215 protein-coding genes, 1 tRNA gene, 1 pseudogene and 3 riboswitches are annotated in these 225,621 nt (G+C 67.0%); of the genes and pseudogenes, 106 read left to right on the plus strand and 111 right to left on the minus strand.

The genetic code is table 11. The features are described 5' to 3' along the window. Positions 1-253: 253 nt before the first annotated feature. The 9 genes from dnaA (at position 254) to METRZ18153_RS0100045 (ending at position 11,409) form a co-directional block, all read left to right on the plus strand. Positions 254-1,702: a chromosomal replication initiator protein DnaA gene (gene dnaA, locus METRZ18153_RS0100005; protein ID WP_232416098.1), complete on the plus strand. Its 1,449-nt coding sequence runs from the start codon at positions 254-256 to the stop codon at positions 1,700-1,702. A gap of 247 nt (positions 1,703-1,949) precedes the next feature. Continuing rightward, a complete protein-coding gene (gene dnaN / locus METRZ18153_RS0100010) occupies positions 1,950-3,050 on the plus strand; it encodes a DNA polymerase III subunit beta (RefSeq protein WP_020162794.1) in 1,101 nt (366 codons plus the stop codon). Between the two features lie 94 nt (positions 3,051-3,144). Further along, positions 3,145-5,625, plus strand: coding sequence for a DNA topoisomerase (ATP-hydrolyzing) subunit B (gyrB, locus tag METRZ18153_RS0100015; protein WP_020162795.1), 2,481 nt, complete (start codon positions 3,145-3,147; stop codon positions 5,623-5,625). A gap of 224 nt (positions 5,626-5,849) precedes the next feature. Then, entirely contained in the window at positions 5,850-7,535 is a 1,686-nt protein-coding gene (locus tag METRZ18153_RS19845) for an RNA-directed DNA polymerase (protein WP_232416099.1), read from the plus strand. Then, entirely contained in the window at positions 7,525-8,250 is a 726-nt protein-coding gene (locus METRZ18153_RS0100025) for a hypothetical protein (RefSeq protein WP_198291201.1), read from the plus strand. The genes METRZ18153_RS19845 and METRZ18153_RS0100025 overlap by 11 nt, the downstream gene beginning before the upstream one ends. 196 nt (positions 8,251-8,446) lie before the next feature. Next, positions 8,447-9,490: a helix-turn-helix domain-containing protein gene (locus tag METRZ18153_RS0100030; protein WP_020162798.1), complete on the plus strand. Its 1,044-nt coding sequence runs from the start codon at positions 8,447-8,449 to the stop codon at positions 9,488-9,490. Positions 9,491-9,501: 11 nt separating this feature from the next. Then, positions 9,502-9,990 (plus strand): PIN domain-containing protein, encoded by a 489-nt coding sequence (locus METRZ18153_RS0100035; protein WP_020162799.1) that lies wholly within the window; start codon positions 9,502-9,504, stop codon positions 9,988-9,990. Positions 9,991-10,136: 146 nt separating this feature from the next. After that, positions 10,137-11,147 (plus strand): virulence RhuM family protein, encoded by a 1,011-nt coding sequence (locus METRZ18153_RS0100040; RefSeq protein WP_020162800.1) that lies wholly within the window; start codon positions 10,137-10,139, stop codon positions 11,145-11,147. A 40-nt stretch (positions 11,148-11,187) separates the two neighbouring features. Then, positions 11,188-11,409: a hypothetical protein gene (locus tag METRZ18153_RS0100045; RefSeq protein WP_020162801.1), complete on the plus strand. Its 222-nt coding sequence runs from the start codon at positions 11,188-11,190 to the stop codon at positions 11,407-11,409. A 29-nt stretch (positions 11,410-11,438) separates the two neighbouring features. Here METRZ18153_RS0100045 and METRZ18153_RS0100050 read toward each other — a convergent pair whose 3' ends face one another. Next, positions 11,439-13,010: an inorganic phosphate transporter gene (locus METRZ18153_RS0100050; RefSeq protein WP_020162802.1), complete on the minus strand. Its 1,572-nt coding sequence runs from the start codon at positions 13,008-13,010 to the stop codon at positions 11,439-11,441. A gap of 278 nt (positions 13,011-13,288) precedes the next feature. Here METRZ18153_RS0100050 and METRZ18153_RS0100055 point away from each other — a divergent pair, with 278 nt between their 5' ends. Continuing rightward, on the plus strand, positions 13,289-14,773 hold the full coding sequence (locus tag METRZ18153_RS0100055) for an acetamidase/formamidase family protein (protein WP_020162803.1): 1,485 nt from the start codon (positions 13,289-13,291) through the stop codon (positions 14,771-14,773). A 508-nt stretch (positions 14,774-15,281) separates the two neighbouring features. After that, on the plus strand, positions 15,282-16,106 hold the full coding sequence (locus tag METRZ18153_RS0100060; protein WP_020162804.1) for an arylamine N-acetyltransferase family protein: 825 nt from the start codon (positions 15,282-15,284) through the stop codon (positions 16,104-16,106). Between the two features lie 16 nt (positions 16,107-16,122). Here METRZ18153_RS0100060 and METRZ18153_RS0100065 read toward each other — a convergent pair whose 3' ends face one another. Continuing rightward, positions 16,123-18,315, minus strand: coding sequence for a putative bifunctional diguanylate cyclase/phosphodiesterase (locus METRZ18153_RS0100065; RefSeq protein WP_020162805.1), 2,193 nt, complete (start codon positions 18,313-18,315; stop codon positions 16,123-16,125). Between the two features lie 323 nt (positions 18,316-18,638). Here METRZ18153_RS0100065 and METRZ18153_RS0100070 point away from each other — a divergent pair, with 323 nt between their 5' ends. From METRZ18153_RS0100070 to METRZ18153_RS0100080, 3 genes are read left to right on the plus strand one after another with little or no spacing between them, the layout of a single operon-like run. After that, on the plus strand, positions 18,639-19,499 hold the full coding sequence (locus tag METRZ18153_RS0100070; RefSeq protein WP_020162806.1) for a DMT family transporter: 861 nt from the start codon (positions 18,639-18,641) through the stop codon (positions 19,497-19,499). Between the two features lie 10 nt (positions 19,500-19,509). Further along, entirely contained in the window at positions 19,510-20,148 is a 639-nt protein-coding gene (locus METRZ18153_RS0100075; protein WP_020162807.1) for a helix-turn-helix domain-containing protein, read from the plus strand. Positions 20,149-20,169: 21 nt separating this feature from the next. Further along, positions 20,170-21,531: a sensor histidine kinase gene (locus METRZ18153_RS0100080; protein ID WP_020162808.1), complete on the plus strand. Its 1,362-nt coding sequence runs from the start codon at positions 20,170-20,172 to the stop codon at positions 21,529-21,531. A gap of 801 nt (positions 21,532-22,332) precedes the next feature. Here the strand turns inward: METRZ18153_RS0100080 and fba are convergent. From fba to METRZ18153_RS0100135, 11 genes are all read right to left on the minus strand, one after another. Then, the gene (fba, locus tag METRZ18153_RS0100085) at positions 22,333-23,349 is read right to left on the minus strand and encodes a class II fructose-bisphosphate aldolase (protein WP_020162809.1); all 1,017 of its coding nucleotides are present in this window, start codon (positions 23,347-23,349) and stop codon (positions 22,333-22,335) included. A 31-nt stretch (positions 23,350-23,380) separates the two neighbouring features. After that, positions 23,381-24,286 (minus strand): hypothetical protein, encoded by a 906-nt coding sequence (locus tag METRZ18153_RS0100090; protein ID WP_020162810.1) that lies wholly within the window; start codon positions 24,284-24,286, stop codon positions 23,381-23,383. Positions 24,287-24,288: 2 nt separating this feature from the next. Beyond that, entirely contained in the window at positions 24,289-26,361 is a 2,073-nt protein-coding gene (gene tkt, locus METRZ18153_RS0100095; RefSeq protein ID WP_020162811.1) for a transketolase, read from the minus strand. Positions 26,362-26,380: 19 nt separating this feature from the next. After that, positions 26,381-27,259 carry a phosphoribulokinase gene (locus tag METRZ18153_RS0100100; protein ID WP_020162812.1) on the minus strand — a complete coding sequence of 293 codons (879 nt, stop codon included), beginning with the start codon at positions 27,257-27,259 and terminating at the stop codon, positions 26,381-26,383. A 38-nt stretch (positions 27,260-27,297) separates the two neighbouring features. Next, positions 27,298-28,371 (minus strand): class 1 fructose-bisphosphatase, encoded by a 1,074-nt coding sequence (locus METRZ18153_RS0100105; RefSeq protein ID WP_020162813.1) that lies wholly within the window; start codon positions 28,369-28,371, stop codon positions 27,298-27,300. 77 nt (positions 28,372-28,448) lie between these two features. After that, positions 28,449-29,168: an HAD-IA family hydrolase gene (locus METRZ18153_RS0100110; RefSeq protein WP_020162814.1), complete on the minus strand. Its 720-nt coding sequence runs from the start codon at positions 29,166-29,168 to the stop codon at positions 28,449-28,451. Beyond that, complete coding sequence (gene rpe / locus METRZ18153_RS0100115) at positions 29,161-29,859, minus strand: ribulose-phosphate 3-epimerase (protein WP_020162815.1); 699 nt, start codon at positions 29,857-29,859, stop codon at positions 29,161-29,163. The genes METRZ18153_RS0100110 and rpe overlap by 8 nt, the downstream gene beginning before the upstream one ends. After that, complete coding sequence (locus METRZ18153_RS0100120) at positions 29,856-30,623, minus strand: HAD-IA family hydrolase (protein ID WP_020162816.1); 768 nt, start codon at positions 30,621-30,623, stop codon at positions 29,856-29,858. The genes rpe and METRZ18153_RS0100120 overlap by 4 nt, the downstream gene beginning before the upstream one ends. Beyond that, a complete protein-coding gene (gene cbbX, locus METRZ18153_RS0100125) occupies positions 30,613-31,542 on the minus strand; it encodes a CbbX protein (protein WP_020162817.1) in 930 nt (309 codons plus the stop codon). The genes METRZ18153_RS0100120 and cbbX overlap by 11 nt, the downstream gene beginning before the upstream one ends. 89 nt (positions 31,543-31,631) lie before the next feature. Then, positions 31,632-32,051 (minus strand): ribulose bisphosphate carboxylase small subunit, encoded by a 420-nt coding sequence (locus tag METRZ18153_RS0100130; RefSeq protein ID WP_020162818.1) that lies wholly within the window; start codon positions 32,049-32,051, stop codon positions 31,632-31,634. Positions 32,052-32,187: 136 nt separating this feature from the next. Continuing rightward, the gene (locus tag METRZ18153_RS0100135; protein WP_020162819.1) at positions 32,188-33,654 is read right to left on the minus strand and encodes a form I ribulose bisphosphate carboxylase large subunit; all 1,467 of its coding nucleotides are present in this window, start codon (positions 33,652-33,654) and stop codon (positions 32,188-32,190) included. A 376-nt stretch (positions 33,655-34,030) separates the two neighbouring features. Here METRZ18153_RS0100135 and METRZ18153_RS0100140 point away from each other — a divergent pair, with 376 nt between their 5' ends. Continuing rightward, positions 34,031-35,017 carry a LysR family transcriptional regulator gene (locus METRZ18153_RS0100140; RefSeq protein WP_020162820.1) on the plus strand — a complete coding sequence of 329 codons (987 nt, stop codon included), beginning with the start codon at positions 34,031-34,033 and terminating at the stop codon, positions 35,015-35,017. Between the two features lie 404 nt (positions 35,018-35,421). Here the strand turns inward: METRZ18153_RS0100140 and METRZ18153_RS0100145 are convergent, their stop codons facing one another. Then, complete coding sequence (locus METRZ18153_RS0100145; RefSeq protein WP_020162821.1) at positions 35,422-36,552, minus strand: aminotransferase class V-fold PLP-dependent enzyme; 1,131 nt, start codon at positions 36,550-36,552, stop codon at positions 35,422-35,424. A gap of 595 nt (positions 36,553-37,147) precedes the next feature. On the opposite strand from METRZ18153_RS0100145, the gene METRZ18153_RS0100150 reads away from it, so the two are divergent. The 32 genes from METRZ18153_RS0100150 (at position 37,148) to METRZ18153_RS0100305 (ending at position 67,092) form a co-directional block, all read left to right on the plus strand. Beyond that, positions 37,148-38,236: a hydrogenase small subunit gene (locus tag METRZ18153_RS0100150; protein WP_019916030.1), complete on the plus strand. Its 1,089-nt coding sequence runs from the start codon at positions 37,148-37,150 to the stop codon at positions 38,234-38,236. A 78-nt stretch (positions 38,237-38,314) separates the two neighbouring features. Beyond that, positions 38,315-40,171, plus strand: coding sequence for a nickel-dependent hydrogenase large subunit (locus METRZ18153_RS0100155; protein ID WP_020162822.1), 1,857 nt, complete (start codon positions 38,315-38,317; stop codon positions 40,169-40,171). Positions 40,172-40,206: 35 nt separating this feature from the next. Next, positions 40,207-40,797, plus strand: a complete 591-nt coding sequence (locus METRZ18153_RS0100160; protein WP_020162823.1) for a HupE/UreJ family protein — start codon at positions 40,207-40,209, stop codon at positions 40,795-40,797. Positions 40,798-40,822: 25 nt separating this feature from the next. Next, positions 40,823-41,551, plus strand: a complete 729-nt coding sequence (gene cybH, locus METRZ18153_RS0100165) for a Ni/Fe-hydrogenase, b-type cytochrome subunit (protein ID WP_020162824.1) — start codon at positions 40,823-40,825, stop codon at positions 41,549-41,551. 4 nt (positions 41,552-41,555) lie between these two features. Next, the gene (locus METRZ18153_RS0100170; RefSeq protein ID WP_157257167.1) at positions 41,556-41,981 is read left to right on the plus strand and encodes a HigA family addiction module antitoxin; all 426 of its coding nucleotides are present in this window, start codon (positions 41,556-41,558) and stop codon (positions 41,979-41,981) included. A gap of 24 nt (positions 41,982-42,005) precedes the next feature. Next, positions 42,006-42,680, plus strand: a complete 675-nt coding sequence (locus tag METRZ18153_RS0100175; protein WP_020162826.1) for a HyaD/HybD family hydrogenase maturation endopeptidase — start codon at positions 42,006-42,008, stop codon at positions 42,678-42,680. A 3-nt stretch (positions 42,681-42,683) separates the two neighbouring features. Then, complete coding sequence (locus METRZ18153_RS0100180) at positions 42,684-43,037, plus strand: HypC/HybG/HupF family hydrogenase formation chaperone (RefSeq protein ID WP_029143452.1); 354 nt, start codon at positions 42,684-42,686, stop codon at positions 43,035-43,037. Beyond that, complete coding sequence (locus METRZ18153_RS0100185) at positions 43,034-43,540, plus strand: thioredoxin domain-containing protein (protein ID WP_020162828.1); 507 nt, start codon at positions 43,034-43,036, stop codon at positions 43,538-43,540. The genes METRZ18153_RS0100180 and METRZ18153_RS0100185 overlap by 4 nt, the downstream gene beginning before the upstream one ends. Before the next feature lie 14 nt (positions 43,541-43,554). Then, positions 43,555-44,430, plus strand: a complete 876-nt coding sequence (locus METRZ18153_RS0100190; RefSeq protein WP_020162829.1) for a hydrogenase expression/formation protein — start codon at positions 43,555-43,557, stop codon at positions 44,428-44,430. Between the two features lie 2 nt (positions 44,431-44,432). Next, positions 44,433-44,654: a rubredoxin gene (locus METRZ18153_RS20945; RefSeq protein ID WP_020162830.1), complete on the plus strand. Its 222-nt coding sequence runs from the start codon at positions 44,433-44,435 to the stop codon at positions 44,652-44,654. Positions 44,655-44,682: 28 nt separating this feature from the next. Then, positions 44,683-45,198, plus strand: a complete 516-nt coding sequence (gene hybE / locus METRZ18153_RS0100200; RefSeq protein WP_020162831.1) for a [NiFe]-hydrogenase assembly chaperone HybE — start codon at positions 44,683-44,685, stop codon at positions 45,196-45,198. Continuing rightward, entirely contained in the window at positions 45,195-46,274 is a 1,080-nt protein-coding gene (locus METRZ18153_RS0100205; protein WP_020162832.1) for a hypothetical protein, read from the plus strand. The genes hybE and METRZ18153_RS0100205 overlap by 4 nt, the downstream gene beginning before the upstream one ends. Continuing rightward, positions 46,267-46,611: a hydrogenase maturation nickel metallochaperone HypA gene (gene hypA, locus METRZ18153_RS0100210; protein WP_020162833.1), complete on the plus strand. Its 345-nt coding sequence runs from the start codon at positions 46,267-46,269 to the stop codon at positions 46,609-46,611. Before METRZ18153_RS0100205 ends, hypA begins: the two co-directional genes overlap by 8 nt. A 149-nt stretch (positions 46,612-46,760) precedes the next feature. Next, positions 46,761-47,729 (plus strand): hydrogenase nickel incorporation protein HypB, encoded by a 969-nt coding sequence (gene hypB / locus METRZ18153_RS19850; RefSeq protein ID WP_081629045.1) that lies wholly within the window; start codon positions 46,761-46,763, stop codon positions 47,727-47,729. Next, positions 47,726-48,865, plus strand: a complete 1,140-nt coding sequence (locus tag METRZ18153_RS0100220; RefSeq protein ID WP_029143453.1) for a Kae1-like domain-containing protein — start codon at positions 47,726-47,728, stop codon at positions 48,863-48,865. Before hypB ends, METRZ18153_RS0100220 begins: the two co-directional genes overlap by 4 nt. Continuing rightward, positions 48,856-49,098 carry a HypC/HybG/HupF family hydrogenase formation chaperone gene (locus METRZ18153_RS0100225; RefSeq protein ID WP_020162836.1) on the plus strand — a complete coding sequence of 81 codons (243 nt, stop codon included), beginning with the start codon at positions 48,856-48,858 and terminating at the stop codon, positions 49,096-49,098. Before METRZ18153_RS0100220 ends, METRZ18153_RS0100225 begins: the two co-directional genes overlap by 10 nt. Beyond that, the gene (gene hypD / locus METRZ18153_RS0100230; protein ID WP_020162837.1) at positions 49,095-50,237 is read left to right on the plus strand and encodes a hydrogenase formation protein HypD; all 1,143 of its coding nucleotides are present in this window, start codon (positions 49,095-49,097) and stop codon (positions 50,235-50,237) included. The genes METRZ18153_RS0100225 and hypD overlap by 4 nt, the downstream gene beginning before the upstream one ends. Further along, entirely contained in the window at positions 50,234-51,310 is a 1,077-nt protein-coding gene (gene hypE / locus METRZ18153_RS0100235; RefSeq protein WP_020162838.1) for a hydrogenase expression/formation protein HypE, read from the plus strand. The genes hypD and hypE overlap by 4 nt, the downstream gene beginning before the upstream one ends. Before the next feature lie 6 nt (positions 51,311-51,316). Then, on the plus strand, positions 51,317-51,778 hold the full coding sequence (locus tag METRZ18153_RS0100240) for a hypothetical protein (RefSeq protein WP_020162839.1): 462 nt from the start codon (positions 51,317-51,319) through the stop codon (positions 51,776-51,778). Further along, the gene (locus tag METRZ18153_RS0100245; RefSeq protein ID WP_020162840.1) at positions 51,775-53,520 is read left to right on the plus strand and encodes a hydrogenase maturation protein; all 1,746 of its coding nucleotides are present in this window, start codon (positions 51,775-51,777) and stop codon (positions 53,518-53,520) included. Before METRZ18153_RS0100240 ends, METRZ18153_RS0100245 begins: the two co-directional genes overlap by 4 nt. Next, the gene (locus tag METRZ18153_RS0100250) at positions 53,517-54,965 is read left to right on the plus strand and encodes a sigma-54-dependent transcriptional regulator (RefSeq protein WP_020162841.1); all 1,449 of its coding nucleotides are present in this window, start codon (positions 53,517-53,519) and stop codon (positions 54,963-54,965) included. Before METRZ18153_RS0100245 ends, METRZ18153_RS0100250 begins: the two co-directional genes overlap by 4 nt. After that, the gene (locus METRZ18153_RS0100255) at positions 54,965-56,797 is read left to right on the plus strand and encodes an NAD(P)H-dependent oxidoreductase subunit E (protein ID WP_020162842.1); all 1,833 of its coding nucleotides are present in this window, start codon (positions 54,965-54,967) and stop codon (positions 56,795-56,797) included. Before METRZ18153_RS0100250 ends, METRZ18153_RS0100255 begins: the two co-directional genes overlap by 1 nt. Beyond that, complete coding sequence (locus METRZ18153_RS0100260) at positions 56,794-57,486, plus strand: 2Fe-2S iron-sulfur cluster-binding protein (protein WP_020162843.1); 693 nt, start codon at positions 56,794-56,796, stop codon at positions 57,484-57,486. Before METRZ18153_RS0100255 ends, METRZ18153_RS0100260 begins: the two co-directional genes overlap by 4 nt. Next, positions 57,483-58,025 carry an NADH-quinone oxidoreductase subunit B family protein gene (locus METRZ18153_RS0100265; protein ID WP_020162844.1) on the plus strand — a complete coding sequence of 181 codons (543 nt, stop codon included), beginning with the start codon at positions 57,483-57,485 and terminating at the stop codon, positions 58,023-58,025. The genes METRZ18153_RS0100260 and METRZ18153_RS0100265 overlap by 4 nt, the downstream gene beginning before the upstream one ends. Before the next feature lie 13 nt (positions 58,026-58,038). Continuing rightward, positions 58,039-59,559 carry a Ni/Fe hydrogenase subunit alpha gene (locus METRZ18153_RS0100270; RefSeq protein WP_020162845.1) on the plus strand — a complete coding sequence of 507 codons (1,521 nt, stop codon included), beginning with the start codon at positions 58,039-58,041 and terminating at the stop codon, positions 59,557-59,559. Further along, positions 59,556-60,050 (plus strand): hydrogenase maturation protease, encoded by a 495-nt coding sequence (locus METRZ18153_RS0100275; RefSeq protein ID WP_020162846.1) that lies wholly within the window; start codon positions 59,556-59,558, stop codon positions 60,048-60,050. The genes METRZ18153_RS0100270 and METRZ18153_RS0100275 overlap by 4 nt, the downstream gene beginning before the upstream one ends. Continuing rightward, positions 60,047-61,042 carry an NADH-quinone oxidoreductase subunit B family protein gene (locus METRZ18153_RS0100280; RefSeq protein WP_020162847.1) on the plus strand — a complete coding sequence of 332 codons (996 nt, stop codon included), beginning with the start codon at positions 60,047-60,049 and terminating at the stop codon, positions 61,040-61,042. The genes METRZ18153_RS0100275 and METRZ18153_RS0100280 overlap by 4 nt, the downstream gene beginning before the upstream one ends. Further along, entirely contained in the window at positions 61,039-61,302 is a 264-nt protein-coding gene (locus METRZ18153_RS0100285; RefSeq protein ID WP_020162848.1) for a hypothetical protein, read from the plus strand. The genes METRZ18153_RS0100280 and METRZ18153_RS0100285 overlap by 4 nt, the downstream gene beginning before the upstream one ends. Before the next feature lie 31 nt (positions 61,303-61,333). After that, a complete protein-coding gene (locus METRZ18153_RS0100290) occupies positions 61,334-62,797 on the plus strand; it encodes a nickel-dependent hydrogenase large subunit (RefSeq protein ID WP_020162849.1) in 1,464 nt (487 codons plus the stop codon). Between the two features lie 103 nt (positions 62,798-62,900). Next, positions 62,901-64,313 carry a Fic family protein gene (locus METRZ18153_RS0100295; RefSeq protein ID WP_020162850.1) on the plus strand — a complete coding sequence of 471 codons (1,413 nt, stop codon included), beginning with the start codon at positions 62,901-62,903 and terminating at the stop codon, positions 64,311-64,313. Position 64,314: 1 nt separating this feature from the next. Next, complete coding sequence (gene nikR / locus METRZ18153_RS0100300; RefSeq protein ID WP_020162851.1) at positions 64,315-64,815, plus strand: nickel-responsive transcriptional regulator NikR; 501 nt, start codon at positions 64,315-64,317, stop codon at positions 64,813-64,815. Positions 64,816-64,965: 150 nt separating this feature from the next. Further along, complete coding sequence (locus tag METRZ18153_RS0100305) at positions 64,966-67,092, plus strand: TonB-dependent receptor (protein WP_051091661.1); 2,127 nt, start codon at positions 64,966-64,968, stop codon at positions 67,090-67,092. A gap of 366 nt (positions 67,093-67,458) precedes the next feature. Here METRZ18153_RS0100305 and dbpA read toward each other — a convergent pair whose 3' ends face one another. From dbpA to gatC, 27 genes and pseudogenes are all read right to left on the minus strand, one after another. Continuing rightward, a complete protein-coding gene (gene dbpA, locus METRZ18153_RS0100310; RefSeq protein ID WP_020162853.1) occupies positions 67,459-68,865 on the minus strand; it encodes an ATP-dependent RNA helicase DbpA in 1,407 nt (468 codons plus the stop codon). Positions 68,866-68,963: 98 nt separating this feature from the next. Next, positions 68,964-69,476: a superoxide dismutase family protein gene (gene sodC, locus METRZ18153_RS0100315; RefSeq protein ID WP_020162854.1), complete on the minus strand. Its 513-nt coding sequence runs from the start codon at positions 69,474-69,476 to the stop codon at positions 68,964-68,966. Between the two features lie 103 nt (positions 69,477-69,579). Beyond that, positions 69,580-70,056: a HugZ family pyridoxamine 5'-phosphate oxidase gene (locus METRZ18153_RS0100320; protein WP_020162855.1), complete on the minus strand. Its 477-nt coding sequence runs from the start codon at positions 70,054-70,056 to the stop codon at positions 69,580-69,582. 5 nt (positions 70,057-70,061) lie between these two features. Beyond that, positions 70,062-70,430 (minus strand): cupin domain-containing protein, encoded by a 369-nt coding sequence (locus tag METRZ18153_RS0100325; RefSeq protein ID WP_020162856.1) that lies wholly within the window; start codon positions 70,428-70,430, stop codon positions 70,062-70,064. 85 nt (positions 70,431-70,515) lie between these two features. Beyond that, a complete protein-coding gene (locus METRZ18153_RS0100330; RefSeq protein ID WP_020162857.1) occupies positions 70,516-70,914 on the minus strand; it encodes a cupin domain-containing protein in 399 nt (132 codons plus the stop codon). Positions 70,915-71,050: 136 nt separating this feature from the next. Continuing rightward, the gene (locus METRZ18153_RS19855) at positions 71,051-71,464 is read right to left on the minus strand and encodes a DM13 domain-containing protein (RefSeq protein ID WP_020162858.1); all 414 of its coding nucleotides are present in this window, start codon (positions 71,462-71,464) and stop codon (positions 71,051-71,053) included. A 48-nt stretch (positions 71,465-71,512) separates the two neighbouring features. Beyond that, a complete protein-coding gene (locus METRZ18153_RS0100340; RefSeq protein ID WP_020162859.1) occupies positions 71,513-71,941 on the minus strand; it encodes a hypothetical protein in 429 nt (142 codons plus the stop codon). A 44-nt stretch (positions 71,942-71,985) separates the two neighbouring features. Further along, positions 71,986-72,264, minus strand: a complete 279-nt coding sequence (locus METRZ18153_RS0100345; RefSeq protein WP_020162860.1) for a hypothetical protein — start codon at positions 72,262-72,264, stop codon at positions 71,986-71,988. A 401-nt stretch (positions 72,265-72,665) separates the two neighbouring features. Then, entirely contained in the window at positions 72,666-73,364 is a 699-nt protein-coding gene (locus tag METRZ18153_RS0100350; RefSeq protein WP_020162861.1) for a class I SAM-dependent methyltransferase, read from the minus strand. 514 nt (positions 73,365-73,878) lie between these two features. Continuing rightward, positions 73,879-74,895, minus strand: coding sequence for an SDH family Clp fold serine proteinase (locus METRZ18153_RS0100355; protein WP_029143455.1), 1,017 nt, complete (start codon positions 74,893-74,895; stop codon positions 73,879-73,881). A gap of 1,322 nt (positions 74,896-76,217) precedes the next feature. Beyond that, positions 76,218-76,655, minus strand: a complete 438-nt coding sequence (gene arsN2, locus METRZ18153_RS20430) for an arsenic resistance N-acetyltransferase ArsN2 (RefSeq protein ID WP_081629046.1) — start codon at positions 76,653-76,655, stop codon at positions 76,218-76,220. 89 nt (positions 76,656-76,744) lie between these two features. Continuing rightward, the gene (locus METRZ18153_RS0100365; RefSeq protein ID WP_020162864.1) at positions 76,745-77,227 is read right to left on the minus strand and encodes a YcxB family protein; all 483 of its coding nucleotides are present in this window, start codon (positions 77,225-77,227) and stop codon (positions 76,745-76,747) included. Between the two features lie 610 nt (positions 77,228-77,837). Further along, entirely contained in the window at positions 77,838-79,376 is a 1,539-nt protein-coding gene (locus METRZ18153_RS0100370; protein WP_020162865.1) for a transposase, read from the minus strand. A 152-nt stretch (positions 79,377-79,528) separates the two neighbouring features. After that, positions 79,529-79,945: an acyl carrier protein gene (locus METRZ18153_RS0100375; protein ID WP_020162866.1), complete on the minus strand. Its 417-nt coding sequence runs from the start codon at positions 79,943-79,945 to the stop codon at positions 79,529-79,531. Between the two features lie 66 nt (positions 79,946-80,011). Further along, entirely contained in the window at positions 80,012-80,320 is a 309-nt protein-coding gene (locus METRZ18153_RS21260; protein WP_081629047.1) for a DUF6980 family protein, read from the minus strand. A gap of 147 nt (positions 80,321-80,467) precedes the next feature. After that, on the minus strand, positions 80,468-81,286 hold the full coding sequence (locus METRZ18153_RS20725; RefSeq protein ID WP_157257168.1) for a hypothetical protein: 819 nt from the start codon (positions 81,284-81,286) through the stop codon (positions 80,468-80,470). 26 nt (positions 81,287-81,312) lie between these two features. Next, entirely contained in the window at positions 81,313-81,795 is a 483-nt protein-coding gene (locus METRZ18153_RS20730; RefSeq protein WP_157257169.1) for a hypothetical protein, read from the minus strand. Positions 81,796-81,883: 88 nt separating this feature from the next. Beyond that, a complete protein-coding gene (locus METRZ18153_RS20735; RefSeq protein ID WP_157257170.1) occupies positions 81,884-82,126 on the minus strand; it encodes a DUF3658 domain-containing protein in 243 nt (80 codons plus the stop codon). Positions 82,127-82,314: 188 nt separating this feature from the next. Next, a pseudogene (locus tag METRZ18153_RS21315) lies at positions 82,315-83,820 on the minus strand (transposase). Between the two features lie 131 nt (positions 83,821-83,951). Continuing rightward, complete coding sequence (locus tag METRZ18153_RS19865; protein WP_043363698.1) at positions 83,952-84,692, minus strand: hypothetical protein; 741 nt, start codon at positions 84,690-84,692, stop codon at positions 83,952-83,954. Then, entirely contained in the window at positions 84,693-85,826 is a 1,134-nt protein-coding gene (locus METRZ18153_RS0100390; RefSeq protein WP_020162870.1) for a DNA cytosine methyltransferase, read from the minus strand. It abuts the gene before it with no gap. A 54-nt stretch (positions 85,827-85,880) separates the two neighbouring features. Continuing rightward, on the minus strand, positions 85,881-86,306 hold the full coding sequence (locus METRZ18153_RS0100395) for a very short patch repair endonuclease (RefSeq protein ID WP_020162871.1): 426 nt from the start codon (positions 86,304-86,306) through the stop codon (positions 85,881-85,883). Between the two features lie 221 nt (positions 86,307-86,527). Next, positions 86,528-87,997: an Asp-tRNA(Asn)/Glu-tRNA(Gln) amidotransferase subunit GatB gene (gatB, locus tag METRZ18153_RS0100400; RefSeq protein ID WP_020162872.1), complete on the minus strand. Its 1,470-nt coding sequence runs from the start codon at positions 87,995-87,997 to the stop codon at positions 86,528-86,530. A gap of 19 nt (positions 87,998-88,016) precedes the next feature. Continuing rightward, positions 88,017-88,523, minus strand: coding sequence for a hypothetical protein (locus tag METRZ18153_RS0100405; RefSeq protein WP_020162873.1), 507 nt, complete (start codon positions 88,521-88,523; stop codon positions 88,017-88,019). Next, positions 88,520-88,831 (minus strand): hypothetical protein, encoded by a 312-nt coding sequence (locus METRZ18153_RS0100410; protein ID WP_020162874.1) that lies wholly within the window; start codon positions 88,829-88,831, stop codon positions 88,520-88,522. The genes METRZ18153_RS0100405 and METRZ18153_RS0100410 overlap by 4 nt, the downstream gene beginning before the upstream one ends. Positions 88,832-88,980: 149 nt before the next feature. After that, positions 88,981-90,435 carry an Asp-tRNA(Asn)/Glu-tRNA(Gln) amidotransferase subunit GatA gene (gene gatA, locus METRZ18153_RS0100415; protein WP_020162875.1) on the minus strand — a complete coding sequence of 485 codons (1,455 nt, stop codon included), beginning with the start codon at positions 90,433-90,435 and terminating at the stop codon, positions 88,981-88,983. Between the two features lie 8 nt (positions 90,436-90,443). After that, complete coding sequence (gatC, locus tag METRZ18153_RS0100420; protein WP_020162876.1) at positions 90,444-90,731, minus strand: Asp-tRNA(Asn)/Glu-tRNA(Gln) amidotransferase subunit GatC; 288 nt, start codon at positions 90,729-90,731, stop codon at positions 90,444-90,446. 261 nt (positions 90,732-90,992) lie between these two features. On the opposite strand from gatC, the gene METRZ18153_RS0100425 reads away from it, so the two are divergent. The 6 genes from METRZ18153_RS0100425 (at position 90,993) to METRZ18153_RS0100450 (ending at position 97,768) form a co-directional block, all read left to right on the plus strand. After that, positions 90,993-92,036: a rod shape-determining protein gene (locus METRZ18153_RS0100425; RefSeq protein WP_019915967.1), complete on the plus strand. Its 1,044-nt coding sequence runs from the start codon at positions 90,993-90,995 to the stop codon at positions 92,034-92,036. 103 nt (positions 92,037-92,139) lie between these two features. Continuing rightward, positions 92,140-93,042 carry a rod shape-determining protein MreC gene (gene mreC / locus METRZ18153_RS0100430; protein WP_020162877.1) on the plus strand — a complete coding sequence of 301 codons (903 nt, stop codon included), beginning with the start codon at positions 92,140-92,142 and terminating at the stop codon, positions 93,040-93,042. Continuing rightward, on the plus strand, positions 93,039-93,563 hold the full coding sequence (gene mreD, locus METRZ18153_RS0100435; RefSeq protein ID WP_020162878.1) for a rod shape-determining protein MreD: 525 nt from the start codon (positions 93,039-93,041) through the stop codon (positions 93,561-93,563). The genes mreC and mreD overlap by 4 nt, the downstream gene beginning before the upstream one ends. A 182-nt stretch (positions 93,564-93,745) precedes the next feature. Further along, the gene (mrdA, locus tag METRZ18153_RS0100440; RefSeq protein ID WP_020162879.1) at positions 93,746-95,635 is read left to right on the plus strand and encodes a penicillin-binding protein 2; all 1,890 of its coding nucleotides are present in this window, start codon (positions 93,746-93,748) and stop codon (positions 95,633-95,635) included. Then, positions 95,616-96,779, plus strand: a complete 1,164-nt coding sequence (gene rodA, locus METRZ18153_RS0100445) for a rod shape-determining protein RodA (protein ID WP_029143896.1) — start codon at positions 95,616-95,618, stop codon at positions 96,777-96,779. The genes mrdA and rodA overlap by 20 nt, the downstream gene beginning before the upstream one ends. Positions 96,780-96,781: 2 nt before the next feature. Further along, complete coding sequence (locus METRZ18153_RS0100450) at positions 96,782-97,768, plus strand: septal ring lytic transglycosylase RlpA family protein (protein ID WP_020162881.1); 987 nt, start codon at positions 96,782-96,784, stop codon at positions 97,766-97,768. Here METRZ18153_RS0100450 and METRZ18153_RS0100455 read toward each other — a convergent pair. Continuing rightward, the gene (locus tag METRZ18153_RS0100455) at positions 97,755-99,755 is read right to left on the minus strand and encodes a M1 family metallopeptidase (RefSeq protein ID WP_020162882.1); all 2,001 of its coding nucleotides are present in this window, start codon (positions 99,753-99,755) and stop codon (positions 97,755-97,757) included. The two genes, METRZ18153_RS0100450 and METRZ18153_RS0100455, sit on opposite strands and share 14 nt — an antisense overlap. Continuing rightward, positions 99,755-100,639 (minus strand): ChaN family lipoprotein, encoded by an 885-nt coding sequence (locus tag METRZ18153_RS0100460; RefSeq protein WP_020162883.1) that lies wholly within the window; start codon positions 100,637-100,639, stop codon positions 99,755-99,757. Before METRZ18153_RS0100460 ends, METRZ18153_RS0100455 begins: the two co-directional genes overlap by 1 nt. Before the next feature lie 126 nt (positions 100,640-100,765). On the opposite strand from METRZ18153_RS0100460, the gene METRZ18153_RS0100465 reads away from it, so the two are divergent. From METRZ18153_RS0100465 to METRZ18153_RS0100475, 3 genes are read left to right on the plus strand one after another with little or no spacing between them, the layout of a single operon-like run. Further along, complete coding sequence (locus METRZ18153_RS0100465; RefSeq protein WP_232415930.1) at positions 100,766-103,735, plus strand: ATP-binding protein; 2,970 nt, start codon at positions 100,766-100,768, stop codon at positions 103,733-103,735. Continuing rightward, positions 103,732-104,100, plus strand: a complete 369-nt coding sequence (locus tag METRZ18153_RS0100470; protein ID WP_020162885.1) for a response regulator — start codon at positions 103,732-103,734, stop codon at positions 104,098-104,100. Before METRZ18153_RS0100465 ends, METRZ18153_RS0100470 begins: the two co-directional genes overlap by 4 nt. After that, complete coding sequence (locus tag METRZ18153_RS0100475; RefSeq protein ID WP_020162886.1) at positions 104,100-105,683, plus strand: sensor histidine kinase; 1,584 nt, start codon at positions 104,100-104,102, stop codon at positions 105,681-105,683. The genes METRZ18153_RS0100470 and METRZ18153_RS0100475 overlap by 1 nt, the downstream gene beginning before the upstream one ends. A 13-nt stretch (positions 105,684-105,696) precedes the next feature. Here the strand turns inward: METRZ18153_RS0100475 and METRZ18153_RS0100480 are convergent, their stop codons facing one another. The 6 genes from METRZ18153_RS0100480 to METRZ18153_RS0100505 all read right to left on the minus strand — a co-directional run bounded on the left by METRZ18153_RS0100480 (position 105,697) and on the right by METRZ18153_RS0100505 (position 113,443). Then, entirely contained in the window at positions 105,697-107,598 is a 1,902-nt protein-coding gene (locus METRZ18153_RS0100480; protein ID WP_020162887.1) for a M48 family metallopeptidase, read from the minus strand. Positions 107,599-107,668: 70 nt separating this feature from the next. Further along, on the minus strand, positions 107,669-108,556 hold the full coding sequence (locus METRZ18153_RS0100485; protein ID WP_020162888.1) for a DMT family transporter: 888 nt from the start codon (positions 108,554-108,556) through the stop codon (positions 107,669-107,671). After that, on the minus strand, positions 108,556-110,085 hold the full coding sequence (locus METRZ18153_RS0100490; protein ID WP_020162889.1) for a helicase HerA-like C-terminal domain-containing protein: 1,530 nt from the start codon (positions 110,083-110,085) through the stop codon (positions 108,556-108,558). Before METRZ18153_RS0100490 ends, METRZ18153_RS0100485 begins: the two co-directional genes overlap by 1 nt. A 97-nt stretch (positions 110,086-110,182) precedes the next feature. Beyond that, on the minus strand, positions 110,183-111,802 hold the full coding sequence (locus METRZ18153_RS0100495) for a sensor domain-containing diguanylate cyclase (protein WP_232415931.1): 1,620 nt from the start codon (positions 111,800-111,802) through the stop codon (positions 110,183-110,185). Continuing rightward, the gene (locus METRZ18153_RS0100500; RefSeq protein WP_020162891.1) at positions 111,792-112,226 is read right to left on the minus strand and encodes a type 2 periplasmic-binding domain-containing protein; all 435 of its coding nucleotides are present in this window, start codon (positions 112,224-112,226) and stop codon (positions 111,792-111,794) included. Before METRZ18153_RS0100500 ends, METRZ18153_RS0100495 begins: the two co-directional genes overlap by 11 nt. Further along, positions 112,226-113,443, minus strand: a complete 1,218-nt coding sequence (locus METRZ18153_RS0100505; protein WP_232415932.1) for a signal protein — start codon at positions 113,441-113,443, stop codon at positions 112,226-112,228. Before METRZ18153_RS0100505 ends, METRZ18153_RS0100500 begins: the two co-directional genes overlap by 1 nt. A gap of 140 nt (positions 113,444-113,583) precedes the next feature. On the opposite strand from METRZ18153_RS0100505, the gene METRZ18153_RS0100510 reads away from it, so the two are divergent. The 4 genes from METRZ18153_RS0100510 to metW all read left to right on the plus strand — a co-directional run bounded on the left by METRZ18153_RS0100510 (position 113,584) and on the right by metW (position 116,645). After that, the gene (locus METRZ18153_RS0100510; protein ID WP_020162893.1) at positions 113,584-114,312 is read left to right on the plus strand and encodes a YebC/PmpR family DNA-binding transcriptional regulator; all 729 of its coding nucleotides are present in this window, start codon (positions 113,584-113,586) and stop codon (positions 114,310-114,312) included. A gap of 68 nt (positions 114,313-114,380) precedes the next feature. After that, the gene (locus METRZ18153_RS0100515; protein WP_019915948.1) at positions 114,381-114,698 is read left to right on the plus strand and encodes a heavy metal-binding domain-containing protein; all 318 of its coding nucleotides are present in this window, start codon (positions 114,381-114,383) and stop codon (positions 114,696-114,698) included. 188 nt (positions 114,699-114,886) lie between these two features. After that, complete coding sequence (gene metX, locus METRZ18153_RS0100520; protein ID WP_020162894.1) at positions 114,887-116,029, plus strand: homoserine O-succinyltransferase MetX; 1,143 nt, start codon at positions 114,887-114,889, stop codon at positions 116,027-116,029. Positions 116,030-116,042: 13 nt separating this feature from the next. Further along, on the plus strand, positions 116,043-116,645 hold the full coding sequence (metW, locus tag METRZ18153_RS0100525) for a methionine biosynthesis protein MetW (RefSeq protein ID WP_020162895.1): 603 nt from the start codon (positions 116,043-116,045) through the stop codon (positions 116,643-116,645). Between the two features lie 42 nt (positions 116,646-116,687). Here the strand turns inward: metW and METRZ18153_RS0100530 are convergent, their stop codons facing one another. The 7 genes from METRZ18153_RS0100530 to METRZ18153_RS0100560 all read right to left on the minus strand — a co-directional run bounded on the left by METRZ18153_RS0100530 (position 116,688) and on the right by METRZ18153_RS0100560 (position 122,016). Further along, complete coding sequence (locus tag METRZ18153_RS0100530; RefSeq protein ID WP_029143457.1) at positions 116,688-118,079, minus strand: AmpG family muropeptide MFS transporter; 1,392 nt, start codon at positions 118,077-118,079, stop codon at positions 116,688-116,690. A 93-nt stretch (positions 118,080-118,172) separates the two neighbouring features. After that, positions 118,173-119,030, minus strand: a complete 858-nt coding sequence (locus tag METRZ18153_RS0100535; RefSeq protein WP_020162897.1) for an HDOD domain-containing protein — start codon at positions 119,028-119,030, stop codon at positions 118,173-118,175. Between the two features lie 70 nt (positions 119,031-119,100). Then, complete coding sequence (locus METRZ18153_RS0100540) at positions 119,101-119,391, minus strand: YqjK family protein (protein WP_020162898.1); 291 nt, start codon at positions 119,389-119,391, stop codon at positions 119,101-119,103. Then, positions 119,388-119,768, minus strand: coding sequence for a phage holin family protein (locus METRZ18153_RS0100545; protein ID WP_020162899.1), 381 nt, complete (start codon positions 119,766-119,768; stop codon positions 119,388-119,390). Before METRZ18153_RS0100545 ends, METRZ18153_RS0100540 begins: the two co-directional genes overlap by 4 nt. A 7-nt stretch (positions 119,769-119,775) precedes the next feature. Then, entirely contained in the window at positions 119,776-120,096 is a 321-nt protein-coding gene (locus tag METRZ18153_RS0100550; RefSeq protein WP_019915939.1) for an ElaB/YgaM/YqjD family protein, read from the minus strand. Between the two features lie 55 nt (positions 120,097-120,151). Then, positions 120,152-121,183 carry an SGNH/GDSL hydrolase family protein gene (locus tag METRZ18153_RS0100555; protein ID WP_043363972.1) on the minus strand — a complete coding sequence of 344 codons (1,032 nt, stop codon included), beginning with the start codon at positions 121,181-121,183 and terminating at the stop codon, positions 120,152-120,154. A 38-nt stretch (positions 121,184-121,221) separates the two neighbouring features. Beyond that, positions 121,222-122,016 (minus strand): exodeoxyribonuclease III, encoded by a 795-nt coding sequence (locus METRZ18153_RS0100560; protein ID WP_020162901.1) that lies wholly within the window; start codon positions 122,014-122,016, stop codon positions 121,222-121,224. Positions 122,017-122,069: 53 nt separating this feature from the next. Here METRZ18153_RS0100560 and pyrE point away from each other — a divergent pair, with 53 nt between their 5' ends. Both pyrE and METRZ18153_RS0100570 read left to right on the plus strand, forming a co-directional pair. Then, positions 122,070-122,690 (plus strand): orotate phosphoribosyltransferase, encoded by a 621-nt coding sequence (gene pyrE / locus METRZ18153_RS0100565; RefSeq protein WP_020162902.1) that lies wholly within the window; start codon positions 122,070-122,072, stop codon positions 122,688-122,690. 2 nt (positions 122,691-122,692) lie between these two features. Next, positions 122,693-123,319: a hypothetical protein gene (locus METRZ18153_RS0100570; protein WP_020162903.1), complete on the plus strand. Its 627-nt coding sequence runs from the start codon at positions 122,693-122,695 to the stop codon at positions 123,317-123,319. Positions 123,320-123,329: 10 nt separating this feature from the next. Here METRZ18153_RS0100570 and METRZ18153_RS0100575 read toward each other — a convergent pair whose 3' ends face one another. From METRZ18153_RS0100575 to def, 9 genes are all read right to left on the minus strand, one after another. After that, positions 123,330-124,829: a YifB family Mg chelatase-like AAA ATPase gene (locus METRZ18153_RS0100575; protein ID WP_020162904.1), complete on the minus strand. Its 1,500-nt coding sequence runs from the start codon at positions 124,827-124,829 to the stop codon at positions 123,330-123,332. Positions 124,830-125,204: 375 nt separating this feature from the next. Next, positions 125,205-126,452 (minus strand): sigma-54-dependent transcriptional regulator, encoded by a 1,248-nt coding sequence (locus METRZ18153_RS21195; RefSeq protein ID WP_020162905.1) that lies wholly within the window; start codon positions 126,450-126,452, stop codon positions 125,205-125,207. A 15-nt stretch (positions 126,453-126,467) separates the two neighbouring features. Further along, positions 126,468-128,570: a sensor histidine kinase gene (locus METRZ18153_RS0100585; RefSeq protein ID WP_020162906.1), complete on the minus strand. Its 2,103-nt coding sequence runs from the start codon at positions 128,568-128,570 to the stop codon at positions 126,468-126,470. Then, positions 128,567-129,178, minus strand: coding sequence for a DUF4390 domain-containing protein (locus METRZ18153_RS0100590; protein WP_029143460.1), 612 nt, complete (start codon positions 129,176-129,178; stop codon positions 128,567-128,569). Before METRZ18153_RS0100590 ends, METRZ18153_RS0100585 begins: the two co-directional genes overlap by 4 nt. Continuing rightward, positions 129,129-130,349 carry a 16S rRNA (cytosine(967)-C(5))-methyltransferase RsmB gene (rsmB, locus tag METRZ18153_RS0100595; RefSeq protein WP_020162908.1) on the minus strand — a complete coding sequence of 407 codons (1,221 nt, stop codon included), beginning with the start codon at positions 130,347-130,349 and terminating at the stop codon, positions 129,129-129,131. The genes METRZ18153_RS0100590 and rsmB overlap by 50 nt, the downstream gene beginning before the upstream one ends. Positions 130,350-130,488: 139 nt before the next feature. Then, positions 130,489-130,878, minus strand: coding sequence for a DUF2237 family protein (locus METRZ18153_RS0100600; protein ID WP_020162909.1), 390 nt, complete (start codon positions 130,876-130,878; stop codon positions 130,489-130,491). A gap of 102 nt (positions 130,879-130,980) precedes the next feature. Next, the gene (gene htpX / locus METRZ18153_RS0100605) at positions 130,981-131,835 is read right to left on the minus strand and encodes a zinc metalloprotease HtpX (RefSeq protein ID WP_019915927.1); all 855 of its coding nucleotides are present in this window, start codon (positions 131,833-131,835) and stop codon (positions 130,981-130,983) included. Positions 131,836-131,963: 128 nt separating this feature from the next. Beyond that, a complete protein-coding gene (gene fmt / locus METRZ18153_RS0100610) occupies positions 131,964-132,896 on the minus strand; it encodes a methionyl-tRNA formyltransferase (protein WP_020162910.1) in 933 nt (310 codons plus the stop codon). Further along, positions 132,896-133,399, minus strand: coding sequence for a peptide deformylase (def, locus tag METRZ18153_RS0100615; protein ID WP_020162911.1), 504 nt, complete (start codon positions 133,397-133,399; stop codon positions 132,896-132,898). The genes fmt and def overlap by 1 nt, the downstream gene beginning before the upstream one ends. A 222-nt stretch (positions 133,400-133,621) precedes the next feature. On the opposite strand from def, the gene METRZ18153_RS0100620 reads away from it, so the two are divergent. The 4 genes from METRZ18153_RS0100620 (at position 133,622) to METRZ18153_RS0100635 (ending at position 139,084) form a co-directional block, all read left to right on the plus strand. After that, positions 133,622-134,638: a LysM peptidoglycan-binding domain-containing protein gene (locus METRZ18153_RS0100620; protein ID WP_020162912.1), complete on the plus strand. Its 1,017-nt coding sequence runs from the start codon at positions 133,622-133,624 to the stop codon at positions 134,636-134,638. A gap of 3 nt (positions 134,639-134,641) precedes the next feature. Continuing rightward, complete coding sequence (dprA, locus tag METRZ18153_RS0100625) at positions 134,642-135,724, plus strand: DNA-processing protein DprA (protein WP_020162913.1); 1,083 nt, start codon at positions 134,642-134,644, stop codon at positions 135,722-135,724. 82 nt (positions 135,725-135,806) lie between these two features. Continuing rightward, on the plus strand, positions 135,807-136,268 hold the full coding sequence (locus METRZ18153_RS0100630; RefSeq protein ID WP_020162914.1) for a Smg family protein: 462 nt from the start codon (positions 135,807-135,809) through the stop codon (positions 136,266-136,268). Between the two features lie 185 nt (positions 136,269-136,453). Further along, positions 136,454-139,084 (plus strand): DNA topoisomerase III, encoded by a 2,631-nt coding sequence (locus METRZ18153_RS0100635; RefSeq protein ID WP_020162915.1) that lies wholly within the window; start codon positions 136,454-136,456, stop codon positions 139,082-139,084. Between the two features lie 57 nt (positions 139,085-139,141). Here the strand turns inward: METRZ18153_RS0100635 and METRZ18153_RS0100640 are convergent, their stop codons facing one another. The 3 genes from METRZ18153_RS0100640 to METRZ18153_RS0100650 form a co-directional block, all read right to left on the minus strand. Further along, positions 139,142-140,080, minus strand: a complete 939-nt coding sequence (locus METRZ18153_RS0100640) for an MBL fold metallo-hydrolase (RefSeq protein WP_020162916.1) — start codon at positions 140,078-140,080, stop codon at positions 139,142-139,144. A gap of 71 nt (positions 140,081-140,151) precedes the next feature. After that, positions 140,152-140,661, minus strand: a complete 510-nt coding sequence (locus tag METRZ18153_RS0100645) for an acyl-CoA thioesterase (protein ID WP_020162917.1) — start codon at positions 140,659-140,661, stop codon at positions 140,152-140,154. 70 nt (positions 140,662-140,731) lie between these two features. Next, entirely contained in the window at positions 140,732-141,088 is a 357-nt protein-coding gene (locus tag METRZ18153_RS0100650) for a hypothetical protein (protein ID WP_029143462.1), read from the minus strand. A gap of 171 nt (positions 141,089-141,259) precedes the next feature. On the opposite strand from METRZ18153_RS0100650, the gene METRZ18153_RS0100655 reads away from it, so the two are divergent. After that, positions 141,260-142,039, plus strand: a complete 780-nt coding sequence (locus METRZ18153_RS0100655) for a BPSS1780 family membrane protein (RefSeq protein ID WP_020162919.1) — start codon at positions 141,260-141,262, stop codon at positions 142,037-142,039. Here METRZ18153_RS0100655 and METRZ18153_RS0100660 read toward each other — a convergent pair whose 3' ends face one another. Continuing rightward, positions 142,040-143,497 carry a cryptochrome/photolyase family protein gene (locus METRZ18153_RS0100660; RefSeq protein WP_020162920.1) on the minus strand — a complete coding sequence of 486 codons (1,458 nt, stop codon included), beginning with the start codon at positions 143,495-143,497 and terminating at the stop codon, positions 142,040-142,042. Positions 143,498-143,584: 87 nt separating this feature from the next. On the opposite strand from METRZ18153_RS0100660, the gene METRZ18153_RS0100665 reads away from it, so the two are divergent. Genes METRZ18153_RS0100665 through METRZ18153_RS0100685 form a run of 5 tightly spaced genes read left to right on the plus strand, consistent with a single transcriptional unit; the run spans position 143,585 to position 147,337 of the window. Then, a complete protein-coding gene (locus METRZ18153_RS0100665) occupies positions 143,585-144,163 on the plus strand; it encodes a YqgE/AlgH family protein (protein WP_020162921.1) in 579 nt (192 codons plus the stop codon). After that, a complete protein-coding gene (ruvX, locus tag METRZ18153_RS0100670) occupies positions 144,156-144,599 on the plus strand; it encodes a Holliday junction resolvase RuvX (RefSeq protein WP_020162922.1) in 444 nt (147 codons plus the stop codon). The genes METRZ18153_RS0100665 and ruvX overlap by 8 nt, the downstream gene beginning before the upstream one ends. Next, a complete protein-coding gene (pyrR, locus tag METRZ18153_RS0100675; RefSeq protein WP_020162923.1) occupies positions 144,586-145,083 on the plus strand; it encodes a bifunctional pyr operon transcriptional regulator/uracil phosphoribosyltransferase PyrR in 498 nt (165 codons plus the stop codon). The genes ruvX and pyrR overlap by 14 nt, the downstream gene beginning before the upstream one ends. A 2-nt stretch (positions 145,084-145,085) precedes the next feature. Next, entirely contained in the window at positions 145,086-146,054 is a 969-nt protein-coding gene (locus METRZ18153_RS0100680; protein WP_019915910.1) for an aspartate carbamoyltransferase catalytic subunit, read from the plus strand. After that, positions 146,051-147,337 (plus strand): dihydroorotase, encoded by a 1,287-nt coding sequence (locus METRZ18153_RS0100685; protein ID WP_020162924.1) that lies wholly within the window; start codon positions 146,051-146,053, stop codon positions 147,335-147,337. Before METRZ18153_RS0100680 ends, METRZ18153_RS0100685 begins: the two co-directional genes overlap by 4 nt. On the opposite strand, the gene METRZ18153_RS0100690 is transcribed toward METRZ18153_RS0100685, so the two are convergent. The 3 genes from METRZ18153_RS0100690 to queE form a co-directional block, all read right to left on the minus strand. Further along, the gene (locus tag METRZ18153_RS0100690) at positions 147,282-149,336 is read right to left on the minus strand and encodes a transglycosylase domain-containing protein (RefSeq protein WP_020162925.1); all 2,055 of its coding nucleotides are present in this window, start codon (positions 149,334-149,336) and stop codon (positions 147,282-147,284) included. The two genes, METRZ18153_RS0100685 and METRZ18153_RS0100690, sit on opposite strands and share 56 nt — an antisense overlap. 27 nt (positions 149,337-149,363) lie before the next feature. Further along, positions 149,364-149,729, minus strand: a complete 366-nt coding sequence (locus tag METRZ18153_RS0100695) for a 6-pyruvoyl trahydropterin synthase family protein (protein ID WP_020162926.1) — start codon at positions 149,727-149,729, stop codon at positions 149,364-149,366. Positions 149,730-149,804: 75 nt separating this feature from the next. After that, entirely contained in the window at positions 149,805-150,434 is a 630-nt protein-coding gene (gene queE, locus METRZ18153_RS0100700; protein WP_020162927.1) for a 7-carboxy-7-deazaguanine synthase, read from the minus strand. Between the two features lie 63 nt (positions 150,435-150,497). Here queE and METRZ18153_RS0100705 point away from each other — a divergent pair, with 63 nt between their 5' ends. Beyond that, on the plus strand, positions 150,498-151,508 hold the full coding sequence (locus METRZ18153_RS0100705; RefSeq protein WP_020162928.1) for a serine/threonine protein kinase: 1,011 nt from the start codon (positions 150,498-150,500) through the stop codon (positions 151,506-151,508). 7 nt (positions 151,509-151,515) lie between these two features. On the opposite strand, the gene mtgA is transcribed toward METRZ18153_RS0100705, so the two are convergent. The 3 genes from mtgA to METRZ18153_RS0100720 are packed head-to-tail and all read right to left on the minus strand — an operon-like array spanning position 151,516 to position 153,952. Continuing rightward, a complete protein-coding gene (gene mtgA, locus METRZ18153_RS0100710) occupies positions 151,516-152,208 on the minus strand; it encodes a monofunctional biosynthetic peptidoglycan transglycosylase (protein ID WP_020162929.1) in 693 nt (230 codons plus the stop codon). Between the two features lie 13 nt (positions 152,209-152,221). After that, on the minus strand, positions 152,222-153,070 hold the full coding sequence (gene aroE, locus METRZ18153_RS0100715) for a shikimate dehydrogenase (protein WP_020162930.1): 849 nt from the start codon (positions 153,068-153,070) through the stop codon (positions 152,222-152,224). 6 nt (positions 153,071-153,076) lie between these two features. Continuing rightward, on the minus strand, positions 153,077-153,952 hold the full coding sequence (locus METRZ18153_RS0100720; RefSeq protein WP_020162931.1) for an energy transducer TonB: 876 nt from the start codon (positions 153,950-153,952) through the stop codon (positions 153,077-153,079). A gap of 206 nt (positions 153,953-154,158) precedes the next feature. Here METRZ18153_RS0100720 and METRZ18153_RS0100725 point away from each other — a divergent pair, with 206 nt between their 5' ends. Further along, a complete protein-coding gene (locus tag METRZ18153_RS0100725; protein WP_020162932.1) occupies positions 154,159-154,980 on the plus strand; it encodes an undecaprenyl-diphosphate phosphatase in 822 nt (273 codons plus the stop codon). After that, the gene (locus tag METRZ18153_RS0100730) at positions 154,980-155,558 is read left to right on the plus strand and encodes a YqiA/YcfP family alpha/beta fold hydrolase (protein WP_020162933.1); all 579 of its coding nucleotides are present in this window, start codon (positions 154,980-154,982) and stop codon (positions 155,556-155,558) included. Before METRZ18153_RS0100725 ends, METRZ18153_RS0100730 begins: the two co-directional genes overlap by 1 nt. Before the next feature lie 17 nt (positions 155,559-155,575). Here the strand turns inward: METRZ18153_RS0100730 and METRZ18153_RS0100735 are convergent, their stop codons facing one another. Beyond that, a complete protein-coding gene (locus METRZ18153_RS0100735; RefSeq protein ID WP_020162934.1) occupies positions 155,576-157,045 on the minus strand; it encodes a hypothetical protein in 1,470 nt (489 codons plus the stop codon). Between the two features lie 156 nt (positions 157,046-157,201). Between METRZ18153_RS0100735 and METRZ18153_RS0100740 the strand changes: the two genes are divergently transcribed. Continuing rightward, the gene (locus METRZ18153_RS0100740) at positions 157,202-157,996 is read left to right on the plus strand and encodes a thymidylate synthase (RefSeq protein WP_020162935.1); all 795 of its coding nucleotides are present in this window, start codon (positions 157,202-157,204) and stop codon (positions 157,994-157,996) included. Then, the gene (locus METRZ18153_RS0100745; protein WP_020162936.1) at positions 157,993-158,496 is read left to right on the plus strand and encodes a dihydrofolate reductase; all 504 of its coding nucleotides are present in this window, start codon (positions 157,993-157,995) and stop codon (positions 158,494-158,496) included. The genes METRZ18153_RS0100740 and METRZ18153_RS0100745 overlap by 4 nt, the downstream gene beginning before the upstream one ends. A 41-nt stretch (positions 158,497-158,537) precedes the next feature. Here the strand turns inward: METRZ18153_RS0100745 and METRZ18153_RS0100750 are convergent, their stop codons facing one another. The 6 genes from METRZ18153_RS0100750 to mtoX all read right to left on the minus strand — a co-directional run bounded on the left by METRZ18153_RS0100750 (position 158,538) and on the right by mtoX (position 165,731). Further along, complete coding sequence (locus METRZ18153_RS0100750) at positions 158,538-160,790, minus strand: arginine/lysine/ornithine decarboxylase (RefSeq protein WP_020162937.1); 2,253 nt, start codon at positions 160,788-160,790, stop codon at positions 158,538-158,540. Positions 160,791-160,950: 160 nt separating this feature from the next. Continuing rightward, complete coding sequence (locus METRZ18153_RS0100755; protein WP_020162938.1) at positions 160,951-161,616, minus strand: PEP-CTERM sorting domain-containing protein; 666 nt, start codon at positions 161,614-161,616, stop codon at positions 160,951-160,953. Positions 161,617-161,810: 194 nt separating this feature from the next. Further along, complete coding sequence (gene dcd, locus METRZ18153_RS0100760; RefSeq protein WP_019915891.1) at positions 161,811-162,377, minus strand: dCTP deaminase; 567 nt, start codon at positions 162,375-162,377, stop codon at positions 161,811-161,813. Positions 162,378-162,500: 123 nt separating this feature from the next. Further along, positions 162,501-163,727 (minus strand): cytochrome-c peroxidase, encoded by a 1,227-nt coding sequence (locus METRZ18153_RS19870; protein WP_081629048.1) that lies wholly within the window; start codon positions 163,725-163,727, stop codon positions 162,501-162,503. After that, positions 163,684-164,385, minus strand: coding sequence for an SCO family protein (locus METRZ18153_RS0100770; protein ID WP_081629049.1), 702 nt, complete (start codon positions 164,383-164,385; stop codon positions 163,684-163,686). The genes METRZ18153_RS19870 and METRZ18153_RS0100770 overlap by 44 nt, the downstream gene beginning before the upstream one ends. A 14-nt stretch (positions 164,386-164,399) precedes the next feature. Beyond that, complete coding sequence (mtoX, locus tag METRZ18153_RS0100775; RefSeq protein WP_020162939.1) at positions 164,400-165,731, minus strand: methanethiol oxidase; 1,332 nt, start codon at positions 165,729-165,731, stop codon at positions 164,400-164,402. 355 nt (positions 165,732-166,086) lie between these two features. Between mtoX and METRZ18153_RS0100780 the strand changes: the two genes are divergently transcribed. From METRZ18153_RS0100780 to METRZ18153_RS0100790, 3 genes are all read left to right on the plus strand, one after another. Then, positions 166,087-167,394: a two-component system sensor histidine kinase NtrB gene (locus METRZ18153_RS0100780; protein ID WP_020162940.1), complete on the plus strand. Its 1,308-nt coding sequence runs from the start codon at positions 166,087-166,089 to the stop codon at positions 167,392-167,394. Further along, positions 167,360-168,082: a response regulator transcription factor gene (locus METRZ18153_RS0100785; protein ID WP_029143466.1), complete on the plus strand. Its 723-nt coding sequence runs from the start codon at positions 167,360-167,362 to the stop codon at positions 168,080-168,082. The genes METRZ18153_RS0100780 and METRZ18153_RS0100785 overlap by 35 nt, the downstream gene beginning before the upstream one ends. A gap of 301 nt (positions 168,083-168,383) precedes the next feature. After that, entirely contained in the window at positions 168,384-168,989 is a 606-nt protein-coding gene (locus METRZ18153_RS0100790) for a TetR/AcrR family transcriptional regulator (protein ID WP_020162942.1), read from the plus strand. Between the two features lie 2 nt (positions 168,990-168,991). Here METRZ18153_RS0100790 and METRZ18153_RS0100795 read toward each other — a convergent pair whose 3' ends face one another. From METRZ18153_RS0100795 to METRZ18153_RS0100820, 6 genes are all read right to left on the minus strand, one after another. Continuing rightward, the gene (locus METRZ18153_RS0100795; protein WP_020162943.1) at positions 168,992-169,534 is read right to left on the minus strand and encodes a hypothetical protein; all 543 of its coding nucleotides are present in this window, start codon (positions 169,532-169,534) and stop codon (positions 168,992-168,994) included. Continuing rightward, complete coding sequence (locus METRZ18153_RS0100800; RefSeq protein ID WP_020162944.1) at positions 169,531-170,664, minus strand: NAD(P)/FAD-dependent oxidoreductase; 1,134 nt, start codon at positions 170,662-170,664, stop codon at positions 169,531-169,533. The genes METRZ18153_RS0100795 and METRZ18153_RS0100800 overlap by 4 nt, the downstream gene beginning before the upstream one ends. Positions 170,665-170,688: 24 nt before the next feature. Continuing rightward, positions 170,689-170,946 carry a sulfurtransferase TusA family protein gene (locus tag METRZ18153_RS0100805; RefSeq protein WP_051091664.1) on the minus strand — a complete coding sequence of 86 codons (258 nt, stop codon included), beginning with the start codon at positions 170,944-170,946 and terminating at the stop codon, positions 170,689-170,691. A gap of 15 nt (positions 170,947-170,961) precedes the next feature. Then, entirely contained in the window at positions 170,962-171,558 is a 597-nt protein-coding gene (locus tag METRZ18153_RS0100810) for an OmpW/AlkL family protein (protein ID WP_020162946.1), read from the minus strand. A gap of 247 nt (positions 171,559-171,805) precedes the next feature. Then, positions 171,806-173,077 (minus strand): NAD(P)/FAD-dependent oxidoreductase, encoded by a 1,272-nt coding sequence (locus METRZ18153_RS0100815; RefSeq protein WP_020162947.1) that lies wholly within the window; start codon positions 173,075-173,077, stop codon positions 171,806-171,808. Beyond that, positions 173,074-173,394, minus strand: a complete 321-nt coding sequence (locus METRZ18153_RS0100820; RefSeq protein ID WP_020162948.1) for a c-type cytochrome — start codon at positions 173,392-173,394, stop codon at positions 173,074-173,076. Before METRZ18153_RS0100820 ends, METRZ18153_RS0100815 begins: the two co-directional genes overlap by 4 nt. Positions 173,395-173,581: 187 nt before the next feature. Here METRZ18153_RS0100820 and METRZ18153_RS0100825 point away from each other — a divergent pair, with 187 nt between their 5' ends. The 11 genes from METRZ18153_RS0100825 (at position 173,582) to METRZ18153_RS0100875 (ending at position 182,536) form a co-directional block, all read left to right on the plus strand. Beyond that, positions 173,582-173,959 (plus strand): ArsR/SmtB family transcription factor, encoded by a 378-nt coding sequence (locus tag METRZ18153_RS0100825; protein ID WP_019915880.1) that lies wholly within the window; start codon positions 173,582-173,584, stop codon positions 173,957-173,959. 13 nt (positions 173,960-173,972) lie between these two features. After that, a complete protein-coding gene (gene soxC, locus METRZ18153_RS0100830; RefSeq protein ID WP_020162949.1) occupies positions 173,973-175,304 on the plus strand; it encodes a sulfite dehydrogenase in 1,332 nt (443 codons plus the stop codon). Next, complete coding sequence (locus METRZ18153_RS0100835) at positions 175,288-176,307, plus strand: c-type cytochrome (protein ID WP_020162950.1); 1,020 nt, start codon at positions 175,288-175,290, stop codon at positions 176,305-176,307. Before soxC ends, METRZ18153_RS0100835 begins: the two co-directional genes overlap by 17 nt. Positions 176,308-176,318: 11 nt before the next feature. Then, entirely contained in the window at positions 176,319-176,786 is a 468-nt protein-coding gene (soxY, locus tag METRZ18153_RS0100840; protein ID WP_020162951.1) for a thiosulfate oxidation carrier protein SoxY, read from the plus strand. A gap of 43 nt (positions 176,787-176,829) precedes the next feature. Next, positions 176,830-177,144: a thiosulfate oxidation carrier complex protein SoxZ gene (soxZ, locus tag METRZ18153_RS0100845; RefSeq protein ID WP_020162952.1), complete on the plus strand. Its 315-nt coding sequence runs from the start codon at positions 176,830-176,832 to the stop codon at positions 177,142-177,144. Positions 177,145-177,256: 112 nt separating this feature from the next. After that, complete coding sequence (gene soxA / locus METRZ18153_RS0100850; protein ID WP_020162953.1) at positions 177,257-178,072, plus strand: sulfur oxidation c-type cytochrome SoxA; 816 nt, start codon at positions 177,257-177,259, stop codon at positions 178,070-178,072. An 11-nt stretch (positions 178,073-178,083) separates the two neighbouring features. Next, on the plus strand, positions 178,084-178,722 hold the full coding sequence (soxX, locus tag METRZ18153_RS0100855) for a sulfur oxidation c-type cytochrome SoxX (protein ID WP_020162954.1): 639 nt from the start codon (positions 178,084-178,086) through the stop codon (positions 178,720-178,722). 7 nt (positions 178,723-178,729) lie between these two features. Continuing rightward, entirely contained in the window at positions 178,730-180,454 is a 1,725-nt protein-coding gene (gene soxB / locus METRZ18153_RS0100860) for a thiosulfohydrolase SoxB (RefSeq protein ID WP_020162955.1), read from the plus strand. 2 nt (positions 180,455-180,456) lie between these two features. Continuing rightward, on the plus strand, positions 180,457-181,431 hold the full coding sequence (locus METRZ18153_RS0100865) for an MBL fold metallo-hydrolase (protein ID WP_051091665.1): 975 nt from the start codon (positions 180,457-180,459) through the stop codon (positions 181,429-181,431). Continuing rightward, positions 181,428-181,913: a thioredoxin fold domain-containing protein gene (locus METRZ18153_RS0100870; RefSeq protein ID WP_020162957.1), complete on the plus strand. Its 486-nt coding sequence runs from the start codon at positions 181,428-181,430 to the stop codon at positions 181,911-181,913. The genes METRZ18153_RS0100865 and METRZ18153_RS0100870 overlap by 4 nt, the downstream gene beginning before the upstream one ends. Beyond that, positions 181,910-182,536: a class I SAM-dependent methyltransferase gene (locus METRZ18153_RS0100875; protein ID WP_020162958.1), complete on the plus strand. Its 627-nt coding sequence runs from the start codon at positions 181,910-181,912 to the stop codon at positions 182,534-182,536. The genes METRZ18153_RS0100870 and METRZ18153_RS0100875 overlap by 4 nt, the downstream gene beginning before the upstream one ends. A gap of 8 nt (positions 182,537-182,544) precedes the next feature. Here the strand turns inward: METRZ18153_RS0100875 and METRZ18153_RS0100880 are convergent, their stop codons facing one another. Both METRZ18153_RS0100880 and apbC read right to left on the minus strand, forming a co-directional pair. Beyond that, on the minus strand, positions 182,545-182,850 hold the full coding sequence (locus tag METRZ18153_RS0100880; protein ID WP_019915869.1) for a hypothetical protein: 306 nt from the start codon (positions 182,848-182,850) through the stop codon (positions 182,545-182,547). 38 nt (positions 182,851-182,888) lie between these two features. Further along, a complete protein-coding gene (gene apbC, locus METRZ18153_RS0100885; protein WP_020162959.1) occupies positions 182,889-183,977 on the minus strand; it encodes an iron-sulfur cluster carrier protein ApbC in 1,089 nt (362 codons plus the stop codon). A gap of 170 nt (positions 183,978-184,147) precedes the next feature. On the opposite strand from apbC, the gene metG reads away from it, so the two are divergent. The 4 genes from metG (at position 184,148) to METRZ18153_RS0100905 (ending at position 188,570) form a co-directional block, all read left to right on the plus strand. Next, entirely contained in the window at positions 184,148-186,298 is a 2,151-nt protein-coding gene (gene metG, locus METRZ18153_RS0100890; protein ID WP_020162960.1) for a methionine--tRNA ligase, read from the plus strand. 13 nt (positions 186,299-186,311) lie between these two features. Beyond that, on the plus strand, positions 186,312-186,605 hold the full coding sequence (locus METRZ18153_RS0100895; protein ID WP_020162961.1) for an acylphosphatase: 294 nt from the start codon (positions 186,312-186,314) through the stop codon (positions 186,603-186,605). 146 nt (positions 186,606-186,751) lie between these two features. Then, complete coding sequence (locus METRZ18153_RS0100900) at positions 186,752-187,198, plus strand: hypothetical protein (protein ID WP_020162962.1); 447 nt, start codon at positions 186,752-186,754, stop codon at positions 187,196-187,198. A 325-nt stretch (positions 187,199-187,523) separates the two neighbouring features. Beyond that, entirely contained in the window at positions 187,524-188,570 is a 1,047-nt protein-coding gene (locus tag METRZ18153_RS0100905; RefSeq protein ID WP_020162963.1) for a hypothetical protein, read from the plus strand. 39 nt (positions 188,571-188,609) lie between these two features. Here the strand turns inward: METRZ18153_RS0100905 and METRZ18153_RS0100910 are convergent, their stop codons facing one another. The 3 genes from METRZ18153_RS0100910 to METRZ18153_RS0100920 form a co-directional block, all read right to left on the minus strand. Beyond that, positions 188,610-189,176, minus strand: a complete 567-nt coding sequence (locus METRZ18153_RS0100910; protein ID WP_020162964.1) for a YggT family protein — start codon at positions 189,174-189,176, stop codon at positions 188,610-188,612. A 52-nt stretch (positions 189,177-189,228) separates the two neighbouring features. Then, complete coding sequence (gene proC / locus METRZ18153_RS0100915; protein WP_029143468.1) at positions 189,229-190,041, minus strand: pyrroline-5-carboxylate reductase; 813 nt, start codon at positions 190,039-190,041, stop codon at positions 189,229-189,231. Positions 190,042-190,124: 83 nt separating this feature from the next. Further along, positions 190,125-192,128 carry a reprolysin-like metallopeptidase gene (locus METRZ18153_RS0100920; protein ID WP_029143469.1) on the minus strand — a complete coding sequence of 668 codons (2,004 nt, stop codon included), beginning with the start codon at positions 192,126-192,128 and terminating at the stop codon, positions 190,125-190,127. 75 nt (positions 192,129-192,203) lie between these two features. After that, a riboswitch (cyclic di-GMP riboswitch) is annotated at positions 192,204-192,293 on the minus strand. Between the two features lie 133 nt (positions 192,294-192,426). Here METRZ18153_RS0100920 and METRZ18153_RS0100925 point away from each other — a divergent pair. Then, positions 192,427-193,218, plus strand: a complete 792-nt coding sequence (locus tag METRZ18153_RS0100925; protein WP_232415934.1) for a hypothetical protein — start codon at positions 192,427-192,429, stop codon at positions 193,216-193,218. Positions 193,219-193,615: 397 nt separating this feature from the next. Here METRZ18153_RS0100925 and thiC read toward each other — a convergent pair whose 3' ends face one another. Beyond that, complete coding sequence (thiC, locus tag METRZ18153_RS0100930; RefSeq protein WP_020162968.1) at positions 193,616-195,544, minus strand: phosphomethylpyrimidine synthase ThiC; 1,929 nt, start codon at positions 195,542-195,544, stop codon at positions 193,616-193,618. A 49-nt stretch (positions 195,545-195,593) separates the two neighbouring features. Next, a riboswitch (TPP riboswitch) is annotated at positions 195,594-195,700 on the minus strand. Positions 195,701-195,816: 116 nt separating this feature from the next. Between thiC and METRZ18153_RS0100935 the strand changes: the two genes are divergently transcribed. Further along, positions 195,817-197,319: a carbonic anhydrase gene (locus tag METRZ18153_RS0100935; protein WP_020162969.1), complete on the plus strand. Its 1,503-nt coding sequence runs from the start codon at positions 195,817-195,819 to the stop codon at positions 197,317-197,319. An 87-nt stretch (positions 197,320-197,406) separates the two neighbouring features. Here METRZ18153_RS0100935 and ahcY read toward each other — a convergent pair whose 3' ends face one another. After that, on the minus strand, positions 197,407-198,816 hold the full coding sequence (gene ahcY / locus METRZ18153_RS0100940; protein ID WP_020162970.1) for an adenosylhomocysteinase: 1,410 nt from the start codon (positions 198,814-198,816) through the stop codon (positions 197,407-197,409). A gap of 73 nt (positions 198,817-198,889) precedes the next feature. Continuing rightward, positions 198,890-198,987, minus strand: a riboswitch (S-adenosyl-L-homocysteine riboswitch). A gap of 126 nt (positions 198,988-199,113) precedes the next feature. Here ahcY and METRZ18153_RS0100945 point away from each other — a divergent pair. Next, complete coding sequence (locus METRZ18153_RS0100945; protein ID WP_020162971.1) at positions 199,114-200,577, plus strand: C13 family peptidase; 1,464 nt, start codon at positions 199,114-199,116, stop codon at positions 200,575-200,577. 20 nt (positions 200,578-200,597) lie between these two features. On the opposite strand, the gene METRZ18153_RS0100950 is transcribed toward METRZ18153_RS0100945, so the two are convergent. From METRZ18153_RS0100950 to METRZ18153_RS0101010, 13 genes are all read right to left on the minus strand, one after another. Continuing rightward, positions 200,598-200,978, minus strand: a complete 381-nt coding sequence (locus METRZ18153_RS0100950; RefSeq protein WP_020162972.1) for a hypothetical protein — start codon at positions 200,976-200,978, stop codon at positions 200,598-200,600. A 1-nt stretch (position 200,979) separates the two neighbouring features. Continuing rightward, on the minus strand, positions 200,980-203,064 hold the full coding sequence (locus tag METRZ18153_RS20335) for a protein kinase domain-containing protein (RefSeq protein ID WP_051091666.1): 2,085 nt from the start codon (positions 203,062-203,064) through the stop codon (positions 200,980-200,982). 92 nt (positions 203,065-203,156) lie between these two features. After that, the gene (locus tag METRZ18153_RS0100960; RefSeq protein ID WP_020162973.1) at positions 203,157-204,029 is read right to left on the minus strand and encodes a Tll0287-like domain-containing protein; all 873 of its coding nucleotides are present in this window, start codon (positions 204,027-204,029) and stop codon (positions 203,157-203,159) included. A 118-nt stretch (positions 204,030-204,147) separates the two neighbouring features. Further along, positions 204,148-204,531: a YkvA family protein gene (locus METRZ18153_RS0100965; protein WP_232415935.1), complete on the minus strand. Its 384-nt coding sequence runs from the start codon at positions 204,529-204,531 to the stop codon at positions 204,148-204,150. A gap of 102 nt (positions 204,532-204,633) precedes the next feature. After that, positions 204,634-206,088 (minus strand): ribonuclease G, encoded by a 1,455-nt coding sequence (rng, locus tag METRZ18153_RS0100970; RefSeq protein ID WP_019915852.1) that lies wholly within the window; start codon positions 206,086-206,088, stop codon positions 204,634-204,636. Between the two features lie 28 nt (positions 206,089-206,116). Then, positions 206,117-206,743, minus strand: a complete 627-nt coding sequence (locus METRZ18153_RS0100975) for a Maf family protein (protein ID WP_020162974.1) — start codon at positions 206,741-206,743, stop codon at positions 206,117-206,119. Then, entirely contained in the window at positions 206,740-207,210 is a 471-nt protein-coding gene (rlmH, locus tag METRZ18153_RS0100980; protein WP_020162975.1) for a 23S rRNA (pseudouridine(1915)-N(3))-methyltransferase RlmH, read from the minus strand. Before rlmH ends, METRZ18153_RS0100975 begins: the two co-directional genes overlap by 4 nt. Next, entirely contained in the window at positions 207,207-207,587 is a 381-nt protein-coding gene (gene rsfS, locus METRZ18153_RS0100985) for a ribosome silencing factor (protein ID WP_019915848.1), read from the minus strand. The genes rlmH and rsfS overlap by 4 nt, the downstream gene beginning before the upstream one ends. A 9-nt stretch (positions 207,588-207,596) precedes the next feature. After that, positions 207,597-208,247, minus strand: a complete 651-nt coding sequence (gene nadD / locus METRZ18153_RS0100990; RefSeq protein WP_020162976.1) for a nicotinate-nucleotide adenylyltransferase — start codon at positions 208,245-208,247, stop codon at positions 207,597-207,599. Continuing rightward, complete coding sequence (locus METRZ18153_RS0100995) at positions 208,240-209,016, minus strand: BPSS1780 family membrane protein (protein WP_020162977.1); 777 nt, start codon at positions 209,014-209,016, stop codon at positions 208,240-208,242. The genes nadD and METRZ18153_RS0100995 overlap by 8 nt, the downstream gene beginning before the upstream one ends. Next, positions 209,007-209,963, minus strand: coding sequence for a homoserine kinase (locus METRZ18153_RS0101000; RefSeq protein WP_020162978.1), 957 nt, complete (start codon positions 209,961-209,963; stop codon positions 209,007-209,009). The genes METRZ18153_RS0100995 and METRZ18153_RS0101000 overlap by 10 nt, the downstream gene beginning before the upstream one ends. Before the next feature lie 44 nt (positions 209,964-210,007). Next, the gene (locus METRZ18153_RS0101005; RefSeq protein WP_020162979.1) at positions 210,008-210,364 is read right to left on the minus strand and encodes a DUF2782 domain-containing protein; all 357 of its coding nucleotides are present in this window, start codon (positions 210,362-210,364) and stop codon (positions 210,008-210,010) included. 156 nt (positions 210,365-210,520) lie between these two features. Next, positions 210,521-211,249: an LOG family protein gene (locus tag METRZ18153_RS0101010; protein WP_020162980.1), complete on the minus strand. Its 729-nt coding sequence runs from the start codon at positions 211,247-211,249 to the stop codon at positions 210,521-210,523. An 86-nt stretch (positions 211,250-211,335) separates the two neighbouring features. Between METRZ18153_RS0101010 and polA the strand changes: the two genes are divergently transcribed. The 8 genes from polA (at position 211,336) to METRZ18153_RS0101055 (ending at position 222,543) form a co-directional block, all read left to right on the plus strand. Beyond that, positions 211,336-214,068: a DNA polymerase I gene (gene polA, locus METRZ18153_RS19880; RefSeq protein WP_020162981.1), complete on the plus strand. Its 2,733-nt coding sequence runs from the start codon at positions 211,336-211,338 to the stop codon at positions 214,066-214,068. Between the two features lie 123 nt (positions 214,069-214,191). Continuing rightward, positions 214,192-214,845 carry a pyridoxamine 5'-phosphate oxidase family protein gene (locus tag METRZ18153_RS0101025; protein WP_020162982.1) on the plus strand — a complete coding sequence of 218 codons (654 nt, stop codon included), beginning with the start codon at positions 214,192-214,194 and terminating at the stop codon, positions 214,843-214,845. A 67-nt stretch (positions 214,846-214,912) separates the two neighbouring features. Next, on the plus strand, positions 214,913-215,989 hold the full coding sequence (locus METRZ18153_RS0101030) for an acyltransferase family protein (RefSeq protein ID WP_020162983.1): 1,077 nt from the start codon (positions 214,913-214,915) through the stop codon (positions 215,987-215,989). A 128-nt stretch (positions 215,990-216,117) separates the two neighbouring features. After that, positions 216,118-217,680 carry an HAL/PAL/TAL family ammonia-lyase gene (locus tag METRZ18153_RS19885; protein WP_020162984.1) on the plus strand — a complete coding sequence of 521 codons (1,563 nt, stop codon included), beginning with the start codon at positions 216,118-216,120 and terminating at the stop codon, positions 217,678-217,680. After that, complete coding sequence (locus tag METRZ18153_RS0101040) at positions 217,677-218,930, plus strand: AMP-binding protein (protein ID WP_020162985.1); 1,254 nt, start codon at positions 217,677-217,679, stop codon at positions 218,928-218,930. Before METRZ18153_RS19885 ends, METRZ18153_RS0101040 begins: the two co-directional genes overlap by 4 nt. A gap of 83 nt (positions 218,931-219,013) precedes the next feature. Then, the gene (locus METRZ18153_RS0101045) at positions 219,014-219,406 is read left to right on the plus strand and encodes a phosphonate transporter (RefSeq protein ID WP_020162986.1); all 393 of its coding nucleotides are present in this window, start codon (positions 219,014-219,016) and stop codon (positions 219,404-219,406) included. Positions 219,407-219,418: 12 nt separating this feature from the next. After that, complete coding sequence (locus METRZ18153_RS0101050) at positions 219,419-220,729, plus strand: sensor domain-containing diguanylate cyclase (RefSeq protein WP_020162987.1); 1,311 nt, start codon at positions 219,419-219,421, stop codon at positions 220,727-220,729. Then, positions 220,726-222,543 (plus strand): putative bifunctional diguanylate cyclase/phosphodiesterase, encoded by a 1,818-nt coding sequence (locus METRZ18153_RS0101055; RefSeq protein WP_020162988.1) that lies wholly within the window; start codon positions 220,726-220,728, stop codon positions 222,541-222,543. The genes METRZ18153_RS0101050 and METRZ18153_RS0101055 overlap by 4 nt, the downstream gene beginning before the upstream one ends. A 56-nt stretch (positions 222,544-222,599) precedes the next feature. On the opposite strand, the gene METRZ18153_RS0101060 is transcribed toward METRZ18153_RS0101055, so the two are convergent. From METRZ18153_RS0101060 to METRZ18153_RS0101070, 3 genes are all read right to left on the minus strand, one after another. Beyond that, positions 222,600-224,489, minus strand: coding sequence for a diguanylate cyclase (locus METRZ18153_RS0101060; protein ID WP_232415936.1), 1,890 nt, complete (start codon positions 224,487-224,489; stop codon positions 222,600-222,602). Positions 224,490-224,799: 310 nt separating this feature from the next. Beyond that, positions 224,800-225,210, minus strand: coding sequence for a hypothetical protein (locus METRZ18153_RS0101065; protein WP_020162990.1), 411 nt, complete (start codon positions 225,208-225,210; stop codon positions 224,800-224,802). 182 nt (positions 225,211-225,392) lie between these two features. Beyond that, positions 225,393-225,469, minus strand: a tRNA-Arg gene (locus tag METRZ18153_RS0101070). Positions 225,470-225,621: the final 152 nt, after the last annotated feature.

The raw sequence follows: 225,621 nt of genomic DNA on the forward strand, positions 1-225,621 counted from the left end.
CGTGAATACGTGATCACAGCGCGAAACGAGCGCCAAGCCAGCCTGCCTTGCGGGTATGCGTCACCGCCTCGGCGGTGGATAAGAGGGCCTGAAGTCGCTAGAATCGATCCCCTAAAAACAGCACATAAAGCTGCTCCGACCCGGCGCCCCCGATCACGCATCGGTCCACGCGCATCAAATCCTGGGTCAGGACGCATCCCGCTACGCTGTCCCGCAACCTCACGACATCGACCCGGCGACCACGCAGACCATGATGCAACAGTTTTGGGAAGTCTGCCTCAGCCGCTTCGAACAGGAACTCCCCGCACAGCAGTATCAGACCTGGATCAAGGGTCTGCGCATCGGTCAGAGCGACGACGATTCGCTGGCGCTGGTCGCGCCGAACCGGTTCGTTCTGCAGTGGGTCCGCGAGCGCTATCTGGCGCGTATCGAAGCACTGGGGCTGGAGTATTTCTCCCAGCCGCTGTCGGTCAGGCTCAGCCTGCCCGACCCGGCAACGAAGGCCGCAGCCGCCGACGACACCCCGATGGTCGCCGTCCGCAACGGCACGCCGGCCGACAACGACGGCGAACGTCCGGCGCGTGCAGCACTGCGCGCCGCGGGCGAGCCCGACAGCACGCGCGTCGCCGCGCCGGCGCTCATCGTCCGTCCGTCTGCCGGCAACAACGGCAGCGAACGCGACCGTTCACGTCTCAATCCCGGCTTCACCTTCGACAATCTGGTCACCGGCCGCGCCAACGAACTGGCCCGCGCCGCCGCGATACAGGTCGCCCAGAACCCGGGCATGTCCTACAACCCCATCTTCATCTATGGCGGTGTGGGCCTGGGCAAGACCCACCTCGTGCACGCGCTCGGCAACGAGGTGATGAAGCACAATCCGGACGCGGTCATCCGTTACGTGCACGCCGACGACTACTACGCCGACGTGGTGCGCGCCTACCAGCAGAAGAGCTTCGACGCCTTCAAGCGCTACTACCGCTCGCTCGACGTGCTGCTGATCGACGACATCCAGTTCTTCAACAACAAGACGCGCACGCAGGAGGAGTTCTTCTACGCCTTCAATGCGCTGACCGATGCGAAGAAGCAGATCGTCATCACCTGTGACACCTATCCGAAGAACATCCAGGGCGTCGAGGAACGCCTGACGACGCGCTTCGGCTGGGGCCTGACGGTGCAGATCGAGCCGCCCGAGCTGGAAATGCGGGTGGCCATCCTGAAGAAGAAGGCTGAGATGGAACGGGTGAAGGTGGGCGAGGACGTCGCCTTCCTGATCGCCAAGAACATCCGCAGCAATGTGCGCGAGCTCGAAGGGGCGCTGAAGAAGGTGATCGCCTTCGCCCACTTCCACACGCTGCCGATCTCGCTCGAAGTGGCGCGTGAGGCGCTGAAGGACCTGCTCGGTGCGCACAACCGGCAGATCACGCTGGAGTTCATCCAGAAGACCGTATCCGACTACTACAAGATCAAGGTGTCGGAGATGTATTCGAAGAAGCGGACGCGCGCGATCGCGCGGCCGCGGCAGGTGGCGATGTGGCTGGCCAAGGAACTGACGCCGGAGAGCTATCCGGCCATCGGCGAATCTTTCGGCGGCCGCGACCATACGACCGTGCTGCACGCATGCCGCACGATCGCTGACCTGCGCCTGAAGGACGAAGTGCTGAACCATGACCTGCACGTACTGACGCAGACGCTGCGCAAGTAAAAAGGGGTCGGTGCAGAAGCTGTTGAAGCTGTATGGATAAACAGGCCGGCAAATCTGTATGAACGCTGTGGATAACCAGGGCTTTTTCCACCTGGTCGACTTTCACCCACATTTGTTCATGCGTTGACCGGGCCCTTATACAGACAACGATACATACTGCAGGTCATTGAAGTTCATTGTTTTTTTGATGTTCTCCACAGAAATCGGTCGACGTTAACGGTTTACAGAGGTTTATAAAATGCTCTTAATGAAGATAGAACGCGAACAGCTGCTGCGACCGCTGCAGTCGGTCAGCGGCATCGTCGAGAAGCGTCACACCCTGCCCATCCTGTCCAACGTCCTGATCGAAACCGAGGGCGATGCGCTCACCCTGCTCGCCACCGACATCGAGATCCAGATCCGCACCCGCTCGACCGGCAGCATCAGCGGCGCCCAGCCGGCGGCCCTGACCGTCGCCGCCCGCAAGCTGCAGGACATCCTGCGTGCGCTGCCCGAAGGCCAGGAAGTCAGCCTCGACGCCGACGACCGCAAGCTCACCGTGCGTGCCGGCAAGAGCCGCTTCACGCTGCAGACCCTGCCGGCGCAGGACTACCCGCGCATGCAGCTGGCCGACGGCGAAACCGTCAAGCTCAGCCTGTCGCAGAAAAAGCTGAAGCGCCTGCTGTCGCTGGTGCAGTATTCGATGGCCCAGCAGGACATCCGCTACTACCTGAACGGCCTGCTGCTGTCGGTCGGCAACGAGGAACTGCGTCTGGTCGCGACCGACGGTCACCGTCTGGCCTACGTGTCGGAAGCGATGCCCGGCGTGACCGACAAGCTCGACGTCATCCTGCCGCGCAAGACCGTGCTCGAACTGGCCCGTCAGCTGGCCGACATCGACGACCCGGTCGATATCGAACTGGGTTCCAACCAGGCCCGTCTGCGCTTCGGCGCGGTCGAGCTGATCACCAAGCTGATCGACGGCAAGTTCCCCGACTACGAGCGCGTCATCCCGAAGGACCATCCGAAGGAACTGATGCTGCAGCGCTCGACCTTCCTGCCCGCACTGCAGCGCGCCGCCATCCTGACCAACGAGAAGTTCAAGGGTGTGCGCGTCGTGCTGTCGGCCGGCACGCTGAAGCTCATCTCCAGCAACGCCGAGCAGGAAGAGGCGGTGGAAGAGCTCGAAGTCGAGTACGACGGCGACGGCCTCGACATCGGTTTCAACGTGAGCTACCTGCTCGACGTACTGAACAACGTCGGCGGCGACACGCTGAGCCTCAAGCTCAACGACGGCAACAGCAGCGCGCTGATCACGCTGCCCGGCACCGACGCCTTCAAGTACGTCGTGATGCCGATGCGCGTGTAAGCCGCCCTGCCCGCACGATCGCCCGGCCTGCGCGCCGGGCTTTATGCTTTTTTGATGGACCCCGCGCACAGCGTGCGCAGCACCGGAATACGCCATGTCTGACGAAGCACAGAGCCCGAATACACCCAACCCTGACGCTTACGGCGAAGGCAGCATCCAGATCCTCGAAGGTCTGGAAGCCGTCCGCAAGCGGCCGGGCATGTACATCGGCGACACCTCGGACGGCACCGGTCTGCACCACCTGGTGTTCGAAGTGGTCGACAACTCGATCGACGAGGCGCTGGCTGGCCACTGCGACGACATCGTCATCACCATCCACACCGACAACTCGATTTCGGTCACCGACAACGGTCGCGGCATCCCGACCGGCATCAAGTTCGACGACAAGCACGAGCCCAAGCGTTCGGCCGCCGAAATCGCGCTGACCGAGCTGCACGCCGGCGGCAAGTTCAACCAGAACTCGTACAAGGTGTCCGGCGGTCTGCACGGCGTCGGCGTGAGCTGCGTGAACGCGCTGTCGAAGTGGTTGCGCCTCACCGTGCGCCGCGACGGTCAGAAGCACTTCATCGAATTCGAACGCGGCGTGCCGCTCGATCGCCAGATCGAAGTGCAGAACGGCGTCGAAGTGTCGCCGCTGAAAGTAATCGGCCCGACCGAGAAGCGCGGCACCGAAGTGCACTTCCTCGCCGACGAAACGATTTTCGAGAATATCGAATTCCACTACGACATCCTGGCCAAGCGCCTGCGCGAGCTGTCCTTTCTGAACAACGGCGTCAAGATCAAGCTGATCGACCAGCGCAACGCCAAGGAAGAGGACTTCGCCTTCGCCGGCGGCGTGAAGGGCTTCGTCGATTACATCAACCGCAACAAGACGGTGCTGCACCCCAACGTGTTCTACAGCGCAGGTTCGTCGGTGCTGAACGGCGTGCAGATCGACGTCGAAGTGGCGATGCAGTGGAACGACAGCTATGCCGAACAGGTGCTGTGCTTCACCAACAACATTCCGCAGTCCGACGGTGGCACCCACCTGACCGGCCTGCGTGCGGCGATGACCCGCATCATCAACAAGTACATCGAAGAAAACGAGATCGCGAAGAAGGCCAAGGTGGACATCACCGGCGACGACATGCGCGAAGGCCTGGCCTGCGTGCTGTCGGTGAAGATGCCGGATCCGAAGTTCGCGTCGCAGACCAAGATGAAGCTGGTGTCGTCCGAAGCGCGCCCGGCGGTGGAAGAAGTGGTGGCGCAGAAGCTCGCCGACTTCCTGCTCGAGCGCCCGAACGACGCCAAGACGATCTGCGGCAAGATCGTCGAAGCCGCGCGTGCGCGCGACGCCGCCCGCAAGGCGCGCGACATGACCCGGCGCAAGGGTGTGCTCGATTCCTTCGGCCTGTCGGGCAAGCTCGCCGACTGCCAAGAGAAGGACCCGGCCAAGGCCGAGCTCTACCTGGTCGAGGGTGACTCCGCAGGCGGCTCCGCCAAGCAGGGCCGCGACCGGAAGTTCCAGGCCATCCTGCCGCTCAAGGGCAAGATCCTGAACGTCGAGAAGGCGCGCTTCGACAAGCTCATTTCCAGCCAGGAAATCGTCACGCTGATCCAGACCCTGGGCACCGGCATCGGCAAGGACGAGTACAAGCCGGAAAAGCTGCGCTACCACCGCATCATCATCATGACCGACGCCGACGTCGACGGCGCCCACATCCGCACCCTGCTGCTCACCTTCTTCTACCGCCAGATGCCCGAGCTGGTCGAAGGCGGCCACATCTATATCGCCCAGCCGCCGCTGTACAAGATCAAGCACGGCCGCACCGAGCTGTACGTGAAGGACGACCACGAGCTGAACCAGTACCTGCTCAAGCTCGCCTTCGACGACGCCAGCCTGCTGCCGCGCGCCGGCGCCGAACCGCTGTCCGGCAGCGCCTTCGAAGAGATGGCGCGCGAATACCTCACCGCCGAAGCCATCGTCGAACGCTTGGCCGAATACGCCGACGGCGAACTGCTGCGCACCCTGCTCGAACACAACATCGCGCTCGACCTGGCCGACGAAGCCGCCGCCCGCGCCAGCGCCGCCCGCCTCACGCAGTCGCTGCCGGCCAACGTCACGCTGGCGGCCGAGTACAACGACAAGACCGAAAGCTGGCAGCTGCGCGTCGAGCGCATGCACCACGGCAACCGCAAGGTCGGCCACGTCGACGTCGAATTCCTGCTGTCCGGTGACTACCAGCGCATCCGCCACGCCGCCGAACTGGTGGCCGGCCTGATCGGCGAAGGCGCCACCGTCAAGCGCAGCGAGAAGTCACAGGAAGTGAAAACCTTCTCCGAAGCCGCCCGCTGGCTGCTGAACGAAGTTGAACGCAACCTCGGCAAGCAGCGCTACAAAGGCCTGGGCGAAATGAACCCGGAACAGCTGTGGGAAACCACGATGGACCCCACCGTGCGCCGCCTGCTGAAGGTACAGATCGACGACGCCATCGCCGCCGACGAAATCTTCACCACGCTGATGGGCGACAACGTCGAACCGCGCAGGGCGTTCATCGAAAGCAATGCGCTGAATGCGCGGAATATTGATGTTTGAGTTTCTGTAGGATCCCACCATTTTCTATATGTCATTGGACTTCGATCTACCAAGAAAGCCACGAAAGGTGGCTTTCTTCATTTTGTTAGTCCGTTAGTCGGCCGAAGCGGACGATGAGGCTGCATCTCACCGGTGATTGCAGAGCATGCGAAAGCTGACGTCGATACGGTCCTAGCCATCAATTGCTGCAGACGTCGCATCTGGAGGGGACTCCTTTGCTGAAAGTGGAACTGCGTCACTTCGAACGCGCCGCTCGCGAGATTGCAGAGCATGGCGATAACGATACGCTCCCGTTCGATGTCGATATCCGATTCTGTAGGGACCAGGCTCAGGCTCTCGCGTCGATCGCGTATGGCTTCTATTCCAAACTCCGTGACACCGAGGCGAAAAAGGACAACCACGAGCGAATCGCGGAGTTGCACGTCTACAGTGAGCGCCTCCTTGCTCCGTCTGGCCCAACCGGGTTTCGAGTCATCACCAAGATCCACCTGTTCTGGAACATCTACCTCAACGGTCTTGCAATAGCAATCGCAGAGGAACTCGAGCCGCATCGCTCTAAAGGCGCACACTCTTACAGATTTCTAGCCGCGGGTGACACGGACCTGTTCGATAGCAAGCGCTCTTGGCGTGCATTTAAAGAAGAGACCGTACAACAAGCATCAATGGCCTCGGAACATGCCGTCATTGTGCAGACCGATATCTCGAGCTTCTATGAACACGTGTCGCATCATTACGTCGAGAATCTTATCAACCGCCTCGGCGGCGATGGTTCGGCTGTTTCCAAGCAGGTCAATGCGCTGCTTAGCAAGCTCTTTGCCGGGCGTTCATTTGGCCTTCCAGTCGGGGGACAAGGCGCTCGCATTCTTGCGGAGCTTGTTCTCAACGAGGTGGATACCGCCATGGCGGCTAAAGGTATCTGGGGTAACCGCTATGTCGACGACTATGTCCTAGTTGCAGACAATACCGCCGAAGCGTATCGAGCCTTGGGCATCTTGGCGCAGTGCCTGATGGACTACGGCCTCAGCTTAAACAAGTCAAAGACAGTGTTGCTCTCCGCCAAGCACTATCGTGACTATGTTGCTTCGCAACTGGGAGGGGATGACGCTGAAGCAGCCAAACTAAGAAAAATTGATCTCAAGTTCGACCCATACTCGGACAATCCCGAAGCAGACTATGAGTCGCTAGTCGAGACAGTCGAAACACTCGAGATTCGAAAACTCCTCAACCGGGAGCTCGAGAAGGCGCTTCCCGATACGTTTCTGGTTACGCAGATTGGTAGGACGATTCGTCTTCATGAACCTGCCGTAGCTCTTGAGATCGCGGCAACGCTGCTGAAGCAGCAGAACCTGCACGCATTTCGCTCCTCCTTTTCAACAATCATGCGGGGAATTGCCAATCTGCGAGGCGATGGAAGGTTCGATGCTATCCACGGGGCTTTGGACCAGTTGCTCGACCAGGTTCCACTTCACTCTGCGCATCTATTGAAGGCCGATACCAGCCTCCTCCACTACCTACGATGCTTGCGATTCCATAAAACGCCCACGCGCGCGAACTTCGTGAGCGAGCTCTTCGACAAGACACAGCTTGATGTCACTCGGCGCGCCTGTATCGACTGCTGGCGGAATTGGAAGGATGCGGTCGCATTCAACCATCTACGAAACCGATGGCAGCAGCTAAGCCCTGAATGCCAGCGTCTTTATTGGCTGTCCTCTTTCTGCTTCGGTGATGAGGGGAATAAGGCGCGCCAGCAAGCCAAACGCGCTGTAGCACAATACTGGTCACTTGGTGTGGAGCTTCCTTTCGAAGAACAACGGGACAACGCAAAGCTCGCAACGCTTCCCCGTGACACTGAGCCCCGGTTCGCCGCGGTGTTCACGCGCTGGGCGGAGGATGCTGGCGATGCAGTTTGACCCGCGGACCGTCGCACGGGAAATTCCAGGCATCTTCGACGAGGTATTCCCTCAACTGACGCCGGGCATAGTTGCATACCTTAATGCGGAATCGAAAGTAATCCCTGTTCAGCCTCTTCGGCAGGAGACGTTGCTGCAGTCGGCCTTGCAGCGAGCGATGCTCTTCGAGTTGGGATACACCGTCGGAGAACGGCTGCTTAAAGATGCAGCTGAAATTGACTGGCCGGCCTGCTTTGGAGACACCGTCCGGCGACAACGCGCGTACTTCGATGCCAAGTTGCCCGAACAACTAGAGCCCGTAGACCAACTTTTAGCCGAGACGGTCGGACGGAACCTCGCAGCGAGCATGACATCACTGAGCGAGTTGGCGGGACATCCCGTCGTCTTTCGTCCGCATATCCCAGGCTTGGAGTGGATTTCCAGTGGAAATGGAGATTTCGCCCTTGGTACGACATTGGTGGAGGTGAAGTGCACGGCCAAGCGATTTTCGTCGGCGGATTACCGCCAGGTTGCCATCTACTGGCTGCTCAGCTTTGCTGCGGCTGTCGAAGGTCACGGGGAGGAGTGGCGAAACTTCATTCTGCTCAATCCGCGAAGCGGGGAGATTGTCAAAATGTCCTTCGATACATTCCTGTCGATCATCAGCAGCGGACGTACGAAAGTGGACATCCTGCAGCTTTTCCTGTCTTTGGTCGGCTCACGATTGACCAGATAGCGATTAGAGAAGCGTGTCGATTTTCGTAGATCTTTTAAACACGAATTTCGCATGTGTCGATTTGCGCGACAGGTTTCAGTGACTAGCGAACCTTGAGCACCGCATATCGCAAGACCGTTCACTGTGCATTCCGCGCCGAAGCAATCAGGTTGACGATTTATATATTTTCTATAGATTGTCAACTTGGGAGGCCGCAATGATTCATGACCGCATCCGCCGTGCCCGCGTGCTCCGGGGTTTGAGCCTCGAAGATCTGGCGCAGAGGCTGGGCGATATCAGCAAGCAGGCAGTGAGCAAGTTCGAGAAGGGCGCCGCGGTGCCGAATTCGGCGCGCCTGCTGCAACTGGCACAGGCGCTGGACGTGAAGCCCGAGTACTTCTTTCGCCCGGATGCCGTGACGCTGGCGCCGCTGGAATTCCGCAAGCTCGCGAAAATGCCGAAGTATCGACAGCAACAGGTCGAGGAGCAGATGCGCGAGCATCTGGAGCGTTACATCGCGCTGGAGCGATGCTTCGACGCGGCGGATATCGCGTTGGGCGCAGTTCCTGCCGGCTCCATAGCCGTCGCGTCCGTTGAAGCCGCCGAGGATGCGGCCAGGAAGCTCAGGGGAGACTGGGCCATCGGTAGCGATGAGATAGCCAATCTGACCGAACTGCTCGAAGACCATGGAATCAAGGTCGCGCTGCTCGACGGGCCGGACGATTTCGACGGCGCGTGCGCCGCTACCCACGACGAGCAGCACGTGCTGATCGCCCTGAACCGCACCCGCCCCGGCGAGCGCATGCGTTTCACCGCGGCACATGAGCTCGGACACTGGGTCATGGCACTGCCGGACTCGATGCCGGAGAAGGACAAGGAGGCCTGCTGTCATCGCTTCGCCGGTGCCTTCCTGTACACCCGGGATCAGGTCGTCCTGGATTTCGGCAGCCACCGGCGCTCCAAGGTTCACATGATGGAGCTGCTCAACGCAAAGCGGCGTTACGGCGTGTCGATGCAGATGGCTCTGCGTCGGCTGAAGGATCTGGAACTGCTGAGCGATGCCGGCTATCGGTCGGCGTCGATCGAGTTCAGCGTGAATGGCTGGCGGTCGTCCGAGCCGGAACCTCTGCTCGCAGAGCAGCCACGCCGCTTCGAATCTCTGGTCTTCTGGGGTTTGGCCGAGGGGCTATTCACCCCGTCCCGCGCATCCGAATTCCTGCAGCGGCCGATCGATCAGCTTGAGCCCACGATGGCGATGTAGGCCGTTTCCGCATGAGCCGGATCTACATCAGCGACACCAATATCTGGATTGATTTCAGAAACGCTGGCCTGCTCGACGAGTTGTTCCAGCTGCCGTTTGCGCTCTGCTGTACCGATTTCGTACTGGAAGAGCTGAAGGACTTCGACCACGCTGCGCTGCTTGCGCGAGGCCTGATCGTCGAGGGGATGGACGGAACGGCAATCGTCGAATTGCACGGCATGATGATCGAGCACAACAACAGTTCCCTGCCCGATGTCTCCTGCTACTTTCTGGCTCGGCAGACCGCGCGACCGCTGCTCACTGGTGATGGCCGGCTGAGAAAGCAGGCAGAGAGGGACGGCCTGGAAGTGCATGGCGCGCTATGGCTTCTGGATCGTCTGGTCGAGCATGCGGTGGTCCCGCCGGCCCGCGCAGCCGACGGGCTCGAACACATGTTGCGGAGGAACGCGCGTTTGCCCCATGTCGAATGCCAGACTCGACTGAAGCAGTGGCGCCGGTAGATTGAAAGCCGGTTTTCTATACACGTCACAGGAACATGTGTATAGAAAACGGCGATTTTCTATACATGTCGCGCATTGAGCTGGCGTAGTGAGCGCCGCTGAAGCGGCACGGTGAGTGCAGCAGAACGTATACCGCAAAAAACATCATGAGCGAACTGATTCTCTACACCACCGAAGACGGACGCAGCCAGATCAAGCTGCGAGCCGAACAGCAGACGGTCTGGCTCACGCAACTGGAAATGGCCGAGCTGTTCGACGCCACGAAGCAGAACATATCGCTGCACCTGAAGAACCTGTTCCAGGACGGAGAGTTGGACCCCGCAGCAACTGTCAAGGAATCCTTGACAGTTCAAACCGAGGGCGCCCGCCAGGTGGAGCGCAAGATCACGCTTTACAACCTCGACGCCATCCTCGCCGTCGGCTATCGGGTGCGCTCACCGCGCGGCGTGCAGTTCCGCCGCTGGGCGTCCACGGTGCTCAAGGAATATCTGCTCAAGGGCTTCGTGCTGGATGACGAGCGTCTGAAGAATCCGGATGGCCGGCCGGACCACTTCGATGAAATGCTGGCGCGCATCCGGGACATCCGTGCCTCGGAGAAGCGTTTCTACCAGAAGGTGCGCGACCTGTTTGCCCTGAGCAGCGACTACGACAAGACGGACCAGGCGACGCAGACCTTCTTCGCTACTGTGCAGAACCTGTTGCTGTATGCCGTCACGCAACAGACCGCAGCCGAGCTGATCACGGCGCGCGCCAACCCGGACGACCCGCACTTCGGCCTGCTGAACTGGCAGGGCGCCCGGGTGCGCAAGCAGGACATCCTGGTCGCCAAGAACTACCTGACCGAAGACGAGATCGACACCCTGAACCGCCTGGTGGTGATCTTTCTGGAAACGGCCGAACTGCGCACCAAGCGCCGCGAGGAAATCCGCATGAGCTTCTGGCGGCAGAACGTGGATCAGATCATCGCGAGCAACGGCTTTCCGGTGCTCACACATGCGGGCAAGGTGAGCCACGCACAGATGGAGCGCAGCACGAGCGCGCTGTACGACGACTACGACCAGCGCCGCAGACAGGAGGAGGCACGTCAGGCCGACGAGCAGGACGACGCCGAGTTGAAGGCGCTGGAAAACGCCCTGAAGAAACGCGCAAAGCCATAACTGACAACAGGCGACCGGCCGCCTACGGATCCAGCGGGCGATGTATTCCTGCGAAGCGGCCGACTGCGTGGTTTCCGATCAATCTCCTGGCATCACGAAATTGATCGGGCTTGGCACGGTGCATGTGCTGAGCGGAAAGGAACTGCGCTCACATCTGCTGGCGATTCGCCGCGCGCAACCCGTGGGCGAGCAGCATCAGGCGCAGATCGCCTACCAGCTCGAACAGCGCTGTCGGAACATCGTGCCGATGTACGCGCAGTAAGCGCGGTTCAGGGGACCGCGTGCCCACCCTCACGCATGCACGATCCCGAAGATCATGTAGTAGATCATCGCCGCCATCAGTGCCGACGCCGGCACGGTGACGATCCAGGCGGCGGCGATCTTGAACAGGGCTGAGCGTTTCACCAGTTCGTGCCGGTGCGTGCGCTTGATCGCCTTGCGTTCCTGCTTCGACAGATGCGCCTGCGCCGTATGCGCCTTCAGCGCGTCGAGCATCGCGCGCTTGCCCTTCTTGTCGGCCTTGTCGAAATCGTTCAGGAAGGCTTCGACGACTTCCTTGTCGGCGCCCTGGTGGTGGCTCTTGATCTCGGCAAGGGTCTGCGCGTAGCTGGTCTTAATGTACTCGCGCAGGAAGCCGACGCCGAACACGCCGCCCAGCGCGATGTGGGTCGAGCTGACCGGCAGGCCCAGTTGCGAGGCGATGATGACGGTCAGCGCGGCCGCCATCGCGATGCTGAACGCGCGCATCGGGTCGAGCTCGGTGATTTCGTGGCCGACGGTGCGGATCAGCTTGGGGCCGTACAGCGCCAGACCGATGGCGATGCCGATGGCGCCGATCATCATCACCCACAGCGGTACGTCGGCCTTGGCGGACACGGCGCCATGGAGCACGGTGTCGGTGATCGCGGCGAGCGGGCCGATCGCGTTCGCGACGTCATTGGCGCCATGGGCGAAGCTCAGCAGCGCGGCGGCGAATACCAGCGGGAGGCCGAACAGCGAATTGATGCTGGCCTTGCTGTTGTTCAGCCGGAAGGCGTTGCGCCGCAGATGGGCGCGCACCAGCAGCCAGGTCAGAACACCAAGGCCGGCGCCAATCGCACAGGCGGTGCCGAAGTCGACGTTCCACACCTTGTTCAGTCCCTTAAGGATGAGATAGGTGGCGAACGACGCGGCCATGATGCCCATCAGCACCGGCACCGTGCGCTGCGCGGCGGCGACCATGTCGCTGCGGTAGGTGATGGCGCGCTTGATCCAGTACAGGAAGCCGGCCGCCACCAGACCGCCCAGCACCGGCGAGACGATCCAGCTGGCGACGATGCCGCCCACCATGTCCCACTTGCCGGCGGCCATGCCGCCAGCGGCGACGCCGGCGCCGAGCACCGCGCCGACGATGGAGTGCGTGGTCGACACCGGCGCACCGACCGCGGTGGCGATGTTGAGCCACAACGCGCCAGCCAGCAGCGCCGCCGTCATCACCCAGACGAAGCGGTTGCTGTCGGCGATCGCGGACGGGTCGATGATGCCGCCGCGTATGGTCGAGGTGACGTCGCCGCCGGCGATCAGTGCACCGGCCACTTCGAAGATGGCGGCAATGACGATGGCGCCGGTCATGCTCAGTGCGCGCGAACCGACCGCCGGGCCGACGTTGTTGGCCACGTCGTTGGCGCCGATGTTCATCGCCATGTAGCCGCCTATCATGGCCGCCACCACCAGCATGATGCCGCCGGGGCCCTGCAGGCCCACGCCGAGGGCGGCGTAGATCATGGTCCCGACGACGAACAGCAGGCCGATGCCCAAACGAAGGATTTCACGGCGGCCGCGCAGCGCAGCCTTTTCAATATCGGAATAGTTTTCGAGTTCCATGCGCTTTCGGGGGCGGTCTGACCGTCTGATCCGGAGGCGCTCGCGGCGGTTGCCGGCGAGGGCGGATTCCGGGGAGCGCGAAGTTTATTACACGTCACAATCGCGCCCTCACCCGATTACGCCAACTTCGGGCAGCCCTGTTGCAGTGCGCAACGCACCCCTTCCGTGCGCTTCCGCGTCGGATCCTCATTGATTTTCAAGGCTTTTCCATCCGGCACGATTGATGCACCGCCGCACGCGGTGTTTCACATCCCCACTGACCAGAAGGAGAACGCCCCATGTCTGCCTGCACCCATCCCGCGCACCAGCACTGCAGCTTCTGCGATCCGAACGGCCGCCTGACGGTGAAGGTGGACGGCAACGGCGAGCCCGAACTGCGCACGCCAGCGCCACCCGATCCGGCGCGGCGCGGTCTGCTCAAGGGTTCGCTGGCGGCGGGGTTCGGCACGCTGAGCGCCGGCTGGGTCGGCCAGTCGATGGCGCGCGAGGCCGATGGCACGATGAAGACGCGCAACCACTATTACATCGCCGCCAGCGCCGACACCGTGCACTGGGGCTATTTCTCGAAATCGCTGAAGCCGCAGGTCGAAATCAACCCGGGTGACTTCGTCACCATCGAAACGCTGACCCACCACGCCGGCGACGACTACGAGCGCATGATCAAGGGCGACCCCGGCGCTGAAAGCGTCTTCTACTGGGACAAGAAGAAGAAGGGCGTCATCCGCCGCGGTGCCGGCCCGATGGACGCCAGCCTGTTCGGGCGCGGCGCCGGCGAAGGCCTCGGTGTACACATATGCACTGGCCCGGTGTACGTGAAGGGCGCCGAAGAGGGCGACGTGCTCGAAGTGCGCATCGTCGACGTCGCGCCGCGGCCGAGCGCCAACCCGAACTACAAGGGCAAGAGCTTCGGCGTCAATGCGGCCGCCTGGTGGGGCTTCCACTACAAGGACCTGATCACCGAGCCGAAGAACCGCGAAGTGATCACCATCTACGAAATCGACGCCGGGCTGGACCGCAACTGGGCGCAAGCGGTGTACAACTTCCAGTGGACGCCGCAGACCGACCCCTTCGGCGTCGTGCACAAGACCATAGACTACCCGGGCGTCATCGTCGACCACTCGACGGTGAAGGAAAACCACGGCGTGCTGAAGAACATCCGCGTGCCGGTGCGGCCGCACTTCGGCGTCGCCGGCGTCGCGCCGAAGGAAGCGGACATGGTCGATTCCATTCCGCCCAGCTATACCGGCGGCAATATCGACAACTGGCGCATCGGCAAGGGCGCGACGATGTACTACCCGGTCGCGGTCAAGGGTGCGCTGTTCTCGGTCGGCGACCCGCACGCCGGCCAGGGCGATTCCGAACTGTGCGGCACCGCGATCGAATGTTCGCTGACCGGCACCTTCCAGTTCATCCTGCACAAGAAAGCCGACCTCGCCGGCACTTCGCTGGCGAAGCTCGAATACCCGCTGCTCGAAACGCAGGACGAGTGGGTGATCCATGGCTTCAGCTTCGCGAACTACCTGGCCGAACTGGGCGACAAGGCGCAGAGCGACATCTACGCCAAGTCCTCGGTCGACCTTGCGCTGCGCGACGCCTTCCGCAAGAGCCGTGCCTTCCTGATGGACACCCAGGGCCTGACCGAGGACGAAGCGATATCGCTGCTGTCGGTCGGCGTCGACTTCGCCGTCACCCAGGTGGTCGACGGCAACTGGGGTGTGCATGCGGTGATCAGGAAGGCGCTGTTCTCCGGCGGCAGCCTGTAGCGGCTTCGGCAGTCAGGTCTGTTGTGGGAGGCAGCGTGAGCTGCCGACAGGGCTTGGGCCGGGCACGATCCCTGTGGGAGCAGCCTTGGCCGCGACAGGGCCGCCGCACTCTTCAGGCTTCGATGCAGGCTGCCGTCGGGGTCAGAAGACCCCTCCCACAAAACCCCGGCTCCGACCACGGATCGAGCACGATCCCCATGGGTGCGGCCTTGGCCGCGACAGGGCCGCCGCACTCGTCAGGCTTCGATGCAGGCTGCTGTCGGGGTCAAGACTCCTCCCACAGAACCCCGGCTCCGGCCACGGATCGAGCACGATCCCGGTGGGAGCGGCCTTGGCCGCGACGCGACCGATGCAGGCCGCCGGCTCCGCTATGAGCAGCAACCGCGAGCAAGCGCGCGCCCACAAAGCCCCAAGTCACCCGGCACGGTCGGCCACTCGTGACGCGCTGCGCAGGCCTTCGTGCCCCGCCCGCTCCATCATGCGCGGCTGTCGACTATCGCCCTGCTCCATGTCCACCCAATTCCCTCTCGATGCCTACCTCGCTCGCCTGGACTGGACTTCTGCCGCCCGTCCGGTCGCCGATGCACCGACGCTCGATGCGCTGGTGCTTGCGCACACCATGGCCATCCCCTTCGAGAACCTCGACCCGCTGCGGCGCAAGCCGGTCGCCGTGGACTCGGAAACGGTCGCTGCCAAGCTGATCGATGCCCGCCGCGGCGGCTTCTGTTTCGAGCACGGCCGACTGTTCGCCGATGCGCTGCGCGCGCTCGGCTACCCGGTGCGCGAACTGGCGGCACGCGTCATGTGGATGCAGCCCGACGACGCGCTGACGCCGCAATCGCACATGCTGCTCGATGTCGACACGCCGGATGGCGAGCGCCTCGTCGACGTTGGCTTCGGCGGCCTCACGGTCACCGCCGGCCTGCGCTGGGAAGACGGGCTGGAGCAGCGCACGCCGCATGGCGCCTACCGCCTGCTGCGGCGCGACGACTACTGGTGGCTGCAGTCGCAGATCGCAGGCGAATGGAAGAATCTGTACCGCGTGCGCCGCATCGACATGCACGGCTGCGACTACGAGGCGTCGAGCTACTTCCTGTCCACCCACCCGCAGTCCATCTTCACCGGCAATCTGATGCTGGCGCGGGCCGGGGTCGATCGCCGGTGGACGCTGTTCAACCGCGACCTGTCCGAATACCGCGCCGACGGCAGCGTTGCGCGCCGCACGCTGGCAGACGGCGACGCGCTGATCGCCACGGTGCAGGACCTGTTCGGCCTGCCCGTCGCGGATCAGCCTGACCTGCTCACCCCGCTGCGGGCGCTGGCCGCGGACTGAGCCAGCCGGCCTGCGCTCAGCCGTTCGACTTCCGGCTGCCGCCGGCCAGTCCGAATGCGCGCGAAAACTGTTCCGCCGACAGTGCCTGCCCGAACAGATAGCCTTGCCCGTGCACGCAGCCCTCGCGGAACAGGCGTATGCGCTGCACGTCGCGCTCTATGCCTTCGGCGATGCTGTCCAGCTCGAAGCTGCGCGTGATGTCGAGTATGGCGCGCACGACCGAGGCGTCGCGCTCCGATTCCAGCATGCCCTCGACGAAGGAACGGTCGATCTTGATCCGCGTCAGCGGGTAGCGCTTGAGCAGGCTCAGCGACGCGTAACCGGTGCCGAAGTCGTCGAAGGACACGCCGACGCCGAGTGCCCGCACGCGCTGCAGCGTGTCCAGCACCAGGTCGTCGTGATCGAGCACGATGTTCTCGGTCACTTCCAGTTCGAGTGCTTCCGGCGGCAAGCCGTGCTTGTCGAGCGCTGCCTGCACCTGCGCTGCCAGATCGCCGACGCGGAACTGGGCGCCGAACAGGTTCACGCCCATGCGGAAATCCGGCGCGCCGTTGCGGCGCCAGTACGCAGCCTGCGAGCAGGCCTCCTCCAGCACCCAGGCGCCGACTGTCGCGGCGAGCGGCCCACCTTCGAGCGCCGGCAGGAAAGCGGCCGGCGACAGCAGGCCGCGTTCCGGGTGCAGCCAGCGTATCAGCGCCTCGGCGCCGGTCAGCGCACCGTCGTACAGCCTCACCTGCGGCTGGTAGAACAGCAGGAACTCGCCGGCGTGCGCAGCACGGTGCAGTTCCATGCTGTACAGCCGGCGTGCCATCGCTTCCATGCGCAGTGCCGGCTGGTAGGTGAAGCACTGCGCGCGGCCTATGCTCTTCGCCTTGAACAGCGCGAGGTCGGCATTGCCTATCAGTTCCAGCGCCTCGTCGGCCTGCTGTGGCGCCACCGAAATGCCGCAGCTGGCGGCGACGCGCACCTCGTGGCCGTCGGCGACGATGGGCATCTCAATCGCCCGCAGCACGATGTGGGCCACCATCGCGGCGCTTTCCGGGTCGTCGGTGCCGACCAGCAGCAGCGCGAATTCGTCGCCGCCGATGCGTGCCGCGAAACCCTGCATGCCGGCCACTGCCTCCAGGCGGCGACCGACCTCCTGCAGGATGTTGTCGCCGATTGCGTGGCCCAGCGTGTCATTCACGTCCTTGAAGCCGTCGAGGTCGATCATGACGACGGCAGCCGGCAGAGGTCGCGTCAGCGCGTCCTCGACGCGGCGGAAGAAGCCGGCGCGGTTGGCCAGGCCGGTCAGGCCGTCGGTATTGGCCATGCGGCGCAGCGCGTTTTCCCGCTCGCGCCGTTCGGTGCAGTCCTGCAGGTGGGCGCTGAAGGTGACGCCCGTCGCCTCGCGGTGCATGAACAGCGTCAGCCCGAGCAGCAGTTCGACGCCGTCGCTGCGCAGTCCGATGATGTCCTTCGGCACGTCCAGCCCTTCGAGCGAGCCCTGTGCAACGGCACGGGCGAGCAGGTCGCGGAAGGCGGCCCGGTCGCGTTCGGGCAGCAGCGCATCGACCGGCTCGCCCAGGCCTTGCGTCGGCGAGCGACCGAGCAGCGCGGCGGCTGCGCTGTTGCAGCCGATCAGCCTCGCCGCTGCGTCGAAGGCGATCAGCGGGTTCGGTGCGTTCTTCGCGAAGTCGTCGAACGCCGGGCGGCCGTGTTCGGGCGACACCTCGATGCGGCGCAGTTCCATGCGGTCGGCGGCCATCTTCGCCAGTTCGCGCAGCCGCTCGCAGTCCTCTTCGGTGAAGTCGTCGTGCGGCCGGTTGTCGATCACGCACAGCGCGCCCAGCGCATGCCCGTCCGGCGCCAGCAAGGGCGCGCCGGCGTAGAAGCGCAGATTGGCGCTGCCGGTGACCAGCGGATTGTCGTGGAAGCGTTCGTCGAGGCGTGCGTCCGGCACCACCATCACGTCGTGCTGGTTGATCGCGTGCGCGCAGAAGGACACGTCGCGCCGCATGTCGACCGCTTCGTCGATACCGGTGCTGGCGGCGAAGAACACGTGATCGCTGCCGATCAGGTTCACCGCGGCGACCGGCATGCCGAACATGCGGGCGGCGATGCGCACCACCGGGTCGAGGCTGGGTAGCTGGTGGTCGCTGTCCAGGCCGTAGGCAGCGAGCGCTTCGAGCCGCTCAGGCTCGGTCGGAAAGATCGAGGGGCATTTCATCGGGACCTCCTGCAAGGTGCCGGGAGCGCCGTGCATTGGCGATACGAGCCCGGCATGGACGGCCCGTCGAGGACGCCCTGCTTGATGCGATCACAGTGAATGGAAATTGTTTCATCGAATGCACGGACCTTGCCGTGCTGAAATTGCCGATTACATATATGCAAAGCGATAGCGGGAAATCATCACAGCCCGCCGGCGCGCGCATCTGTACCGCACAATCTGTACGTGCTGTGCCGGTCCCCGGCTCAGGTCGCTGCAGTTTTCGACAAGACAGGCCGGCCCCGGCGGCGGCAGACTGCGGTCTTTGCCTCGCCCGTACGCCCGTGTCAGCGCTGTTCGCCCCTGCCCTCTTCGTCCTCGTCTGGTCCACCGGTTTCATCGTCGCGCGGGCCATAGACGGCGTGGCCGACCCGGCTCTCTTCCTGCTTGCCCGCTTCACGCTGACCACGCTGCTGTACAGCGCCATCGCGCTCGCGCTGCGTGCCGCCTGGCCGGCGCGCGCGCAGTGGCCCAAACACCTGCTCGCAGGTGCGCTGCTGCAGGGCGTGTACATGGGCGGTGGCTACTGGGCGGTGGCGCACGGGCTGTCGCCGGCGGTGATGGCGCTGCTCGCCACGCTGCAGCCGATGTTCACGGCGCTGATCGCGCAGCGCCTGTTCGACGAACCGCTGGGCCGCCATTTCTGGGGCGGTTTGCTGGCCGGTGCGCTGGGGGTCGTACTGGTGCTGGCGCCGCGGCTGGCCAGCGTCGGCCCGGAGGCGCTGTCGCCGCTGGTTGTCGGCGTGGCGCTGGTGGCGGTGGCCGGCATCACCGCCGGCACGCTGGTGCAGAAGAGCTCCATAGCCGACGCCGACCTGTTCAGTTCGAGCGCCATCCAGAACGCCGGCGGTGCGCTGGTCTGCCTGGTGATCGCGCTGGCGCTCGGCGAGTCGCTGTGGGTGCCGGGCCTCGCGCTGTGGGCGGCGCTCGCCTGGGCGGTGCTCGGCCTGTCGGCCATCGGCAGCACGCTGCTGGTATGGATGGTGCGCCGCGGCTCGGCGGCGAAGGTGAGCGTGCTGGTGCTGCTGGCGCCGCCGCTGGCCGCGGCGCAGGCGGCGCTGCTGTTCGGCGAGCGGCTGGCGCCGCTGCAGATGGCGGGCTTCGCGCTGGCGCTGGGCGGCGTGCTACTGTGCCGGCGTCGCTGAAAGTCATGTCATGCACGCTGCCGATCCCAACGTCGATACCCGCTGCTACGGGGCTGAACCGGCCGGGCACGCGCACGACTTTCACCAGGTCGTGTTGGGTGGCGATGGCGGTACCGAACTGGAGGTGGACGGCCACCTGCATCGCGTCGATGCCGGCGCCGGGTTGGTGATTCCGGCCGGCACCCGGCGCGTGCAACCGCTGCTCGGGCTGGCCGGAGAGCGTGTGTCGCGGCCGCGTCACTGGCTGCTCGCCACCCGTTTTGCTGACGACCTGGCGCAGCGACTGCATGCCGCATCCGCCGCCGACGACGCGCGCCGCTTTCCGGTCGACCGCATCGACGCCTGGCTGCGCCGCCACGCCGGCGAGGCGCCGTCGCTGCAGTTAATGGCGGCCCGCTTCGGCTACGGTCCGCGCCGCTTCCACGACCTCTTCGTCGACGCCTTCGGCGAACCGCCGCACCGTTACCTGGTCCGCCTGCGCCTGGACGCTGCGCTCGCACTGCTCGACGACAGCACGCGCTCGCTCGGCGACATCGCGCTCGACACCGGTTTCGCGGACCAGAGCGCCTTCACCCGCCGTTTCACGCAACGTTTCGGCCTGCCGCCCGGACACTGGCGGCGCGCTGCCGGCGCTACGATGCGCCGTTGACGACACCTGCCCGCTGCCGCGATGACCGATCTGCCGAAATCCGCCGACACCGACGCCCTGATCGCGCGTGCTCACATCGAGGGCGTTGACGAATCGACCTGGCTGGACGTGATCCAGCGCATGGACGAGGTGTATTCGCAGCTGGTCAGCGACGAAATCGCGCTGGAGCAGAAGAACGTCGAGCTCGAACAGTCGCAGCAGTTCATCTTCAGCGTCATGTCGGCGATGTCGGACGTGCTGCTGGTATGCAACGAACGCGGCGAGATCGAGGAAACCAACGCCGCACTGTGCGAACTGGTCGGCCGCAGCGACGACGAGCTGCGCGGCACGCTGGTGTTCGCGCTGCTGGCTGACGACGCCAGCCGCGCCCGCATGCGCGGCGTGCTCGACGACGCCAACCCGTCGCGCCGCGGCCAGGCGGTCGAACTGAACCTGCGCGACGCCGAGGGCCGCCCGGTTCCGGTCGACACCAATCTGACACCGCGTTTCGCACGCAACGGCAAGCGCGCCGGCACCGTGTTCGTCGGCCGGCCGACGGCCGAGCTGAAACGCGCCTACCACGAGCTGCGCGAAGCGCACGAGGCCTTGAAACTGGCGCAGCAGCAGCTGCTGCATTCGGAAAAGATGGCCTCGCTCGGCCGCCTGGTCGCCGGCGTTGCGCACGAACTGAACAATCCGATCAGCTTCGTGCTTGGCAATGTGCACGCACTGAAGAAGTACAGCGAACGCATGGGCCGCTACATCGACGCCGTGCACGCCGGCGCTTCCGACGAGGAACTGGGCGAACTGCGCACCAGGCTGCGCATCGAGCATCTGCTGAAGGACCTGCCCTCGCTGATCGAAGGCACGATGGAAGGCGCGCAACGCACGGCCGACATCGTGAACGGCCTGAAGCGCTTCTCGGCGGTGGACCCGGAAGGTCGCACCGCGGTTGACCTGAATACCGTGATCGAGCGCGCCATTCACTGGATACGCAAGGGCACCACAGCGGCGGTCGACATGCACTGGGAAGCCGGCGCGCCCTGCGTCGTCATGGGCAGCGCCGGCCAGCTGCAGCAGGTGGTGATGAACCTGCTGCAGAACGCCTGCGACGCCGCCGGTGCCGACGGCCGCACCGCCGAACTGACCATCGCCTGCACGGCCACCGGTGAGCGCGTGCGCATGACCCTGCGCGACAACGGCCCCGGCATTCCCGACGAATACCTGTCGCGCATCTTCGAACCCTTCTTCACCACCAAGCCGGTCGGCAAGGGCACCGGCCTCGGCCTGTCCATCAGCTACGGCATCGTCGAACAGCACGGCGGAACGCTGGTCGCCCGCAATCACCCGGACGGCGGTGCCGAATTCGTGCTCGAACTGCCGGCGGCTGCCTCGCTGACCTGATCGCGCTTGCGTCGTTGTCGGAGGGTCTCCCGACCTCGACTGCACCCCGGATCGAAGCCGGCGGACTGCGAAGAGCCGTCGCGGCCAAGGCCGCTCCCACAGGAACTGCGCCGGATCCGCGGCCGGAGCCCGCGCCGGGGTTCTGTGGGAGGGGTCTTCTGACCCCGACGGGGCCTGCGATCAAGCGCCGTCTGCCGCTCAGGCGCCGCGGTCGCGGTCAGAGGACCGCTCCTACAGGGGGCGTGCTCTCGACCCGCGGCCCGAGCTTGGATTGGGTTCTGTGGGAGGGGTCTTCTGACCCCGACGCGGCCTGTGATCAAGCACCGCCTGCCGCTCAGGCGCCGCGGTCGCGGTCAGAGGACCGCTCCTACGGGGATGTGCTCTTGGCCCGCAGCCCGAGTCTGGATTGGGGTGCTGTAGGAGGGGTCTTCTGACCCCGACGGGGCTTTTGATCAAGCACCGCCTCCCGCTCAGGCGCCGCGGTCGCGGTCAGAAGACCGCTCCTACAGGGGGCGTGCTCTCGACCCGCGGCCCGAGCCTGGACCGGGGTTCTGTGGGAGGGGTCTTCCGACCCCGACGCGGCCTGTGATCAAGCACCGTCTGCCGCTCAGGCGCCGCGGTCGCGGTCAGAGGACCGCTCCTACGGGGATGTGCTCTTGGCCCGCAGCCCGAGCCTGGATTGGGGTTCTGTGGGAGGGGTCTTCTGACCCCGACGCGGCCTGTGATCAAGCGCTGTCTGCCGCTCAGGCGCCGCGGTCGCGGTCAGAAGACCGCTCCTACGAGGGTGTGTTTTCGCGCTGCTCAGGCCGCCTTGCGCAGCACGATGCGGCCGGCCATGCCGGCGCAGCCGAAGGCTTCGAAACGCTCGATGCAGAGGTCGCGGGCGGCGGTCATGGCGTCCTTCATGAACTTGCGCGGGTCGAACTCGGACGGGTTCTTCGCCATCGCGCGGCGCATGGCACCGGTCATCGCCAGCCGGATGTCGGTGTCGATATTCACCTTGCGCACGCCGTGGCGGATGCCTTCCTGGATTTCCTCGACCGGCACGCCATAGGTTTCGCGGATGTCGCCGCCGTGCTCGCGGATGATGCCCAGCCAGTCCTGCGGCACGCTGCTCGAGCCGTGCATGACCAGGTGGGTGTTCGGGATGCGCGCGTGGATGGCCTTGATGCGGTCGATCGCGAGGATGTCGCCGGTCGGCTTGCGCGAGAACTTGTACGCGCCGTGGCTGGTGCCGATGGCGATGGCCAGCGCGTCGACGCCGGTGGCGGCGACGAAGTCGGCCGCCTGTTCCGGGTCGGTCAGCATCTGTTCGTGCGTCAGCACGCCGGCGGCGCCAACACCGTCCTCCTCGCCGGCGGTGCCGGATTCGAGCGAGCCGAGGCAGCCCAGTTCGCCTTCGACCGACACACCGACCGCGTGCGCGATGTCGACCACGCGGCGGGTCACGTCGACGTTGTACTCGTAGCTGGCCGGCGTCTTCGCGTCTTCCATCAGCGAGCCGTCCATCATGACGCTGGTGAAGCCGGAGCGGATGGCCTGCACGCACACCGCGGCGCTGGCGCCGTGGTCCTGGTGCATGACGACCGGGATATCCGGATACATTTCGGCCGCCGCTTCGACCATCTTGCGCAGGAAGGGCTCGCCGGCGTACTTCCGGGCGCCGGCCGAGGCCTGCAGGATGACGGGCGCATTGACTTTCTGCGCCGCCTGCATGATGGCCTGGATCTGTTCCAGGTTGTTGATGTTGAAGGCGGGAACGCCGTAGCCGTGTTCGGCGGCGTGGTCGAGCAGCTGGCGCAGGGAAATCATGGGCATGGTTTTTCCTTCAGGGGCTAGGGGCTGGGGATCAGGGGCTGGGGGGGCGGTGCATGGCACGGGCGGTGTCGACCACGCGGTGGGCGTAGCCGAGGTCGCCGCGGTAGCCGGCGCACACCTTGACGACGCGGCCGGACACCTGGGTCCAGCCGGATTCGAAGATGCAGGAGCGGGTGTCGCGGTCGGACAGTGCGGTGGTAAAGGGCGTGTCGCCGTAGCGCACGATGTCGGCCCAGTCGCCGAAGGCGGCGGCCTGCATCAGGCTGTTCACTTCCTCGACCGAGCTGGCGCGTTCGGCGACGAACACCATGCCGACCAGCGACGCATGAACGCCGGGGATGCGCATCGGTTCGGTTTCGTCGAAGCAGTGGTCCAGTTCCGGCAGCACGCGGTGCAGGTGTTCGGCCGCGCCGGTGCGTTGTGGCAGAGCACCCTCACCCGGATCGGCGTCGTGCGGCCGGCTGTGCACGGCGGTCAGCATCGCGTTCGAAATGCCGAGCGCGTCGTGCAGCACGCGCGCCACCGGCGCGATGCCGTGCGTCGCGCGGCAGGCGCTGTGCACGCGCAGATGGCTGTCGCGCAGCGCGCCATGGTTGATGCCATAGACGACCGTCGCATCGACCGCGGCCCCGGCCGGCGCGCAGCTCAGCACCTTGCGCGCGCCGGCCTGCAGGTGCGCCCGTGCGTCGCCGCCGGTGCAGTCGAGCACGATGTCTACCGCGTGCCGCTTCCACGGCAGACGGCGGGTGTCGCGTTCGCGCAATCGCACGAAGTCGGCACACCCCGCGTCGGCACCCCCGACGTGGGCATCGGCGTCGCTGCTGCCGGGTGGCGCGTTCAGCGCGACCAGTTCGAAATCGTCGCGGCCGGCCAGTGCGCGCAGCACGCTGGCGGCGAGCAGGCCGCCGCCGTCGATGGCGATGCGGGTCGGCGTCATGATCAGCCGGCCGTCAGTGCTTCGCGCTCGGCATGCGCCGCACCGTGCGCCGCCACCAGCGCGCGTGCGCGTGCGGCCACCGCTTCCGGCGTGATGCCGAAGTGCTTGAACAGCAGGCCGGCCGGCGCCGATTCGCCGAAGCGGTCGAGGCCGACGACGTCGCCGCTGACGCCGGCTTCGCCGACGTATTTCCACCAGTGCGCGGTGCAGCCCGCTTCGATGGCCAGTCGCGGCAGCCGGCGCGGAATCACCTCCTCACGCCAGCGCGCGTCCTGCCGCTCGAACGCTTCGACGCAGGGCATGGACACCACGCGCGCGGCGATGCCGTCGGCCGCCAGCAGCTCGGCCGCGAGCAGCGCGATGCCCACTTCGGAGCCGGTGGCGATCAGGCATACCTGTTCGTCGCGCGGATGGCGCAGCACATAGCCGCCGCGCGCGATGTCGTCGATGCGCACACTGCCGTCACCGGCATGTGGCAGCGCCTGGCGCGACAGCAGCAGGCAGGCCGGGCCTGGCTGCGTGCTGGCACCACGGCGCAGCGCCTCACGCCAGGCGACCGCGGTTTCGGTGGCGTCGCACGGACGCCAGACGTCGACGTTCGGAATCAGCCGCAGGCTGGCGGCGTGCTCGACCGGCTGATGTGTCGGGCCGTCCTCGCCGAGGCCGATCGAATCGTGCGTGAACACATAGGTTACCGGCAGATGCATCAGCGCCGACATGCGGATGGCGTTGCGCGCGTAGTCGGAGAAGGTGAGGAAGGTGCCGCCGTAGGGCCGGTAGCCACCGTGCAGCGCCACGCCATTCATCACCGCCGCCATGCCGAATTCGCGCACGCCGTAATGCACGTGGTTGCCGGTGCCGTCGCCCTTGAGTGGGCGGTTGCCCTTCCAGTCGGTCAGGTTGGAGCCGGTCAGGTCGGCCGAGCCGCCGAGCAGTTCCGGCATCGCCGGCGCGATGATGTGCAGCGTGTCCTGCGAGGCCTTGCGCGTGGCAACCGATGCGGCGCGCACTTCGGCCGCGTCGCAGGCGGCTTCGAGCGCGCGCAGCGCGTCGGACGACAGCGTGGCGTCGCTTTTCAGACGGCGGCGCAGTTCAGCCGCCAGTTCGGGGAAAGCCTTGGCGTAGTTGTCGACGCGCTGCTGCCAGCTGCGGTGCGCCGCGGCGCCGCGTTCGCGCGCCGACCAGGCGGACTGCAGCGCGGCCGGAATCTCGAATGGCGCCGCGGTCCAGCCCATCGCTTCGCGGGTGAGCGCAATCTCGGCCTCGCCCAGCGCCTCGCCGTGCGCCTTCGCCGTGCCGGCGCGGTTGGGCGAGCCCTGGCCGATGCGCGTTTCGCAGCAGATCAGCACCGGTCTGTCGCTGCCGAGCGCGCTTTCAATCGCCGCGTCCAGCGCGACCGGGCTGTGACCGTCGACGTTGCGGATGACCGTCCAGCCGTAGGATTCGAAGCGCGCCGGCGTGTCGTCGGTGAACCAGCCGCTCACGTCGCCGTCGATCGAAATGCCATTGTCGTCGTAGAACACGACCAGCTTGTTCAGCTTCCAGGTACCGGCCAGCGAGCACACTTCGTGGCTGATGCCTTCCATCAGGCAGCCGTCGCCGACGAAGGCCCAGGTGCGGTGATCGATCACCGCGTGGCCCGGCCGGTTGAACTCGGCCGCCAGCAGCTTCTCGGCGAGCGCCATGCCGACCGCGTTGGCGATGCCCTGGCCGAGCGGGCCGGTGGTGGTTTCGACACCCGGCGTGATGTCGACCTCCGGGTGGCCCGGCGTGCGCGAATGCAGCTGGCGGAAGCGGCGCAGTTCGTCCATCGGCAGGTCATAGCCGGTGAGGTGCAGCAGCGCGTACAGCAGCATCGAGCCGTGGCCGTTGGACAGCACGAAACGGTCGCGGTCCGGCCACTGCGGATCGGCCGGGTCGTGCTTCAGGTGGTGGCGCCACAGCGCCTCGGCGATGTCGGCCATGCCCATCGGCATGCCCGGGTGGCCGGAGTTGGCGGCCTGCACGGCGTCCATCGCCAGCGCGCGGATCGCGTTGGCGCATTGCGTGCGGAGGAAGAGGTTCGCGTCGTTCATGTGAGGTCCTCGGAATCTGTCAGGCGGCGCGCAGCTGACGGCGGCGTTCGATCAGGCGCAGGATCATCGGCGTGAAAATGAGCTGCATCGCCAGTTCCATCTTTCCGCCCGGCACCACCAGCGTGTTGGCGCGCGACATGAAGGAGTCGTGCAGCATGCTGAGCAGGTAGGGGAAGTCGAAGCCGCGCGGATTGGCGAAGCGGATCACCACCAGGCTTTCGTCGGCGGTCGGAATCGTCCGCGCGATGAAGGGGTCGCTGGTATCCACCACCGGCACGCGCTGGAAGTTGATGTGGGTGCGCGTGAACTGCGGACAGATGTAATGCACGTAGTCGTGCATGCGGCGCAGGATGACGTCGGTCACGGCTTCGGTGGAATAGCCGCGGGTGCTGCGGTCCCGGTGGATCTTCTGGATCCACTCGAGGTTGATGACAGGCACCACGCCGATCAGCAGGTCGGCGTACCGGGATACATCAACATGTTCTGTCTTCACGCCGCCGTGCAGGCCCTCGTAGAACAGCAGTTCGCTGTCCGGCAGCGGCTCCCACGGCGTGAAGGTGCCGGCCGGCTGCTGGTAGGGCGCGGCTTCCTCGTCGTTGTGCAGGTATTTGCGGCTGCGGCCGCTGCCGCTCTCCGAGTAGTCGCGGAACAGCTGTTCGAGCTCGGCGAACAGGTTGGCGTCCTCGCCGAAGTGGCTGAAGTGCGGACGGCCGCCGGCCTCTGCTTCGGCCATGGCCTTCTTCATTTCGGCGCGATCGTAGCGGTGGTAGCTGTCGCCCTCGATGATGGCGGCCGACACGTTCTCGCGGCGGAAGATGTTCTCGAAGGTGCGGGTGACCGACGAGGTGCCGGCACCGGACGAACCGGTGATGGCGACGATGGGGTGTTTCGCGGACATGGAAGACCTCGCGGAAGGATGCGGAATCGGGTGTGCGTTCAGACGATGTCGGCGAACAGGCCGCGCTTGCCGAACAGCGGCGACTGGAAGGTGTCGGCAGGCGGTTCGCGGTGGTAAGCCTCGATGCGCTCGACCTCGTCGGCCGAGCCGAACACGAAGCCGATGCGTTGGTGCAGCGCGTCCGGCTGCACGTCCATCAGACGGCTGCGGCCGGTGCTGGCCATGCCGCCGGCCTGTTCGATCAGGAAGGAGATCGGGCTGGCTTCGTACAGCAGGCGCAGGCGGCCGGGCTTGGCCGGATCCTTGTTGTCTTTCGGGTACAGGAAGACGCCGCCGCGCATCAGGATGCGGTGGGTTTCCGCCACCAGCGAGGCGATCCAGCGCATGTTGAAATCGGCCTCGCGCGGGCCGGTGCGGCCGGCCAGGCATTCGTCGACGTAACGGCGCACCGCCGGCTCCCAGAAGCGGCTGTTCGACGCGTTGATCGCGAACTCGCGCGTGCTGCGCGGCACCGACAGGTTCGGGTGGCTGAGCACCCATTCGCCGAGCACCGGGTCCAGCGTGAATGCGTGCGTGCCGCTGCCCAGCGTGATCACCAGCATGGTGGACGGGCCGTAGATCGCGTAGCCGGCGCACACCTGTTCGCGGCCCGGCTGCAGGAAGTCGGCAGCGGTCGCCTCGCGCGCCGGGTCGGGCGCGCGGGTGATCGAGAAGATGCTGCCGACCGACACGTTCACGTCGATGTTGGACGAACCGTCCAGCGGGTCGAAGGCGAGCAGGTATTTGCCGCGCGGGTACTGGCCCGGCGGCAGCGATATGTCGTCCAGCTCTTCCGACGCCATCGCGGCGACGTGGCCGCCCCACTCGTTGGCGCGCAGGAAGATCTGGTTGCTGAGCACGTCCAGCGTCTTCTGTTCCTCGCCCTGCACGTTGCCGCTGCCGGCCGAACCGAGGACACCGGCCAGGCCGCCGAAGGCCACCTTGCGCGAAATCGCCTTGCAGGCGAGCGCGACGTCGGTGATCAGCGCGTTGAGGTCGCCGGTCGCCTCCGGGTGACGGCGGCGTTCTTCGATCAGGTACTGGACCAGCGTGGTGCGTCCGCCTGTGGGCATGAGACTCTCCTCCCTTGATGTGAATGCGTGGATGCGCGCGCCGTCTGTGCGGTGCTGCGCCGGTATGCGTGTGCTGCCTACTCGGTCTCTTCCTCGAAGCGCGCGCTCATCTGCGCGAGCAGCTGCGACGGCGCGCTGACCGGCCAGGGCGTGACGCCGGGTGCGCTGGCGTGGTGACCGCCCGCGGTGCCGTAGCCCCAGCCCACCAGCGCGACCGGGCAACCGGCGGCCTGCGCCGCCAGCAGGTCGGCCGAGCTGTCGCCGACCATCAGCAGTTGCGCCGGCTTCACCGCGAGGCGTGCGGCGGCGGCGTCGAGCATGGCCGGCGAGGGCTTGAGCAGTTCGCTGCGGTCGCCGCCGTAGACCGCGGACATGAAGGGCAGCAGGCCGGCGGCGGCGAGCACCGCGCGGGCGAGTGGCGTCGGCTTGTTGGTCACCACCACCAGCGGGCAGATGGCGTACAGGCCTTCGACCATTTCCTCGATGCCGTCATAGACCGTGCCGTGATCGAGCGGCGCCTCCAGCGTGGCGCGGTCGAAGTCGGCGCGCAGGCGGGCGTGCAGCGTGCCGTCGCTGTGTGCGAGGCCGAGGTGGTCGATTGCGCGCGAGATCAGCTTGTCCGGTCCGCCGCCTATCCAGCCACGCACGGTGACGAGGTCGACATTGGGCAGGCCGGCCTGCGACAGGCCGAAGTTCAGCGCGTGCCAGATGTCGGCGGCACTGTCGACCAGCGTGCCGTCGAGGTCGAAGGCGATGGCGTGGATGCGGCTCAGGTCGGGGATGTTCTTGTCAGGCATGGGAGGACTCGTGTGCAAAGGTCCGCGCGCGGCCGGCGAGGGCGCGTTCGCGCAGCGTGCGGATGGAATCGGCGTAGCGGCCGCCGGTGAATACGGCGGAGCCGGCGACCAGCGTGTCAGCGCCGGCCGCGGCTACGCGGGCGGCGTTGTCGGCATTGACGCCGCCATCGACCTCGAGCCAGATGTCGCGGCCGCAGTCGTCGATGCGGCGGCGCACCGCCTCGATCTTGGGCAATGCGGACTCGATGAAGCGCTGGCCGCCGAAACCGGGGTTCACCGACATCAGCAGCACGAGGTCCAGCTGTTCCAGCACGTGGTCGAGCACGTTGAGCGGCGTCGCCGGATTCAGCACCAGCCCGGCCTTCACGCCGTGGCTGCGGATGAGCTGCAGCGTGCGGTCGATGTGCTCGCTCGCCTCCGGGTGGAAGGAAATGATGGAAGCGCCGGCCTCGGCGAACATCGGGATCAGCGCATCGACCGGCTTCACCATCAGGTGCACGTCGATCGGCACCGTGGCGTAGGGTCGGATCGCCTGACAGACCAGCGGCCCGACCGTCAGATTGGGCACGTAGTGGTTGTCCATCACGTCGAAATGGATGAGGTCGGCGCCGGCTTCGATCACGGCCGTGACCTCTTCGCCCAGCCGTGCAAAGTCGGCCGACAGCAGGCTGGGGGCGATGCGCACGCTCATGACAGCGCCTCTTCGCGCAGGCTGCTCAGTTCGGCGAAGGACAGCCAGGCGCACTCGCGCAGGCGGCCGCCCGGTTCGCCGGCCAGGGGCGTCTGCGGGTCGCCCAGCTGCGGCAGCACCAGTCCGGCGTCGTCGAAGTTGTGGTCCTCGGTCCAGAAGGTGGGCGTGACCACGGTCCACAGACCGGCCGCCGTCGCGGCGCGCAGGCCGTTGGCGGAGTCCTCGAAGGCGATGGCGTGGTCGGCGCGCACGCCGAGGTGCTGCAGCGCCAGCAGGTAGATGTCGGGCGCCGGTTTCTTCGCGGCCACCTGGTCGCCGCAGGCGATGACGCCGAACAGGTCGAGCGCGCGCGTGCCCAGCGTGGCGTGCAGCAGCGCGTCGATATTCACCGCGGTGGTGGTGCTGGCGATGGCCAGCCGGCAGCCGGTCGTGGCAGCTTCGTCGAGCAGCCGCACGATGCCCGGCCGCAGCGGCACCGCGCCGTCGCGCACCACCGCGCTGTAGAAGCGGGTCTTGGCCGCGTGCATGTGCGGAATGCGCGCGACGAGCTCGGCACGCTCGCCGTCGGTCAGGTCGAGCGAGGCGATGTGGCGCGCGATGCGTTCCTTGCCGCCGGTGGTCGACAGCAGGCGGCGGTAATCGGTGCGCGACCACTTCCAGCCGGTGCCGAGCTGTTCGAAGGCGAGGTTGAAGGCGGTGCGGTGGGCTTCTTCGGTGTCGGCCAGCGTGCCGTCGACGTCGAAGATGAGGGCATCAAGACGCATGGAAATCGTCCTTTCCGTTGGCGGCGAACACGCGGCTGGCCAGCACGTCGCCGGCTTCCAGCGTGCACAGCGCGTCGCGCGTCGGCGCCGCATCGAGGTCGAACAGCCGGGTGGCGTGGCGCAGGCGGATGCGGTCGAGCGCGTTGCGCACCGAACGCGCATTCGCGAAGTGCGGCTGCTGGCGGCGCAGCCGCACGTAGCGCGCGAAGGCCTCGTGCGCGTCGCCGTCGAAGCGGTAGTTCAGGCCGGACAGCATCAGCTCGGCGATGCGCATCAGCTCGTCCTCGCTGTAGTCCGGGAAGTCGATGTGGTGTGCGATGCGGGAGGCCATGCCGGGGTTGCTGGAGAAGAAGGTGTCCATGCGGTCGCGGTAACCGGCGAGGATCACCACCAGGTCGTCGCGGTGGTTCTCCATCACCTGCAGCAGGATTTCGATCGCCTCCTGGCCGTAGTCGCGCTCGTTCTCCGGCCGGTACAGGTAGTAGGCCTCGTCGATGAACAGCACGCCGCCCATCGCCTTCTTGATCACTTCCTTGGTCTTGGGCGCGGTGTGGCCGATGAACTGGCCGACCAGGTCGTCGCGCGTCACCGCCACCAGGTGGCCCTTGCGCACGTAGCCGAGCTGGCGCAGCACCTCGGCCATGCGCAGCGCGACCGTGGTCTTGCCGGTGCCCGGGTTGCCGGTGAAGCACATGTGCAGCGACGGCGGCTGCGACTGCAGGCCCTGCTGCGCGCGCAGCCGGTCTATCAGCAGCAGCGCCGCGATGTCGCGGATGCGGCCCTTGACCGGCGCCAGCCCGACCAGCTCGGCGTCGAGCTGTTCGAGCAGCGCCTGTACGCCGGACGAGGCGAACATCGAACGCGGCGAGCTGGCCGTTTCGAGGTGGTCGCCGGCGGGGGCGAGGGTGGCGGTGTCCATGGTGTCTGCCTCTCAACTCAAGAAGTGCGGGTCCGCGAGAGCCGGAAGGCAGCGGTCCTCCGTGGCTCTGCGGATGCGTGCAGCGGCGCTCAGTAGCGCGCGCCTTCCGGGTGTGCCTGCACGGCGTAGCTCTCGATCGAGTAGCGCAGCGTGCGGCCCGGCTCTTCGGTGCGGACGAGGCGGAAGCCCGGCTCGGCGTCCGGACGATTGACGATGAAGGACAGCACGACCGACTCGGTGCCGTGCGTCGAGTCGAAGGCCGTGACGCGGATGTAGCGCTGCGGGAAGGTGTCGCGGCAGGCCTTCACTTCCATCATGATCGCCGCCGCGTCATGCACGTCGAACATGGGATTGCCGAACATGTCCCAGAAGGTGTTGCGCGGATGCGGATCGTCGGTGTATTCGATGCCGATCGCCCAGCCATTGGCCAGGCAGTACTCGACCTGGGCGCGGATCTGCGCGTCGGTCAGGTCGGGCAGGAAGGAAAAGGTGCCTTGGGTGATGCGCATGGTATTTCTCCTGAATTCGATGACGTAGCGGTTCTGTGGGAGCGCGCTCTGCTCTCTATGCCTTCGGCATCAATCTTCCGGCGGCGATTCGAGGCCGGAATCGCGAGCAAGCTCGCTCCCACAGGAGTGAAGCGGGTCAGACGACGGACGGTGTCGGCACGAAGTCCGAGGTGTCGGTCGAGGTGTAGTTGAAGGTGATGTCGCCCCAGGTATCGAGGGCGGCCGCGAGCGGCGTGCACCACTTGGCGGCGTCGCGCAGGATCTGCGGGCCTTCGGCCTTGATGTCGCGGCCCTCGTTGCGCGCCAGCACCATCGCTTCCAGCGCCACGCGGTTGGCGGTGGCGCCGGCCTGGATGCCCTGCGGATGGCCGATCGTGCCGCCGCCGAATTGCAGCACGACGTCATCGCCGAACAGGTCCAGCAGCTGGTGCATCTGGCCGGCGTGGATGCCGCCGGACGCCACCGGCATCACCTTGCGCAGCGCGCCCCAGTCCTGGTCGAAGAAGATGCCGCGCGGCAGGTCGACCTTGGTGTGGGTGTCGCGGCACACGTTGTAGTAGCCCTGCACGGTGAGCGGGTCGCCTTCGAGCTTGCCGACGGCGGTGCCGGTGTGCAGATGGTCGACGCCGGCCAGGCGCAGCCACTTGGCGATCACGCGGAAGCTCACGCCGTGGTTCTTCTGCCGCGTATAGGTGCCGTGACCGGCGCGGTGCATGTGCAGCACCATGTCGTTCTGGCGGCACCAGTTCGACATCGACTGGATGGCGGTCCAGCCCACCACGAGGTCGATCATGATGATGACCGAGCCCAGTTCTTTGGCGAATTCGGCGCGGCGGTACATTTCTTCCATCGTGCCGGCGGTGACGTTGAGGTAACTGCCCTTCACCTCGCCGGTGGCGGCGGAGGCCTTGTTCACCGCGTCCATCACGAACAGGAAGCGGTCGCGCCAGTGCATGAAGGGCTGCGAGTTGATGTTCTCGTCGTCCTTCATGAAATCGAGGCCGCCCTTCAGGCCCTCGTAGACCACGCGACCGTAGTTGCGGCCACTGAGGCCCAGCTTGGGCTTGGTGGTGGCGCCCAGCAGCGGGCGGCCGAACTTGTCCAGGCGCTCGCGCTCGACCACGATGCCGGTCGGCGGGCCGGCGAAGGTTTTCACGTAGGACACCGGGAATTTCATGTCCTCGAGGCGGGCCGCCTTCAGCGGCTTGAACGAGAACACGTTGCCGATGATCGACGCGGTCACGTTGGCGATCGACCCTTCCTCGAACAGCGACAGGTCGTAGGCGACGTAACAGAAGTACTGGCCCGGCGTGTTGGGCACCGGATCGACGCGGTAGGCCTTGGCGCGATACATGTCGCAGGCGGTCAGGCGGTCGGTCCACACCACGGTCCAGGTCGCGGTGCTCGATTCGCCGGCCACTGCCGCGGCCGCTTCGATCGGGTCCACGCCGTCCTGCGGCGTGATGCGGAACAGCGCCAGGATGTCCGTGTCCTTCGGCACATAGTCGCCGTCCCAGTAACCCATCTGCGCGTATTTCAGGACGCCGGCCGAGTAGCGCTTCTTGGCGTCGGTGATCTGCTGCGGCGTGTTCATGTCGCCCATGTCTTCCTCCTGTTGGATGCGGTGTTGGCCGGTGGGAGCCCGGCTTTGAATCCAGTCTGGGGAAGGGTGATGGATAAGAAAAGTTTGTTTTTTTCCTTGTTCGATTAAGTTAGGCTTATGTTCAGCGGAGGCCGGGAAGTGGATGCTGCGTTGCCGCATCGGTCGCGCACGCTGCAAGCGCCGCTTGCGGTGCGGCGCTCCGGCTGCAATGCGCGCTGCCGGAAGGGGGCGCTGCGGCGGCGCGTCACTGCATACATCAGTTTTTGTTTATCAATGACTTGGCAATCATGAGGCCGGTTCCTGCGGCCTCGTGACCAGGCTGGCGCGCAACTTGTAATGGTCCGGATGTCCCTTTCCGGCCCGCAGGAGATTGCCCATGCTCAAGAACGCCACGCTACGCCAGCTCTCAGCGCTGCACGCGGTCGCCCGTCTGGGCAGCGTGTCGCGCGCGGCCAGCGAAATCCACCTGACCCAGCCGGCGGTGTCGATACAGCTCAAGCTGCTCGAAGAGTCGGCCGGCACGCCGCTGCTGGAACGCGAGGGCCGCGGCATCCGGCTGACCGGCGCCGGCGAGCTGATGGCCGATTACGCGGCGCGCATTCTCGACCTGTGGCGCGAGGTGGGCGACGAGATGGCCGCCTATCGCGGCGTCGTGTCGCGCCGGCTGCGCATCGGCGTGGTCACCACCGCCGAGTATCTGGTTCCGCGCATGCTGGTGGTGTTCGCACGCGAACAGCCGAATGTCGAGGTGAAGCTCAAGGTTGGCAACCGCGACGAGATCGTGCGCCTGCTGACCACGCAGGAGGTCGATCTGGTCATCATGGGCCGGCCGCCGAAAGACCTGAAAACGGTGGCGACGCCCTTTGCCCGTCACACCATGGCCTTCGTCGCCGCGCCGACGCACCCGCTGATGGCGCGCAAGCGGCTGACGCTGCGTGACCTGGCGAAGGAAGACCTGCTGGTGCGCGAACGCGGCTCCGGCACCCGCACCACGCTGGAACAGCTGTTCCGCGAGGCGGATCTGTCACTGCGCATCGGTTCCGAGCTGTCGAGCAACGAGGCGATCAAGCAGATGTGCGCCGCCGGCTTCGGCCTCGCCTTCATGTCGCAGCACATCTGCCGGCACGAGCTCGAGTCCGGCGAACTGGCGCTGCTGCCGGTGGCCGGCAACCCGATCGAGCGCGAGTGGTACGTGATCCGGCTGGCGTCGCGCCAGCTCACCCGCATCGGCGAGGAGTTCGAGCGTTTCCTGATCGACCACGGCCAGCAGCACGTGCAGGATCAGCTTTCCCGCGCGCCGGGGCTGGCGATGCAGGTGTGTGCGGCCGGCACCGGGGCCGATCTTCCGCCGCTGTCCGGCTAAGGCCCGTCCGTCGCCGCAACCCGGAAGTGCTTGTGTGGGAGCGAGCTTGCTCGCGATGCGGCTTTGGCTCGCCGCAGACTTCGTTTCAGGCCGTAATCGCGAGCAAGCTCGCTCCCACGAATCCCGGCTCCCGCCGCCGATTGTGCGCGATCCCTGTGGGAGCGGCCTTGGCCGCGACGCAGCCACTGCAGTCCGCAGGCTTCGATACAGGCCGCAGTCGGGGTCAGAAGACCCCTCCCACAGAAAAACCCGGCTCCGGCCACCGACCGCGAGTCTGGCGCCCGCCTCTGTGGGAGCGGCCTTGGCCGCGACAGGGCCTTTGCCGTCCGCAGGCTTAGATGCAGGCTGCTGTCGGGGTCAGAAGACCCCGCCCGCATAACCCGACCTCGCCTGCGGCCGGATTCTCAGCCGGCGACCTTGTCCAGCGCCGTCTTGAAGTTCTGCACGGTGCGCTCGACGTTCTGCAGCTTGTCGAGGCCGAACAGGCCGACGCGGAAGGTGCGGAAGTCGGCCGGTTCGTCCACCTGCAGCGGTACGCCGGCGGCGATCTGCAGGCCCTGGGCGGTGAACTTCTTGCCCGACTGGATATCCGGATCGCTGGTGTAGCTCACCACCACGCAGGGGGCCTTGAAGCCTTCGGCGGCGACGCTGTCGAAGCCCTTGGCTTCCAGCAGCGCGCGGATCTGGCGGCCCAGTTCGATCTGGTTGGCCTTCACCTTGTCGAAGCCGTAGCGCTCGGTTTCCAGCATCACGTCGCGCAGCTTGGTCAGCGCGTCGGTCGGCAGCGTCGCGTGATAGGCGTGGCCGCCGTTCTCGTAGGCTTCCATGATCTGCAGCCACTTCTTCAGGTCGGCGGCGTAGCTGGTGCTGGTGGTGCTGTCGATGCGCGCACGGGCGCGTTCGCCCAGCATGACCAGACCGGCGCAGGGCGAACCGCTCCAGCCTTTCTGCGGGGCCGACACGACGATGTCGATGCCGAGCGCACCCATGTCCACCCACAGCGTGCCGGCGGCGATGGCATCGACCACGAACAGGCCGTCGACCTCGCGCACCGCGGCGGCGACCTCACGCAGGTAGTCGTCCGGCAGCAGCATGCCGGCCGAGGTTTCGACCTGCGGCGCGAACACCACGGCGGGCTTCTGTTCGAGGATGGCGGCGACCACTTCCTTGACCGGCGCCGGCGCGAACGCCTTCTGCGAACCCGGCTCCGGCTGACGCGCCTTCAGCACGATCTGTTCAGACGGGATGCGGCCCATGTCGAAGATCTGCGTCCAGCGGAAGCTGAACCAGCCGTTGCGGATCACCATCACCTTCTGGTCGGTGGCGAACTGGCGCGCCACGGCTTCCATGCCGAAGGTGCCGCTACCCGGCACGACGACGGCCGACTTGGCGTTGTAGACCTGCTTCAGAACGCGCGAAATGTCTTTCATGACGCCCTGGAAGGCGACAGACATGTGGTTCAGCGCACGGTCGGTGTAGACGACCGAATATTCGAGCAGTCCCTCGGGATCGACATTGGGCAGAAGGCCGGACACGGTGATCTCTCCGTTTCAGTGGGGTAGACGACAGATTTGCACCCCCGCTTGTGGCGGCGGCTGGACAGAACCTGCGGGTGTTCCGGGCGGACGGGTCCGTTCGGAGGGTCGGGATTCTAATCCACTGAGGCAGCTTGCCGGTATGTCGGGTTTCCGCTGTGAGGCCCCGGCACGGATTCTGTGGGAGGGGTCTTCTGACCCCGACGGCGGCCTGAAGCGAAGCCGGCGGACGGCAATGGCCCTGTCGCGGCCAAGGCCGCTCCCACGGTGGAGCGCCCGGTGGAAGCGCGCTTGCCGGATACAGGCGGAAACCGGCAGATGTGCTTGCACCACCGTCCGTCGACGCCCCTCCGCCTCAACTTCACTGCGCATATCTTTTCCGATGCAGATCAATGCCTTGATCTGCATCAATATTTTTGCTGCGGCGCAGAAAAGTCGACTGGCCCGCAACTTGTTAGTAGCCACCACCCACCCGTGCGAATCGACGGTTCGTCCGAGGTGTTTCGAGGTCCGTGAGCACACGGCTCGCCGGAAACATGGCGTGCGGCGCAGGCGAGGGGCCCCAGACAACAAGAAGCACAGGAGAGAGACCAGGATGGAAACCTTCTATGAGGTGATGCGCCGGCAGGGCATCTCGCGCCGCAGTTTCCTTAAGTACTGTTCGTTGACCGCCACCTCGCTCGGCCTCGGCCCGGCCTTCGTGCCGCAGATCGCCCACGCGATGGAAACCAAGCCGCGCACCCCGGTGCTGTGGCTGCACGGTCTGGAATGCACCTGCTGTTCCGAATCCTTCATCCGCTCGGCCCACCCGCTGGCGAAGGACGTGGTGCTGTCGATGATCTCGCTCGACTACGACGACACGCTGATGGCCGCCGCAGGGCACCAGGCCGAAGCGATCCTCGAAGAGATCATGACCAAGTACAAGGGCAACTACATCCTGGCGGTCGAGGGCAACCCGCCGCTGAACCAGGATGGCATGAGCTGCATCATCGGCGGCAAGCCCTTCATCGACCAGCTCAAGCACGTGGCCAAGGACGCCAAGGCCATCATTTCCTGGGGTTCCTGTGCCAGCTGGGGTTGCGTGCAGGCGGCCAAGCCGAATCCGACGCAGGCCACCCCGGTGCACAAGGTCATCTTCGACAAGCCCATCATCAAGGTGCCGGGCTGTCCGCCGATCGCCGAGGTGATGACCGGCGTCATCACCTACATGCTCACCTTCGACCGCATCCCCGAGCTGGACCGCCAGGGCCGGCCGAAGATGTTCTACAGCCAGCGCATCCACGACAAGTGCTACCGCCGTCCGCACTTCGACGCCGGCCAGTTCGTCGAGGCCTGGGACGATGAGTCCGCGCGCAAGGGCTACTGCCTCTACAAGGTCGGCTGCAAGGGCCCGACCACCTACAACGCCTGCTCCACCGTGCGCTGGAACGAAGGCACGAGCTTCCCGATCCAGGCCGGCCACGGCTGTATCGGCTGCTCGGAAGACGGCTTCTGGGACAAGGGTTCGTTCTACGACCGCCTGACCGACATCCACCAGTTCGGCATCGAAGCCAACGCCGACCAGGTCGGCGCGACGGCTGCCGGCGTGGTCGGTGCGGCCGCCGTGGCGCACGCCGCGGTGTCGGCGATCAAGCGCGCCTCGCACAAGCACGACAACGGCTCGACGACGACGGTCGATCACTGATCGCGAACCCTGCCCCCGCGCCAGCGCTGAGGGCTGGCGTCGATGAGGGCAGTCCCTGCTCCAGCAAAGGATACGAAGATGGGTGCTTACGAAACACAGGGTTTCAACATGGACAACTCGGGCCGGCGCATCGTCGTCGACCCGGTCACCCGCATCGAAGGTCACATGCGATGCGAGGTGAATGTCGACAGCAACAACGTCATCCGCAACGCAGTGTCGACCGGCACCATGTGGCGCGGCCTCGAAGTCATCCTGAAGGGTCGCGACCCGCGCGACGCCTGGGCCTTCGTCGAGCGCATCTGCGGCGTCTGTACCGGCTGTCACGCGCTGACCTCGGTGCGCGCGGTGGAAGACGCGCTCGGCATCAAGATTCCGCTGAACGCGCACCTGATCCGCGAAATGATGGCGAAGACGCTACAGGTGCATGACCACGCGGTGCACTTCTACCACCTGCACGCGCTCGACTGGGTGGACGTCGTGTCGGCGCTGAAGGCCGATCCGAAGAAGACCAGCGAACTGCAGCAGCTGGTGTCGCCGTCTCACCCGCTGTCCTCGCCCGGCTATTTCCGTGACATCCAGAACCGGCTGAAGAAGTTCGTCGAGAGCGGCCAGCTTGGCCCCTTCATGAACGGCTACTGGGGCAGCAAGGCCTATGTGCTGCCGCCGGAAGCCAACCTGATGGCGGTCACCCACTACCTCGAAGCGCTCGACCTGCAGAAGGAATGGGTCAAGGTACACACCATCTTCGGCGGCAAGAACCCGCACCCGAACTACCTGGTCGGTGGCGTGCCGTGCGCCATCAACATCGACGGCGACGGCGCCGTCGGTGCGCCGATCACGATGGAGCGCCTGAACTTCGTCGAGGCGCGCATCAAGGAAATGATCGATTTCAACAACAACGTCTACATCCCGGACGTACTCGCCATCGGCACGATCTACAAGCAGGCCGGCTGGCTGTATGGCGGCGGTCTGGCTGCGACCAACGTGGCCGACTACGGCACCTACGAGAAGGTGCCCTACGACCACAGCACGCATCAGCTGCCGGGCGGCGTCATCCTCAATGGCAACTGGGACGAGATCCACGAAATCGACCCGCGCGACCCGGAGCAGGTGCAGGAGTTCGTCAACCACAGCTGGTACAAGTACGCCGACGAATCCAAGGGTCTGCACCCGTGGGACGGCGTGACCGAACCGAACTACGTGCTCGGCGACAAGACCAAGGGCAGCCGCACCAATATCGAGGAAATCGACGAGAGCGCCAAGTACTCGTGGATCAAGTCGCCGCGCTGGCGCGGCCACGCGGTCGAGGTCGGTCCGCTGTCGCGCTACATCCTCGGCTACGCGCACGCCGTCAAGGGCAACAAGTGGTGCCAGCGCGTGAAGCAGCAGATCGACGAGTCGGCGGTGGCGATCAACAGCGCGATACCGAAGGCGCTCGGCCTGCCGGAGACGAGCTTCAGCGCCAAGCAGCTGCTGCCCACCACCATCGGCCGCACGCTGGCGCGCGCACTGGAAAGCCAGTACGCCGCCGAAATGATGATGGACGACTACAAGCAGCTGATCGGCAACATCAAGGCCGGCGACACCAGCACCGCCAACGTCGAGAAGTGGGACCCGAAGACCTGGCCGAAGGAAGCCAAGGGCGTCGGCACCGTCGCCGCGCCGCGCGGCATGCTGGGCCACTGGATCCGCATCAAGGACGGCCGCATCGAGAACTACCAGTGCGTCGTGCCGACCACCTGGAACGGCAGCCCGCGTGACACCAAGGGCCAGATCGGCGCCTTCGAGGCCAGCCTGATGAATACGCCGATGGTGAATCCGGAACAGCCGGTCGAAATCCTGCGCACGCTGCATTCGTTCGACCCCTGCCTCGCCTGCTCGACGCATGTGATGAGCGAGGACGGCCAGGAACTGACCACGGTGAAGGTGCGCTGAAGCGCGCCCACGACATAACGAAATCAGGAGGAAACATGAATACGTCCCTCGTTCGCCGCGCCTCCGTCGCGGCCGCCCTGGCGCTGGCAGCCGGTGTCGCACAGGCGCATGAAGGCCACGGCGCACACGGGCTTGCGGCCGGTCTGGCGCATCCCTTCGCCGGTGCCGATCACCTGCTGGCGATGATCGCCGTCGGCCTCTGGTCGGCCGCCGTGCTGCCCGCCGCACAACGCCTGGCCGGCCCGGCCTTCTTCCTGCTCGCGCTGCTGGCCGGTGCCTTCATCGGCGTGCAGACGGGCGCCGGCGCATACATCGAAGCCGGTGTCGCGCTCAGCGTCGCACTGTTCGGCGTGCTGCTGCTGGCGCGCCGCCAGCTGCCGGCAGTCGCCGGCTTCGCACTGGTCGCTGCCGCCGGTGCGCTGCATGGGGTGGCGCACGGCGCCGAATGGGCGGCGGGTTCATCCTTCGCCGCCTACGCCACCGGCTTCGTGCTCGGCTCGGCGCTGCTGCACGCCGCCGGTCTGGTCGCCGGCAGCTGGCTGGCCCGCGTGCCGGGCTGGGTCTGGCGCGTGCAGGCGGCAGGTGTCGGTGCCGCCGGCCTGTTCATGTTCGCGTCGCGCATCTGAAGCACCCAACCGCGGGAGACGACAGATGTCCGCAACTACTGAAAAGCTGTCCCACGCCACCGGCATCGACGAGGGGGCGGTTGCCCACGGCCGCTCGATCAAGTCGGTCTATGTGTATGAGGCGCCGGTGCGCGTGTGGCACTGGATCAACGCGCTGGCGATCACGGTGCTCGCGCTGACCGGCTACTTCATCGGCTCGCCGCTGCCGACGCAGCCGGGCGAAGCCAGCGCCAACTTCCTGATGGGCTACATCCGCTTCGCCCACTTCGCTGCCGGCTACGTGCTGGCGGTCGGTCTGCTCGGCCGCACCTACTGGGCCATCGTCGGCAATCACCATGCACGCGAACTGTACTGGGTGCCGCTGCTGACCAAGGCCTACTGGGTCGAGGTGCTCGGCATGCTGAAGTGGTACGCCTTCGTCAGCCCGCGGCCAGGCCGCTACGTCGGCCACAACCCGCTGGCGCGTTTCGCGATGTTCTTCGGCTACCTGGTGCTCACCGTGTTCATGATCCTGACCGGCTTCGCGCTGTACGGCGAAGGCGCGCAGATGGGATCGTGGCAGGAGCGGCTGTTCGGCTGGGTCATCCCGCTGATGGGCCAGTCGCAGGACGTGCATACCTGGCACCACCTCGGCATGTGGGCGCTCGTCGTGTTCATCATCCTGCACGTCTATGCGGCCATCCGCGAGGACATCATGGGTCGCTCCAGCGTCGTGAGCACGATGATTTCCGGCCACCGCACCTTCAAGGACTGACGCGATGTCCGCCGCCACCTCGCTTGCAGGCAGCACGGCAGCGGCGGACACGCCCACCGCCTCCTCGCGCGAAAGAAGGCTCGTTGTGCACCCCTTGCGTCCCGGACTGTCACCCCTGCACCGCGTACCCGCCGGCATTCCGGTGCGTACGCCGTGGCATCCGGGACGATTTCTTTCGCGCAATTTCCTCGAACCGCTCGGCATGTCGCAGAGCGAAGCCGCCCGCGCGCTCGGCATGTCGCGCCGCCGTCTGCACGAGATCGTGCATGGCCAGCGCGCGATGACGCCCGACACCGCCATCCGCTGCGCCCTGCTGTTCGGCACGGACGCCGCCTTCTGGCTGGCGCTGCAGTCCGCCTGGGACAGCTTCCACGCCTGGAAGGCGCTGCGCGCCACGCCTCACGCCACGCTCCCGCGCGGCGCTCACTGATTTTTTCCGAAGGAAGGTCCGACCATGAACCCGAATCCGTCCGGATGCAGCTGTCACCCACCCCGTGACAGCATCGTCGTGCTCGGCATCGGCAATGTGCTGTGGGCCGACGAAGGTTTCGGCGTGCGCTGCGTCGAAGCGCTGCAGCAGCGCGTCGAGTTCGACGGCGGCGCAGACGACGCCCCGGAGGTGCAGCTGATCGACGGCGGCACCCAGGGTCTCTATCTCGTGCAGCACGTGCAGGCGGCCGACTGCCTGCTCATCTTCGACGCCATCGACTACGGCCTCGAGCCTGGCACGCTCAAGTGCATCGCCAACGACGACGTGCCGCGCTTCATGGGCGCGAAGAAGATGAGCCTGCACCAGACCGGCTTCCAGGAGGTGCTGATGCTGGCCCAGCTGACCGGCCAGTACCCGCGCGAAGTGCTGCTGATCGGCTGCCAGCCGGAAGAGCTGGAGGACTACGGCGGCAGCCTGCGGCCGTCGGTGCGCCGGGCGATGGACGATGCGCTGGCGCTCGGCCTGGACACGCTGCGCCGCTGGGGCGCGCGGCCGGTGCCGCGCACCACGCCGCTGACCGAGCGCGAATGCATCACCTTCGCCGAGCTCGAACTGACGCGCTACGAAGGCGAGCGTCCGCCGGAAGAGCTCGCCTGCCGCAGCGGCGACGCGCGCTTCTTTCCTTCGCTGGAGGGCTGAGCCGTGTGTCTGGGCATACCGATGCAGGTGATGGCTGTCGAACCGGGCCACGCGCGCTGCGTGGGCCGGCTCGGCCTGCGCCGCGTGCGCACTGCGCTGGTCGGCGACGTCGCGGTCGGTGACTGGCTGCTGGTCTTCCTCGACAGCGCGCAGGAACGCATTGCGGTCGAGCGGGCGCAGGAGATCGACGCCACGCTGGACCTGATCGAATCCGTCATGCAGGGCGAGGCCGGTGACGGCGCTGCCGCCTTCGCACTGCCGTCGGCAATGAGCAGCGAACAACTGCGGGCGCTGTCCGGCGCCCGCGCGGAAGCGAACGACACGACGCAGGACAACACGCAGGGAGAAATCGCATGAGCATCGAAATTGCATCAACGGAGGCGCTGGTCACGCTGCCGGTCGCCGCGCCGGCCACTCAGTCGACCACTTCCTCGCCGCTGATCGACCGGCTGGTCAGTGCGCACGGCGCGACCTGGCTCACCGCCGACAATGTCGCCGACTGGGCGGCCGCCGGCGGCGACCGCGTCATCCTGCTCGCCGGCGACCCGGTGCGCTTCCCCGAAGCGCTCGACGTCGCGGTCGTGCTGCCCGAACTGCGCCAGCATTTCGCGCAGCGCTTCGCCGTCGGCGTCGCCACCCGCGAACACGAGGACGCCATCGCCAAGCGCTACGGCTCGATCCGCTGGCCGGCGCTGGTGTTCGTGCGCGACGGCCAGTACGTCACCGTGCTGTCCGGCATGCTCGACTGGGATGTCTATGTCGAGCGCGTCGCCGAAGCGCTGGCGATGCCCGCGTCGCGCGCACCCACCATAGGCATCCCGGTGCGCAATGGCAGCGCATCCGATTCTTCCTGTCACTGAGCGGAGTACGGCACGTGAAAGAGTTTCCCGCATTTCCCATTCCGGTTGCGGTCATCGGCCCCGGCACCCAGGTCGAGGACGAAACGCTGCAGTACATCAACATGCCGCAGGGCATGGAAACCTTCCGTCCGCCCATCCTGCCCGAGCCGGAAGAGCTGGTCGGCCACGAGCAGGCGCATCTGGCGCTGCGCGACGTGCTGGCCTGCCTCGGCGCCACCCGCAACGACGGCCGCAACCGCAGCATCGACCTGACCCGGCTGCCGGCCGAGGACCTGAAGCTTATCAATCAGGTCATGGGCGAGGGCGAGGTGAGTGCGCAGGTGCGCACCGAAGGCGACGCCGCGCACCACGTGGCGGTGCAGGAGTCGGTGTTCGCCGGCGTCTGGCGCGTCATCGTCAGCGACGACGGCCGGGTCGTGTCCGACACGATAGAGGTCGGCGCCATACCGCAGGTGCTGCGCACCTCGGCTGCCGACGATCTGTGGTTCACCGTACCGCGCTGGCAGGGTGCGCTGCCGCCCAATGTGCAGAACGCGCCGGCGCTGCTGGCCGAGATCGAGGACCAGTGGCGCGGCTGGAAGCCGGGCAAGCCGGCGCACGTCGTGAATCTGACGCTGCTGCCGATGTCGAACGAGGACATCGGCTTCATGGACCACCACCTCGGCACCGGCCGCGTGCTCATCCTGTCGCGCGGCTACGGCAACTGCCGCATCACCAACACGCGTGTGCCCAATACCTGGCGCGTCGTCTATTACAACTCGCAGGACGTGGTCATCCTGAACACGGTGGAAGTGACCGCGCTGCCGGAAGTCGCGATGGCGGCGAAGGAGGATCTCGAGGATTCATTCGAGCGTCTGACCGAGGTGCTGGCCTGGGTGGAAGGCGACTGATCATGTCGGCGAACGTGCGCTTCGAAGGCAGCTATCTCGGCGACGCCGGCAAGTTGCCGGACAATGCGAAGCTCGAATGCAAGATCTGCTGGTGGGTGTACGACCCGCAGCAGGGCGACCCGGTGTGGCAGATTGCGCCGGGCACCGCATTCACCGACCTGCCGCCGCACTGGCGCTGCCCGCAGTGCGACGGCGATGCCGACCAGTTCATGGTGATCGACTGAGCTTGATCGCCGCACGAGACCCGCAGACATGACCGACCCGATGCTCGCCTACCGCCTCAGCGCCCTCGAAGCGCTGTTCCGTCAGATCGCAGACACCCGCATGGCCGGGCTGCCGATCATGAACGAGGCGTTGCGCGTCGAGCTGGTCGGTTTCGAGCTGTGTGCGTCGGAGCCCGACCTGCCGGCGGCGGCGAGCGGGGTACTGGTGACGCCGTGGTTCATGAACCTGCTGCGCCTGCCGCTGGCACGCGAGGACGAGCTCGGCCGTGTCGGTGTCACGCGCCGGCTGGCGCTCGGGCGCGAGCGCTTCGACTTCATCGGCGCGCACGAGGCCGCCATCGGCACCTTCGACGCCTGTTCGCTGTTCTCGCCGATGTTCGATTTCGCGTCGCAGGACACCGCCGTCGCCACCGCGCAGGCGGTGCTCGCGCGGCTGCGCGAACCGCTGCCCGAGGTGGCGACGGGTGCGGCGAAGGACGCGGCGGAACAGCCGGAACGACCGGCCCGCCGCGGCTTCCTGTTCGGGCGGAGCCGCACGCCATGATGTCGCTGGACGCCCTGGCCGGCATGTTGCGCGTGCAACCGGGCGCCCCGCGCCCGGCCGCGCTGAGCGGCCAGCGTCCGGACTGGGCGGCACGGCTGGCTGTCGGTCGCCCGGCGCAGTCGCTGCCCGACCTGCTCGGTGCCGTTTTCAGCCTGTGCAGTCACGCGCACCGGCTGTGCGCCCGCGCCGCGGTCGATGCCGCGCAGGGCCGCGATGCGCCGCTGCCGGACACCTTGCGCGCCGAAACGCTGCGCGAGCACCTGCGCCGCATCCTGCTCGACTGGCCGGCGCTGCTGCCCGCCGGGCCGTCGGCTGAGGCGCCGCGCGCGCTGGCCGCCTGTCCGGCGCTGCGCGACGGCGCGTGCACCGACAACATCGCGGACTGGATGCAGCACCATCTGCTCGGCGTCGCACCGACGCAGTGGCTGGCGGCGTTCGAGCGGGCACCGCAACAGGCCTTTGCCGACTGGCGCGACGCAGGTCAGACCTGGCTCGCCAGCGGGCTGCGCGACAGCGCCGCGCTGGCCGACGCCCCGCTCGCCGCGGCGCCGCCGCTGCATGTGCACGCCAGTGACACCGGCCTGCGCTCGCTGGCCGCAGCAATGAAGCAGGACCCCGCTTTCACCCGTCGCCCGCGCATCGACGGGGCCTGTGCCGAAACCGGCTGCTGGACGCGGCTGGCCGATTCCGCGCTGGCGCGTTCGGCGTCCGATCGCTTCGCCGCGCGGCTGGCCGAGCTGGTGCGTCTCGCGCTGCCCCGCGGCGAAGGCCGGCTGCGCAACGGCCGCATCGCGCTGGCGCCGGGCGAGGGGCTGGCCTGGGCGGAAATGGCGCGCGGTCTGCTCGTGCATCACGTGCTGCTGGACGGTCACGGCGACGACGCGCGCATTGCCGCCTGCCACGTGCTGGCGCCGACTGAATGGAATTTCGATGCCGACGGCGCGGTGGCCGCCGCGCTCGAAAAGCTGGACCCGGCGGCACCCGACTGTGCGCGTCGCGTCGCGCTGCTGATGGCCGCCTACGACCCCTGTGTGCGCTACGAGGTGGCGGGTGTGCGGGAGGCGGCCCATGCATGAAGCCAGCCTGGCCGGCGGCATCCTGCAGCTGGTCGAACGCACCGCCGAACGCGAGCGTTTCGCCCGCGTCACGCATCTGCGGCTGGAGGCGGGCCAGCTGGCCGGCGTCGAGTCGCGCGCGCTGCGCTTCGCGCTCGAAGCCATCGCCCCGGGCACGCTGCTCGACGGCGCGCGCATCGACATCGACGAACCGCCGGGCGAAGCCTGGTGCATGGACTGCAGCCTCACCGTGCAGATCGCGCAGCGCGGCGACCCGTGTGCGCACTGCGGCGGCTACCGGCTGCAGCCGACCGGCGGCACCGAACTGAAGGTGATCGACATGCAGGTAGAGGACTGAGAGCTGGTCTGGATTCTGTAGGAGCGAGCTTGCTCGCGATAGGGCGGCTGCACGGCACCGCGGGTTTTCTCGCATCGCATCGCGAGCAAGCTCGCTCCCACAGGAAATTGAGACCCGGCGTGGACCGGGCAAGGACGGAGGAGATCGATATGTGCGTAGTGTGCGGATGTGCCGGAGACGGCAGCCAGGTGACGATGGAGGGGCACGGGCACGCCCATCCGCCCAGTCCCTATTCACCCGCCGCGCGGCGGGTGAAGTCCGGTGCGCCGGCGATCCGCCGGGCGGAAGTGGCGCAGGCGGAGGCCTCGCACGTCGCGGTCGACCCGGCCAGCGGCGACCTGCATTTCGGCGCCGGTGCGGCCAAGGTGTCGGTGCCCGGCATGAGCCAGGCGCGCGCGATCCGGCTCGAAACCGACATCCTCGGCGAGAACGACCGCGTCGCCGCGCAGAACCGCGCGCAGTTCGCGGCGCACGGCGTGACCGCACTGAATTTCGTGTCCAGCCCCGGCTCCGGCAAGACCACGCTGCTGTGCGCGACCATCGAAGCGCTGAAGACGCGTGCGCCCGGACTGCCGGTGGCGGTGATCGAGGGTGACCAGCAGACCTCTTTCGACGCCGACCGCATCCGCGCCACCGGCGCGCCGGCGCTGCAGGTGAATACCGGCAAGGGCTGTCACCTCGACGCACCGATGGTGGCCGAAGCCTTCGCCCGCCTGCATCGGCACGATCACGGTGAGGAGCGCAGCCTGCTGTTCATCGAGAACGTCGGCAACCTCGTCTGCCCGGCCATGTGGGATCTGGGCGAGGCGGCCAAGGTGGCTATCCTGTCGGTCACCGAGGGTGAGGACAAGCCGCTGAAGTACCCGGACATGTTCGCCGCCAGTGCGCTGATGCTGGTGAACAAGATCGACCTGCTGCCCTACCTGAACTTCGACGTCGAGCGCTGCATCGCCTTCGCGCGCCGCGTCAATCCGGCCATCGAGGTGATCCGGGTGTCGGCCACCACCGGCGAAGGCATGGCCGACTGGCTGAGCTGGATCGAATCGCGACTGAAGGCCGACGCCGTGGCCGGCCTGCGGGCTGGCATCGACGACATCGTGCGGAGCATCGCGTCATGAGCCCCCGGCTCCCTACCGTGCTGGCGGCCGGCGCCTGGCTGAAGAACGCCGCCTGCCTGTTCGAGGATGGCCGCGCAGTCTGGTCGCCGATGCACGGCGATCTCGGCGACCCGGCCGCCTGCGTCGCGCTCGAACAGTCGCTCGACCATCTGCGCGCGCAGTCCTGTACGCCGATCGAGGCGATCGCGCATGACCTGCACCCGGACTTCTACAGCACGCATCTGGCCGTTGCGCTGGCCGACCGGCTCGGCGTGCCGGCCGTCGGCGTACAGCATCACCACGCGCACATCGCCGCCGTGATGGCCGAGCACGGCCTGACCGAACCGGTGGTCGGGCTGGCGCTGGACGGCGTCGGCCTCGGCACCGACGGCGTGGCCTGGGGCGGCGAACTGCTGTGGGTGGCGCCCGGCGACTGGCGCCGCCTCGGCCACCTGTGGCCGCTGCGCCTGGCCGGCGGCGACGTCGCCGCGCGCGAGCCCTGGCGCATGGCCGCGGCGGCAATGCAGACCCTGGGCCGCGGCGCCGACATCGAGGCGCGCTACACCGCCGCGGTCGGCGCGCAGGCCGCGCGCACCGTCGCCCGCATGCTGGACAGCGGCCTGAACAGCCCGCCCACCACCAGCACCGGCCGCTGGTTCGACGCCGCCGCCGGCGCGCTCGGTTTCAGCGTGCGCCAGTCGCACGAGGCCGAAGCCGCCATCGCACTCGAATCGGCAGCGAAGCGCTGGTTTGCCGCGCACGGCGAACCGACGCTGGACAGCGCCGTCGAGGTCGCCGGCGACAGCATGCTCGACCTGCGTCCGCTGCTCGCCCGCCTGCTTGACTGGCCGGACGGCAGTGCCGATGAAGCCGCTGCCTGGTTCCACCTGGCGCTGGCCGACGGCCTTGCGCAGTGGGCGATCAACGCCGCGCAGGCCACCCAGGTCGATACCGTCTGTCTCGGCGGCGGCTGTTTCATGAATGCGCTGCTGACGCGCCGCGTCACGCTGCGGCTGCAGAGCCGCGGCCTGCGCGTGCTGCGGCCGCAGGCCACCTCCTGTGGCGACGCCGGTCTGGCGCTCGGCCAGGCGTGGGCGGTCGCGCAGCAGATCCATCTCGCACCCGGCGTGCTCACGGAGTCCCTGTCATGTGTCTAGCCATTCCCGCCAAACTGGTCGAGCTGCGCGAGGACGAACGCGCGGTGGTGAACCTCGGTGGCATCCGTAAGGAAGTGTCGATCGAACTGGTGCCCGAGGCGCAGGTCGGCGACTACGTCATCGTCCACGTCGGTCACGCCATCGGCATGATCGACCCGGACGAGGCCGAGCGCACGCTGGCGCTGTTCGGCGAAATGTCGGCGGCGATGGCCGCGACGGAGTCCGCCGCATGAAATACATCGACGAGTTCAGGGATGGTGATGTCGCCCGCAAGATCGCCGACCGCCTGGCCATTGAAGCGCGCGGTGAGCGCCAGTACAGCTTCATGGAGTTCTGCGGCGGCCACACGCACGCCATCTCGCGCTACGGCGTGAGCGAACTGCTGCCGGCCAATGTGCGGATGATTCACGGCCCCGGCTGTCCGGTCTGCGTGCTGCCGATCGGCCGCGTCGACATGGCGATCAAGCTGGCACTCGAACACGACGTCATTGTCTGCACCTACGGCGACACGATGCGCGTGCCGGCCTCCGACAGCCTGTCGCTGACCAAGGCGAAGGCGCGCGGCGGCGACATCCGCATGGTGTACTCGGCGGCCGACGCGCTCACCGTCGCGCGCGACAACCCGACGCGTCAGGTGGTGTTCTTCGCCATCGGCTTCGAAACGACGACGCCGCCGACTGCGCTGGCCATCCTGCGCGCGCAGCGCGAGGGGCTCAAGAATTTCAGCGTGCTGTGCTGCCACGTGCTGACGCCGTCCGCCATCACCCACATCCTGGAGTCACCGGAGGTGCGCCAGTACGGCACGGTGCCGATCGACGGTTTCATCGGCCCGGCGCACGTGAGCATCGTGATCGGCGCCGCACCCTACGAGCACTTCGCCGAGGAATACCGCAAGCCGGTGGTGATCGCCGGCTTCGAGCCGCTGGACGTGATGCAGGCCATCCTGATGCTGGTGCGTCAGGTGAACGAGGGCCGCGCTCACGTCGAGAACGAATTCACCCGTGCGGTCGACCGCGACGGCAATCTCGCCGCGCAGCAGAAGGTGTCGGAGGTGTTCGAACTGCGGCCCAGCTTCGAATGGCGCGGTCTGGGCGAAGTGCCTTACAGCGCGCTGAAGATCCGCCCGGCCTTCGCCGAATTCGACGCCGAGCGCCGTTTCGACGTCGGCTACCGGCCGGTGGCCGACAACAAGGCCTGCGAATGCGGCGCCATCCTGCGCGGCGTCAAGAAGCCGACCGACTGCAAGATCTTCGGCACCGTGTGCACGCCGGAGAACCCGGTCGGCTCTTGCATGGTGTCGAGCGAGGGGGCGTGCGCGGCGCATTACGCGTACGGCCGGTTCAAGGACATTCCTGTCAAGGTGAGCGCATGAACGCACGCGACAATTCGACCGGCGGCACCGTGCGTGCCGGCTACGTCCGGCCGCTGGACATCCGCAACGGCCGCATCGACATGGGCCACGGCGCTGGCGGCCGTGCCGCGGCGCAACTGATCGACGAAATCTTCCTCGCCGCCTTCGACAACCCCTTCCTGCGCCAGGGCAACGACGGCGCGTCGCTGGCCATCCCGCAGGGTAGCCGCCTGGTGATGGCGACCGACGCGCACGTCATTTCGCCGCTGTTCTTCCCCGGCGGCGACATCGGCGCGCTCAGCGTGCACGGCACGGTGAACGACGTGGCGATGATGGGCGCGACGCCGCTCTATCTGTCGGCCAGCTTCATCCTCGAAGAGGGCTTTCCGCTGGCTGATCTGAAGCGCATCGTGCAGTCGATGGCGGCAGCGGCGCGCGAAGCCGGCGTCGCGGTGGTCACCGGCGACACCAAGGTGGTGGAGCAGGGCAAGGGCGACGGTGTGTTCATCAGCACCACCGGCGTCGGCGTGGTGCCGCACGGCATCGACGTGTCGGGCGCGAATGCGCAGCCGGGCGACGTCATCCTGCTGTCGGGCACGGTGGGCGATCACGGCGTGGCGGTGCTGTCGCAGCGCGAATCGCTGGAGTTCGAAACGACCATCGTGTCGGACACCGCGGCGCTGAACGGGCTGGTCGCCGACATGCTGTCGGTCTGTCCGGCGATCCGCACGCTGCGCGATCCGACCCGCGGCGGTGTCGCCACCACGCTGAACGAGATCGCCCGCCAGTCCGGCATCGGCATGCTGCTCGACGAAGCGGCGATACCGGTGAAGCCGGAGGTCGACGCCGCCTGCGAGCTGCTGGGGCTGGACCCGCTTTACGTCGCCAACGAAGGCAAGCTGCTGGCCATCGTGCCGGCCGAGCACGCCGACGCGGTGCTGGCGGCGATGCGCGCGCATCCGCGCGGTGCGGACGCAGCACGCATCGGTGTCGTGATGGAGGACGCGCACCACTTCGTGCAAATGAACACCCGCTTCGGCGGCCGGCGCGTGGTCGACTGGCTGAGCGGAGAGCAGCTGCCGCGCATCTGCTGAACCGCGATGAGCGCCGACCGCGTCTATGCCAAGACCGACAAGGGCCGCGCTGAACTGCTGTCGCGCACCGGCACGCTGCGCGGACGGCTGCGCGCGGCGCTCATCGTCGTCAATGGTCAGGCACCGCTGTCGGCGCTGCAGGAGGTGATCGGCGACGGCGCGGCCGATCTGCTCGAAGAACTGCGCACGCTCGGCCATGTCGAGGCGGTTGAACCGGCAGCGCTGCCGGCCGCCAACGACAGCACGGCGCCGGCCAACGCGCTGCTCGAGATGCGGCGCGCCGATGCGATGCACCGGCTGGCGCCCCACTTCGGGCCCGACGTGGCACTGGTCGCGCGCCCGCTGCTGGCTGCCGAAGACGCAGCCACCTTCAACTGCGCGCTCGACGCGATCGAAAGCAAGCTCGCGCTCTACATGGGCCGCCGCGACGCCGCGCGCACGCTGGACGGACTGAGGCTGCAGAAATGACGGTGCCGCTGCGCATCCTGCTGCTGTGCCACAGCTTCAACAGCCTGAGCCAGCGCCTGTACGCCGAACTGACGGCGCTCGGCCACACCTTGTCGGTCGAACTGGACATCGCCGACGCGGTGACCGAAGAGGCGGTCGCGCTGTTCCAGCCGGACCTCGTGCTGGCCCCTTTCCTGAAGCGGCGCATCCCGGCGTCGGTGTGGCGCGCCCTGCCCTGTTTCGTCGTGCACCCCGGGCCGCCGGGCGACCGCGGTCCGGCCGCGCTCGACTGGGCCATCGTCGAAGGGCAGCGCGAGTGGGGCGTCACCGTGCTGCAGGCGGACGGTGATTTCGACGCCGGCCCGGTGTGGGGGGCCGCGACCTTCCCGCTGCGTGCGGCGTCCAAGGGCGCGATCTACCGGCGCGAGGTGACCGAAGCGGCGCTCGCGGCGACCTTGCAGGCGCTCGCCCGCTTCACTGCCGGTGACGCGCCGCAGAACAGTCTGCCCGCCGCCGACGGCTGGCGCGGGGTGCTGCCGCAGTCGCGCCGCGCGATCGACTGGTCGCACGACGACAGCGCCACCGTGCTGGCGAAAGTACACGCGTCCGACGGCCAGCCGGGCGTGGTCGACGCGCTGTTCAGCCAGCCCTGCCGGCTGTTCGACGCGCACCCGGCGACGCAGCAAGCGCTGGCCGGTCTTGGCGGTGCGCCGGGCGACGTGCTGGCGCAGCGTGACGGCGCGCTGCTGCGCCGGACCGTCGATGGCGGTGTCTGGATAGGCCGCGTGTCGGTCGCGCTCGGCGACGCTGCGTCGCCGATCAAGCTGCCGGCGACGCAGGCCCTTGCGGCGGAGACGGCGGCGCTGCCCGAACGCGCAGTACCGCTCATGCGGGCAGCCGATGAATGGGCCGAATTGCGCTACACCGAGCACGGCGAGCGCGGCTCCCGCGTCGGCGTGCTCAGCTTCGATTTCTGCAACGGCGCGATGTCCACCGCACAGTGTCAGCGCCTGCGCGACGCGCTGGTCGAGGTGAAGCGGCGCGACACGCAGGTCCTGCTGATCGCTGGCGGCGACGGTTTCTTCAGCAACGGCATCGACCTGAACTGCATCGAGGCGGCGGCGCACCGCGACGGCGACAGTGCGGCCGACGAGTCGTGGCGCAACATCAACGCGATGAACGACGTCGCGCTGGAAATCATCACCTGTACCGACCGCCTCACGGTGTCGCTGCTGCGCGGCAACGCCGGTGCCGGCGGCGCCTTTCTCGCGCTGGCGGCGGACGAGGTATGGGCGCAGCGCGGCGTCATGCTGAACCCGCACTACAAGAACATGGGCAATCTGTACGGCTCGGAGTACTGGACCTACCTCGCGCCGCGCCGGCTCGGTGCAGATGGCGCGCGCGCACTGATGCAGAGCCGGCTGCCGCTGTCGGCGCCGGAAGCGCTGCGCATCGGCTTCGTCGACCGCTGCCTCGACGTGCCCGCCGGCGACGCGCTCGATGCGGCGGTGCAGGAAGCCCGGCTGCTGGCCGCGTCGTACAATCTGCGCGATCGCGTCATGCGCAAGCAGACCGAGCGCGCGGCCCACGAAGCCGAACGTCCGCTCGCCGATTACCGCAAGGAAGAACTGTCCCGCATGCACCGCAATTTCTACGGCTTCGACCCCAGCTACCACGTCGCGCGCCACCACTTCGTGCACAAGCTGCCGCATGCGTGGACGCCGCGCCACCTGGCCGTGCACCGCGAGGTCGCCGCGCGATGAACGCCAGCCTGCGCGTACCCACCGTGCTGGTGGTCGATGACGAAGTGCGCTCGCAGGACGCGATGCGCCGCACGCTGGAAGAGGACTTCACCGTGCTCACCGCCAGCGGCGCCGACGACGCGCGCCAGCAGCTGGAGCGGCACGAGGTGAACGTCATCCTGTGCGACCAGCGCATGCCGGGCCTGACCGGCGTGCTGTTCCTGAAGGAGGTGCGCGAACGCTGGCCCGACGTCGTGCGCATCGTCATTTCCGGCTACACCGATTCTGAAGACATCATTGCCGGCATCAACGACGCCGGCATCTACCAGTACATCCTGAAACCGTGGGTGCCCGACCACCTGCTGGCCACCGTGCGCAACGCCGCCGAGGCGCAGACGCTGCAGCAGGAAACCGCCCGCCTCGACCTCGAACTGCGCACCGCCACGCCGGTGCTGCGCCAGCGTGCCGCGCACAAGCTGGAGCGCGCGCGCCGCACTTTCGGCTTCGACCGCATCGAACGTTCGGCCGGCAGCCCGCTCGACTCGGTGTGTGAAATGGCCGCACGTGTCGCCCGCTACGACCTGTCGGTGCTGGTGCTCGGCGAATCCGGCACCGGCAAGGAGCTGCTGGCACGCGCCATCCATTACGCCAGTCCGCGCGCCAATGGCGCCTTCGTCGTCGAGAACTGCGCGGCGATACCGGAAACCCTGCTCGAATCCGAACTGTTTGGCCACAAGCGCGGTGCCTTCACCGGCGCCTACGAAGACCACATCGGCCTCTTCCAGCGCGCCGACGGCGGCACCGTGTTCCTCGACGAGATCGGCGAAACCTCGCCCGCGTTCCAGGTGCGCCTGCTGCGCGTGCTGCAGGAAGGCGAGGTGCGGCCGGTCGGCGGCACGCGCGCGGTGCCGGTGGACGTGCGCGTCATCGCCGCCACCCACCGCGACCTCGAACAGCGAGTGCGCGAAGGGCTGTTCCGCGAGGATCTGTACTACCGCATCGCGGGCGCCACCTTCACCGTGCCGCCACTGCGCGAACGCGTCGGCGACATCGAGCCGATCGCCCGCCGCGTGGTCGACGAAGTGGGCATCGAACTGGGCCGCCCGGGCGCCTCGCTGACCGACGAGGCGATGGCCTGTCTGATGGGCTATCCGTGGCCCGGCAACATCCGCGAACTGCGCAACGAACTGGCGCGCGCGCTGGCGCTGAGCGACAGCGAACGCATCGAGGCGCAGTCGCTGTCGCTGCGCGTGCTGCACGGCCAGGCCGGCCTGACCGCCACCGCCAGCGCGACGCCCTTGCCGGCCAGCGGTACGCTGGCCGAGCGGCTGGACGCGATCGAGGCCATGGTGCTGCGCGAAACCCTGCTCCGCCACCGCTGGAACAAGACGCGCGCCGCCAAGGAACTGGGCCTGTCCCGGGTCGGTCTGCGTGGAAAGATGGTGCGCTTCGGGCTGGAGGGCTGATGGTCGACGCTGCGGGCATCGTGAGCGGGCAGATGCGGGCGGCCGCCGACGTGGTGCTCGACCGCTGGCAGCGTGATCCGCACGCGCTGGTGCAGGTGCTGCGTGAAACGCAGGCGGTCACGCACTGGCTGCCGCGCCCGCTGCTCGCCCACATCTCTGCCGCACTCGGTCTGACGCTCGCGCAGGTCGAAGGCGTGGCCGGCTTCTACCGCTTCTTCCACACCCGCCCGGTCGGCCGCACGCGGCTGCTGTTCTCCGACAACATCACCGACCGCATGCTGGGCAGCGAAGCGCTGCTGGCGCAGCTGTGCGCCCGCCTCGGCGTGGCGCCGGGCGAGGTCGATGCGCACGGCCGTTTCAGCGTCGACCGCTGTTCCTGTACCGGGCTGTGCGACCAGGGGCCGGCGCTGCTGGTGAATCACCATCAGGTCCTTACGCGGCTGGACGCGGCGCGCGTCGATGCGCTGGCCGATCTGCTGCTCGCCGGCGCGCCGGTCGAGCGGTGGCCGGCCGAGTGGTTCGACGTGATCGACGGCGTGCAGCGGGCCGACGTGCTGCTCAGCGGTCTGGCCGCCGACGCACCGACGCTGCCGGCGGTGCTCGCGCAGTCGCCGCAGGCACTGCTCGACGAAGTGGCGCAGTCCGGCCTGCGCGGACGCGGCGGCGCCGGCTTCCCGACCGCGCGCAAATGGCAGGCCTGCCGCGACGCCGCCGGCGACCTGCGCGTCGTCGTCTGCAACGCCGACGAGGGCGAGCCCGGCACCTTCAAGGACCGCGTGCTGCTGGCGAGTCACGCCGACGCCGTGTTCGACGGCATGACGGTGGCGGCGCGCGCGGTCGGCGCGCAGCAGGGCTTTCTATACCTGCGCGGCGAATACCGCTACCTGCTGCCGCAACTCGAAGAAGTGCTCGCGCGCCGCCGCGCGCAGGGCCTGCTTGGCCGTGACGCGTGCGGCGTCGTTGGTTTCGACTTCGATATCGCCATCCATCTGGGCGCTGGCGCCTACGTCTGCGGCGAAGAATCGGCGCTGATCGAATCGCTGGAGGGCAAGCGCGGCACGCCGCGCATCCGTCCGCCCTTCCCGGTGCAGGCCGGCTATCTCGGCCGGCCGACCGTCGTGAACAACGTCGAAACCTTCTGCGCGGTCGCCCACATCGCGCGCCGCGGCGGCGCCTGGTGGGCCGGCATCGGCACCGCGCAATCGACCGGCACCAAGATCCATTCGGTGTCCGGCGACTGCGCGCGGCCCGGTCTGTACGAATACCCACTGGGCACGCCCATCGCGCAGATACTGAAAGACTGTGGCGCGGGCGACGTGCAGGCGGTACAGGTCGGCGGGCCGTCCGGCGCCTGCGTGCCGGCGTCCGAATTCAACCGCGCCATCGCCTTCGAGGACGTGCCGAGCGCCGGTGCCTTCACGGTGTTCGACCGCTCGCGCGACCTGTTCGAGGTGGCGCGCCACTTTGCCCGCTTCTTCGCGCACGAGAGCTGTGGCCTGTGCACGCCCTGCCGCGTCGGCACCGAACTGGTGGTGCGGCGTCTGGACAAGCTGGCGCACGCGCGCGGCGCCGGCAGCGCGTCGGCCTTCGACATCGACCGCCTGCACGATCTGGACATCGCGCTGCACAGTGGCACCCACTGCGGTCTGGGCGCTTCGGCCTGCAACCCGCTGCGCGACACGATGCGTCATTTCGGCGACGCCTACGCGCAGCGTGCGACCGCGCCGCAGTTTCAGCCCGATCTCGACCTCGACGCCGAACTGTCGTCGGCGCGCCGCGCCACCGGCCGCAGCGACGCCGGCGCCCATCTGCACACGGACACGCCGGCATGAGCGCCGTCGATCCGACCTTCGATCTCGATGGCCAGCCGGTCGCGCTGCAGCCGGGCGACACGATACTGAGCGCCGCGGCGCGCGCCGGGCTCGACATCCCTCACCTGTGCTGGAGCGAAGAGGTGTCGGGCAGCGCGTCGTGCCGGCTGTGCACGGTGCTGGCCGACGGCCGCCCGGTGGCCGCCTGCGTGACGCCGGCGGTGGCCGGACAGAAGGTCGAATGCCGTACCGCCTCGCTGGCCACGCAGCGCCTGCGCCTGCTGCAGATGCTGTTCGTCGAGGGCAATCACTTCTGCCCCGGCTGCGAGAAGAGCGGCAACTGCGTGCTGCAGGTTCAGGCCGAACGCGCCGGCATGACCGAGCTGCATTTCGAGGTGCTGAACCCGGAGCGGCCGGTCGACGCGAGCCATCCCGACGTGCTGTTCGAACCGAACCGCTGCATCCTGTGCCAGCTCTGCGTGCGTGCCAGCGACGAACTCGACGGCAAGCGGGTGTTCGCCATCGGCGGCCACGGCATCGCCACCCGGCTGCTGATCGACAGCCCGAGCGGCCGGCTCGGGGACAGCGCGCTGTCGGTCGACGACCGCGCAGCCCACATCTGCCCGGTCGGCGCGCTGCTGCCCAAGCGCGTCGGCTTCGCGGTGCCGATAGGCCAGCGCCGCTTCGACACCGAGGACACGCGCGGATGAACGCGACCTCCCCATCACCGCGCAAGCTGCGCGTCGCCACCGTGTCGCTGGCCGGCTGCTTCGGCTGCCACATGTCGCTGCTCGACATCGACGAGCGGCTGTTCGATCTGGTCGAGCGGGTCGAATTCGACCGCTCGCCGCTGACCGACATCAAGACCGTCGGTGAGGTCGAGCCATGCGACATCGGCCTGGTCGAAGGCGGCCTGTGCAATGCCGAGAACGTCGAGGTGCTGCGCGCCTTCCGCGCCCGCTGCACCGTGCTGGTGGCGGTTGGTGCCTGCGCCATCACCGGCGGCCTGCCCGCGCTGCGCAATCACCTCGACGTCGGCGACGTCATGCAGTCGGTGTATGGTCGGGTGCCGGACGACCCGGAACTGCCGCTGCCGCTGAACCGCGTGCTGCCGATACACGAGGTGGTGCGCATCGACCACGCGCTGCCCGGCTGCCCGCCGCCGGCCGACGCTTTCTGGCAACTGCTGCAGGACCTGATCGCCGGACGCACGCCGGTGCCGGCGCCCGGCCTCATCCGCTACGACTGAAGCATTCAGGATCATGGATACGCGCCCGCTCGAAACCGCTGCCGACTCCAAAGGATTGCGCCGCATCGCGATCGATCCGCTGTCGCGCGTCGAAGGCCATGGCAAGGTGACGCTGCTACTCGACGACGACAACCGCGTGCGGCAGGCGCGGCTGCACATCGTCGAATTCCGCGGCTTCGAGAAATTCATCGAAGGCCGGCCCTACTGGGAAGTGCCGGTCATGGTGCAGCGGCTGTGCGGCATCTGCCCGGTGTCGCACCATCTGGCCGCATCTAAGGCCTTCGATCGCGTGGTCGGCGGCTGGCCGGTGCCGCCGGCGGCCGATCGCATCCGCCGCCTCATGCACTACGGCCAGATCGTGCAGAGCCACGCGCTGCACTTTTTCCACCTCGCCTCGCCCGACCTGCTGTTCGGTTTCGACGCCGAGGTCGATCGGCGCAACATCGTCGGCGTGGCCGCCGCCTTTCCGGACGCCGCGAGTCAGGGCGTCATGCTGCGCAAGTTCGGTCAGGAGGTGATCCGCATCACCTCGGGCAAGCGTATTCATGGCACCGGCGCCATACCCGGCGGCATGAACCGCGCGGTCGATCCGGCCGAGCGCGACGCGCTGCGCGCCGAACTGCCGCAGGTACTGGCCTGGGCGCAGGACGCGGTGTCGCTTGCCCGCCGGCTGCACGAAAGCCTGCCGGCGCGCTACGCCGACTTCGCCGACACGCCGGCGGCCATGATGTCGCTGGTCGGCCGCGACGGCGCGATGGAGCTGTACGACGGCGTGCTGCGGCTGCGCGAAGCCGACGGGCGCATTGCCATCGACGGCTTCGACGACCAGCGCTACCGCGAACTGATCGCTGAAGCGGTCAAGCCCTGGACCTATATGAAATTCCCCTACCGCCGCGACCTCGGTGTCGACGACGGCTGGTACCGCGTCGGACCGCTGGCGCGCGTGCAGAACTGCGACTTCATCCCGACGCCGCGCGCCGAAGAGGCGCGCCAGGCCTTCGTCGCCGCACACGCGGGGCGGCCGGTGCACGCGGTGCTGGCCACCCACTGGGCACGCATGATCGAACTGCTGCACGGCGTCGAAACGGTCGCCGCGCTGCTCGACGATGCGCTGATCACCGGCGGTCCGCTGCAGGCCGAGGGGCCGCGCCAGCGCTCGGGCATCGGCATCATCGAAGCGCCGCGCGGCACGCTGATCCACGAATACGAAGTCGGCGACGACGACCTGGTTACGCGCTGCAATCTGATCGTATCGACCACGCACAACAACCAGGCGATGAACGAGGCGGTGCGCGCTGTGGCGCTGCGCTATCTCGACGGCGAAACGATTACCGAAGGCCTGCTCAATCACATCGAGGTGGCCGTGCGCGCCTACGATCCCTGCCTGTCCTGCGCCACGCACGCGCTCGGTCAGATGCCGCTGGCGGTGAGCCTGCGCGCGGCCGACGGTCGCGTGCTCGACCACGTGCTGCGCAGCTCGACCGGCGAACTGCTGCGCGACGGCCCGGCGCACGACGCCGAGGCGGCGCAATGACGGCGCCGCTGCTGGTGCTGGGCTGGGGCAATCCGAGCCGCGGCGACGACGCGCTCGGCCCGATGCTGGTCGATGCGCTGGCGGCGTATGCCGGACGCGCGCTGCCCGCCGGCAGCGTGGAGTGCCTCAGCGACTACCAGCTGCAGATCGAGCACGCGCTCGATCTGGTCGGCCGCGAACGCGTGCTCTTCGTCGACGCCGCACGCGGGCTGGATGCCGCCTGTCAGATGCGCAGGGTCGAGCCGCAGCGCGAGCGCCAGATCACCAGCCACGCGCTGTCGCCGGAAGCGCTGCTGCAGGTATTCGTCGATCTGCAGCGCCGCGCACCGCCGGTGTGTGATGTACTGGCCATCCGCGGCCGCCGCTGGGAACTGGGCGAGGAGCCGGATGCGCAGGCCGAGGCCGATCTCGAACAGGCGCTCGCCCGGGCGCGCGGCTGGCTGCACGACGCCGTCGCCTGCGGCGCGCACACCGAAGGAGTGAATGCATGAACGTGCTCTGGTTGCAGTCCGGCGGCTGCGGCGGCTGCAGCATGTCGCTGCTGTGCGCCGACACCGACGATTTCCACGGCCAGCTGCGCGACGCCGACATCGATCTGCTGTGGCATCCGTCGCTGTCGCTGGACAGCGGCACTGAGGTGACCGCGCTGCTCGGCCGCATCCTCGACGGCGATCTGCCGCTGGACGCGCTGTGCGTCGAAGGCTCGCTGCTGCGCGGGCCGAATGGCACAGGGCGTTTCCACATCATGGCCGGCACCGGTCTGCCGATGATCGAATGGGTGCGCAAGCTCGCCGCTAAGGCGCGCCACGTGATCGCCATCGGCAGCTGCGCCGCCTGGGGCGGCGTCACTGCTGGCGGCGACAATCCGACCGACGCCTGCGGCCTGCAGTACGAGGACGACGTGCGCGGCGGCCTGCTGGGCAGCGACTTCCGCGCCGCGGGCGGCCTGCCGGTGATCAATATCGCCGGCTGTCCGACCCACCCGAGCTGGGTGCTCGACACGCTGATGGCGCTGGCCGCCGACGGCTTCACTGACGCCGATCTCGACACACTGGGCCGGCCGCGCTTCTACGCCGACCAGCTGGTGCACCACGGCTGCACGCGCAACGAGTACTACGAGTTCAAGGCCAGCGCCGAAAAGCCTTCGGACCTCGGCTGCATGATGGAACACATGGGCTGCAAGGGCACGCAGGCGCACGCCGACTGCAACACCCGGCCGTGGAACGGCGAAGGCTCCTGCACCCGCGGCGGCTACGCCTGCATCAGCTGCACCGAACCCGGCTTCCAGGAACCCGGCCACCCCTTCCACGCCACGCCCAAGCTCGCCGGCATCCCGATCGGCCTGCCGACCGACATGCCCAAGGCCTGGTTCGTCGCGCTGGCGTCACTGTCGAAGTCGGCGACGCCGAAGCGGGTCAAGGTGAACGCGGTGTCGGACCATGTCGTGGTGCCGCCTGTGGCGCGAAGGACAAGATTGAAGTGACAGTGTTTCTGACCGCCACCTCGCCGTTCCGGGCCAAGGCGGATCTCATCGGCGAGCCGGTGGGCCTTCTGTTCGAGTTCATTGCGCGTTTCCTGTTCAGGATCATGTCCACCCTTTTCGGCCCGGAGGGCCAGGACGGTTATGGCCTGTCTGACTGGATACTGTTGATTGCGTTGTTGACCGGGGTGGCGATCGGGATCGCGTGGGCGGCGATGACCTTGATCCGCGTAACGCACAAGAAGGGAAAGGAAAGACGTTGAGGGTTACTGATAGCAAGAGGGCACTCTCCGCATGACCCGTCTCCTCGTCGGTCCCTTCAACCGCGTCGAGGGCGATCTCGAAGTGACGCTGGACGTCGCCGACGGGCGTGTCGCGTCGGCGCACGTCAATGCGCCGATGTACCGCGGCTTCGAGCAGATACTGCGTGGGCGCGAGCCGCATGATGCGCTGGTGTATGTGCCGCGCATCTGCGGCATCTGTTCGGTGTCGCAGTCGGTGGCGGCGGCGCGCGCACTGGCTGCGCTGGGCGGCATCACGATGCCGGCCAACGGCCAGCACGTGACCAATGTGATCCTTGCCACCGAAAACCTGGCCGACCACCTGACTCACTTCTACCTGTTCTTCATGCCGGATTTCGTGCGCCCGGTGTATGCCAGCCGGCCCTGGCATGCCGAGGCGGTACGCCGGTTCACGCCGCAGACCGGCGAACAGGTGCGCGCCGCGATCGCCGCGCGCCAGCGTTGGTTCACGCTGCTCGGCACGCTGGCCGGCAAGTGGCCGCACACGCAGAGCATCGACCCCGGCGGCTCGACGCGCGCCATCGACGCTGCCGAGCGGGTGCGCCTGCTGGCCCGCGTGCGCGAATTCCGCCGCTTCCTCGAAACCCACACTTATGCCGCGCCGCTGGAACAGGTGGCCGCGCTCGATTCCGAAGCCGCGCTCGACGCCTGGCATCACTCGGCACCACTCGCCGACCCGCTGCACGGCGACCTGCGCTTCTTCCTGACCGTCGCGCGCGACGCGGCGCTGGCCACGCTCGGTGCCGGCCCCGGCCGCTTCCTCAGCTACGGCGCCTACCCGCAGCCGGAGGGCGGCACCGCGCTGGGCGCGGGTGTCTGGCACGCCGGCACGCTGTCGCCGCTCGACCCGGCCGCCATCCGCGAAGACGCCACGTACGCCTGGCTGAGCGACGCCGGCGGCCCGCAACATCCGCGCAGCGGCGTTACGCGGCCGGAGCCGGACAAGCCCGGCGCCTACACCTGGAACAAGGCGCCGCGGCTGGCCGGCGAGGTGGTCGAAACAGGCGCCATCGCGCGCCAGCTGGCGAGCGGCCATCCGCTCATCGTCGACCTGGTCGGCCGTTACGGCGGCACCGTCTACACCCGCGTCGTCGCCCGCCTGCTCGAACTGGCGCGCGTGGTGATCATGATGGAAGACTGGCTGCGCGCCGTGCGACCGGGCGAACCGTTCTGCACGCCCGGCCGGCTGCCGGACGAAGGCAGCGGCGCCGGCCTCGGCGAAGCGGCGCGCGGCAGCCTGGGCCACTGGATTTCGGTGCGCGACGGTCGCATCGCCAATTACCAGATCGTCGCGCCGACCACCTGGAACTTCTCGCCGCGCGACGCCGCCGGCCGCCCCGGCGCGCTGGAGTCGGCGCTCGAAGGCGCACCGGTGCGCGACGGCGAAACCACGCCGGTGGCGGTGCAGCACATCGTGCGGTCCTTCGATCCGTGCATGGTGTGCACCGTCCACTGAGCGGGAGCGGCATGCGGGACATCGAATTGCGCCATATCCCGGTTGGCGCGATTCCCTGTTTTGTGCCAATATTGTGGCGCGATAATAGAATTGCGCCACTTGAATGACCCGGCCTCGTTCGTCCATTGATCCGCATACGCTCGCCGCACTGATCGCCCGCCACGAAGACGGCGTCGGTGTGGACGGCCTGCTGCGCGTGCTCGGCGACGGCGTTGCACGCCGTACGCTGCAGCGCCGGCTGGCCGAGCTGGTCGCGCAGGGCCGCGTGCTGACGCGCGGCGAAGCGCGGGCGCTGAAGTATTTCGCGGCGCCGGCGGGTTCTGCAGTGACGGTGATGGAGCCTCTGCCGTCCGCTGCGCCGGCGCCCTATGTGACGCTGTCGACCGAGGGCGCCGAGCTGCGCGACCTGGTGCGCAGGCCGCTGCATCTGCGCCGCCCGGTCGGCTACGACATCGGCTTCGTCGAGCGCTATCGCGCTAACGACACCTTCTATCTGCCCGAGCCGCTGCGCGCGCAACTGCACGCGCTCGGCCGCTCACCGGTCGGCGAAGCGGCGGCGGGCACCTTCGCCGGCGACATCCTGAACCGGCTGCTGATCGACCTGTCCTGGGCCTCGTCGCGGCTGGAGGGCAATACCTATTCGCGGCTCGATACCGAACGTCTGATCGAACTGGGCGAGATCGCCGAGGGCAAGGACGCGCTCGAAACGCAGATGATCCTGAACCACAAGGCGGCCATCGAGTATCTGGTGCATGGCGCCGGCCGCATCGGCGTCGATCGCGAAACGCTGCTGTCGCTGCACGCGCTGCTGTCCGACGGCCTGCTGCACGATCCCCAGGCCGGCGGCCGGGTGCGCAGCCGCGCGGTCGAGATCAGCGGCTGCGTGTACCGGCCGCTGGCGCTGCCGCAGCAGCTCGACGAGCTGTTCGGCATCGTCACCGACATCGCTGCCGACATCGAAGACCCCTTCGAGCAGGCCTTTTTCCTGATGGTGCATTTGCCCTATCTGCAGCCCTTCGAGGACGTGAACAAGCGGGTGTCGCGGCTGGCCGCCAACATTCCGCTGATCCGCACCAATCTGTGCCCGCTGTCCTTCATCGACGTGCCGCAGCAGGCCTACGTCGATGCGATGATCGCGGTCTACGAGCTGAACCGCATCGAGCTGCTGCGCGACGTGTTCGTCCAGGCCTACGCGCGCTCCTGCCAGCAGTATGTCGCCGTCAAGCAGCAGCTGGTGCCGCCCGACACCTTCCGCCTGCGCCACCGCAAGGCGCTGACCGAAGCGGTGCGCGCCATCGTGCTGGGCAGGCGGCCGGCGAGTGCGGCGGCCGCGCGCGAGGCGACGCCGGCCACTGTGGCGGCGGACGACCGGGCGCGCTTCGTCGAACTGGTGCTGCAGGAGTTCCGCTCGCTGCACGAGGGCAATGCGGTCCGCTTCGGCCTGCGTCCGCTGGAATTTGCCGACTGGCTGGCCACGCACGGCGGGTCGATCAACACGAGCTCATCGGAGTCATGACATGCAGCGCTTCACCATTTCCCTCGACGACCAGCTGGCCGCGCAGTTCGACGACTGGATCGCGCAGCGTGGCTACGGCAATCGTTCGGAGGCGGTGCGCGACCTGTTCCGTGCCGAACTCGACCGCACGGCGCAGCAGACCGGCAGCGCGACGCACTGCGTGGCCTGCCTGTCCTACGTGTTCAATCACCACGAACGCGACCTGGCCGAGCGCATCATCAGCCTGCAGCACGCGCACCATGACCTCACGGTGTCGTCGATGCACGCCCACCTCGACCACGACTACTGCCTCGAAACCGTCATCCTGAAGGGCGAGATCGCCGCGGTGCGGCAGTTCGCCGACGCGGTGTGCGCCGAGCGCGGCGTGCACCACGGCAAGATCAACGTGATCAGCGTCGAGCTGGATGCAGGCCACCACCACGCGGGCCCGGGCGGACATCGCTACACGCGGCGACACGAGCGCGGCGGCCAAGGCCACGTGCACATCAAGCCCAGTACCTGACGCCAGCGCCGCTGCCGCAGCATCGACCGGAATGGCAGCGCGCTGACCACCGTGTGACCGGCTGTCGCGCCGGAACGCTTGCCCGGCGTGGTGCCATCGACTGGCACGCTTCTCGCGTATGAAGACTGTTCCAAATCTTCATACAAAAAGATGAACGCGAAAAAAGACTTTTCCGGGAAGGTGTTGCGGAGGCCTTCGGCGTCCGTGCAGGGAGTTCTGCCGCTGCTGTGCGTGCCCGTGATCGGGGCATGGGGCACCGCGCTGGCGCACGAAGCGGCGCCGTCGGCTCACCACCTCGACGCGGTGACCATCGAGGGCCACTACGACAACGCGGTCGGCACGTCCGATGCCGCCAGCCAGGGCCGGGTCACCGCGCGGCTGATCGAGAACCGGCCGACGCTGCGACCGGCCGAGGTGCTGGAATTCGTGCCGGGCGTCATCGTCACGCAGCACAGTGGCGGCGGCAAGGCGAACCAGTATTTCCTGCGTGGCTTCAACCTCGACCACGGCACCGACTTCGCCACCTATATAGATGGCATGCCGGCCAACATGCCGACGCACGCGCACGGTCACGGCTACACCGACCTGAACTGGCTGATACCCGAACTGGTCGGTCGCATCGACTACCGCAAGGGGCCTTACTACGCCGAAGAGGGTGATTTCGCGTCGGCCGGTTCGGCGCGGCTGCGGCTGGTCGACCGGCTCGATTACGGCACCGCCGAAGTGACCCTCGGTCAGGACGGCCACCGGCGCGGGCTGCTGATGAATTCGCACGCGCTCGGCGCCGGCACGCTGCTGTACGCGCTCGAAACCTCGCGCAGTGACGGCCCCTGGGACAACCCGGAAGACTTCCGGCGCATCAACGGCGTGCTGCGCTACACGCTGGGCGAGGGCGCCAACCGCACCGCACTTACCGCGATGGCCTACACCGCGCGCTGGGACTCGACCGATCAGATTCCGCTGCGCGCCGTGCAGTCCGGCCTGATCGGCCGCTATGGCACGGTGGACCCGACGGACGGCGGCAAGACGCAGCGCTACAGCCTGTCGGTCGACCACCAGCGCGCCTACGACGACGGTGCCTTCCGCTTCAACGCCTACGCCATCCAGTCGGAGCTGGACCTGTGGTCCAACTTCACCTACTTCCTCGAAAACCCGGCCGACGGCGACCAGTTCCGCCAGTCCGAACAGCGCACCGTGCTCGGCATGGCGATGAGCCGCAGCTGGGACGGCCAGTTCGCCGGCCGGCCGATGACCAACACGCTGGGCGTGCAGCTGCGACACGACCGCCTGAGCCCGGTCGGGCTGTATTCGACGGTCGCGCGCAGCACCACCGGCGCGATCCAGCAGAGCCGCGTGCGTCAGACCAGCGTCGGTCTGTTCGGCGAGAACAGCGTGCAATGGACGCCCTGGCTGCGCAGCCTCGCCGGCCTGCGCATCGACCGCTACGACTTCGACGTCGCCAGCTCGATCGCCGCCAACAGCGGCGACGCCTCCGACCACATCGCCTCGCCCAAGCTGTCCTTCGTGTTCGGGCCGTGGGCGCGCACCGAGTACTTCGTGAACTACGGCTACGGCTTCCACAGCAATGACGCCCGCGGCACCACGGCGCGCGTCACCGCCAAGGGCGGGCTGCCGGCGGACCCGGTCGACGCGCTGGTGCGCACCAAGGGTGGCGAAGTCGGCGTGCGCACCGAGTGGGTTCCCGGGCTGCAGAGCTCGCTTGCCGTGTGGACGCTGAAGCTGGATTCGGAACTGCTGTTCGTCGGCGACGCTGGCGAAACCGAGCCCAACCGCGCCAGCAAGCGCAGCGGCATCGAGTGGAACAACCGCTGGACGATGCGTCCCTGGCTGCTGCTGGACCTCGACATCGCCGCCTCGCGCGCCCGCTTCACCGAGGACGACCCGGCCGGTAACCACGTGCCGGGCGCCGTCGACCGCGTCGTCGCCGCCGGCCTCAGCCTGACCGAAGACAACCCGCTGGCCAACGGCTGGTTCGGCCATCTGCAGTTGAGGCATGTCGGCCCGCGTCCGCTGGTCGAGGACAACTCGGTGCGCTCCGACTCGACCACGCTGGCCTATCTGCGCATCGGCCACCGCCTCACCCGCGACCTGCGGCTGATGCTGGACGTGTTCAATCTGTTCGACAGCGGCGACAACGACATCGAGTACTTCTACACCTCGCGTCTGCGCGGCGAAGCGGCAGGCGGCGTCGATGACCGCCATTTCCATCCGGTCGAGCCACGCAGCGTACGGCTGACCCTGAATGCGCGGTTCTGAGTGCTTGAACCGTGCGGGCGGCCGGAGCTCGGGCGGTTTGGGAGAGGGTCTTGACCCCGACAGCGGCCGGTATCGGAGTCTGAGGCCTGTCGCCGCTGCGTCGCGGCCAAGGCCGCTCCCACGAGGATCGCTCCCTGTTCGCCGCCGGAGCGGGGTTTTGTGGGAGCGAGCTTGCTCGCGATTGCGGCTCGAATCGAAGCCGCCGGCCCGCCAGCGCCGCATCGCGACCAAAGGTCGCTCCCACAGGGGCTGAGCCCGATCCGCCGCCGAAGCCTGGGCGCGGGTTCTGTGGGAGGGGTCTTGACCCCGACAGCGGCCTGAATCTAAGCCTGCAGACAGCAGCGGCTGTGTCGCGACCGAGGCCGCTTATTCCTCCACCAGCTTCACCTTCACGTACCGCCCCTTCACCATGCCGCCATCCAGCCGCAGCACTGCCTCCTTCGCGATGCTGCGATCGACGGCGACGAAGGTAAGGTAGTCGGTCACGTCGATGCGGCCGATCTGTTCGCGGGTGAAGCCGGCGTAGGCGGTGAGCGCGCCGAGCACGTCGCCGGGACGCATCTTTTCCTTGCGGCCGCCCAGTATCTGCAGCGTGGCCATCGGCGGCACCAGCGGTGCGTCGCTGCTCGCTTCGAGTTCGGCCAGCGTGCCCCACTCCAGCGGCCGGCCCTGCGCTTCCTCGATGCGCTGCGCGCGCACCTTTTCGAACGGGGCGACCAGCGCCCAGGCCGCACCTTCGGCGTCGCCGCGGCCGGTGCGGCCGATGCGGTGCACGTGCACCTCGGGGTCGGGCGTCAGTTCGACGCTGATCACCGCGTCCAGCGCGTCGATGTCCAGCCCGCGCGCGGCGACGTCGGTAGCCACCAGCACCGACACGCTGCGCTGGGCGAAGCGCAGCAGCGCGCGGTCGCGATCGCGCTGTTCCAGGTCGCCCGACAGTTCGATCGCCTCGATGCCGGCTTCGCGCAGCGCTGCCACCACCTCGCGGCAGCGCCGCTTGGTGTTGCAGAAGGCGATGGTGCTGACCGGCCGGTAATGGCGCAGCAGGCGCAGCACCGCTTCCGGTCGCTGCGCCTCGTCGACCTCGAAGAAGCGCTGGCGGATCTTGTGTTCGGCGTGCTGCATCTCGACCGCGATGCGCTCAGGCGTGCGCAGGAACTGCGCCGCCAGCCGCTCGATGCCATCCGGAAAGGTGGCCGAGAACAGCAGCGTCTGCCGCTCGCGCGGGCACTGGCGCGCGACGTGCGTGATGTCGTCGACGAAGCCCATGTCGAGCATGCGGTCGGCCTCGTCGAGCACCAGCGTATTCACGCCGCGCAGGTCGAGCGTGGCGCGTTCCAGGTGGTCGATGATGCGGCCCGGCGTGCCGACGATGACGTGCGCGCCGTGCGACAGGCTGTCGACCTGCGGGCCGATCTTGCTGCCGCCGCACAGCGTGAGCACCTTGATGTTGTCGGTACCGCGCGCCAGGCGGCGGATTTCCTTCGCCACCTGGTCGGCCAGTTCGCGCGTCGGGCACAGCACCAGCGCCTGCGGCGAGAACCAGCGCGGGTTCAGCCGGGCCAGCAGCGGCAGCGCGAAGGCGGCGGTCTTGCCGCTGCCGGTCTTCGCCTGCGCGATCAGGTCGCGCCCGGCCAGCGCGACCGGCAGCGCGGCGGCCTGCACCGGCGTCATCGCGTCGAAACCGAGCGTGCGCAGGTTGGCGAGGGTGTCGGGCGACAGCGGCAGGCTGTCGAAGGCGGTGTCGGGGGAGGGGGAAGCAGCGGAGGTCATGCCGGATTATCCGCGATCCGGCGTCGCGGCGCCCCTGGTCAACTGTCGCAGCCCTGCCGCATGCAGCGGGGCTGCGACTTAGTAAGCGGCAATGCCGCTCAGCGGATCACGCCGCAGGCCACGCGGGCGCCGCCGCCACCGAGCGGGGCCGGGTGGTCGGCGTGGTTGTCGCCGCCGGCATGCACCATCAGCGAGCGGCCGGCCACGTCGGCCGCTTTGAGTCGCGGCGCGAGCACCGGGTTGGTCGCGTTGCCGGCCGCGTCGACGTAGAGCGGCGGCAGATCGCCGAGGTGGCCGTCGCCCCACGGCGTGCCGTGCTTGTTGCTGCCCGCCGGATCGTAGTGGCCGCCGGCTGCCAGCGCCGGCACCTTCTTGCCGTCCTTGTCCATCGGCTCGCAGCTCGGGTTCTGGTGCACATGGAAGCCGTGCAGTCCGGGCGGCAGGCCCTGCAGTGCCGGCGTGAACACCAGGCCGTAGCGCGTTTCGGAAATCGTCACGTTGCCGACCGGCGTGCCGACGCCCTGCTCGTCCACCACGCTGACCGGGACCACGACATCGGCGCTGGCCGCACCGCTGGTGGCCACCATCAACGCAAGAATCATCTTTTTCATCTGACATCCTCCTTGAGCTCGTCCTTCGGATGCGACGCCATCGAACTGTGCGCGTCGTGCGACAAGCATATCGTCATCACGCCGCCAGGCGGACGACAATCTTTCAGGCGCGACCGGCGACGATGTCGGCAAAGCCCACCGCAGTAAGCGAGCGCGCCTGCGCGAAGCCGCCGACGAAGCGCGCCGACAGCACTGAAATCGCGAACAGCGAGAAGTCGCCGAAGGAGAACAGCTCCGCGCTCTCCGGCAGCCGCGCCAGATAGGCGGCGCGCGCGTCGTCATAGCCGGGCGCGCCGGCTAGGCAGGGTTCGGCCCGCCCGCGCACGCTAAGCCGCGGCAGCGCCAGCGGCGACTCGCCGGCCGCCAGCGGCGCGGTGATCAGCAGCGCGACCTCGGGGTGGGCGCGCATATCGGCGGTGTGGCTCGCCAGCGCGCTGACGTGGATGACGAAGCAGCCATCGGCGCGCAGCGCCCACGGCACCATCGAAACGGCCGGCTCGCCGTCGTGCAGCGTCGCCAGCGCCGCCACCGGCTGGCTGGCGAGCAACTGGCGCAGTGCCTCGGCCTGTTCGGCGGTCATCGTGTTCAGGCGCGCCAGGGCAGGTTCATCACCGTGCCGTCGGGTAGCGCCACCGTGTCGCCCAGCGGCATCGCCGACACGAATTCGCTGTCGCTCTCCGCGAAGATCTGGTGCACCGCATGCGCCGGCAGGATGAGCGTGTCGCCAGCGGCGTAACGAAGCTCATGCCCGTCCACCGTCGCCCGCCCGCTGCCGCTGAGGATGAGCACCACCTCTTCGCCGCTGTGGCGGTGCGGCGGGGTCGCGGCGCCGGCTTCCATGCGACCGCGCCACATTTCGATCTGCCGCGCGCCATTGCCCGGCGTGGCGACGCCGGCGATGTGATTGCCCTGCATCGAGTGGGTCTGGTTGCGGGCGCGCGGGAAGAGGGTCATGACGGTTCTCCGTAAGGGGGCGGAAAGGCGGCGCCAGTGTGCCCCTCGCCCTCGTGCGCTGCCGTGAAGCCCGCCACGCCCCCGATCAGGCGGGCGGCCAGGGCTGGACCTTGTCCTGCTCCGCCGGGTCGTTGCGCGCCACCACCGCGCGCGCCGGCTGCGTCGCGCTCAGGTTCAACGCCTCGTGCGGCACACCCGGCGGCACGAACAGGAACTCGCCGGCCCGGCTGATCACCTCGTTCTCCAGCGATTCACCCCAGCGCGTGAGCACCTCGCCCTCCAGCACATAGATGCCGGTTTCGTAGCCGAGGTGCAGATGCGGCGCCGACCGCGCACCCGGCGGAATCACCACCAGATGCATCGACAGGCCGCGTGCGCCGACAGTCTGGCCGGAAATGCCGACGAAGTAGGGCAGGCGCTGCGCGGTGGAGACTTCCGTCGTCGGTGCGACGGCGTGTACGCGAAGGTTCTCGGCGGTGTGCATGGCATCCTTCCTCAGTGTTCCGCTTCCGGTGGGACACGGCGAATGGCGCCCAGTGGCACCGATTGTCGACGGCCCGTCCCTAGCGGTAGCGCGCGGCGGTGATGAACTGGTTAAAGGTTTCGCACCATACGATCACCTATGAATAGTCGGACGGGTTGACCGAGGCGGGCACTGGCACGACGAAGTTGCGGAAGGTGCGAACGTCGCCGACCCTCACCATGCGGGCCTTGAGCCGGAGGAAGTCGGCTTCGGTCTCGACGAATTCCGGCGACAGATAGAGCTTGTAATCCGGGCCGGGCGCCAGCTCGCCCTCGAACACGATGGCCTCCGCGCCGATCGACACCTTGCCCTCGCCCCAGTGCAGCGCATCGCTGTCTTTCAGATCGCGACGGAAGTGGCCTTCATGGCGCGCCGCTGTCCCCTGCGCGGCCACCTCTTTGGCCGATGGCGCAGGCGGCGCGATCAGGATCGGCAGCGCGTAGATGCCGAGCGCGAAGCCGATGGCGGCCGCCAGGGTATGCGTCAGCGCGAGGAGCAGCGATTTCTTCATGGCGTGTCCGGTCATCAGGGCGGCGGCATCACGGAGCCGCCATCGGCGTCAGCGCCCGCAGCCGCATGGCGTGCGGCCGCGGCCGTTACAGAAAGTGCAGGGCACGTACCGGCCGAGCACCAGGCCGGCGCTGCCCGGTCCCTCGCCCGAACCATGGCAGATGCCGCAGAGCACAGAGCCGCTGTTGCCGCAGCGCTTGCAGTCCGGGGTGCCCGCTGACACGCTGCGCCCGCGGCGGCCCGTCCGCGGGCGCTCGCCGATCCGCAGGCCGATCTTCTCGGCAATCAGGCCCGATACCGCCAGCAGTGCGACGGTGAGTACGCCCTTGAGCCAGACGGGCGGCATGTCGGCTGACCAGATCAGTCCCAGGCCACCAAAGACTGCACAGACGACCAGCAGCTCGAGCAGGGTGCGCCAGAACAGCAGGATCAGGCACGCGCCGGCAAGGGTGAGGGCGACGAGGGCTTCGGGCGTCATGATGACCTCCGTCAGGGAGCGGGTCGCGTGGCCGGCGCGCCGCGCTATTCGTCCTTCTTCGGCTCCAGCACGAACACCATGCCCAGCGCGCCGACCGAGACCGTGCGTTCATTTACCGTCGTGTAGGACGCGATGCCGAAGGGATGATACGTCGACGTGAAGGCCGTCAGTGCCCCGATGCCGAGCACGCCGGCCAGCGGGCTGCGTTCGGCGATGACCTCCTTGATCTTCGCGCGGTGCTGCTCGGGCGAAGGATTGAGCAGAAACGCGGCGGCGGTCACTGCCGTCGCGACCACTGCGGAAATGACGGCGGTCTTGGCCATGGCGTAATGAGCGGAAAGTGCCTGACGATTGAGGGGAGGGGCAAGGCAGTGCATCGACCGATAAGCGCGCGCAGGGTCAGAAACAGCGCGGAAGGCCCCAGCGAGCGCCCGTGCCCCCCTTGGGTGCCTGGGTCAGCGGCACTGCATGGCGGTGAACCTTACCGCGCAGTTGATCTGGTGTCTCCCCTGACACCGTTCGTCGATACGGACGGCTCGACGCGTGGCGCCCGCGTGGGCGCGGCGCTGCAATCGGACACTACCGCCGGAAAGAAAGCCGAAAAGCCGCTGGCGCCGTTACCCGCGCGCGATCTTCTTGGGACTCGACGCTACCGTTCACCCGCGGTCCGGTTGCCGCGAACTGGCGAGGGCAACCGGACTGGAAACGACCGTCGCACGGCATTTCACGTCGAGCGCCGTGCGCACCAGGCATGGACGAAACCTGCCTGGTAGAACTGGACAGGACGGCTGAAGCCACCGCGTCCGATAATGGCCTCGACCTCGCCCGGCGGAAGAATGGCCACATCCTTCGCCCATGCCGCGTGCGTTTTCTCGATTGCGTCAGCGGGCACCTTGGCCGCGTGGAGCATGCTGACCCAGGCTTTCAGCAAGGTGTCGTACTCGGGTGAGCCCACCGCCGACGACAGATCCGCGCTGGCCAGAATGCCCCCCGGGTGCAACCTCGCAGCGATGGAGCGGAAGAAGCGGGCGCGTTCGTCCTGATCAAGAAAGAACTGCGACACCATGAAGCACGTGGCTGCATCATGAGGCTCGATATCGGGCAAGGATTCCAGATAGCCTTCGTGAAACATGCAGCGCGAGGCGAACGACTCCTTCTCCGCTCTCTGGCGACAGACATCGAGCATCGCTCCGGACGGCTCCACGGCCGTGAAGCGCCAGTGCGGAAACTTCTTGGCCAGGTAGGAAAGCTCCGCACCTGCGCCCAATCCAACACACAGTATCCGGGCGCTGTCAGGCAGCCCGGAGAATATCCATTCAAGCTGAAAATGAAGGCCTTCGTGAACGGGCGCAAGTTTCTGCTGCTGCTGTTCATAGCCGGAAGCCTGCTGATCAAACACGGCTTTAAGTTCGTCCTGGTTCATGCGCGGAGAGCCCGATAAAGTCTGATGACGCTACAGAAAAGCCCCATCGCGGGGCAAGTGATTGCGTCCGGCCGTCGTCGGCAAGAGGTCGCTCACCGTCTTACAGGTGGGTTGGGCCGGGACAAGTTCATCGTCCAGGCGGTAGACGCTGGGTAACAGCACAATGCCGCGATCACCGAGCCAGCGAAGGCAGGTTGCGCGTGACGAAGCGTTTGCCCTACGGTTGATCTGAACTGAAGCAGGCCAGCGGCGCTTGCAACGGCCTACGCCCTCAATGCCTCAGAAAACTAGCACACGCGCATGACGCGAGAAGGGGCTGCCCGGCGCGTGAGCGGCGTGCGCAGCGACTGCTACCGCTGACCGCGGCAGTCGCCAACTTGGGCGCTGCGCGCGGACTCGGACCGCCCGCGAGAAAAACAAAGAACCGGTGACGTTCAACGTTCGAGTTCAGCCGCAGGCCGCGCCATGCCGTTGACCGTCGGCTGCAACGAGGGGTTAGGCATCGCTCGGTGCGCTACGCAATGTGCATGATGCTACGTCTAAGCTTGCCGCCAGCCTTCTCAATCTGGCGCCAGCTACTGTTGTCGTTCATGGTTATCCACCGTCGCTCTTCACTACGGTAGAACCAATCCTTGTCGTGTTGGTAGAAGACTTGGAGATTCTTCCCCTCAAGAATGTTCAGTATTTCATTGCCATGGGCGCGTATCTCGTCAAAGTCGGTTGTCGCCTTCTGTCCCATTTCACTGTATAGCCGATTCAGCTCGAGGAGCAGTGCATTGACTTCTAATGGCATGGGACCGGCCTTGAGCCCAATCTTTGCAGCTTCGTTGAGCAGGATCGGGTAGCTATGAGATGGGTACTTTGAATTGAGCGTAGCCGCAATCTTATGCGCCACCTCTTCGCTCTCAATGTGATACGCCAGCAGCTCCTGGCAAAGCATCATCGAAAGTGACTCGGCACGATCGATCGCCCCGATAACCAGTGGATGCACATACGCAAACAAGCTCTTGTAAGCGTTGTCGGCTTGATCAGGCTGTTCCGATCGCCAACGACCTATAACTCGATTCAGTTCGTCCAGGCTGACGCTGACTCGATCGTTGTCGCGATCAACCGGTGAGAGTGCGTGATTCAGCGATGTGTCTACGGCTGTCAGATACGCGGTAGGCCCCATCAGAATTTTGTTGGCCCCCAAGGTGATCATCGTGGCAGCGGACGCGCATTCAAGCGGGACCAACGCAACAAGATTCTTGCAGTGCTGCCGTAGGAGATTGACCATTCGAAGCGAAACCTGCCCGCTGCCGCCATCTGACTTGATGAACAAGTACAGCGTCTCATGATTCCCTAGGCGTTCAAGAACTGCACTGAGAGCGACGACATCACTTGAGCAAACAGAGCCTCTCGGATTGTTCCAGTACGTGATAAGGGGGCCGCCCAGCAAATTGCTAGCTCGTTCGATGACTGCTTGAGTCTTGGCGAAGAGTACGGGCGGCTGCTTGACTTTTGGCTTCTCGGGAGGATCAGATCTATTCATTCGGCGATGTGAAAGTGGGCTGCTTGCGATGTCCAACGTGAGGTGGCCGGCGCGCGAAGGGAGCGAGGTCAACCGCCATGTTATGGCGCTTCATAGAGGCCCAAGCCGCACTGTCTGCAGCGTCGCTCGGCGCCGAAGTTTGCTTCTTGATATGACAGCCACGCGCGACCACACCTCGGGCAAGGCCATCGGACGATACGAAAAGCAGACCGAGCCCAAAGTAGAGCCCATACGACCATGACGATTGGAAACGCAAACTGCGTTGTCTCTGGGCTCGACGGCTTGATCAGGATCGCTAGCGCGACCGTGCAGGGCATGCCTGCAACAAGGCCGAGCGTTGCGATGACATTGCGGCGGCGATATTGATGCCACGCTGCGGGAATTGCTCTACGCATTAGCGCCATAGCGTTCGACGTAAGGGGCTGGCCGCAGGCCAGTCCGGGTTAGGCCTGGTGCGCATGTAGCAGGAGCGGGACAAGGACGGCGAACACTATGCCAAAGAGCGCAAGCAGACCGAAGACGATAGAAGAGAGTATTGCGCCACCCTTGAATTGGAGCGGGCTGCCGATTGCTGATTTGGCCCTAGGACCCAAGTACCAGCCACCTACGGTGACGAGAAGCGCGAAGCTCAACAGAACTGCCAGTGAGATTGGCAGGGGGCTCCCAGCGGCGCGATGAAGAAGTGCACCCACAAAGCCGGCGAAGACGAGCAGAGCTCCAAAGATGAGCGAATGCAGCCAACTTATCTGGGCCCTGCCATAAAGGAAGGCCGAGGCCTTCGCGAAGAGAGCATAGAGGAAAGGCAGAAGAAGAAGCGGCAAGAACGCAATGGCAGTGGTCATTTGGACGATATGACGATGCGAATGACAGGCCTAACGCCGTAGTTGTGCGGTCGCCGGAGCGGCGGAGCCGCGCAGGGCACCCAAAGCGCAGCTTTGGGCATCCGTTCGAACGCAGTGTTGGACGGCGCCGAGGCCGTTAGCGCAGGCACGTTGTGCATGACGAAGCCGTTGCACCCCACAGTTGATCTGAACTGAACCAGGGCCAGCGGCGCCTGCGAAGGCCTACCGCGCCCAACGCCTTGAAACACTAGCACAAAGGCATGGCGCAACAAGGGGTGAACTCACTTGCACTCGGAGTGCTGCCGCCACCACTCTCGCTGACCGTTGCAGTCGCCAGCTCGGGCGCGTAACGCCGACTTGGACTGCCCGTCAGATATACGAAGAACCTGTAACGTTCAACGGTGAAAGTAACCGGACGCCGTGCGAGGCGGATGGAGGCAACCCAAAGGCGGGGGTTTGGCGGTCCGTTTGGCTGGAGTGTCAGGCCGCAGTGGCGACACGCTTGGCTAAGAATGCTGAAGAAGCGGGGCAGAGGCTTGTGAACTGCGATGTGGCCTGAATAGCCTTTGGTGCGGCAACGCGCGAGACAGGCAGATAGCCGAGCGCCAGAAAGAAGCGCTCAGCGGTGGTTGTGAGGAGGAATAGAGTCTCGACACCTTGGGATGCGGCAAATGACTCGACAAACCTGACCAGGGAGCGAGCGAAACCGCGACCACGGAAGGATGGCTCAACTGCAAGGGAGCGCAGCAAAGCAGCGGTTGGATAGAGTTCGACGCCAACTACAGCCGCCAGCGTGCCGGCAGAGCGGATGCCGAAGAACTGAACCGGGGAACCAGCGGCGATATCGGCCACCGGCAAGGCACACGCTTTCAAAAGCGAAATCACGTCTTGAGCAGCAGGTTCGGGCGCGATGTGCATTTATGTGGGCTAACGTGCTAGCTCAGGGCGACCGGAGGCCGGAGGGAACCGGGAAGCGCAGCTTGCGTGGCGTCCCCTGGAGCGGCGGGTTAGCCCTTGCGGAGAGCGGATAGGCATGATTTGAACGCCTCAAGGTCTTCGTGCTCAGCGAAACAATGCTTGGGAACCATGTTGAAAAGCGTATCGGAGTGATACAGCAAGAGCATCTTTCGGTTCTCCTTCACCTTCGTTAAGTCGGACCACCGGATCTTGCCCTCGCTGTCTTCCGACCGGAAGAAGACCATTTCTCTATCCCACCAGAACCTGTGCTTCAGATGAAGGTTCTTCTGTTGGCGGTATATACGCTTTGCGCGGTAGGGAATGATGATGAGAAATAAGATGGCCAGCCAACCGAACATTCCCGCTAAGGCGCCAATTGCCGCACCAGCCGGCAACCGGCCTTCCGCATAGGCTCCTACGACAACGATGACGGCGCCGGCTACGAGAAGGACGGAGAGTGAAGCGCTAGGCGTTGCATGCAGCCTTTGCGCGCAAACCACGTCCTCTTCGGTGACAGTGAGCGTGTGGGTCATAGGGCTAACGTGGAAGTGAGCGACCTGCGCGGCTTTTCGTGTAGGTCCGCTCGACTAAAGGGTTAGGCATCGGCAACAGCCCCTCCTCGCAAGCGCTCACGTACGTGTGCCTTGGGTGATACATGTTCAACGAGGCTACGGTGTGCGCCGAAACAGGCGACCAAATAAAGACATTAGCATACCCGACGTGAGAGCCGGCAGGCCGACAAAGACCATGCCGAGGATGCCCTTAGTTGGAACAAGATCAACGCCGAAAAGTACAGCCAGACCAAGAACTCCGGCAGATAGCGCGCCGAACCAAAGACACCAACGAGTAACCGTGCCGCGAATGGCCTCGCGACCCTTCCCGCTCAGGACCGCAAGAAGCAGCAAACCGAGTGGCAGGCCAGCTGCAAGCAAAGCAAAGTAGTCGGACGATCCCACGAGATGCCTAACGACGCTGTAGAAATACCCCATTCCGGGGCAAGCGGTTGTGACCGGCGCACGCCGGCTCAAAGTCGTTCATCATCGTTTCAGTCTCTCGATCTTCGCTTCATCGTCGTCCCCTGACGTCAGCGCCGGCCGCTGCCCGACGCGCTCGAAATGGCGTCGGTCTCTGCCGCCAGCTTACCTAATTCGCGTATCCATGGTGCCCGAGCTTTTCGATGTTGTGCACCAGGCAGTACAGCTTCCACTGCCCATCCACCTTCTCCCGCCCGCGCAGCGTGAAGCGACTGAGCCGTTTGTTGTGCCGCAGGTTGCCGAACACGGGCTCGACGGTGGCAAACCGCGCAGCGATCATCCGTTTGCCGTCCGTGGAATCGATGCGCCGCTTCATCCGCTCGGTGTGTGATTCGGTGGGGCCTCGCTTGCCGCGGAAGAAGGCGACCTGTCGCACTTTCGTTGTGCCCGGCGTGCGCAGGCAGCGGCTGCGCTGCTCGCACGGCACGCAGTCGCGCGCGGCGCCGGTGTATTTGGTGGCGGCGTAGCCGTTGATCGTGCATTCACCGCCGTTGCGATAGAGGCGCTTGCCCGCTGGGCACAGGCAGTGGCTGCGGTCCTCGGCTTCGGTGAAGTCGGTGTTGGCGTAGGGCTTGTTCTTGCCGGCGGTGCGCGCTGCCTTCGCCTTCTCGCTCTTGTCCCACAGCGTGTCGGGTTTCGCTTTGTGCTTGGCCTGATCGGCGTATCTGGGGTCACGCTGCCTGTAGCCGTTGTCGCACACCCACGCGGGAATGCCGCGCTTATCCAGTTCGGCGAGGTTCTTCTCGGAGTGATAGCCCGCGTCGGCGCAGATCGCGGTGTCCTGGCTGCGCTGAGCGGAAGAGGCGTCGATCACCGGCAGCAGCAGTTCCTGTTCCGATCCGGTGCCGTGCGCCTGCGCATTGACCACGATCTGGTGGGCGGCATCGACGGCGGCCACGCCGGTATAGCCCTGGAGCACGCCCTTGGCGGTGGCCATCTTGGCCGATTCGTTGTCGGTACGATTCGAGAGGCGAACCGCGCCCTTGGCGCCGCGTCGGTCGTCCGGGTGGCGCGCAAGCCAGTCTCGGATCTTTGCCGCTTCGCTTGAAAGTCTTTCGCGGGTGCGCTGCGCACGGGCTGCCTCGTCGTCGCAGCCGGCGGCATCGCGCGCCTTCTGCTCACAGATCATGCGCTGCACGGCCGCTTCCATCTTCGCCGCCTCGCGCTCGAAATCGGCACGGGTGCCGCTCTTCGCCTTGGATGCGTTCGACGGCAGCTTCACACCGTCGATGGCGAAGAGCTCGCGCCCGATCAGCCCTTCGCGGTCGCACACCAGCAGCACCTCGGTGAAGAGCGCTTGGGCCTCATTGCCGAGACTGCTGACGAAGTGCGCGACGGTTGTGAAGTGCGGCGCGCTATCGCCGGAGACGGCCATGAACAGCACGTTGGTGCGGCAGGCAGTGGCGATGGATCGGGAGCTGATCAGCCCGCGCGAGTAACCAAGCAGCACGATCTTGAGCAGCACGGCCGGATCGAAGGCCGGAGCGCCGCCTGCGTCGTTGGTGTAACGCTCGCGCAGGGCAGACAGATCGAGTTCGTTGTCGACCAGGTGGCAGAGTGCGAACTCGAAGGTGCCGGGCAGCACCTGCTGCGCGAAATCGACCGGGATCAACTTCAGGCCGTAGTCGGGTGTCTTGAATCGCGGCATCGCGGGGCTCCGTAGAGGCGATGCGGAATCATAACAACGGCATGTGAACGGGTGACGGTGGGGAGGGGTTTTTCTACAGCCTCAACGTTTGAGTTCAGCGGTCGGTGAAATGCGCAGCATTGTGCCGATCCGCTGGAATGATTAGTTCGGCGTCATGTGGACAGCGTCTTCCTGTGCACAAAAGTGATGACGTCGTGGACAGTTTTGGTGTCTTCCGCCTCCTTGTCCGAGATCACGATTCTGAAGCGCTTTTCAAGTGCTTCGACAAGGGTAACGTCGACCATAGAGTCGCTCTCCAAGAGGAACCGCAAGTTACGAGAGAAGTCATCACCGGGGATCATCCGGGACACATCAACTTGGAGTTCGTCTGCAAGGACTTGCCGAACTCCGGTTACTACCTCGCGAGATATGCCAGAGTCTTGATAGAACGCTGCATAGAAGTCGTCATCCGATAGCGACTCCCGACCACGAAACGTGTTTTCGAACTGCGTATCCACTCGTCGCTTCTCAAAGAAGAACCAGACCCCAACAGTGAGAGCGAGGACCGAAATTCCGAGCGCAGTATTCATGACGCCGAACGTTGAAGCTGAGCCGCGAGCGGCGGCCTGCCGACGCGAGTCGGCTCGAGAGACTGGTTAGGCCGCACGATACCAAGCACCCGTTCGGAACGCTTCCGGAATTTCCTGGGACCAGGGATCGTCGAAGCCAAGCGTGGAAAGCTCTTCAAACCAGCGATCCCGCAACGATTCCGGCAGCTTGGAGCCGCACCACGGGCAGAAGCGAATTGATATGGAGCTCGCGCCTCCATCATGGACGAGCAACCCGTACTCACGGAAGCGGTCGGAGTAGCCAACAAGAGCGTCTGGGCAGGACTCAGGTGTTGAATGAACTGCGCAGGAGAACTCTGCTTGGATATGCATCGCGTCGCAGCAATGTTTCTGCATTTGCGGCCTAACGCCCTAGTTAACCGGCGCCGGAGCACGAAGTGCGGAGGGTACCGCTACAGGCCATGAGAATGCCGAAGGCATGGCCTGTAGTGGCGTCCGCGTTGAACGACCTGTTAGGCTGAAGGGAGATGCGCGAACCTTCATTTACTGCTCCGCATTCTCAACTTGAGCGGGGAAGGATTGGCAAAAAGACAAAATACTCTCTTTGGGCCATTCTGCAATTTGCTCAATGTATTGTTGCCGCACCTTCGCCAGATTGGCTTCAACCTCTGCTTGCCCGCGTGCTGGGGCAGCCTCGTTGACAAAATAGGATCGATAGTCGACGTGAGAGTATGCCGAGTTCGCATAGGCTGCGTCGTTAGCGCTCTTCGACTCCGGTGATAGCTTGTCGCATGCGGCTTTTCCATCTGCCAGCTTGAATGCAAGGAACTCATTCCGGTTCAGTGCTTCAGCTGATTGAATTACCGCTAGCACCTCTGATAGCTTTTGACCCTCAGGATCTCGGCCAACTAACCTGAATCGAATGACGTAAGGTCCGTGTGCAGCGAACCCCAGCGCAATTTTTCCACCGTCTTTTTTGTGCGTCAGTACCACGTACTCAACAGAGGGTGAACCGACTTTCTGGATTTTTGGGGATTGCTCCACTGCGTCAGGCAGGTAGGCCCCCACGTTGTTCAGCAAATCTCTTCGGCGGTCTTCAATTGAGGTCCACAACTGACGAGCGGAGACTTCAATTTCACACTCCACTCCGATTTTGCGAGTGCAGAGAACTCTTGGGCCCACAGTGAAGTGCGGAACCCCAAACATAAAGTCATCTGCATTGGGGAGCGTCCACTTAATGTGCCCGACGTCGTGATAGAAGTGGACAGTGCTGTTGGGCGTTGATCCAGTAGCTACTTCTTGGCCTGCTGCCGCAGCAGAGCAAAGAAACCAAAGCAGGGTAAATGCAATAAATCGATGCATGGAACTTAAAGGCCTAACGTTTGCATTCACCGGCCTTGCGCGGCTTTATGCGCAAGGTCCTGTGGAATGATGGGTTGGGCATTAGATACCTCGCGAAGTGAGCGCCGCCACGGTAGAAAACTGAGAAGGTTGCTCCATGTGCCAACGGTCTTCCAGCCACTATCACTTGGGGCTTGAAGTTCTGCCCTCACGCAACGATCGCCGCGATAGTGCTCTAGAACACGATATTCGCCCGACAGAAAGCCAATGACCGCGGCAATATATTCGGCTACGCGCGATGGCTTTGTGCAAGGGAACCACTCGAGCCAAAAATGCCCGACAGAGAAATGCAGTTCATCATTGTTTTGAAGCGCAAGCCACACTTTGTGATTAAGCCCAGGCTGGACGGGCATAAGAATGCTTAGCTCGACGGGAGCCTCGGGTTCCTCAATCATTTGGAGAGAAGGAAAACGAGCAGAAATTTCGGCAATTGCCTGGCGTGCAACAGTTAACTCGGCGGTCGGTTTCATGATGCCCAACGTTTTAGGTAAGGGGCACGCGGCTTGCCGCGTGTCCCAGCGACCAAAGGGAGCGCCTTGACCGGAATGTTAGGTGCGGTCATTGAGCCCCCATTGATTTGCAGATTTCACTAGAGCGCCAATTTTTAAGATTGCCTTGTGCCAACAGGCGGCCCTCTCCAACTAAAAACTCAATGTGTTTTGCGACCACTTCAAAGTCGTCGTCTTCGTCGGCAAAGGAAATGCCACTTTCGTTTGCGACTTTCACAACAACTAAAGCGACCTTTTTCCATGTGGTGCTCACATTGGAAAGAATAGCCTCGTCAATTTCAGTGCGACGCATACAAGCACCTAACGACGCTGTAGAAATGCCCCATTCCGGGGCAAGCGGTTGTGACCGGCGCACACCGGCTCAAAGTCGTTCATCATCGTTTCAGTCTCGCGATCGTCGTTTCAGCGTTGTCCCCTGACGGCAGCGCCGGCCGCTGCCGGGCGTGCTCGAAATGGCGTCGGCCTCGCCCGTCAGCTTACCTAATTCGCGTATTCATGGTGCCCGAGCTTTTCGATGTTGTGCACCAGGCAATACAGCTTCCATTGCCCATCCACCTTCTCCCGCCCGCGCAGCGTGAAGCGGGTGAGCCGTTTGTTGTGCCGCAGGTTGCCGAACACGGGCTCTACGGTGGCAAACCGCGCGGCGATCATCCGTTTGCCTTCCATGGAATCGATGCGCCGCTTCATGCGCTCGGTGTGTGATTCGGTGTGGCCTGGCTTGCCGCGGAAGAAGGCGACCTGTCGCACCTTCGTCGTCTCCGGTGTGCGCAGGCAGCGGGTGCGTTGGTCGCACGGCACGCAGTCGCGCGCGGCGCCGGTGTATTTGGTGGCGGCGTAGCCGTTGATCGTGCATTCGCCGCCGTTGCGATATAGCCGCTTGCCCGCAGGGCAGAGGCAGTGGCCGCGGTCCGGCGCTTCGGTGAAGTCGGTGTTGGCGTAGGGCTGGGTCTTGCCGGCAGCGCGCGCCCGTTTCGCCTTCTCGCTCTTGTCCCACAGCGCGTCGGGCTTTGCCTTGTGCTTGGCCTGCTCAGCGTATCTCGGGTCGCGCTGCCGGTAGCCGTTGTCGCACACCCAGGCAGGAATGTTTCGCCGATCCAGTTCGGCGAGGTTCTTCTCGGAGTGGTAGCCCGCGTCGGCGCAGATCGCGGTGTGCTCTTTGCGCTGTACGCTGCTTGCGTCGATCACCGGCAGCAGCAGTTCCTGTTCCGACCCGGTGCCGTGCGCCTACGCATCGACCACGATCTGGTGGGCGGCATCGACCACCGCCACCCCTGTGTAGCCCTGGATCACGCCCTTGGCGGTGGCCATCTTGGCCGAGTCGTTGTCGGTGCGATTCGACAGGCGCAGCGCGCCCTTGGCGCCGCGTCGGTCGTCCGGAGTGCGCGCGAGCCAGTCGCGGATCTTTGCCGCTTCGTCGGCGAGCCGCTCGCGGGTGCGCGCCGCGCGCGCCCTCTGCTCACCGATCATGCGCTGCACGGCCGCTTCCATCTTCGCCGCCTCGCGTTCGAAATCGGCACGCGTGCCGCTCTTCGCCTTGGAGGCATTCGACGGCAGTTTCACGCCGTCGATGGCGAAGAACTCGCGCCCGATCAGCCCTTCGCGGTCGCACACCAGCAGCACCTCGGTGAAGAGCGCTTGGGCCTCAATGCCCAGACTGCTGATGAAGTGCGCGACGGTGGTGAAGTGCGGCGCACTGTCGCCGGAGACGGCCATGAACAGCACGTTGGTGCGGCAGGCGGTGGCGATGGATCGGGAGCTGATCAGTCCGCGCGAGTATCCGAGCAGCACGATCTTGAGCAGCACCGCAGGATCGAAGGCCGGGGCGCCGCCCGCGTCGTTGCCGTAGCGGGCACGCAAAGTCGAGAGATCAAGGTCGTTGTCGACCAGATGGAAGAGCGAGAACTCGAAACTACCGGGCAGCACCTGCTGTGCGAAATCGACCGGGATGAGCTTCAGGCCGTAGTCGGGCGTCTTGAATCGCGGCATCGCAGGGCTCCGGAGAGGCGATGCGGAATCATAACAACGGCATGTGAACGGGTGAGGGCGGGGAGGTGTCTCTCTCAGCCTGGTAGAGAGCACCGTACTGCCTCAACGATGCGGCCGCGCCAGAAACGCCGTTACCGCGGGACCTCAGTCAGCGCCGGGTGATCCGGATTTGCCAGTACGAACTCCCGTGCCAGTCGGCGAATTGCCTCAGCAGACGATCCTGGAGTGATGATCCGGTCTGTGCCCTTAAATCGATCCAGGTATGTCAGCGGGATGTGCGGGTTATTGAGGGTTGCTCCGCGTTCCGCGATGTAGGCCGAGCGCAAGCGGAGAATCTCCAGCATCCTCTGCTGCGAGATTCGAGGTTCGTCGCCCACCTTGGTGTCCGCTGCGTCCTTGTATTGCTGTGCCGTCCATTGCCGCTTGTGCAGCCTTTTGGCATCCTCAATCGAGTAGGTCGCTTGGTTTCCACAGATAGTGAACAGGTCTGCCAGGTCCAACTTTGCAGATGCTCTTTGTGCCAGCAGGTAGTCCGGCGCAATGTAGGATTCGATCCCGGCAATCCAGCCTTCCATATCAAGCGGAGTCAGGCAAATCGAATTTTGAAGGGCGAGTCGATGACCCCGCTTGTCGTAGGTGCCGATCACGAAGAACATGCGCCGCCAACGTTGAATATGGTCAAGTCCAACATCACGTGCCGTGGACACACCCTTGCGCGTTGTCGATTTAACCTCCACATCAAGGCGTAGGCATCGACCGCTCACTTCAATCTCTAGGGTGGCGTCGACTCCGGATCGCTGATGGTCCGGATCCCAGCGCAGATTGAATTCCCGAACAAGCTCCTGCTCTCGGGCGTCATCTTGGACCGGCACTTACGTGGCTCCGAGCGCGTGAGCGACCTGCTTGGCAACTGCATAAGCGACAGGCGGGCAGACGCTATTGCCAATTTGGCCAAGTGCTTGGTAGACCGCCCCGCGGATTCTCCAATCGGATGGAAACCCCTGAAGTAGAGCGCAGTCCTCTATAGACATCCGGTAATGCCCGTTTTCCGGCGGGTAGGCGTGAGCGGCCGCTGCCGTCGGCTGCACACCGTTCGGCCAGATCTCTAGCTGGTTCCAAGTCCGCAAAGATGCCTTACTGTTGAGCACGCCCGTCGTCTTCCGCGGACCTGTGAATCCGGAACGTAGTGTCGGAGCCACTGCATCGACCCCGGTGTCAGGTAGGCCGAGGCTTCGGCGAGCAGTGTTGAAGGGAAGCACCGGACCGAAAAGCGAGCCGGGCTCCCCATGCGTTGGTTCCGGCACGATCCAACGGGCTGCGTCGCGTGCTGCGCGGAACCCGACGAAGAACACGCGTCGTCGCGCCTGCGGAACGCCGAATTCATGCGCTGCCAGTTTGAACTTGAAGATGGTGTAGTCCTGCTCCAAGGGGGCAAGAATGTTCTGCCGCACGAAGCCTGCGAACTTGGCGTCGAGCATGCCCGGTACATTCTCCGCGATGAACGCACGCGGCCGGGCTTGCAGCACGCACCGCACGAAGTCCGGCCACATGTTGCGCGGATCAGTGGCTCCGCCTTGCTTGCCTGCGGTGGAGAATGGCTGACATGGTGGTCCGCCATGCACGATGTCCACTCCGCGGAAACGGGTGAACGCGGCCGCACGAACATCACCTTCGATCTCACCGGAGAGGACTCTCCATGCAGGCCGATTGGCGCGCAGCGTGTCCCCACAAATGTCCAAGATCTCCATCGAAGCCAGATGCGAGAAGCCTGCGCGCTCGAACCCTAGGTCCAGACCGCCGCCGCCCGAAAACAGGGACAGGCACGTTAACCCGTTGGGCTCGACGAGCGGCATGAGGTCATTGGGATCGAGTCGAGCCGCTTCGTCAAACGTAGCTTGAAATGGGCGCAGGTCGTGGTCGCGCAGGAAGGCCTGTTTCCGAAGCTGGGACCGCCTGGAGGTCTCGCGGTAGCGGTCGCGCTGTTCCTCGGTCAAGTCATAAGCCATCGGGAGTCCTGATTTTTTAACCAGTGCGGAGTCTAGCGGCTTGCTGGGCGTCCGTCACTCCCTGTGCGTGCCGCCTAGGTACCGTACGAGAAGCGCTGTCAGGCGAGTGATTTCAAGGTGCTTTAAGGTGCATTCGAACACCGTAAGGGACTCCCAGCCCAGCCGGCGGAGCTCGCGGCGTGCCTCGCGGTCGCGCTCTTGGTTGCGTTTGATCTTCGCGCGCCAGAACTCGGCGTTAGTTACCGGCTTGAACCCTCTGCCGCAGGTGTGACCATGCCAGAAGCATCCGTGCACGAATATGACTTTGCGCCTCGCAGGAAACACAAGGTCTGGCGTTCCAGGTAGCCGTTTGTCGTGAAGGACATAGCGGTAGCCCATCCGGTGAAGCAGTCGGCGGACGATCATCTCAGGCTTAGTGTCTTTCGAACGAATGCGCGACATGAGGGCGCTTCGTTGGGCAGGGGTGAGCTTATCTGGCATCGCCAGCGGGCCGCCTACGGGATCTGGGCACTCCGACGACGCAGTAAGAATACCTACTCCGGGATATGCCGTTGTGTCCAGCCCTCCTCGGCTCGAAGTTGTTCATCATCGTTCAGCCTCGCGAAACTCGCCTCTTCGTCATCCCGTGATGTGTGCCGTCGCTGATGCCGAGCGCTACCTTCACCCGCCAATGCGGGCGGGGACAAACGCTGGGCACCGCCTCAGCCTCCCAGCTTCTTCTTCAGCAGCTCATTGACCTGAGCCGGGCTGGCTTTGCCGCGGCTGGCTTTCATCACCTGGCCGACCAGGGCGTTGAAGGCCTTTTCCTTGCCGGCGCGGTATTCCTCGACCGATTTCGGGTTGGCGGCGAGCACTTCGTCGATGATGGGTTCGATGGCCGAGGCGTCGGTCACCTGCTTCAGGCCCTGCGCCTCGATGATGGCGTCGGCGTCCTTGCCTTCGCCGTTCCACATCGCGTCGAACACCTTCTTGGCAATGCTATTCGAGATCGTGTTGTCGGCGATGCGGGCGACCAGGCCGGCGAGCTGGGCCGGGCTGACCGGGCTTTGCGCGATGTCGCGCTCTTCGCGGTTCAGGCGCGCGGCCAGTTCGCCCATGACCCAGTTGGCGAGCGGTTTAGCCAACTGAGTGGCCTGGGCAACGCCGGCGATGGCGAGCGCGTCGGTGAAGTACTGGGCGGTTTCACGGCTGGCGGTGATGCCGGCGGCGTCGTAGGCGGACAGGCCGCAGTCCGATTGCAGCCGCGCGGCCAGCGCGGCCGGCAGTTCGGGCATCGCGCGGCGCACCTCGTCCACCCACTCGGCGGCGATCACCAGCGGCGGCAGGTCGGGGTCGGGGAAGTAGCGGTAGTCGTGCGCGTCTTCCTTGCTGCGCATCATGCGGGTTTCGCCGGTGTCGGGGTCGAACAGCACGGTGGCCTGCTGGATCTTGTGGCCGTCCTCGATCTGTTCGATCTGCCAGTTGATCTCGTAGTCGATGGCCTGCTGCAGGAAGCGGAAGCTGTTCAGGTTCTTGATTTCGCGGCGGGTGCCCAGCGGCTCGCCCGGGCGGCGCACGCTCACGTTGGCGTCGCAGCGGAAGCTGCCTTCCTGCATGTTGCCGTCGCAGATGTCTACCCAGCGCACCAGCGCATGCAGCGCGCGCGCATAGGCCACCGCCTCGGCGCTCGACGACATGTCGGGCTCGCTGACTATTTCCAGCAGCGGCGTGCCGGCGCGGTTCAGGTCTATGCCCGACATGCCATGGAAATCCTCGTGCAGGCTCTTGCCGGCGTCTTCTTCGAGGTGGGCGCGGGTGAGGCGCACCACTTTTTCGTAAGCCTTGTCACCCTCGCCGACACGTATCGTCAGCGTGCCGCCCTGCACCACCGGCAGTTCGTACTGGCTGATCTGATAGCCCTTCGGCAGGTCGGGGTAGAAGTAATTCTTGCGCGCGAACACCGAGCGCGGTGCGACGGTGGCGCCGATGGCGAGGCCGAAGCGGATGGCGCGCTCGACGGCGGCGCGGTTCATCACCGGCAGCACGCCGGGCAGCGCCAGGTCGACCGGGCTGGCCTGCGCGTTGGGCGCGGCGCCGAAGGCGGTCGAGCTGCCGGAGAAGATTTTCGAGGCCGTGTTCAGCTGGGTATGTGTTTCCAGACCGATCACGACTTCCCAGTTCGCTCTGCTCATGGTGCTTTCTCTCTGTGCTTTACCGGCAGTTGCCGGTCCTGCGGCTCACCAGCGTGGGCCACAGGTAATCGTGTGCGCCGGGCGTGCAGTACGCGGCGCAGTTGCGGTAGGACACGGTCACTTCGTCCTTCTGTTCCCACATGCTGATGGTGCAGGCACCGGCGACCAGCGTGGGCGTGTGATCGAAACTCGTCTGCCGGAAAGCCGACAGGTCGAAGCTGCAGCGACCCTTGCTGCCCATGTTCACGTCGGAGGCGAAACGTTCGACCTTCGAATTCTTCACTTCCAGCTGCAGCCGGCCTTCGGTGCCGACGTCGTCGCGGTAGCTGCAGTCGGCCTTCGCCTGCAGCGGCCGCGCGGGAATCGGCAGCGGCTTGGTGCTCTTGATCGGCGGCTTCGGACGCCCCGCTTCCGGCGTCTGTGCCGGCGGCAGCGGTCGCTGTTGCGCCGGCGGCTGCTGCAGAGGGGCGCAAGCGGCAAGCAGCGCCAGCGCCGCGATCAGCGGCAGCGCGAAACGAAAGGTCAAAGCAGTTCGTCCCGCTTCTTGCGCAGACCGTCGGGCATCTTCAGCGAGGTCTTGTCCCAGCCCTCGATGTCGAGCACGCGGTCGAGCGCCTCTTCGAGCAGCGCGTGCGCGCGGAAAACGGCGTCGGCGATGGTGCGATGGCTGTCGGCCATGTCAGGCATTTCGCTCATGCAGTTCATCTGGTACTGGTGCAGCGTGCGCAGCTCCATCATCTGCGCCGCCAGCTGGGCCGGACATGCGCACATGTAGATGCCGGCCTGGTCGAGTATCAGTTGCAGCTGCGTGCTGCTGTAGCGGAATGTCTGCATCGTGTCAGTTCCGCACGGCCGTTCCGAAGGAACTGAGCTTCACCACAGCCAATGAAACGAGCGTCGCGCCGCCCGCAGGGCCGCCCCAAGGGCGAGCGCAGCCCCCTCGGGGGGCAGCGAGCGCAGTGAGCGTGGGGGCTTTTTTCATGTCAGTTCTCCGGTGTGCGCAGGTGCCAGTCGGTCGCCTGCTGGAACTGGTGGGCGGCGCCCAGCATGCGCGCCTCGTCGAACCAGCGGCCGACGATCTGCAAGCCGACCGGCAGGCCGTCGGCGCCGAAGCCGGCGGGAATGCTCATGCCCGGCAGGCCGGCCAGATTGATCGACGTGGTGTAGATGTCGCCGAGGTACATCGCCAGCGGGTCTTCGTCGTTCTGGCCGATGCGGTAGGCGGTGTTCGGCGTGGTCGGCCCCATGATGAGGTCGCACTGCGCGAAGGCCGCTTCGTAATCTTCGGCGATCAGCCGGCGCACCTTCTGCGCCTGCAGGTAGTAGGCGTCGTAGTAGCCGTGCGACAGCACATAGGTGCCGATCAGGATGCGCCGCTTCACCTCGGCGCCGAAACCCTGAGCGCGCGTCTTTGCGTACATGTCGTCGAGGTTGCCGTACTCGGGGGCGCGGTAACCGTAGCGCACGCCGTCGAAGCGGCTGAGGTTGGAGCTGGCTTCCGCCGGCGCGATGACGTAGTAGGCCGGCACCGCCATGCCCGAGCGCGGCAGACTCACCTCGACGGTGACCGCGCCCAGCGTGCGGAAGGTGGCGAGCGCGGCCTCGACCGCGGCGCGCACGTCGGCCGACATGCCGTCGCCGAAGAATTCCTTCGGTACGCCGATGCGCAGGCCGGCCAGCGGCTGCGCCAGCGCGCGGGTGTAGTCCTCGGCCGGTCGCTGCAGGCTGGTCGAGTCGCGTTCGTCGAAGCCGGCGAAGGCGTTCAGCAGCAGCGCGCAGTCTTCGGCGGTGCGCGCCATCGGACCGCCCTGGTCGAGGCTGGAGGCGTAGGCGATCATGCCCCAGCGCGACACGATGCCGTAGGTCGGCTTGATGCCGCTGATGCCGCAGAAGGCAGCCGGCTGGCGGATCGAACCGCCGGTGTCGGTGCCGCTGGCGGCCGGCGCCAGGCCGGCGGCGATGGCCGCGGCCGATCCGCCGCTCGATCCGCCCGGCACGTGATCCGTGTTCCACGGGTTGCGCACCGCGCCGTAGTAGCTCGATTCGTTGGTCGAGCCCATCGCGAACTCGTCCATATTCGTGCGGCCCAGCGTGACCAGGCCGGCGGCGCGCGAGCGCTCGATCAGGCCGGCGTCGTAGGGCGCGGCGAAGCTTTCCAGCATCTTCGAGCCGCAGCGGGCGTGCCAGCCGGTCTGGCAGAAGATGTCCTTGTGCGCGATCGGCACGCCGGTCAGCAGGCCGGCCCGACCTTCGGCGCGCAGCGCGTCGGCGGCGCGGGCTTCGGTCAGGGTCTGTTCGTCGTTCAGTTCGACATAGGCGTTCAGCGCGGCGTTGGCGGCGCGGATGCGCGCCAGGTAGTCCTGCGCCAGCTCGACGGCCGACGCTTCGCCTGCCGCCAGCTTCGCGGCCAGCGACTTCACGGTTTCGGGGCTGCTCATACGATCGCTCATTCGATGACTTTGGGCACGAGATACAGGCCGTCCTCGACCGCCGGGGCCACCGCCTGGTAGGCGGCACGGCGGTCGCTTTCGGTCACGCGGTCCTCGCGCAGGCGCAGCACCAGTTCGGTGGCGTGCGCCATCGGCTCGACGCCGGTGGTGTCGATGGCCTGCAGCTGCTCGATCAGGCCAAGCATGGAATTGAGGTGGCTGCGCGTGCGTTCGAGTTCTGCGTCGGGCAGTTCGATGCGCGCCAGCTTCGCAATGTGGCGGACTTCTTGGTCGGTCAGGGACATGGAATGCAGATCCGGGGTGTCAGGTGCCGGGGCACCCGCAGGCAAAGATGTTTCGGTTCAAGGAGCTTATGCACTGTTGGGTTATCATTATGAACCATTCAGGCTGCCCGCCCGGCAGCTGGCCCGAACGTCCGGCCGCCACTCGCGGCCCGGGTCCGACGAAAGCTGCCGCCGGGTCGCCCGCCGCAACACCGCTGCTGACCACACCCGACCCGATTCCTGTTCCGGCCGCTGAGCGGCCGCTTTCATATAAGACCATCCATGTTCGGTTTCCTGCGTTCCTATTTTTCCAATGATCTGGCCATCGACCTCGGCACCGCCAACACGCTGATCTACGTGCGTGGCCAGGGCATCGTGCTGGACGAACCTTCGGTTGTCGCCATCCGCACCGAAGGCGGCCCCAACGCCAAGAAAACCATCCAGGCCGTGGGTCTGCAGGCCAAGCTGATGCTCGGCAAGACGCCGGGCAACATTACTGCCATCCGGCCGATGAAGGACGGCGTGATCGCCGACTTCACGGTGACCGAGCAGATGCTCAAGCAGTTCATCAAGAAGGTGCACGACTCGCGGCTGTTCTCGCCGTCGCCGCGGATAATCATCTGCGTGCCCTGCGGCTCCACCCAGGTCGAACGCCGTGCCATCCGTGAATCGGCGCTCGGTGCCGGCGCCAGCCAGGTGTACCTGATCGAGGAACCGATGGCGGCCGCGATCGGCGCCGGTCTGCCGGTGTCGGAAGCGACCGGCTCGATGGTGGTCGATATCGGCGGCGGCACCACCGAAGTCGGCGTGATCTCGCTCGGCGGCATGGTGTACGCCGGCAGCGTGCGCGTCGGCGGCGACAAGTTCGACGAAGCCATCATCAATTACATCCGCCGCAACTACGGCATGCTGATCGGCGAAACCACCGCCGAGGCGATCAAGAAGGAAATCGGCTCCGCCTTCCCCGGCTCCGAGGTGAAGGAGATGGAAGTGAAGGGCCGCAACTTGGCCGAAGGCATCCCGCGCAGCTTCACCATTTCGTCGAACGAAATTCTCGAGGCGCTGACCGAGCCGCTGAACCAGATCGTGTCGGCGGTGAAGAGCGCACTCGAACAGACCCCGCCGGAACTGGGCGCCGACATCGCCGAGCGCGGCATGGTGCTGACCGGCGGCGGCGCGCTGCTGCGCGACCTCTACCGTCTGCTGATGGAAGAGACCGGCCTGCCGGTGGTGGTGGCCGACGACCCGCTCACCTGCGTGGTGCGCGGCTCCGGCACCGCGCTGGAGAAGATGGACCAGCTCGGCAGCATCTTCGCCAACGAGTGATCCAGCCCGTGACGTCCCGCCTGCTCACGCCCGCCTCGCCGCTGGCGCGGCGGGACGCCCGCCGCGCGGTGTGCGCGGCACCTTCGTGACGGTTTCCTGATTCATGGCTTCACCGGTCGCCGGACATTCCCCACCGCCGTTCTTCCGGCGCGGCCCGGCGCCGCTCGTGCGCCTCGTGTTGCTGGCCAGCGCTTCGCTTACGCTTATCGTGGTCGACTACCGGCTGCATTACCTCGAACTGGTGCGCCAGGCGCTGTCGGTGGTGACCACGCCGCTGCAGGTCGCCGCCGGCATGCCGGTGGCCGGCGTCCGTTCGGCCGGAGAATATTTCGCCGACCTCGCCCGGCTGCAGGCGGAAAACGCGCAGCTCAGGCGCGAACACACCGAACTGGCGACGATACGGCTGCGCCAGGAACAGCTGGACCAGGAGAACACCCGGCTGCGCGCGCTGCTCGACATGCGCGAGCGGGTGAAGGTCGATGCGCGCGTCGCCGAGGTGATCTACGCGGTGCGCGACCCGTTCTCGCGTCGCGTCGTCGTAGACAAGGGCCTCACCCACGGCATCGAGCCGGGCAGTCCGGTGGTGGACGACGTCGGCGTGATCGGCCAGGTCACCCGCGTCTATCCGCTCAACGCCGAAGTCACCCTCATTTCCGACAAGGACCAGGCGCTGCCGGTGCAGGTCGCCCGCACCGGCGTGCGCGCGGTCATGTTCGGCGCCGGCAGCGGCACGCTGGAACTGCGCTACCTGGCAGCCGACGTCGATCTGCGCGAGGGCGACCGCATCGTCACCTCCGGCCTCGACGGGGTGTTCGTGCCCGGTCTGCCGGTGGCGCGCGTGAAGTCGGTCGACCGCGACGGCGAAGGCGGCTTCGTGCGCATCCTCTGCGTGCCGATCGCCGGCGTCGAGGCGCATTCGGCCGTGCTCATCATGGCGCCCGGCAAGCCGGTGCAGCCGGACAGCGTGCTGCCGGCCGCCGCCGCGCCGCAGGAGGCGAAGAAATGAACCAGCCCTCCTTCAGTTCGCGCCGCATCCTGCGCCCGGTCCGTCCGTGGTTCGTCTGGCTGTCGTTGCTGGTCGCCCTGCTGCTGAACCTGATGCCGCTCGGCCGCGCCTTCTGGCTGCCCGACTGGGTGGCGCTGGTGCTGTGCTTCTGGTGCGTGCGCGAGCCGCTGCGCGTCGGCATGGGCAGCGCCTTCGTGATGGGTGTCGTGATGGACGTCGGCTACGGCAGCCTGATGGGTCAGCACGCGCTCGCCTACGTGCTGCTCGCCTACGCGGCGACCACCTTCTCCCGCCGCATCCTGTGGTTCGGCCCGCTGCGCCAGTCGCTGCACGTGCTGCCTATGCTGGTCGGCGCGCAGTGCGTGATGCTGCTGGTGCGGCTGGCCGGCGACGCCGAGTTTCCGGGCCTCGAATACTTCGCCGGCGCGCTGATCGCGACGCTGCTGTGGCATCCGATCAGCTTCGTGCTGCTGCTGCCGCAGTACCGGCCGGAGAACAAGGACGAGAACCGGCCCATATGAGAGCCCCCACGCTCACTTCGTTCGCTGCCCCCCAAGGGGGCTGCGCTCGCCCTCGGGGCGGCCCTTCGGACGGCGCTTCGGCCTCTACGCTCACTCCGTTTCGTTCGCTCAGGAGTGCCGGCTTTGCACAGCCGGCCCGTTCGTCCGGCACGACGCGTGACTGACAAGGGTTCTTCCTGCGCATGACCGACCTGAACAGCCCGGAACTGCAGCTCGTCCGCTTCCGCCGCCGCGTGTACTTCGCCGGCGCGCTGGTGCTGGTGTGTTTCGCGCTGCTGTTCTCGCGCTTCTTCTGGCTGCAGGTGGTCCGGCACGACTATTACGCCACCCGCGCCGAGGACAACCGCATCGCGCTGTTGCCGGTCACGCCGAATCGCGGCCTCATCATCGACCGCAAGGGCGAGGTGCTGGCGCGCAACTACTCGGCCTACACGCTGGAAATACAGCCCTCGCGCGTGGCCGATCTCGAAACGACGATAGACGAGCTGGCGCAGCTGGTGAATATCGAGGCGCGCGACCGCAAGCGTTTCCGCAAGCTGATGGACGAGTCGCGCAACTTCGATTCGCTGCCGATACGCACCCGGCTGACCGACGAGGAAGTGGCGCGCTTCATCGCCCAGCGCTATCGCTTCCCCGGCGTCGAGGTGAGGGCGCGGCTGTTCCGCCAGTACCCGAACACCGAACTGGCCTCGCACGTGCTGGGCTACATGGGCCGCATCAACCGGCGCGACGCCGAGCGCATAGAAGAGGCGGGCGTGGCCGACAACTACCGCGGCACCGACCACATCGGCAAGAGCGGGCTGGAACTGTCGTACGAGAACGATCTGCACGGCGTCACCGGCTTCGAACAGGTCGAGGTGACCGCCGCCGGTCGCGCGGTGCGCGTGCTGTCGCGCACCCCGCCGCAGAACGGCAACAACCTGCGGCTGACGCTGGACGCCGGCCTGCAGCGCGTGGTCGAACAGGCCTTCGGCGAGCGGCGCGGTGCGCTGGTGGCGATCGAACCGTCGTCCGGCGGCGTGCTGGCGCTGGTGAGCAAGCCCACCTTCGATCCCAATCTGTTCGTCGATGGCATCGACAGCGCCAACTGGGAGGCGCTGAACACCTCGGCCGACCACCCGCTGCTGAACCGCGCCATCTATTCGGCCTACCCGCCCGGCTCGACCTTCAAGCCCTTCATGGCGCTCGGCGCGCTGACCGCCGGCAAGCGCACGCCGCAGTTCGCCATCGCCGACCCCGGCCACTTCGACTTCGGTGGCCACCGCTTCCGCGACGACAAGGTGGGCGGTCACGGCTCGGTGGACATGCACAAGTCCATCGTCGTGTCCTGCAACACCTATTACTACCGGTTGGCGGCGGACTGGGGCATAGACGGCATCGCCGGCTTCATGGCGCAGATGGGCCTGGGCAGCCGCACCGGCATCGACATCGAGGGCGAGGCGACCGGCGTGCTGCCGTCGCCGGAATGGAAGAAGAAGCGCTTCAAGAAGCCGGAACAGCAGAAGTGGTACGCCGGCGAAACGATTTCGGTCGGCATCGGTCAGGGCTACAACGCCTATACGATGCTGCAGCTGGCGCACGCGGTGTCGATACTGGCGGCCGACGGCGTCGTCTACAAGCCGCATCTGGTGAAGCAGGTCGAGAACGTGCGCACCGGCGCAGTACGCGAGATCGAGCCGCAGCCGACGCGGCGGGTGAACCTGAAGCCGGAGCACATCGCGGTGATCAAGCAGGCGATGGAAGACGTGAACAAGGCCGGCACCGGTGCCCGTGCCTTCGCCGGCGCGCCCTATGTTGCCGCCGGCAAGACCGGCACCGCGCAGGCCTTCTCGCTGCGGGGTGCGCAGTATCGCGGCGGCAAGCTGGCGGAAAAGCTGCGCGACCACGCGCTGTTCATCGCCTATGCGCCGGCCGACGACCCGAAGATCGCGCTCGCGGTCATCGTCGAGAACGCCGGCTTCGGCGCTCAGTCGGCGGCGCCGATCGCGCGCCAGGTGTTCGATTACTACCTGCTGGGCAATACGCCGGCAGGCCCTGCACCGGAGGATGCCGATGCAACTGACAGCGAGTAGATGGTCGGCGCTGCGCGAGCGCATCTTCGGCCTGCTGTCGGCGCTCGATCCGCCGCTGCTGGCGATCACCTTCGTGCTGCTGTCGCTGGCGACGCTGGTGATGGCCAGCGCCACCGCCGACTTCTCCTTCCGCTTCGACGCCCATCTGGTCAATCTCGCGGTCGCCCTCGGCGTCATGCTGGTGGTGGCGCAGATTCCGCCGCTGCGCCTGATGCAGCTGGCGCTGCCCTTCTACGTCGTCGGCGTCGTGCTGCTGATCGGCGTCGAACTGTTCGGCGAAACGTCGAAGGGCGCGCAACGCTGGCTCAACATCGGCTTCACCCGGATACAGCCGTCGGAAATGCTGAAGATTTCGGTGCCGCTGATGCTGGCCTGGTACTTCCACCGGCACGAGGCGCAGTTGCGGCTGCGCGACTTCCTGGTGGCGCTGGTCATCCTGCTGATACCGGTCGGCCTCATCTTCCACCAGCCGGATCTGGGCACCGCCATCCTGGTACTGGCGGCCGGCGTATTCGTCATTTTCTTCGCCGGCCTGTCGTGGAAGCTCATCATCCCGGTGCTCGCCATCGGCGTGGTCGGCATCGCGACGCTGGCGGTCGAGGGCGACGCGATGTGCGCCGAAGGCGTCGAGTGGCCGGGCTTCAAGGCCTACCAGCGGCAGCGCGTGTGCACGCTGCTCGATCCGACCTCCGACCCGCGCGGCAGCGGCTTCCACATCATCCAGTCCAGCATCGCCATCGGTTCCGGCGGCGTGTTCGGCAAGGGCTGGAAGGAAGGCACGCAGACCCATCTCGAATTCGTGCCCGAGCGCCACACCGACTTCATCTTCGCCGTGATGGCCGAGGAGTTCGGCCTGCTGGGTGCGGTGGTGCTGCTGCTTATCTATATGGCGATGATAGGGCGCGGCCTGATGATCGCCGCCCGCTCGCCGCTGCTGTTCGGTCGCCTGCTGGCCGGCGCGATTTCGCTGTCCTGCTTCACCTATGCCTTCGTGAACATGGGCATGGTGACCGGCGTGCTGCCGGTGGTCGGCGTGCCCTTGCCCTTCGTGAGTTACGGTGGCACCGCGCTGGTGACGCTGTGCATCGGCCTCGGGCTGCTGATGTCGATCGAGGCGCACCGGCGCCGGCGGCGGGAGCGCTGATCGTGCACATCCGTGGCCTGCTCGCGCTGCTGTCGGCGGCCGCCGTGCTCGCCGGCTGTGCCGGTGCGCCGCCGGTGACCGAGGTCGAGCCGGACCCGGCGCCTGTCGTGCGCGCTCCGCCGGGCGAGCCGGCGAAACCAGCTCCGCCGGTGACGAAGCGTGGTGGCGGCTACTACCTGGACGACGGCCCGGGCGACAACGCGCCGGACGCCGCCGCGCTGGCCGCCATCCCCGACGCCGTGCCGCGCGACGAACCCTTGCACCGCTTCGCCAACCGGCCCTATTCAGCGCTGGGTATGCAGTTCGTGCCGATGACCGAGGCGAAACCTTTCCGCCAGCGCGGCCGCGGTTCCTGGTACGGCCGCAAGTTCCACGGCCAGAAAACCTCCAGCGGCGAGGTGTACGACATGTACGCGATGACCGCCGCGCACGCGACACTGCCCATCCCGAGCTACGCCCGCGTCACTCACCTGGCCAGTGGCCGCTCGGTCGTCGTGCGGGTGAATGACCGCGGCCCGTTCAAGCCGGGCCGGGTGATCGACCTGTCGTGGACCGCCGCCGCCAAGCTCGGCTATGTGAACGACGGCAGCGCCGAGGTCGAGGTCGAGGCCGTGTTCGCCGAAGGCAGCCCGGGCGATCTGCTGGCGCGTCGCGCCGCCGGACGGCCGGAAGTGCAGCGCACGCCGCCGGTCGAGCGTGCCGCCGAAGCTGACGTGATTGCCGCGCTGTCGACCGAACCCGCGCCAGCGGCGGCCGACACCGGTCACTGGCTGCAGCTGGGCGCCTTTGCCGGCCTCGACAACGCGCAGGCCTTGAGCCGGCGTGTCGTCGACGGTCTGGTTGAACTGGCCGATCGGGTGCGGGTGAACAGCGACGGCAGCCGCCACCGCGTGCAGGCCGGGCCCTTTGCCAGCCGCGAAGCGGCCGAATCGGCCGCCCGCCTGCTGCGCGACCGGCTCGGGCTGGACGCGCTGCTCATCGCGCGCTGAGTGCGCACACCCGGGTCCATTGCGTCTGCGCCGGCCACTGGCCGCGCGCGCTGGCGCGTCCGCCGTCGATGACTACCCAGCCCTGCTGACCGTAGTGCGGCAACGCTCGCCGGGCGCCGGTCAGCGCGTCGGCGTCGCGTGCGGCGACCAATGCCAGCGTACCGCCAGCCGCGCTGCGCACGGCCCAGGCCACGACATCGCCGTCGCGCGGGCGGGCCGGCAGGCCGTGCCGCGCCAGCCAGCGGTCGAGGTCGGCGCTGCGGCCGATCACCATGCGGGCAGTGCGCCCGGGTGCGACGTCGGCGGCGAGCCGCGGCGGCGGCGTGTCCAGCCAGTCGCCAACCAGTGCGTCGGCCGCTGCACTGACGCGCGCGTCGCCGCCGTCGAGCACGGTCAGCGCCAGCGTGCCGTCCAGCGTCGCTTCGCGCAGGATGGGCGGCGCCTCGCCCGGACGCAGCCGGCGCGCGGTGCGGAAGTCGGGATCGACCGCCAGTTCGGCGCAGCCCCTCAGCGGCAGCGTGAAGGACTGCTGTGGCCGGTCGACCGTCAGGGTTTCGATGCGCAGCGCGCCGCTGTCCGGGTCGCGCAGATGCAGCGGCAGGCCAGGCAGATGGGGCGGCGCCGGCTGCGCCAGTGTCAGCGTCACGCTGTCGGCGCCCGGTCTGACTGCGTCCAGCCGCGGTTCGGCCAGGCCACGGCCCTCCACCCATTCGGCGAAGAAGCGGCGCAGGTCGCGGCCCGACGCCTGCTCGAAAGCGAGGCGCAGATCGTCCCAGCCGGCGCGGCGGTGACGGTGGGAGGACCAGAAGGTGCGCAGCGCGCGGTCGAAGGTGGCGCTGCCCAGCGTGTCGCGCAGCATCAGGAACACCAGCGCCGCCTTGTGATAGCCGATGGCCTGCGATGCGTCATGCGTGCGGCCGCCGAAGTCGGCCAGGCTGTCGTGCGCCGCCGGCGCCAGCGCCGACAGGCCGCGCAGCCAGTCCAGGCGCAGCGTGCGCGCCGCATCGTCGCCCTGCGCTTCGCGCTGTGCGTAGTCGGCGACGAAAGTGGTCAGGCCTTCCGACCAGTTGCCGCTGTCCGGCGCCAGATGCACGCCGTTGCCCCACCAGTTGTGCGCGATTTCGTGCGGCAGCGACGTGTGGCGGATGAAGGGCAGGCGCAGCACGTCGATGCCGAGGTAGGTCAGGCCGGCCATGCCGAAGCCGGTCGGCGTCGGCGATGAGGCGATGCTGAAGCGGCTGTACGGGTAGTCGCCGAAGCGCGTCTCGAACTGCGTCAGTGCCTGCGCCGCAGCGTCGAGATAGCCCTCGGCTTCAGCCGCCAGCTCGGGGTGGAACAGCGTGACCAGCGTCAGTGTGCGGCCGTCGCGGGCGCGCAGTGCGCGCGTCGTCTGCTGCCACGGGCCGGCCATCAGGTCGGCGCCCTCGCCGTCCTGGCGCGCTTCGAAGCGCTGGCTGCGGCGGCCGTCGCGCACCGTGTCCTGCGTCAGGTCGCCCGGTGCCAGCGCGCGTTGCGTGGCGGGCAGGTCGACGGTGAGCGCGTAGCGATGCAGCAGCGGGCCGGCGCTGTCATGCGGCAGCGGATACCAGGCGCCGCCGGCCGGCAGGAAGCTGCCTGCCTCGCCGATCTGTGGCGCGAAGGCAGTCAGCGTGTCGCGATGGCGGGCGGCGCTGTCCGGCGCCTGGGCGCGGATCTGCCAGCGCAGTTCGAGCTGGCGGTCGCGCGTGGCGGCGGCCAGCTCGATGCGCCACTGCCCGCCGTCGCGCGCGGCGCTCAGCGGGCGGCCGTCGAGTTGCATCGACTCGATGCGATGGGCGCCGTCCATGCGCAGCGCCACCGTTTCGCCGGCCGGCAGCACGATGCGGGCGGCGGCGTCCAGCGTGCTGCTGGCCGGCGCCAGCCGGGCGGTGATCGTGTAATGCGGTGCGGCCAGCGCGCTGCCGCAGCACAGTGTGCAGGCGACGGCCAGCCGGTGCAGTGCGCGCATCAGCGCAGTCTGTCCTGCACCGCCGGCACGATGCCGAACACGGCGTCGGCGACGCCGGCGACCAGATCGCCGCAGTCGGCGTCGCTGTCCCACGGCAGCAGGCTGCCGACGTCGGCCACGCCGAGTGCGCGCAGCTGGTGTTCGACGCCGTGACCGTGGATGACGTGGCCGCTGCCCATCAGGCCGACCACCAGCGCCTGCGGGTACTCGCGCGCTGCCGTCACCAGCGCCTCGGCCATCGCGCGGTCCCACAGCAGCTGGCCCTGCATGAAGCGCACGAAGGCCTCGTTCGACGTCGCCTGCGCCTGCGGCATGTGATCGCTCCAGATCTGCTTGAGCCAGTTGCGGTAGTTGTCGGGGGCGTCGGCCGGATCGCCAACGCCTTCGCGCCGCGCCGGCGGTACGCCGGCCAGCCCGAGCTTCGACACTTCGCGCACCACCTGGCGCTCGATGTTCAGCGCGCGCATCGGCAGCCGGTGCTCGCGCGCGAAGCGGAAGATGCCCGCGTACAGCGACGGCGGCACGCCCCAGGTGCGCGTCCAGCCGGTGCGCTCGAACAGCGCCGTCTCGTCGATGTCGCCATGCACCCAGGCGTCGAGCACCGGCTGTGCGTTGCGCGGCAGCATTTCCAGGCCGATCACCATCTGCGGGCGCCGCGCGTGCAGCGCGCGCAGCGTGTCGAGCTGCCAGTCATGGTGAGCGGCGACGTCGTGCGTCTCGCCGAGCAGCAGCACGCTCTGCGCGCTGGCGCGGGCGAGCACGCTGCCGGCGTCGAGTTCGCCCTTGCCCGGGGCGATCCAGCGGCCGGGCGGTACGCACTGCGCGGCAAGCGCGGGCTGCAGCAGGGCGGCGAGGATGAGGCCGAGGCGTATCAGGCGTGTCATCGTGGTTGACGAGGGTTGAAGAGCTGGGCGGTGGACGCCGCGCCGCGTCCATCGTTCCTTGTGCCGATAGGTCGCGGCGCCGGAAGGACGCTAAGATGCGCCGACCATTCACTGCCGCAGCATATCGTGTCTGCATCTCCGCGCGCCTCGTTGCACCCGCTCCGCTACGTCGCCAGCGCGGCCGCCTGTGCACTGGCGACCCAGGTCGATCCGCTGCTCGGCCTCTCCGACGGCCAGCCGCCGGTCCTGCAGATCGGCCTCGGCATCGCCTTCGCCGTGGTGCTGCTGTTCGGCCTCGCGCACGCGGTGCCGGTCATGCTGGTGACGCTGGTGCAGGGTGTGCTGGCCGGGCAGACGCCGCTGGCCGCGACGCTGAATGCAGCACTGACCGGCGTCCTGGTCTGCGTCGGCACGCAGGTGCTGCGCACCTTCCCGCTGCAGCCCTACCCGCGCATGCGCGCCGACCATTACGCGTGGTTCATCGGCGTTGCGCTGCTGCTGGCCATCGCCCGTGGCGCCAGCGACGCCTGGTCGGCCGGCGCCCCCTTCTATCTGTCGGACTGGACGCTGCACGCGGCCGCCCACTTCGCCGGCACGCTGCTGGTGGTGCAGCTGGTCGCCGGCTGGATCGGTCGCCTGCAGCTGCAGAGGCTGATGGCCGACCTGCGGACCGTGCTGCCCTGGCTGCTGCTGACGCTGGGCGTGACGGCTGCGCTCTTCCTGCGCGTGCTCGATGGTCCCGAGCCCTACATGCTGGTGCTGCCGGCGGTGCTGGTGTGGTCGGCGATCCGCCTCAAGGTGCGCTGGATGAGCCTGCTGCTGGTGCTGATGAACGGCGTCGCGCTGTACGGCACGCAGACCGGGCTGGGCCCCTTCGGCAGCGAGACGCCGCTGCGTGCGCTGCTGTTGCTGCAGGCCTTCGTCATCACGATGTCGATCGCGCCCTATTCGCTGTCGATCACGCTGAACGAGCGCGCCGCCGCGTCGCGTCGCGCGCGTACCCGCGAAGCGCAGCTGCTCGACCTGTTCGACGGCTCGATCCAGGGCATCCTGATTCACCGCCAGTTCCAGCCGCTGTACGCCAACCGGCGCGCGGCCGAACTGCTCGGCTTCCAGTCGGTGGCTGACCTGATGGGACAGCACTCGCTGGCCGACATGGTGGTGGCGGACGACCTGCCGGTCATTTCCAGCGACAGCAACCGCCGCCTGCTGGCGTCCGGCCGCGTGCTGCCGATGCAGCTCGACGTGGTGCGCACGGACGGCCAGCGGCGCACGCTGGATTCGGTCATCCGCCAGGTCAGCTGGGACGGCGCCCAGGCCATCCAGGCCACCTTCATCGACGTGACCGACGACCTGCGCGCGCGGCGCGAGCAGCGCGGCCGGCTCGAACGGCAGGACGGCCAGCTCGCGGCCATCATGCGTCTCAGCGTGGACCATGCACTGTCGACCGGCGACGATGCCGCGCTCGCCACGCTGACCGAAGTGGTGGCCGACGCACTGTCGGTGAGCCGCGCCGGCGTGTGGCGGCTGGACGTCGACAGCGGCCGGCTGCGCTGCCTGGACCTGTACGACCGGCGCCGGATCGACGTCGATCGCGGTCATGTCTCCGGCGCCGTGCTGGCGGCGTCCGCCTTCCCCGACTATTTCGCCGCGCTGCGCAGCGGCCGCACCATCGCTGCCGCCGATGCGCGCCGCGATCCGCAGGTGCACGAATTCACCGGCGGTTACCTCGACGCCGAGGGTGTCAGCGCCATGCTGGACGCGCCGGTCTTTCTCGACGGCCGGCTGGCCGGCGTCGTCTGTCTCGAACATACCGGCGAGATGCGCGAGTGGGCGCATGACGAGCAGCGCTTCGCTGGCGAGGTGGCGACGCTGCTCGGCCGTTTCCTGGTCGCGCGCGAGCGGCACCGGGTGCAGGCGGAGCAGGTCAGGCTGTCGGCCATCCTCGACGCGACGCCGGACTACGTGTCCACGGTGGACACCGATCTGCGCATCACCTACCTGAACCTGTCCGCGCGGCGCACCGTCGGCCTGACCGGCAGCGAGCTGCCCGACAACCTGCTGGTCGGCGACCTCTACCCGCCGGATGCCTACCGCCACTACCTCACGGTCGAACTGCCGGCGGTGATGAAGGACGGCATCTGGGTCGGCGAGACGCGGTTGCGAAAACACGGTGGCGGCAGCGTGCCGATGTCGGCGGTACGGGTCGCGCACCGCGGCGCCGACGGCGAGGTGCAGTTCATTTCCAGCGTGCTGCGCGACATCAGCGACATCAAGCGCACCGAACAGGCGCTGCGCGTGGCCAATGAAACGCTGGAACAGAGAGTGACCGAACGCACCGCGGAACTTGCGCAGGCGAACGAGCGACTGAAGGATCTCGACCGGCTGAAATCGATGTTCATCGCTTCGATGTCACACGAACTGCGCACTCCGCTCAATTCCATCATCGGCTTCACCGGTGTCGTGCTGGCCGGCATGGCGGGCGAGCTGAACACGCGCCAGCACGATCAGCTCAGCCGGGTCTATGGCTCGGCCAAGCACCTGCTGGCGCTGATCACCGACGTGATCGACATATCGAAGATCGAAGCCGGCTTCATCGACGTGTTCGAGGAGCGCTTCGAGGTCGAGGCGGTGATCGACGAGGCGGTGCAGTCGGTGACGCCGGCCGCGCGCGAGAAGAAGCTGGACATCGAGGTGCGCGTGCCGCCGGGCATCCTGGTCCAGGCGGACCGCCGCCGGCTGCTCCAATGCATACTGAATTTCGTGAGCAACGCGGTAAAGTACACCGTCGAAGGAACCATCACTGTGGAGGCGAGCGTGCGTGGCAGCTGGCTCGACATCAGCGTCGAGGATACGGGCATCGGCATGGACGATACCGGGCTGGCCCGTCTTTTCCAGCCCTTCGAACGCATCGATTCCCACCTGCGCGTGAAGACGCCCGGTACCGGGCTCGGTCTCTACCTGACGCGCAAGATCGCCACCGAACTGCTGTCCGGCAGCGTCGACGTGCAGAGCACGCCGGGCGTGGGCAGCCGCTTCACGCTGCACCTGCCGCGCGAGGGCTCGGGCCGTGCGACGGAGGGCAGCCGCCCGTGAAGACCGCGCTGGTGATCGAGGACAACGAGAACAACCTCGAACTGATCACATTCATCCTGCACGCCGGAGGTTACGGTACGCGCTGCGCGATGACCGGGCTGGAAGGGGTTGCCGAGGCGCTGCGCGAGCGCCCCGACTTCATCCTGCTCGACATCCAGCTGCCGGACATCGACGGCATCGAGGTCGCCCGCCGCATCCGCGCGGCCGAGGGTTGGCCGCCGATTCCGATGATCGCGATCACCTCGTTCGCGATGGCCGGTGACCGCGAGCGCGTGCTGGCCGCCGGCTGCAACGGCTATATCGAAAAGCCCATCGACCCGCTGCGGGTGATGAAACAGATCGAAGACGTACTGGCCCGAGCCTGATGGACATCCTGATCGCCGAAGACGACGAGAACTCTCGCCTGATGCTCAGCGCCGCGCTGGAATCGCGTGGCCACGCCGTGCGCACCGCAGCCGACGGGCGCGCCGCGCTCGAACTGGCCAAGGCGCAGCCGCCCGACCTCATCGTGTCCGACATCCTGATGCCGGAACTCGATGGCTATGGCCTGTGCCGCGCGGTGCGTGCCCACCCGCAGCTGGCTGCCATCCCGTTCGCCTTCTACACCGCCACCTTCACCGACCGCCGCGACGAGGAACTGGCCTACCGGCTGGGTGCCGACCGCTTCCTGGTCAAGCCCTGCGAGATCGGCGCGCTGGTCGCCGAGCTGGAGGCGCTGGGCAGCCGAGGCCCGCAGCGGCCGGTGGTCGGCGACGCCGACGCGCTGTACGCCGAGCGGCTGCGCGACAAGCTGGACAAGAAAATCAGCGAACTCGAAGCCGAGCGCACGCGGCTGCGCGATTTCGCCGAGGCGGCGGCCGACTGGTTCTGGGAAACCGATGCCGAGCGCACCATTGTGTACACGTCGGACGGCGCCTGGCCGCTGCGCGGCCTGTCGCTGAACGCGCTGTTCGCGATGCGCCGCCCCGGCCCGCAGCGGCACGACGACATCGCGCTGCTGACGCAGGAATTCCGTCCCTTCCGCGACATCGTGATCGACTGGCGACAGCAGGACGGCGGCGTGCGCATCATGGCGCTGTCCGGCCGCCCGTGGCGCGATGCCTCCGGCCAGATCGCCGGCTACCGCGGCAGTGCGCGCGACGTCAGTCGCCAGGTCAAGGCGGAAGAGGATCTGCGCGCACTCAATCACGAACTGGACGAGCGCGTGCGCAGCCGCACCTCCAGCCTGCGGGCCGCATTCGAGGAACTGGAAAGCTTCAGCTACTCGGTGTCGCACGACCTGCGCGGCCCGCTGCGCGCCATTCACGGCTTCGCCAGCGTGCTCGAATCGGAAATGACACGGCCCGACGTGAGCGGCCTCGGCAAGGCGAGTTTCGATGCGCTGTCGCGCATCCTGCGCGCCGCGCTGCGCATGGAGCATCTGGTCGACGACCTGCTCGAACTGTCGCGCGTGACGCGGATGCCGCTGCAGCGCCAGCCGGTCGACCTCAGCGCGCTGGCGCAGGAGATCGCCGACATGCTGCGCGCCAGCGATCCGCGCCGCGACTGCACCTTCGTCATCCAGCCCGGCATGCTGGTGGCCGGTGACGTCGGCCTGCTGCGCATTGCGCTCGACAACCTGCTGCGCAACGCGTGGAAGTTCTCGTCGCCGGTGCCGCACGGCAGCATCGAAGTCGGCGCCGAAGGCCGTGGTCAGCAGGCGGTGATCTACATACGCGACAACGGCGTGGGCTTCGACATGGCGCACGCCGACAAGCTGTTCAATCCCTTCATCCGGCTGCATCGCGAAGGTGAGTTCGAAGGCACCGGCATCGGCCTGGCGCTGGTCCAGCGCATCATCCGTCGCCACAACGGCCGCGTCTGGGCGCGCGCCGAGCCGGGCAAGGGCGCCACCTTCTGTTTCACGCTGGGCGAGAGCGACGCCGAACTGCCGCCGATCGCCGCCTGAGGCCGCCTGAGGTTCAGCTTTCGCCGCCCAGCGGCAGCGCGTCGACGCCCAGCGCGCGGATGCGCTTGCGCCAGCCGCGGAAGGCTTTCGCGCCCAGCGGCACCACGTGCAGTGACACCGGATAGTCCGCTGCCGCCAGCGTCCGCGCCAGCTTGCCGAGCGCCTCTTCACTGCGCAGCCAGCGCCGCGTCATGTCGAAAGCCAGCACGTAGGCACGCGCCCGCGGGTCGGCGCCGATCGGCCGCCGCAGCAGGAAGACGCGGGCGAGGCGATCGACGTGCGGCAGCACGGCGCGCACGATGTCCGCTTCGACCTCGGGCGACAGGTCGTGCCGACCGAGTTCGCACTTCGGGTCCAGCGTGTCCATTTCGTGCTGCACGCCGGCGAGATGTGCCTGCCGTCTTTCCCAGCGTTCGCGGTACAGGTCGGCGCGCACCGGGTCGCGCGTGCGCAGCCAGCGCCAGATCGTTTCGCAGCCGGCGAGTATCGCGTCCGCGTCGGCCTGCATCACCGCCTCGATGTCGTCGATGCCGCCGGCGTCATCGGCGTCCAGCTTCAGGTCGCCGAGCGCGAAGCGTGCCGCAAGGTGGTCCGGCGCCCGCGCGAGCAGCGCCTCGATGGCCGGTCGCCGGTCGACATCCGGCTCCAGTTCGGCGGTCAGCAGCAGCAGCGTCCATTCATTCTCGACGCTGCGCTCCCCGTTCTCGCGCAGCGCCTGCAACTGCTGCAGACGTTCGGCCAGATAGCTGTTGCGCTCCTGCCAGCGCGTGCGTACGTCGTCGCGCCAGCGGGCATCGAGTACGCCGGCCAGTCGCGGCAGTGCGTCGCCCAGCCAGCGCTCGGCCGCGGTCGTGCCGATCGCCGGCAGGACGGGCGACGGCGCTTCGCCCAATGCGCGCAGACGGTCGTTCAGGCAGGGGTGGGTGTCGCCGTAGCCGGTGCTTTCCTGCAGCACCTCGTCGCGGTAACTGCAGGCGCGCGCTTCGTCGAGCGACGACAGCGCGCGTCGCCATTCGCCGCTCAGTGCGGAAGGCGGCTCCGCCTGCAGGCGGGCCAGACGGTCTATGCCGGGCCAGAAATCCTGCGCCTCGAAGCGCGCGGCGACGCCCACCCGCTGCAGTGCGCGGGCGGCCGCGGCGGCACCGACCAGTTCGGCCGACGAGCGGTCGGCCTGGTATTCGTTGGCGCGCGCCATCACGAACGAGTAGGCGTTGAACCAGGGCGCGTACCAGCCGAACAGCCGGGCGACGAGGCGGCTGCCCCAGTCGTCCCAGGTCTGCGCCATCGCCTGCATCTGGCCCCAGGCGCCGCGCAGCCGGTAGATGAAGGCGCCGAAGCGGCCGTGGTCGCCGGCCAGGTGACCGTATTCGTGGGCGACCACCGCCAGCGCCTCGTCCTCGTCCAGCGTCTGCAGCAGCGGCAGGCCCAGTATCAGGTAGTGCCGGTTCCAGCCGAACAGGCCGAGCCGCGGGTGCTGCACGACGGCGGCATTGAGCTGGTCGACCAGCAGCACGTGATGGAAGGCGGGCCCGTTCATCCGTCGCTGCATGTCGTCGAGGCGCTCGAACAGCCGCGGAGCGTCGGCGCGCGTGATCTCCAGGCCCTCCGGGGCCGGAAAGCGCGCCAGCAGCATGCGGAAGGAGGTCTTCAGCAGCAGCCACAGCGGCAACGCGAGCAGGATGAGGGCCTTGCCCAGCTTCAGCGCGATCAGCGCGACCGCGCCACCGCCCTTGAACAGCATCAGCACGACGCCGGCCAGCGCGCCGACCATCAGCAGGGCCATGCCGAGCACGACGGCCAGGATGACGAAGCCGAGCAGCGCCACCGCCGCCACGCGCGCGCGATAGCCCGACGGGTTGCGCGCAGCCACCGCTTCGAGGCGGTGGATCAGCTGTTCGAAACGCGATACGTCCATGCATCCATCCCTGTCCCCGGAAAGGACGATGAAAGTAGCATGACCGTATTCCGCTGCCGTGACGCTTTGCTCAGCGCCGGCCCACCCACAGCACGCCGGCGATCACCAGCACGGTGCCGGCGATCTGCAGTGCCGACACCGGTTCGGCCAGCATCCACCAGGCGAGGAAGACGGTGATGACAGGGCCGGTGCTGCCGACCAGCGCCGCGGTCTGCGCACCCATGCGGCGGATCGCCGCCGACTGCAGGAACACCGGCAGCACGGTCGAGAACAGTGCCATCGCCACTGCCAGCCACAGCACCGGCGCCGGCTGTGCCAGCGCGTCGAGCGGGCGCACGGCGACGAAGTGCAGGCTGACCGCCACCGTCGACACCAGCGTCGCGAGCGCCGAAAAGCGCGTCGCGCCGAGCTTGCGTATCGGCGCCGCGGCACCGGTCAGGTAGATGGCGAAGCTGAGCGAGGAGCCGAACACCAGCGCGCAGCCCAGCGCGATGGTCGCTGCCTCGCCGCTCACTTCGATGTCGTGCACCACGGCCAGCGCGATGCCGCCGTAGCAGAGCAGGCTGGCGACGATTTCGCGCCGCGTGATGCGGCGGCCGTGCGCCATCCAGCCAATCAGCAGCGTCAGCGTCGGGTAGGTGAACAGCACCAGCCGTTCCAGACCGGCGGAAATGTAGAGCAGGCCATAGAAATCCAGCATGCTGGCACCGTAGTAGCCGAACAGGCCGAGCACCGTGACGGTCGCCCAGTCGCGGGCGCTGAGCGGCGCGCCGCGCCGCGCTTCGCGCCAAGCCACGACGACGAAGACGGGGGCGGCCAGCAGCATGCGCAGCGCCACCAGCGTCACCGGATCGACGCCGTGTGGATAGGCGAGCTTGGCCAGGATGGCCTTCAGCGAAAAGCCGGCCGATGCGATGACGGCGAGCCAGATGCCGAGGCGCGCGTCGGCGCTGCTCACTATTTTCGTCGTCCGCCGAGGATGGAACCGAGCACGCCGCGCACGATTTCGCGGCCGATCGAGCTGGCGACGGTGCGCGCCACCGTCTTGGCGGCGGTCTGGGCCAGACCGTCACGCTGGCCGCCGCGCGGGCCGGTCGAGCCGAACACCAGATCCTGCAGCCCGCCGAGCAGGCCGCCGTCACCGGCTGGCGCGTTGGTCGCACCGGGTTGTGCGCCCGGCACAGGCTTGCCGGTGGCGACCGGATTCGCGTTCACTGCAGCGGCCAGCATCTCGTAGGCGGACTCGCGGTCCAGCGTCTGTTCGTAGCGGCCGCGCATCGGTGAGTGCTGGATCATCGCGCTGCGCTCGTCCGCGGTCAGCGGGCCGAGGCGGGATGCCGGCGGCAGCACGAAGGCGCGCTCGACCATAGACGGCCGGCCCTTCTCGTCGAGGAAGGACACCAGCGCTTCGCCGGTGCCCAGTTCGAGGATGGCCTGTTCGGCGTCGAATTTGGGGTTCTGCCGCATGGTCTGGGCAGCGGTCTTGACCGCTTTCTGGTCGCGCGGCGTGAACGCGCGCAGCGCGTGCTGCACCCGGTTGCCGAGCTGGGCGAGCACCGAATCGGGCACGTCCAGCGGGTTCTGCGTCACGAAATAGACGCCGACGCCCTTTGAGCGGATCAGCCGCACCACCTGTTCGATCTTTTCCAGCAGCGCCGGCGGCGCCTCGTTGAACAGCAGGTGGGCTTCGTCGAAGAAGAACACCAGCTTGGGCTTGTCCATGTCGCCCACTTCCGGCAGCTGTTCGAACAGTTCGGCCAGCAGCCACAGCAGGAAGGTGGAGTAGAGCTTGGGCGAGTTGTACAGGCGGTCAGCGGCCAGGATGTTGATGGTGCCGCGGCCGTGCTCGTCGAAGGTCATCAGGTCGGCGATGTCCAGCATCGGTTCGCCGAAGAAGCGGTCGGCGCCCTGCTCCTCGAGCTGCAGCAGGCCGCGCTGGATGGCGCCGATCGACGCGGTCGAGATGTTGCCGTACTGGGTCTTGAACTGCGCCGCGTTGTCGCCGACGTGCTGTACCAGCGCGCGCAGGTCCTTCATGTCGAGCAGCAGCAGGCCGTGGTCGTCGGCCACCTTGAACACGATGGTGAGCACGCCCGCCTGCGTTTCGTTCAGACCGAGCAGACGGGCCAGCAGCAGCGGGCCCATGTCGCTGACGGTGGCGCGGATCGGGTGGCCGGATTCGCCGAACACGTCCCAGAAGCAGACCGGGCTCGGGTAGGGCACGAAATCGGTGATGCCCAGCATGTCGAGGCGCTGCTGCAGCTTCGGGCTGACGGTGCCGGCCGCAGCCATGCCCGAGAGGTCGCCCTTCACGTCGGCCATGAACACCGGAGTACCTATATAGGAGAAGCGTTCGGCCAGCGACTGCAGCGTGACGGTCTTGCCGGTGCCGGTGGCGCCGGTGATGAGCCCGTGGCGGTTGGCCATATTCGGCAGCAGGGCGAGCGAGAGGTCGCCGGCGCGGGCGATGTGGAGCGGTTCGGCCATGGCTTCTTCCTCGGAGGGGATGGCGCGATGCTACCAGCGCAGCGTCCGGCGGACAGTGCGGAAAACCGACGGTGAGCGCCCTTCGCGATGCAATGGCCTAGGATGCGAAGCGGTACTGCGACTTGCCGGCGCGCTTGGCTTCGTACATCGCCTCGTCGGCACGGCGCATCAATGCTTCCGGTGCGTCTGCCCGGGAGTCGGTGTAGGCGATGCCGACACTGGCGCCGATCTGCACCGGCTGGTTGCCGCCGGCGTCTATCGGCCGTGCCAGTGCGCTGACGATCTTGGCGGCGATGAAGCGCGCGGTGTCCGGGCTTTCCAGCGCGCACAGCACGACGACGAACTCGTCGCCGCCCAGCCGCGCGACCAGATCGGTGCGCCGCACGACGGCTTCGAGCTGTCGGGCGACCCAGCTGAGCACGCGGTCGCCGGCTTCGTGGCCCTGCGTGTCATTCACCTGCTTGAAGCCGTCGAGATCGACCAGCATCAGCGCCAGACCGCTGCCGTGCAGGCTTTCCAGCGCGCTGCTGAGCCGGTGCTCGATGCCGCGCCGGTTCAGCAGACCGGTCAGCGGGTCGCGCTCGGCCATCGCCAGCGCGCTCGCCTCGGCGCGCTTGCGTTCGGTCACGTCGTTGGCGATGCCCTGCAGCAGGCCGTCGGGCAGAGGGTTGAGCACGACGTGCAGCCAGAGCACGCCCGATTCGCCGTACTGCACGCCGAAATCGGCCGAGGTCGGACGCTGGTCGCTCAGTGCGCGCACCATCAGCGTGTCGAGCCGTGACGAAGCGTCGCCGAGCAGGGTGCCCAGCGCATAGCTGCGATCGCTGCCTTCGCGCGCCGGCAGTCGCAGCTTGGCCGCCAGCCAGGGGTTCCAGTCGTGCAGGCGACCGGCATTGTCGACGGTGAAGATGCCCGTTTCCGCGCTCTCGAAGATGAGCCTGAACTTGCGCTCGGATGCCTCGAGCTGTGCCCGCGTATCGCGCTCGGCGGCGAGCAGGTCGTCCATCCGCGTGATCAGCGCATTGACGTCGCCGGCCAGCCGGCCGATCTCGTCGCCGGCGTGTCCGGTCGGTACCGAAACATGCTTGCCGACACCGATTTCGAGGTGATGCAGGTCGTCCGACAGCTTCTTCACCGGGCGCGTGAATACGTTCAGCACCACCCAGGCAACCGACAGCACGACGAACACCAGCTCGATCAGCAGGATGATGGCGATGAAACGCGAATAGGAACCCGCAGCCTGTGCGATCTTCGAACTGGCCGGCCACAACCTCAGCTCGCCGACCTGCTGGTCGGGCGAGAACGGCGAGGTCAGCGGGCGGACCAGCACCGGCAGCCGCAGCACGCCTGCCTCGGTGTCGGCCTCGCCCACCGACGCCAGCACGTGGTCGGCTTCGGTGATGACGACGCGGGCGACCGCATCGTTGAGCAGCAGGCCCTGGGCCACCTCGTTCGCCAGTTGTTCGTCGCGCGCGAAGGCAGCGACGCTGGCGGTGCGTTCGACGGTGGCCATCAGCTCGGCCAGCTGCCGCTGCATCCGCTCCCGTTCTTCCCGGCCGACCATGACGGTACTGGCCAGCGCGACCAGAACGCCGACCAGACCGCCGAAGAACAGCATCAGCAGCATGGTCCGCCAGACCACGCTGGTCTGCAGCCGGCGCGGCGAGTGCGCTGCGTCGGGCGTGTCGGGCGGGCGGGAAGCCGGTTCAGTACTCAAGGAGCAGCACCACCCGGACGCGCTTGTCCACCCGCGCGGCGTCGATGTAGCCGATCGCGCCGCGCTCGGCCGCGACGCGTCTCAGCACCGACTCGGCGTCGTCGATCTGCTCCGGCGGCTGGGTCCGTCCGGAGAATTTCAGGCGCGCCCAATAGGCGCTGATCTCGTTCATTTCACGATTGACCAGTGCGCGGTAGAAGTCCGCGCGCAACGATTTCGTATCCAGCACGACGGCGGGTGTGCCGGACGGCAGGTGCTTGATGCGACCGAGGAACAGATGGCTCACTTCCTCCCGGCTCAGGCTGTCCACCCCGCTTGAGGGGTGCACGATGACCGCCAGCGTTTCCGCACGCGCCCATCCGCTCACGAACGCAAGTACGAGCGTGAGCAGGGTTCGTCGGGTGAACAAATGCATCAGCGGCATCAGAAGACGAAATCCAGCACGACGGTGAACAGCGTCAGACTGGCATCGCGGACCGGCAGGCCGCTGGGGGTGATCAGTATCGACGACGATGAGGCATTGATCTTTTCGATTTGTACCTTCAAGGCGTAATCGGTGGCGAAGTCATAACGCACACCGGCGCCGAAAGTGCGCTGATTCATCGTCAGCCGGTCGACGACGCGGTCGTAGACGACCTGCAGCGCAGCCGCCGGAGCCGGCAGCGTCAGCGCACTGTCGTCCGGTTCGAAGGAGATGCGTCCCCAGGTCAGATAGGGCTTCCACGCGCCGATGCGATAGCCGGCGACCACGCTCGAACCCCAGCCGGAGTAGCGCGGAAACTGCGAGAAGGTCTCGCGCGCGAGTATGCCCTGCAGCGACCACGGGCCGTTCTCGTAGCGCGCGCTGAGACCGGCGAAGGTGATGTGGTGAGAAGTCTGTATCTGCGATGCCCGCAACTGCGCCTGCGCCAGCGGTACCGACGCCAGCGCATCGCGCAGTTCCACCAGCGAACGGTCGCCGCGCGCATGAATGTCTGCCCAGGCCGCCTTCAGCGTCAGCGTGTCGCTCGCCCATTCGATCGTCGCGCCCACGGTGGTCGCGTCGTCCTGCGTCACCCGCTGGCCGTACAGGTAGAAGTCGCCGCGCGACTGCCCGCCATACACCTTGACGCTGCCCAGACCGTCGCCGATCGGCGTGCGCAGCGTGAGGTCGGCGCCGTCGAAGCGGTCCTGCGTCACCACGCCGTACACTTCGGTCGGCGGCCGCGCCGCGGTGTAGGCATAGCCGACGTGGCGCGAATCGCCTTCGAGGTAGATGTCGGCGCCGAGCCGTCCGGCACGCAGTTCCAGCCAGTCGGTCGGGGCGTAGCGCACGAAGCCCCAGCTCAGCATGGGTGCCCAGTTGCCTTCACTGTTCAGGCGACTGACCGCCTGTATCGTCGTCGACCAGCGCGGATTGAAGGTGGCGCTCGCCTGCAGGCCGATGCGGGTGTCCAGACGGAAGCCGAGCTTGTCACCCTCGATGCCGCCGGCCTGTTCGAGATCGCGCCGATAGACGACGTCCTCCTGGCTGTGATAGCCGGCGCCCAGCGTGCCGAAGCCGCCGAAATGCCACAACGGTTCGCTGGCCGGGTCGTCCGCCAGCGCGCCGCTGCTGGCACTGATGGCCAGCAGAGCGATCAGAAGTCTTGTAGTTGTCACGATTGCATTCACCCGCCGGCCACGGGAGCCGGAAAATTCCCATTCGGAATTAACGGAGTCCCGCGCAACGCTCTTGAGCCCGTCATCGGCGCTCTCGATTAAAATCGCCGCTTGCACATTTCCAACGGACGTCTTCTTTCATGGCCGGTCATTCCAAGTGGGCCAACATCCAGCATCGCAAGGGTCGTCAGGACGCCAAGCGGGGCAAGGTGTTCACCAAGCTGATCAAGGAAATCACCGTGGCAGCCCGCATGGGCGGCAGTGATCCCAATTTCAATCCGCGCCTGCGCATGGCTGTGGACAAGGCGAAGGGCGAAAACATGCCCGGCGACAACATCGATCGCGCCATCAAGCGCGGTACCGGTGAGCTCGACGGGGCAAGCTACGAGGAAATCCGCTACGAAGGGTACGGCATCGGGGGTGCTGCTGTCATGGTCGACTGCCTGACCGACAATCGCACCCGCACCGTCGCCGACGTACGCCATGCCTTCTCCAAGTATGGCGGCAACCTCGGCACCGACGGCTCGGTGGCTTTCATGTTCAAGCACTGCGGCCAGTTCATCTTCGCTCCGGGCACCTCCGAGGACGCGCTGATGGAAGCGGCGCTGGAAGCCGGCGCCGAGGACGTGCTCACCAATGACGACGGCTCGATCGAGGTGCTCAGTCCGCCAGCCGACTTCGTTGCGGTCAAGGACGCGCTGGAAAAGGCCGGCTTCAAGGCCGAATTCGCCGAAGTGACGATGAAGCCGCTGAACGAAAGCCCGCTGGCCGGCGACGACGCAGTGAAGATGCAGAAACTGCTGGACGTGCTGGACAGCCTGGACGACGTGCAGGAGGTCTACACCACCGCGGTGATGGACGAAGAGTAAAGTCGTCAGGGGTAAGGTCGCCAGGGGCTTTCGCCCAGGATGTTTCGCATAGTCACCGGAGAACGCCGATGCTGCTCACCACCACGCCCACGCTCGAAGGCCGGCCCATCCGCCAGTACCACGGCGTGGTCACCGGCGAAGCCATCATCGGCGCCAACATCTTCAAGGACCTGTTCGCCAGCATCCGCAATGTGGTCGGCGGCCGCGCCGGCGCCTACGAAAGCACGCTGGCCGACGCGCGCGACGCGGCGATGCAGGAAATGAGCGAGGCGGCGGCGAAGCTGGGCGCCAACGCGGTGGTCGGCATCGACATCGACTACGAAGTGCTGGGCGCCGACAACGGCATGCTGATGGTGTGCGTGAGCGGTACCGCGGTCAGTACGTGACGCGCCGCACGATTGACAAACCTGCCTGATTCGCCAGAATGCAGGCAGTTTCCCCTGTTTCATGGCGCCGATTTGTCTCAGCTTGCGGGCGCCCGGGTTCCTCCGGCGGTGTGCTGCCGGGCCTCCCTTACAAATTCGGCTAAAGCGAGGGCGAACCCGGTCCTGGCTTTGGTCAACCGGGTTTTTTCATGGCCAACGAAATATCCATCCCTGAAGACAGCGTCGGCATCGTCAGCCCGCTGTGCGCGCGTTTCGACACGCCGCTGACGCTGAAGAGCGGCGCCGTACTGCCGGGTTTCGAGCTGATGTACGAAACCTATGGCGAACTGAACGCCGCCCGCTCGAACGCCGTGCTGGTCTGTCCGGCACTGTCCGGTCACCATCACGCGGCCGGCATCCACGCTGACGCGCCGAAGAACACCGGCTGGTGGGACAACCTGATCGGCCCGGGCAAGCCGCTCGATACGCGCAAGTTCTTCGTCATCAGCGTCAACAATCTCGGCGGCTGCCACGGCTCGACCGGCCCGATGAGCACCAATCCGGAAACCGGCAAGCCCTGGGGGGCGGATTTCCCGGTGGTGACGGTGGAGGACTGGGTGGCGGCGCAGTCATTGCTGGCCGACCGCCTCGGCATCGACTGCTGGGCGGCCATCATCGGCGGCAGCCTGGGCGGCATGCAGGCGATGGCGTGGTCCATCCATCTGCCGGCGCGCGTGCGCCATGCGCTGGTGATCGCGTCGGCACCCAAGCTGACGGCGCAGAACATCGCGTTCAACGAGGTGGCGCGCCAGGCCATCATCACCGACCCGGATTTCCACGGCGGCCACTTCTACGAGCACAACACGCTGCCGCGTCGCGGTCTGCGGCTGGCGCGCATGCTGGGTCACATCACCTACCAGTCGGACGACCTGATGGCCGAGAAATTCGGACGCCGGCTGCGCGAGGGCGGACGCAAGTTCAGTTTCGAGGTCGAGTTCGAGGTCGAGTCCTATCTGCGCTACCAAGGTGACAAGTTCGCTGGCAGCTTTGACGCCAATACCTATCTGCTGGCCACTCGCGCGCTCGATTACTTCGACCCGGCGCACGACGCCGGCGGCGATCTGGCAAACGCCTTCGCGCCGGCCACGGCCGACTACCTGCTGGTGTCCTTCTCGACCGACTGGCGCTTCGCGCCGTCGCGCTCGCGCGAAATCGTCGATGCGCTGATGCGCAAGGGGCGCAACGTGAGCTATGCGGAGATCGAATCGTCGGCCGGCCACGATTCCTTCCTGCTCGACGATCCGCACTACCACGCAGTACTGCGTGCATATTTCGACAACATCACGGTGTGAGGCGGGTACCGACATGACTGCACTGGACGGACGCATAGACTACGACGTGATCGCCGGCTGGGTGAGCCCGGGCGCGCGCGTACTCGACCTCGGCTGCGGCGACGGCGCGCTGCTGCGCCACCTGAAGGACAGCCGCGGCGCCAGCGGCTACGGCGTCGAGATCGACATCGAGCGCGTGATCAGCTGCATGCGCAACGGCATCAACGTGCTGCAGATCGACCTGGAGAAGGGCCTGTACGACTTCGTCGACCAGAGCTTCGACCTGGTCATCATTTCGAACGCGCTGCAGACCCTGCACCGCACCGAAAAGCTGTTGACCGAAATGCTGCGCGTCGGCCGCGAGGCCGTCGTGAGCTTCCCGAACTTCGCGTTCTGGAAGCACCGCATGGCCATCATGGACGGCCACATGCCGGTGTCCGACCGCCTGCCCTACCAGTGGTACGACACGCCCAACGTCCGCTTCTTCACCATCGCCGACTTCGAGGCGCTGTGCGAAAAGCTGGGCATCGAGATCCGTGAGCGACTGGTGCTCGACGACGCAGGACAGCCGGTGCAGGACGAGCCGAACTTTCTCGGCAGTTTTGCGCTGTACAGATTGGGAGGGGCTAGAGGCTAGGGGTCAGGGGAAGCATGCGGGCGGCTTCTCCGCCCGGATTCGCTAGCCCCTAGCCTCTCCTCCCTGGTCCCTGCCCCTCGCCCGCGCCGCCAGCAGCACCAGCCCCAGCACCGGAACCCCCAGCAGCGCGGTGGCGGTGAAGAAGGCTTCGTAGCCGTGGGCGTCGACATAGACGCCGGAGAAGCCGGCGATGAACTTCGGCAGCAGCAGCATCAGCGAACTGAAGAGCGCGTACTGGGTGGCCGAGTAGGCCACGTTCGTCAGCCCTGACAGATAGGCGACGAAGGCCGACGAAGCGATGCCGGCCGACAGGTTGTCGGCGGAGATCGCGAAGATGAGGCCGTTCACGTCGTGGCCGCGGCCGGCCAGCCAGACGAACAGCAGATTGGTTGCCGACGACAGCGCGGCACCGAGGAACAGCGTCTTCATGACGCCGATGCGCGCCGTCAGCACGCCGCCGATCACCGCGCCGACGATGGTCATGCCGACGCCGTACACCTTGGCCACATTCGCCACTTCGTCCTTCGTGTAGCCCATGTCCACGTAGAAGGCGTTGGCCATGATGCCCATTACCACGTCGGAAATGCGATAGGTGCCGATCAGCGCCAGCAGCAGCACCGCGTGCCAGCGATAGCGACGGATGAAATCGACGAAGGGCGATACCACGGCGCCGTGAATCCAGGCGGCGGCGGCCAGCAGCGGGCCGTGCAGCCCTTCGTGCGCCAGCCACTCGCGGGTGCGCGCCTCGCGCTGCATGGTGTCCGCCGATACTGGCGCGTCCGGCTCGCGTATCAGCAGCGTGGTCAGGATGCCGACGCCCATGCTGGCAGCCATGATCAGGTAGGCGAAGCGCCAGGGTGCGTGTTCGTAGGCGGTGTCGGTCGCGTCGACCGAGGCGGCCAGCCACAGCACGCCGGCCGAGGCGGCGATCATCGCGATGCGGTAGCCGCCCTGGTAGGTGGCTGCCATCGCGCCCTGCAGCCGCTGCTCGACCGCCTCGATGCGGTAGGCGTCGAGCGCGATGTCCTGCGTGGCGGACGCGAACGCCACCGCCAGTGCGCACCACACCATGCGTTCAAGTGCCTGCGCCGGGTCGGTGTTGGCCATGCCGAACAGCGCGCTGGCGATCGCCAGCTGCGACAGCAGCAGCCAGCTGCGCCGACGCCCGAGCAGCCGGGTCAGTCCGGGCAGCGGCAGGCGATCCACCAGCGGCGACCACACCCACTTGAAGCCGTAGGCCAGACCTATCCAGCTGAAGTAACCGATGGTCGAGCGGTCGATGCCAGCTTCGCGCAGCCAGTAGGACAGCGTGCCGAGCACCAGGATGAGCGGCAGACCGGCGGAAAAGCCGAGGAAAAGCATGCCGATGACGCGCGGGTGCGCATACACCTTGAGGCTGTCGAGCCAGCTGGCGGCAGGGGAAGTGGGGATCAAGGGCGGACGGAATGGCGGCAGGTGGGCTGGAAGATACCAGTGCCCGCGCCTTCCGTCCGGTCTGCGGCGGGTCGTGATGCGCCGATCAGGCGATCAGGCGTATTCGGAGAAGAACAGCCCCATCACCGCCGCCAGCGAACTGCCCGCTTCGGCGCAGGCGCCTTCGAAGGCCTGCGGCTCCAGCCGGGTGATCTGCCAGGCGGCCGGCGAGGCCGAGGCGACGATGCGGGCCGAATCGATCAGTTCTGCGTCGTAGCCGACCGCGTGGCGCGCCAGATGCAGCAGCGACGCTTCGAACTCGTGCGGCGCACCGTGCGCCGGATCGATCTGGGCGCCGATGGCGACGGCAAAGCTGCGTGGCAGCCGCCATTCGGTCAGCAGTGCTTCGCCCACCGCGGCGTAGTCGCAGCCGACGATTTCGCGTTCCAGCTGCTCGATCGGCGCTCCCGATGCGCGGCTGTCGACCAGCGCCTGTTCCGATTCCTGCGGCACGTGCATGTACATGACCATGTGACCGATGTCGGCCAGCATGCCGCCGACGAACAGCCGTTCGGCGTCGAGCAGGCCGCAGCTCTTGGCGGCCGCGCGCGACAGCAGGCCGCGCATCGCAGAGGCGCGCCAGAAGCGGGCGACATCCATGCGCTCCGGGCGCATGCCGGCGAACACGGCGGTCACCGTCGTCGCCAGCACGATGTCGTGCACCTGCTGCATGCCGAGCACGCTCACCGCGCGCTGCATCGTTTCGATCTTGCCCGGGAAGCCGTAGAACACGCTGTTGACGACGCGCAGCACGCGCATCGTGATGCCGGGGTCGGCCGCCACCACCTTGGCCAGTTCGATCACCGAGCCATCCGGGTCGTCGATGACCTGCTTCACCCGATGGTAGATGGCAGGCAGCGTGACCAGCTCGGTCGTTCTGCGCGCCAGTTCCTGTGCGGAGTGTGTGGTCATCGGGGGAGCGGGGATGCAGTGGCAATGAGCTGAATTCGGCGTCCTGCAGGAAAACTTGAGGGCTCGCCTCTCAGCGCGACGTCAGCCTGTGCTGCAGCGTGCCCAGCAGGCGCCAGGCACCCCAAAGCCGCAGGCCCCATCGCCACACCCGTCGCGGCCGCACGACCGCGAAGCCGACCAGAACCGCTGCCAGTACCTGTGGGTGACTGCGCACCCAGGCGGCACCGTCGCGGATCTGGTCGCCGACGTTCAGTACCGGGTCGAGCACCGCCGATTGGGCTGCCGCTTCGACGCGCAGACGGCGCGAACGTTCGACCAGCCGTTCGCGCATCAGGGCGAGGCGCAGGCGCCGTGCGTTCATCCGCCCAGCCCGTCGCGGTCGCGCTTCAGTTCGTCGAGAGTGGATGCGAACAGCCGCGTGCCTTCGGCCATGCGCGCGCGGGCGATCACCGCTGCCACGACGCCCAGCGTGATGAACAGCGTCGAGAACAGCGTCAGCACCAGCAGGCGATGGCTGTCCCACAGCAGCACGGTCAGCAGTACCGCCAGAAAGGCGATGCCGAAGGTGAGGAAAGCGATGGCCAGCGCGCCATAGACCAGCAGTTCGGTCAGACGCAGTGCTTCGTCGCGCGCTTCGACGGTAATCAGTTCCAGCCTGACGTGAACGATCTCGATCAGGCTGGAAACGAATCCCTTCAGCGATACGGCGAGGCGCTCAGGCCGGGGCGATGCGGCCATCGCGAGCTCAGCGGCGGCCGATCAGCAGACCGACCAGCAGGCCGACACCGGCGGCGACGCCGATCGACTTCCACGGATGCTCATGCACGTAGTCGTCGGTGGCACGCGCCACCTCGCGCGACTTTTCCTTCAGCGCGGCTTCCGCGTCGGCCAGCTTGTGACGGGCGGAGGTGAGATTTTCCTGCATGCGCACGCGCAGCTCGCCCACCTTTTCGCCCGCCTGGTTGGCGGTCACCCGCAGCAGTTCCTCGGCGTCGGAAATGACCACCTTCAGGTCTGCAACCAGCTTTTCCTTGGTGACGGTGTTCTGATCGATCAGTTCGGACATTGCTCTTCTCCTTTGCGAGTGAAGTCATTTCGGGGCAGACCCCGAAGTTAGCCGTTCAGGTTGCAGTCCGCAACGCGACAGTGTCGTCGGTCGGACGCTTCCGCTGTAGGCGACGGGCTACACCGAGCACGCCCAGACCGGCCAGCAGCATGGCCCAGCTTTCAGCCTCCGGGACCAGGGCCGCGGCAAGAAACGCGGTCGCCACGGCCTGATGACCGGCCGTCGTGATGTGGACATCGTCCCAGAACAGATAGCCCGCCGGGTTGGCCGGGCAGCCAGCCAGTGTCTGACAGGGTGTATCTACATTGGTGAAGCCGTACTGACCGGGATCAAGTGCGACTGCATTGAGCAGGCCCGATACGTCGACCGTGCGGAACCGTGCGTCCGCCAGGTTCAGGTCGAGCTGGTCGAGCATCAGCGCGAGCGCGGCGTTGTGGGCGGCCGACACCGAACTGGCCAGACCGGCCGCCAGCGGACCTTCCTCGACGAAGGAGGGCGTCAGGCCGAGATCGGGCATGTTGGGAATCAGGAAATCGCGGGCGCCCGCTTCGTACAGCGAAGTGATCGCCGTCTGCAGATTGCCGACCGCATTGCCCACCGTGGCGGGCGTGGTCAGCGAAGCGGGCAGGAAATAGTCGTTCGGGCCGCCCCAGATGAAATAGAGCTTGTCGGCGCCACCGCCGCCTCCGGCCACGTAGTCACCCACCTGGGCGCTGATGCCGGTGCCGTTCAGCCAGCCCGGAGACTTCTGCAAGAGGCCCGCAAGCAGCGTGCCCTGGCTGGTGTCCTCGACGTAGTTGTCGGAGCCGCCGCCGACCGGCGTGCCGGTGCGCGCGCCGCCCACCGCATGATTGTCCAGCGGCAGGTTAAGCCAGGCGGCCAGATACTCGACCGCCACCGGGCCGTTGGAAAAGCGCCCCGGCGCGTAACCGAAAGCCGCGGACGGAAACAGACCCGATGTCAGCGCCTGGAAGTTGCCGGTGTCCGACAGGCTGTCGCCGAACACGACCAGTTCGTTCCATTCAGCCGCCGCCGGCAGCGAAAGACTCAGTGCGGCGACGAGAGCGAGACTGCGCAGAGCTTTCATGACGGTCCTTTCGGCGGTCGGGGCGATGACTTCGGGATTCACGCGATATCGACATCGTAGTCGACAATGAGCGGAGCATGATCGCTGAAGCGGACGTCCTTGTAGACGCTTGCCGCGCGGGCCTTCGCCGCGATGCCTGGGGTGGCGATCTGGTAGTCGATGCGCCAGCCCACGTTCTTCGCGCGGGCCTGGCCGCGATTGCTCCACCAGGTGTAGCAGTCGTCGGTGGCGTCCGGGTGCAGCGTGCGATAGACGTCCACCCAGCCGCCCGCGCCCAGCAGCGCGGTCATCCAGGCGCGCTCTTCCGGCAGGAAGCCCGAGTTCTTCAGATTGCCCTTCCAGTTCTTCAGATCGATTTCCTGGTGCGCGATGTTCCAGTCGCCGCACACCACGATCTCACGCCCGCTCGCCCGCAGCGCGGCCAGATGCGGCTGGAAGCGGTCGAGGAAGCGGAACTTGGCCTCCTGCCGCTCGGGCGCGCTGGAGCCGGAGGGCAGGTAGAGAGAAATCACCGTCACATCGCCGAAGTCGGCCTCGACGTAGCGGCCCTCGTTGTCGAACTCCTCGACACCGAAACCGGTGATCACCCGCGACGGCTGTCGCCGCGCGTACAGGCCGACGCCGCTGTAGCCCTTCTTCAGGGCGTAGTGGAAGTGACCGTCGGCGCCGCCCATCGCGGCCGGCGCACGCATCGTCACATCGAGGTCGGCCGCCTGGGCTTTCAGTTCCTGCACGCACAGCACGTCCGGCGACGTGCCGGCGACCCAGTCCCACACACCCTTCGTGGTGGCCGAGCGGATACCGTTGAGGTTGAGCGACACGATACGTAACATGGCCGGTTTGTCCGTTCTGATTGGAAAAGCCCGTGGATTCTAGACGTGAATTCGTGAAGTTCGCCGTCGATACCGGCGTGCTGCGCTTCGGCAGCTTCACCACCAAGGCGGGGCGTGAATCCCCCTACTTCTTCAACGCCGGGCTGTTCAACAGCGGTGCTTCGGTGCTCAAGCTTTGCAGCTTCTATGCCGATACGATCATCAGTCGTGCGCCGCAGTTCGACATGCTGTTCGGACCGGCCTACAAAGGCATCGTTCTGGCCGCCGGTACCGCGATGCAGATCGCGCAGCGTGGCCGCGACCTGCCCTTTGCGTTCAACCGCAAGGAAGCGAAGGACCACGGCGAGGGCGGCACGCTGATCGGCGCGCCGCTGAAGGGCCGGGTGCTCATCATCGACGACGTGATCAGCGCCGGCACCTCGGTGCGCGAATCGGTCGAGCTGATCCGCGCGGCCGGCGCCGAGCCGGCAGGTGTGGCGATTGCCCTCGACCGCATGGAGCGGGGCACCGGACAATTGTCAGCGGTTCAGGAAGTGGAACGTTCATACGGCATGCCGGTGGTTGCCTGCGCCACGCTCGACGATCTGGTCGGCTATCTGCAGGAAAGCCCGGGCATGCAGGGCAATCTCGACGCGGTGCGTGCCTACCGCGCGAAATACGGAGTGAATGGCTGAAGATGAAACCCGGGAATCTGCGTCACCTTGCGCCGGGCCTGCTTGCGCTGGCCATGCTGCATGTGCCCGCGAGCGAGGCGCGCGTCTACTGCTGCAAGGATGCGCGCGGCCAGCAGGTGTGCGGTGACGTGCTCCCGGCCGCCTGTGCCGACCGCGGCTACCGCGAGCTGAACAGCCAGGGCGCGACGATCAAGCAGGTTGAGGCGCCGATGACCGAGGCTCAGCGCGCCAAGCGCGATGCCGATGCGAAGAAGGCGCGCGACGAGGAAATGGTGCGTCAGGAGCAGCGACGTCGCGACACCACGCTGCTCAACACCTACACCAGCGAACGCGAGATCGACGCCGCGCGCGACCGGCGCATCGCCGACATCGAAGAACTGCTGTCCCGTCTGCGCGAGCAGCAGCAGACGCTGAGCGAGCGTCACAAGAAGCTGGAGAAGGACGCCGCCGCATTCACCGCCAAGGGCAAGCGTGTGCCGTCCGGAATCAAGGACAGGCTGGACACCAACGGCGAGGATCTGCGGCAGATCGGCGAGAACATCGCGCAGAAGGAGCGCGATCTGGTCGATACCCGCAAGCGCTTCGAGGAAGACCGCGCGCGCTTCCGCGAGATCGCCGGCAACCGCTGAGCGCCCGGCCTCAGCTCGCCGGCGCGTCGAGGGCGCGCCGGAACTGCACCGCCTCGGCGACTTCGTTCGCCGCAATCACTTCCCGTCCGTTCAGATCGGCAATCGTCCGCGCCACCTTCAGGCAGCGGTGATAGGCGCGCGCCGACAGCCTGAGCCGGTTCATCGCCTGCGCCAGCAGGGCGTGCGCTGCGTCGTCCAGCGGGCAATGGCGGTCGATGTCTGCCGCTTCAAGCCGCTGGTTCGGTTTGCCCTGCCGCCGCTGCTGCAGCGCGCGCGCCGCACACACCCGCTGCCTTACTTCGACGCTGGCCTCGCCCGGCCCGGCGCGCAGTTCGTGTTCGGTCAACGGTGGTACGACAACCGTCAGGTCGATGCGGTCGAGCAGCGGCCCGGACAGCCGGCCGCGGTAGCGCGCGATCTGGTCCGGCGTGCAGCGACAGCGTGCCGACGGGTGACCGAGATAGCCACAGGGGCAGGGATTCATCGCCGCGATCAGCTGGAAGCGGGCCGGAAACTCGGCGCGGTGGGCGGCGCGTGAAATGGTCACGTGGCCGGTTTCCAGCGGCTCGCGCAGCGCCTCCAGCACGCGGCGGTCGAACTCGGGCAGTTCGTCGAGGAACAGCACGCCGTTGTGCGCCAGCGATATTTCACCCGGTCGTGGAATGGCGCCGCCACCGACCAGCGCCGCCGCGCTGGCCGAGTGATGGGGTGCGCGGAAGGGGCGGCGGCCGAGCGCCGCCGGGTCGAACAGACCGGCGCCTGACAGCACTGCCGCGGTATCGAGCGCCTCGGCTTCGTCCATGTCCGGCAGCAGGCCGGTGAAGCGGGCGGCCAGCATCGATTTGCCGGTGCCTGGCGGCCCAGACATCAGCAGCGAATGATTGCCGGCGGCGGCGATCTCCAGGGCGCGGCGGGCACCGCGCTGCCCGCGCACGTCGGCCAGATCCGCGCAAGCAACCCGTTCAGTAATGCTGGCCGGCACCGCGCGCGGCAGCGCCGACTGCCCGCACAGATGCGCACATACGTCGAGCAGCGAGGTCGCGGCGCGCACGTCGATGCCGCCCGCGATCACCGCCTCCGGCGCCGACGAGGCGGGCAGCACGAAGGTGCGGCCGGCGGCGCGGGCGCCGAGCGCCATCGGCAGTGCGCCGCGCACCGGGCGCAGCGCGCCGGTCAGCGACAGTTCGCCGGCGAACTCGATGCCGTCGATGTCCGTTGCTTCGAGCGAACCGGCGGCGATCAGGATGCCCAGCGCGATCGGCAGATCGAAGCGGCCCGATTCCTTTGGCAGGTCGGCCGGCGCCAGATTGACCGTGATGCGCCGCGCCGGAAAGTCGAAGCCGGAACTGAGGATGGCCGCCCGCACCCGGTCGCGCGCCTCGCGCACTTCGACGTCCGGCAGACCGACCAGCGAGAAGGCGGGCAGGCCGTTCGACACATGGACTTCGACCGCAACCTCCGGCGCCTGCATGCCGGCGAGCGCACGGCTGCGCAGGATGGCGAGAGACATCTGTATGTCATGGAATGAGACGCCGCGAAGTCTAACCGCAAATCCGCATGGCATGGGGGGGCGCGGCGAGGGCGGCCGGACGTGATGCCGGGCCGAGCGCAACGCTTGTAAGCGGCCCTGGCCGCCGCGCGGCCTCTGCTACCCGCGGGTTCGATGCAGGTCGCTATCGCGAGCAAGCTCGCTCCCACAAAACCAGACTCCGGCGGCGAGCAGGGAGCGATCCTTGTGGGAGCGACCTCCGGTCGCGATGCGGCTGCTGTGGTCCGCAGGCTTCGGCACAGGCTGCTGCCGGGGTCGGAAGGCCCCTCCCACAGAACCCCGCCTCCGGCCCGGGCAGAAGGCATTCCGGTCGGATCGTGCCGGCCGCGACGCGCGCTACTCGTGGTGTTCGCCGCGCCGTCCGATGGGCAGTCCGAGCTGTTTGAGCTTGCGGTACAGATGGGTGCGCTCCAGCCCGGAGCGTTCCGCCAGGCGGGTCATGTTGCCGCCCTCGCGTTCCATGTGGTGCTCGAAGTACATGCGCTCGAAGGCCTCGCGCGCTTCGCGCAGCGGTTGGTCGAGGCCGGGCAGCACCGGTGTGCCGGTCGGCCGCAGCAGCGCGCGCAGCGCGCTCGCGTCCACCTCGTCGTCGAGCGCGGCCAGCGCGGCCGAGCGCAGCACCGACACCAGTTCGCCGTAGCCGCCGGGCCAGCCGTGCTGGCGCAGCAGCGGACGTGCCGACTCGGCCAGTCGCCGCGTCGGTACCTCGCCTGCCTCGACCAGATGTTTCAGCACGTCCTCGGCCAGATCGGCCACTTCGTCGCGCAGCTCGGCCAGCGCCGGCAGCGGCAGCACGATCTCGAACAGCCGCGCCAGCACGGCCTCTTCCCAGCCTGCCGCCTGCAGTTCCGGCGCACCCTGCGCACAGCAGGCGATCAGCCGGGCGTCCAGGCGGTCGAGCCGCTCCAGCGCGAAAGCGAGGTTCTTTTGCTGCATGCGCGACAGGTGAGCGATGTCGCCGGTGTGGATGACGCCGCCGCGCGCGGCATCGAGCTGTTCCTGCGTGATCGGCCCGCTGATGGTCGCCAGTTCCAGCCAGCGCCGGCCGGGCGCGGCCAGCGTGCGTGCCGCCAGTTCGCCGAAGCTGGACGGACCGCAGCGCAGCAGGACGACGCGTGAGCGGGCGGCCATCTGTTCTATCTTGCGTCGCAGGTCGCGCAGTGCACCGCTGCGTCCGACCGCGCTCAGCGACGGTGCGCTCGGCCTCTGCTCCGGCGAGGCGCCGCGCGCCAGCGCGCGCTTGACCGCGCTCAGCAGCTTGGCCAGCGCGATCGGCTTCTCGAGGAAGTCCATTGCGCCGATGCGCGTCGCCTCGACCGCCGAATCGATGGTGCCGTGGCCGGACATCATGATGACCGGCATCGTCAGCTGTCCGCCCGAAGCCCACTCCTTCAGCAGCGAAATGCCATCGGTGTCGGGCATCCAGATGTCGAGCAGTACCAGATCCGGTTTCTGCGCCGTGCGTGCCGCGCGTGCCGCCGCCGCGTTCTCGGCGAGCGTCACGTCGTGCCCTTCGTCCCTGAGGATTTCCGACAGCAATTCGCGGATCCCCATTTCGTCATCTACGACCAGTATGCGAGCCATTCTTCCCTGATTCCTTCATGCCGCCAGTGGCAGCGAGATGCGGATTTCCGCGCCATGCGGCGCGACGTTCTCTATTTCTATGCGTCCTTCGTGCTCATCGACGATCTTCTTGACGATGGCCAGCCCGAGCCCGGTGCCACGCGCCTTGGACGTGACATAGGGCTCGAAGGCGCGCGCCAGCACCTGCGGCGGAAAGCCGCTGCCGTTGTCGCGCACCGCCAGTTCCGCACGCCCCCCCCGGCGCCGCGTCTGGATCTGTATGCAGGGCGCGTCGGCTTCGGCCAGCGCGTCCTGCGCGTTCTGCAGCAGATTGTGGATCACCTGCCGCAGCTGTCCGACATCGCCGGCGACCTGGGGCAGGTCCGGCGACAGCTGGCGCTCGATGCGGGCGGCCGACGTTTCGTACAGGCCGAGCACTTCGTCGACCAGCCGGTTCAGATCGAGCGGCGCCAGCGCCGGCGCCGGCAGCCGCGCGTAGTCGCGAAAGGCGTTCACCATGTTCTTCATCGCCTCGACCTGATCGACGATGGTCGAGGTGGCGCGTGCCAGCATCTTCTGGCCTTCCGCGTCGAGCTTGTCCGACAGCTTGAACTGCAGCCGCTCGGCCGACAGCTGTATCGGCGTCAGCGGGTTCTTGATCTCGTGCGCCAGCCGCCGCGCGACCTCGCCCCAGGCGGCGCTGCGCTGCGCGGAAATGAGCTGAGTGATGTCGTCGAACACGACGACGAAGCCGCCGCCGCCGGCCGCCGGCAGCTGCGAGCCGCGGATCAGCAGCGTCTTGCCCGGGCCGAAGGGGTCGGGGATGTCGATCTGCCGGCTCCATGATTCCTGCGCCTCGTCGATCGCGGCGACGATGGTGTCGCGCAGTTCGGCATGCCGCGGCCACTGCGCCAGCGTCAGCGTTTCCCACCCCTCCAGCGTGTCACCGAGGATGGCCATCGCGCCCTGGTTGGCGGCGCGCAATTTCGTCGACGGGCTGAAGGCCAGCACGCCGGTCGACAGGTTGCCGAGCACGCCTTCGAGATAGGTGCGCGCCGCTTCGGTTTCGGCGCGGCTGCGCTCGGCCTGCGCGCGCGCCTCGTTCAGCTGTTCCGTCATGCGGCGGAAGGACTGGGTCAGCGTGCCCAGCTCGTCGCGCGAGGCGACCGCCGGAATGGGGCTGAAGTCGCCCTGCATCACCGCGTCGGTGCCGCGCGCCAGGATGGACAGCGGCGCCGACATGCGACGGCTGATGACGAAGGCCACCGCCAGCGCCGACAGCAGCGCGAGCAGCAGCGCCAGCGTCAGTGTCAGCGCGAAGATGCGCTTCAGCCCGGCGCGCGCGAGCGACAGCTCTTCGTAGTCGCGGTAGGCGCTCTGCACTGCTTCGGCGTTCTGCGCGAGCGAAGCCGGCAGCGGTTGGGTCAGTTGCAGCACCGGGGCGTCGGAGGCGAGTGCGCCGCTGCCGACGAACACCAGCGCGCGCACCGTCAGACCGGCGTCGACGTCGCTCTCGACCGCGGCGAAACCGGCGCCCTGGCGCGCCTGCCGCAGTTGCGACGGCGACGGCAACGGCGGCACCAGCCGGGTGGCCGCCGAGCTGGTCGACAGCACGCGGCCGGCGGACGAGAACAGCGTCGCGCTGGCGGCGCCCGACTGCTCACGCAGCTCGTCCAGCCGCGCGCTGCGCCGGATCAAGGGCGTGTCGCCCAGTTCGCGCGCCATCGCGCGGGCCTTTTCGAGCAGGTCGGCGGAGACGTAGTCCAGCGTGTTGCGGCCGAGGTTGAGGCCGCCCTCGAGCGCCTGTTCGATGCGCACGTTGAACCAGGAATCGACCGAGCGCGACACGAAGTTCACCGACAGCACGTAGATCAGCGCGCCCGGTGCCACGGCGAGCGCGGCGAAGGCGGCGAACAGACGCAGCTTCAGGCGGGAGCCGAACACGGCGGCGCGGTGCTCGCGCAGCAGCTGCGTCACCAGCCAGGCGACCAGCGCCAGCAGGCCGACCGCGACCGTGATGTTCATGCCGAGCAGCAGCGGGTAATTGCGCGCGAACAGCTCGGTGTTCTCGCTGGCCAGCGACAGCAGCAGCAACAGCACGCCGCTGATCGCCGTGGTGGCGACAATGAAGGCCCTCATCGCGCCTCCTGCGGCTGTGCGGTGAAGCCCCAGCGCTGCCATTCCGATTCCAGCGTCCAGTCGCGGTTGCTCATTGCGCTGAGCTGGAAAGGTTTGGGCAGCTGCGTCACGTCCAGGCGCAGGCGCAGCGAGGCGACATAGCTCTCGCCGGCCTTCAGGCGGTCGTAGTCGACCACGTGCCAGCTGCGCAGGCGGCCGATCAGCTTCAGTGCCTCGTCCAGCGTGTCGAAGCTCTGGTGCAGCGCGCCGGTGGACACGCGGTACTGCCGGGTCAGTGCGTGATAGCTGAGACGGTAGGTCTGGCTGCGTTCGACCACGTCTTCGTCCAGCCAGTACCAGCGTGGCCGGCTGATCTCGAACTCGAGTACGAAGTACAGCGCGACGCCGCGCGTCACCGCTTCGGCCAGCCGCGGCGACAGCGCGATCGAAACATCGGTCGACAACTGGTAGCCGTCGTCGCCGTGGTCGAGGCGCACGTCGCGCATTGTGACGCCGGCGGCCGACGCGTGGCCGGCCAGCGTCGCGATCAGCAACGCCACCAGCAGCGCGCGCGCGCGCTCAACCAGCGCGCGGAGACTTCTGCAGCAGTGCGTAATAGAAGCCGTCATGCTCGGCGGTCGGCAGCAGTTGCAGATCTGGCGCACCACATGGGCTCAGACGTAGGCAGTCGGGATGGCGGGCGGTGAAGGCGGCCACCTGATCCTGATTTTCGGCGCGGAACACCGAACAGGTGGCATAGAGCAATTTACCACCCGGAGCGAGCACGCGCCAAAGCGCATCCAGTATCGCGCGCTGCTGGGCGGCGAAGCTGGCGATGTCCTGCGGACGGCGCAGCCATTTGGCGTCCGGGTGGCGACGTACGACGCCGGAGGCGCTGCATGGCACGTCGGCCAGGATGCGGTCGAACGCTGTGCCGTTCCACCAGTCGTCCGGCCGCGCGGCGTCGCCGACCGCGATCCGGCCACGCAGACCCAGCCGCTCGAAGTTCTCGGCGATGCGCCGGGTACGCGGTTCGCTGTGGTCCAGTGCCAGCAGGTCGAGTTCGGCCCGTTCGAGCAGGTGCGACGCCTTGCCGCCGGGGGCGGCGCAGGCGTCGAGCACGCGCTGGCCCGGCGCGACATCGAGCAGCGCGGCCGCGCGCTGGGCGCCGAGATCCTGCACCGACAGCTCGCCGTCGGCGAAGCCGGGCAGGCGTGACACCGGGCAGGGCTTGTCCAGCAGCAGGCCGTCGTCGCCGCGGATCTGCGCCACGATGCCGGCCGCCTGCAACTGCGCCAGTGCCTGCTGCGGCGTCGTGCGGCGGCGGTTCGCACGCAGCGCCATCGGCGGGTGGACATTGCCCTGCGCGGCGATGTCCTGCCAGTGATCGGGATGGTCGTGACGCAGCATGTCCAGCCACCACTGCGGGTGCTGCAGCCGGGCGGCCGGATCGGCGGCAACCGCCGCGTCGAGTTCGGCGTGACGGCGCTGCGCGTTGCGCAGTACCGCATTCATCAGCCCGCCAAAGCGATCACCGCCCAGGACGCGCGCTGCCTCGACCGCCTGGTTCACCGTGGTGTGCGCCGTGTCGGGCCGCGCTTCGAGCCGGCACAGCGCGACCAGCAGCAGCGCGCGGCGATCGGTTTCGCGCAGCGGCCTGGGCACCAGCACGGCCAGCCGGCGTTCGATGCCGGCGTGCGCGCGCAGGCACTGGTAAGCCAGGTCGCGCACGGCGGCACCGTTGGTCGACTGCGCAGCGACGTGGCCGAAAGCGTCGTCGAGCGCCTCACCCTGCAGCACGCCGGCGACGGCGTGTGCGGCGTCGAGCAGCGATGCGGCGAGCGAATCAGCAGGAAGCGTCCTGGGGGGGCGGGGAGTGGAATTCAATCTTGGATGCGGGTGATGGCCGGGCGCAGGAGCGCGATTGTAAGCGCTGCGTTCAGCCCGCCCACGCGTGGGCCTTCAATGCATCGAGCGGCGCGTGCCGCAGGGCCGACTCGTGCGTAGCGACCAGTACCACCTGCGGCGCCTGGCCCGCCTCGAATGCCTCGCGCCAGCGCATCGCGCACAGGCACCAGCGGTCGCCGGCGCGCAGGCCGGGGAAGTCGTACTCGGGGCGTGGCGTCGACAGGTCGTTGCCGCGCGAGCGGGAGAAGTCGAGGAAGGCGTCGGTCATGACCGCACACACGGTGTGCGAGCCGAAGTCGTTCTCGTCCGTGTTGCAGCAGCCGTCGCGGAAGAAACCGGTGATGGGCTTGAACGAACAGGGCTCCAGCGGTCCGCCGAGTACGTTGCGCGCGCCGCCGCCGCCGTTCCAGCCTCGATCCATGTCGGCATCTCCACGTTGTACAGATGAAAGACGAAACCCGCAGCGCGCGCCGCGAAAGCTGCGCACGCTGCGGGCATGATGCCGCAATGGCGGGGGTGTGTGTCAGCGACCGGTGGCGAGTGCGCGCAGCCGCGCGATGCGTTCCTCGGTCGCCGGGTGGGTGCTGAACAGGCCGCGCAGGCCGCCGCCGGACAGCGGGTTCATGATCATCATCTGACCGGTTTCCGGATGCGCTTCGGCCGTCGGCATCGGAATGCCGCGGGCGTAGGCGTCGATCTTGGCCAGCGCGCTCGCCAGTGCTTCCGGGTCGCCGGAGATGGCCGCACCCTCGCGATCGGCGCCGAACTCGCGGGTGCGCGAGATCGCCATCTGGATCAGCATCGCGGCGATCGGCGCCAGGATGGCGACGGCGATGCTGAGCACCGGATTGGCCGGGCGGCCTTCCGAATCGCGGCCGCCGCCGAAGAACATACCGAACTGCGCCAGCGCGGAGATCGCACCTGACACGGTGGCCGAAATGGTCGAAATCAGGATGTCGCGGTTCTTCACGTGCGCCAGTTCGTGCGCCATCACGCCGCGCAGTTCGCGCGCCGACAGCATCTGGATGATGCCGGTGGTCGCCGCCACCGCGGCGTTTTCCGGGTTGCGGCCGGTGGCAAAGGCGTTGGGCTGCGCTTCATCGATGATGTAGACGCGCGGCATCGGCAGCTGCGCGCGCTGCGCCAGCTCGGCCACCATGTTGTACAGGTAGGGCGAGGAGGCGGCGTCGACTTCGCGCGCGTTGTACATGCGCAGCACCATCTTGTCGGAGAACCAGTAGGCCCACAGATTGGTGGCGCCGCCGAACAGCAGTGCGATCAGCATGCCCTGCTGACCGCCGATGGCTGCACCGACCACGCCGAACAGCGCGACGATGCCCGCCATCAGTATCGAGGTCTTGAGCCAGTTGCCGAACATTCGAATACCTTTCAGTAAGAGAGGAAGCGCACTATAGATCGTGCGCGAAGCAAGAAATTCAAGCGCCGCCGCCGGTGAAAACTGCGCTTACAAGGAAATCCCGCGGGCGGCGAGACTGCGGCGACGGGTCACGTCTCGGCGTACTGGCCGACCACCAGCGGATGGCCGTGCAGGAAATCGGCGGCCGGCAGCCGCTTGCCGCCCGGCTTCTGCAGTTCGGTCACGCGCAGCGCGCCCTCCCCGCAGGCGATCACGACACCATCGTCGCCGACCGCGAGAATGCGTCCGGGCTCGCCGCTGGTCGGCTCGACGCGAGCCCGCCACAGCTTGATCGGCGTGCCCTCCACCGTCATCAGTCCGCCCGGGAAGGGGTTGAAGGCGCGGATCGCGCGCTCGAGTTCGACCGCCGGACGACGGAAGTCCAGCGCCGCCTCGGCCTTGCCGATCTTCGCCGCGTAGCAGGCGCCGTCGGCCGGCTGCGGCACCGGTCTGACGCGTCCGGCCAGCAGCTCGGGCAGCGTGTCGATCAGCAGTTGTGCGCCGGTGGCGGCCAGCCGGTCGTGCAGCGTTGCGGTGGTGTCGTCGTCGGTGATGTCGACGACGCGCTCGGCCAGCATCGGGCCGGTATCCAGTCCCTCGTCCATCTGCATCAGCGTGATGCCGGTGCGGGCGTCGCCCGCCTCGATCGCGCGATGAATGGGCGCCGCGCCGCGCCAGCGCGGCAGCAGCGAGGCATGGATGTTGATGCAGCCGAGGCGCGGAATGTCGAGCACGGCGCGCGGCAGCAGCAGACCGTAGGCGACCACCACCAGCAGGTCCGGCGCGGCCTCGACCAGCGGTGCGCGCAGTTCGGCCGTCTTCAGCGTGTCCGGCTGGGCCACGCTCAGGCCGTGCGCCAGCGCGCGCTGCTTGACCGGGCTGGGCATCAGTTTCATGCCACGCCCGGCCGGGCGGTCGGGCTGGGTCAGCACCAGCGGAATGTCGCAGTCGAAGCCGGCCAGCGCGTCGAGCGCGCGGGCAGCGAATTCAGGGGTACCGGCGAAGGCGATGCGCGGACGCATCAGGCGGTTTCACGCGCCTGTTTCGCGAGCTTGGTCTTGATCCGCGTCTGCTTCAGCTGCGACAGGTGGTCGACGAACACCTTGCCCTGCAGGTGATCCATCTCGTGCTGGATGCAGACGGCCAGCAGGCCGTGCGCATCGATGTCCTGCTCGCTGCCGTCCAGCGTCAGCGTGCGCACCTTCACGTGTTCGGCGCGGGTCACCTTGTCGTAGATGCCGGGCACCGACAGACAGCCTTCTTCGTAGACCTGTTCGCCGTCGCGCTCGACGATGCGCGGGTTGATCAGCGTGATCAGGCCGGATCTGTCCTCGCTGATGTCGATCACGATCACCTGCTTGTGCACGTCTACCTGCGTTGCGGCCAGCCCGATGCCCGGCGCGGCGTACATGGTTTCGGCCATGTCGGCGGCGAGCCTGCGGATGGAATCGTCCACCGCGGTGACCGGCGCCGCCTTCTTGCGCAGGCGGGGGTCGGGGAATTTCAGAATCGGGAGCAGGGCCATAAAAGTCGTGCTGATTTAATGGATTAGCGGTGAATTTTCATGCAGACTGTCATTACAAGACGCCGCTTGCTACACTTCGGCATGCAGTTGGCGTGCCGCCTTGCCAAGTCACCGTTTCGACGGTGCAGGGCATTCAAGGTGGAGCCGGTTCGTAACGATATTGAAAGGCAAACCCCCGGCAGGTTCCTGCATGCGCAGGCGCTGCCCGTGCGAGGCCACACCATGCGCAAGATTATATGCTCCCTGCTGGTCGCCCTTTCAAGCGCGACTGCCTTCGCCCAGTCCGCACCGCCGGCCATCGCCGGCAACGCGCCGGACCGGCACGTCGTCAAGCCGGGCGACACGCTGTGGGGCATCGCCGGCCTCTTCCTGAAGGAGCCGTGGCGCTGGCCCGAAGTGTGGCGGCTCAATCGCGAGCAGATCCGCAACCCGCACCTGATCTATCCCGGCCAGATCGTCTATCTCGATGACTTCGGCGGTTCGCCGCGGCTGCGCGTCGGGCAGCCGGTCAAGCTGAGCCCGCAGACCTACGAGGAAGCGGTCAAGGAACCGATCGCGTCGATTCCGCACAAGGCGATCGAGCCCTTCCTGACCAAGCCGATCGCGGTCGAAGCCGGCTTCAACGAAACGGCGCCGCGCGTCGTCGGCACTGAAGAGGGGCGCGTCTATCTGAGCGCCGGCGATACCGCCTACGTGAGCGGCGTCACCGAAAACAAGCCGCTGTGGCATGTCTATCGCCCGGCGGCGCCGATCCGCGATCCGGAAACGAAGCAGGTGATCGGCTACGAGGCCGAGTACCTGGGTGACGTGAAACTGATGCGCGAAGGCGAACCGGCCACCTTCCAGGTCGTGTCGGCGCAGTTCGAGATCGGCAAGGGCGACCGTCTGGTGCCGGCCCGTCTGCCCGAGGTCGTTGCCTATGCGCCACGTGCGCCGGAGCAGGACATCCAGGGCAGCGTTGCACGCATCGTCGGCGGCGTGGCGTCGTCCGGCCGTCACAACGTCGTGCTGCTGAACCGTGGCTCCAACGACGGCGTCGAGATCGGTCATGTGTTCGCCGCCTATCTGGCCGGCAGCAAGGTCGATATCCGCCAGGATCAGAAGATCGACACCTACCAGCTGCCGGACGAACGTTCCGGTCTGGTGTTCGTGTTCCGCGTCTACGAAAACATTTCCTACGCGCTGGTGATGGACGCCAAGCGTCCGATCACCGTCGGCGACCGCTTCCGCAAGCCGTAAGGCGTGCCGGTCGCCAGCGACGCTTCGACCGCAGCCTGGCTGCGGCTGACGCTGACCCGCGGCGTCGGGCTGGAAACGCAGCGCCGTCTGCTGTCGGTGTTCGGCCTGCCCGAACACATCTTCGCCGCGGCCGGCACCGCGGTGCGGGGGGCGGTCGGTGAGCGCGCGGCGCGTGCGCTGGCAGCTTTCGACGGCGACGAACAGGTCGCGCGCACACTGGCCTGGGCGTCACAGCCGGGCAACCATCTGATCACGCTGGCCGACGCGGCCTATCCGCAAGCTCTGCTCGAGATCGCCGACCCGCCGACGCTGCTCTACGTGAAGGGCCGGCCGGAACTGCTGAATACGCGCGCGCTGGCCATCGTCGGCGCCCGCAACGCGACCGCTCAGGGCGCGTCCAACGCCGAGCAATTCGCGCGAGAGCTGTCGCGCGGCGGGCTCACCATCGTCAGCGGACTGGCGCTGGGCTGCGACGCCGCGGCGCACACCGGCGCGCTCGACGGCATCGGCAGCACGGTGGCCGTGGTAGGCACCGGCGCCGACCGCATCTATCCGCCGCGCAACCAGGATCTTGCGCGGCGCATCGCCGAGCATGGCGCCATCGTCAGCGAATTCCCGCTTGGCACGCCCGCGCTGCGCGACAACTTCCCGCGCCGCAACCGCATCATTTCCGGCCTTGCGCGCGGCGTACTGGTGGTCGAGGCGGCAGCGCGCAGCGGCACGCTGATCACCGCCCGGCTGGCCGGCGAACAGGGGCGCGAGGTGTTCGCGATTCCTGGTTCCATCCATTCGCCGCTGTCCAAGGGCTGCCACCAGCTCATCCGCCAGGGGGCCAAGCTGGTCGACGATGCGCGCGACATCCTGTCCGAGCTGCAGCCGGCGCCGCCACCTGAAACCGCGGTGGAAACGCCGACCAGGGACGGCAGTCCGCTGCTCGACGCGATGGGTTTCGACCCGGTCGGAATCGATGTGCTGTCGCAACATACCGGCTTGACGGCGGACACCCTCTCCGCCATGCTGCTCTCGCTGGAACTCGAAAACCGGGTGGCGCTGCTGCCCGACGGACGCTACCAGCGCATCAGGTAGTACGGCAGTGCGCGTCGCGCGCTGCCGGGTTACAAACCCGCCGGTAGGCACGCCTGCCGACCGGCTCGCGCGGAGCCGAATCATGATCGACGTTCTGGTCTATCTTTTCGAAACTTACGCGCACCTGGACAGTTATCCCGAGCCCAACCAGCTCGCACGCAAGCTCTCGGCCGCCGGTTTCGAGCAGGATGAAATCGAGGAAGCCATGGGCTGGCTGTCCGGTCTCGAAAGCGCCGGTGGCGCCGAGAAGCCGCTGATCGCGGCTGAAAGCCGTTCCATCCGTCTGTACTCGGCCGCCGAACAGTCGCGCCTCGACACCGAGTGCCGCGGCTTTCTCGCCTTCCTCGAAGAGGCCGGCGCGATCAATGCGCTGACCCGCGAAATCGTCGTCGAACGCGCGCTGGCGCTGGAAGACGAGGAAGTGTCGCTGGCCCAGCTCAAAGTGATCGTGCTGATGGTGCTGTGGAACCAGCAGGTCACGACCGACACGCTGGTGCTCGAGGAACTGCTGTCGGACGACGACGAGCCGCGCGCGCCGCACTGACAAGTGCGGTCCCGACGCTGCGGCGCAGGACCTGCCCGGCCGGATGAATCGCAGCCCGCGTTTCGTCCGCCGGGTCAACTTGTCTTGCCTGTTCGGATTTTTTGTCCCTATCATGCGCCGCTTTCACGCCGCTTGAACCGGCGCGCATCCTGCGCGCGCAAGCCGGCGGCAGGTATCGGGCGGGCATGGGCAAGAAACTGATCATCGCGGAAAAGCCGTCGGTCGCGCAGGACATTGCGCGCGCCGTGGGCGGTTTCACGCGCGAAGGCGATTACTTCGAGAGCGAGGACTACGTGCTGTCCTCGGCGGTCGGCCACCTGCTCGAACTGGCGGTGCCGGAGGAATACGAGGTCAAGCGCGGCAAGTGGTCGTTCGCGCACCTGCCGGTCATTCCGCCCCGCTTCACGCTGAACCCGATAGACAAGACCGCCGAGCGGCTGCGCCTGCTCACCCGGCTGATCAAGCGCAAGGACGTCGACGGCCTGGTGAACGCCTGTGACGCGGGGCGCGAGGGCGAGCTCATCTTCAATTACATCGTCGAGCACAGCAAGACGAACAAGCCGATCGAACGGCTGTGGCTGCAGTCGATGACGGCCACCGCGATCCGCGACGGCTTTGCCGGCCTGCGTTCGGCGCAGGAAGTCGAAGGACTGCGTCAGGCGGCGATGTCGCGCGCCGAGAGCGACTGGCTGATCGGCATCAACGGCACGCGGGCGATGACCGCGTTCAATTCCAAGACCGGCGGCTTCCATCTGACAACGGTCGGTCGCGTGCAGACGCCGACGCTGGCCATCGTCGTGCGCCGCGAAGAGGAAATCCGTCGCTTCAAGTCGCGCGACTACTGGGAAATCGAAGGCCGCTTCGGCGTCGCCGCCGGTGAGTACCCGGGGCGCTGGTTCGACGAGAAGTTCAAGAAGCCGGAAGGCGATGAGCACGCCCGCGCCGAGCGGCTGTGGGACGAGGCGAGAGCAAAGGCCATTCAGGCCAAGTGCGCCGGCAAGACCGGCACGGTGGAGGAGGAGGCCAAGCCCTCGACCCAGCTGTCGCCGCTGCTGTACGACCTCACCTCGCTGCAGCGCGAAGCGAACGGCCGCTTCGGCTTTTCCGCCCGCGTGACGCTGCAGATCGCGCAGGCGCTGTACGAAAAGCACAAGGTGTTGACCTACCCGCGTACCGACGCGCGCGCGCTGCCGGAGGACTACCTGCCGACGGTGAACGACGTGCTGGCCCGCCTGCCGCAGACCTATGCGCCGCACGCCAACGAAATCGTCAAGCAGGGCTGGGTGCGTCCGAACAAGCGCATCTTCAACAACGCCAAGATTTCCGACCACTTCGCCATCATCCCGACCGGCACCGAGCCGAAATCGCTGTCGGAGGCGGAAGCGAAGATCTACGACATGGTCACCCGCCGCTTCCTCGCGGTGTTCTTCCCGGCGGCCGAATACCGCATCACGACGCGCATCACGCGGGTCGAGGGCGAAGCGTTCAAGACCGAGGGCAAGGTGCTGGTCAATGCCGGCTGGCTGGCCGTGTACGGCAAGGAAGCGGCGATCGCCGACGACGAAGGCAAGGACAAGGGCGAAACCGCGTCCGCCAGCCTGGTGCCGGTCAAGCCGGGCGAAAGCGCCCGTGTCAATGACATGATCGTCAAGGCGCTGCAGACCAAGCCGCCCGCGCGGTATTCGGAAGCGACGCTGCTGACCGCGATGGAAGGCGCCGGCAAGACCATAGACGACGAGGAACTGCGCGCCGCGATGGCCGGCCGCGGCCTCGGCACGCCGGCCACGCGTGCGCAGATCATCGAGAACCTGATCCTCGAGAACTACATGCTGCGCGAGGGCCGCGAACTGATTCCGACGGCCAAGGGCTTCCAGCTGATGATCGCGCTGCGCGGCCTGAAGATCGACGAACTGAGTTCGCCGGAACTGACCGGCGAATGGGAATACAAGCTGTCGCAGATCGAGCGCGGCGAATTGTCGCGTGACGCCTTCATGCGCGAAATCGCCGACATGACGCAGCACATCGTGCACCAGGCGAAGAGCTACGAAAGCGACACCATTCCGGGCGACTTCGCCACGCTGGACGAGAAGTGCCCGCGCTGCGGCGGCGTCGTGAAGGAGAACTACAAGAAATTCCAGTGCCAGAGCTGCGATTTCTCGCTGTGGAAGATCGTTGCCGGCCGCCAGTTCGAGACGCACGAGATCGACACGCTGCTGCGCGAGCGCCAGGTCGGTCCGCTGACCGGCTTCCGCAACAAGATGGGTCGGCCGTTCAACGCGGTGATCAAGCTGAACGACAAGCTGGAACCGGAATTCGATTTCGGCCAGCCGCGCGAGGACGAGAACGCCGAGCCGGTCGATTTCTCGCAGCAGACTCCGCTCGGCCCCTGCCCGAAGTGTTCGGCGCGGGTGTTCGAACAGCCGATGTCCTATATCTGCGAGAAGTCGGTCGGGCCGGAAAAGAGCTGTGACTTCCGCTCCGGCAAGATCATCCTGCAGCAGCCGATCGAACCGGAACAGATGCAGAAGCTGCTGGAAGCGGGCCGTACCGACCTGCTGAAGGGCTTCGTGTCGTCGCGCACCAAGCGCAAGTTCTCGGCCTTCCTGGTGCGCCAGCCGGACGGCAAGGTGGGCTTCGAGTTCGAGCCGCGTGCGGCCAAGCCGAAGGCGGGCGCGAAGACGGCCAAGGCCGCGGCGGCCGATGCTGCGCCGGAGGCCGAAGCCGAGGCGCCGGTGAAGAAGGCTGCGGCGAAGAAGACGACGGCCGCGGCAAAGAAGCCGGCCACCAAGGCCACGGCGCGCAAGAAGTCGGCCTGATCAGGGCCGCTCGGCGGCCACCCGGGCTTCATGCCCGTGTGGCCTTCTGCGCCTGTCCTAGGCCACCGCGCCGTCCAGCCACACCTCCAGGCCCTGCGCGTTCAGTTCGATGTCCAGTCCCCATACATCGACCGCCTGCTCGTGCGTGAGCCGGCTGCCGTGGGCACGCAGTTCGTCCATCAGATAGGCGGTCAGCGCCGCCAGCAGGGCCTGCTTGCGGCCGTCGCCGGCACTGGCCGCCGCCTTCGCGATCGCCACGTGGGCGTCGATGCGCGACAGCAGCGCACGCCCGAGGGCCGGCACGCCGCTCACCTTGCCGTAGTGGGTCAGGAACATCGCTTCCGGCTGGCGTGACAGCAGGCGTTCGACCGACGCGCGCATCGCGACCGGGTCGAACTGCACCGGCGAGGTGGTCGGGAACACGAAGGCGCGGCCATCGACCGTGCATTCCGGATAGGCCAGACCGAAGGTGTCGCCGGTGAACCAGCTTTTCGACTGCGCGTCCCAGATGCAGTGGTGGTGCTTGGCGTGGCCCGGCGTGTCGACGAACTCGAGCGGACGTCCGTTGAAGTCGAGCACGAAACCATCGTGCGTCTCGATCACGCGCGCCGCGTCGACCGGCAGGATGTCGCCGTACATCTCGGCCATCGCCTGTTCGCCATAGACCGCGGTGGCGCCGGCGATCAGCTTCGACGGGTCAATCATGTGACGCGCGCCGCGCGGGTGCACCACCAGCTGCGCGTTCGGGAAGGCACGCATCGCCGCGCCGGCGCCGCTGGCGTGGTCCAGGTGCACGTGGGTCAGGATGATGTAGCGCAGCGCTTCCGGCGCGATGCCCTTCTGCGCCAGCGCGGCCTGTACATTGCGCAGCGAATGGCCGGTGCCACAATCGACCAGCGCCGCCTGGTCGCCAGCGCGGACGAGGTGGATGGCCGCCATGCCGTGGCGGATCAGGTCGGCGTCGATGGCCGAAATGTCGTGCTCGTAGTCGATCATGCAGCGCGCTCCGGGTGGACTCGGTGCACAGTATGACGCACTGCGGCAGGCGCTTCCGCCTGCCGGGCTTGCTACGCGCCGCGGCCCGCCTTGGCTTGCTCTTCCTGCATCAGTTCCTCGAAGCGGGCATCGAATTCCCTGCGCAGCTGGCGCCGCACCTGAGCGGCCGTGTGGCGCCTCTGCTCGTCCGGCGTCGACGGTATCAGCGTCGGCACCGGGCAGGGTCGGCGGTCGGCGTCCATCGCCACCATGGTCAGGTAGCAGGTGTTGGTGTGGCGCGTCGTGTGTTCGCGGATGTTCTCGGTCACCACCTTGACGCCGACTTCCATCGACGTGGTGCCGGTGTAGTTGACCGAGGCGAAGAAGGTGACCAGCTCGCCGACGTGGATGGGGCAGCGGAAGATGACCTGGTCGACCGACAGCGTCACCACGTAGGACTGCGCGTAGCGCGCCGCGCAGGCGTAGGCGACCTGGTCGAGCAGCTTGAGCAGGGCGCCGCCATGCACATTGCCGGAAAAGTTGGCCATGTCGGGCGTCATCAGCACCGTCATGGTGAGCTGGTGTTTGGGCAGTTCGTTCATCGTTGTCTACCGTGCGCCGGCGAGGCCGGCGCGGGGGATGTCCGTCGGTGCCCGCGACCTTTCGTGACGATCACTCGCGCCGTTCGATGCGCCAGCCCGGTCTGTCGTAGTCGCGGACGTTGCTGTAGGGCATGGTCGGATAGACGCTGGTACCGTACGCATCTTCCTCGATGCGTACGCCGGGTCTGGAGTAGTCCCGGATCTGGGTGCCGCGCAAGGTCGGGTAGACGTCGGTTGTGCGGCTGCGCGCGTTGGGCCGGATCAGCTCGCGCGGGTGCTGTCCTATCATGCCGCCGGGGCTGGCGCCGATGCCCTGGCCGTATGGATTGCCGCCGATCGGCGACACCGGTACGTGACCGCTGCCGCCGCCCAGTGCGATGGGCGAGGCGAGCAGCGCGGACAGTGCGAACAGGGTGCGGATATTCATGGCGACCTCCCGGTCCTGCGACATGACTGGATGTTTCGAGTGTAGTGCGAAAGCGCCGCGGCGCAGCGCGCAGCCCGACACGGCCGGGTGCATCGTGACGGAGTGTGGATTGGACGCCACAGCCTGCGACGCCGCTGTGAACACCGTGCCAGCTTGTGGAATGATGCGGCCATGAGCACCGACGACCGCAATCCCTTCGAAGCCGCTCCGCCGCCGGGCGGCAACCCGACTCCTCCGCTCGAAGGCGGGGAACCCGATTCGCGCAGCGTGGCGGCCGGCCAGGGCGTCGAGTGGCTGCGTCAGGGCTGGCAGGCCTTCATGGCCGCGCCCGGCGTCTGGGTGGTGATCACGCTGCTGTGGGTGATCGCCGTCGTGGTGCTGAATCTGGTGCCGCTGTTCGGCATGATCGCCGCCACGCTGCTGGCGATGGTGACGGTGGGCGGACTGATGACCGGTTGCCGTGCGCTGTCGCGCGGCGAGCCCTTCGGCGTCGCCCATCTGTGGGCGGGTTTCGGCGAGCGCATCAATCCGCTGCTGGCGCTGGGCGGCTGGTATCTGCTGGCCTCGCTGGCCATCGGCATGCTGGTCGTGCTGCTGTCGGCGATCAGTGCCGGTCTGGCCGGCGTTGCCGCGGTGGCGGGTCTGGCGGTGCTGATGGCGGCCATTCCGGCCATGCTCATCATTGCCGTCATGCTGATGGCGCCGGTGCTGATGGCGGTCTGGTTCGCTCCGGCCCTGGTCGTGTTCCACGACATGAAGGCGCTGGATGCGATGCGCACCAGCTTCTTCGCCAGCCTGCGCAACGCACCGGCCTTCGTCGTGTTCGCGCTGCTCTACGTCGTGCTGGCCGTGCTGGCCTCGATCCCCGCCATGCTGGGCTGGCTGTTGCTGCTGCCGGTCACCTTCGGTGCGATGTACGCCAGTTACCGCGACGTGTTCGACCAGCGCTGATCAACCCTCCAGCGCCTCGCCTGCCCCCTTCACCACCTTGAAGCGCGCCAGCGTCGCCTCGCGCGCGGCGGCATGATCGACGATGGGCGCCGGGTAGTCGCTGCCGATCACGCAGCCGGCCATCTTCTGTTCCAGCGGTGTCGCCAGCCACGGCGCGTGGATGCGCTTCTTGTCGAATTTCGCCAGTTCCGGGCAGTAGCGGCGGATGAACTGGCCGTCGGCGTCGAACTTTTCCGACTGCGTGACCGGATTGAAGATGCGGAACCAGGGCTGGGCGTCGCAGCCGGTCGAGGCCGCCCACTGCCAGCCACCGTTGTTGGCCGCCAGGTCGAAATCGTTGAGCTGGCGCGCGAACCAGTGTTCGCCGCGTCGCCAGTCGATGCCGAGGTCCTTGGTCAGGAAGGAGGCGCTCACCATGCGCAGCCGGTTGTGCATGTAGCCGGTCTGCGCCAGTTGGCGCTGCGCGGCATCGACCAGCGGATAGCCGGTGCGGCCCTCGCACCAGGCGCGGAACTTCGCCGCGTCGTCTACCCAGCGCACCGCGTCATATTCCGGCCGGAAGCTGGCGCCGACCACGTGCGGGTTGTGCCACAGGATCTGGAAGTAGAAATCGCGCCAGATCAGTTCCGACAGCCAGGTTTCGGCGCCAGCGCCGCCGCGCGCGTGCGCTTCGCGCGCCAGCCGGCGTATCGATATCGTGCCGAAACGCAGATGCACCGACAGATAGCTCGGGCCCTTGGCGGCCGGAAAGTCGCGCAGCACCTTGTAACGGTCGATGCGGTCGAGGAAGGCGTCGAACAGCGTGTCGGCGCCGGACATGCCTGCCGGCAGCTTCAGCGTCGCCAGATTGGTCGACCGGAAACCCATGTCGGCCAGTGACGGAATGTCGCCTGCCGCCACCGCCGCCAGCGCGTCCGCGTAGGTGCGCACCGGATAGGCCTTCAGGTGGAAGGGCGTCAGCTTCTTCAGCCACGCGTTCTTGTACGGCGTGAACACCGAGAACGGCTTGCCGCCCTGGGTCAGCACCTCGTCGCACTCGAAGACGACCTGGTCCTTGTACGTGTCGAAGGCGATGCCGTCGCGCGCCAGCGCGTCGTGCACCGCGCGGTCGCGCGCAAATGCGGCGGGTTCGTAGTCGCGGTTGGCGACCACGCCTGCCACGCCCAGTTCACGCGCCAGTTGCGGGACGACCTCGCGGGCGCGGCCGTGGCGCACGATGAGCCCGCCTCCGAGCGCGCGCAGCGCAGCGTCCAGCTCGGTGACCGAGGCATGGATGAACTCGACCCGGCGGTCGGCGCTCAGGCCTTCGGCCAGCAGTTCGTCGAGGATGTCGGTGTCGAATACGAACACGCACCACACCGGGCCGCCGGCGCGCAGCGCGTGGTAGAGGGCGGCGTGGTCGTCGATGCGCAGGTCGCGGCGGAACCACACGAGGCGGGATGAAGCACGGTCGGGCATGCGGGATTTCCGTCAGAAAGTCGGCGCTTTGAGCGTGATGTCGCGCCGCGGTTCGCGGCCGGCGTCCAACACGGATAAAATCATCCCATGTCCGCACACGCCATGACCCCTTCGGTCGACCTGACCGGCCATTTCCTGATCGCCATGCCCGCCATGGCGGACAAGAATTTCGCACGCACGCTGACGCTGGTGTGCGAACACAACGAACAGGGCGCGCTCGGTGTCATCGTCAACCGGCCGATCGACATGTCGCTCGAAGACCTGTTCGAGCGCATCGACATGTCGCTCGAATCGCCGCGCTTCCAGGGCCAGCCGGTGTATTTCGGCGGTCCGGTGCAGACCGACCGCGGCTTCGTGCTGCATCGTCCGGTCGGCGACTGGCAGTCCAGCATCGATGTCGGCAACGGCCTCGCGCTGACCTCGTCGCGCGACGTGCTGCAGTCGCTCGGCCACGACAACGAGCCGGACGACGTGCTGGTCACGCTCGGTTACGCCGGCTGGCAGGCCGGCCAGATCGAGTGGGAACTGGCGCAGAACGCCTGGCTCACGGTGCGCGCCGACCCCGAAATCATCTTCGGCCTGCCGCCGGAAGAGCGCCTGATCGCCGCGATGCAGCTGCTCGGCGTCGACTTCGCGTCGCTGTCCGACGTGGCCGGGCATGCCTGAGCCGGTCGCGCTGCCCGCGCGCGGCACCGTGCTGGCTTTCGATTTCGGCGAAAAGCGCATCGGCGTCGCCGTCGGTGAATGCGAACTGCGCAGCGCCTCCGCACTGACCACCTTCGATGCCGAAACCAACGACGCCCGCTGGGCGGCGATCGGCCGCCTGCTCGACGAATGGAAACCCGCATTGCTGGTGGTCGGTCTGCCGCTGTCGCCGGACGGCGAGGCGCACGACATGACTGCCCGCGCTCAACGCTTCGCCCGCCAGCTCGAAGGCCGCTACCGGCTGCCGGTCGCGCTGCAGGACGAACGCTTTACCTCGGCCGAGGCCGACACGCAGCTGCGCGACCGCGGCCAGCACGACTGGCGGGAACGCAAGAAGCACCTGGACGCACACGCGGCCCAGCTCATCCTGAAGGACTATTTCGATGTCACTGCCTGACGCAGAAAAACTGCTGGCCGATCTGGCGGCGCAGATGCGCCCGCAGGTCACGCCGGACACCGCGCTGGTCGGCCTGCACACCGGCGGCGTATGGCTGGCGCAGCGCCTGCACGCGCTGCTCGGCCTGACCCAGCCGGCCGGCTCGCTCGACGTGAGCTTCTACCGCGACGACTACGCCAAGCGCGGGCTGTCGCGCGACACCCGCTCGTCCGCCCTGCCCTTCGACGTCGAGGGACGGCACCTCATCCTGGTCGACGATGTGCTGCACACCGGCCGCACGATACGCGCCGCGCTGAACGAACTGTTCGACTACGGCCGTCCGGCCAAGGTCGAACTGGCGGTGCTGATCGACCGCGGCGGACGCCAGCTGCCGGTGGCGCCGACCTACTGTGCGACGCGCCTCGACCTGGCCGAGGGCACGCGGGTGAAGCTGGCGCAGGACGGCGAGCGGCTGGCGCTGCGTCTGCTGCAGGAGCAGGAGTGACCATGGCGCGCAATCCGCAACTGAACAAGCACGGCGAACTGCAGCACCTGCTCACCACCGAGGGCCTGCCGCGCGACGTGATCACGCGCATCCTCGACACCGCCGAGCCCTTCGCCGGCGTCGCCGAACGCGAGGTGAAAAAGGTGCCGCTGCTGCGCGGCAAGAGCGTGTTCAACCTGTTTTTCGAAAACAGCACGCGCACCCGCACCACCTTCGAAATCGCTGCAAAGCGGCTGTCGGCCGACGTGATCAACCTGAATATCGCGACCAGCTCGACCAACAAGGGCGAAACCCTGCTCGACACCGTGGACAACCTGGCGGCGATGCAGGCCGACATGTTCGTCGTGCGCCACGCCTCCAGCGGCGCGCCCTATCTGATCGCGCAGCACCTCGAAGCGACCGGGCGCGACCACATCCACGTCGTCAACGCCGGCGACGGGCGCCACGCGCACCCGACGCAGGGCCTGCTCGACATGTACACCATCCGCCACTACAAGCGCGACTTCACGCAGCTGTCGGTGGCCATCGTCGGCGACATCCTGCATTCGCGCGTCGCGCGCAGCCAGATCCACGCGCTGACCACGCTGGGCGTGCCCGACCTGCGCGCCATCGCGCCGAAGACGCTGCTGCCGCACGACATCGAGCGGCTCGGCTGTCGCGTCTACAACGACATGCGCGAAGGCCTGCGCGGCGTCGATGTAGTGATGATGCTGCGCCTGCAGAACGAACGCATGCAGGGTTCGCTGCTGCCCAGCGCGCAGGAATATTTCAAGTTCTTCGGCCTGACCGAGGACAAGCTCGCAGTGGCCAAGCCGGATGCCATCGTGCTGCACCCGGGGCCGATGAACCGCGGCGTCGAGATCGACTCGGCGGTGGCCGACGGCCGCCAGGCGGTCATCCTGCCGCAGGTCACCTTCGGCATCGCGGTGCGCATGGCGGTAATGGCGATGCTGGCCGGAGGAAACGCATGAAGATCCACATCAAGGGCGGCCGGCTGATCGATCCGGCGCAGGATATCGACGCACCGACCGACGTCTTCATCGCCGCCGGCAAGGTGGTGGCGCTGGGCGCGGCGCCAGACGGCTTTCACGCCAACCGCGTCATCGACGCCAGCGGCCTGGTCGTCGCGCCGGGTCTGATCGACCTCTGCGCGCGACTGCGCGAGCCCGGCCTCGAATACCGCGCGACGCTGGAGTCGGAAGTCGCGGCCGCAGTCGCCGGTGGCGTCACCAGTCTGGCCTGCCCGCCGGACACCGATCCGGTGCTCGACGAGCCCGGCCTGGTCGAAATGCTGAAGCACCGCGCGCGCATGCTGAATCTCGCCCACGTCTATCCGCATGGTGCGCTGACCGCCGGCCTCAAGGGCGAGCGTCTGACCGAGATGGGCGAGCTGCACGATGCCGGCTGCATCGCCTTCTCGCAGGCCAACGTGCCGGTGGCCGACACCCAGGTGCTGTTCCGCGCGATGCAGTACGCGGCCACCTTCGGCTACACGGTGTGGCTGCAGCCGACCGACATGCATCTGGCGGCCGGCGGTGTTGCGCACGAAGGCGAAGTGGCGGCGCGGCTGGGTCTGACCGGCATTCCGGTGCTGGCGGAAACGCTGGCCATCGGCCAGATGCTGCAGCTGGCGCGCGCCACCGGATGCAAGCTGCATCTGGCGCGCATTTCCAGTCGTGCCGGGCTGATGCTGATCGACCAGGCACGACTCGACGGCATGCAGGTGAGCTGCGACGTGGCCATCCACGCGCTGCACCTGTGCGATGTCGACATCGGTTATTTCGATCCGCAGTGCCGCACGGTGCCGCCGCTGCGTGCGCAGTTCGACCGCGAGGCACTGCGCGCAGCGCTGGCCGACGGCCGTATCGACGCGCTGTGTTCGGACCACACGCCGGTCGACGACGACGCCAAGCAGGTGCCCTTCGCCGAAGCCGAGCCGGGCACCACCGGCCTCGAACTGCTGCTGCCGCTGACGCTGGCCTGGGCGCGCGAAATGCGGCTGCCGCTCAAGGTTGCGCTGGCGCGCATCACGGCCGACGCCGCACGCGTGCTCGGTCTGAACGCCGGCCACCTGCGGGTCGGCGGTGCGGCCGACGTGTGCATCTTCGATCCGGAGGCGCCGGTGCGCATCAGTCGCGAATCGTTGCGCAGCCAGGGCAAGAACACGCCCTATCTGGGCCGCGAGCTGCCGGGCCGTGTCAGCGCGACGCTGGTGTCGGGCCAGGTGGTGTACGAGGCGCCGGCCCGCCATTGAAGGTTTCGGGTGCGGCGTCGAGCCGTACCTCGAATTCGATCGACTGCAGCTGCAGGCCGTGCGCGTCTTCCAGCGCCAGCCGGTGACGGCCGGGGCGCGGGCTCCACAGCGCGCGCCCCTCGATCGCCGGCAGGCGCTCGTCGTTGATCACCCACTGCAGGCCCGGCCAGCCGGGTCGAGCCTCCAGCAGCATGGCCTGGCGGCCGGCCGGCAGGCTGGCGCTGACCAGTTTGACGCCCGTCGTCGGCTGCACGATGCGCGGCCGGCCGAACAGGTCGCGCACGGTCGCGTCGGCGAAGGCCTGCTGCGTGCCGGGCAGGAAATACTCTTCCCGTTCGGCTTCGATTTCCGGTTCGAAACGCAGGCGCACGCCTTCGAGTCCGGGCGGCGGCGGGGCCGCTTCGGCCGGAATCGGGTCGATGGCCGCGGCGACCGACAGCCAGGTGGCCGCCACCGGTCGCGCCGCGCGCAGCGCGATCGTGTAGCGGCGCGTCCAGCCGACCGACCAGTGCGTCGCGCGGTCGCTCGAGCGCCCGTGCATCACCGCGTGCCAGTCGTGCGCGTCCGGCGTCGTGCGTGTGGACAGCAGGTCGCCGACCAGCCACGCCACCGGCGACGCCCACAGTCGCTTGCCGCTGCGATCCACGCCGCGCCATTGCGCCGCCTCCAGCGCCCACGGCGTCCAGATGCCGTCGTTGGCCAGCGTGCGAAAGGCGTTGGCCATCTCGGGCAGGCTGGCACGGCTGCCGTTGGTTGCCGAAGCGTCGATGCCGTGCGCACGCAGCGTGGCGGTCAGCGCGTCGTCGCCGATCAGCGCGCGCACGCGCAGCGCCGGAATCTCGGCCGCCTGCGTCAGCGCCGCCCGCGTGCTGAGCGGCTGGCCGCTGCCCTGCAGGCCGGGCGGCAGCGCCCGGGTGACGAAGTTCGGGCTGTCGTCGAACACCGACGCGGCGCTGATCCAGCGTTGATCGAGGGCCAGTCCGTAGGCAAACGCGTGCAGCGTGCTGCCGGCCGGGAGGCGGCGCACCGCAGCGTCGGTGTCGTCCGGACCGCCGGCCCATACCAGCGCTTCGCCGCTCGCGTTGTCGAGTACCACGACGGCGACGTCGGCGCGCTCGCGGCCGAGCGCGTCCAGCGTGCGCCGCTGCAGCCGTGCGTCGAGCGTGGTGGCGCGCTGCTCGCCCGGCTCGCGCAGCAGGCGGCGGGCCAGCGGCTGTGCTTCGGTCCAGCGCGGTTCCAGCCGGTAGCGCTGGGTGAGAACCTGATTGGCGAGGGTACGCAGTTCGGCGCAGGCGGGCGCCGGTTTCAGCTTCAGCGCCACCGCGCAGGCACGCTGCGCAACCCGCTCGGCCGGTGCGTTCGGGCCGCGCAGCAGCGCCGCCAGCAGCAGCGCCTCGCGCGCATCGACCGCGTCCGGATCCTTACCGAACAGGCCGCGGGTGGCGGCCGAAATGCCGCGCAGTTCGCCGCGGAAGGGGGCGAGGTTGAAATACGCTTCGAGGATCTGCGCCTTGTTCCAGCGGCGCTCGATTTCGCGCGCGGCGGCGGCCTGGTCCCATTTCTGGCCGACGCTGCGGCGCGTGCCCTGCAGGCGCAGCGCCGGATCGATCAGGCCGGCCAGCTGCATCGTCAGCGTCGATGCGCCGCGCGGACGGCGCCCTTCCAGCGTGCGCCACAGATTGTCCCAGGTGGCGCCGGCGAGCGCCGTCCAGTCGACGCCCGAATGTTCGAGAAAGCGCTTGTCCTCGGCCACCAGCAGCGCGCGCACCAGCGGTGGCGACAGCGTGCGCGCGCCGACCCAGTCGAGCCGGCGCTCGTCGAAATCGACGCGCACCTCGGCGAGCGGCTGGCCGTAGCGGTCGAGCAGACGCGCTTCCGACGAGCGCCAGCTGTCGCGCACGGTGTCGAACGAGGGGGCCTGAGCCTGGGCTGCGGGGGTGCCGAGCAGTACGAGACAGGCCAGCGCAGTGCGTGCGCGCTTGCCCGTGCCCGCGTTCATCGGCCGACGATGCACGCGCGCGTCAGCTCAACACGCACTCAGCGTGCATTTGTCGCCCGAGGCCTGGCGCTCGACCGTCACGCGCGCCAGCTGAGGCAGCTGCGGGGCGAGCTGCCGCCACAGGTAGTGGCAGAGGTTCTCCAGCGTGGCTGGGCCGATGCCCTCGACCTCGTCGAGGAAGCGGTGGTCCAGTTTCTCCCGGACTTCGGCCAGTGCGGCGCGGAACACCGCCAGATCGAGCAGCATGCCGCTGGCCGGGTCCGGCTCGCCGCGCAGCGTCACCTCGGCGTGATAGGTATGGCCGTGGATGCGCAGGCTGGATTCGGTTTCCACCTTGCGGCGCAGGGTGTGGGCGGCTTCGAAGAAGAAGCGCTGGCTCAGTTCAACAACCATCTCGATACGTCCATCGATACTTCAAAAAGGGGCGGCCACGTCATGCAGTGCGCGCCGCCCCGGAATCTGCGACGGTCAGCGTATGCCGACCGCCTTGTGCGTCTGGAAGCTGAGCCGCCAGCGCGGGTGCTGCATGCACCATTCGATCGCCCAGCGGGCGTTGTCGGCCGCCGCGGCATTGTCCATCGGCTGCACCAGAAAGTGCTCGAAATCCCAGCTTTCCATCGCGGCGAGATCGAGGCCGTCCTGCGGCACGACCACTTTCAGTTCCTGACCGCGGCGCTGCACCACCGCGTTACCGGCCTTCGGGCTCACGCAGATCCAGTCCAGTCCGGCCGGTGCGGTCAGCGTGCCATTGGTTTCGACCGCGATCTCGAATCCGCGTGCGTGCAGTGCGTCGATCAGCGCGGCATCGACCTGCAGCAGCGGTTCGCCACCGGTCAGCACGACGAAGCGGGCGCCGCCGGCGCCGGTCCAGCTCGCGGCGATGGCATCGGCCAGGGCGTCGGCTTCGTAGCGGCCGCCCAGCGTGCCGTCGGTGCCGACGAAGTCGGTGTCGCAGAAGCGGCACTGCGCGGTCGCGCGATCCTGTTCGCGACCGCTCCACAGGTTGCAGCCGGCGAAGCGGCAGAACACGGCGGCGCGACCGGCGTTCAGCCCCTCGCCCTGCAGCGTGTAGAAGATTTCCTTGACCTGATAAGCCACGACAGATGCCAGAAGCGGCGAAAAACACGCTAGGGTATCGCGTTTGAAGGATTTTTCCACCTGATGAGCGACCTCACCACCCAGCAGCCCTACGCCGATCTGAACCCGGACACCGTGCTCGATGCACTCGAAGCGGCCGGTTTCGTGGTCGATGGCCGCCTGCTGGCGCTGAACAGTTTCGAGAACCGCGTCTATCAGGTCGGCGTGGACGACGGTCCGCCGGTGATCGCCAAGTTCTACCGGCCGGCGCGCTGGAGCGACGAAGCGATCGCCGAGGAACACGCTTTCTGCCGCGAACTGGCCGAGCATGAAATCCCGGTGGTTGCGCCGCTGGAACTGCCGGGCGGCGGCACGCTGGCCCGGCATGCCGGCTACCGGTTCGCGGTGTTTCCGCGCCGCGGCGGCCGGGCGCCGGAGCTGGACCGCAGCGACACGCTGGAATGGATAGGCCGCTTCATGGGCCGCATCCACGCGCTCGGTGCGGTGAAGCCATATCTGCACCGGCCCACGCTGGACATTGCCAGTTTCGGCGACGAGCCGGCCGCCTATGTGCTCGATGGCGGATTCGTACCCCCCGAACTGGAGAAGGTGTATCGCGGCGTGGTCGCGCAGGCGCTTGACGGTGTGCGCGCCGCGTTCGAACGCGCCGGCGAGGTGACGCGCATCCGCACGCACGGCGACTGCCACGTCGGCAACATGCTGTGGGTCGATGGCCAGGGGCCGCACTTCGTCGATTTCGACGACAGCCGGATGGCGCCGGCCATCCAGGATCTGTGGATGCTGCTGTCGGGCGACCGCGCCGACCGCGCGCGCCAGCTGGGCGACGTGCTGGCCGGCTACGAGGAATTCTGCGACTTCGATCTGCGCGAACTGCATCTGATCGAAGCGCTGCGCACGCTGCGGCTGATCCACCACAGCGGCTGGATCGCCCGCCGCTGGCAGGACCCGGCCTTCCCGGCGGCCTTCCCGTGGTTCGATACGCCGCGCTACTGGGAGGCGCGCATCCTCGAACTGCGCGAACAGATCGCGGTGATGGACGAAGCGCCGCTGTGGCTGGCGCCGGGCATGCGCTGAGCGGGCCTCAAGGCACCTGCGAATAATGCATGCGCCCGGCGATGCGCGCCGCGTGCGCGGCCAGCCGCGGGCCGAAGGTCTTTTCGTACTTGCGCGGGTTGGGCAGCATGACGGCCAGCCGCGCCGCCTGCTCGGGGCCCAGCTTCGCTGCCGGAATGCGGTAGTAGCGCTGCGCTGCCGCTTCGGCGCCAAACACGCCGTCGCCCCACTCGACCACGTTCAGATAGATTTCCAGGATGCGCCGCTTGTCCATCACCGCCTCCATCATGAAGGTGATGGCGGCTTCCTGCGCCTTGCGCACATAGCTGCGGCTGGGGCTGAGGAAGAGGTTCTTCGCCAGCTGCTGGCTGATGGTCGAGCCGCCGGCCACCGCGCGGCCCTTCTTGCGGTTCTTTTCCATCGCCTTCTGGATGCCTTCCCAGTCGAAGCCCTCGTGATCGACGAAGCCGTCGTCCTCGGCGGCGATGACGGCGCGCTTCAGATGCACCGAGATGCGCTCGTACGGCACCCACTGGTGGCGCAGCTGCGCGTCCGGCTTGCGCTCGCGCATTTCATCGAGGCGCAGCGACATGAAGCGGGTCTGCGACGGATTGAACTGTGTCCACCAAAGCAGGTGGCCGAACACCCACAGCTGGTAGGCGAGCACCAGCAGTACCGCACCGGCGAGCAGCCACTTCAGCGTACGCAGCACACGACGCATCGGACGCTCCGTCTCAGGCCAGCGGCGGCAGCGCGGCGCGCAGCGTCGCGCGCACGGCGGCGGTGTCCGGACGCACGCCGCGCCACAGCGCGAAGGCCTCGGCCGCCTGTTCGACCAGCATGCCCAGACCGTCGGCCAGCCGTGCCGCGCCCTGCTCGCGCGCCTGTTTCAGATATGCGGTGAGGCCACGGCCATACACCATGTCGTAAGCCAGGCTGCCAGGCGCGTACAGGCCGGAGGGCAGCGGCGGCGCTTCGTCGCTGAGGCTGGCGCTGGTGGCGTTGATCACCACGTCGTAGGGCGCGTCCTTCGTAGCGTCTGCCCAGCTACCCGCGTTAAGTGTGTTAGGAATGCCATACATCAGTTGGTCGGCAAAGTCTTCGATGAGCTTCTCGGCGCGTCCGACAGTTCGATTTGCAATGAACAATCTGGCCACGCCCGCCTGCAGAAGCGGAGCAACAACGCCCCGCACAGCTCCACCAGCGCCCAACAGAAGTACTCGCGTCCCTGCCAATTCGCAGCCTAGGTGTTCGAGGTCTCGGACCAGCCCGATCCCGTCTGTGTTTTCTCCCTTGATTTCTCCATCCTCGAAACTCAAGGTGTTTACTGCTTGGGCAAGTCTGGCACGCTCGGTGAGCCGATTTGCCATTCGGAAGGCCTCTTCCTTGAACGGCACCGTAACGTTCATGCCGCGCCCGCCGCTCGCCCGGAACGCGGCAACCGCGGCGGCGAAGCCGTCGAGCGGCGCCAGCAGCGCCTCGTAGCTCAGGTCCTGCGCGGTCTGCGCGGCAAAGGCGGCGTGGATGGCCGGCGACTTGCTGTGTGCGATCGGGTTGCCGATGACGGCGTAGCGGTCGGTCATGGGGTATCAGCGTGATTCGAGCTGGTCGCCCTGGGTGAAGGTCCAGGTGCGGGTGATGGACAGGATTTCGTATTCGCGCCGGATGTCCGGCGGGAAGGCGGCGTAGGGGGCGGCCATGCGCACGATGCGGATGGCGGCGTCGTCGAGCACCTTCTGGCCGGACGAGCGGTTCAGGTCGATCTTCTCGATCTCGCCGTCGGCACGGATTTCGACTGTCAGCGTCAGGTTGCCATAGAGCTTGCCGCGTGCCGCCGGCGGGTAGTTCAGGTTGCCGATGCGTTCGACCTTTTGTCGCCAGTCCTCGATGTACTGCGCGAAACGGTACTCCTGCGTCCGCGCGCCGACGAATTTCTTGCGCGGCCGCTTGTTGTAGTCGTCGACGTCGCGTGCGATCTCCGCCTCCATCCGCGCCATCGCCATCGCCCGCGCGGCGAGGTCGGCGCCGCTCAGGGCCTGCAGCGGCTGTGGCGACGGGTCGGGCTGCTCCAGCCGTCGTTCTTCAGGACGTAGCTCGGTCTTCGCCTGCAGTTCGGCCAGCAGTTTCTGCTGCTGCGCTTCCATCTCCTGCACGCGGCGCTGCGTCTCGACCAGCTGGTCGCCGGCCTTGTCGCGCCGGCTGGCCGGCAGCGGTGTCTTCGCACGGCGGTTCTGGTCGGTGTTGCCGCCGCCGTCGAGGTTGGCCTGCGCCAGCGCCTGCGGATCGACCGGTTTCTGCTTGCTGCGCGCATTGACCAGCACCACTTCGAGCGGCTGGTCCTTCGCCTTCTGCTTCGGTTTCAGGTCGGGCGCGAAGTTGATCGCCAGCACGAAGGCGTGGATCAGGATGGACAGCGCGACACCGAGGGCCAGCGGCGGAACGCCGGCCGGTGCCGCCGACACCACGGCGCTGGCGCCCGATGGTGCGGAAGCAGCGGCAGCATGGGTGCGGGAACGGACGGCAGCGCTTTTTTTCGACATGGCGCGGGATTTTACAGGTGGGCGGTGAAATACCGCCGCCCGCGCGCGAATCTGCGCCGAAGGCAGGTCAGAGCCGTCATCGACGTCGCCTATACTCGGGCGCCTGACCTGTTTCGCTGCACTGCAACTTCATGGATCTGCTGCTGATCAAGGCCGTCATCCTCGGCATTCTCGAAGGGCTCACCGAATTTCTGCCGATTTCGAGCACCGGCCACCTCATCATCGCCGGCAGCCTGCTCGGCTACACCGACGAAACCAGCCGGGTGTTCAAGATCGTCATCCAGCTCGCCGCCATCCTGGCCATCTGCTGGGAGTACCGGCGCAAGCTGATCGACGTGACCGCCGGGCTGGGGCGCGAACCGGCCGCCAACCGCTTCGTGCTGCACGTGCTGGTCGCCTTCCTGCCGGCCGCCGTGCTGGGCTTCCTGTTCCACGGCATCATCAAGACCTATCTGTTCAACCCGCTCACCGTGGCCGGCGCACTGATCGTCGGCGGCGTCATCATCCTGGTGATCGAGCGGCGCAATCACACGCCGCGCTACCAAACGACCGATGACCTCGACTGGCGGGCTGCGCTGAAGGTGGGTTTCGCGCAGGCCATCGCGATGTTCCCCGGTGTGTCGCGCTCGGGGGCGACCATCATGGGCGGTCTGGTATTCGGCCTGTCGCGCCGCGCCGCCACCGAATTCAGCTTCTTCCTCGCCATCCCGACCATGATCGCGGCGACGGCTTACGACGTATACAAGAACTGGGCGCTGCTGCGCGTCGAGGACCTGCCGGTGTTCGCCGCCGGCTTCGTCGCCTCCTTCCTCGCCGCCTTCTTCAGCGTGCGCTGGCTGCTGCGCTACATTTCCAGCCACACCTTCGAACTGTTCGCCTGGTACCGCATCGTGTTCGGCCTGTTCGTACTGGCGAGCGCCTGGTTCGGCTGGGTGGACTGGGCCGATCACTGATGCAGAAGCTGCTCTACTTCCACGGCTTCCGTTCCGGACCGCAGTCGGTCAAGGCGCAGCAGTTGCGCGCCCATCTGGCCCGTCAGGGGCGGGCCGGCGATCTGTGGTGCGAACAGCTGCCGCCGGGGCCGCTGGACGCGATCGCGCTGATCGAAAGTGTTCTGCAGCCCGCGCTCGACGCGGGGACCGAGGTGGCGCTGGCCGGCTCGTCGCTGGGCGGCTTCTACGCGCTGCATCTGGCGGAGAAATACGGCCTGCGCGCCGCGCTGATCAATCCGGCCGTGGTGGCACCGCTGTCGCTTGGCGACTACGTCGGCGAGCACACGCATATGTATACGGGCGACAGCTTCCGTTTCGAACAGCGCCACGTCGATGAACTGCGCGCACTCGACGTTGCCGCGGTGACGCGGCCGGAGCGCTATCTGCTGCTGCTGGAAACCGGCGACGAGGTGCTGGACTGGTGGCAGGCGGTGCTCAAGCTGCGCGGCGCCAACATGATTGTTCATGCCGGCGGCGATCACAGCCTGCAGAGCTTTGCGATGGAACTGCCGCGCATCACCGACTTCCTGCTGCCCTAACCGGGCAGCGACGCGGGTCAGCGGAAGTCGCTGACGCGGAAGCGGGCGAGGTCGAAGTTGGTGCCGCGCTCGATCAGTTCGACCGGGTCGAGTCGCACATGGCGGCCGTTGATCGACGCGTGCAGCGGGTATTCGGCGGAATAGCCGGTGCCGTTAATGGCCAGGCGCACCACCGCGCCGCTGACCGGATCATCGAGCGCCACGGCTTCGCCACTCTGTCTTTCCGAGAACACTTCGAGCGGGCGGGCGGTCGTCGACAGCGTTTCGATGCCCACCGTGCCGCGCGCATCGCGCCCGCGCAGGTAACGGCGCACGACACCGACCAGCCAGTTGTCGCCGCCCGAGGGTTGCATGCCGACCAGCGAACCGACGCGCACCCATTCCGCACTGGCGGTGGGCGCGGTGGCACCGATGCCGCCGAGGCTGGCGTCCGACATTTCCCAGCGGTAGATCACCGCCTCGTCACGCGCGCCGCGCAGCACGTGATGCAGGTGCTTGATGCCATTGGCCACCGCCAGCGCGCCGCCGAGCGAATGCCGACGGTACTGGCGGGTCGGCGGGTCGAGCGCCCAGTTCATCGCCAGATGGCGCAGCAGCTTGGCCAGCTGGTCACGCTCCGGCATGTCGTCGAGACTGAGCGCGTCCGGCAGGTCGCCGCCTTCGACGCGACGGGCCAGCGCCAGCGCCGCGTCGGCGGCGGCGATGCCTGAGAAGAAGCGGATGCCATCGACCTGCTGCGGCGCACGCACCAGACGCAGCGGCGGCGCCGGCTGGTTGGCGTCCAGCCAATGCGTGCTGCCGCGTTCGATCGATGGCGACATCGAGTAACGCGCCGCGAAATAGCCGGTCAGCTGTTCGGCCAGACGGACGCTGTCCGGCACCAGACCTTCAGGCGCGGCGACGTGCAGCGCGATCAGTCGCAGGTATTCGCGTTCGACCGAGGTCGGCACCTCGTCGGCCGCATTGACCACCTCGCGTGCCTCGGCGCCAGAGGCCTGCGCCAGCAGATAGGCCTGGCCGGCCACCTGCCACAGGCCGGCGTCGACCGGACCGTTGTGATAGACGTCCCACTTGAAGCGCTGGCGGCAGGCGCGCACCGTGCGCGAAGCGAGCCGCGACAGGCCGCTCAGCACCGACGCGTGCGTCGGGTCGGAAATGTAGCGATCGAGCGCCACCTCGTAGGCGGACGACAGGATGGACCAGAAGTCGCGGCCGGTGCGCCACACCACGTCCTTGCCTTCCGGGTCGTCGGCGTAGATCTGGTCGAGTTTGCGCAGATGAGGCTGGGCGCTGGAATCAAACTGGTAAAGCAGATTGACGTGGTGCGCCAGATCGATATTGGTGGCGTCGCCGACCGATTCGACCCAGCCGGTCAGTTCATTGATGGCCAGATCCGGCTGGGCGGCGGCGATTTCGGCCAGCACGCGACGAAGCTCGGCCGGATTGCCGAGCACGCTTGCCGGGGATGAAGAGAACACGCCGAACATACCTGCCACCTCCGCCACTCAGGGCTGTACCTGACTGACACCTGTATGAATGTTTTGTGCCGCGCGGCGATCCGCTGCCGCCGCGTCGCGGGATGGTCGACCGTAGTGGTCTAGAATCCCGACCCTGTAGCGTAACGCGACTGCGCAAACTTTGCCATGCAGCAATATCTCGATCTCATGCGACACGTGCTGGAACACGGCACGGTCAAGACCGACCGCACCGGCACCGGCACCCGTTCGGTGTTCGGCTGGCAGATGCGGTTCGACCTCGCGCAGGGCTTTCCGGTACTGACCACCAAGAAACTGCACCTGCGATCCATCATCGTCGAACTGCTGTGGTTCCTGCGCGGCGACACCAATATCGCCTGGCTGAAGGAACACGGCGTCAGCATCTGGGACGAATGGGCCGACGAGAACGGCGACCTCGGCCCGGTCTACGGCGCCCAGTGGCGCAGCTGGCCGACGCCGGACGGCCGCCACATCGACCAGATCAGCGAACTGCTGGTCGGCCTGCGCAACAACCCCGATTCGCGCCGCCACATCGTCAGTGCCTGGAATCCGGCGGAAATCCCGTCGATGAAGCTGCCGCCCTGCCACGCACTGTTCCAGTTCTACGTTGCGGACGGGCGATTGTCCTGCCAGCTGTACCAGCGCAGCGCAGACATATTTCTCGGAGTGCCTTTCAATATCGCCAGTTACGCGCTGCTGACGATGATGGTGGCGCAGGTGTGCGGCCTCGAGCCGGGCGAATTCGTGCATACGCTGGGCGACGCCCACCTGTACTCGAACCATCTGGAACAGGCGCAACTGCAGCTGACACGGGCGCCGCGGCCGCTGCCGACGATGTGGATCAACCCGGAGGTGACCGACCTGTTCGCCTTCCGCCCGGAAGATTTCCGGCTCGACGGCTACGATCCGTGGCCGCACATTCCTGCAAAGGTGGCGGTATGAAGCTGTCGCTGATCGCCGCCCTGGCCGCCAACGGCATGATAGGTCGCGACAACGGCATGCCCTGGCATCTGCCGGAAGACCTGAAGCGCTTCCGCGCGCTGACCATGGGCCACCCCATCATCATGGGGCGCAAGACCTGGGATTCGCTGGGCCGGCCGCTGCCCGGGCGCACCAGCATCGTGGTGAGCCGGCAGGACGGGCTGGACATCGCCGGCGCGCGGGTGGTGCCGTCGCTGGACGCCGCAGTCGAACTGGCGGCGACGGTGGAGGGCGGCGACGAAGCTTTCGTGATCGGCGGCGCGCAGCTCTACGCGCTGGCGCTGCCGCGGGTCGATCGCCTGCTGCTGACCGAAATCGCCGACGCTTTCGACGGCGACACGCGTTTCCCCGACTACGACCGTAGCGCCTGGCAGGAAACGGCACGCGAAGAGGCGGTCAGCGCCGGCGGCCTGCGCTACGCCTTCGTCGACTACACGCGACGCGCGGCGCAGCCTCGCTAGGCGCGCGCGTCGGCGTTGCTTGCCGGCCCCGCCGGCCTGCTTCAGTCGCGTACGCAGTCGACCGCGTAATCCAGCGCTTCGCCTTCGCCGGTGCCGACCAGACCGTGGATGTCGGTCTCGAAGCCGGGAAAGGCGCGGTTGAATTCACGTGCGAAGCGCAGGTAGTTGACGATGGTGCGGTTGAAGCGCTCACCCGGAATCAGCAGCGGAATGCCCGGCGGATAGGGCGTCAGCAGCACGCTGGTGATGCGGCCTTCCAGCTCGTCGATGGCCACGCGGTCGATCTCGCGGTGCGCCATGCGCGCCCAGGCGTCGGCCGGCTTCATCGCCGGTTCCATCGGCGACAGATACATTTCGGTGGTCAGACGCGCGATGTCGTGCTTCTTGTACATCTCGTGGATACGCACGCACAGGTCGCGCAGGCCGACCCGCTCGTAGCGCGGGTGGGCGGCGACGAACTCGGGCATCACGCGCCACAGCGGCTGGTTGTTGTCGTAGTCGTCCTTGAACTGCTGCAGCTCGGTCACCATGGTGTTCCAGCGGCCCTTGGTGATGCCGATCGTGAACATGATGAAGAAGCTGTACAGGCCGGTCTTCTCGACGATGATGCCGTGTTCTGACAGGTAGCGCGTCAGGATGCCGGCCGGGATGCCCCAGTCCGCGAAGTCGCCATCGACGTCCAGGCCCGGGGTGATCACCGTGGCCTTGATCGGGTCCAGCATGTTGAAGCCGTCGGCCAGGTCGCCGAAGCCGTGCCAGCGCTCGCCGGCGCGCAGCGTCCAGTCCTCGCGCGTGCCCAGGCCCTCGTCGGCCAGATGGTCGGGGCCCCACACCTTGAACCACCAGTCGGCGCCGAATTCGGCGTCCACCTTGCGCATCGCGCGACGGAACTCGACTGCCTCGGCCAGTGATTCCTCGACCAGTGCGGTGCCGCCCGGCGGCTCCATCATCGCCGCCGCCACGTCGCACGAGGCGATGATGGCGTACTGCGGGCTGGTCGAGGTGTGCATCAGGTAGGCCTCGTTGAACACGTCGCGGTCGAGCGAACGGGTCTGCGAGTCCTGCACCAGGATCTGCGAAGCCTGCGACAGGCCGGCCAGCAGCTTGTGCGTCGACTGCGTCGAGAAAATCATCGACTCCTTGCAGCGCGGCCGGCCTTCGCCGATCGCGTGGTAGTCGCCGTAGAAGTCGTGGAAGGCCGCGTGCGGCAGCCAGGCTTCGTCGAAGTGCAGCGTGTCGATCTCGCCGTCCAGCACATCCTTGATCGCCTCGACGTTGTACAGCACGCCGTCGTAGGTCGATTGCGTGATGGTCAGGATGCGCGGCTTCTTGTTTACCGCCTCGCGCGCGAACGGATTGGCCTCGATCTTGGCGCGGATCACGTCCGGGCTGAACTCGGACTGCGGGATCGGACCGATGATGCCGTAGTGGTTGCGTGTCGGCGTCAGGAAGACCGGAATGGCGCCGGTCATGATGATCGAGTGCAGGATGGACTTGTGGCAGTTACGGTCCACGACGACGATGTCGCCTGGCGCCACGGTCGAGTGCCACACCATCTTGTTCGACGTCGACGTGCCGTTGGTGACGAAGTACAGGTGATCGGAATGGAAGATGCGCGCCGCGTTGCGCTCCGACGCCGCGACCGGGCCGGTGTGGTCGAGCAGCTGGCCCAGTTCCTCGACCGCGTTGCAGACGTCGGCGCGCAGCATGTTCTCGCCGAAGAACTGGTGGAACATGCGGCCGACCGGGCTTTTCAGGAAGGCCACGCCGCCGGAGTGGCCGGGGCAGTGCCACGAATAGGAGCCGTCCTGCGCGTAGTGGGTGAGCGCGCGGAAGAAGGGCGGCGGCAGCGAATCGAGGTAGGCACGCGCCTCGCGCACGATGTAGCGGGCGACGAACTCGGGCGTGTCCTCGAACATATGGATGAAGCCGTGCAGCTCGCGCAGGATGTCGTTCGGGATGTGGCGCGTGGTGCGCGTCTCGCCGTACAGGAAGATCGGGATGTCGGCGTTGCGGCGGCGGATTTCGGCGACGAAATCGCGCAGATTGGTCAGCACCGCCTCGATCTCGGCTTCACTGCCGCTGCCGAATTCCTCGTCGTCGATCGACAGGATGAAGGTCGAGGCCCGGCTCTGCTGCTGTGCGAACGAGGTCAGATCGCCGTAGCTGGTGACGCCCAGCACGCCCGGACCTTCCTTTTCGATCGCTTCGGCCAGTGCGCGTATGCCCAGACCGGAGGCGTTTTCCGAACGGAAATCCTCGTCGATGATGATGATCGGAAACTCGAAGCGCATGGCACCCAACCTTCAAAGTAAAAGAGGGCACCCGACTCGGCGCCCCCGGACTGCAGCAGGACTGCAGGCTTGAAGCGCGCGATGGTATCAGTTCGAGATGGCAAAACAATCGGGGCCGCACAAGGCGGCCCCGCAGGGTGAAACAGGGTGTAAGAGGCGGTCAGCCGATGCGGCGACGTGCGATCGCGCCGACCACTGCCAGACCGGCGACGATGAGCGCCCACGACTCGGGTTCCGGCACTGCCGCGACCGCGTAGCTGTCGAGGAATTCGACACGCACGCCGGTGGCGTTGCCCACCTTCTGCGCAAGGTTGGTAACGAAGAAGTCCAGCGTATTCACGCCGGACAGGAAGCCGGCAGTGGCCGAGAACGAGGTCCAGGAATCGAGGGCCGAACCGCTCGAAATCGTCGTGCCGTTCAGCTGGATGTAGCCGTTGTTATCGGCAGCCCAGCGACCGGTGATCCAGGCGGAAGTGATGTCCAGGCCGGTCAGGTCGAAGGAGATCGACCACTTGTACAGGCCCGGCTCGGTCGGGTCGTAGCTCTGACGGGCATTGATGGTCGGCGTCAGCCACTTCGAGTCGGCCGTGTTGTCGAGCCAGGCGTAGAACATCGAGTTCAGGCCGGTCTGGCGGGTGGTCACGCCGTGGCCGTCGGTACCGACTGCCGTCCCGCTGATCGCTTCGAAGCTGTAATGGGTGTCGATCTTGCCGGAGGCCAGGCCGGCGCCGGTGTTGTAGAGCCCGTCGATCTGGTTCGACTCGACCGCGGCTGCGCTGAAGGACGCCAGCGCGATGCCCGACGCCACGAGAATGCTCTTGAACATGTGAATCTCCGCCTGAAATCTGAAAGTGAGGCGGAGTGTAGGCAGCGGCGAGGTGCACGACCGTTCATAAAGTCACGCTTTCGCCGGGCCCTGGCGGACGCTCTTTGCTGCTATGCACACAAGCCCTTGAAAGCGCAGGACTTGACCGATTTTTGCAGACCGCGGGCGCGGTCGATCGAGACAATCCTTAACAGTCAGATCTTAGGCAACGTAACCCCGGTCTGGCCCTGGTACTTGCCGCCGCGGTCCTTGTACGAGGTTTCGCACGGCTCGTCCGACTCGAAGAACAGCATCTGGGCGACGCCCTCGTTGGCGTAGATGCGCGCCGGCAACGGCGTCGTGTTGGAGAACTCCAGCGTCACGTGGCCTTCCCATTCCGGTTCCAGCGGCGTCACGTTCACGATGATGCCGCAGCGCGCATAGGTGCTCTTGCCCAGACAGACGACCAGCACGTTGCGCGGAATGCGGAAGTACTCGACCGTGCGCGCCAGCGCGAACGAGTTCGGCGGGATGATGCAGGACTCGGCGTCCATCTCGACGAAGGAGTTCGGGTCGAAGGTTTTCGGGTCGACGATGGTCGAGTTGATATTGGTGAACACCTTAAATTCGGACGCGCAGCGCACGTCGTAGCCATAGCTCGACGTGCCGTAGGACACAATGCGCCGGCCGTCGATGTGGCGCACCTGACCCGGTTCGAAGGGGTCGATCATGTGGTGCTCCTGCGCCATGCGGCGTATCCAGCGGTCGGACTTGATGCTCATCTGCGTGCCCTCGATTGCGTGCGCGGCCCCGGAAGGCGCCGCAAAAGGACGCAATTGTTGCAAGTTCGGCGCCGAAAAGCACGCGCCGCCTGCCCCGCCGCACCGCGCGGGGCGGGGCCCGGCTCAGCGCCCGCGCGAAGTCGTCGTCGCCGGGCCGGAGTCGGTGACCGGGTTCAGCGTAGTCATGAAGGTCGATTGGCGCAGGCCTTCGTCGACCCAGCGCTGGTGCTCACCGGTCAGCGTCTTCAGGAAGGCGACCAGTGCGGTCTTCTCCTCGTCGTCCAGATGCAGCGGCACGATCAGCGTGCTCTGTTCCGACGCGCCACCGCCGCCACGGTCGTAGAAGTCCACCACCGCCTCGAGCGTCGATAGCGAGCCGTCGTGCATATAGGGCGCTGTCAGCGCCACGTTCCGCAGCATCGGTGTCTTATAGGCCCAGCGGTCGTCCGGGTCGAGCGTGATTTCGAAGCGGCCGACGTCGTTCGGTACCTTCTCGCCGATCGAATCGATGCGTTCGGCCGTCATCGTCGTCTGCAATCCGGGCACCAGCTGGATCTCGACCAGCGGCTGCGGCAAGCCGCGCAACCAGCCGACGCCGGTGTTGTGATAGCGGAAATCCGAGAACAGCGCGGACTTCTCGCCCATCGTGTGACAGGTGGTGCAGCGTCCCTTTCCAGCGAACACCTCCAGCCCCTGCCGCTCCTGCGCGGTCAGCGCCATTTGGTCGCCGCCGTAGCGGTAGCGATCGAAGCGGGAATTGGCCGATACCAGCGAGCGTTGATAGCCGGCCAGGGCCTGCCCTACCGTCTCGACCGTCGGCCCGCGGCCGTCGAAAGCGCGCTCGAACACGCCCTGGTAGTCGGGCAGCGCGCGCAATTTGTCCAGTACGTGGCCGATCGACGGGTTGCCCATTTCGTTGTGCGCAAGGAACGGCCCCCACACCTGGGCTTCCAGTTCGCCCTCGCGGCCGTCGTGGAACAGGCGCGGGTGATAGCCGACGTTGAGCACGGTCGGCGCGTTGCGTCTTACCGTGGCACCCTCGTTGCCGATCGCCATGCGCAGTTCGTTGGAAGTGAAGCCGTGATCGGGCACATGGCACATGCCGCACGACATCGTGCCGTTAAAGGACAGTCGGCGGTCGAAGAAGAGCTTGCGCCCCAGTTCGATGCGCGCTGCCGTGGGCGGGTTGTCCGGCGGGTGCGGCATGACGGGCAGGCCCAGCGGTGCGGCGGCAACCATCGGGTGAGGGCTCTGCGCCACCTCGCCGGCACAGCCGGTCAGCGCGAGCGTCAGCGCCAGCGCGCATTCAGGGCGCACGCGGCGTTTCGAGAAGAAGTGTTTCGATGTCATTGAACATGACCTCAGGCATCAGGAAGGCGGTGGTGTAGATCTCGCGTACACGGCCGTCGCGATCGATCAGGAAGAGCTTGAGCATGTGGTTGAGCACCCGCGTCGGCCGACCTTGGGTGTCCAGTTCGACCGACACGTCCTGACCGAGGTCGTCGAGCATGGGTTTCAAATCGGCGACCGAACGCGTGGTGAGGAAGTGCCAGCGCACCGGGCTCTTCGGATCGGCCAGCGCACCGGCGTACATGCGCATCGATGCTGCGTCGTCGTGCGACGGATCAAAGGACAGGCTGACCAGCCTGACCTGACGCGCCATGTCGGGCCGACGCAGCAGACGCTCGCGCAACTGCGTCAGCGTTGCGTAGGCAAGCGGGCAGCCCACCGGGTCTACGCAGTAGGTGTACATGAAGGACAGCAGCGTGATGCGCTCCCGCGTATAGCGGGCGAGCCCGTAGGTACGGCCGTCGATGTCCACCACCCGCCCGTTGGGCGAGCGCTGTATCGGCGGCAACCGGTAGCTGCCCGCGGCGGGCGCGACGAAATCCTGATGCGGCGTACTGGGCGCGAGTTCGGCGTTGGATGCGCCCTGCGAGCCATCGGCCAGCAGGGCGCCCAGCACGAGCGCCGTCGCCGCCGTCCGGACGCGGCGGAAGATCGGCATGTGTTCGCCTCGGCTCAGCGGTTCGCGGCGAGTTCGGCAACGCGCTCCTTCAGCCCGGCGGTGCTCGCCGGCTTCGCCGAGAACTTCATGTGATGCGCACGGCCCAGCTTGAGCGCATAGAAGTCGATCGAGAACTTCTCGCTCAGCGCCTTTCCGTCCCAGTGGAACAGCTTCAGGAACTGCTGGTCGTCACCGCCCTTCTTGTCCCAGTTGCCGAGCAGGCTGGTGGTGAAGTACACCCGCTTGCCGTCCCAGCTCTGGCTCACCATGTTTACCTGCGAACCGATCACCTTCTGGTAGACCTCCTTCGGCGCCTCCGGATTCGAGATGTCGAAGTAGCGCGCGGTGCCGTCGAGGAAGGTGTTTACCCACAGCCCCTTCGCATCGGCGGTGATCGAAATGTCGACCGGCAGCGGCACCTTGGACGGGTCACCGACCGTACCGACCTCCTTCGCCTGCCACTCGCCCTTCGCGTCCTGCTTGATCAGCACCAGTTTCGAAGTGAGCGCGGTGGCCGTATAGGCCCAGTTGTCGCCGCTCTTCAGCGACCAGCGGATCTCCAGCGGTGCGCCGGGCACGTTCATCACCTTCTGCGGCTTCATCGACTTCAGGTCCCACATGACCATGGTGTTGCCGAAGTGCTTCATCGCATCGGCATCCTTCACCATCTTGCCGAAGTCCATCATGTAGTTGTTCCAGCCGGTGAAGCTGGAAGTAAGCAGTGCGTTCTTCTGCGGATTGATGCCGATGTCGTAGCCGTAGCCGTCGGCCATCACATCGCCGTGCTTGCCGGTCGGCATGTCGTACTTTTCGACGAACTCGCCCTTGTTGTTGTAGATGACCAGCCCGGTGCGGCCGCCGTGATCCTTGTCGTTGGACAGGGCCTGCACCATCATCCGGCCGGGCAGCGCGTAGAAGGTATGCGGACCGACATAGCCGGTCCTCTGCGTGAAGTCGGAAATGGTGTGCACCAGCTTCGGCTTCGCCGGATCGCTGGCGATGTCGAACACGAAGATGCGGTTGTCGTCGAGCCGGCCTGCCCACAGGAATCGACGATCATCGGTGAAGCCGGTGTGGTGCGCCTCGCCGCGGCCGCCGACGGTGACCGAATGGACCACCTTGCCGTAGTCCTTCGATTTCGGATTCACGTCCACGGTGACCAGCTTGTCCGACTCGTCACCCATGCCCTTCACGCCCAGCGTCCACACGTGGACGAAATCCTCCTGCCCCTTGATCAGCTTCGTCGTGTAGGGCGAATTGCAGGTTTCGTCGGCCTGTACCGGCAGCGTGCCGCCGAACGAAGCAATCAGGGCAAATGCAAGGGCGGTGGCTTTCAGCTTGCTCATCAGGATTTCCTTCCTCTGGTTGTCGGTCGTGCCGGCCGCATCGGGTGCGGCCCGACACCGTCTCCGGGCTGCGCATGCAAACCGGTTGACGTACCGTTTGGTATGTTTATAGTCGTAACGCGGAGGCATTGCGCCGCCATTCTTGTCGCTGCAACGCAGCAGCCCGGAGCACTGGATCAGCCATCGTGAAGACTGCCGCTCATCGTTCCGACATGCCTTCTGGCTCGCCGGCCCGGGTCTGTACTCCGGAACGGCCTCAACGCTACCGCCGGCACGGCAGCGCCACCATCCGGACGAACTCCGGCGCAGCCGAGGGATTTCCCTTAGCCGGTGTCGAATGCAGGGTGCATCAGGCATGAATGCGCTGGCCGGCATCGGTCTGCTCGCCATGCTCGCGATGGCGAGCTCATCGATATGGGCGCTGCGCACGCACCGGCAGCGACTGGCGGAGGCGGCGCAGACAATACGCACGCTGCAATCGGAGCGCGATGCGCTGGTGACCGCGCACGGCGAGGCCGAGTCGCGCCTGACGTCGAGCGAGCAGCGGCTGCGTCTGCTGCTCGAATCCGAGCCGGAATGCGTGAAGCTGCATACCTGTGACGGCAGCGTGCTGGAAATGAACCCGGCCGGCCTCGCCATGATGGATGCGTGTTCGACCGATCAGGTGATCGGTCGCTCCATCTTCTCCTTCATCGCCGAAGAGCATCGCCAGCCCTACATCGAACTGACCGAGCGGGTGTTCCGCGGCGAGAGCGGGCGACTGGAATTCCGCCTGACCAGCCTGCAGGGGCGTCTGCGCTGGATGGAAACCAGTGCGGCACCGCTGCGCGACGAACATGGCGACATCATTGCGTTGCTCGGCGTCACCCGCGACATGACCGAAAGGCGCGCCGCCGAGGAACAGGATCGGCAGCACCTGTCTGCGCTCGCCCACGTGGTGCGCACCTGCACCATGGGCGAGATGGCGACCAATCTCGCGCACGAGCTGAACCAGCCGCTGGCGGCCATCGTCAATTACACGCGCGGGTCGCTGCGCCGCCTGCGCGCTCAGGCCGCCGCCGCACCGGAGGTGCTCGAATCGCTCGAACACGTGTGCACGCAGGCGGAGCGTGCCGCCGGCATCATCCGCAATCTGCGTACCTTCCTCGGCAAACGCGAACCGGCGCTCACCGCGCTCGACCTCAACGACATCGTGCAGGCCACCAGCGCGCTGATCGGCTCGGAAGCGCGCGCGCACGGCGTGAGCATCCTGTTCTCGCCGGCCGCCGACCTGCCGCCGGCGCGCGGATCGCGCATCGAGGTGGAGCAGGTGCTGCTGAACCTGATGCGCAACGCGATCGAGGCGATGACGACCGCCGCATCCCCTTGCCGCGAGATCCGCGTATCCACCGGGCACGGACACGACGGCTACGCCTTCGTGGACATCGCCGACTCCGGGCCCGGCATCGACGGCGCCGACCCGTCGCGCATCTTCCAGCCCTTCTTCACCAGCAAGGACGAAGGCATGGGCATGGGTCTGCCGATCAGCCGCTCCATCATCGAAGCACACGGCGGACAACTCTGGCTCGCAAAGAACGACAACGACGGCGCGACCTTCCGGTTCACGCTGCAAACGGGGGAGACACTGCATGGACGGAACGGAACCGACGGTCTACGTGGTTGACGACGACGACGCGGTGTCGTCGTCGCTGTCCTGGTTGCTGGAGTCCATCGGGCTCCGCGTCCGGACCTACCGCAACGCGCTCGACTTCATCGCCGCGATGGACGCCGATCCGTGGGGCTGTCTGGTGCTCGATGTACGCATGCCGGGCATGAGTGGCCTTGAGCTGCAGCAGCGGCTGCGCGATCGCGATGTAGGACTGCCGGTCATCTTCATCACCGGTCACGGTGGCGTGGCCAACGCGGTGAAGGCGATCAAGGCCGGCGCTTTCGACTTCCTGGAGAAGCCCTTCGACGACCAGACCCTGCTCGACCGCGTACAGCAGGCGATCGGGCTCAACAGTGAAACGCGCCGTTGCCGCAGCGCTCGCGCAGCGCTGCTCGACCGCTACGCCAGCCTGACGCCACGCGAGCGCGAGGTGATGGATCTGGTGGTCGAGGGCCGGCCGAACAAGGTGATCGCGCAGGTGCTCGGCCTGTCGAGCAAGACGGTGGAGGCGCACCGCGCGCACGTGATGGAAAAGATGGCTGCGCGCTCGCTGACCGAACTGGTGAAGCAGTCGCTGTGCATCCAGTCGCCGGACTCCGGCTGGATCGGCACCGGCACGAGCATGCCGCACGGCCGCGCGGGAAACCCCTTGGCGGAACAGGGAATCGACCGGATTTCCGCCTCCCGTGCCGCTCGGCCATAGTGGCGACATCCCGCGACCGAGCGCCCGGCCCTCCGCGCCGGTCGCGGGCACAAGAGTCGCGGCTCCGGTGCGTGCGTGCCCGCACCTGCCGGTCGACCGCACCGCATCGCGCACCGCGCAGCCCCCGCGTGGTGTCGCATCTCGACCGGGAAGAAGGGGAAACTTCCGCGGCGCGTGCGCCATATCGCCTCCGATGGCGCACGCCCCTGTTTTCACCGCGGCATCTGTCGTGCGACCGACCCCGCCACGCAGTCGCGCCTCGTGCTAGAAAGCGGTTGTCCACTCCGTCCGCGCCGCCAGCATGAGCCGCCCTTCCCGCAAGAACGAACTGCTCGACACTGCTCGCGACCTTGTCATGCGCAAGGGCTTCTCGGCGACGTCGGTGGATGAGATCTGCACGCTGTCGCAGATGACGAAGGGCGCCTTCTTCCATCACTTCAGCGACAAGGAAGGGTTCGGCCTGGCCCTGCTCGACCATTTCGAACAGGAGGGCCGGCTGCGCATGCAGGCTCATCTGCCGCTGCGCAAGCGCAGCGCACGCAGCCAGTTGCACGCCTACCTCGACCTGCTCGGCGACATGTACGGCGAAGACGCGCGCTTTCGCGAAGGCTGCCTGTTCGCCATCCTCGCCTACGAGTCGTCCGATCCGTCCTCTCCGCTGCGGCGGGCCTGCGCCGCCGCGCTGGAGCGCTGGATGGAGGGCGCCCGCGCACAGTTCGCGCAGATCATCGCGCTGCTGGACGCGCCACCTCCGGTGCGTGCCGAAGATCTGGCCGAGCACCTGCTCGTGGTGATCGAGGGCGCGCTGGTCATGGGCCGCGTCCGCGACCCCGCCGTCGCGATCGCGCGGGCGCTGGCGCAGTTCCGGTCTTACGCCGAAGCCGCGCTCGGGGTCGCCGGGCGCTGAGTTCAGCCGCCGCGCGCACTGCGCGCCACCGCGGCCAGCCAGTGCAGCGCATCCTGAGTGTCCGGGCGCATCAGCAGGCGAAAAAGCGATGCCGCTCCACCGGGCGATGCAGCGCCGGCGGCGCGCGCCGACCCGTCGTTCAGGGCCTGAAGCAGCGTCAGCAGAGCGGAGCACTCCAGCCCGTCGTCGCGCGATGCCGCGCGCTCAAGACGATCGAGCAGACGGGCCACGCCCGGACTGTTCAGCAGACGCAGCAGGCGCAGCGCACCGCCGGCGAGATCCGCAGCGTCGGACACCATGTCGGGCGTGAAGCCGTCCTCGAACAGTTCGAATAGCCGCTGCAGGCCGACTGCCTCCGGCGCGGCCGGCTCGTAGGCGCCGGTATGCCGCGCATCGTGCTGCCGCCAGGCGCGGATCGCGTCGGCGACCAGGCGATCGAGCGCGCCGCTTCGTGCCATATCCGCCAGCACGCACGGCGCCTCGATCAGTCCGGCGCGTTCGCACCAGTCCTCCAGCGCACGCCAGTCCTCTGCGCGGGCCGTCACGGAAAACCTCTCAGCGACGACCAGTAGAGACGGTGATAGAAGGTCTTCGCCATGTGCATCGCGCGGCTGGGCGCGTGCGGGCGCGGCGGTTCGGCGTAGTTGAAGGCGGCGTAGGTGGCGCGGTCACGGCTGGTTTCGATGAAGCACAACACCTTGCCGTCATAGCCATGGGTGTCGCCGCCGCCGCGTACGCGCGAGGCCAGGTTCGCGGCGATCACCTCGGCCTGGAAACGTGCCGTCGAGCCCGCCTTGCTCACCGGCAGATTGGTGGTGTCGCCGAGCACGAACACATCGTCGCGCCCCTGCATGGAGAGCAGCCGCCGATGCGTCGGCACCCAGCCGCGCGGACCCAGACCGCTGCGTTCGATCGCCTCGGCGCCACGGTGCGGCGGAATGGCGATCAGCAGATCGTAGTCGACGCTCAGCCCCTCCTCGCTGTGCACCGCGCGCGTAGCGCCATCGACCGACGCGATATTGAAGTAGGTCGCGCTGCGTACGCCGCGGCGGGCAAACTCGATGCGCGCCCATTCGGCGACGGCCTCGATCGAATGCAGGCGGCCGATCGGATAGGTGTAGAGCAGATCGACGCGCGGCGCGATGCCACGTCGCACGAACAGCTCCTGCAGCAGGAAGGTCAGTTCCAGCGGTGCCATCGGGCATTTGTGTGGGACGCCGGTGGTGACGACGACGCGGCCACCGTCGAACGCCTGCAGTGCCTGTGCCAGCCTGAGTGCCGCAGCCTCGGTGTAGAAGCCGTGCGCATTTTCGGCCAGGCCCGGCACCTCTTCCGGTGTCACTCGCGAGCCGGTGGCGATGACCAGCCAGTCATAGCTGTAGGCATTGCCGCTGGCGCCCCGCACCTGCTTCGAGTCCGGCGCAAAGGCGACCACCTCGTCGATCAACAGCGCGATGCGCGGATCGAGCAGCGTGCGCTGGTCGCGATACAAGGCATCCACCGTGGTCTGTCCGAGTGCTAGATGCAGCAGGCCGGGCTGGTAGAGATGTCTTGGCGACGCCGAGAGCACCACCACATCCACCTCGCCGCGCTGCAGCTCCGGCGCCAGCAGCCTTGCCAGCCTGTTGGCCAGTATCGTGCCACCGATGCCGGCGCCGACGATCATGATGCGCATGAAGTCCGCTCCTCCGGCATGGGCCTAGCCACGCGTCTTCTCGACCATGATGTGCAGAACCCCCCGCTCGCTGCGGGTAGACACGTGACGCTGACCCACCTTGGCCAGCCACTCGGGAATCTCCCGCGCCGAACCGGGGTCGTCTGCCAGCACCAGCAGGAACTCTCCGCGCCGCGCGTGCTTGAGCGCAACGATCAGTTCCATCAGCGCGCCCGGGCAATGGCTGCCGCGCGCATCGACGACGACGGCCACGCCACCAGGCACTGGAGGGTCATCCTGCATGGCCGCCGTCGCCGCTCAGAAGCGCATGCCGAATGCAAGGCTGAACACGTCGGGATCGAGACCGATGCGTTCCACACGGGCGGGCGCTCCGGAGAAGCGCACGTCGGTTTCGAGGTAGAACTTCTTGTAGTCCAGGTTGATGAACCAGCGCTCCGACACCGACCAGCTGACACCTGCCTGCAGCACGAGACCGGTATCGGACTTGAAGCGGGCGAGCTGGTCGAAGACCGGTCCTTCCTGGTCGAAGAACAGCGTGTGGTGGACGCCGACGCCGACATAGGGACGGAAGCGCCCTTCAGGCAGGAAATGCCATTGCGCCACCAGGTTCAGCGGCGCCATCGAAGCCCGGCCCAGCGTGGCACCGCCGAGGCTGAAGCGGTGACGCGCAATGCCGGCCGCGGTATTCAGCGCGATCTGACGGGTCAGGAAATAGCTTGCGTTGATCACCGGCGTCACCCGGTCCGATGCGTCGACGCCCAGCACCGGTGAATCCATGTCCGCGTTGACCGACATCAGTCCCAGACTGAGCTCCCAGTCACCTGCCGCCGCCTGCACCGCCACCGGCAGCGCAAGTGCGAATACCGTCACCGTCCGCTTGAGTACACGGCTCATTCTTCTTCCTCCTTGTCCTTGTTGTGGGCATGACTGCCTTGTTGTCCGTCGTGCGTGCACCGCTGCGGGCGCATCGCATGACAGCGACAGTTCTACGCGGCGAGGAGGGCGGGGAAAATCCGGACGAGCACGCCCGGTATCGAGGGTTTCTACCCGGTCAATAGCGGGGTCGCGGCCGACGCGCGGACATGAAAAAAGGGCGGCTCCCCTTGTCGGAGAGCCGCCCTGGGCGGAAAAGACGGCGCGATCAGACCAGCATGTCGGCCCAGATGTTCTTCGCCCAGGCAAGCGCGAACTTGCCTTCCATCTCGGTCGGGCCCGCGGACAGGCCGCCGGCGCCCTTGACCGGCTGCACCTGCTTGGTGGCCGGGTCGTAGGCGTGCACCGACGCCACGTGTACGACGTTGGTCGCATCGACGAAGCTGTAGCAGGTGTTCATCACCAGTGGCGAGTCCGACGGCGGCTGGCCCGCCATCAGGTTCACGATGGCGGCGGCAGCGAGCTTCGCGTGCTGGTTCGCCATATGGCCCGACTTCGGCATGGTCGGCGCCGGGAAGATGGCGTCGCCGAGCACGTGGATGTTCGGCGTGCTGGTCGATTCCATCGTCAGCCAGTTGATGTCCACCCAGCGGTTGTTGATCAGCTTCAGCCCCGATTTCGCGGCGATGTCGCCGGCGCGCTGCGGCGGCACCACGTTGAGCACGTCCGCCTTCACCTGATCGAACTCGAGGATGGCCGTACGGTTGCCGGCATCGACGTCGCGCAGCTCGCTCTGCGGGCGGTACTCGATGATGTCCTTGTAGTTGTCGGCCCAGGCCTTCAGGAACAGGCCCTTCTTCGACACGATCTCCTCGTTGGCATCGAGCACCAGCACCTTGGACTTCGGCTTCTTCGTCTTGAAGTAGTGCGCCACCATGCAGGCTCGCTCGTACGGTCCGGGCGGGCAGCGATAGGGCGCCTTCGGAATGGTCATCGCGAAAACGCCACCATCCGGCATCGCTTCGAGCTGCTTGCGCAGCGCCACCGTCTGCGGACCGGCCTTCCAGGCGTGCAGGATGGCCTGCTGCGCTGCGGCCGACTGCAGCCCGGGGAGCCCGTCGTACATGAAGTCCACGCCCGGCGACAGCACCAGCCTGTCGTAAGCGAGGTCGCCGCCCTTGGCGAGCTTGACCACGCGCTTGTCGGCATCGACCGCGGTCACTTCGTCCTGCACCACCTTGATGCCGTACTTGGCCAGACCTTCGTAGCCCACCGTGATGTCCGACAGCTGCTTCTCGCCAGCCAGCACCAGATTGGAGATCGGGCACGAAACGAAGGCGGCGTTGCGCTCGACCAGCGTCACGCGGATGCCGCCATTGCTCCACATCGAAATGTACTTGGCTGCAGTGGCGCCGCCGTAGCCGCCACCGACCACCACCACGTGACCCTTGCCCTTGCCGGCACCGGCGCAACCGTAGAGCGCCGCCATGGCCGACACGCCCAGCGTGCCCTGTATGAAACCGCGACGTCCGATGCTCATTTGCCACCTCCGGTCGGCGTGCGCGACGAGAAATAGTCCGCGATCAGTTCGAGCTGAGCCTCGGTATAGCCCTTCGAGATCTGGTGCATGATGGTTGCCGGCTTCTCGCCGTTGCGGAAAGCCTTCAGCGAATTGAGCATCTTGCCCTTGGGCATGCCCGCCAGCACTTCCATGCCACCGACGCTGTTGCCGTCGGTGCCGTGGCAGTTGGCACAGGTTGCCGCAAGATTGCGGCCGAGATTCGGATCCGCCGCGTACACCGCCGTCGCGCTCAGCGACAGCAGTGCCAGAGTCAGCCCTGGCAATGTCTTGTTCAAGATTCTTTTCCTCCTCGGTATCTGCACTGGGGTTCCATTGCGTCCGTTCTGGCGCAGGCGCTCGTTGCGGACTATCGACACGCTAGACAAAAAAACGCGCACCCTCAAGTCAAAAGATCGATAAATTTTTTCTTGCAGATATGCGCAATCGCGCATATGCTCAATTCAAACGATATGAGGAGCAGCGATGGAACACGATCCGGAGCTGGACAAGGTATTCGAGTCGGTGGCCGATTACTTCGGATTGCTGGCCGAGCCGGCAAGGCTGAAAATCCTGCACTGCCTGTGCGATGGCGAGCGCTCTGTCGCCGACGTCGTCAGCCAGTCCGGTCTGAGCCAGACCAACACGTCCCGCCATCTCAACATGCTGTACCGCGCCGGCATCGTCGGCCGCCGCAAGGACGGCAGCATGGTCTTCTACAAGCTGATCGACCCCAACTTCCCGTCGATCTGCCGCACCGTCTGCATCCAGATCGCGTCGGGCAGCGCGCTCAATCTGCCCAGCAAACCCAGCAAGGCCTCGCTGAAGAAGGTCGGCCGCGCGCTCGAGATCGCGTCCGAATAGTCACGGAGAAGACATGTCCCAGCCACCCGTCCGTCCGGGGCGCATCCGTCGCGCACCCGAAGGCTTTCTTACACCTGAACAGATAGGCGAGGTCGCCGCCGGTCGGCGCGATTTCCTGCGCAACGCGTTCGTCGCCGCGACTGCGGTGGCGGCCGGCACCGGTGTCGCACGCGCCGCCGAGGGCGACCCGGCCATCCTGACGCTGCCCGAGCACAGCACCACGCTGGGCCGCCCGGTGGCCGAGCGGCCTTACGGCACACCGTCGCAGTATGAATCCGGGTTGAAGCGCCGCGAGAGCCCGGGCCTGACCCGGGTCGCCGCCGCCTCGGTGTCGTTCGCGCCGCTGCAGGGCCTGTTCGGCATCATCACGCCGTCCGGCCTGCACTTCGAACGCCATCACCAGGGCTGGCACGACATCGACCCGGCCCGTCACCGCCTGATGGTGAATGGTCTGGTGAAGGAAGCCCGCGTCTACACGATGGACGACCTGATGCGTCTGCCCTCGGTGTCGCGCATCCACTTCATCGAGTGCGGTGCCAATACCGGCATGGAATGGGGCAATGTTGCGGTGCCCACCGTGCAGTACACGCACGGCATGCTGTCCTGTTCGGAATTCACCGGTGTGCCGCTGTCCGTGCTGCTCGACGACTGCGGCATCGACATGAAGCGTGCGAAGTTCGTGCTGGCCGAAGGCGCCGACGGTTCGAGCATGACGCGCACCATCCCGCTCGACCGCGCGCTCGACGATGTGCTCGTCGCATGGGGTCAGAACGGCGAAATGCTGCGTCCGGAGAACGGCTACCCGCTGCGCCTGGTGGTGCCGGGCATTCAGGGCGTGTCCTGGGTGAAGTGGCTGCGCCGCATCGAAGTGGGCGACAAGCCGTGGGCGGCGAAGGACGAAGCCATCCACTACATCGACCTGCTGCCGGATGGCACCCACCGCCAGTACACGTCGATCCAGGAGTGCAAGTCGGTCATCACCACGCCGTCGGGCGGGCAGACCCTGCTCGACCGCGGCTTCCACAACATCTCCGGCCTCGCCTGGTCGGGCCGCGGCAAGATCAAGCGGGTGGATGTATCGACCGACGGCGGCCGCAACTGGCGCACCGCCCGGCTGGAAACACCGGTGCTGTCGAAGGCGCTCACCCGCTTCAACATCGACTGGGTGTGGGACGGCAGTCCGGCCATCCTGCAGTCGCGCGCGATGGACGACACCGGCTATGTGCAGCCGAACTACGCGCAACTGCGCGAGGTGCGCGGCACGCGCTCGATCTATCACAACAACGCCATCCAGTCGTGGAAGCTGGCGGAAAGCGGAGACGTGAGCAATGTCCAGGTTTACTGAACTCGCCCTCGCTGCCGCACTCGCACTGAGCGCGGGCGCCACCCTTGCCGCCGGCAAGTACGAAGGCATCGGTCGCAGCGCTACGCCGGCCGAGGTGAAGGCCTGGGATATCGACGTACGCCCCGACTTCACCGGTCTGCCGCCCGGTTCCGGCTCGGTCGATCGTGGCATGGAGGTGTGGGAGAGCAAGTGCGCCTCCTGTCACGGTACCTTCGGCGAGAGCAACGAGGTGTTCACGCCCATCGTCGGCGGTACGACGAAGGAAGACATCGAGAAGGGCCGCGTCGGCGCCTATATCCGCGGTGACGCGCCGCAGCGCACGACGCTGATGAAAGTGGCCACCGTATCCACGCTGTGGGATTACATTCACCGTGCGATGCCGTGGAATGCACCGAAGTCGCTCAGCGCCGATGACACCTACGCCGTGCTCGCCTACATCCTGAATCTGGGTGAGATCGTGCCGGCCGATTATGTGCTGTCGGACAAGAACATCGCCGACGTACAGAAGCGCATGCCCAACCGCAACGGCATGACGACGAAGCACGGGCTGTGGGACGTCAAAGGCAAGCCGGACGTGAAGAACGTCGCCTGCATGAAGAACTGCAAGACGCAGATCACTCTGGGTTCCAGCCTGCCCGACTACGCCCGCGATGCGCACGGCAATCTGGCCGAGCAGAACCGTGTGGTCGGCCCGGTGCGCGGCCAGAAGACCGGCGCTGCTGCAGCGCCCGCCGCCAAGCCGCATCCGGCGCTCGAGCTGATGAAGAAGCACGGCTGCAGCGGCTGCCACGGTGTCGGCAGCAAGATACTCGGCCCAGCCTTCCGCGACGTTGCGCAGCGCTACAAGGACGACAAGGGTGCAGAATCCGGTCTCGCTGCCCGCATCAGGAACGGCGGCAGCGGCGCCTGGGGCGACGTCCCGATGCCGCCGCAAGCGCAGGTCAGCGATGCCGACGTCAGCGCGTTGGTGAAATGGATCTTGTCGGGTTCGCCCGAAAACTGAGGAGGAAGTAGATGAACTCGCAGCGAAGAGAAGCCCTGAAGTCCGGGGGCGCACTGGGCCTGTTCGGCGTGCTGGTTGCCGCCGGTCTGATCACGCCGGAAGTGGCGCAGGCAGCATGGGACAAGGCGGCATTCGACGCCAAGACGATGGACGACGCGCTCAAGGCGCTCGGCGCAGGCAAACCGGCCGACTCGAAGGACGTGCAGATCAATGCGCCCGACATCGCCGAGAACGGCGCCGTCGTGCCGGTCGCCGTCAAGAGCACGCTGCCGGGCACCGAGTTCATCGCCATCCTGATCGAGAAGAACCCGAGCATGCTGGCCGCCAGCTTCACGCTGCCCGAGGGCACGGCCGCCGACGTCAGCACGCGCGTCAAGATGGGTCAGACCTCGAACGTGTTCGCGCTGGTCAAGGCCGGTGGCAGCTTCTACATGACCACCAAGGAAATCAAGGTGACGCTGGGCGGCTGCGGCGGCTGAGCCCCCGGACTTCCCCGACACCCGTACATTCAAGGAGCAAGACATGGCAGCAGGTCCGATGCGCATCCGCGCCGCCAGCAATGGCACCGAAACCGAAGTGAAGATCCTGATGAGCCACGACATGGAAACCGGCCAGCGCAAGGACGCGTCCGGTGCCCTGATCCCGGCGCACCACATCACCGAAATCACCGCCACCCACAATGGCCGCGTCGTGCTGGCCGGCCAGTTCGGCCCGGCGGTATCGAAGAACCCCTATCTGCAGTTCAAGTTCAAGGGCGGTGCCAAGGGCGACAAGGTGAGCGTGAGCTGGGTGGACAACAAGGGCGAGAAGCGCACCGACGAAGTCGTCGTGTCCTGACGCCCCGGCCGGCGTGCAGCGCCGGAGCACTCCACCAAAGAGACAGGACGACCTCACGAAGGTCAGTCCCGCACACAGTCGAGTCATCACACGCAGGACTGGAGGAAGAGATATGAATGGCACCCGATACGCCGCATGCGTTGCCGCATCGGCCTTGGCGCTGATGCTGCCGGCGATGCCGGCAGGCGCCGACGCGACCGCCGAAGGCATTGCCAAGTACCGCGAGGCACTGGCTGACGGCAATCCCGCCGAACTGTGGGAAATGCAGGGCGAGGAACTGTGGCGCACCGCGCGCGGCCCGAAGAACGCCTCGCTGGAGAAGTGCGACCTGGGCCAGGGCCCGGGCGTGGTGAAGGGCGCCTTCGTCACGCTGCCGCGCTACTTCGCCGACACCAAGAGGGTGCAGGACCTCGAATCGCGCCTGCTCACCTGCATGGAAACGCTGCAGGGCATTCCGGCCGACGAGGTCGCGAAGACGCCCTTCGGCAAGGGCGAGCAGAAGAGCATCGAGGCGCTGGTGGCGTGGATTTCCGCCGAGTCGCGCGGCATGAAGTTCAACGTGCCGACCTCGCATCCGGAAGAGAAGCGCATGTACGAGATCGGCAAGCGCGCCTTCAACTACCGCGGCGGCACGCACGATTTCGGTTGCGTCACCTGTCATGGCGAGGACGGCAAGCGCATCCGCCTGCAGGATCTGCCCAACCTGACCAAGGGCCCGGACGCCGCGCGCGGATTCGGCGCATGGCCGGCCTACCGCGTATCCAGCGGCGAACTGTGGAGCATGCAGCGGCGCCTGAACGACTGCTTCCGCCAGCAGCGTTTCCCTTACCCGCTGTACGGGTCCGACGTGACCATCGCGCTGTCGGCCTATCTGGGTGTGACCGCCAACGGTGCCGGCGAAAGCACCGCGCCTTCGATCAAGCGCTGAGGAGACGACACATGAACACCACCTTGCGCAACACCGCACTCGCGCTCGCCACCCTCGCTACCGTCGCCGGCTGTGCCGGTGGCCGCCCGAGTGCCGAACAGCAGGCGGCGTATGACCGCGACACCGCGGAAGTGATGGCACGTTCGTTCCGCGAACAGGGCATCGTCAAGACCGACCGCCTGCAGCAGGACGAAGTGATGGCGGCCTGCTCCAAGCACGGCCACCACATCGACGACGATCTGCGCGACCGCATCCAGGAAAGCGCGATGGCCGGCATCAAGTGGCCGTCCGACGGCAACTACCTCGGCGACTGGAAGGAAGGCGAGAAGATCGCGCAGAGCGGTCGCGGCCTGACCTGGAGCGACAAAGCGGGCGATCCGAATGGCGGCAACTGCTACAACTGCCACCGCATCACGAAGAAGGAGATTTCCTTCGGCACCATCGGCCCCAGCCTCTACCAGTACGGCAAGCTGCACGGCAACACCGAGGCGACGCAGAAATATGTGTGGGGCAAGATCTGGAACCCGAACGCCTACACCGCATGTACCAACATGCCGCGCTTCGGTGCGCACGCCATCCTCGACGAGAAGCAGATCCGCCACATCGTGGCCCTGCTGCTCGACCCGAAGTCGCCGGTCAACGCGGAGTGATGCGCCGATGAGCATGCACCGCCGCGAGTTCCTGCAGCTGCTGGCGCTGGCCGGCGCCGGCGGAATGACCTTGCACAACGACTTTGCCCGTGCCGCGGCAGCGGCCGGGCAGATGTACGAACTGCCGCGCTTCGGCAACGTGAGCCTGCTGCACATGACCGACTGCCATGCGCAGCTGATGCCGATCTACTTCCGCGAGCCGGACGTGAATCTGGGCATCGGCGACATGGCCGGTCGCGCGCCGCATCTGGTCGGCGAGAAATTGCTGAAGCAGTTCGGCATCGCGCCGGGCACGCCGCAGGCACACGCCTTCACCTACCTCGACTTCGCGCAGGCGGCGAAGACCTACGGAAAGGTGGGCGGCTTCGCCCACCTCGCCACGCTGGTCAAGCGCATGAAGGCCAGCCGGCCCGGCGCACTGCTGCTCGATGGCGGCGACACCTGGCAGGGTTCAGGCCTGTCGCTGTGGACCAAGGGCCAGGACATGGTCGATGCCTGCAAGCTGCTCGGCGTCGATGTGATGACCGGCCACTGGGAATTCACCTACGGCGCCGAACGCGTGAAGCAGATCGTCGATGGCGACTTCGCCGGCAGGATCGATTTCGTTGCGCAGAACGTGAAGACCACCGACTTCGGCGACCAGGTGTTCCCGCCCTTCGTGATCAGGCAGATCAATGGCGTGCCGGTGGCCATCGTCGGTCAGGCCTTCCCCTACACGCCGATCGCCAATCCGCGCTACTTCACGCCGGAATGGAGCTTCGGCATCAACGACGAGTCGATGCAGGAGCATGTCGACGCCGCCCGCGCCAAGGGCGCGCAGGTGGTGGTCGTGCTGTCGCACAACGGCATGGATGTCGACATCAAGATGGCTTCGCGCGTGCGCGGTATCGACGCCATCATGGGCGGCCACACGCACGACGGTGTGCCGGCACCGGTCATCGTCAAGAACGGCGGCGGCCAGACGCTGGTGACCAACGCCGGCTCCAACGGCAAGTTCCTCGGCGTGCTGGATTTCGACGTCAAGGGCGGCAAGGTGAGCGACTTCCGCTACCACCTGCTGCCGGTGTTCTCCAACCTGATTCCGGCCGATGCCGACATGACCGCGCTGGTGACGAAGATGCGCGCGCCGTATGAGGCGAAGCTGAACGAAAAGCTGGCGGTGACCGAAGGTCTGCTCTACCGCCGCGGCAATTTCAACGGCAGCTTCGATCAGCTCATCCTGGACGGGCTGATGAAGATGAAAGACGCCGAAATCGCGTTCTCGCCCGGCTTCCGCTGGGGCACCAGCCTGCTGCCGGGCGATGCCATCACGATGGAGAACCTGCTCGACCAGACGGCCATCACCTACCCGTACACGACGCTGACGCCGATGACCGGCGAGTTCATCAAGACGGTGCTGGAAGACGTCTGCGACAACCTGTTCAACCCCGATCCCTACTACCAGCAGGGCGGCGACATGGTGCGCGTCGGCGGGTTGCAGTACCGCTGCGATCCGACCGCGAAGATGGGCAGTCGCATCAGCGGCATGACCCTCGACGGCAAGCCGCTCGAAGCATCGAAGACCTACCGCGTCGCCGGCTGGGCGCCGGTGTCGGAAGAGGCGCGGAACGCCGGCGGCGAACCGATCTGGGACCTGATGGCGCGTTACCTGAAGGACGTGAAGACGGTGAAGCCGGTCAAGCTCAACCTGCCCGAGTTGCAGGGCGTGGCCGGCAACCCGGGGATGGCCTGACCATGCGCCCGTTGCGTCGCCCGCTGTTCCGATGGCTGCTTGCCAGCTGCGCACTCCTCCTCGCGCAGTTCGCAGCAGCGGGCGACGCACCCGCCTTGCGCGCACCGCTGAAGCCGGTGCAGGTCGGCCCGCACAGCTGGTTCGTGCAGGGCGAATCCGGCCCGGCCAGCCTCGCCAACGAGGCGTTCAACTCGAATGCCGGCTTCGTCGTCACCGGCGACGGCGTGGTGGTGATCGACGCGCTCGGCACGCCCGCGCTGGGCCAGGCGCTGATTGCCGCGATCCGCACGGTGACCGATCAGCCGATCAGGCGCGTGCTGGTCACCCACTACCACGCCGATCACTTCTACGGCCTGCAGACCTTCAAGGCTGTCGGCGCCGATGTATGGGCGCACCGCGCCGGCCGCGAGTACATCGAGGGCGAAGAGGGGCGCGCCCGGCTCGAACAGCGCAGGCGCGACCTCGACCCCTGGGTAGACGCCAACACGCGGCTGGTCGGCGCCGACGTCTGGCTGGAGGGCGACACCAGCTTCCGCATGGGCGACATCACCTTCGAGCTGGTCTATCTCGGCCCGGCGCACGCACCGGACGACATGGTCATCGTCGTGCGCGAGGACCGCGTCATCTACTCGGGCGACATCCTGTTCATCGGCCGCATCCCCTTCGTCGGCGACGCCGACAGCAAGCGCTGGCTCAGTACGATGGAGCAACTGCTGGCGATGAAGCCGGGCACGCTGGTGACCGGCCACGGCCCGGCATCGACCGACCCGGCGCGCGATCTCGGCATGACCCGCGACTACATCGGCTACCTGCGCGAGCAGATGGGCCGCGCCGTCGCCGAGTTCATGCCGTTTGACGAAGCCTACGCGCGCACCGACTGGAGCCGCTGGGAAAAGATGCCGGCCTTCGATGCCGCCAACCGCATCAACGCCTACGGCACCTTCCTGCGCATGGAACAGGAGGCGCTCGGCAAATGAAGTGGCGTGCCCTCATCGCTGCCGCTGCGCTGGTCGTCTGCCCAGCGCTGGCCGCCAAGCCCGCGCGTACCGCTGGCACGACGCTGCCGGTGCTGGTGCACGCGGCGAACGACGCGCGCGAGGCGGCCAATCCGGGCGTGGTGTTCGTCGTGCTGTTCTCCTTGCCCGGCTGCCACTACTGCGAAGAGGTGCGCAACCACTACCTGGCGCCACTGGCGCGAGACGCCGCAAATCGCGGCCGGCTGGTGGTGCGCGAGATCGACCTGAACAGTGCACGCGCGCTGACCGATTTCGATGGCACCTCGACCACGCAGGCCGCCTTTGCCAGACGGCTCAAGGTGCAGTTCGCACCCACCGTGCTGTTCCTCGACGCGCGGGGCCAGCAGGTCGCTTCGCCGCTGATCGGCGCCGGCAAGGCGGATTTCTACGGCGCCTACCTGGACGAGGCGATCGCCACCGGATTGAAGGCTGCGGCGCGATGAACGGCCGGGCGAAGACGCACTGGGAAGCGGTGTATGCCCAGCGGACGCCGGACAGCGTGAGCTGGTTCCAGCCGCATGCCGAACACTCGCTGGAGCTGATCGCCCGCGCCGGCCTTACGCGCGATGCGGCGATCATCGACGTCGGCGGCGGCGCGTCGACGCTGGCCGACGATCTGCTGACGCGTGGCTATCACGACCTCACCGTACTCGATCTGTCCGCTGCCGCACTGGCTGCGGCGCAGGTGCGGCTCGGCGACGACGCGCGACGGGTGAGCTGGGTCGAGGCGGACATCACGGCGGTCGATCTGCCGCGCCAGCGCTACGACCTGTGGCACGACCGCGCGGTCTTCCACTTCCTCACTGATGCGGCACAGCGACACGCCTATGTCGAACGGGTGCTGCAGTCGGTGAAGCCGGGCGGTCACGTCATCGTCGCCACCTTCGCAGAAGACGGGCCGGATCGCTGCAGCGGGCTGCCGGTCATGCGCTACGGCGCCGACACGCTGCACGCGGAGTTCGGCGCGCCCTTCGAACTGCTGGAACACAGCCGCGAAACGCACCATACGCCGGGCGGCGCCGTGCAGCAGTTCGTCTATTGCTACTGCCGGCGCTCGGCGAGCTGAACCAGACCCTATCTGAACTTGTAGAAGCGCTTGTTCAGATAGGCGACGACGTGTGCCTCGTCTTCCGGAAACCAGCCGGTATTGAGTTGCGAATTGCATACGCTGACCTGGGTGGCCAGCTGCGCCAGTGAATTGACGCGGCGGTCGCTGCGCAGATAGATCTGGGTTCCGTCTCCGCCGCCGTAGCGATCGTCGTGGCAGCTTTCGCACTGCGCTTCGGTCACCAGTTCTCCGCCCTTGACCGGGTCGGCGGCCTGCAGATATGCGGGCAGTGCGCTGCAGGATGCAAGAACAAGCAGTTTCAGCAGCTTCATCCGGACTCTCCCACGCGACCGCCCGGCCGGCGGTGCGATCAGGTGTTCTGCACGACGATGCTCGGGAACTTGGCCGTCATGTCCTTCGCCTTGTCGGCGATCTTCACCGCAACCTTGCGCGCGATGTCGCGGTAGATTTCGGCGACGCGGCCATCCGGGTCGGACACCACGGTGGGCTTGCCGGAGTCCGCCTGTTCGCGGATCTGCATCGCCAGCGGCAGCGAACCGAGCACTTCCAGATCGTAGTCGGCCGCCATGCGTGCGCCGCCGCCCTCGCCGAAGATGTGCTCTTCGTGGCCGCACTTCGAACAGGTGTGCAGGCTCATGTTCTCGACGATGCCGAGGATGGGAATGCCCACCTTCTCGAACATCTTCAGGCCCTTGCGCGCATCCAGCAGTGCGATGTCCTGCGGCGTCGTGACGATGACCGCACCGGTGACCGGCACCTTCTGCGCCAGCGTCAGCTGGATGTCGCCGGTGCCTGGCGGCATGTCGATCACCAGGTAGTCGACCTCGTCCCAGCGGGTTTCGGTCAGCAGCTGTTCCAGCGCCGAGGTCACCATCGGGCCGCGCCACACCATCGGCGTTTCGACGTCGATCAGGAAGCCGATAGACATCGCCTGGATGCCGTAGGCGGTCATCGGCGCCAGCGACTTGCCGTCCGGCGATTCCGGGCGGCCGGTGATGCCCAGCATCTGCGGCTGCGACGGGCCGTAGATGTCGGCGTCGAGCAGGCCGATGGTCGCACCTTCGGCGGCCAGCGCCAGCGCCAGGTTAACCGCGGTGGTGCTCTTGCCGACGCCGCCCTTGCCGGAAGCGACGGCGATGATGTTCTTGACGCCGGGCAGCAGCTTCACGCCGCGCTGCACCGCGTGCGACACGATCTTCTGCGTCACGCTGACGCTGACGTTGCCGACACCCGGAATCGCGCGCAGACAGGCGATGGCGAGACGGCGCAGGTGGTCCATCTGACTTTTCGCCGGATAGCCCAGTTCGATGTCGACCGACACGTCGGCGCCGTCGATGCGGATGTTCCGCGCGCTGCGCGTGCTGACGAAATCCTTGCCGGTATTCGGGTCTATCAGTTCCTTGAGCGCGCTCTGGACCTGGGCTTCGGTGATGGACATGGACAACTCCGTACGCTGGGCAGCCGCCGTCGCGCCTCGTGCGCGCCTGTCGCGAAATACCCGATCAATTTACTAAAGTATAACCGATACACCCGCGCCCCGTGGCGCAGCCGCGTGCGGGCAGTAGAATTGCGGGTTTCCCCGCTTTGGCTGTCACTTCGCCCTCCATCATGTCCCGCCGCCGCCTGCTCGTCACCAGCGCCCTGCCTTACGCCAACGGCGCCATTCACCTCGGCCACCTGGTCGAATACATCCAGACTGACATCTGGGTGCGCTTCCAGCGCATGCGCGGCCACGAGGTGCACTACGTCGGCGCCGACGACCAGCACGGCACGCCCATCATGCTGCGCGCCGAGAAGGAAGGCATCACGCCGCGCGAGCTGGTCGAGCGCGTGCTGCACGAGCACGCCCGCGACTTCTTCGGCGGCCTCGACGTGCAGGCCGCGTGGAAGAAGGGTGCCGGCGAACTGGGCGGTTTCCTGGTCAGTTTCGACAACTACCACCAGACCGATTCCGACGAGAACCGCGCCTTCTGCGAAGACATCTACGCCAAGTTGAAGGCTGGGGATCTGATCGCCCAGCGCTCGGTCGAGCAGTTCTACGACCCGGTGAAGGAAATGTTCCTGCCGGACCGCTTCATCAAGGGCGAGTGCCCGAAGTGTTCGGCCAAGGACCAGTACGGTGATTCCTGCGAAGTGTGCGGCGCCACCTATGCGCCGACCGAACTGAAGAACGCCTATTCGGTGGTGTCGGGCGCGGCGCCGGAGCGGCGCGCCAGCGAGCACTACTTCTTCCGGCTGTCGGCGCCGCAGTGCGAGAACTTCCTGCGCGACTTCACGCAGGGTTCGAACCGGCTGCAGCCGGAAGCGGCGAACAAGATGAAGGAATGGCTGGGCGAGCCGGGCGACAACCGCCTGTCCGACTGGGACATCTCGCGCGACGCGCCCTACTTCGGCTTCCGCATCCCGGGCACCGACAACAAGTTCTTCTACGTCTGGCTGGACGCGCCGGTCGGCTATTTCGGCAGCTTCCGCAACTACGTCGCGAAGCAGAAGGCGCTCGGCCATGACATCGACGAGGCGGACTTCCTCGATGCCGCAGCCGCGAAAGCGGCCGGTACCGAGATGGTCCATTTCATCGGCAAGGACATCCTGTACTTCCACGCGCTGTTCTGGCCGGCCATGCTGGAGCACTCGGGCTACCGCACGCCGACGCAGATCAACGCACACGGCTTCCTGACCGTGAATGGCGAGAAGATGAGCAAGAGCCGCGGCACCTTCATCACCGCGCAGAGCTACCTCGACCTCGGCCTGAATCCGGAATGGCTGCGCTATTACTACGCGGCCAAGCTGAACGGTTCGATGGAAGACATCGATCTGAACCTCGACGACTTCGTCGCGCGGGTGAATTCCGATCTGGTCGGCAAGTACATCAACATCGCCAGCCGCTGCGCCGGCTTCATCAGCAAGCGCTTCGCCGGCACGCTGTCGGCGCCGACCGTGCCTTTCCACTGGCACGAGGCGTCGATCCGCGACGCCTACGAGTCGCGCGACTACGCGCGCGCGCTGCGAGAGGTGATGGCCTGCGCTGACCAGGCGAACGTGTTCGTGAACGACCACGCGCCCTGGGTGCTGGCCAAGCAGGACGGCCAGGACGAAAAGCTGCAGTCGGTGTGCAGTACCGCGCTAGAACTGTTCCGCCAATTGTCGGTGCTGCTCAAGCCGGTACTGCCGCATCTGGTGGCCGAGGTAGAGCGCTTCCTGAATATCGCGCCGCTGGGTTGGGACGACTTCGGCTCGACTCTCAAGGCCGGCCACACCATCAACGAATACAAGCACCTGATGACCCGCATCGACCCCAAGCAGGTGGTCGCGCTGGTCGACGCCAACAAGGAATCCCTGGGGAGTACCCAAGCCCCCGCCGCCGCGCCGGCCAAGACCGATGCACCGAAGAGGGCCGACGCGCCGGCTGCCGATAACGGCGCTCATATCTCGATCGACGACTTCTCCAAGGTCGAACTGCGCATCGCGAAAATCGTCGCCGCCGACCATGTCGAGGGCGCGGACAAGCTGTTGCGCCTGCAACTGGATATCGGTGAGGACAAGCCCCGCCAGGTGTTCGCCGGCATCAAGTCGGCCTACGATCCGGCCGCGCTGGTCGGGCGGCTGACCGTGATGGTGGCCAATCTGGCGCCGCGCAAGATGAAGTTCGGCATGTCGGAGGGCATGGTGCTGGCTGCCTCCGACGACAAGGGCGAGGTGCCGGGCCTGTTCATCCTGTCGCCGGATTCCGGCGCGCAGCCGGGCATGCGCGTCAAGTAAGAAGCGCGTGGCGATGGACGAGAGCGAGGTCGAAGCGCTGCATTTTGCGATCAGCGGTCGCGTGCAGGGGGTGTTCTTCCGCGCGTCCATGGTCGAGGAAGCGCGTCGCCTCGGACTGACCGGCTGGGTGCGCAATCGCCGCGACGGCTCGGTCGAGGCTTATGCCGTCGGTCGTCCGGCGGCACTCGATGCGCTGGTGGCCTGGGCCGAGACCGGCCCGCCGGCCGCCCGCGTCGACGCATGCATCGTGTCGCCGGCGGAGGCCGACGCCGCACTGCACGACTTCACGCAAGCCGCCACGGCCTGAGCTTTCGCCCGCAAACCACCCGGCAAACCCGCGCCACTTGGTGCACTGCCGCCATGGCAGCGCGTCATGACTTCCTTTCCGCACAGGTCTAGCTTTCACATCAGGCGCGCACATGGACGCGACCCACACATGTGGAGGAGACAACCATGCTGCCAACGGAGGAAGCGTGTTTCCGCGCTGTGTTGCGCGCCTGCCAGGATCACGCCGACGCGATGCTCGCGTGCGGCAGCCCGCCGCGACCGACTGCGTTGATGGCGCAGCTGGATCACGGGCGCATCACCGACGCCGCGCTGGCCCGCATGGACATGCTGGACGAGGCGTCGGTGGTGCGTTTCGTGCAGGAAACCATTGCCGAGCCGGGCATCGATGTGATCGGCCTGAGCTGCGTGCTGCGGCTGGCCGAGTTCGACGACGACACGCCTGAGGCGCCGCCGGTCACGCGCGATGTGGTGCTCATCTATCTGGTGTCCAAGGACCGCGAAACCTGGGTCGCCAACGACATCGACGGCGACAGCCGTCGCCTCGCCCGCGGCACGCTGGACCTCAGCCGCGGCAGCAACACCTTCATTGCAGCCCCCGCGCTGACCCACTGAGCGCGCGGCTTCCGCCGCGTGTCGCCCGGCAGCGGGTGCCCATCCGCCCTGCATGGCGTCTAACCCTGTGGAACACCTCTTTCCACGTCGTAAACCTGTACATCCGCCCGGAAAGTGAAGCGCACGCGCGGCTGACGCCCTGCCTCGCGCAGGGTGCGGCGACACCGCCCGACTCGCTGTCAGGTGCGACGCTGCCAAGCCGCCCGATGGTCGGTACGGACGCATGCAGGCCCGCCTGCATGCGTCGCCGATTGCACGTGGGCACGTGCGCGCGCTTCACTTTCCGGGTGGCTCACCGAGGTCAGAACCCAGGAGGCACAGAACCGTGAAGGTCGCCGCCAGCAACGTACAGCTTGAGTCCTCGCACGCCGAATCACGGCGTCTGCAGGTATCCGAACGGCTTGAAATGTGGACCGGCGAGCGTCGCCGCCCGGCCACCGACAGCCCGCCGCCGTCACGCAGCGAGGCGCGCGTCAGCCTGTCGCCGGCGGCGCTGGCCGCACAGCAGGCCGATCCGGTCGAGGCGCCGGACGGGATCGAGGAGGCCGTGCGCAACGATCCCCGCCTTTCGCTGCTCATCATGATGATAGAGAAGATCACCGGTCAGCCCGTGCGCTGGCTGCGCACTGCGGACATGCCGACCGAGGCGCCGCCCGCCTCGTCCGGCGCCGCGGCATCGGCGCAGTCCCAGGCGCCGCAGCGGGTCGGCTGGGGGATCGAATACGACTACCACGCTGAATACAGCGAATCGGAAACCACCCGCTTCGCGGCCGAGGGCACGGTGCGCACCGCCGACGGGCGGGAGATCGCCTTCAAGCTCGAAAGCGCGATGTCGCGCAGCTTCAGCATGAGCGTCAGCGAATCCTTCCGTGCCGGCGACGCCGTGCTGAAAGACCCGCTGATGCTGGACTTCGCCGGTCCGGCGGCGGCGCTGTCCGACGTCCGCTTCGCCTTCGATCTCGATGCCGACGGCAGCAAGGAGCAGGTGCCGCTGGCCGGCGGACGCGGCATGCTTGCGTTCGACCGCAATGGCAACGGTCGCATCGACGACGGCCGCGAACTGTTCGGACCGACCACCGGCAACGGCTTCGAGGAACTGGCCGCGCTGGACGAGGACGGTAACGGCTGGATCGATGAAGCCGACAGCGGCTTCGCGCAGCTGCGGCTGTGGCGGCCGGACGCCGAAGGCGCCGGCACCTTGCAGACGATGAGACAGGCCAACGCCGGTGCTTTCTACCTCGGCCGCGTCGACACGCCTTTCAGCCTGCGCAACGCCGCCAACGAGACGCTGGGCGAAATGCGCGCGACCGGCATCTACCTGCGCGAGGACGGCAGCACAGGTAGCGTCAGCCAGGTCGATCTGAGCGTCTGAAGAGCGTCTGAATGAGCGCCTGAACGACCGGCGGCGGCGTCAGACCAGCAGGCCGAACAGCTGCCGAGACACGGCGTCGATCAGGTACAGAACGATCTGCAGGATGAGGATGAGCACCAGCGGCGACAGGTCGACGTTGGCGATAGGCGGCATCACGCGCTGAATCGGCTGCAGGAAGGGGCGGGTCAGCGCATTCATCATGCCGCCGATCGGATTGCCCGGCGACACCCAGCTCATCACCGCGGAAATGATGAGCACGATGATCAGGAACCACACCGACAGCCGCGCTATCTCGATCACGCCGCGCAGCAGCGCGAGCGGTATCAGACCGTCGGCGCCGATGCTGCCGTGCAGCAGCGCGCCTACCAGGATCAGCGCCACCTGGATCAGCCAGGCGACCACCAGTGTCGCCATGTCCAGTCCGAACATGGCCGGTATCACGCGCCGAGCCGGCAGTACCGCCCAGTCGGTGGTCTGTATCACGAAGGCACCGATCTGGTTGCGGAAGCTCACACGCGCCCATTGCATGTAGAAGCGGGCCAGCAGCAGCGTGGTGATGAAACTGGCGACGGCGTTGAGGACGAGCAGGGTCAGGTCGGTCAGCATGGGTTCGTGTCGTTGTCGTATCGCGTGAAGACAGTGTTGGCCGGGCGCCGGTTCAGGCGGCGCCGAGCTGGTCGCCCAGTTCCGCGCCGCGCGCGGCGGCGGCTGCCAGCGCACGCACGATGGCGTCGCCGACCGCGTCGGCATTCATCGACTTCAGCGCCGCCTCGGTGGTGCCGCCCTTCGACGTCACCCGCTCACGCAGCGTGGCCGGCGATTCCGGGCTTTGTGCCGCCAGCGCCGACGCGCCGGTGAACGTGGCGATGGCCAGTTCGCGCGCCTGATCTGTGGTGAGCCCCAGTGCCTCGCCGCCGCGCACCATCGCCTCGATGAAATAGAACACGTAGGCCGGGCCGCTGCCGGATACCGCGGTGACCGCGTCGATCAGCTTCTCGTCGTCCACCCACACCGTACGACCGACCGCCGACAGCAGTTCTTCGGCGCGGGCACGCTCGGCAGCGCCGACCGAGGCATCGGCATACAGGCCGGTCACGCCGCGACCGATCAGTGCTGGCGTGTTCGGCATCGCACGCACCATGCGCGCGCGGCCACCGAGCCAGCGCCCGATGTCGCTCGCGCGCAGGCCGGCGGCGATGCTGAGCACGGTCTGCCCGTCGATCAAGGGCGCGATGCTGGCGCACACTTCGCGCATCTGCTGCGGCTTGACCGCCAGCACCATGAGGTCACAGCCTGCCGCACTGGCATCCAGCGCCTCGACCGCACGCACACCGAATTCGCGCGCCAGCCGGTCGCGGCCGTCGGCCTGGAGTTCGACCACGGCGATGTCGGCGGCAATGGCGCCGCGTTTCAACATGCCGCCGATCAGCGCACTGGCCATATTGCCGCCGCCGATGAAAGTGATCCGCATCAGACTGCCCCACAGAAAGTTGACCCGCACGTCGGGTCGCAGGGCGCTATGGTAACCGCGCACGCCGCACGGGCGCCGTATGCTCAGCGAACGACGAAGTTCTTCTTCTTTTGTGCGGCCTTGACCGTCGTCAGCAAGAGATTCGCCGGGCGCGCACTGCCGGCGGTCGGCTGAGGCGTGATGACGCCGCTCCAGCCCCAGGGGACCGTGCAGGCGTAGGCGCCCGTCCGGCCGCTGGCCGTGCAGGACGCGCCATCGGTCGCGCTGATCGCGACGTTCGCAAGTGGCTTGCCGCCCCGCGAGATGGTTCCGGATACTTGATAGGTGGTGGGCACCGTTGTCGACCGCCACGACGACACCGCTGAGCGGTTGTTGCTAAGCGCCAGCGCATTGTGTGCGCTGGCCGGATCGGTGACCGGCACGCCGCAGGCGAAGCTGCCGCCGCAGTCGGTCAGATCCGGGTTGGAGAAGCGGCCGATCACCGGCGAGATGTAACTCATGATGGAACCGAAGCTGCCGCTCCTTCCGTGGCCGAATGCGTAGGGATGGCTGCCGCTGCCGCCGCCCTGGCGCGCGACCGTCGCGCGATCGTGCATCAGTCCCATGTTGTGGCCGAGTTCGTGGGTGAAGGTGTAGTCGGTGCAGTAGTAATAGCTGCCGGCCATGTCGCGGCCATCGCTGACCACGGAGTATGCGTAGTTCCCGTAGTAGGCGATGTTGCTGCCGTTGTAGCCGCCGACGTAGCCCACACCGCAGCTGCCGCCCTGTGCCGTCATGTAGAAGGGGCGTACGACGGTGACCAGATCGGCGCCATACTTCTTGCGCAGCGCCGGCACTGTCCTGTAGGCGCCGGTACCGCGCGCCAATGCGGACAGGGTGGTCGAATTGCTGGTGGTGTCGCTGTCATTCACCTGCGCGCTGGCGACGAGGCGCAGACGCATCGGCACACCGCTGTCGACGTAGGCTTGATTGGCCAGCGCGACCAGTTGGGCAATGCGGGTGCCGAATACGCTGCCGTGCTTCTTCTTGAAGCCCGGCGTATAGAGAACCAGCAGGTCGATCGTCGTTTCGCTGCCGTTGGCCGTGGAGCCGCTGCCGGCAGTCGGGGTGCCGGTGGTGCCGGCATCCGCCGCAGCCGAGGTGCCGCCCAGCGCTGTCACGCCGCCGGCTGCCGCCGGTACTTCCTCGCCCACGGCGTCGGCATGTTCGGATTCGAACTGCGACAGCCCGGAGCGCACCGGGTCGACCAGCCACTGCGTGCCACCGCTGTCTACCAGCATCAGTTCGCCCGACGGTGTCAGGATGTTGCCGACGCTGCCGTTGGGCCCGGACGTTACGATGACTCGGAACTCGCTGCCGTAGTCGGCCAGGTGGCCGACCCAGGTCGTGGTGTCGGCATCGCCGGCATCGGTACGGTCGTAGCGAACGCGATAGTCGCCGTGCTCAGGGATCGATAGCGTCACGTCGTCGCCGGGTTCCAGCGCCGACAGCGCGATCAGATTGAAGGCCACCGGATGGGCCACCTCGGCGGGCGGCTCGGCCGCGCGTGCGGCGGGGTCGTATGCCGAGCCTGCGTGCGTCGCGACGTCGGCCGTCAGGAACATCGACGGCAGACCGTCCAGCACGACAGGATTCGCGGCCGCCGACAGATCCGGGCCGATGAGCTGAGCGCCGTCCACATGTCCCAGCACGAAGCCGCCGTCGGGGGTGCGGATGATGCCGGCGGCCAGTTCGCCATCGAGCCGCAGTCGCACTGCATACTGCCGCCCGGCGGCGTGATGACCGATCCACTGCAGGCCGGAAGCGCCGCCCAGCAGCGACGCGAACACGATGTCGAGGCTGCTGCCGTCGGGCAGTGTGAAGCGCAGCGTGTCGCCCGCTCTGGCGGCGCGCAGACGAGCCACATCCAACTGCACCGGCCACATGCCACCGGCGGCGTCGCGCATCGGCAAGGGCTGCATCACCGGCACGGACACATCGGCCGCTGCCGAGATTCGCGAAGCGGCGGTGGCAGGCAGAGCCGACAGCGCAAACGCGCACATCAGCATCGTGCAGAGAGGGGATAAAGTGCGGCGCGGGGCGGTCATCGTGAAACTCCGGCTCGGATGTCTGTCATTTCGTCACCGGCTGGCGCGCCCCGGGCCTGCGTTGAACAGGCGGGTGCTGGCGGCCCCGCCGTCATCCCGCGCACGCGCGGATTAGACCGGTGACTTTGCGTCCCCGCCTTTCGGACGGGTTTGCCTTTTTTCAGCTTCGTCGCTGTTAGCGGCAAACCTCGGACTGAGCTTGAATGGGCGCCAGCATGTTTCGTGATGTGAATCACGAAACATGCTGGCGCCCAGCGGGGTTATGCTTTTTGCCTGTGATGCATAGAGGACTCATCACATGCAGACCCAGAGCACAACCCCAAGTGCATGCAGTGGATCCGGTGAACTGGCTGACGAGCAGATGCTTTTCGCCATTCGCGACAGCGTGGCTCGCTCCGCTCCATTCGAGCATCTGTACATGCGGGAGGTATTTTCTCCAGGGTTCTACGCACGGCTTCTGGCCATGATGCCGGCACGCGACCGTTTCCACGACCTGCGACACAAGGACGCGATGCGCGCGGACGGCAGCAGCGCGCGACTGCGCATGTACCTTTATCCGGAACAGCTGTGGCGCTTGCCGGCCGAACAGCGCGCAATGTGGACCGCCGTATCGCGCACGCTGCGCTCGGGCGCATTGCAGGAGGCGTTCAAGCGGAAGTTCCGGCGTTCGCTCGAAGGCCGTTTCGGCCGCTCCATCGACCAGCTGGATTTCTACCCGATTCCCATCCTGATCCGTGATCAGCCGGGCTACCGCATCGGCATTCACGCCGACGTGCCGGCCAAGGCGATTACGGTGCAGTTCTACCTTCCCCGCGACGGCGCGCAGCGCCACCTCGGCACCGTGTTCCACCACGGCAGGAGCGGGCCGGACGCTGAGCGGACCGTGGCAATGGATTTCATGCCGGCCAGCGGCTACGCCTTCGCCGTCGTCGAGAAGGAGAGCTGGCACAGCGTGCGTCAGACCACCGAAGCCGACGGCGAGCGTGTGTCCATCATGCTCACCTACTACGTGCAGGACACGCCCCGGGCCTGGATCAAGCGCCGCTGGGACCGTTTTCGTAGCTTCTTTGGCGTGGGGCCGAAAGGCTGAGCGGAGATGCGGCAGGCCTGCGGCACTGCCGTGATCCGTGGTTCGCGATGATGGCGTGACGCGGAGTCAGAGCCCTTGATTACCGCCGTGTCGCGGCCAAGGCCGCTCCCACAGGGGATGCGCCCGCCCCCCCGGCCTGAGCCCGGGCCGGGGTTCTGTGGGAGGGGTCTTGACCCCGACGGCAGCCTGCATCGAAGCCCGCCGATAGCAGAGGCCCCGTTCCGGCCAAGGCCGCTCCCGGAAGGATCGCTCGCGATCCGTCACCGGAGCCGAGGTTCTGTAGGAGCGGTCTTCTGACCGCGACGCAGCGGTTGAATGGAGCACTGCGCGAGGTCACGGGCCGCAGTCGCGGTCAGAAGACCGCTCCTACAGGCCCCGCGCCCGCACGGTTCTTACCTCACACCTTCTGATAGATCTCCGCGCCCGACTTCACGAACTCGACCGCCTTCACTTCCATGCCCTTCGCGAGCGCTTCGTCCTCATTGAGACCCTGCTTGGCGGCGAAGTCGCGCACGTCCTGCGTGATCTTCATCGAGCAGAAGTGCGGGCCACACATCGAGCAGAAGTGCGCCACCTTGGCCGATTCCTTCGGCAGCGTCTCGTCGTGGAAGCTCTTGGCCTTGTCCGGATCCAGACCCAGGTTGAACTGGTCGTCCCAGCGGAACTCGTAGCGCGCCTTCGACAGCGCGTTGTCGCGGATCTGCGCGCCCGGGTGACCCTTGGCGAGGTCGGCGGCGTGGGCGGCGAGCTTGTAGGTGATGATGCCTTCCTTCACGTCGTCCTTGTCCGGCAGCCCCAGGTGCTCCTTCGGCGTCACGTAACAGAGCATGGCCGTGCCGTACCAGCCGATCTGCGCCGCACCGATGCCGCTGGTGATGTGGTCGTAGCCAGGGGCGATGTCGGTGGTCAGCGGACCCAGCGTGTAGAAGGGCGCTTCCTTGCAGTACTCGAGCTGCAGGTCCATGTTCTCCTTGATCAGATGCATGGGCACGTGACCCGGACCTTCGATCATCACCTGCACGTCGTGTTTCCAGGCGATGTCGGTGAGCTCGCCCAGCGTCTTCAATTCACCCAGCTGCGCGTCGTCGTTGGCATCGTAGATCGAACCCGGACGCAGACCGTCGCCCAGCGAGAAGGCCACGTCGTAGGCCTTCATGATTTCGCAGATCTCTTCGAAGTGGGTGTAGAGGAAGCTCTCCTTGTGGTGAGCCAGACACCACTTGGCCATGATCGAACCACCACGCGACACGATGCCGGTCATCCGGTTGGCGGTCATCGGCACGTAGCGCAGCAAGACACCTGCGTGGATGGTGAAGTAATCCACCCCCTGTTCGGCCTGCTCGATCAGCGTGTCCTTGAAGATGTCCCAGGTCAGTTCCTCGGCCTTGCCGTCGACCTTCTCCAGCGCCTGGTAGATGGGCACGGTGCCGATCGGCACCGGAGAGTTGCGGATGATCCACTCGCGGGTTTCGTGGATGTTCTTGCCGGTCGACAGATCCATCACCGTGTCCCCGCCCCAGCGGATGGCCCAGGTCATCTTGTCGACTTCCTCGTTGATCGAGGAGCCGAGTGCGGAGTTGCCGATGTTGGCGTTGATCTTCACCAGGAAGTTGCGGCCGATGATCATCGGCTCGCTCTCCGGGTGATTGATGTTGTTCGGAATGATGGCGCGGCCGCGGGCGACTTCGTCGCGGACGAACTCAGGGGTGATCTCGGCGGCGCAGTTGGCAAATGAGGACGCGCCGAAGCTCTGGCCCGGGTGCTGGCGGGTGAGCAGCTTGGCCATCTTCTCGCCAGTCGGGCCGGTCGCGCGCAGACTCTCGACGTAGGCGGCGCGGTTCATGTTCTCGCGAATGGCGATGAACTCCATCTCCGGCGTGATGATGCCCTGACGCGCGTAGTGCATCTGGGTCACGTTGCGGCCGGCCTTGGCACGGCGGGGGTGGCGGTGCAGGCCGGGGAAGCGCAGATCGTCGAGCGCGGCATCGGCGGCGCGGATGCGGCCGAATTCGGAGGAGAGGTCGGTGAGCTGCTCGGTGTCGCCGCGTTCCTCGATCCAGCGTGCGCGCAGCGCGGGCAGGCCGCGACGGATATCGATAGCGGCCTTCGGGTCGGTGTAGGGACCGGAACAGTCGTAGACGAAGACCGGCGGGTTCTTCTCGCCGCCGAAACCGGTGGGCGTGTCGGCCTGCGAGATCTCGCGCATCGGCACGCGGATGTCCGGGCGGGAGCCTTCGATGTGGATCTTGCGCGAATTGGGCAGCGGCGCGATCGCCGCTTCGTCGACGTGCGCCTGGTCGGCGAGGAAGGTGTCTTTGGCGTTCATGGAAGCTCCTGTGCTTGCTGTGTCGGCGCGGGAAACGCCGGCTTCCATGTCGAGAAGTCGCCCGTTTCCCTACGCCGGCATGATCCGGATCAGGTGTTGAGGGTGTGTCTCAGCCGGCTGCCATGCTTCAGGTCACCGGCACCCCTAACGTGTGCCTGAACACGGTAACCCGGCCGCGACGCAAGCGCAAGGCGTGCCGTTCAAGCCAACGGGCCCCTCTGCCGTAGACCGGTCATCGCCCCGATACGGGCAGAGCCTGAACGAGACCGGACATGACGCAGCTTTCCATCTTCCGACCGACCCTGATCGCGCTGGCGATCGGCTGCGCCTCTGGCGCGGTGCAGGCGGCCGACTGGCACACGATTTCGACCGACCGCGGCAAGAAGATCGAGATCGATCGCGACAGCGTGCTGCGCGCTGAGGGCGGCAAGAAGGTGGCCTGGGGCCGGCTGGTGCTGACCGAGGCCGACGCCGAAAAAACCGGCTACGCGATGGTGCAGGCGCTGAATCGCTACGACTGCCAGAGCCTGCGTTTCGCCACGATCAAGCGCGTCTATCTGGACGCCAACCAGAAAATCCTGCGCGAGGAGCGCACCGGCTCGGACAGCGAAATTTCGCTGCTGCCCGGCACGCTGGACGAAAAGCTGTTCCGCGAAGTGTGTCAGCCGCCGGCCGCCGAAGAACTCCGTCAGGTGGCCGAACAGGCTGGCCGTGCTGCGCGCACCGCCGCCAACGCGGGCGACCTCGGCAAGGTCGAGCGCACCGAAATGGTGAACATCAAGCCCGATCTGCGCGAAGCCGCGGCGCAGGCGCGCGAGGAAATGAGCAGCGCGAAGAAGCCTGCAGGAGCAGCGGGCAAGCCCGAGGCAGCGAAGGCCGAGCCGGCAAAGGTGGCCGATGCCGGCACGAAGAAGCCGGACACCCACGACGCCGCGCCGGCGGCGACCAAGCCGCCGGTGATGCGCAGCGAAATCCCGCTGCCGCCGCCGGCCCCGAAGCCGCGGCCGCGCCCGGTCATGCAGGCCGCCGTCGCGCCGGCCGCTCACGCAGCGCCGAAGAAGCCGGCGGTCGAAGCCGCGCCCGTCACGCACGCGCACGGCGACATCCACTGGACTTATGAAGGCGAATTCGGCCCGCAGAACTGGGGCCGGCTGAAGCCGGAATGGACGAAATGCGCGACCGGCCAGACGCAATCGCCGATCGACATCCGTGACGGCATCAAGGTCGATCTGCCGCCGGTACAGTTCGACTACCGGACCACCTATTTCACCGTCGTCGACAACGGCCACACAGTGCAGGTGAACGTCGGCGAGGGCAGCACGATTACGCTGGTCGGCAAGCGCTACGAACTGGTGCAGTTCCATTTCCACAAGCCAGCCGAAGAGCGCGTGAATGGCAAGACCTATGACATGGTCGCCCATCTGGTGCATAAGGATCTGGACGGCAATCTGGCCGTGGTCGCGGTGCTGCTCGACCGCGGCACCGAACATCCGCTGTTCAATACGCTTTGGGCCTACCTGCCGCTGCAGAAAAACGTCGAGTCGCGCCCGGACGTGAGTATCGATCTGGCGAAACTGCTGCCGGAAAAGCGCGACTACTACACCTATATGGGTTCGCTGACGACGCCGCCCTGCTCGGAAGGCGTGACCTGGCTGGTGATGAAGGAGCCGCTGCAGCTGTCGCCGGAACAGATCGGCATCTTCGGTCACCTCTACCGCAACAATGCGCGTCCGGTGCAGGCAGCCAACAGCCGGCTGATCAAGCAGTCGCGCTGAGCCGCGCGGGCGCAAAAAAGGCCATCCCGCGGGATGGCCTTTTTCATTGGCGCGGCCCGCAGGGCGCGCCAACCGCGAACCGAATACTCAGTAGCGGTAGTGATCCGGCTTGTACGGGCCTTCCTTCTGCACGCCGATGTAGCGGGCCTGCGCGTCGGTCAGCTCGGTCAGCTGCGCATTCAGCTTCTTCAGCTGCAGGCGCGCCACCTTCTCGTCGAGGTGCTTGGGCAGCGTGTAGACGCCGACCGGGTACTTTGCGGTTTCGGTGAACAGCTCGATCTGCGCGATGGTCTGGTTGGCGAAGCTCGAAGACATCACGTAGGACGGGTGGCCGGTGCCGCAGCCGAGGTTCACCAGGCGACCCTTGGCCAGCAGGATGATGCGCTTGCCGTCCGGGAAGATGACGTGATCGACCTGCGGCTTGATCTCTTCCCACTGGTACTTCTCGACCGAGGCGACGTCGATCTCGTTGTCGAAGTGGCCGATGTTGCAGACGATGGCCTGGTCCTTCATCTTCACCATGTGATCGTGCGTGATCACGTGGTAGTTGCCGGTGGCGGTGACGAAGATGTCGGCGTGCTCGCAGGCGTAGTCCATCGTGACCACGCGGTAGCCTTCCATCGCCGCCTGCAGAGCGCAGATCGGATCGACTTCGGTCACCCACACCTGGGCCGACAGCGCGCGCAGCGCCTGCGCCGAACCCTTGCCCACATCGCCGTAGCCGGCCACCACGGCGACCTTGCCGGCCACCATCACGTCGGTGGCGCGCTTGATGCCGTCGACCAGCGATTCGCGGCAGCCATACAGGTTGTCGAACTTCGACTTCGTGACCGAATCATTGACGTTGATGCCAGGGAAGGCGAGGCGGCCTTCCTTGTGCATCTGGTACAGGCGGTGCACGCCGGTCGTCGTTTCTTCGGTCACGCCCTTGATGTGCTTGATGCGCTTCGAGTACCAGTTCGGGTCGCGCGCCAGCGTGGTCTTGATCGCGTTGAACAGGCAGATTTCCTCTTCGCTCGCCGGGTGGTGCAGCGCGGTCGGGTCGGTTTCGGCCTTGGTGCCCAGATGCAGCAGCAGCGTCGCGTCGCCGCCGTCGTCCAGGATCATGTTGCTGTAGCCGCCGTCCGGCCATTCGAAGATGCGGTGGGTGTAGTCCCAGTACTCTTCCAGCGACTCGCCTTTGACCGCGAACACCGGCGTGCCGGCAGCGGCGATCGCGGCGGCGGCGTGGTCCTGGGTCGAGAAGATGTTGCACGAGGCCCAGCGGACTTCGGCGCCGAGCGCTTCCAGCGTCTGGATCAGCACGGCGGTCTGGATGGTCATGTGCAGGCTGCCGGTGATGCGGGCGCCGCGCAGCGGCTGCTGCGTCGCGAATTCCTCGCGGATCGCCATCAGGCCGGGCATTTCGGTCTCGGCGATGGCGATTTCCTTGCGTCCCCAGTCGGCCAGCGACAGGTCGGCAATGACGTAATCCTTCAGTTCGGCGGGTGCATTCATTACGGGCTCCTTTTGATGCGGCAGGCGGTATCTCACCTGCCATCCGCGGCCGGACTGCTGCCCGGGCGGCGGGTTCAGGTGAGCGCCGTTGCAAAAGTGCCCGCGACCGTGGCGGTCTGGCGGGGTCCGAGCCTGGGGGCCTTGCGGCACCTTGCAGCGCTCCTCGGAAGCTTTGGATTATAGCGTCGCGCCCCGCATCTGCCGGGTGAAGTACCCGGTTTCACGATCGGCGCCCGCTACAGAGTGTGGCAACGGATAATCCGTTCCCGACCTCCGCACGATTTACGGCATCCGACGATGGAACTGGAACCGACGCCACCCCGTTCGTCTCTGGCCGACCTCGCCCGCAATCTGGGTGCCGGTCTGCGCGCCCTGCTGCTGTGGAAGGCCGCCCCGGCCCTGCGCGCCGGCGCGGCGGCCTGGATAGCACTCGAACTGCTGTCGCTGGCGCTCGATTTCGGCTTCGACTTCGCGCGCGCCGGGCCGGATGGCCAGTTCATGACCGATGCGCTGGCCGGCAAGCTGTTCCACCTGCCCTGGCTCATGCTCGCCGTGTGGGCGGCGGCCCGTCTGGCCGGCCGGTCAGAGGCCTGGCTGCGCGGCGTGGTCGGCATGGCGGCGCTGTGGATATGGCTGTCGCTGCTGTGGAATGCGCTCGCGCTGCTGCCGGCCGAGGTGTGGGCGGAACTGGGCGACGCGGTCGATCTCGTCTGGTGGGCGCCCGCTGCCTGGGGGCTGATCGCCTCTGCCGTGCTGCTGGGAGAGGTATTCGAGGCCAGACCGGCGCGGCGCCTCGGCATGCTCGCCATCGTCGGTCTGTGCTACCTGCTGCCGACTGCGATGCTGGGTACGCAGATGCCGCTGTGGGTGGCCACGCAGACCGATGACGACGGTGAAACGGCGCGCTGGCAGGCCGCCCGCAGCGAAGCATTGATCTACCGCCAGCCCTTGCTGCTGACCGAGGCGATCGCGCGGATCGAGCCCGGCCAACCGGGCCGGCCGGAACTGTTCCTGCTGGCCATCGCCGGCCATGGCGCACAGGATGTGTTCCTGCGCGAGGTGGACAAGGTCGAACGCCTGTTCGCCGAGCGCTTCGACACCGGCGGCCGCAGCATCGTGCTGGCCAACAACCCGGCCACCGTGCTCGACCGGCCGCTGGCCACCGTCAGTGCGATGGAAGCCAGCCTGCGCGCGCTGGGCGAACGGATGAACCGCGACGAGGACGTGCTGTTCGTGTTCCTGACCTCGCACGGCGCCGAGGACCACCGCTTCGACCTCAGCCTGTGGCCGTGGGAACTGGAACAGCTGACGCCGCAGCGCCTCGGCGCCCTGCTCGACGCGGCCGGCATCCGCCACCGCGTCATCCTGGTGTCGGCCTGCTATTCGGGCGGCTTCATCGCGCCGCTCGCCGGACCCGATACGCTGGTCATGTCGGCCGCGCGCGCCGACCGCAGTTCGCACGGCTGTTCGCATGAAGCCGACTGGACCTTCTTCGGCCGCGCCTTCTTCGACGAGGCATTGCGCGCAACGCCGTCCTTCACCGAAGCCTTCGCCCGCGCCCGTGCGGCGGTCGGCACGCGGGAGGCGGCGGAAGGGCTGGAAGCGTCGGAGCCGCAGATCGCCGTTGGCGAGGCGATCAAGGCACGGCTCGACGCGATGGCCGCGGACTGGCAACGGATGCCGCGCACGCTGCAGGCGCAGCAGGGCGGTTCGAGCGGCGAGCCGGCCGCGACCTCAAGTTGCGACAAGGCGCGCTGCTGACGGGCTGCTCGACCGGCGACTCAGACGCCGCTGCTGAACCACCACCAGCCGCCCGCCGCGAAAACCGCGACGACGATGGCGATGGCAATGTTCCGCTGCAGCGGGTAGCGCTCCAGCTTCACCAGCGGCGTGCGGTAGGAAATGTAGAGGAAGCCGCCGCCGAACAGCGCCAGCACGGCCAGCAGCGACCAGCGGTTGCCGGTGCGCGCGGCCAGCCGCAGCAGCGTGCCGCAGACCAGGATGAGCGCGAAGTAGCCGAACAGCGACAGTGGCGTGATGCCGGTGCACGAGCGCCCGCCGCATTCCGGGCACACGGCCGGCGCCTTGGCGCGGGCGGTCAGCTTGATCAGGCGCGCGATGGTGTCCCGCCCGCAGTGCGGGCAGCGGTTCAGGGCTGACATATCACTTGCCGGCGAGGAAGGCGGCGCGCTGCACCGGGTCGGGAATGTCGCGCGACAGCTCTTCGAGCAGCGCCTGTTCGTCGCTCACCCGCTTCAGCGCGCGACCGACCAGGATGCGCGCCATCGGCCCGATGCGTCGGGCCAGCCGGTGCTCGATGTCGGCGATCAGCGCGTCGTCCAGCGGTCGCGGGCCGAAAGCGCTGCTGCGCGACGTGGTGGTGAGCGGTGTGCTGCGGCGCGAGGCGCTGACCGTATCGATGGACGCACTGCGCACCGTCGATGACACGCCGGTGGTTCCGGCGATATGCCGCTTGGCCTCGATCAGGAAACCGGCGCGCTGCGCGTCGCCCGGAATGTGCGTCGCCAGCTGCTCGATCAGCAGCGCCGGGCTGGCGACCTTGGGTCCGATGCGCGTCACCAGCACGCGCGCCATCGGCCCGATGTGGCGGGCGAGCAGCGCTTCGAGCACCGGCGTCAGCGCGTCCTGCGCCAGGCCGGGCTGGGCGTCGTCGACGCGGCGGGTGATGCCGCTGCGCGCATCCAGTTCGAACACCTCCTGGCTGCGCGAGGCGATTTCGGCGCGCTGGCCGGTGGCGTGCAGGCCGACTGGTGCGCCGCTGCCCAGCGCCGACACGGTCTCGAAATAGGCGCGCGACACCAGCACCTGACCGGCGCGTGCCAGGCCGGCCAGCGTGCGCGCGGCATCGAGGCCGTCGCCGTGCACGTCGAGCGCGCCGGTGCCGGCGCGGGTCACCCGTACCGGGCCCAGATTGATGCCCTGACGCAGTCCGCCGCCCTCGTCGCCGAGGTCGAGCGCGCGCAGCCGCTGCGCCACCACGCAGGCGTCCTCGGGCTGGCCGAGCAGGCACAGCGCGGCGCCGTCCTCGGTGTCGTGGATGAGCCGGCTGTCGGCGTCGACCGAGCGCGCGGCGCGTGCCAGCGCGTCGTCCAGTTCCGATTTGCAGGCCAGCCGCTGCGCCGTGTCGAGATCGACGCTGCGGTCGATCTGCGCGTACAGCACGCTGCAGACGATGGTGCGCCGCTCCTCCGACGCGCCGCTGGCGCGTACCGCGGGTGCCGGCGGCGTGCCGGACGCGAGCGGGCCGCGCGCCGCCGGCACCGGCATGAACACGCGACGGAAGTCGGCCACGCTGCGCGGGCGCCGGGTTTCGTGCGGCTCGAGCGCCCAGTCGATGGCACGCAGCAGCGAGGCGCCGAAGATGGCTGCGTCGGCGGCCTTGGCGGCCGGCCGCAGCGGATCGTTGTGCACGCGGGCGGCCGATTCGACCGGGCGCTGTCCGGTCACCAGCCAGTACATGACGGCGGCCAGCGAGTAGATGTCGGTCCACGGCCCCTGATTGCCGTGCGAGTGGTACTGCTCGAACGGTGCGAAGCCGGGCGTCACGATGGCGGTCAGCGTGTGCTCGGCGTCGTGGTAGCGGCGTGCCGCACCGAAGTCGAGCAGCACCGGCGTGCCGTCGTCGCGGATGCAGATGTTGGCCGGCTTGATGTCGCGGTGCAGGAAGCCGCCGTCATGCACCACCTGCAGGCCGTCGAGCAGCGGCTTGACGATGGCCAGCAGCGTCGTGCGGTCGATCGCGTCGTTGCGCTCGCGCACCCACTGGTTCAGCGTGCGCCCCTGCACGTAATCCATCACCATGTAGGCGGTGCCGTTGGCTTCGAAGAAGCGGCTGACGCGCACGATGTTCGGGTGACGGAAGGTGGCGAGTGCGCGCGACTCGTCGAGGAAGCGGCGCAGGCCCTGCTCGAACATCTCGACCGCCGGGCCGGCCCGCGGCAGCACGCGCTGCGCGTCGCCGCGCACCGCGATGTCGGTGGGCAGGAACTCTTTCACCGCGACCTTGCAGTCGAGCAGCGTGTCGTGCGCCAGATAGGTCAGGCCGAAGCCGCCGCCGCCGAGCAGCGATTCGATGCGGTACTCGTTCAGTGCCCAGCCGACCGGCAGCGCACCGGGGCTGGCGTTGGCCGTGGGCAGGAAGCCGCTGCCGGCCAGCACGTCCGAGTTCACGCTGTCTTCGGTGAACGCCTCGTCGTCGTCGCCGAAAGGAGTAGGACCTCCGGCCATCTCAGTTTTCCGCGGCGCCGCGCGCCGCCCGCCGGGCCGGCTGTGCAAGGCCGGCCCTGTGCGAACGAAGTAAGCGTGGGGGCAATTTCATGTCAGCTGTCGATCATGCGCATCGCCGTTTCCAGGCTGCGTCGCATGCGGTTGAAGGAGGCGCCGAGCACCGACACCTCGTCGCGCCCGCCGTCGCCGAACTCCGGCACCGAGAAGTCGCCGGTGCTGATGCGGTCGGCGGCGGCCGACATGCGTGCGACCGGGCGGATGATGAGCCATTCCAGCATCAGGTTCAGCGCCACCATGACGAAAACGAACACCCCGACAAGCGAGGCCATGAAAGTGGTGAAGGCGCGGTCGGCATTGCTCACCGGCACCGTCATCGGCACCGACACCACCTGGGCGCCGATGATTTCGTTCATCTTCCAGCCGAAGCCGTTCGCCTCGCCATACACCTTCACCATGCTCGGCGGCGCCGTCGCTGGCGTGTTGTGACAGGCCAGGCAGGCGGGGTTGGTGATCTGGATGGGCCGCGCGATATACATGTGGCGACCGGTCGGCGTGTCGCGTTCGCCGGTCAGCTCCTTCACGTCCATCGCATTGCGGAAGCTGGCCACCAGATCGGCTTCCCAGTCCGACGCGCGATCGCGCGGGTTGGACGGGTTCAGCGTCGCTTCCTTGTAGGCGTACTCCGGGTGGTTCTTGCGCAGCTCGTTCAGTGTTTCGGTCGCCGCGTAGGCCGGCACCGTCTGCGGCAGGAACTGCTCGGCCAGCATCGGATCGAGGTGGGGCTTGATCTGGCTCACCGTGTAGGCGCGGATGGCGAGCGCGGTTTCCATCATCAGCCGCGCGTTGCGCTCGACCTCGGCGCGTGCGTTGTCATGCAGCAGCCGGTGCGACAGCGCCGCACAGGCGGCGAGGCCGATCGCGAACACGCCGATCAGCACGAGGTTGAATTTGAGTCTGAGTCCCATCGCAGGCACCGGTCAGTTTTTTGCCGCGGCCTCTTGCGGGGCCGCTCTGATTGCGGCCCGATTGTAAGTCATTGACGGGATTGCAAGGAATTGTGTCAGCGCAGGCAGGCGCAGCCTGTCACGCTGCCGGGCTCCGGTTCATCCACCACCAGGCGATGGCAGCGATCGACGCCGCCCACAGCAGCAGGATGAAGATGCCGGCCGCCCAGTTGGCCGGCAGCTTGCCGGCACGGGCGCGGGCGCGCGCCGCTTCCATCACGTCCGGCGGGATCATGCGCACCGCCAGCCAGATGCCCAGCGGCAGCAGCACCACCTCGTCCAGCATGCCAAGTACGGGGATGAAGTCCGGAATCAGGTCGATCGGGCTGGCCGCGTAGGCGAGCAGGAAGAGCAGCAGGATCTTGGCACGGCGCGGCGTGCGCGTGTCCTGCGCGGCGACGGCAAGCGCCATCACTTCGAGCTTGATCGCGCGTATGCGCTCTTTCAGTCCGGATCCGGTCATGATGGCCTGCGATTTGTTGTGATCGATTTGCATTCAATCAGACCACAAAAACGCCGTGTCCGTCAGCCTCGCGTTGTCACGCGACGGCCGCGCTCCCGGGGCTCAGAGCAGCACGATGTCGAACTGCTCCTGCGAATAGCTCGACTCGGCATGCAGCGAAATCGGCTTGCCGATGAAGTCCGACAGCATGGCCAGCGCCTGCGACTCTTCTTCGAGGAAGAGGTCGACCACCTTGGGGTGGGCCAGGATGCGGAATTCGCGGGCGCTGAATTGGCGTGCTTCGCGCAGCAGCTCGCGCAGGATGTCGAAGCTCATGGTCTGTGCGGTCTTCACTTCGCCGCGGCCGCCGCAGGTCGGGCAGGGTTCGCACAGCACGTGGGCCAGCGATTCGCGCGTGCGCTTGCGCGTCATTTCGACCAGGCCGAGCGAGGTGAAGCCGCTGACCGAAATCTTCGTGTGGTCGCGGCCCAGCGCCTTGTGCAGTTCGGCCAGCACCTGGGCGCGGTGTTCCTCGCTTTCCATGTCGATGAAATCGATCAGGATGATGCCGCCGAGGTTGCGCAGGCGCAGGTGGCGGGCGATTTGATGCGCCGCCTCCAGATTGGTCTTGAAGATGGTTTCGTCGAAATTGCGTGAGCCGACGAAGCCGCCGGTGTTCACGTCTATCGTCGTCATCGCCTCGGTCTGGTCGAAGATCAGGTAGCCGCCGGACTTCAGGTCGACCCTTCGCGCCAGCGCCTTCTCGATTTCCTCTTCCACGCTGTGCAGCTCGAACAGCGGACGCTCGCCGGTGTAGTGCTCCAGCAGCTTGGTCAGCTGCGGCATGTATTCCTCGGCGAAGCTGCGCAGCTTCACGTAGTTCTCGCGCGAGTCGACCTGGATGCTCTGCGTATCGGCGCAGGCGAGGTCGCGCAGCACGCGCTGCGCCAGCGTCAGGTCTTCGAACACCAGCGTGGGCGGCTTGGCGGTCTTTGCGCGATTCCGTATTTCCTGCCAGGTCTTGCGCAGGTAGGCGATGTCGGCTGCCAGTTCCTCGTCGCTGGCCGATTCGGCCATGGTGCGCACGATGTAGCCGCCCGGGTCCTCAAGCGGCAGCAGCGCGTGGATGCGCGCGCGCAGTGCCTCGCGTTCCTCGGTCGATTCGATGCGCTGCGAAATGCCGACGTGGCGGTCCTGCGGCAGATGCACCAGCAGCCGGCCGGCGATGCTGATCTGCGTCGACATGCGCGCGCCCTTGGTGCCTATCGGATCCTTCAGCGCCTGCACCAGCACGCTCTGCCCTTCGGTCAGGATGCGTTCGATCGGCTTCGGCGGCTCGCCGTTCTGGCGCGCTTCCCAGATGTCGGCGACGTGCAGGAAGGCGGTGCGTTCGAGGCCGACGTCGATGAAGGCCGACTGCATGCCGGGCAGTACGCGCACGACGCGCCCCAGATAGATGTTGCCGACGATGCCGCGCGCGCTGCTGCGCTCGATGTGCAGTTCCTGCACCGCGCCCTGCTGCAGCAGGGCGACGCGCGTTTCCTGCGGCGTGAAGTTGATGAGGAACTGGTCGTTCATGGTGCGGACCGGAAAGTGGGAAGTCGGATCAGATGTCCATGCCGAAGCGGCGCAGCAGCTGCCAGGTTTCGTTCAGCGGCAGGCCGACGATGCCGGTGTAGGAACCTTCGATGTGTTCGACGAAGGCGCCGGCGCGGCCCTGTATGCCGTAGGCACCGGCCTTGTCCATCGGTTCGCCGCTGAGCACATAGCGTTCGATGTCGCGCGGATCGAGTTTCGCGAAGCGCACGGTGGATATCGACAGTGCGTGCTCCAGCCGCCGGCTGTCGCTGACGGCGACCGCGGTGAGCACGCGGTGCGTGCTGCCGGACAGGCGGGTGAGCATGGCCGTGGCGTCGGCCGCGTCGGTTGGCTTGCCGAGGATGTCGCCGTCGATCTCGACCGTGGTGTCGGCCGACAGCACCAGCCCGGCCGACATGCGTCGCCAGGCCAGGCGCTGTTCGCCGCCCAGCGCCTTGGCACGGGCGACGCGCACGACATAGCTTTCGGCGTCCTCGCCGTCGCGCACGTCTTCCGACACGTCGATGTCCTCGCGCGGCAGTCCGCGGAAGGGCAGCATCAGGAAGTTGAGGCCGATCTGGGTGAGCAGTTCACGCCGGCGCGGGCTGCGCGAGGCGAGATAGAGGACGGGCGGAACGGTGTTCGAAAGGCTCATTCTCGGTGATAGGGGTGATTTGCTTCAAGGCTCACCGCACGATACAACGCTTCGGCCAGCAGCAGGCGGGCCAGTGCGTGCGGCAGCGTCAGGCTGGACAGCCGGATCAGCTCGTGCGCGCGTGACTTCAGCGCCGGCGACAGGCCGTCCGGCCCGCCGATGAGGAGCGCGACGTCGTCGCCCTCGGCACGCCAGCGGCGCAGCCGCGCGGTCAGCGCGACGGTCGTCAGGTCGTCGCCACGCTCGTCGAGTGCGACGATGCGGGCGCGCGGCGGAATGGCCTGCTCGATGCGCGCACGCTCGGCTTCCATCAGCACCTCGACCGGCTTGCCCTGGGTGCGCGGTTCGGCTTTCACTTCGACGATCTGCATGGCCGAGTCGCGCGGCATGCGGCGGGCGAATTCCTGCACGCCCGCGTCGACCCAGTCGGGCATGCGGTGCCCGACGCAGATCACCAGCAGTTTCAACGCGCCGCCGTTCCGCGTGCGCGGGCTGCGGCCGACTTGTCGGTCGACGGCTTGGCCGACCCCGACCACAGCTCTTCGAGGTTGTAATAGGCGCGTACCGCCGGCTGCATCACGTGCACGACCAGGTCGCCGAGGTCGACCAGCACCCACTCGCCGGTGTCCTCGCCCTCGACGCTGATCACCGTGCCGCCGGCTTCCTTCACCTTTTCCTGCACGTTGCGCGCGAGTGCGCGTGTCTGCCGGTTGGAGTCACCGCTGGCGATGACCAGGCGGTCGAACAGCGCGTTGAACTTCGAGGTGTCGATCACCTCGATGTCTTTCGCCTTGATGTCTTCCAGCGCGTCGATGACCAGCGCCTGCAGTGCATTGATATCCATGTAAAACCTTCAGTAGAGCCGGTTAAGGCGGATGTATCCGAATACTTCGTCGGGCAGCAGGTAGCGGCAGCGCTCGCCGCGCGCCAGCCGTGCCCGGATGTCGGTGGCCGACACCGCCAGCGGCGTCATGTCGAAACGTACGATGGCGCCGGACGGGCGCTCGCGCAAGGCCTGCGCATCACGTCCGCCGCGTGCTGCAAGTTCGGCTGCCAGTGCCGGGTCCAGCGCTGCGGCGTCGACGGCCTGGCCGGCCCGGGTCGCCAGTCCGATATGGGCCAGCGCGAACAGCTCGCGCCAGCGGTGCCAGGTATGCAGCAGGCTGAACGCGTCGGTGCCCAGTATCAGCACCAGCGGCAGCGCGTCGCCCAGTTCGGCGCGCAGCGCGGTCAGCGTATCGACCGTGTAGCTCGGCCGGCCGGACGCAACCTCGCGGCCGTCGACCTCGAAGGCCTCGTTCGACGCCACGGCCGCCTCGACCATGGCCAGCCGGTGCGCCGGCGAGGTCTGCGGCGCTGCGCGGTGCCAGGGCTGACCGGCCGGAATCCAGCGCACGCGCCCGAGCTGCAGTGCTTCGCGCGCCTCTTCCGCCAGTCTCAGGTGGCCGACGTGCACCGGGTCGAAGGTGCCGCCGAACACGCCGAGCGGCAGCGCTTCACTCATCGGCGGGCTCGGGCGCCGGCTCCTCGCCCGGCGCGAACACCTGGCGGAAGCTCACGTACAGGCTGGCGGCCAGCGTGGGCACCAGCACGAACAGCAGGGCGATGCGCAGCAGGAAACGCAGCGCACTGGCCAGACTGCCGTCGCCACCGAGCACCTGCACCACCAGCATCGGCAGACCGACGCCGAGCAGCGCCGCACCGGCGAAATAGACGATGAAGGCGCCGGCGTTGCGCAGCACGGCGACCGCCCCGAAAAACAGCGACTTGCCGAGCGGCATGTTCTGCGTCGCGATCAGATAGGGCGGGAACCACATGATCAGGATGAGCGGCAGCACAAGCGGCAGCAGCTGCATCAGTGTGCGCATGAACAGCTCTTCGTCGGCGTCGACCGCGGCGCCTTCCGGCATCTGGAAGATGAGCGTGTGGATCAGCACCACCACCAGCGATCCGCCAAGGTGCACGAAGCCCAGCTGCACCAGCGTGCGCGCGTTCGCCATCAGTCCCTGTTTCAGGCCGGCGGCGTCGATGTCGCGCTTCTCGTCGAGGATGCGCGCACCGTTGAACACGATGACCGACATCACCGGCAGGCACACCGCCACCAGCACCGGACCGAGCAGCGGCACGATGTTGAGGAAGACCATGACCAGCAGATAGGTCATGGTGAGCGCCGTCATCAGCGGCGGATTGCGGCGGAACAGCGCGAAGCCGCCGCTGATCCACGACCAGCCGGCGAGCGCGGGCAGCGTGCGCGCCTGCAGGCTCACCGCCATGGCAGCGCGTCACCGGCGCGGATGCGCGCGCGCAGCACATCGCGGAAACGGGCCGGATCGTGCGTGTGCACCATCTCGCCGCCGCGCGGCATGTGGAAGTCGTAAAGCCGCGACATCCAGAAGCGCAGCGCCGCGCCGCGCAGCATCGCCGGCCAGGCGCGATGCTCGGCGTCGGACAGCGGCCGTTCCGCGTGGTAGGCCTTGATCAGCGCGTCGGCCCGGTCAGCCATCAGTTCGCCGGAGGCGTCGGAACACCAGTCGTTCAGCGTCACCGCGAGGTCGAACAGCAGGTAGTCGTCGCCGGCGAAATAGAAATCGATGATGCCGCCGATGCGTTCGCCATCCATCAGGCAGTTGTCGCGGAACAGGTCGGCGTGCACGACGCCGAAGGGCAGGTCGCGGCACAGGCCCTGTTCGCGGGCTTCGCGCTGGAAGGCGATTTCGGTTTCGAGCAGCGTGCGCTCGTCGTCCGGCAGGAAGCCGAGCAGCTTCGGCGCCGTTTCGAGCCACCAGCCGTAGCCGCGCGGGTTGTCGAAGCGGCGGCCGTAGCTCTGGCCGGCCACGTGCATGGTGGCCAGCATGCCGCCGATGGCGGCGCAGTGCGCCGCGCCCGGTTCCATCTGCGAGCGGCCGGCGAGGCGGGTGGCCAGCATGGCCGGCTTGCCGTGGATCGTGCCGAGGTATTCGTTGTCGCGGTCGGCGATCGGCGCCGGACAGGGAATGCCGTGACGCGCCAGATGCGCCATAAGGTGCACGTAGAACGGCAGTTCGGTGCGCGTCAGCTTCTCGAACACGGTCAGCACGTAACGACCGTGCGAGGTGTCGACGAAGTAATTGGTGTTTTCGATGCCGGCCGGAATTCCCTCCAGCGACACCAGATGGCCGATGGAGTAATTCTTCAGCCAGTCGCGCAGCTCATCTGCGGTGACGGTGGTGAAGACGGACACGAGTCAGAACGGATGGTTGGGCACGCGCCGGCGGCGCGCGCGGGTCAGTCGAACGAGAAGATCACCCACTTCGGCACGCGCAGGCCCGAATCGAGATCGTCGTAGCGCGTCATCGCGCCGGAGCCGTTCTCGTCCATCAGGTAGTAGGGCACGCCGTGACGCGGCGTCACCTTGATCATGTAGAGCTTGCCGTTCACTCGGTGCTCTTCCACCGTCTCCTCACCGCGCTGGATGATGGTGATCTGCGGCTCGACGGCCACTTCGCCCTCCAGCGGCTCGGGCGGCGGCGGCGGTTCGGGAATCGGCTGCAGGTCGGGCGGACGGCCGGCCTGGGCATACACCGCAGGCGCCACACTGCCCAGCGCGGCTGCGAGAACTGCTGCAAAAAGTAGCGGACGCATCGAAAATCCTTCGTAATTCCGGCAGTTTAACAGAGGCAGGGCGGGGGGCAGCGGGGAGAGGCTAGGGGCTAGGGATGAGGGGCTAGCGAACAGGCGCGGCGGTCGCCGCGCGAGATCTTCACTAGCCCCTAGCCTCTAGTCCCCAGCCCCTGCCTCTCAAAGATTCAACATCGCCTCATGTTCTTCAGGCAGCGGCATGAAGCTGCGGTTCTCGTAATGCCGGAATATCGCGTCGACGATCTGGGCAGGGTCGTCGATGATCTGCACCAGATCCATGTCTTCCGGCGAAATCATGCCTTCGGCCACCAGCGTGTTGCGGAACCAGTCGATCAGGCCGGCCCAGAACGGCGCGTGCACGAGGATGACCGGAATGCTGCGGCTCTTGCGCGTCTGGATCAGCGTCAGCGCCTCCATCAGTTCGTCCACCGTGCCGAAACCGCCCGGCATCACGACGTAGGCGGCGGCGAAGCGCACGAACATGTACTTGCGGGCGAAGAAGTGCTCGAAGGAATGCGATATGTCCTGATAGACGTTCGCGTGCTGTTCCATCGGCAACTGGATGTTCAGGCCGACGCTCGGCGACTTGCCGTGGAAGGCGCCCTTGTTGGCCGCTTCCATGATGCCCGGGCCGCCGCCGGAAATGACCGAGAAGCCCGCGTCCGACAGCTCGCGCGCAACCCGCTCGGTCAGTGCGTAATACGGATGGTCGACCGGCGTGCGGGCGCTGCCGAAGATGCTCACCGCCGGCCGGATCTGCTGCAGCCGCTCGGTCGCCTCGACGAACTCGGCCATGATGCCGAAGATGCGCCAGGCCTCGCGTGCGCTGCTGGTGCGTGCCGCTTCACCGGGGTCGATCATGCCCGGCAGTTTGTCTTTTGCGCTCATGGGAAAAGTATCCGGTGAAAGTGCCCGATCAGGGCGGGTGCGGCGATAATCGCGGGCCGACCGAATGTCCCCACGCGGAATCCGCCATGCCCACGCTGCTGCTCGTCGATGGATCGTCCTACCTTTACCGCGCCTTCCACGCAATGCCGGACCTGCGCAACGCACAGGGCGAGCCGACCGGCGCGCTGCGCGGTGTCATCAACATGCTAAGGCGGCTGGCAGCCGACTACAAGGCGGACTATCGCGCTGTCGTGTTCGATGCCAAGGGCAAGACCTTCCGCGAGGACTGGTATCCGGATTACAAGGGCCACCGTCCGCCGATGCCGGAAGATCTGGCGGCGCAGATCGCGCCGATCCACGACGCGGTGCGCGCGCTCGGCTGGCCGCTGCTGATGATCGAGGGGGTGGAGGCCGACGACGTGATCGGCACGCTGGCCGCGCAGGCGACCGAACGCGGCATCGACTGCGTCATTTCCACTGGCGACAAGGACCTCGCACAACTGGTGAACAAGCACGTGATGCTGGTGAACACGATGAGCGAGGAAAAACTGGACGAAGCCGGCGTGCTGGCCAAGTTCGGCGTGCCGCCGTCGGCCATCGTCGACTACCTCGCGCTGATCGGCGACAGCGTGGACAACGTGCCGGGCGTCGACAAGTGTGGCCCGAAGACCGCGGTGAAGTGGCTGCAACAGTATGGCGGCACGCTGGATTCGGTGGTCGCCAACGCGGCCGACATCGGCGGCAAGGTGGGCGAGAACCTGCGCGCCCACCTCGACTTCCTGCCGCTGGCGCGCAAGCTGCTGACCGTCAAATGCGACGTCGATCTGCCGCAGCCGCTGGAATCGCTGACCTCGGACGGCGAGAACGCCGACGCGCTGCGCCCGCTGTACGAGCGCTACGGTTTCAAGGGCCTGCTCGAGGATCTGGCCAAGGGCCCGCGCAAGACGGTGACGGTCAATGCGCCCGCGCCGGCCGAGGACGCCGTGCCCTCGACCGCACCTGAAGGCAGCCACCGTGCCGACTACGAAACCCTGCTCGACTGGGCGGCCTTCGAGCGCTGGCACGCGAAGCTGATGGCGGCGAAGGTGGTGTCGCTGGACACCGAAACCACCAGCCTGGAGCCGATGGAAGCGCAGCTGGTGGGCATGAGCTTCGCGCTGGAACCCGGTGTGGCCGCCTACCTGCCGCTGGCCCACGTGTACCCGGATGCACCGGTCCAGCTGCCCCGCGACGAGGTGCTGGCGAAGCTCAAGCCCTGGCTGGAATCGGCGACGCACGGCAAGCTCGGCCAGAACCTGAAGTACGACCGCCACGTGTTTGCCAACCACGGCATCCGGCTGGCCGGCGTGGTCGATGACACGCTGCTCGAGAGCTATGTGCTGGAAGCCGATCGCAACCACAACCTCGACACCCTGGTCACCCGCCACCTCGGCCTGAAGGTGATCAGCTACGACGAGGTGACCGGCAAGGGCGCGGCGCGCATCGGTTTCGAACAGGTGGCGCTCGACCGCGCCGCCGCCTACGCCGCCGAGGACGCCGACGTGACGCTGCGCGTCCATGAAGTGCTGGCCCCGCGCATTCAGGCCGATAGCAAGCTTGCATATATATATCGCGACATCGAACTGCCGGTGTCCGACATCCTGTTCCGCATGGAACGCACCGGCGTGCTGCTGGACAGCGCCTCGCTTGCCGCGCAGAGCAACGAACTGGGCCAGAAGATGCTGGAGCTGGAACAGCGCGCGCACACCGCCGCCAAGCAGCCCTTCAACATCAATTCGCCGAAGCAGCTGGCGGAAATCCTGTTCGAGCGCGAAAAGCTGCCGGTGATCAAGAAAACGCCGTCCGGCACGCCGTCGACCGACGAGGAGGTGCTGTCCCAGCTCGCGCTGGACTACCCGCTGCCGGCGCTCATTCTCGAATACCGCGGCATGGCCAAGCTGAAAGGCACCTATACCGACAAGCTGCCGCGCATGGTGCGCGCCGACACCGGCCGCGTGCACACCAGCTTCGGTCAGGCGGTGGCGGTGACCGGCCGGCTGTCCTCGGTCGATCCCAATCTGCAGAACATTCCGGTGCGCACCGCCGAGGGCCGGCGCATCCGTTCCGCCTTCATCGCGCCGCCGGGTCATGTGCTGGTCAGCGCGGACTATTCGCAGATCGAACTGCGCATCATGGCCCACCTGTCGCAGGACGCCCGCCTGCTGCAGGCTTTCGCCGACGGCGAGGACGTGCACCGCGCCACCGCGTCGGAGGTGTTCGGCGTGCCGCCGGACGAGGTAAGCAGCGAACAGCGCCGCTATGCCAAGGTGATCAATTTCGGTCTGATCTACGGCATGAGCGCGCACGGTCTGGCGAAGAACCTGGACATCGAGCGCAGCGCCGCGCAGAGCTGGATAGACCGCTACTTCGCGCAGTACCCGGGCGTCGCCCGCTACATGGACGAGACGCGCGCGCTGGCGCGCGAGCAGGGCTATGTCGAAACCGTGTTCGGCCGCCGCCTGCAGCTGCCGGACATCCGCGCCCAGCAGGTGGGGCGCCGCCAGGGCGCCGAGCGCGCGGCAATCAACGCGCCGATGCAGGGCACGGCGGCCGACCTGATCAAGCTGGCGATGATCGCGGTCGACGGCTGGCTCGCCGCCGAAGGCCTGAAGACGCGCATCATCCTGCAGGTGCACGACGAACTGGTGCTCGAAGTGCCGGAGGCCGAACTCGACCGCGTGCGCGAGCGGGTGCCGGCGCTGATGGAAGGCGTCGCGCAGCTGTCCGTGCCACTGAAGGTCGAGGCCGGTGTCGGCCGCAACTGGGACGAAGCGCACTGACAGGCCGCAGCACCGCGGGCACCTTGCCCGCGCGGCTCTCCCTATGCTGGTTCACGCGCACCCGTCGATGCGCCGGCGAGCCGGTTCGCCCGGCTCGCTGCAATCCGGTCGAGGAGAACCGCCATGTCTTCGCTGTATTCGGACCACCATCGCGCACTGCAACAGGCCTACGGCACCACCGGTCTGGCCGAGATGCTCGACACCGGATGGGTGCATGAGCAGATTTCGGACGACGAGCGCGCCTTCATCGCGTCGCGCGACATGTTCTTCCTGTCGACGGTCGATCCCGACGGCAATCCTACGGTGTCGTACAAGGGCGGTCCCACCGGCTTCGTCAAGGTGCTCGACGCGCACACGCTGGTCTTTCCGGGCTACGACGGAAACGGCATGTTCTATTCGGTGGGCAATATCGTCGGGCAGTCGCGCGTCGGCCTGCTGTTCATCGATTTCGAGAACCCGCACCGCGTACGCGTGCAGGGCACTGCCGAATTCCTGGCCGACGATCCGCTGCTGGCCGACTACGACGAAGCCAAGTATCTGGTGCGCGTGACGGTCAGCAAGATCTGGGTGAATTGTCCGCGCTACGTCCATCGCTACCGCAAGCTCGAACAGTCGAAGTACGTGCCGAGGGCGGAATGCACGACGCCGCTTGCCTCGTGGAAGCGGCTGGACATGGTGCAGGACGTGCTGCCGGAACACGAACGCCGGCAGGCGATGCAGGAAGGTCTGCTGGATCTTGCCACCTACGAGGCAAAGGTGGCGCGCGGCGAGGGCTGACGTGGCCGGCCTTGAATTCGGGTAAGCGGCGTGCACAATGCGGGGCCTCGCACTGGAATCTCCCGCAATGCACGTCCCGTCGGCCGGTACCGATACCCTCTCCCGCGCCGACCGGCACGACGCCGCGTCGCGCCTCGCGGTATTCGACACGCTGAAGGCGGTCGCGTCACAGCTCATCGTGCTGCATCACCTGGTCGCCTACGGTCCGCTGGCGGAGGCCTTCCGCAGCCGCTTCCCGCAGCTCGCCGACTGGCTCTACTACGACGGGCGGCTCGCGGTGCAGGTGTTCTTCGTCATCGGCGGCTTCCTCGCTGCCCGCGCGCTGGCGCCGGCGCTGCAGCCGCGACCGCTGTCGCTGCCGGCGGTGCTGTGGAAGCGCTATCGCCGGCTCGCACTGCCCTGCATGGCGGCCGTGCTGATCAGCGTCGTCTGCGCCGCGATTGCCCGCGCGCTGATCGACGACCCCAGCCTGCCCGGTACGCCCTCGGTCGGTCAGCTGCTGGCGCACGCACTGCTGCTGCAGGACATCGTCGGCGTCGAGGCACTGTCGGCCGGTGTCTGGTACGTGGCGATCGACTTTCAGCTGTACGCGATGGCGGCGCTGCTGGTCTGGCTGGCCTCGCACACCGGTCCGACACGCCACGCCGTCGTGCTCGCCGCGATCACCGCCGGCGTCGCTGCCGCGTCGCTGTTCGTGATCAATCGCGACACCGGTTGGGACGTCGCCGGTCCTTACTATTTCGGTGTCTATGCGCTGGGGGCAGCCGTCTGCTGGTTGTCCAGACCAGGCCGCTCGCTGCTGTGGGGGGCGGCAGTCGCCGCCGCCGTGCTGCTGGCGCTGACCCTGGAACACCGCGAGCGCGTGGCGTTTGCTGGCTGCGTGGCGCTGCTGCTGTGGGGCGGTCTGCGCAGCGGACTGCTGACGAAATGGCCGGACCTTCCGGCGCTCGCCTTCCTCGGCCGGATCTCGTTCTCGGTCTTCCTGATCCACTACCCGGTGGCCATGCTGGTAAACGCCTTCGTTACCCGTCTGTGGGGCGCGACGCCGGATACCGCGCCGCCAGCACTTGCCTTCGCCTGGGCGGCCAGCGTGGCCGCCGGTGCGCTGTTCCATCGCCAGGTCGAACGGCGCTGCGCCGGCTGAATCCCTTGTGCGCGTGAAACCCCGCCGCCCGGCCGCTGTCTTCGCTTGCGCCCGCTGCCCGGGCGACACTACGCAGCCTGGCCGCCCGCTGCCATGCTTCGCCTGGTGTCCACTTCGATAGGGATCTCATGACCGCCGCCGTACCGGAACACGATGACGTCGTTTTCGACGGTCGCCCGCTCGACATCGAGGCGATTGCCGCGATCGCCGACGGCAGGCGTCGCGCCGTGCTGTCGACCGAGGCAGCGTTCCGCGCCCGCATCGACGCCGGCGCCCGCGCCGTGCTGCAGCTGCTCGCCGACGACGGCGTGATCTACGGCGTCACCACCGGCTACGGCGAGTCGTGCACGGTGGCGGTGCCTGCCGGGCAGGTGGCGGAACTACCGCACCACCTCTACACCTATCACGGCGTCGGCATGGGACGCCTGCTGGAAGCCGACGAGACGCGCGCGGTGCTGGCCGCGCGGCTGGCCTCGCTGTGCCAGGGCATGTCCGGTGTGCGCTACGAGCTGCTGCAGCATCTGGCGGCGCTGCTCGAGCACGACATCCTGCCCTGCATTCCGGCCGAAGGCTCGGTCGGCGCCAGCGGCGACCTGACGCCGCTGTCCTACGTCGCCGCCGCGCTGTGCGGCGAGCGCGACGTGCGGTGGCGGGGGCGGCGCATGCCGGCGCGCGAGGCGCTGGCCGAAGCCGGCATCCAGCCGCTGTCGCTGCAGCCGAAGGAGGGGCTGGCCATCATGAACGGTACCGCCGTCATGACCGCGCTGGCCTGTCTCGCGTGGCAGCGGGCACAGCGCTGCAGCCGCATCGCCACCCGCCTGACCGCGCTGAATGTGTTCGCGACTGCCGGCAACCCGCACCACTTCGACGCGCTGCTGTTCGCCGCCAAGCCGCACCCGGGGCCGCAGGCGGTCGCTCGCCGGCTGCGCCGCGACCTCGCTTGCGACGCCGGCGCGGCACGCAATCCGGCGCGGCTGCAGGACCGCTACTCGCTGCGCTGCGCGCCGCACGTGATCGGCGTGCTCGAAGACGCGCTGCCCTTCACGCGGACGCTGATCGAGAACGAACTGAACAGCGCCAACGACAATCCGCTGATCGACCCGGACAGCGGGCGCGTGCTGCATGGCGGACATTTCTACGGCGGTCACGTCGCGTTCGCGATGGACAGCCTGAAGACCGCGGTCGCCAACGTGCTCGATCTGCTCGACCGCCAGCTCGCGCTGCTGGTGGACAGCCGCTTCAGCCACGGCCTGCCCGACAACCTGACGGCGGCCACCGGCGAACGCGGCGCACTGAACCACGGCCTGAAGGCGCTGCAGATCGCGGTGTCAGCGTGGACCGCCGAGGCCCTGAAGACCACCCTGCCGGCGTCGGTGTTCTCGCGCTCGACCGAGTGCCACAACCAGGACAAGGTGAGCATGGGCACGATCGCCGCGCGCGACTGCCTGCGCGTGCTCGAACTGGGCGAACAGGTGCTGGCGGCGATGCTGGTGTCGGCGCGGCAGGCGGTCGCGCTGCGCGGCCGCATCGACGCCGGTGCGCTGCCGCCGGAGCTGGCGCACACGCAGTCGTGGCTCGAGGCCCGCATTCCGCTGGTGGTCGAGGACCGCGCGCTCGACCATGAACTGACCCGGCTGGTGGACGTGCTGCGCACAGGCAGCGCCAGCGACGTGCTGGAGTCGGACGGATGAGCGCCCCTTGGCACGCCGACGGCCCGGCGCTGGAACGCGTGCTCGCCGACCTGATCGCCGACGAGGTGCGACGGCTGCGGCCCGGCGGCTCACCGCTGCCGCAGCAGCCATGGTCGGCGTCGATGGCCTTCGACGACAGCGGCTTCGGGCTCGATTCGCTGGAGCGCCATACGCTGGCCGCCGCCATCGCCGAACTGCTGCAGCTGCACGACAGCACGGTGATCGATGCGCTGCCGGCGGCAAGCACCTTCGGCCAGTACTGCGCGCTGGCCCGCGAAGGCCTCGCGCAGGATGGCCGCCGCCTGACCTTCCGCACGTCCGGCAGCACCGGCATGCCGAAGGCGTGCACCCACGCGCTGACGATGCTGGAAGAAGAGGTCGATGCGCTGGCCGCCCACATCGGGCCGCGCCGGCGGGTGCTGGTCGCGGTGCCGGTCCATCACATCTATGGCTTCATCTTCGGCGTCCTGCTGCCGCCCAGCCTGGGCACGCACGATGTCATAGATGTGCGGCCGCTGCCGCCGCAGGCGCTGGCCGGCCGGCTGCAGCCGGGCGATCTGCTGGCGAGTCATCCCGCGCACTGGTCGCTGCTCGCCCGCTTCGGCCCGCGGCTGCCGGCTGACGTCGTCGGCACCACTTCCACCGCACCCTGCCCGGATGCGCTGGCCGACGCGCTTCTGGCGCAGGGTCTGGCGCGTCTGCTGCAGATCTACGGCAGTTCGGAGACGGCCGGAATCGGCTGGCGCGACGCCGCTGGCGCGCCCTACACGCTGATGCCGCACTGGCGCCGCGCGGTTGCCGACGATGCTGTACTGCTGCGCCGCGCAGCCGATGGCAGCGAACAGCCTGCGGCGCTGCAGGACCTGATCGAGTGGCTGCCGGACGGGCGCTTCCGCCTGGCCGGGCGGCGTGACGAGGCGGTCCAGGTGGCGGGCATCAACGTGTTTCCGGCGCGGGTGCGCGACGTGCTGCTCGAACACCCGCTGGTCGAGGCGTGTGCGGTACGCCGCATGTCGCCGACCGAGGGCGAACGCCTGAAGGCCTTCGTCGTGTTGCGCGCAGGCGCCACCCCGGCCGCACTGCTGCCCGCACTTGAAGCGTGGGTGAGGGAACGCCTGTCGGCGCCCGAGTGTCCACGCGCCTGGTCGTTCGGCGACCAGTTGCCGGCAGACGCCCGCGGCAAGCTGGTCGATTGGCCGATCGCGCCCTCGTTGCCTCCTCAAGTTCGCGGGTGCACTCCCGATAACTGATCCGTTGTCCGGAGTGTCCGCTGCCTCCGCATTGCCATCCGGCGCACCTCAAGGTGTCCGTTGATACCGACCCAGGGAGCACCATGAATACGGAACAGACCCTCTCGTTTTCCAGCGCAGCACTGTTTGACTATCTCGACCGCGCCAGCGATGCCGAGCTCGACAGCCTCGACTTCGGCGTCATCGGCATGGACGACGCAACCCAGGTCAGACGATACAACCGCTTCGAATCGGCCGCCGCCGGCCTGTCGCCCGAACGGGTGATCGGGCACGCGCTGTTCACCGTGGTGGCGCCGTGCATGAACAACTTCATGGTTGCCCAGCGCTTCGAGGACGCGCAGCAGGACGGCAGCGTGCTCGACGACACCATCGACTACGTGCTGACGCTACGCATGCGCCCGGTCAAGGTGAAGCTCAGATTGCTCGCCCGACCCGGCAGCGGCTTGCGCTATGTGCTGGTCCACCGCCAGACCTGAGCCGGAGCACGCATGAGCGCACCGGTAGAAGAGGAATACGAAGCGCTGCTGCAGTTCATGTACATGGCGCCGATAGGCCTTGTACAGACGCTGGCAGACGGCGAGATCACGATGATCAATCCGCTGTGCGCGCAGCTGCTGATGCCGCTCTCCCCGGACGGCCAGTTGGCCAATCTTTTCACCGCGCTGGAAGCCGTGGTGCCCGACCTGCGACAGCGGGTGCAGGATTTTCCGGACCTGCACGGCACGGTGTGCGACGCGCTGCAGGTGCCGATCGCGACCGGTCAGCCCGGCCGCAGACAGAGCCAGGTGCTGGCGCTGACATTGCTCAAGCTCGACGCCGAGCGGCTGATGGCCGTCATTTCGGACGTGACGCAGTCGGTCCGACGGGACCGCGAACTGCGCCAGAGCCAGGCCTGGATCAACACGCTGGCTATAGGCCTTACCGACTACGCCCTGGTGTCGCTCGACAACCATGGCTGTGTGCAGGACTGGAACCCGAGCATCGCCCGCATCACCGGCTTCACCGAGGACCAGGTGATCGGTCGCAGCCTGTCGATGTTCTACCCGGAAGACGCGATCTCCGAACAGCGTGTGCTCGACCGGCTGCACGAGGCCGACCGCACCGGCTGGAGCCTGGACGAGGGCTGGTGCGTGCGCGCCGATGCCGGTCGCTACTGGGGCAGCTGCCTGATCGCCCCGCTGCACGACCGCGACGACGCGCTGACCGACGAACACGCCTACAGCCTCATCATCCGCGACGTGTCAGACCGGCGCGAGGCGGCGGAAGCGCTGCTGAAGGCGGTGTCCTGCGATCACCTGACCGGCCTGCTGAACCGCCGCGCCTTCGTCGAGGCGGTCGAGCTGGAGATGCAGCGCTGGGCGCGCTTCCCGCGGCCGCTGTCGCTGGTGATGATAGACGCCGACCATTTCAAGCGCATCAACGACCAGTACGGGCACGCCGCCGGCGACGCCGTACTGCGCCATCTCGCCGCCGGCATGACCGCGACCTTCCGTGCGATGGACGTGCTGGCGCGCTTCGGTGGCGAGGAATTCGTCGTGCTGCTGCCGGACACCACGCTGGAGGGTGCCGAGGTGGTTGCCCAGCGCCTGTGCCAGCTGCTCGCGTCGCAGGCGGTCGAGGTCGGCGGGCAGGCCGTGCGCTACACCATCAGCGCCGGCATTGCGACGATGGATGCCGACGTGAGCGATTTCGATGCCCTGATGCAGCGTGCCGACGAGGCGCTCTATGCCGCCAAGGCCGGGGGCCGCAACCGGGTTGAGCGCTGGCAACCGGCGCTTCAATCGGCGGCCGTCCGATGAAGCCCGACAGCGACCCTGAGGATCTGCAGCCGCCCGCTTACGAGGCGTTGATCCAGTTCCTCTACCAGGCGCCGATAGGCCTGCTGCAGATCCGGCCCGACGGCACGGTGACGATGATGAATCCGCGCTCGGCGCAGTTGCTGATGCCGCTGGCGCGGCAGGGCAATCTGGACAATCTGTTCGAGGTGCTGGACGAGGTGGCGCCCGATCTGCGCGCCATGGCCGACGCCGCCATCGAGCCGGGTGCGCTGGTGTGCGAGGGGCTGCGCATGCCGGTGCGGTCGACGGCCGGTGGCCGGCGCGTGCTCGGCATCAGTCTGCTGCGGCTCGACGCCCACACCATCATGGGCTGCGTCAATGACGTGACGCACGAGGTGGAACTGGAACAGCAGCGTCTGGCCTCGCGGATGCGCGACGCCTCGCGCACCGACAGCCTGACACTGATGCCCAACCGCTCCGCCGTGCTGGAGCGGATACAGCAGGCGCTGGCGCGCCACGACGCTGGCGGTGCGCCCACCTTTGCCGTGCTGTTCATCAACTGCGACCGTTTCAATCGCGTCAATCTGACGCTTGGGCAGGCCGGTGGCGACCGGCTGCTGCGCATGGTGGCCGAGCGGCTGAATGGCACCGTGCGTCAGCGCGACGCCGTCGGTCCGGCGCAGGAGCCGCTGCACACGACGGCCCGCCTCGGCGGTGACGAGTTCGTCGTGCTGCTCGACGGCCTGCGCGACAGCGAGGACGTGCACAGCATCGCGCAGCGGCTGATCGACACGCTGTCCCGCCCCTATCTGATCGATAGCGTCGAGGTGCACATTTCTGCCAGCATCGGCGTCGTCGCCGGCATACATGCCGCCGCCGAAGCGAACGCCGTGCTGCAGGACGCGAGCCTCGCCATGCAGGAGGCGAAGCGCGCCGGCGGCGGGCGCCACGTGCTGTTCACGCCGTCGATCAAGGACATCGCAACCCGCCGTGGCGCACTCGAACTGGAACTGCGACGGGCGCTCGAACAGGACGAACTGTTCGTCGTCTATCAGCCCATCGTCGAGCTGACCGACGGTCGCGTCGCCGGCTTCGAGGCGCTGGTCCGCTGGCAGCATCCGCAGCGCGGTCTGGTGTCGCCGGTCGAATTCATCGAGATTGCCGAGGAGTGCGGCCTGATCGGCGCGGTCGGCGAATTCGTGCTCGATTCGGCCTGCCGACAGCTGGCGGCGTGGCAGCGCCGTTTTGGCGCGCAGGCGCCCGGCATGGTGTCGGTCAACCTGTCGCGAGCACAACTGCAGGACGCCGCCATCACCGACCAGGTCGCGCGCGTGCTCGAAGCGAGCGGCCTGCCGGCGCAGGCACTGCAGCTGGAACTGACCGAAAGCATGGCGGCGCAGGGCGACGACATCCGCGCCCGCCTGCTCGAACTGAAAGCGCTCGGCCTCGCGCTCGCGCTGGACGATTTCGGCACCGGCTATTCCTCGCTGGCCTGTCTCGGCCAGCTGCCGATCGACACGGTCAAGATCGATCGCTCCTTCGTCGCCGACGCCGAGAGCAATCTGCACAAGCGGGTACTGATAGAAGCCACCGTGCGCGTTGCTCGCAGCCTCGGCATGAGCACGACCGCCGAAGGCATCGAGACCGAAGGTCAGGCGGCGCTGCTGGCGACGCTGGACTGCAACAAGGGCCAGGGCTATCTGTGGTCGCGCCCGCTGGCCGCACACGCCGCCACGCAATGGCTCGCGGCACAGATCGGAGCGACCGATCTGCTGTCGGACCAACCCCATCCTTCCGCCGCGCCCTTGCGCGCCGCCTCCGGCTTCGTGGCCTGACTGCCGCCTGATTCGCCGCAGCGCCGCTCGCGGCGCCTAGCTGCGGTCGGCGAGCCTCACACTGTTGCCTGCTCGCCAAGCGCCAGCACGGCGCGATCCCGTCCTCCGTGCTTCGCCTCGTAAAGTGCCCGGTCGGCGCGCTGGAAGGCCGATTCGAACCTGTCGTCGCTGGCACCGAGCACGGTCGCACCGATGCTCACGGTGATGTTCAACGTATGGCCGTCATGTTCGATCCGGCGCTCGCGCACCGCCTGCAGCAGTCGCTCGCCGACCTCACGCGCGCCGGTCGCATCGGTTTCCGGCAGCACGATGCCGAACTCCTCGCCGCCGAGACGGCCGAGCACGTCGCTGGTGCGCAGCGCCTGCCCGAGCGTGAGCGCGAGCGCCTTCAGCACGGCGTCGCCGGTCGGATGGCCGAACACGTCGTTTACCTTCTTGAAGTGGTCGGCGTCGATCACCATCAGGCTCAGCGGCCGCCCGTGGCGCAACGCGACCGATATCAGCCGCTCGCTTTCGGCGGTGAAGGCGCGGCGGTTGAGCACGCCGGTCAGACCGTCGGTCGACGCCTGCCGCTGCAGTTCCAGTTCGAGGCGCTTGCGCTCGCTGATGTCGCGAATGATGCCGACGTGGAAACTCTGCGCCCCGTCGCCCGAACTGCCGACGGTGACGTCGATCGGAAACTCTCGGCCGTCCTTGTGCCGGGCCGTCACTTCGCGCCCCCTGCTCATGGCGCGTGCCTCGGCTGAGGCGTTGGCTGCCTGTACATGGCGTCGATGCGTCGCCGCTTCGGATGGCGGCATCAACATATCGAGCCGCCGCCCGGCGACCTCGTCGACGCTGTAGCCGAACAGCACTTCGGCCGCGCGATTGAACTCGACGATGCAGCTGTTGCTGTCGACGACGACCACCGCGTCGCGCGCGGTGTTCATGAAGGTCCGCGCACGGTCCTCGCTGCGCCGCAGCTGATCGGTGCGGCGGGCGACGCGGTTTTCCAGTTCCTGGTTTGCGTCGGCCAGCTGTTGCAGCGCCAGCCGGCGGCGCTGCACCTGGCGGAAGGCGAACCAGGCCAGCCCCGCGAACGCGAGGTTGCTGGCCACCGCCATGGCAACGTAACCGCCGAGGTTGCGTCGCCAGGACTGCAGCAGCATGCCTTCGTCCGCAGTGGCGGCGACGACGATGCCATAGGCGTCGGACGTTGCGTAGGCGGCCGGGCCCGGGCGCTCGTCGAGCAGGCGCTGGCGCGCGACCAGGCCGTCGGCGGCTGCGGGTAGCAGGGTGCGGAACAAGGGCATGTCGCCGGCCGTGCCTTCGACGCAATCGGATCTGCGGGGCAGGCAGGCCAGCCGATGCCCGTCGCGCAGGAACACGGACAGCGTGTATGCAGCCGGCAGACCCTGCTCGCTCAGCAGGGTCGTCAGCTGCTCCGGATCGACCGCCGCGGCGACCACGCCCAGAAAGCGATTGCCGTCGCTCTCGACCCGCCGGCTCAGCGGGAAGATGTAATTGCCGGTCAGTTTGCTGACGATGGCCGGCCCGATGAAGAGCCGGTGCTCGTCGGCGCCCGATCCGGACTGCGCCAGAAAATAGTCCCGTGTCGATACATCCAGCGCCGGGGGCGGAGAGCTGAGCGACGTCGCCGCCAGGGTGCCGTCGTGGCGCACCAAAAAGAGCGATTGCAGTTCCGGGTTGAGTGCGTGTCGGCGGACCAGCAGGCGATGCAGGGTCAGATCCGGCTCGGCCGAAATTCCGCCGTGAAGCCGCACGCCCTCGCCGATGCCGGACAGCAGCCGGTCATAGGTCGCCAGATGCTGGTCCATGCGCTGCGCGACGACGTCGACGCTCACATGCAGCGTGTCGCGCGCACGCTCCAGCGTTTCCTCGCGTGCCGCGTCGACGAACATGAACAGGCGGATGTCGAGAACGGCGAGCACAAGCAGCGCAAGCACTATCCATCGCAACACTGCAGGGCGCTTGTGGCCGCCGTTCATCCCCGTCCCGACTCCGTTCGATCGACATGTCGGGCGGATGTTAGCGCAGGCGTGCTGCGGAGATGGGCGACGCGATCGCTGCGCAGGCGTCAGACGGCGGCACTCGACTACCGGATGAGGTCGATGTGAGTACGTTTGTGCCGCCCGCCTCTGCAGGGGATATCTTCAAACACCGTATGGAGGGGCGGCGTAGAAGGTCATCTGAGATGTGATGCGCTCGCGCAGCCGGCGGAATTTCAGATGACGATTGTCATATCTGAACGGCCGTCTAGCCCTTCGCAAAACTCAGAAGAAGTGACGCGGTCGATACACCGAGCGCAAGGAAGGAAATGGCCAGGGCGAGTACATGACGTCTGAACTCTTGATTCTTCTCTGCGAGAATGGCGGCAAGGAACGGGAAGTTGACCGCGTGGCGCTTTTCTCCCGCCTGCAGGGTGAATAGGGAAACGACTGCGCCGCTCTCGCGCTTGTAGCGATGTTTCTGATCCAGGTGATAGTAGAGCCGCCCGAACAGTAGCTCCGGCGAGCACTTCATCCTGTGCGCAAGGGCATGAATATCAATGGCGATGTACGGATCGTTCGCCCCCCGGCCGCCTGGCTCGCGCGGGCCAGGGTAGTCGCGAAGATACATGTTGAAAATGCACTGCAGTATGTAGCGATCGGTGCCGAGAGGGGTCATGAGCGCAAATCCGATACTTGCATGGCAATGTATATATCAGATGCCGTCGGCTTGCTCCAATCCGGCCGAATTCGCTTCTGATGTCCGGCGCGTTGCGGGCTGACTCACAAGGAGTGTGAGAGTCCGCCACGGAGGGTTAAAAGTAAAACGGGCCGATCTTGAGGATCGACCCGTTTAGTGACTGGCGCGCCCGGCGCGATTCGAACGCACGACCCCTGCCTTCGGAGGGCAGTACTCTATCCAGCTGAGCTACGGGCGCATTGCGGGCGTTGAAACAGCCCGCAGGCGGCGAAGGATAGCCGCTTTGCGCCTGCGCGTCCATGCGGGTGGTAGGTCCGGGACGCAGGCGGCGCCGGCTGCCGCTATAATGGCGCGTTCTGTTTTTCCAACCCTATCCAGGTCATCAGAGGA

Source organism: Methyloversatilis discipulorum, from assembly GCF_000385375.1.
Lineage (GTDB): Bacteria > Pseudomonadota > Gammaproteobacteria > Burkholderiales > Rhodocyclaceae > Methyloversatilis > Methyloversatilis discipulorum_A.

Bases quoted from the DNA above. Each gene is read 5' to 3' on its own strand.
- METRZ18153_RS0100965 (WP_232415935.1), bottom strand. From the start codon at position 204,531: ATGACCGGATCCGGACTGAAAGAGCGCATACGCGCGATCAAGCTCGAA.
- apbC (WP_020162959.1), bottom strand. From the start codon at position 183,977: ATGTCCATCACCGAAGCCCAGGTCCAGAGCGCGCTCAAGGAACTGATA.
- METRZ18153_RS0100920 (WP_029143469.1), bottom strand. From the start codon at position 192,128: ATGACCGCCCCGCGCCGCACTTTATCCCCTCTCTGCACGATGCTGATG.
- METRZ18153_RS0100365 (WP_020162864.1), bottom strand. From the start codon at position 77,227: ATGACCCACACGCTCACTGTCACCGAAGAGGACGTGGTTTGCGCGCAA.
- METRZ18153_RS0101055 (WP_020162988.1), top strand. From the start codon at position 220,726: ATGAAGCCCGACAGCGACCCTGAGGATCTGCAGCCGCCCGCTTACGAG.
- METRZ18153_RS0100745 (WP_020162936.1), top strand. From the start codon at position 157,993: ATGAAGCTGTCGCTGATCGCCGCCCTGGCCGCCAACGGCATGATAGGT.
- METRZ18153_RS0100650 (WP_029143462.1), bottom strand. From the start codon at position 141,088: ATGAATATCCGCACCCTGTTCGCACTGTCCGCGCTGCTCGCCTCGCCC.
- ahcY (WP_020162970.1), bottom strand. From the start codon at position 198,816: ATGAATGCACCCGCCGAACTGAAGGATTACGTCATTGCCGACCTGTCG.
- METRZ18153_RS0100975 (WP_020162974.1), bottom strand. From the start codon at position 206,743: ATGAGCCTTTCGAACACCGTTCCGCCCGTCCTCTATCTCGCCTCGCGC.
- soxB (WP_020162955.1), top strand. From the start codon at position 178,730: ATGAGCATGCACCGCCGCGAGTTCCTGCAGCTGCTGGCGCTGGCCGGC.
- METRZ18153_RS0101040 (WP_020162985.1), top strand. From the start codon at position 217,677: ATGAGCGCCCCTTGGCACGCCGACGGCCCGGCGCTGGAACGCGTGCTC.
- METRZ18153_RS0100900 (WP_020162962.1), top strand. From the start codon at position 186,752: ATGCTGCCAACGGAGGAAGCGTGTTTCCGCGCTGTGTTGCGCGCCTGC.
- METRZ18153_RS0100135 (WP_020162819.1), bottom strand. From the start codon at position 33,654: ATGGGCGACATGAACACGCCGCAGCAGATCACCGACGCCAAGAAGCGC.
- METRZ18153_RS20735 (WP_157257170.1), bottom strand. From the start codon at position 82,126: ATGCGTCGCACTGAAATTGACGAGGCTATTCTTTCCAATGTGAGCACC.
- METRZ18153_RS0100065 (WP_020162805.1), bottom strand. From the start codon at position 18,315: ATGAAATGCCCCTCGATCTTTCCGACCGAGCCTGAGCGGCTCGAAGCG.
- METRZ18153_RS0100560 (WP_020162901.1), bottom strand. From the start codon at position 122,016: ATGTTACGTATCGTGTCGCTCAACCTCAACGGTATCCGCTCGGCCACC.
- METRZ18153_RS0100375 (WP_020162866.1), bottom strand. From the start codon at position 79,945: ATGAATACTGCGCTCGGAATTTCGGTCCTCGCTCTCACTGTTGGGGTC.
- METRZ18153_RS0100815 (WP_020162947.1), bottom strand. From the start codon at position 173,077: ATGAGCATCGGACGTCGCGGTTTCATACAGGGCACGCTGGGCGTGTCG.
- METRZ18153_RS0100790 (WP_020162942.1), top strand. From the start codon at position 168,384: ATGAGCCGCCCTTCCCGCAAGAACGAACTGCTCGACACTGCTCGCGAC.
- METRZ18153_RS0100810 (WP_020162946.1), bottom strand. From the start codon at position 171,558: ATGAGCCGTGTACTCAAGCGGACGGTGACGGTATTCGCACTTGCGCTG.
- METRZ18153_RS0100500 (WP_020162891.1), bottom strand. From the start codon at position 112,226: ATGCCGCTGATGCATTTGTTCACCCGACGAACCCTGCTCACGCTCGTA.
- hybE (WP_020162831.1), top strand. From the start codon at position 44,683: ATGACCGACCCGATGCTCGCCTACCGCCTCAGCGCCCTCGAAGCGCTG.
- METRZ18153_RS0100870 (WP_020162957.1), top strand. From the start codon at position 181,428: ATGAAGTGGCGTGCCCTCATCGCTGCCGCTGCGCTGGTCGTCTGCCCA.
- METRZ18153_RS0100925 (WP_232415934.1), top strand. From the start codon at position 192,427: ATGCAGACCCAGAGCACAACCCCAAGTGCATGCAGTGGATCCGGTGAA.
- nadD (WP_020162976.1), bottom strand. From the start codon at position 208,247: ATGAGTGAAGCGCTGCCGCTCGGCGTGTTCGGCGGCACCTTCGACCCG.
- METRZ18153_RS0101010 (WP_020162980.1), bottom strand. From the start codon at position 211,249: ATGAGCGCAAAAGACAAACTGCCGGGCATGATCGACCCCGGTGAAGCG.
- gatC (WP_020162876.1), bottom strand. From the start codon at position 90,731: ATGTCCCTGACCGACCAAGAAGTCCGCCACATTGCGAAGCTGGCGCGC.
- METRZ18153_RS0100075 (WP_020162807.1), top strand. From the start codon at position 19,510: ATGCACGCTGCCGATCCCAACGTCGATACCCGCTGCTACGGGGCTGAA.
- METRZ18153_RS0100245 (WP_020162840.1), top strand. From the start codon at position 51,775: ATGACGGTGCCGCTGCGCATCCTGCTGCTGTGCCACAGCTTCAACAGC.
- fba (WP_020162809.1), bottom strand. From the start codon at position 23,349: ATGCCCATGATTTCCCTGCGCCAGCTGCTCGACCACGCCGCCGAACAC.
- METRZ18153_RS20335 (WP_051091666.1), bottom strand. From the start codon at position 203,064: ATGGCCGGAGGTCCTACTCCTTTCGGCGACGACGACGAGGCGTTCACC.
- METRZ18153_RS0100545 (WP_020162899.1), bottom strand. From the start codon at position 119,768: ATGGCCGCATCGCCCCGGCCTGAGCGCCTCGCCGTATCGCTGAAGGGA.
- METRZ18153_RS0100575 (WP_020162904.1), bottom strand. From the start codon at position 124,829: ATGTCTCTCGCCATCCTGCGCAGCCGTGCGCTCGCCGGCATGCAGGCG.
- hypD (WP_020162837.1), top strand. From the start codon at position 49,095: ATGAAATACATCGACGAGTTCAGGGATGGTGATGTCGCCCGCAAGATC.
- METRZ18153_RS0100690 (WP_020162925.1), bottom strand. From the start codon at position 149,336: ATGAACGCGGGCACGGGCAAGCGCGCACGCACTGCGCTGGCCTGTCTC.
- METRZ18153_RS0100585 (WP_020162906.1), bottom strand. From the start codon at position 128,570: ATGAGGGCCTTCATTGTCGCCACCACGGCGATCAGCGGCGTGCTGTTG.
- METRZ18153_RS0100225 (WP_020162836.1), top strand. From the start codon at position 48,856: ATGTGTCTAGCCATTCCCGCCAAACTGGTCGAGCTGCGCGAGGACGAA.
- METRZ18153_RS0101050 (WP_020162987.1), top strand. From the start codon at position 219,419: ATGAGCGCACCGGTAGAAGAGGAATACGAAGCGCTGCTGCAGTTCATG.
- METRZ18153_RS0100695 (WP_020162926.1), bottom strand. From the start codon at position 149,729: ATGGTTGTTGAACTGAGCCAGCGCTTCTTCTTCGAAGCCGCCCACACC.
- METRZ18153_RS0100935 (WP_020162969.1), top strand. From the start codon at position 195,817: ATGACGCAGCTTTCCATCTTCCGACCGACCCTGATCGCGCTGGCGATC.
- METRZ18153_RS0100370 (WP_020162865.1), bottom strand. From the start codon at position 79,376: ATGCCGCGATTCAAGACACCCGACTACGGCCTGAAGTTGATCCCGGTC.
- soxZ (WP_020162952.1), top strand. From the start codon at position 176,830: ATGGCAGCAGGTCCGATGCGCATCCGCGCCGCCAGCAATGGCACCGAA.
- METRZ18153_RS0100640 (WP_020162916.1), bottom strand. From the start codon at position 140,080: ATGATCGACTACGAGCACGACATTTCGGCCATCGACGCCGACCTGATC.
- METRZ18153_RS0100355 (WP_029143455.1), bottom strand. From the start codon at position 74,895: ATGAATAGATCTGATCCTCCCGAGAAGCCAAAAGTCAAGCAGCCGCCC.
- METRZ18153_RS0100780 (WP_020162940.1), top strand. From the start codon at position 166,087: ATGAATGCGCTGGCCGGCATCGGTCTGCTCGCCATGCTCGCGATGGCG.
- METRZ18153_RS0100330 (WP_020162857.1), bottom strand. From the start codon at position 70,914: ATGCACACCGCCGAGAACCTTCGCGTACACGCCGTCGCACCGACGACG.
- gatB (WP_020162872.1), bottom strand. From the start codon at position 87,997: ATGAGCAGAGCGAACTGGGAAGTCGTGATCGGTCTGGAAACACATACC.
- soxC (WP_020162949.1), top strand. From the start codon at position 173,973: ATGTCCCAGCCACCCGTCCGTCCGGGGCGCATCCGTCGCGCACCCGAA.
- dbpA (WP_020162853.1), bottom strand. From the start codon at position 68,865: ATGACCTCCGCTGCTTCCCCCTCCCCCGACACCGCCTTCGACAGCCTG.
- METRZ18153_RS0100515 (WP_019915948.1), top strand. From the start codon at position 114,381: ATGCTGCTCACCACCACGCCCACGCTCGAAGGCCGGCCCATCCGCCAG.
- METRZ18153_RS0100045 (WP_020162801.1), top strand. From the start codon at position 11,188: ATGTATTCCTGCGAAGCGGCCGACTGCGTGGTTTCCGATCAATCTCCT.
- METRZ18153_RS0100265 (WP_020162844.1), top strand. From the start codon at position 57,483: ATGAACGCGACCTCCCCATCACCGCGCAAGCTGCGCGTCGCCACCGTG.
- dnaN (WP_020162794.1), top strand. From the start codon at position 1,950: ATGAAGATAGAACGCGAACAGCTGCTGCGACCGCTGCAGTCGGTCAGC.
- METRZ18153_RS0100160 (WP_020162823.1), top strand. From the start codon at position 40,207: ATGAATACGTCCCTCGTTCGCCGCGCCTCCGTCGCGGCCGCCCTGGCG.
- nikR (WP_020162851.1), top strand. From the start codon at position 64,315: ATGCAGCGCTTCACCATTTCCCTCGACGACCAGCTGGCCGCGCAGTTC.
- METRZ18153_RS0100945 (WP_020162971.1), top strand. From the start codon at position 199,114: ATGGAACTGGAACCGACGCCACCCCGTTCGTCTCTGGCCGACCTCGCC.
- hypE (WP_020162838.1), top strand. From the start codon at position 50,234: ATGAACGCACGCGACAATTCGACCGGCGGCACCGTGCGTGCCGGCTAC.
- rsfS (WP_019915848.1), bottom strand. From the start codon at position 207,587: ATGGATATCAATGCACTGCAGGCGCTGGTCATCGACGCGCTGGAAGAC.
- METRZ18153_RS0100090 (WP_020162810.1), bottom strand. From the start codon at position 24,286: ATGACGCCGACCCGCATCGCCATCGACGGCGGCGGCCTGCTCGCCGCC.
- METRZ18153_RS0100410 (WP_020162874.1), bottom strand. From the start codon at position 88,831: ATGCAGACATTCCGCTACAGCAGCACGCAGCTGCAACTGATACTCGAC.
- rpe (WP_020162815.1), bottom strand. From the start codon at position 29,859: ATGAGCGTGCGCATCGCCCCCAGCCTGCTGTCGGCCGACTTTGCACGG.
- METRZ18153_RS0100705 (WP_020162928.1), top strand. From the start codon at position 150,498: ATGAGCGACCTCACCACCCAGCAGCCCTACGCCGATCTGAACCCGGAC.
- pyrR (WP_020162923.1), top strand. From the start codon at position 144,586: ATGTCACTGCCTGACGCAGAAAAACTGCTGGCCGATCTGGCGGCGCAG.
- METRZ18153_RS0101005 (WP_020162979.1), bottom strand. From the start codon at position 210,364: ATGCGTCCGCTACTTTTTGCAGCAGTTCTCGCAGCCGCGCTGGGCAGT.
- proC (WP_029143468.1), bottom strand. From the start codon at position 190,041: ATGCGGATCACTTTCATCGGCGGCGGCAATATGGCCAGTGCGCTGATC.
- METRZ18153_RS0100895 (WP_020162961.1), top strand. From the start codon at position 186,312: ATGGACGAGAGCGAGGTCGAAGCGCTGCATTTTGCGATCAGCGGTCGC.
- METRZ18153_RS0100175 (WP_020162826.1), top strand. From the start codon at position 42,006: ATGAACCCGAATCCGTCCGGATGCAGCTGTCACCCACCCCGTGACAGC.
- METRZ18153_RS20945 (WP_020162830.1), top strand. From the start codon at position 44,433: ATGTCGGCGAACGTGCGCTTCGAAGGCAGCTATCTCGGCGACGCCGGC.
- METRZ18153_RS0100390 (WP_020162870.1), bottom strand. From the start codon at position 85,826: ATGGCTTATGACTTGACCGAGGAACAGCGCGACCGCTACCGCGAGACC.
- mreC (WP_020162877.1), top strand. From the start codon at position 92,140: ATGGCTTCACCGGTCGCCGGACATTCCCCACCGCCGTTCTTCCGGCGC.
- soxY (WP_020162951.1), top strand. From the start codon at position 176,319: ATGAACTCGCAGCGAAGAGAAGCCCTGAAGTCCGGGGGCGCACTGGGC.
- thiC (WP_020162968.1), bottom strand. From the start codon at position 195,544: ATGAACGCCAAAGACACCTTCCTCGCCGACCAGGCGCACGTCGACGAA.
- METRZ18153_RS0100665 (WP_020162921.1), top strand. From the start codon at position 143,585: ATGTCCGCACACGCCATGACCCCTTCGGTCGACCTGACCGGCCATTTC.
- METRZ18153_RS0100825 (WP_019915880.1), top strand. From the start codon at position 173,582: ATGGAACACGATCCGGAGCTGGACAAGGTATTCGAGTCGGTGGCCGAT.
- metG (WP_020162960.1), top strand. From the start codon at position 184,148: ATGTCCCGCCGCCGCCTGCTCGTCACCAGCGCCCTGCCTTACGCCAAC.
- METRZ18153_RS0100555 (WP_043363972.1), bottom strand. From the start codon at position 121,183: ATGAAAGCTCTGCGCAGTCTCGCTCTCGTCGCCGCACTGAGTCTTTCG.
- METRZ18153_RS0100345 (WP_020162860.1), bottom strand. From the start codon at position 72,264: ATGGCCAAGACCGCCGTCATTTCCGCAGTGGTCGCGACGGCAGTGACC.
- METRZ18153_RS0100475 (WP_020162886.1), top strand. From the start codon at position 104,100: ATGGACATCCTGATCGCCGAAGACGACGAGAACTCTCGCCTGATGCTC.
- METRZ18153_RS0100425 (WP_019915967.1), top strand. From the start codon at position 90,993: ATGTTCGGTTTCCTGCGTTCCTATTTTTCCAATGATCTGGCCATCGAC.
- def (WP_020162911.1), bottom strand. From the start codon at position 133,399: ATGGCCCTGCTCCCGATTCTGAAATTCCCCGACCCCCGCCTGCGCAAG.
- METRZ18153_RS0100055 (WP_020162803.1), top strand. From the start codon at position 13,289: ATGTCTGCCTGCACCCATCCCGCGCACCAGCACTGCAGCTTCTGCGAT.
- METRZ18153_RS0100740 (WP_020162935.1), top strand. From the start codon at position 157,202: ATGCAGCAATATCTCGATCTCATGCGACACGTGCTGGAACACGGCACG.
- METRZ18153_RS0101025 (WP_020162982.1), top strand. From the start codon at position 214,192: ATGTCTTCGCTGTATTCGGACCACCATCGCGCACTGCAACAGGCCTAC.
- METRZ18153_RS0100835 (WP_020162950.1), top strand. From the start codon at position 175,288: ATGTCCAGGTTTACTGAACTCGCCCTCGCTGCCGCACTCGCACTGAGC.
- METRZ18153_RS0100305 (WP_051091661.1), top strand. From the start codon at position 64,966: ATGAACGCGAAAAAAGACTTTTCCGGGAAGGTGTTGCGGAGGCCTTCG.
- fmt (WP_020162910.1), bottom strand. From the start codon at position 132,896: ATGCGTCCGCGCATCGCCTTCGCCGGTACCCCTGAATTCGCTGCCCGC.
- soxA (WP_020162953.1), top strand. From the start codon at position 177,257: ATGAATGGCACCCGATACGCCGCATGCGTTGCCGCATCGGCCTTGGCG.
- dcd (WP_019915891.1), bottom strand. From the start codon at position 162,377: ATGAGCATCAAGTCCGACCGCTGGATACGCCGCATGGCGCAGGAGCAC.
- METRZ18153_RS0100570 (WP_020162903.1), top strand. From the start codon at position 122,693: ATGAAACCCGGGAATCTGCGTCACCTTGCGCCGGGCCTGCTTGCGCTG.
- mrdA (WP_020162879.1), top strand. From the start codon at position 93,746: ATGACCGACCTGAACAGCCCGGAACTGCAGCTCGTCCGCTTCCGCCGC.
- METRZ18153_RS0100325 (WP_020162856.1), bottom strand. From the start codon at position 70,430: ATGACCCTCTTCCCGCGCGCCCGCAACCAGACCCACTCGATGCAGGGC.
- rodA (WP_029143896.1), top strand. From the start codon at position 95,616: ATGCAACTGACAGCGAGTAGATGGTCGGCGCTGCGCGAGCGCATCTTC.
- METRZ18153_RS0100785 (WP_029143466.1), top strand. From the start codon at position 167,360: ATGGACGGAACGGAACCGACGGTCTACGTGGTTGACGACGACGACGCG.
- METRZ18153_RS0100805 (WP_051091664.1), bottom strand. From the start codon at position 170,946: ATGCAGGATGACCCTCCAGTGCCTGGTGGCGTGGCCGTCGTCGTCGAT.
- ruvX (WP_020162922.1), top strand. From the start codon at position 144,156: ATGCCTGAGCCGGTCGCGCTGCCCGCGCGCGGCACCGTGCTGGCTTTC.
- METRZ18153_RS0100205 (WP_020162832.1), top strand. From the start codon at position 45,195: ATGATGTCGCTGGACGCCCTGGCCGGCATGTTGCGCGTGCAACCGGGC.
- METRZ18153_RS0100050 (WP_020162802.1), bottom strand. From the start codon at position 13,010: ATGGAACTCGAAAACTATTCCGATATTGAAAAGGCTGCGCTGCGCGGC.
- METRZ18153_RS0100800 (WP_020162944.1), bottom strand. From the start codon at position 170,664: ATGCGCATCATGATCGTCGGCGCCGGCATCGGTGGCACGATACTGGCC.
- METRZ18153_RS0100490 (WP_020162889.1), bottom strand. From the start codon at position 110,085: ATGGCCGAACCGCTCCACATCGCCCGCGCCGGCGACCTCTCGCTCGCC.
- tkt (WP_020162811.1), bottom strand. From the start codon at position 26,361: ATGAACGACGCGAACCTCTTCCTCCGCACGCAATGCGCCAACGCGATC.
- METRZ18153_RS0100460 (WP_020162883.1), bottom strand. From the start codon at position 100,639: ATGACACGCCTGATACGCCTCGGCCTCATCCTCGCCGCCCTGCTGCAG.
- METRZ18153_RS0100120 (WP_020162816.1), bottom strand. From the start codon at position 30,623: ATGCGTCTTGATGCCCTCATCTTCGACGTCGACGGCACGCTGGCCGAC.
- METRZ18153_RS19885 (WP_020162984.1), top strand. From the start codon at position 216,118: ATGACCGCCGCCGTACCGGAACACGATGACGTCGTTTTCGACGGTCGC.
- rng (WP_019915852.1), bottom strand. From the start codon at position 206,088: ATGAACGACCAGTTCCTCATCAACTTCACGCCGCAGGAAACGCGCGTC.
- gatA (WP_020162875.1), bottom strand. From the start codon at position 90,435: ATGAGCAGCCCCGAAACCGTGAAGTCGCTGGCCGCGAAGCTGGCGGCA.
- METRZ18153_RS0100875 (WP_020162958.1), top strand. From the start codon at position 181,910: ATGAACGGCCGGGCGAAGACGCACTGGGAAGCGGTGTATGCCCAGCGG.
- METRZ18153_RS0100250 (WP_020162841.1), top strand. From the start codon at position 53,517: ATGAACGCCAGCCTGCGCGTACCCACCGTGCTGGTGGTCGATGACGAA.
- METRZ18153_RS0100030 (WP_020162798.1), top strand. From the start codon at position 8,447: ATGATTCATGACCGCATCCGCCGTGCCCGCGTGCTCCGGGGTTTGAGC.
- METRZ18153_RS0100255 (WP_020162842.1), top strand. From the start codon at position 54,965: ATGGTCGACGCTGCGGGCATCGTGAGCGGGCAGATGCGGGCGGCCGCC.
- METRZ18153_RS0100320 (WP_020162855.1), bottom strand. From the start codon at position 70,056: ATGACCGCCGAACAGGCCGAGGCACTGCGCCAGTTGCTCGCCAGCCAG.
- METRZ18153_RS0100660 (WP_020162920.1), bottom strand. From the start codon at position 143,497: ATGCCCGACCGTGCTTCATCCCGCCTCGTGTGGTTCCGCCGCGACCTG.
- METRZ18153_RS0100185 (WP_020162828.1), top strand. From the start codon at position 43,034: ATGAGCATCGAAATTGCATCAACGGAGGCGCTGGTCACGCTGCCGGTC.
- METRZ18153_RS0100680 (WP_019915910.1), top strand. From the start codon at position 145,086: ATGGCGCGCAATCCGCAACTGAACAAGCACGGCGAACTGCAGCACCTG.
- METRZ18153_RS0100685 (WP_020162924.1), top strand. From the start codon at position 146,051: ATGAAGATCCACATCAAGGGCGGCCGGCTGATCGATCCGGCGCAGGAT.
- polA (WP_020162981.1), top strand. From the start codon at position 211,336: ATGCCCACGCTGCTGCTCGTCGATGGATCGTCCTACCTTTACCGCGCC.
- METRZ18153_RS0100280 (WP_020162847.1), top strand. From the start codon at position 60,047: ATGAACGTGCTCTGGTTGCAGTCCGGCGGCTGCGGCGGCTGCAGCATG.
- METRZ18153_RS0100620 (WP_020162912.1), top strand. From the start codon at position 133,622: ATGCGCAAGATTATATGCTCCCTGCTGGTCGCCCTTTCAAGCGCGACT.
- METRZ18153_RS0100960 (WP_020162973.1), bottom strand. From the start codon at position 204,029: ATGGGACTCAGACTCAAATTCAACCTCGTGCTGATCGGCGTGTTCGCG.
- METRZ18153_RS0100080 (WP_020162808.1), top strand. From the start codon at position 20,170: ATGACCGATCTGCCGAAATCCGCCGACACCGACGCCCTGATCGCGCGT.
- mtgA (WP_020162929.1), bottom strand. From the start codon at position 152,208: ATGCGTCGTGTGCTGCGTACGCTGAAGTGGCTGCTCGCCGGTGCGGTA.
- METRZ18153_RS0100540 (WP_020162898.1), bottom strand. From the start codon at position 119,391: ATGAACGCACGGCGCCTGCGCCTCGCCCTGATGCGCGAACGGCTGGTC.
- METRZ18153_RS0100155 (WP_020162822.1), top strand. From the start codon at position 38,315: ATGGGTGCTTACGAAACACAGGGTTTCAACATGGACAACTCGGGCCGG.
- mreD (WP_020162878.1), top strand. From the start codon at position 93,039: ATGAACCAGCCCTCCTTCAGTTCGCGCCGCATCCTGCGCCCGGTCCGT.
- METRZ18153_RS21260 (WP_081629047.1), bottom strand. From the start codon at position 80,320: ATGCAGAAACATTGCTGCGACGCGATGCATATCCAAGCAGAGTTCTCC.
- METRZ18153_RS0100455 (WP_020162882.1), bottom strand. From the start codon at position 99,755: ATGCGCGCACTGCACCGGCTGGCCGTCGCCTGCACACTGTGCTGCGGC.
- METRZ18153_RS0100395 (WP_020162871.1), bottom strand. From the start codon at position 86,306: ATGCCAGATAAGCTCACCCCTGCCCAACGAAGCGCCCTCATGTCGCGC.
- htpX (WP_019915927.1), bottom strand. From the start codon at position 131,835: ATGTTCGGCAACTGGCTCAAGACCTCGATACTGATGGCGGGCATCGTC.
- METRZ18153_RS0100535 (WP_020162897.1), bottom strand. From the start codon at position 119,030: ATGACCACACACTCCGCACAGGAACTGGCGCGCAGAACGACCGAGCTG.
- METRZ18153_RS0100025 (WP_198291201.1), top strand. From the start codon at position 7,525: ATGCAGTTTGACCCGCGGACCGTCGCACGGGAAATTCCAGGCATCTTC.
- METRZ18153_RS0100105 (WP_020162813.1), bottom strand. From the start codon at position 28,371: ATGCCCACAGGCGGACGCACCACGCTGGTCCAGTACCTGATCGAAGAA.
- arsN2 (WP_081629046.1), bottom strand. From the start codon at position 76,655: ATGCACATCGCGCCCGAACCTGCTGCTCAAGACGTGATTTCGCTTTTG.
- METRZ18153_RS0100770 (WP_081629049.1), bottom strand. From the start codon at position 164,385: ATGCCGATCTTCCGCCGCGTCCGGACGGCGGCGACGGCGCTCGTGCTG.
- soxX (WP_020162954.1), top strand. From the start codon at position 178,084: ATGAACACCACCTTGCGCAACACCGCACTCGCGCTCGCCACCCTCGCT.
- METRZ18153_RS0100550 (WP_019915939.1), bottom strand. From the start codon at position 120,096: ATGTCCGAACTGATCGATCAGAACACCGTCACCAAGGAAAAGCTGGTT.
- METRZ18153_RS0100040 (WP_020162800.1), top strand. From the start codon at position 10,137: ATGAGCGAACTGATTCTCTACACCACCGAAGACGGACGCAGCCAGATC.
- METRZ18153_RS0100635 (WP_020162915.1), top strand. From the start codon at position 136,454: ATGGGCAAGAAACTGATCATCGCGGAAAAGCCGTCGGTCGCGCAGGAC.
- hypA (WP_020162833.1), top strand. From the start codon at position 46,267: ATGCATGAAGCCAGCCTGGCCGGCGGCATCCTGCAGCTGGTCGAACGC.
- METRZ18153_RS0100655 (WP_020162919.1), top strand. From the start codon at position 141,260: ATGAGCACCGACGACCGCAATCCCTTCGAAGCCGCTCCGCCGCCGGGC.
- METRZ18153_RS0100290 (WP_020162849.1), top strand. From the start codon at position 61,334: ATGACCCGTCTCCTCGTCGGTCCCTTCAACCGCGTCGAGGGCGATCTC.
- METRZ18153_RS0100725 (WP_020162932.1), top strand. From the start codon at position 154,159: ATGGATCTGCTGCTGATCAAGGCCGTCATCCTCGGCATTCTCGAAGGG.
- METRZ18153_RS0100270 (WP_020162845.1), top strand. From the start codon at position 58,039: ATGGATACGCGCCCGCTCGAAACCGCTGCCGACTCCAAAGGATTGCGC.
- METRZ18153_RS0100600 (WP_020162909.1), bottom strand. From the start codon at position 130,878: ATGGATCGAGGCTGGAACGGCGGCGGCGGCGCGCGCAACGTACTCGGC.
- METRZ18153_RS0100130 (WP_020162818.1), bottom strand. From the start codon at position 32,051: ATGCGCATCACCCAAGGCACCTTTTCCTTCCTGCCCGACCTGACCGAC.
- sodC (WP_020162854.1), bottom strand. From the start codon at position 69,476: ATGAAAAAGATGATTCTTGCGTTGATGGTGGCCACCAGCGGTGCGGCC.
- gyrB (WP_020162795.1), top strand. From the start codon at position 3,145: ATGTCTGACGAAGCACAGAGCCCGAATACACCCAACCCTGACGCTTAC.
- METRZ18153_RS0100260 (WP_020162843.1), top strand. From the start codon at position 56,794: ATGAGCGCCGTCGATCCGACCTTCGATCTCGATGGCCAGCCGGTCGCG.
- METRZ18153_RS19870 (WP_081629048.1), bottom strand. From the start codon at position 163,727: ATGACATCGAAACACTTCTTCTCGAAACGCCGCGTGCGCCCTGAATGC.
- METRZ18153_RS0100630 (WP_020162914.1), top strand. From the start codon at position 135,807: ATGATCGACGTTCTGGTCTATCTTTTCGAAACTTACGCGCACCTGGAC.
- METRZ18153_RS0100150 (WP_019916030.1), top strand. From the start codon at position 37,148: ATGGAAACCTTCTATGAGGTGATGCGCCGGCAGGGCATCTCGCGCCGC.
- METRZ18153_RS20730 (WP_157257169.1), bottom strand. From the start codon at position 81,795: ATGAAACCGACCGCCGAGTTAACTGTTGCACGCCAGGCAATTGCCGAA.
- METRZ18153_RS19855 (WP_020162858.1), bottom strand. From the start codon at position 71,464: ATGAAGAAATCGCTGCTCCTCGCGCTGACGCATACCCTGGCGGCCGCC.
- METRZ18153_RS0100340 (WP_020162859.1), bottom strand. From the start codon at position 71,941: ATGACGCCCGAAGCCCTCGTCGCCCTCACCCTTGCCGGCGCGTGCCTG.
- cbbX (WP_020162817.1), bottom strand. From the start codon at position 31,542: ATGGACACCGCCACCCTCGCCCCCGCCGGCGACCACCTCGAAACGGCC.
- METRZ18153_RS0100140 (WP_020162820.1), top strand. From the start codon at position 34,031: ATGCTCAAGAACGCCACGCTACGCCAGCTCTCAGCGCTGCACGCGGTC.
- METRZ18153_RS0100730 (WP_020162933.1), top strand. From the start codon at position 154,980: ATGCAGAAGCTGCTCTACTTCCACGGCTTCCGTTCCGGACCGCAGTCG.
- METRZ18153_RS0100950 (WP_020162972.1), bottom strand. From the start codon at position 200,978: ATGTCAGCCCTGAACCGCTGCCCGCACTGCGGGCGGGACACCATCGCG.
- hypB (WP_081629045.1), top strand. From the start codon at position 46,761: ATGTGCGTAGTGTGCGGATGTGCCGGAGACGGCAGCCAGGTGACGATG.
- METRZ18153_RS0101065 (WP_020162990.1), bottom strand. From the start codon at position 225,210: ATGACCCCTCTCGGCACCGATCGCTACATACTGCAGTGCATTTTCAAC.
- METRZ18153_RS0100240 (WP_020162839.1), top strand. From the start codon at position 51,317: ATGAGCGCCGACCGCGTCTATGCCAAGACCGACAAGGGCCGCGCTGAA.
- METRZ18153_RS0100755 (WP_020162938.1), bottom strand. From the start codon at position 161,616: ATGTTCAAGAGCATTCTCGTGGCGTCGGGCATCGCGCTGGCGTCCTTC.
- METRZ18153_RS0100750 (WP_020162937.1), bottom strand. From the start codon at position 160,790: ATGCGCTTCGAGTTTCCGATCATCATCATCGACGAGGATTTCCGTTCG.
- METRZ18153_RS0100110 (WP_020162814.1), bottom strand. From the start codon at position 29,168: ATGCCTGACAAGAACATCCCCGACCTGAGCCGCATCCACGCCATCGCC.
- METRZ18153_RS21195 (WP_020162905.1), bottom strand. From the start codon at position 126,452: ATGGCTCGCATACTGGTCGTAGATGACGAAATGGGGATCCGCGAATTG.
- METRZ18153_RS0100275 (WP_020162846.1), top strand. From the start codon at position 59,556: ATGACGGCGCCGCTGCTGGTGCTGGGCTGGGGCAATCCGAGCCGCGGC.
- metX (WP_020162894.1), top strand. From the start codon at position 114,887: ATGGCCAACGAAATATCCATCCCTGAAGACAGCGTCGGCATCGTCAGC.
- METRZ18153_RS0100865 (WP_051091665.1), top strand. From the start codon at position 180,457: ATGCGCCCGTTGCGTCGCCCGCTGTTCCGATGGCTGCTTGCCAGCTGC.
- cybH (WP_020162824.1), top strand. From the start codon at position 40,823: ATGTCCGCAACTACTGAAAAGCTGTCCCACGCCACCGGCATCGACGAG.
- METRZ18153_RS0100035 (WP_020162799.1), top strand. From the start codon at position 9,502: ATGAGCCGGATCTACATCAGCGACACCAATATCTGGATTGATTTCAGA.
- mtoX (WP_020162939.1), bottom strand. From the start codon at position 165,731: ATGAGCAAGCTGAAAGCCACCGCCCTTGCATTTGCCCTGATTGCTTCG.
- METRZ18153_RS20725 (WP_157257168.1), bottom strand. From the start codon at position 81,286: ATGCATCGATTTATTGCATTTACCCTGCTTTGGTTTCTTTGCTCTGCT.
- METRZ18153_RS0100100 (WP_020162812.1), bottom strand. From the start codon at position 27,259: ATGTCCGCGAAACACCCCATCGTCGCCATCACCGGTTCGTCCGGTGCC.
- METRZ18153_RS0100995 (WP_020162977.1), bottom strand. From the start codon at position 209,016: ATGGCGGTGAGCCTGCAGGCGCGCACGCTGCCCGCGCTCGCCGGCTGG.
- METRZ18153_RS0101045 (WP_020162986.1), top strand. From the start codon at position 219,014: ATGAATACGGAACAGACCCTCTCGTTTTCCAGCGCAGCACTGTTTGAC.
- dnaA (WP_232416098.1), top strand. From the start codon at position 254: ATGCAACAGTTTTGGGAAGTCTGCCTCAGCCGCTTCGAACAGGAACTC.
- METRZ18153_RS0100645 (WP_020162917.1), bottom strand. From the start codon at position 140,661: ATGAACGAACTGCCCAAACACCAGCTCACCATGACGGTGCTGATGACG.
- METRZ18153_RS0100295 (WP_020162850.1), top strand. From the start codon at position 62,901: ATGACCCGGCCTCGTTCGTCCATTGATCCGCATACGCTCGCCGCACTG.
- metW (WP_020162895.1), top strand. From the start codon at position 116,043: ATGACTGCACTGGACGGACGCATAGACTACGACGTGATCGCCGGCTGG.
- METRZ18153_RS0100510 (WP_020162893.1), top strand. From the start codon at position 113,584: ATGGCCGGTCATTCCAAGTGGGCCAACATCCAGCATCGCAAGGGTCGT.
- METRZ18153_RS0100350 (WP_020162861.1), bottom strand. From the start codon at position 73,364: ATGAACCAGGACGAACTTAAAGCCGTGTTTGATCAGCAGGCTTCCGGC.
- aroE (WP_020162930.1), bottom strand. From the start codon at position 153,070: ATGACCGACCGCTACGCCGTCATCGGCAACCCGATCGCACACAGCAAG.
- METRZ18153_RS0100590 (WP_029143460.1), bottom strand. From the start codon at position 129,178: ATGACGGCTTCTATTACGCACTGCTGCAGAAGTCTCCGCGCGCTGGTT.
- METRZ18153_RS0100735 (WP_020162934.1), bottom strand. From the start codon at position 157,045: ATGTTCGGCGTGTTCTCTTCATCCCCGGCAAGCGTGCTCGGCAATCCG.
- METRZ18153_RS0101030 (WP_020162983.1), top strand. From the start codon at position 214,913: ATGCACGTCCCGTCGGCCGGTACCGATACCCTCTCCCGCGCCGACCGG.
- METRZ18153_RS0100910 (WP_020162964.1), bottom strand. From the start codon at position 189,176: ATGCTGACCGACCTGACCCTGCTCGTCCTCAACGCCGTCGCCAGTTTC.
- METRZ18153_RS0100480 (WP_020162887.1), bottom strand. From the start codon at position 107,598: ATGGACGTATCGCGTTTCGAACAGCTGATCCACCGCCTCGAAGCGGTG.
- METRZ18153_RS0100220 (WP_029143453.1), top strand. From the start codon at position 47,726: ATGAGCCCCCGGCTCCCTACCGTGCTGGCGGCCGGCGCCTGGCTGAAG.
- METRZ18153_RS0100170 (WP_157257167.1), top strand. From the start codon at position 41,556: ATGTCCGCCGCCACCTCGCTTGCAGGCAGCACGGCAGCGGCGGACACG.
- METRZ18153_RS0100060 (WP_020162804.1), top strand. From the start codon at position 15,282: ATGTCCACCCAATTCCCTCTCGATGCCTACCTCGCTCGCCTGGACTGG.
- METRZ18153_RS0100880 (WP_019915869.1), bottom strand. From the start codon at position 182,850: ATGAAGCTGCTGAAACTGCTTGTTCTTGCATCCTGCAGCGCACTGCCC.